At 62.8% G+C, this 183,170-nt stretch carries 148 protein-coding genes, 2 tRNA genes and 3 pseudogenes (1 of these 153 cut by a window edge); 66 read left to right on the top strand and 87 right to left on the bottom strand.

Going from position 1 to position 183,170, the window contains the following annotated elements; genetic code table 11:
* A protein-coding gene (locus EK23_RS06615) for an ATP-binding protein (protein ID WP_158002459.1) crosses the window boundary here: on the top strand, nucleotides 1-3,166 show its 3' portion. The gene continues 29 nt to the left of window position 1, outside the view; 3,166 of the gene's 3,195 nt are visible here — the last part of the coding sequence; the start codon falls outside the window, past its left edge; the stop codon is at nucleotides 3,164-3,166.
* 58 nt (nucleotides 3,167-3,224) lie between these two features.
* Nucleotides 3,225-3,587 (top strand): S8 family serine peptidase, encoded by a 363-nt coding sequence (locus EK23_RS06620; protein ID WP_268748169.1) that lies wholly within the window; start codon nucleotides 3,225-3,227, stop codon nucleotides 3,585-3,587.
* Nucleotides 3,588-3,669: 82 nt separating this feature from the next.
* On the opposite strand, the gene EK23_RS06625 is transcribed toward EK23_RS06620, so the two are convergent.
* Both EK23_RS06625 and EK23_RS06630 read right to left on the bottom strand, forming a co-directional pair.
* On the bottom strand, nucleotides 3,670-5,469 hold the full coding sequence (locus EK23_RS06625) for a hydrogenase maturation protein (protein ID WP_045224543.1): 1,800 nt from the start codon (nucleotides 5,467-5,469) through the stop codon (nucleotides 3,670-3,672).
* 592 nt (nucleotides 5,470-6,061) lie between these two features.
* The gene (locus tag EK23_RS06630) at nucleotides 6,062-6,448 is read right to left on the bottom strand and encodes a thioredoxin family protein (protein WP_045224544.1); all 387 of its coding nucleotides are present in this window, start codon (nucleotides 6,446-6,448) and stop codon (nucleotides 6,062-6,064) included.
* Between the two features lie 451 nt (nucleotides 6,449-6,899).
* Between EK23_RS06630 and EK23_RS06635 the strand changes: the two genes are divergently transcribed.
* The 3 genes from EK23_RS06635 (at nucleotide 6,900) to EK23_RS06645 (ending at nucleotide 9,955) form a co-directional block, all read left to right on the top strand.
* Nucleotides 6,900-7,295 carry a hypothetical protein gene (locus tag EK23_RS06635; protein WP_145998580.1) on the top strand — a complete coding sequence of 132 codons (396 nt, stop codon included), beginning with the start codon at nucleotides 6,900-6,902 and terminating at the stop codon, nucleotides 7,293-7,295.
* Between the two features lies 1 nt (nucleotide 7,296).
* Nucleotides 7,297-9,069: a hypothetical protein gene (locus tag EK23_RS06640; RefSeq protein ID WP_052807994.1), complete on the top strand. Its 1,773-nt coding sequence runs from the start codon at nucleotides 7,297-7,299 to the stop codon at nucleotides 9,067-9,069.
* 88 nt (nucleotides 9,070-9,157) lie between these two features.
* Nucleotides 9,158-9,955 carry a DUF2272 domain-containing protein gene (locus tag EK23_RS06645; protein WP_045224546.1) on the top strand — a complete coding sequence of 266 codons (798 nt, stop codon included), beginning with the start codon at nucleotides 9,158-9,160 and terminating at the stop codon, nucleotides 9,953-9,955.
* A gap of 5 nt (nucleotides 9,956-9,960) precedes the next feature.
* On the opposite strand, the gene EK23_RS23630 is transcribed toward EK23_RS06645, so the two are convergent.
* The 5 genes from EK23_RS23630 to EK23_RS06665 form a co-directional block, all read right to left on the bottom strand.
* The gene (locus tag EK23_RS23630; protein ID WP_158002460.1) at nucleotides 9,961-10,104 is read right to left on the bottom strand and encodes a hypothetical protein; all 144 of its coding nucleotides are present in this window, start codon (nucleotides 10,102-10,104) and stop codon (nucleotides 9,961-9,963) included.
* A 131-nt stretch (nucleotides 10,105-10,235) separates the two neighbouring features.
* Entirely contained in the window at nucleotides 10,236-11,063 is an 828-nt protein-coding gene (locus EK23_RS06650; protein WP_045224547.1) for a carbohydrate ABC transporter permease, read from the bottom strand.
* Nucleotides 11,060-11,947 carry a carbohydrate ABC transporter permease gene (locus tag EK23_RS06655; RefSeq protein ID WP_235281940.1) on the bottom strand — a complete coding sequence of 296 codons (888 nt, stop codon included), beginning with the start codon at nucleotides 11,945-11,947 and terminating at the stop codon, nucleotides 11,060-11,062. The genes EK23_RS06650 and EK23_RS06655 overlap by 4 nt, the downstream gene beginning before the upstream one ends.
* 29 nt (nucleotides 11,948-11,976) lie before the next feature.
* The gene (locus EK23_RS06660; protein ID WP_045224548.1) at nucleotides 11,977-13,236 is read right to left on the bottom strand and encodes a sugar ABC transporter substrate-binding protein; all 1,260 of its coding nucleotides are present in this window, start codon (nucleotides 13,234-13,236) and stop codon (nucleotides 11,977-11,979) included.
* A complete protein-coding gene (locus tag EK23_RS06665; RefSeq protein ID WP_200892105.1) occupies nucleotides 13,233-13,721 on the bottom strand; it encodes a GNAT family N-acetyltransferase in 489 nt (162 codons plus the stop codon). The genes EK23_RS06660 and EK23_RS06665 overlap by 4 nt, the downstream gene beginning before the upstream one ends.
* A gap of 213 nt (nucleotides 13,722-13,934) precedes the next feature.
* On the opposite strand from EK23_RS06665, the gene EK23_RS06670 reads away from it, so the two are divergent.
* Entirely contained in the window at nucleotides 13,935-14,603 is a 669-nt protein-coding gene (locus EK23_RS06670; RefSeq protein ID WP_045224549.1) for a response regulator, read from the top strand.
* Nucleotides 14,604-15,045: 442 nt separating this feature from the next.
* Here EK23_RS06670 and EK23_RS21585 read toward each other — a convergent pair whose 3' ends face one another.
* On the bottom strand, nucleotides 15,046-17,010 hold the full coding sequence (locus tag EK23_RS21585; protein ID WP_145998581.1) for a TolB family protein: 1,965 nt from the start codon (nucleotides 17,008-17,010) through the stop codon (nucleotides 15,046-15,048).
* Between the two features lie 467 nt (nucleotides 17,011-17,477).
* Here EK23_RS21585 and EK23_RS06680 point away from each other — a divergent pair, with 467 nt between their 5' ends.
* Complete coding sequence (locus EK23_RS06680; RefSeq protein WP_045224550.1) at nucleotides 17,478-18,575, top strand: ABC transporter ATP-binding protein; 1,098 nt, start codon at nucleotides 17,478-17,480, stop codon at nucleotides 18,573-18,575.
* Between the two features lie 25 nt (nucleotides 18,576-18,600).
* Here EK23_RS06680 and EK23_RS06685 read toward each other — a convergent pair whose 3' ends face one another.
* The 8 genes from EK23_RS06685 to EK23_RS06725 all read right to left on the bottom strand — a co-directional run bounded on the left by EK23_RS06685 (nucleotide 18,601) and on the right by EK23_RS06725 (nucleotide 27,644).
* Nucleotides 18,601-19,428 (bottom strand): HDOD domain-containing protein, encoded by an 828-nt coding sequence (locus EK23_RS06685; RefSeq protein ID WP_045224551.1) that lies wholly within the window; start codon nucleotides 19,426-19,428, stop codon nucleotides 18,601-18,603.
* A gap of 278 nt (nucleotides 19,429-19,706) precedes the next feature.
* The gene (locus EK23_RS23240; RefSeq protein ID WP_145998582.1) at nucleotides 19,707-20,897 is read right to left on the bottom strand and encodes a hypothetical protein; all 1,191 of its coding nucleotides are present in this window, start codon (nucleotides 20,895-20,897) and stop codon (nucleotides 19,707-19,709) included.
* Between the two features lie 305 nt (nucleotides 20,898-21,202).
* Nucleotides 21,203-21,829 carry a hypothetical protein gene (locus tag EK23_RS23885; RefSeq protein WP_045224554.1) on the bottom strand — a complete coding sequence of 209 codons (627 nt, stop codon included), beginning with the start codon at nucleotides 21,827-21,829 and terminating at the stop codon, nucleotides 21,203-21,205.
* Between the two features lie 52 nt (nucleotides 21,830-21,881).
* The gene (locus tag EK23_RS06705; RefSeq protein ID WP_045224555.1) at nucleotides 21,882-22,160 is read right to left on the bottom strand and encodes a hypothetical protein; all 279 of its coding nucleotides are present in this window, start codon (nucleotides 22,158-22,160) and stop codon (nucleotides 21,882-21,884) included.
* A gap of 343 nt (nucleotides 22,161-22,503) precedes the next feature.
* Nucleotides 22,504-24,738 (bottom strand): DNA topoisomerase IV subunit A, encoded by a 2,235-nt coding sequence (gene parC, locus EK23_RS06710; RefSeq protein ID WP_045224556.1) that lies wholly within the window; start codon nucleotides 24,736-24,738, stop codon nucleotides 22,504-22,506.
* Nucleotides 24,739-24,946: 208 nt separating this feature from the next.
* Entirely contained in the window at nucleotides 24,947-25,534 is a 588-nt protein-coding gene (locus EK23_RS06715; RefSeq protein WP_052807997.1) for a DUF3011 domain-containing protein, read from the bottom strand.
* Nucleotides 25,535-25,597: 63 nt separating this feature from the next.
* Nucleotides 25,598-26,854: an urease accessory protein UreH domain-containing protein gene (locus EK23_RS06720; protein ID WP_052807998.1), complete on the bottom strand. Its 1,257-nt coding sequence runs from the start codon at nucleotides 26,852-26,854 to the stop codon at nucleotides 25,598-25,600.
* Between the two features lie 73 nt (nucleotides 26,855-26,927).
* Nucleotides 26,928-27,644: a superoxide dismutase gene (locus EK23_RS06725; protein WP_045224557.1), complete on the bottom strand. Its 717-nt coding sequence runs from the start codon at nucleotides 27,642-27,644 to the stop codon at nucleotides 26,928-26,930.
* A 179-nt stretch (nucleotides 27,645-27,823) separates the two neighbouring features.
* Here EK23_RS06725 and EK23_RS06730 point away from each other — a divergent pair, with 179 nt between their 5' ends.
* The gene (locus tag EK23_RS06730; protein WP_045224558.1) at nucleotides 27,824-29,041 is read left to right on the top strand and encodes a toxic anion resistance protein; all 1,218 of its coding nucleotides are present in this window, start codon (nucleotides 27,824-27,826) and stop codon (nucleotides 29,039-29,041) included.
* A gap of 44 nt (nucleotides 29,042-29,085) precedes the next feature.
* Nucleotides 29,086-30,102 carry a PspC domain-containing protein gene (locus tag EK23_RS21590; RefSeq protein WP_052807999.1) on the top strand — a complete coding sequence of 339 codons (1,017 nt, stop codon included), beginning with the start codon at nucleotides 29,086-29,088 and terminating at the stop codon, nucleotides 30,100-30,102.
* A 21-nt stretch (nucleotides 30,103-30,123) separates the two neighbouring features.
* Here EK23_RS21590 and trmL read toward each other — a convergent pair whose 3' ends face one another.
* From trmL to EK23_RS06765, 6 genes are all read right to left on the bottom strand, one after another.
* Nucleotides 30,124-30,600, bottom strand: coding sequence for a tRNA (uridine(34)/cytosine(34)/5-carboxymethylaminomethyluridine(34)-2'-O)-methyltransferase TrmL (gene trmL / locus EK23_RS06740; RefSeq protein ID WP_045224559.1), 477 nt, complete (start codon nucleotides 30,598-30,600; stop codon nucleotides 30,124-30,126).
* A 29-nt stretch (nucleotides 30,601-30,629) separates the two neighbouring features.
* Nucleotides 30,630-33,137 carry a glycogen/starch/alpha-glucan phosphorylase gene (locus EK23_RS06745; protein ID WP_045224560.1) on the bottom strand — a complete coding sequence of 836 codons (2,508 nt, stop codon included), beginning with the start codon at nucleotides 33,135-33,137 and terminating at the stop codon, nucleotides 30,630-30,632.
* A 173-nt stretch (nucleotides 33,138-33,310) separates the two neighbouring features.
* Nucleotides 33,311-34,732, bottom strand: coding sequence for a nitrogen regulation protein NR(I) (ntrC, locus tag EK23_RS06750; protein WP_045224561.1), 1,422 nt, complete (start codon nucleotides 34,730-34,732; stop codon nucleotides 33,311-33,313).
* Nucleotides 34,725-35,807 (bottom strand): nitrogen regulation protein NR(II), encoded by a 1,083-nt coding sequence (gene glnL, locus EK23_RS06755; RefSeq protein WP_235281941.1) that lies wholly within the window; start codon nucleotides 35,805-35,807, stop codon nucleotides 34,725-34,727. The genes ntrC and glnL overlap by 8 nt, the downstream gene beginning before the upstream one ends.
* 328 nt (nucleotides 35,808-36,135) lie before the next feature.
* Nucleotides 36,136-37,545 (bottom strand): glutamate--ammonia ligase, encoded by a 1,410-nt coding sequence (gene glnA, locus EK23_RS06760; protein WP_045224562.1) that lies wholly within the window; start codon nucleotides 37,543-37,545, stop codon nucleotides 36,136-36,138.
* Between the two features lie 185 nt (nucleotides 37,546-37,730).
* Nucleotides 37,731-38,693, bottom strand: coding sequence for a Nudix family hydrolase (locus EK23_RS06765; protein ID WP_045224563.1), 963 nt, complete (start codon nucleotides 38,691-38,693; stop codon nucleotides 37,731-37,733).
* Nucleotides 38,694-38,988: 295 nt separating this feature from the next.
* On the opposite strand from EK23_RS06765, the gene EK23_RS06770 reads away from it, so the two are divergent.
* Nucleotides 38,989-41,658, top strand: coding sequence for a patatin-like phospholipase family protein (locus EK23_RS06770; RefSeq protein WP_045224564.1), 2,670 nt, complete (start codon nucleotides 38,989-38,991; stop codon nucleotides 41,656-41,658).
* Nucleotides 41,659-41,687: 29 nt separating this feature from the next.
* Here the strand turns inward: EK23_RS06770 and EK23_RS06775 are convergent, their stop codons facing one another.
* On the bottom strand, nucleotides 41,688-43,022 hold the full coding sequence (locus EK23_RS06775; RefSeq protein ID WP_045224687.1) for a TRAFs-binding domain-containing protein: 1,335 nt from the start codon (nucleotides 43,020-43,022) through the stop codon (nucleotides 41,688-41,690).
* A 305-nt stretch (nucleotides 43,023-43,327) separates the two neighbouring features.
* Between EK23_RS06775 and EK23_RS06780 the strand changes: the two genes are divergently transcribed.
* Nucleotides 43,328-44,911 carry a flavin monoamine oxidase family protein gene (locus tag EK23_RS06780; RefSeq protein ID WP_045224688.1) on the top strand — a complete coding sequence of 528 codons (1,584 nt, stop codon included), beginning with the start codon at nucleotides 43,328-43,330 and terminating at the stop codon, nucleotides 44,909-44,911.
* A gap of 110 nt (nucleotides 44,912-45,021) precedes the next feature.
* Entirely contained in the window at nucleotides 45,022-45,333 is a 312-nt protein-coding gene (locus EK23_RS06785) for a hypothetical protein (RefSeq protein ID WP_045224565.1), read from the top strand.
* 23 nt (nucleotides 45,334-45,356) lie between these two features.
* Here the strand turns inward: EK23_RS06785 and EK23_RS06790 are convergent, their stop codons facing one another.
* Nucleotides 45,357-45,959 (bottom strand): DUF938 domain-containing protein, encoded by a 603-nt coding sequence (locus EK23_RS06790; protein WP_200892106.1) that lies wholly within the window; start codon nucleotides 45,957-45,959, stop codon nucleotides 45,357-45,359.
* Between the two features lie 84 nt (nucleotides 45,960-46,043).
* Here EK23_RS06790 and iscX point away from each other — a divergent pair, with 84 nt between their 5' ends.
* Together iscX and EK23_RS06800 are read left to right on the top strand one after the other, a co-directional pair.
* Nucleotides 46,044-46,238 carry a Fe-S cluster assembly protein IscX gene (gene iscX / locus EK23_RS06795; RefSeq protein ID WP_045224566.1) on the top strand — a complete coding sequence of 65 codons (195 nt, stop codon included), beginning with the start codon at nucleotides 46,044-46,046 and terminating at the stop codon, nucleotides 46,236-46,238.
* A gap of 14 nt (nucleotides 46,239-46,252) precedes the next feature.
* On the top strand, nucleotides 46,253-47,596 hold the full coding sequence (locus EK23_RS06800; protein ID WP_045224567.1) for a (Fe-S)-binding protein: 1,344 nt from the start codon (nucleotides 46,253-46,255) through the stop codon (nucleotides 47,594-47,596).
* Between the two features lie 74 nt (nucleotides 47,597-47,670).
* Here the strand turns inward: EK23_RS06800 and galU are convergent, their stop codons facing one another.
* From galU to pgl, 12 genes are all read right to left on the bottom strand, one after another.
* Nucleotides 47,671-48,549, bottom strand: coding sequence for a UTP--glucose-1-phosphate uridylyltransferase GalU (gene galU, locus EK23_RS06805; protein ID WP_045224568.1), 879 nt, complete (start codon nucleotides 48,547-48,549; stop codon nucleotides 47,671-47,673).
* A gap of 5 nt (nucleotides 48,550-48,554) precedes the next feature.
* On the bottom strand, nucleotides 48,555-49,172 hold the full coding sequence (gene cysC, locus EK23_RS06810) for an adenylyl-sulfate kinase (protein WP_045224569.1): 618 nt from the start codon (nucleotides 49,170-49,172) through the stop codon (nucleotides 48,555-48,557).
* A gap of 257 nt (nucleotides 49,173-49,429) precedes the next feature.
* Nucleotides 49,430-49,780, bottom strand: coding sequence for a ComEA family DNA-binding protein (locus tag EK23_RS06815; RefSeq protein WP_045224570.1), 351 nt, complete (start codon nucleotides 49,778-49,780; stop codon nucleotides 49,430-49,432).
* A 152-nt stretch (nucleotides 49,781-49,932) separates the two neighbouring features.
* The gene (locus tag EK23_RS06820; protein ID WP_045224571.1) at nucleotides 49,933-50,805 is read right to left on the bottom strand and encodes a carbon-nitrogen hydrolase family protein; all 873 of its coding nucleotides are present in this window, start codon (nucleotides 50,803-50,805) and stop codon (nucleotides 49,933-49,935) included.
* On the bottom strand, nucleotides 50,802-51,413 hold the full coding sequence (locus tag EK23_RS06825) for a GNAT family acetyltransferase (RefSeq protein WP_045224572.1): 612 nt from the start codon (nucleotides 51,411-51,413) through the stop codon (nucleotides 50,802-50,804). Before EK23_RS06825 ends, EK23_RS06820 begins: the two co-directional genes overlap by 4 nt.
* 5 nt (nucleotides 51,414-51,418) lie before the next feature.
* A complete protein-coding gene (locus tag EK23_RS06830) occupies nucleotides 51,419-51,829 on the bottom strand; it encodes a ketosteroid isomerase-related protein (protein ID WP_045224573.1) in 411 nt (136 codons plus the stop codon).
* Between the two features lie 126 nt (nucleotides 51,830-51,955).
* A complete protein-coding gene (gene xseA, locus EK23_RS06835; RefSeq protein WP_045224574.1) occupies nucleotides 51,956-53,314 on the bottom strand; it encodes an exodeoxyribonuclease VII large subunit in 1,359 nt (452 codons plus the stop codon).
* A 15-nt stretch (nucleotides 53,315-53,329) separates the two neighbouring features.
* Entirely contained in the window at nucleotides 53,330-53,710 is a 381-nt protein-coding gene (locus tag EK23_RS06840; protein WP_200892107.1) for an RNA-binding S4 domain-containing protein, read from the bottom strand.
* Between the two features lie 47 nt (nucleotides 53,711-53,757).
* Nucleotides 53,758-54,126 (bottom strand): rhodanese-like domain-containing protein, encoded by a 369-nt coding sequence (locus EK23_RS06845; RefSeq protein WP_045224576.1) that lies wholly within the window; start codon nucleotides 54,124-54,126, stop codon nucleotides 53,758-53,760.
* Between the two features lie 76 nt (nucleotides 54,127-54,202).
* Nucleotides 54,203-55,141 (bottom strand): 4-hydroxy-3-methylbut-2-enyl diphosphate reductase, encoded by a 939-nt coding sequence (gene ispH / locus EK23_RS06850; protein WP_045224577.1) that lies wholly within the window; start codon nucleotides 55,139-55,141, stop codon nucleotides 54,203-54,205.
* A 99-nt stretch (nucleotides 55,142-55,240) separates the two neighbouring features.
* Nucleotides 55,241-55,726: a ribonuclease E activity regulator RraA gene (rraA, locus tag EK23_RS06855; RefSeq protein ID WP_045224578.1), complete on the bottom strand. Its 486-nt coding sequence runs from the start codon at nucleotides 55,724-55,726 to the stop codon at nucleotides 55,241-55,243.
* A gap of 160 nt (nucleotides 55,727-55,886) precedes the next feature.
* Entirely contained in the window at nucleotides 55,887-56,594 is a 708-nt protein-coding gene (gene pgl / locus EK23_RS06860) for a 6-phosphogluconolactonase (protein ID WP_045224579.1), read from the bottom strand.
* A gap of 1,075 nt (nucleotides 56,595-57,669) precedes the next feature.
* Here pgl and EK23_RS06865 point away from each other — a divergent pair.
* The gene (locus tag EK23_RS06865) at nucleotides 57,670-59,622 is read left to right on the top strand and encodes a YncE family protein (RefSeq protein WP_052808000.1); all 1,953 of its coding nucleotides are present in this window, start codon (nucleotides 57,670-57,672) and stop codon (nucleotides 59,620-59,622) included.
* Nucleotides 59,623-59,635: 13 nt separating this feature from the next.
* Here EK23_RS06865 and EK23_RS23245 read toward each other — a convergent pair whose 3' ends face one another.
* Nucleotides 59,636-60,604 carry a peptidylprolyl isomerase gene (locus EK23_RS23245; protein WP_158002461.1) on the bottom strand — a complete coding sequence of 323 codons (969 nt, stop codon included), beginning with the start codon at nucleotides 60,602-60,604 and terminating at the stop codon, nucleotides 59,636-59,638.
* Here EK23_RS23245 and EK23_RS06875 point away from each other — a divergent pair.
* Entirely contained in the window at nucleotides 60,582-61,319 is a 738-nt protein-coding gene (locus EK23_RS06875) for an SCO family protein (RefSeq protein ID WP_052808001.1), read from the top strand. The genes EK23_RS23245 and EK23_RS06875 overlap by 23 nt on opposite strands.
* Nucleotides 61,312-62,871 (top strand): cytochrome c/ABC transporter substrate-binding protein, encoded by a 1,560-nt coding sequence (locus EK23_RS06880; RefSeq protein ID WP_045224581.1) that lies wholly within the window; start codon nucleotides 61,312-61,314, stop codon nucleotides 62,869-62,871. The genes EK23_RS06875 and EK23_RS06880 overlap by 8 nt, the downstream gene beginning before the upstream one ends.
* A 42-nt stretch (nucleotides 62,872-62,913) precedes the next feature.
* On the opposite strand, the gene EK23_RS21595 is transcribed toward EK23_RS06880, so the two are convergent.
* The 5 genes from EK23_RS21595 to cmoB all read right to left on the bottom strand — a co-directional run bounded on the left by EK23_RS21595 (nucleotide 62,914) and on the right by cmoB (nucleotide 70,169).
* Nucleotides 62,914-64,890, bottom strand: a complete 1,977-nt coding sequence (locus tag EK23_RS21595) for a DUF11 domain-containing protein (RefSeq protein ID WP_158002462.1) — start codon at nucleotides 64,888-64,890, stop codon at nucleotides 62,914-62,916.
* 163 nt (nucleotides 64,891-65,053) lie between these two features.
* The gene (locus EK23_RS06890; RefSeq protein ID WP_052808003.1) at nucleotides 65,054-67,084 is read right to left on the bottom strand and encodes a cytochrome-c peroxidase; all 2,031 of its coding nucleotides are present in this window, start codon (nucleotides 67,082-67,084) and stop codon (nucleotides 65,054-65,056) included.
* A 671-nt stretch (nucleotides 67,085-67,755) separates the two neighbouring features.
* Nucleotides 67,756-68,295: a hypothetical protein gene (locus tag EK23_RS06900; protein WP_145998585.1), complete on the bottom strand. Its 540-nt coding sequence runs from the start codon at nucleotides 68,293-68,295 to the stop codon at nucleotides 67,756-67,758.
* 293 nt (nucleotides 68,296-68,588) lie between these two features.
* Complete coding sequence (locus EK23_RS06905) at nucleotides 68,589-68,909, bottom strand: hypothetical protein (protein WP_045224584.1); 321 nt, start codon at nucleotides 68,907-68,909, stop codon at nucleotides 68,589-68,591.
* Between the two features lie 285 nt (nucleotides 68,910-69,194).
* Nucleotides 69,195-70,169 carry a tRNA 5-methoxyuridine(34)/uridine 5-oxyacetic acid(34) synthase CmoB gene (cmoB, locus tag EK23_RS06910; RefSeq protein ID WP_082054000.1) on the bottom strand — a complete coding sequence of 325 codons (975 nt, stop codon included), beginning with the start codon at nucleotides 70,167-70,169 and terminating at the stop codon, nucleotides 69,195-69,197.
* Between the two features lie 126 nt (nucleotides 70,170-70,295).
* Here cmoB and EK23_RS06915 point away from each other — a divergent pair, with 126 nt between their 5' ends.
* From EK23_RS06915 to EK23_RS06945, 7 genes are all read left to right on the top strand, one after another.
* The gene (locus EK23_RS06915) at nucleotides 70,296-70,712 is read left to right on the top strand and encodes a hypothetical protein (RefSeq protein WP_052808004.1); all 417 of its coding nucleotides are present in this window, start codon (nucleotides 70,296-70,298) and stop codon (nucleotides 70,710-70,712) included.
* A 194-nt stretch (nucleotides 70,713-70,906) separates the two neighbouring features.
* Complete coding sequence (locus tag EK23_RS21600) at nucleotides 70,907-73,219, top strand: PAS domain S-box protein (protein WP_082054001.1); 2,313 nt, start codon at nucleotides 70,907-70,909, stop codon at nucleotides 73,217-73,219.
* Nucleotides 73,220-73,472: 253 nt separating this feature from the next.
* A complete protein-coding gene (locus tag EK23_RS21605) occupies nucleotides 73,473-75,257 on the top strand; it encodes a sensor histidine kinase (RefSeq protein ID WP_052808006.1) in 1,785 nt (594 codons plus the stop codon).
* Between the two features lie 2 nt (nucleotides 75,258-75,259).
* On the top strand, nucleotides 75,260-75,706 hold the full coding sequence (locus EK23_RS06930) for a response regulator (RefSeq protein WP_045224586.1): 447 nt from the start codon (nucleotides 75,260-75,262) through the stop codon (nucleotides 75,704-75,706).
* A gap of 17 nt (nucleotides 75,707-75,723) precedes the next feature.
* Nucleotides 75,724-78,999, top strand: coding sequence for an EAL domain-containing protein (locus EK23_RS21610; RefSeq protein ID WP_052808007.1), 3,276 nt, complete (start codon nucleotides 75,724-75,726; stop codon nucleotides 78,997-78,999).
* An 89-nt stretch (nucleotides 79,000-79,088) separates the two neighbouring features.
* The gene (locus EK23_RS06940; RefSeq protein WP_045224587.1) at nucleotides 79,089-80,021 is read left to right on the top strand and encodes a PfkB family carbohydrate kinase; all 933 of its coding nucleotides are present in this window, start codon (nucleotides 79,089-79,091) and stop codon (nucleotides 80,019-80,021) included.
* 39 nt (nucleotides 80,022-80,060) lie between these two features.
* Nucleotides 80,061-82,451 carry a sucrose synthase gene (locus EK23_RS06945; RefSeq protein ID WP_200892108.1) on the top strand — a complete coding sequence of 797 codons (2,391 nt, stop codon included), beginning with the start codon at nucleotides 80,061-80,063 and terminating at the stop codon, nucleotides 82,449-82,451.
* A gap of 3 nt (nucleotides 82,452-82,454) precedes the next feature.
* Here EK23_RS06945 and selD read toward each other — a convergent pair whose 3' ends face one another.
* The 5 genes from selD to EK23_RS06970 all read right to left on the bottom strand — a co-directional run bounded on the left by selD (nucleotide 82,455) and on the right by EK23_RS06970 (nucleotide 87,244).
* Complete coding sequence (gene selD / locus EK23_RS06950) at nucleotides 82,455-83,498, bottom strand: selenide, water dikinase SelD (protein WP_045224699.1); 1,044 nt, start codon at nucleotides 83,496-83,498, stop codon at nucleotides 82,455-82,457.
* A 52-nt stretch (nucleotides 83,499-83,550) separates the two neighbouring features.
* Complete coding sequence (locus EK23_RS06955) at nucleotides 83,551-84,408, bottom strand: phosphate/phosphite/phosphonate ABC transporter substrate-binding protein (protein WP_045224588.1); 858 nt, start codon at nucleotides 84,406-84,408, stop codon at nucleotides 83,551-83,553.
* Nucleotides 84,409-84,417: 9 nt separating this feature from the next.
* Nucleotides 84,418-85,533, bottom strand: a complete 1,116-nt coding sequence (locus EK23_RS06960) for an acyl-CoA dehydrogenase family protein (RefSeq protein WP_045224589.1) — start codon at nucleotides 85,531-85,533, stop codon at nucleotides 84,418-84,420.
* Nucleotides 85,534-85,772: 239 nt separating this feature from the next.
* A complete protein-coding gene (locus EK23_RS06965; protein ID WP_045224590.1) occupies nucleotides 85,773-85,979 on the bottom strand; it encodes a hypothetical protein in 207 nt (68 codons plus the stop codon).
* A 140-nt stretch (nucleotides 85,980-86,119) separates the two neighbouring features.
* Nucleotides 86,120-87,244, bottom strand: a complete 1,125-nt coding sequence (locus EK23_RS06970; RefSeq protein ID WP_145998586.1) for a hypothetical protein — start codon at nucleotides 87,242-87,244, stop codon at nucleotides 86,120-86,122.
* A 369-nt stretch (nucleotides 87,245-87,613) separates the two neighbouring features.
* Here EK23_RS06970 and EK23_RS06975 point away from each other — a divergent pair, with 369 nt between their 5' ends.
* Nucleotides 87,614-88,624, top strand: coding sequence for a hypothetical protein (locus tag EK23_RS06975; RefSeq protein WP_045224592.1), 1,011 nt, complete (start codon nucleotides 87,614-87,616; stop codon nucleotides 88,622-88,624).
* Between the two features lie 135 nt (nucleotides 88,625-88,759).
* Here the strand turns inward: EK23_RS06975 and EK23_RS06980 are convergent.
* The 11 genes from EK23_RS06980 to ppa all read right to left on the bottom strand — a co-directional run bounded on the left by EK23_RS06980 (nucleotide 88,760) and on the right by ppa (nucleotide 100,122).
* Nucleotides 88,760-88,855 (bottom strand) — tRNA-Sec (locus tag EK23_RS06980).
* A gap of 35 nt (nucleotides 88,856-88,890) precedes the next feature.
* Complete coding sequence (gene selB, locus EK23_RS06985) at nucleotides 88,891-90,795, bottom strand: selenocysteine-specific translation elongation factor (protein ID WP_045224593.1); 1,905 nt, start codon at nucleotides 90,793-90,795, stop codon at nucleotides 88,891-88,893.
* Nucleotide 90,796: 1 nt separating this feature from the next.
* Nucleotides 90,797-92,197 carry an L-seryl-tRNA(Sec) selenium transferase gene (selA, locus tag EK23_RS06990; protein WP_045224594.1) on the bottom strand — a complete coding sequence of 467 codons (1,401 nt, stop codon included), beginning with the start codon at nucleotides 92,195-92,197 and terminating at the stop codon, nucleotides 90,797-90,799.
* Between the two features lie 212 nt (nucleotides 92,198-92,409).
* Nucleotides 92,410-93,252 carry a formate dehydrogenase accessory protein FdhE gene (gene fdhE / locus EK23_RS06995; RefSeq protein ID WP_045224595.1) on the bottom strand — a complete coding sequence of 281 codons (843 nt, stop codon included), beginning with the start codon at nucleotides 93,250-93,252 and terminating at the stop codon, nucleotides 92,410-92,412.
* Between the two features lie 80 nt (nucleotides 93,253-93,332).
* Entirely contained in the window at nucleotides 93,333-94,148 is an 816-nt protein-coding gene (locus tag EK23_RS07000) for a methyltransferase domain-containing protein (protein ID WP_045224596.1), read from the bottom strand.
* A gap of 25 nt (nucleotides 94,149-94,173) precedes the next feature.
* On the bottom strand, nucleotides 94,174-94,815 hold the full coding sequence (locus tag EK23_RS07005; RefSeq protein WP_045224597.1) for a formate dehydrogenase subunit gamma: 642 nt from the start codon (nucleotides 94,813-94,815) through the stop codon (nucleotides 94,174-94,176).
* A complete protein-coding gene (gene fdxH, locus EK23_RS07010; protein ID WP_045224598.1) occupies nucleotides 94,812-95,684 on the bottom strand; it encodes a formate dehydrogenase subunit beta in 873 nt (290 codons plus the stop codon). The genes EK23_RS07005 and fdxH overlap by 4 nt, the downstream gene beginning before the upstream one ends.
* 1 nt (nucleotide 95,685) lies before the next feature.
* Nucleotides 95,686-98,274 carry a formate dehydrogenase-N subunit alpha gene (gene fdnG, locus EK23_RS07015; RefSeq protein ID WP_200892109.1) on the bottom strand — a complete coding sequence of 863 codons (2,589 nt, stop codon included), beginning with the start codon at nucleotides 98,272-98,274 and terminating at the stop codon, nucleotides 95,686-95,688.
* A 12-nt stretch (nucleotides 98,275-98,286) separates the two neighbouring features.
* Entirely contained in the window at nucleotides 98,287-98,874 is a 588-nt protein-coding gene (locus tag EK23_RS24920; RefSeq protein ID WP_045224599.1) for a molybdopterin-binding domain-containing protein, read from the bottom strand.
* A gap of 109 nt (nucleotides 98,875-98,983) precedes the next feature.
* Nucleotides 98,984-99,574, bottom strand: a complete 591-nt coding sequence (locus EK23_RS07025) for an NADPH-dependent FMN reductase (protein WP_045224600.1) — start codon at nucleotides 99,572-99,574, stop codon at nucleotides 98,984-98,986.
* The gene (ppa, locus tag EK23_RS07030; protein WP_045224601.1) at nucleotides 99,574-100,122 is read right to left on the bottom strand and encodes an inorganic diphosphatase; all 549 of its coding nucleotides are present in this window, start codon (nucleotides 100,120-100,122) and stop codon (nucleotides 99,574-99,576) included. The genes EK23_RS07025 and ppa overlap by 1 nt, the downstream gene beginning before the upstream one ends.
* 660 nt (nucleotides 100,123-100,782) lie before the next feature.
* Here ppa and EK23_RS07035 point away from each other — a divergent pair.
* The 18 genes from EK23_RS07035 to EK23_RS07120 all read left to right on the top strand — a co-directional run bounded on the left by EK23_RS07035 (nucleotide 100,783) and on the right by EK23_RS07120 (nucleotide 125,213).
* Nucleotides 100,783-102,891 (top strand): putative bifunctional diguanylate cyclase/phosphodiesterase, encoded by a 2,109-nt coding sequence (locus EK23_RS07035; protein WP_045224602.1) that lies wholly within the window; start codon nucleotides 100,783-100,785, stop codon nucleotides 102,889-102,891.
* Nucleotides 102,892-102,937: 46 nt separating this feature from the next.
* The gene (locus EK23_RS07040) at nucleotides 102,938-105,100 is read left to right on the top strand and encodes a two-component system response regulator (protein WP_045224603.1); all 2,163 of its coding nucleotides are present in this window, start codon (nucleotides 102,938-102,940) and stop codon (nucleotides 105,098-105,100) included.
* Nucleotides 105,093-107,171 (top strand): TOL_0244 family TonB-dependent receptor, encoded by a 2,079-nt coding sequence (locus tag EK23_RS07045; protein ID WP_052808008.1) that lies wholly within the window; start codon nucleotides 105,093-105,095, stop codon nucleotides 107,169-107,171. The genes EK23_RS07040 and EK23_RS07045 overlap by 8 nt, the downstream gene beginning before the upstream one ends.
* Before the next feature lies 1 nt (nucleotide 107,172).
* Nucleotides 107,173-109,290, top strand: a complete 2,118-nt coding sequence (locus tag EK23_RS07050) for a TOL_0244 family TonB-dependent receptor (RefSeq protein WP_052808009.1) — start codon at nucleotides 107,173-107,175, stop codon at nucleotides 109,288-109,290.
* Complete coding sequence (locus EK23_RS07055; RefSeq protein ID WP_052808010.1) at nucleotides 109,290-109,859, top strand: YfiR family protein; 570 nt, start codon at nucleotides 109,290-109,292, stop codon at nucleotides 109,857-109,859. Before EK23_RS07050 ends, EK23_RS07055 begins: the two co-directional genes overlap by 1 nt.
* A 2-nt stretch (nucleotides 109,860-109,861) precedes the next feature.
* Nucleotides 109,862-112,687 carry a hybrid sensor histidine kinase/response regulator gene (locus EK23_RS07060; protein ID WP_045224604.1) on the top strand — a complete coding sequence of 942 codons (2,826 nt, stop codon included), beginning with the start codon at nucleotides 109,862-109,864 and terminating at the stop codon, nucleotides 112,685-112,687.
* Between the two features lie 208 nt (nucleotides 112,688-112,895).
* A complete protein-coding gene (locus tag EK23_RS07065) occupies nucleotides 112,896-114,008 on the top strand; it encodes a glycosyltransferase (protein WP_045224605.1) in 1,113 nt (370 codons plus the stop codon).
* Nucleotides 114,009-115,100: a glycosyltransferase gene (locus EK23_RS07070; protein WP_045224606.1), complete on the top strand. Its 1,092-nt coding sequence runs from the start codon at nucleotides 114,009-114,011 to the stop codon at nucleotides 115,098-115,100. It begins immediately after the preceding gene.
* On the top strand, nucleotides 115,097-116,182 hold the full coding sequence (locus EK23_RS07075; protein WP_045224607.1) for a glycosyltransferase: 1,086 nt from the start codon (nucleotides 115,097-115,099) through the stop codon (nucleotides 116,180-116,182). The genes EK23_RS07070 and EK23_RS07075 overlap by 4 nt, the downstream gene beginning before the upstream one ends.
* A gap of 33 nt (nucleotides 116,183-116,215) precedes the next feature.
* Nucleotides 116,216-116,878, top strand: a complete 663-nt coding sequence (locus EK23_RS07080) for a sulfotransferase family 2 domain-containing protein (RefSeq protein WP_045224608.1) — start codon at nucleotides 116,216-116,218, stop codon at nucleotides 116,876-116,878.
* 13 nt (nucleotides 116,879-116,891) lie between these two features.
* A complete protein-coding gene (locus tag EK23_RS07085) occupies nucleotides 116,892-117,644 on the top strand; it encodes a polysaccharide deacetylase family protein (RefSeq protein ID WP_200892110.1) in 753 nt (250 codons plus the stop codon).
* On the top strand, nucleotides 117,637-118,716 hold the full coding sequence (locus EK23_RS07090; RefSeq protein WP_045224609.1) for a glycosyltransferase family 9 protein: 1,080 nt from the start codon (nucleotides 117,637-117,639) through the stop codon (nucleotides 118,714-118,716). Before EK23_RS07085 ends, EK23_RS07090 begins: the two co-directional genes overlap by 8 nt.
* Nucleotides 118,706-119,854: a glycosyltransferase gene (locus tag EK23_RS07095; protein WP_045224610.1), complete on the top strand. Its 1,149-nt coding sequence runs from the start codon at nucleotides 118,706-118,708 to the stop codon at nucleotides 119,852-119,854. The genes EK23_RS07090 and EK23_RS07095 overlap by 11 nt, the downstream gene beginning before the upstream one ends.
* Nucleotides 119,855-119,858: 4 nt before the next feature.
* Nucleotides 119,859-121,196 carry an O-antigen ligase family protein gene (locus EK23_RS07100; protein ID WP_045224611.1) on the top strand — a complete coding sequence of 446 codons (1,338 nt, stop codon included), beginning with the start codon at nucleotides 119,859-119,861 and terminating at the stop codon, nucleotides 121,194-121,196.
* A 28-nt stretch (nucleotides 121,197-121,224) separates the two neighbouring features.
* Entirely contained in the window at nucleotides 121,225-123,015 is a 1,791-nt protein-coding gene (msbA, locus tag EK23_RS07105) for a lipid A export permease/ATP-binding protein MsbA (protein ID WP_045224612.1), read from the top strand.
* A 159-nt stretch (nucleotides 123,016-123,174) separates the two neighbouring features.
* Nucleotides 123,175-123,609, top strand: a complete 435-nt coding sequence (locus EK23_RS07110) for a hypothetical protein (RefSeq protein WP_045224613.1) — start codon at nucleotides 123,175-123,177, stop codon at nucleotides 123,607-123,609.
* 155 nt (nucleotides 123,610-123,764) lie between these two features.
* Nucleotides 123,765-124,535, top strand: a complete 771-nt coding sequence (gene xth, locus EK23_RS07115; protein WP_045224614.1) for an exodeoxyribonuclease III — start codon at nucleotides 123,765-123,767, stop codon at nucleotides 124,533-124,535.
* Between the two features lie 9 nt (nucleotides 124,536-124,544).
* Entirely contained in the window at nucleotides 124,545-125,213 is a 669-nt protein-coding gene (locus EK23_RS07120; RefSeq protein ID WP_045224615.1) for a class I SAM-dependent methyltransferase, read from the top strand.
* Nucleotides 125,214-125,284: 71 nt separating this feature from the next.
* On the opposite strand, the gene EK23_RS07125 is transcribed toward EK23_RS07120, so the two are convergent.
* Nucleotides 125,285-125,530: a GlsB/YeaQ/YmgE family stress response membrane protein gene (locus tag EK23_RS07125; RefSeq protein ID WP_045224616.1), complete on the bottom strand. Its 246-nt coding sequence runs from the start codon at nucleotides 125,528-125,530 to the stop codon at nucleotides 125,285-125,287.
* A 57-nt stretch (nucleotides 125,531-125,587) separates the two neighbouring features.
* Nucleotides 125,588-126,028 (bottom strand): bis(5'-nucleosyl)-tetraphosphatase, encoded by a 441-nt coding sequence (locus tag EK23_RS07130; RefSeq protein ID WP_045224617.1) that lies wholly within the window; start codon nucleotides 126,026-126,028, stop codon nucleotides 125,588-125,590.
* A 120-nt stretch (nucleotides 126,029-126,148) separates the two neighbouring features.
* Here EK23_RS07130 and EK23_RS07135 point away from each other — a divergent pair, with 120 nt between their 5' ends.
* From EK23_RS07135 to EK23_RS07190, 13 genes and pseudogenes are all read left to right on the top strand, one after another.
* Nucleotides 126,149-128,275 carry a putative bifunctional diguanylate cyclase/phosphodiesterase gene (locus EK23_RS07135; RefSeq protein ID WP_145998587.1) on the top strand — a complete coding sequence of 709 codons (2,127 nt, stop codon included), beginning with the start codon at nucleotides 126,149-126,151 and terminating at the stop codon, nucleotides 128,273-128,275.
* Nucleotides 128,276-128,362: 87 nt separating this feature from the next.
* Nucleotides 128,363-129,079, top strand: a complete 717-nt coding sequence (locus EK23_RS07140) for a BPSS1780 family membrane protein (protein WP_045224618.1) — start codon at nucleotides 128,363-128,365, stop codon at nucleotides 129,077-129,079.
* 671 nt (nucleotides 129,080-129,750) lie between these two features.
* Nucleotides 129,751-129,951 (top strand): hemin uptake protein HemP, encoded by a 201-nt coding sequence (hemP, locus tag EK23_RS22395; RefSeq protein WP_082054006.1) that lies wholly within the window; start codon nucleotides 129,751-129,753, stop codon nucleotides 129,949-129,951.
* A gap of 699 nt (nucleotides 129,952-130,650) precedes the next feature.
* Nucleotides 130,651-130,905 (top strand): hypothetical protein, encoded by a 255-nt coding sequence (locus tag EK23_RS07145; RefSeq protein ID WP_045224619.1) that lies wholly within the window; start codon nucleotides 130,651-130,653, stop codon nucleotides 130,903-130,905.
* A 356-nt stretch (nucleotides 130,906-131,261) separates the two neighbouring features.
* A complete protein-coding gene (locus tag EK23_RS07150) occupies nucleotides 131,262-133,574 on the top strand; it encodes a TonB-dependent hemoglobin/transferrin/lactoferrin family receptor (RefSeq protein ID WP_082054007.1) in 2,313 nt (770 codons plus the stop codon).
* Between the two features lie 153 nt (nucleotides 133,575-133,727).
* Nucleotides 133,728-133,982, top strand: a complete 255-nt coding sequence (locus tag EK23_RS07155; RefSeq protein ID WP_045224621.1) for a hypothetical protein — start codon at nucleotides 133,728-133,730, stop codon at nucleotides 133,980-133,982.
* 174 nt (nucleotides 133,983-134,156) lie between these two features.
* Nucleotides 134,157-134,897 carry a VPLPA-CTERM sorting domain-containing protein gene (locus EK23_RS07160; protein ID WP_045224622.1) on the top strand — a complete coding sequence of 247 codons (741 nt, stop codon included), beginning with the start codon at nucleotides 134,157-134,159 and terminating at the stop codon, nucleotides 134,895-134,897.
* Between the two features lie 69 nt (nucleotides 134,898-134,966).
* Nucleotides 134,967-136,220 carry a hypothetical protein gene (locus EK23_RS21615; protein WP_145998588.1) on the top strand — a complete coding sequence of 418 codons (1,254 nt, stop codon included), beginning with the start codon at nucleotides 134,967-134,969 and terminating at the stop codon, nucleotides 136,218-136,220.
* A gap of 20 nt (nucleotides 136,221-136,240) precedes the next feature.
* Nucleotides 136,241-136,804, top strand: coding sequence for a HugZ family pyridoxamine 5'-phosphate oxidase (locus EK23_RS07170; protein WP_045224623.1), 564 nt, complete (start codon nucleotides 136,241-136,243; stop codon nucleotides 136,802-136,804).
* A gap of 154 nt (nucleotides 136,805-136,958) precedes the next feature.
* Nucleotides 136,959-137,975 carry a ChuX/HutX family heme-like substrate-binding protein gene (locus EK23_RS07175; protein ID WP_045224624.1) on the top strand — a complete coding sequence of 339 codons (1,017 nt, stop codon included), beginning with the start codon at nucleotides 136,959-136,961 and terminating at the stop codon, nucleotides 137,973-137,975.
* Nucleotides 137,972-138,832: a heme/hemin ABC transporter substrate-binding protein gene (locus EK23_RS07180; RefSeq protein WP_045224625.1), complete on the top strand. Its 861-nt coding sequence runs from the start codon at nucleotides 137,972-137,974 to the stop codon at nucleotides 138,830-138,832. Before EK23_RS07175 ends, EK23_RS07180 begins: the two co-directional genes overlap by 4 nt.
* Nucleotides 138,829-139,920 carry a FecCD family ABC transporter permease gene (locus EK23_RS07185; RefSeq protein ID WP_082054009.1) on the top strand — a complete coding sequence of 364 codons (1,092 nt, stop codon included), beginning with the start codon at nucleotides 138,829-138,831 and terminating at the stop codon, nucleotides 139,918-139,920. The genes EK23_RS07180 and EK23_RS07185 overlap by 4 nt, the downstream gene beginning before the upstream one ends.
* A 56-nt stretch (nucleotides 139,921-139,976) precedes the next feature.
* A pseudogene (locus EK23_RS07190) lies at nucleotides 139,977-140,741 on the top strand (heme ABC transporter ATP-binding protein); the annotation flags it as partial.
* A 152-nt stretch (nucleotides 140,742-140,893) separates the two neighbouring features.
* Here the strand turns inward: EK23_RS07190 and EK23_RS07195 are convergent.
* The gene (locus EK23_RS07195; protein WP_045224627.1) at nucleotides 140,894-141,910 is read right to left on the bottom strand and encodes an isocitrate/isopropylmalate dehydrogenase family protein; all 1,017 of its coding nucleotides are present in this window, start codon (nucleotides 141,908-141,910) and stop codon (nucleotides 140,894-140,896) included.
* Nucleotides 141,911-142,278: 368 nt separating this feature from the next.
* Between EK23_RS07195 and EK23_RS07200 the strand changes: the two genes are divergently transcribed.
* Together EK23_RS07200 and EK23_RS07205 are read left to right on the top strand one after the other, a co-directional pair.
* Entirely contained in the window at nucleotides 142,279-143,427 is a 1,149-nt protein-coding gene (locus tag EK23_RS07200; protein ID WP_045224628.1) for a type III PLP-dependent enzyme domain-containing protein, read from the top strand.
* A gap of 48 nt (nucleotides 143,428-143,475) precedes the next feature.
* Nucleotides 143,476-144,471: a zinc-dependent alcohol dehydrogenase family protein gene (locus EK23_RS07205; protein ID WP_045224629.1), complete on the top strand. Its 996-nt coding sequence runs from the start codon at nucleotides 143,476-143,478 to the stop codon at nucleotides 144,469-144,471.
* A gap of 37 nt (nucleotides 144,472-144,508) precedes the next feature.
* Here the strand turns inward: EK23_RS07205 and EK23_RS07210 are convergent, their stop codons facing one another.
* Genes EK23_RS07210 through rluD form a run of 3 tightly spaced genes read right to left on the bottom strand, consistent with a single transcriptional unit; the run spans nucleotide 144,509 to nucleotide 147,015 of the window.
* Nucleotides 144,509-145,294: a ZIP family metal transporter gene (locus EK23_RS07210; RefSeq protein WP_045224630.1), complete on the bottom strand. Its 786-nt coding sequence runs from the start codon at nucleotides 145,292-145,294 to the stop codon at nucleotides 144,509-144,511.
* Between the two features lie 18 nt (nucleotides 145,295-145,312).
* Nucleotides 145,313-146,041, bottom strand: coding sequence for a peptidoglycan editing factor PgeF (pgeF, locus tag EK23_RS07215; RefSeq protein ID WP_045224631.1), 729 nt, complete (start codon nucleotides 146,039-146,041; stop codon nucleotides 145,313-145,315).
* Nucleotides 146,038-147,015: a 23S rRNA pseudouridine(1911/1915/1917) synthase RluD gene (gene rluD / locus EK23_RS07220; RefSeq protein ID WP_045224632.1), complete on the bottom strand. Its 978-nt coding sequence runs from the start codon at nucleotides 147,013-147,015 to the stop codon at nucleotides 146,038-146,040. Before rluD ends, pgeF begins: the two co-directional genes overlap by 4 nt.
* A gap of 110 nt (nucleotides 147,016-147,125) precedes the next feature.
* Between rluD and EK23_RS07225 the strand changes: the two genes are divergently transcribed.
* The 3 genes from EK23_RS07225 to rbp all read left to right on the top strand — a co-directional run bounded on the left by EK23_RS07225 (nucleotide 147,126) and on the right by rbp (nucleotide 149,704).
* A complete protein-coding gene (locus EK23_RS07225; RefSeq protein WP_097990907.1) occupies nucleotides 147,126-147,974 on the top strand; it encodes an outer membrane protein assembly factor BamD in 849 nt (282 codons plus the stop codon).
* A gap of 28 nt (nucleotides 147,975-148,002) precedes the next feature.
* A complete protein-coding gene (locus tag EK23_RS07230; protein WP_045224633.1) occupies nucleotides 148,003-148,953 on the top strand; it encodes a carbohydrate kinase family protein in 951 nt (316 codons plus the stop codon).
* A gap of 376 nt (nucleotides 148,954-149,329) precedes the next feature.
* Nucleotides 149,330-149,704 (top strand): RNA-binding regulator, encoded by a 375-nt coding sequence (rbp, locus tag EK23_RS07235; RefSeq protein ID WP_235281945.1) that lies wholly within the window; start codon nucleotides 149,330-149,332, stop codon nucleotides 149,702-149,704.
* A gap of 108 nt (nucleotides 149,705-149,812) precedes the next feature.
* Here the strand turns inward: rbp and kdoO are convergent, their stop codons facing one another.
* The gene (gene kdoO / locus EK23_RS07240) at nucleotides 149,813-150,697 is read right to left on the bottom strand and encodes a Kdo hydroxylase KdoO (RefSeq protein ID WP_045224635.1); all 885 of its coding nucleotides are present in this window, start codon (nucleotides 150,695-150,697) and stop codon (nucleotides 149,813-149,815) included.
* A gap of 156 nt (nucleotides 150,698-150,853) precedes the next feature.
* Here kdoO and EK23_RS07245 point away from each other — a divergent pair, with 156 nt between their 5' ends.
* Nucleotides 150,854-153,232 (top strand): sensor domain-containing diguanylate cyclase, encoded by a 2,379-nt coding sequence (locus EK23_RS07245; protein WP_082054011.1) that lies wholly within the window; start codon nucleotides 150,854-150,856, stop codon nucleotides 153,230-153,232.
* Nucleotides 153,233-153,260: 28 nt separating this feature from the next.
* On the opposite strand, the gene EK23_RS07250 is transcribed toward EK23_RS07245, so the two are convergent.
* The 19 genes from EK23_RS07250 to EK23_RS07340 all read right to left on the bottom strand — a co-directional run bounded on the left by EK23_RS07250 (nucleotide 153,261) and on the right by EK23_RS07340 (nucleotide 175,410).
* Nucleotides 153,261-154,880, bottom strand: a complete 1,620-nt coding sequence (locus EK23_RS07250) for an NAD+ synthase (protein WP_052808013.1) — start codon at nucleotides 154,878-154,880, stop codon at nucleotides 153,261-153,263.
* A 111-nt stretch (nucleotides 154,881-154,991) separates the two neighbouring features.
* Nucleotides 154,992-155,861, bottom strand: coding sequence for a succinate--CoA ligase subunit alpha (gene sucD, locus EK23_RS07255; protein WP_045224637.1), 870 nt, complete (start codon nucleotides 155,859-155,861; stop codon nucleotides 154,992-154,994).
* A 17-nt stretch (nucleotides 155,862-155,878) separates the two neighbouring features.
* Nucleotides 155,879-157,042: an ADP-forming succinate--CoA ligase subunit beta gene (gene sucC / locus EK23_RS07260; RefSeq protein WP_045224638.1), complete on the bottom strand. Its 1,164-nt coding sequence runs from the start codon at nucleotides 157,040-157,042 to the stop codon at nucleotides 155,879-155,881.
* Between the two features lie 84 nt (nucleotides 157,043-157,126).
* On the bottom strand, nucleotides 157,127-158,272 hold the full coding sequence (locus EK23_RS07265) for an ABC transporter permease (RefSeq protein WP_045224639.1): 1,146 nt from the start codon (nucleotides 158,270-158,272) through the stop codon (nucleotides 157,127-157,129).
* Nucleotides 158,272-159,225 carry an ABC transporter ATP-binding protein gene (locus EK23_RS07270; protein ID WP_045224640.1) on the bottom strand — a complete coding sequence of 318 codons (954 nt, stop codon included), beginning with the start codon at nucleotides 159,223-159,225 and terminating at the stop codon, nucleotides 158,272-158,274. Before EK23_RS07270 ends, EK23_RS07265 begins: the two co-directional genes overlap by 1 nt.
* The gene (locus EK23_RS07275; RefSeq protein WP_045224641.1) at nucleotides 159,225-160,310 is read right to left on the bottom strand and encodes an HlyD family secretion protein; all 1,086 of its coding nucleotides are present in this window, start codon (nucleotides 160,308-160,310) and stop codon (nucleotides 159,225-159,227) included. The genes EK23_RS07270 and EK23_RS07275 overlap by 1 nt, the downstream gene beginning before the upstream one ends.
* Before the next feature lie 285 nt (nucleotides 160,311-160,595).
* A complete protein-coding gene (tsaC, locus tag EK23_RS07280) occupies nucleotides 160,596-161,156 on the bottom strand; it encodes an L-threonylcarbamoyladenylate synthase type 1 TsaC (RefSeq protein ID WP_045224642.1) in 561 nt (186 codons plus the stop codon).
* 67 nt (nucleotides 161,157-161,223) lie between these two features.
* Entirely contained in the window at nucleotides 161,224-163,527 is a 2,304-nt protein-coding gene (gene topA / locus EK23_RS07285; RefSeq protein ID WP_045224643.1) for a type I DNA topoisomerase, read from the bottom strand.
* A gap of 56 nt (nucleotides 163,528-163,583) precedes the next feature.
* Nucleotides 163,584-164,051, bottom strand: a complete 468-nt coding sequence (locus tag EK23_RS07290) for a Smg family protein (protein WP_045224644.1) — start codon at nucleotides 164,049-164,051, stop codon at nucleotides 163,584-163,586.
* 32 nt (nucleotides 164,052-164,083) lie between these two features.
* Entirely contained in the window at nucleotides 164,084-165,187 is a 1,104-nt protein-coding gene (gene dprA, locus EK23_RS07295; RefSeq protein ID WP_082054013.1) for a DNA-processing protein DprA, read from the bottom strand.
* Nucleotides 165,187-166,212 carry a LysM peptidoglycan-binding domain-containing protein gene (locus tag EK23_RS07300; RefSeq protein WP_045224645.1) on the bottom strand — a complete coding sequence of 342 codons (1,026 nt, stop codon included), beginning with the start codon at nucleotides 166,210-166,212 and terminating at the stop codon, nucleotides 165,187-165,189. The genes dprA and EK23_RS07300 overlap by 1 nt, the downstream gene beginning before the upstream one ends.
* A 161-nt stretch (nucleotides 166,213-166,373) precedes the next feature.
* Entirely contained in the window at nucleotides 166,374-166,841 is a 468-nt protein-coding gene (locus EK23_RS07305; RefSeq protein ID WP_052808014.1) for a DUF1499 domain-containing protein, read from the bottom strand.
* A 10-nt stretch (nucleotides 166,842-166,851) separates the two neighbouring features.
* The gene (locus tag EK23_RS07310; RefSeq protein WP_045224646.1) at nucleotides 166,852-167,931 is read right to left on the bottom strand and encodes a substrate-binding domain-containing protein; all 1,080 of its coding nucleotides are present in this window, start codon (nucleotides 167,929-167,931) and stop codon (nucleotides 166,852-166,854) included.
* 128 nt (nucleotides 167,932-168,059) lie between these two features.
* Nucleotides 168,060-169,109 (bottom strand): OmpA family protein, encoded by a 1,050-nt coding sequence (locus EK23_RS07315; protein WP_045224647.1) that lies wholly within the window; start codon nucleotides 169,107-169,109, stop codon nucleotides 168,060-168,062.
* A 120-nt stretch (nucleotides 169,110-169,229) separates the two neighbouring features.
* Nucleotides 169,230-170,189: a PstS family phosphate ABC transporter substrate-binding protein gene (locus EK23_RS07320; protein WP_235281948.1), complete on the bottom strand. Its 960-nt coding sequence runs from the start codon at nucleotides 170,187-170,189 to the stop codon at nucleotides 169,230-169,232.
* An 8-nt stretch (nucleotides 170,190-170,197) separates the two neighbouring features.
* Nucleotides 170,198-171,499 (bottom strand): phosphate regulon sensor histidine kinase PhoR, encoded by a 1,302-nt coding sequence (gene phoR / locus EK23_RS07325; RefSeq protein ID WP_052808015.1) that lies wholly within the window; start codon nucleotides 171,497-171,499, stop codon nucleotides 170,198-170,200.
* Nucleotides 171,500-171,505: 6 nt separating this feature from the next.
* A complete protein-coding gene (phoB, locus tag EK23_RS07330) occupies nucleotides 171,506-172,201 on the bottom strand; it encodes a phosphate regulon transcriptional regulator PhoB (RefSeq protein WP_045224649.1) in 696 nt (231 codons plus the stop codon).
* 91 nt (nucleotides 172,202-172,292) lie between these two features.
* Nucleotides 172,293-174,878 carry an ATP-dependent chaperone ClpB gene (clpB, locus tag EK23_RS07335; RefSeq protein ID WP_045224650.1) on the bottom strand — a complete coding sequence of 862 codons (2,586 nt, stop codon included), beginning with the start codon at nucleotides 174,876-174,878 and terminating at the stop codon, nucleotides 172,293-172,295.
* A gap of 61 nt (nucleotides 174,879-174,939) precedes the next feature.
* Complete coding sequence (locus EK23_RS07340; protein ID WP_045224651.1) at nucleotides 174,940-175,410, bottom strand: rhodanese-like domain-containing protein; 471 nt, start codon at nucleotides 175,408-175,410, stop codon at nucleotides 174,940-174,942.
* A 218-nt stretch (nucleotides 175,411-175,628) separates the two neighbouring features.
* Between EK23_RS07340 and EK23_RS07345 the strand changes: the two genes are divergently transcribed.
* Nucleotides 175,629-176,300: a M15 family metallopeptidase gene (locus tag EK23_RS07345; RefSeq protein WP_082054015.1), complete on the top strand. Its 672-nt coding sequence runs from the start codon at nucleotides 175,629-175,631 to the stop codon at nucleotides 176,298-176,300.
* A gap of 108 nt (nucleotides 176,301-176,408) precedes the next feature.
* Nucleotides 176,409-176,484, top strand: a tRNA-Phe gene (locus EK23_RS07350).
* Between the two features lie 792 nt (nucleotides 176,485-177,276).
* Here EK23_RS07350 and EK23_RS07355 read toward each other — a convergent pair.
* The 3 genes and pseudogenes from EK23_RS07355 to EK23_RS07365 all read right to left on the bottom strand — a co-directional run.
* Nucleotides 177,277-177,587: pseudogene (locus EK23_RS07355) on the bottom strand (transposase); the annotation flags it as partial.
* 109 nt (nucleotides 177,588-177,696) lie between these two features.
* Nucleotides 177,697-180,339, bottom strand: a complete 2,643-nt coding sequence (locus EK23_RS07360; protein WP_082054017.1) for a methyl-accepting chemotaxis protein — start codon at nucleotides 180,337-180,339, stop codon at nucleotides 177,697-177,699.
* A 911-nt stretch (nucleotides 180,340-181,250) separates the two neighbouring features.
* Nucleotides 181,251-181,436 (bottom strand): hypothetical protein, encoded by a 186-nt coding sequence (locus EK23_RS07365; protein WP_045224652.1) that lies wholly within the window; start codon nucleotides 181,434-181,436, stop codon nucleotides 181,251-181,253.
* 498 nt (nucleotides 181,437-181,934) lie between these two features.
* Between EK23_RS07365 and EK23_RS07370 the strand changes: the two genes are divergently transcribed.
* A complete protein-coding gene (locus tag EK23_RS07370; RefSeq protein ID WP_145998589.1) occupies nucleotides 181,935-182,558 on the top strand; it encodes an Ea47 family protein in 624 nt (207 codons plus the stop codon).
* 171 nt (nucleotides 182,559-182,729) lie between these two features.
* A pseudogene (locus tag EK23_RS07375) lies at nucleotides 182,730-182,990 on the top strand (IS3 family transposase); the annotation flags it as partial.
* Between the last annotated feature and the right edge of the window lie 180 nt (nucleotides 182,991-183,170).

A 183,170-nucleotide genomic window follows, 5' to 3' on the forward strand; every position in this document is an offset into this window, starting at 1 on the left:
GGACAACAAAAACAAACCACCGCGCATCGCCAAGCTCACCAGGCCGGTGAATCGGAGCACCGTTGCGCGCCCCCGCCTTTTCGACGTCATGGACGCCGCCGAGCACGCGCGCGTGATCTGGATCCAGGGCCCGCCCGGCGCGGGTAAGACCCTTCTCGCCAGCAGCTATTCCGAATCCCGCTTGGTGGACACCCTGTGGCTGCAGATCGATGCCGGCGACACCGATATCGCCACCTTCTTCCATTACCTCGGGCTCGCAGGCCATCGCCAAGGGAAGCCCCTTCCAGCCCTGACGCCCGAGTATCTGCTTGGACTGGCGATCTTTTCCCGCCGCTTCATGGAAGTGTTGTGCGAGAGCCTGGAAACCCCGGCCATGCTGGTGTTGGACAACTATGAGCACCTGCCGCCAGAGGCGCCGCTGCACCACCTGATGCCCGTGCTGGCGGAATCGCTACCCCCCGGCGTTCGCCTTGCCGTGACCAGCCGGGACGAGCCTCCGCCGAGTCTGGCTCGGCTGCGAGTGCATGGCACCATGCTATGTCTGGACGGCTCCGATCTTGCCCTGACCTTGACTGAAATCGAGAACCTGGCCAGCCGTACCTGCCAGCCCGTTCCCGACCACCACACCCTGGCCATGCTGCACGCGCAAACCCAAGGCTGGATGGCAGGGGTGGTGCTGATGCTGGCCCAGGGCGCCAAACTGCCTGCTGCGTCGCCCTCGCAGATCCTGTTCGACTACTTCGCGGGAGAGTTTTTCGCGGACCTTCCGGAAGCCATAGGCGATGCCTTCATGCGCACCGCCCTCATGCCGACCCTGACCGGGGAGCAGGCGGCCACACTCAGCGGCGAAACGGCCATCGTGGAGGCACTGGCGGATCTGCAGCGGCGCAATTATTTCATCACCGAACGCAACGAAACGCCGCCGGTGTTCGAATATCACCCCCTCTTCCGGAGTTTCCTGCAGGCGCGGGCCATCAAGCGCTTCGATCCCGAGGAATGGCAGACCGTGCAACGCCAAACCGCGGCACTGTTGGGTGAATCCGGACTGATCGACGATGCCGTGCGACTCTACGCGGACGCAGGCGCCTTTAACGAAATGGCCCATCTGTTGGTGCGGATCGCACCCCAGTGGCTCGCGCAGGGCCGCCACCAAACCCTCGTGCAATACCTGCGTCAGCTGCCGGAAGACATACGCGAAACATCGCCCTGGCTGGCGTTCTGGATGGGCCTCGGCCTGCTGCCACTGGATTCCCACAGCGCCCGCCTGCAATTTGAAGCAGCCTACGAGCGATTCAAACCGCTGGCTGATAGCACGGGGCTCTACTCCAGTTGGGCTGGCATCATGCAGGCCCTGTTCCTGGCCATGGGCGACCGCGCCCCGGCCAAGCGCTGGATCGCGGAAATGGAATGGTTGCGCGATGCCTATCCCGAGTTCCCATCGCCCGAGATCGAACTGCGCGTCTACAGCGGCTATGCCATCATGCAATGGATAGATCCGCTCCACCCACTGATCCTCAAGGCCTCGGAACGCATCAAGGATCTGGTCGAAAACGAAAGCGCCCTGCTGTCGCAAACCTGGGCGGCCAGTCATGTCGCCGGCATGTTGTGTTGGCTGGGCCATTCCGCCCGCGCGGTGCGCCTTCTGGAACGGCTTGCGCCCTTTGTGCCCGGGGACGCTCCGCCCACCATGCGCATCAATTACCTCTACGTCTGCGCCTCGGTGCTGCCCATACACGGCGCCGCGCAGAAGGCGCTGGCAACCACGCGGGAGGCTTTGGACCTGGCGCAGGAAACCGGCATCCTCGCCTTCAATGGACCGCTCCTGGTTCAACGCGCCGTGTCCGCCCTGGTTGCTGGTGAGGTGGATGTCGCAGAGGAAACCCTGGCGCGCTTCATTGGTAGTATCCCGCCCCCCACGCCGCCGGTCATTCGCGCCCTTCACGATTATCTGATGGCCCTGAGCTTCGCGCAGAGGGGCAGCCTGGAACATGCGGGCGAACTCATCGCACAAGCCTCCGAGGCGTTCCGCAGCCTCAACGCCATGCTATGCCACCAGATCTGCACCGTCTTTCTCGCCTGGTTCCAGGCGCTGCGGGGCCTGCATGAAGACGCGCGGCGCAGCTTGTCGAACGCCAAGTCGATATTTGGCGGTGTGGTCAACCCAGTCATCTACGCGTGCATCGCCATGGCCGAGGCCTACATCGCCTACGAAACGAAGGACGAAGGCCTGGGCGATCAAATGCTGGCGCGGGCACTGGCCATTGCCCGAAGCACCGACTCCATTCCCTGGGGCCTGCTCGGCCCGGCGCGCACCGCGCCGCTCTACTTGCGGGCTTTGACCCACGGTCTCGAGGCTGACTGCGCGCGAAGCCTGGTACGTCGGGTGCCCGTAAGTCCACCGGAGAATTGCGGCAACGACTGGCCATGGCCGGTAAAGATTTACGCCCTCGACGGTTTCCGCATCCAACTGGACGAGCGATTGCTGGAAGAATCCGGAAAGTCGCAGCGCAAGCCCATGGAACTCCTCATGTGGCTGCTCAGCCAGAACAGTCGCGACGCAGCTGCCGAACACGCCTCGGACGCCCTCTGGCCGGATGCAGATGGCGACCTGGCGGTGCGATCTCTCAACACCACCCTGCACCGCCTGCGCAAACTGCTGGACTGCCCAGACGCCATCAGCATGCGCGACAACCGCATTCGCCTTGAGCGACGGCAGATCTGGGCCGATCTGTGGCAGTTCGAGAGCTTGTTGGAACAGGCGTCTTCCGCGGCCCGCGGCAGCGATGCGGAAGGCGCGGCGGACCTTCGCGCCCGCGCCCTTCCACTGTACCAAGCCGATTTTCTGCAGCATGTGAACACGCCCTGGGCAGCCGTGCGCCGGGAACGCCTGCGCAACGAATTCCAGCAACACCTATGTGCCCTGGCGCAGCATCTGGATGAGCAAGGACGCTGCGAGGACGCCTGTGGATGGTACCTGCGAGGCCTGGCCGTGGACGACACCGCGGAAGTTTTCTACCACGGCTGCATCAGCCTGTACCTCCGCCACCAGCGCCATCCCGAGGCCCGGGCGGTTTATGAGCGGTGTCTGACAGTGTTTCAAGCCCTGCGCGACTCCGCCCCTCCGGCCAGTCTTCAAATCCTTTCAAGACAATTAGCTGTGGGCTGACGGCTCGGACGCACACCCAAAAAAGCCGCTTTCACTCCCCCACCTACCAAGCCAACCAATCCCGCCAGGATTTGCACCCAATCAAAATTACAGCAATACCATGGGAACGTCGGAAGCGACGCCCCATGTGGCGGCAGTCCTTGCCTTGATTGCCAGCAAACACCCAGAGCTTCGGCGGCAGCCGGATGAACTGTACGAAGAATTGAAAGAGAGTGCCCGCAAGCTGACCGGCAACACCACACCCCCGCTAAGCGCGACCGACCTGACGGAAGGTGACAGGACTGGCGTTCCCTGTATTGGCATACTAAATAATCCGAAAAGACCGCCCGCCCCAGGCTATTGCCATCTTGGCAGCGACCCGATTCCCGACAGCGAGGCTTACGGACATGGTTTGATCGACGCGGGCAAAGCTCTTAACTAAACAGCAACTCATCGGGGTACGGGCCTTCTGCCGTACCCCGTGACCCGGTCAAATCCGCGCAAGACCATCGGCGCTTTTCGAATTACCCCGCCCAGCCTCCCGCCGCGACGGCGCAGCGGTTGGCGGCTGTCTGCAAGGCGTCCGCGCAGTTCTCATTGCCACAGCCGGCTTCCTGGGCGGCGCTGCATTTCAGATGCCCGGGCCTTGGCAGCTTGCGCACGAAGGCGGTGCGGGCCTGGTGATAGCTCGGGTCATCGCCCCAAAAGTTGCGGTTCATTTCCGCCAGTTCTTCCATTCGGTACTTGGCCAGGGGCTTGGTGCGTTCGGCCATCTCCAGATCCTCGCGCTTCCGTTGCACCTGCCCGGCAAAGTCCTCGCCCTGGGCCACATGCTCGGCAATGCGCGTGATCTGATCCCGGAACCGCTCAAAACCGCCGTTGCCCAGGTCATCGAGGATGATCACGTCGTCGATCAGGCCCATGGCCTTGGCTTCATGCACGCCCACGGGCAAACACTGCTCGGTGAGCCGTTCCGCCATGACCGCGCCCACCCGTTTCGGCAATGAATACGTCCAGTACTCCGAACCATACAGTCCGCCCATGCCCTTGTAGTGCGGGTTGAGCACGATGCCTTCGCGGGCGAACACCCGGTCGGCCGCCAGCGACATCATCACGCCCCCGGCGCCGGCGCTGCCGTACATGGCGGCGATAGTGAGGTGATTGGTCGCCTGCAGCAGGCTCAATACGAAATCGTTCATGGCGTTGATGTTGTCCCAGGACTCCGCAGCCGGATCCGCCGCCGCCTCGATCAGGTTGAGATGAATGCCGTTGGACCAGAAATCGCGCCCGCCCAGCAGCACGATCACCTTGGTCGGGCGGCTGCGCGCGTAATGCATGGCCTGTTCCAGGCGCCGGCAATGCTCGGTGCCCATGGCACCGTTGTAGAAGCGGAAATTCACATAGCCGATTTCATTGTGTTCCTCGTACCAGATGTCGCGAAAGGTGGCCGCGCGCAGATCGGCATGCAAGGGAACCGGCACCTCCGGCACCTCGTCGAGCATCTCCGGAATCACCATGGCCGCCGGCAGCTTGAAGGTATCGCGGGGCGTCTCGCCCTTGACCTTCATGTGCGAGATCCACACGGCCCCGTCGACCGCCGCGCGGCAGATGGCGCCGTGCCGCTGGGCGATGATGTCGCCCGGCTTGCCGACCAGGGAGCCCTCGCGGTGGGCGCCGTACAAATAGACTTCGCGCCCGCAGATTTCGTCCAGCACGCCGGGCGCGCCATCGCCCGAGCGGATCCTGCGCACGATGGCGTCCATGCTGTCACATTCCCAGTTCACCCGGCGTTGCGTCGCCTTGACCACCGGGCGGAAGCGCCCTTTGACACCGGGCCGGGAGTAATCAAGTGGCGCGGGCACGAACAGGCCGCTCTCAAATCGCCGCACCGCCACCAGCATGGCGCGCACCGCCGCACGGGTCACCTCGTCACGATACAGGCTGCTCTTGCTGGTATCGCGCATCCTGAACTCATACGTGGCCCAGATGGGGCCGGAGTCCACATGCTCGGCCGCCTGGACCACGGTAACACCCCAATGGCTCTCGTCATTGAGGATGGCCCAATCCAGCGAATTGGCCCCGCGGTCGCCGACAATGCCGGGATGCAGGATCAGGCAGACGTGATTTTCCCAAATTTCCCGCGGGATGACCTGGGCGAGCATGGGACACAGGATGAGATCGGGCTGGAACTGGCTGACTGCCTGGCGCATGGCCTGGGCGTCGGTCGCCACGGCAACGCCAACCCAGTGGCGCATGGCTTTCAGTTCAATGTGGGCATGTTGGGTGAGGCTGTTGTACGCGCTGGAAAGAAGCAGGATACGCATGACGGGACTCCCTAATCGTTGTTGTGTCGCCGTGGAACCGGCGTTATCTCGCCTCCACATCCCTCGGGTCAGCCAGGGCGGCGAGCACGCAATCGGCTCGCGCACTGCGGGCCGGCGGCCATCATGACAGGGTCGTTGTTACGGATGATGAACAGAGGAGTTGCCGGTGGTCGCAGCCCCTATCAATCCTTAACAGAAACCACGACCGCGCACGGCAGCCAAAACTGAGGTCAAGTGCCATTCTTCGCCCGTTGCGGGCGGACACCTATCGTTGGAGGCTACGGCCCAGGTTGTAACTCATCTGTAACAATGAATCCAGTAATTTAGCGTCAGGGTTGGTCCTGGAGGAATCGGGCATGGGCGGGACAGGGATGGCTTCCGGGGAACCTCACCAGGCCCCCCGGCCGGCCAGCGTCCGAGACTCCGGCGACCAACCCTCGACGCTTTGCCAGAATTGGAGCGGGTCTCTAGATGTTGATTCGCAGGACGAAAATGTCCCGCCTAAATGAGCTACGCCGAGCCAAGCCCCGTAATGCTGGGGGACTGGCGGCTACCAGCTTCGGAGTCGATGCGGCTGCGCCATCCGTTTGCTCTAGCTGACGGTGTCCTGGGCCTGGTTCCGGTCCCTGGCTTCGATCTCGGCTCGAATCGCATCCATGTCCAGATTCAGCACATGCTCGATGACCTTTTCCAGCGAACTGGCAGGCAGGGCACCGGATTCACGCACCACCATGATCTTGTCCCGCAGCACCATCAGCGTGGGCACGGAGCGGATGTCAAAACCCTGCGAGAGTTCGCGTTGCCTGTCCGTATCGACCTTACCGAAACACAGTTCCGGGTACTTTTCCGCCGCCGCCTCGAAGATGGGCGCAAAGGAGCGACACGGGCCGCACCAGGTAGCCCAGAAGTCCAGGATTACGATGGGGTTGGCGTCTATTACCTGGGAAAAACTTTCGTCGGTGACTTCAATGATGGCCATGCTCTACCTGTCTGTAGGGGTGGTTGATGTGCCCCGAAACCGTCTTGGAATTGGCGCGGGTTCGATCGCCAGGCACTCCAGTCCCTGTATCTCGCGAGAAATGTGCCAAAGCGGATCTGACCGGCGGCGACAGTTCCTCGCCGCCTCCTCCAACAGCCCTAAACACTGAGATTACGCGCCTCAGACCCAGCTTCGAGTCTCCCCGCTTACCCAATCCAGGGCGGTCCTAAACCGGTAAGCCCTGTCCACTTTGGAGCACTATCGGCCTAGCATTGTCCCGAAAGCGACAACCGGCGGCGATCGCCGGCACCGCGGGCAACTCACGCGCCCAGCGGCGGCAATCGGGGCTGCTTGGCAGACCCTCGCTGACTTGCGTAAGCTGACGGGCAGACGGCACCCATGTCGCCGCTTACCACATCCAATTCATTGCAACCATAACAAGGTAGTTCCATTGCCCGCCAGACCCGACTGGACTGTCTTGGCACTGACCGGAGGCGTCGCCGCCCTGCTGCTGACGCCGCTTTGCGGATTGTGGTTTTCCTGCGGCTGCGATTGGCCCTGGGCCGGGCTTTACGTCCACTGCAACGCGCTGCGGGCGGGCGCACCCGAACCCCACTGCCCCTGGTGCGTTTACCCCCTGGTGGCCGTTGCCGCAATCGGTTTCGCCGCCTTCATCGCTTTGCTTGCCGTCATGGCTGCTTGTGCGTTGCAGGCCGACCGGAGCGCCGCTATGCTCTTGGCCTGGGGCAGCGGCATCGCCGCCTTCACCCTGGCGCTGGCTTTCACCGGCTGGATCACCGCCATCTTGACCGACCATCCGAGCTTCCTGGGCATGCACTTGAGCTGACATGAGCCGCCTCGTATTCGCCGCCTTGCTGTCCACGCTTCTATTAAGCAGCGGGCACGCCCTTGCGCAGGAGTCTGACGACAGCGCCTGCGTTTCACCCGAGGGTAGTGGCATCTGGGTTTCCCCTCGTTTCCCGCGGTCGGGCGATGACCTATGGATCATGGCCGTCTCCACGCAGGGTCCGCTGCGCCAACTGACCCTGGAGGATGCGTCCGGAATGGCGTCCGATCTGGAAGGCACCCGGCGCGGCGGTCCGCCGTGGAGCCTCTCGGCCCGGACTGGCCCCTTACGCTTGGGCAACTACCGACTGCGCGCCGACGGCGGCACCGGACCCTGCCTGTCCCTGCGCGTGGGCGACGGCCTGCCCGCCGACAGCGGAGGTAACGTCTGGGACCTGGCCACCGAGGGCTTTTACTCCGCCTGGATCGAACAGCTTTTCGATGCGCCCGCGGATGAGAACCTGAGCTTCCCTTCCCTTGAGCCAGTGCTTCGGAACCCGGAGCGTAACTTTCTGTATGGTTACCTCGGTCTGGGCGAGGATAAGGGGCTTCCCGCCACCCCGGATTGCGCCGACCTGCCCTATTTCCTGAGAAGCTATTTCGCCTGGAAACTAGGCCTGCCCGTGGCGTACCGTGCCTGCAGCCGCGGCAGTTCCGCCGCGCCGCCGCGTTGCGGCCCGGCCAGGATCGTGCGCGAATTTGCCCGCGGAACACTCGGTCAGGCTGGTTTCCGCGCCGTGTCCCGGCAGTTGGCGGACGGAGTGCATTCGGGCAGCGCCCGCACCGCCCTGAACGATGAAGCCAGCGACTTCTATCCGGTGGAACTAAGCCGCGAGACCCTGTGGCCCGGCACCGTCTACGCCGACCCTTATGGCCATGTGCTGGTGCTGACCCAATGGATTCCCCAGACCGCGACGCAGCCCGGCTTGCTGTTGGCGGTGGACGCACAGCCGGACAACTCGGTCAGCCGCAAGCGCTTCTGGCAGGGAACCTTCCTCTACGCCAACCCCATCGCCAGCGCGGGCCCGGGATTCAAGGCATTCCGCCCCCTGTCGAGCACTCCGGGCGGCTTACGGCCAGCCTCCAATAGCGAGTTGATGGACGCGGCACAGGCGCTGCCGATCTCACTGGAACAGAAGGCCCTGGACGCGGAGGACTTCTATGCCCGCATGCAAAACCTCATCAACCCCAAGGGACTGCCGCCACGCAGGTCATACGAGGCGATGCTGGACGCCCTGATGGAACAACTGGATACGCGCATCACCTCGGTGGAAAACGGCGAGGGCTATTTCCGCAAGAACCCCGGCGCCACCATTCCCATGCCCGACGGCGCAGCCATCTTCGAAACCGTAGGCCCCTGGGAGGACTATTCCACCCCTTCCCGCGACATGCGCCTGCTCATCGCCATGAAGGTGCTGCAGGGCATGCCGCAGCACTTGCGCGAGCATCCTGAGCTCTATGCATTGGATGGCGAATCGCCGGATGCCGCCGCAGAGGAGTTGGAGGCCTATCACGCCGCGCGCGCGGAAGAACGTAGCATCACTTACACCCGCAGCGACGGCAGCCTCCAGCGACTAAGCCTCGGTGAATTGCTGGAGCGCAAATCCGCGCTGGAGATGGCCTATAATCCCAACGACTGCGTCGAGGTCCGCTGGGGAGCGCGTCCAGGCAGCCCTGAATATGCAAGCTGCAGGCGCCACGCCCCCGCGGCCCAGGCGGCGCGCATGGAAAAGTTCCGGTCCTGGTTTCGCGATGCGAGACGCCCGCCCCGTTGAACTCACCACGCGCCGGTAGCCGCAGCCTGGCCCCCGCACCCCCTGCAGCCGAGGAAACGGCTGCCCATTCGCTACAGGAAAGAAAGCCGTGAAACGCCTGCCGCTGTTACCACCCTTGATCGTCGCCGTGACGCTCGCCGCCTGCGCCGGAAAACCCGCGAAGGCCCCGACGACCCCGGCTAAGCCTGCCCCCGCCGCAACACCCGCGCCAGCCACGCGCCTGCAACCGCCTTTGCCGAGCTACCGTTACGCGCAACGCTCCTACAAGGACCGCATCCTGAGCATGGCGCGCCACGAATGGGAGTTTTTCGGCAATCAGCGGGTCATCTACGACGATCAGGGCGAGAGCATCCCGCGCGTCGGCCAATGGGAGGACGACGACTACCGCCACGCCGAGCGCGTCAACATGTACTGGCGCTCCGCCCATTCACCCGGTTTGAACGGCTTCGACTGCCAGCAACCCTGGTCCGCCGCCTTCATCAGCTGGGTCATGGAGGCCGCGGGCGTGTCCGAGGAATGGTTCCCGCCAGCCAGGGCCCATTGGGTCTATCTTGCGCATTTTTTGAACGGAGCGCGCTACGGCGACAGCGTATTCGTGCCCCGGACCATCCGCGAATACTCGCCACGGGCAGGCGACCTGATCTGCGCGACGCGCGAACCGGTGGTGTCCCCCTACATCAGCGAGCCGCCCCCGGCCTACCTGCTTGAGAACACCAAGCTGCACTGCGACATCGTGGTGGAAAAGCGCGGCCAGACCCTGCATGCCATCGGCGGCAATGTGCGCAACTCGGTGTCACGCAGCGAGCTGACCCTGACACCCGACGGCTATCTGCAGCCGACACCCACCCGTCAATGGTTTCTGGTGGTGGAGAACCGGCTGGACTGAATTCTTCAGTCCTGTGACTCGGCCGTCTTACCCACCAGTTTGTTGGCCTCGTTGCGTGCATAGTTGTTGACGCAAAAGCCGATCGAGAACGCCAGAGTCCCAGCAAACAAGCCAAACAGGAAGATTTCCACCCACGTAATGCCGATCATGTGCATACCTCGCGAACTGTTGGCAAACCAGTATTAAAAACCTACCGTTTCACTATAACCAGGCATCACGGGTTTACAATAGTGACCTTGTTTTACGTACTGTTCACGATTAAGAAACACGACCCTGGCATTCATTCCTTGACGCCCCCCAGGGTCAGGCCTTCCATGTAATAGCGCTGCAGCGCGAGGAACAGCAGCAGCACCGGCATCAGGGTCAGGACGGCGGCCGCCATCATCAACTCCGTGTCCTGCACGTGCTCCCCCATCAAATTGGCCAGGGCCACCGGCAAGGTATAGCGCTCGCTGTCGGTGAGCACGATGAGCGGCCACAGGAAATCGCTCCAGCTTCCCAGAAAGGTGAACACCGCCAGGGTCACCAGGATCGGGCGGCACAGGGGCAGCACCAGGCTCCAGTAGATTCGCAGTTCGCTGGCCCCATCGATGCGGGCAGCGTCGAGCAGGCTGTCGGGTATGGACCGGACGAACTGACGGATCAGAAAGATACCGAAAATGCTCGCCATGCCGGGAACGATCACCCCGGCAAAGGTATTGACCAGGCCCAGGTGCTTGAGCAGGAGATACAGCGGCAGCATCGCCACCTGCCCGGGAATCACCATGGCGGCCAGCATCCAACGAAACAATCGATCCCGGCCGGCAAATTGGAATTTGGCGAAGGCATAGCCCGCCAGGGAATTCAGCAGCACGGACAGAATCGTGGACAGGCTGGCTACCAGCAGGCTGTTGCGCAAGCAAAGCCCCAGATCCAAGTGGCCGAATAGCGTGCGGTAATGCTCCAGTGTTACCGCTTCAGGCCAGAGCGGAGGCGGGAACCGCACCGCCTCGTTGGCCGGCATCAGCGACACGGAAAACATCCAAACCAGGGGGAACAGGGTCAGCACCACCCCAGCCAGCAGGATCAGGTTGACCAGCACCGCCTGCACCCTCCGTGTCCCGTTCATGGCCGGCGAATCCGCAATTGCACCAGGCTGCCCAGCAGGATCAGGACGAACAGGGCGAAAGCAATGGCAGACGCGTAACCCATGTTCCACCAGCGGAATCCCTCCTGGAACATCAGCAGGCCGAGGCTGAGGGTGCGATTGGCCGGGCCGCCCTGAGTCATCACATAGGGCTCGGCGAACAACTGCAGGTAACCAATCATGGTGATGACGGTCACGAAGATAAAGGTGGGCGCCAGCAGGGGCAGCGTGATATGTCGGAACTGCTGCCATGCTCCTGCGCCGTCGATCTGGGCCGCTTCGTAAAGACGCCGGGGTATGGCTTGCAGCCCGGCGATGAAAACGATCATGTTGAAGCCGAAGTTCTTCCACACCGCCATCAGGATCAGGGCCGGCATGGCCCAATCGGGATCGCCGAGCCAGTCCACCGGATCCAGGCCCAGATGGCTCAGCGCGACATTGAGCAAGCCATGGCGCGGCTGATACAAATAGCGCCACACCACCGCGACAGCCACCAGAGTGGCCACCACCGGCAGGAAGAACAGCACCCGGAACAGACCCTGGAACCTCACCAAGCGGTTGTTCACCAGCAAGGCCGCCCCCAGGGAAACAGCCACGGACAGCGGTCCACCCACCGCCATGAAGTAAAGGGTGTTCTTCAGCGCGGTCCAGAACAGAGGATCGCCCACCAGGCGCAGATAATTGCCTACCCCGACCCAGCGCAACCGGGACAGATCGCCCAGGGCGTAGATGTCGAAATCGGTAAAGCTCAGCATCAGCGCGGCGGCGACTGGCAGCACAAAGAAAACGGCGATCAAGACGAGCGCCGGGGCAGCGAACCAGACACCGGGGCTGATGGATGCCAGATCAGGTTTGGCCATGGACATGCGGCGCGGATGCTCCAGACAAGGCGGTTCTACCAACGCCCATGGTCCATGAGCCAGCGGCGCTTTTCCAGTATCGCGTCCACATCCTGGTCGAGGGCGGTGAGCGCCGCATCCTCCGTCATCTCGCCACGCACCGTGCTTTCCGCGTAGTGCGCCAGCTTGCTGGCGATGCGCTCCCATTCGGGAACCTTGGGCACGGCGGCGACGTGTTCCAGTTGCACGCGAAACGCCCGGGCCTTGGAATCCTGACCCAAGTCCGGGTCATCCCAGGCCGAAACGCGCGCCGGCAGGTCCCCGGTGCTGCGGTAGAAACCGGCTTGAACGCGAGTCTCCGCCAGGAACTGAATCAACTGCCAAGCGTGCTCCCGCTGCCTGGAGCGCGGCGACATGGCGAGACTGGCACCGCCCGCCAAGGACACACCCGGATACGAAACATCGGGCGCCGGCAGCGGCGCCGTGTCCCACTGATCCTGCAGTCTGTCAGGCAGACGGCGGCGGAACTCTCCCAGGTTCCAGGGTCCGGTCAGGTAAAGGCCGAAGTAGCCCTCGGCGAACTCCTGGTACAGATTGGAAACCTGGGTGTCGGAAACGGCGGGCGCCAGGCCTTGCCGGAACAGGTCCACATAGAAGGCAAAGGCCTGGCGAAACGGCGCGGCGCGAAAATCCCCAAAGCGCCCTTCTTCCCTCAGCATCCCCGCGCCCAACTGCTGCGCGAGGATCACCGGCACCTGCCATTCGTTCACCGGCAACAGGATGGCAAAGCGCCCCTGCTCGCGCAGCCGCTGCATGGCAGCCAGCCAGGCCTCCCAGGTTTGCGGCGGTTGCGTCACGCCGGCCCGGGCCAGCAGATCCTTGCGGTAGAACAGCACGCGCGTGTCCACGTACCAGGGAATGGCATACAAGCGGCCCGACACCCGGCTGGCATCGAGAATGCCTGGAAAGAAGTCACCCAATGGCATGCCGGTGCGGTTAGCCCACGTCGCCAGATCCTCGGCGGCGCCAAGCGCGGCGAATTCCGCGACCCAGGTGGTTCCCAACTGGAACACATCGGGCATGGCGTCCCCGGCATAGGCGGTGAGCAACTTTTCATGGGCCGCGCTCCAGGGAATCTGCTGCACCTTGACCTGCACGCCCGGGTGGCGGCGCTCGAATTCCGGCATCAAGCCGCGCACCGCCTCGCCCTCGCGCCCCAGGGCCCAGAACTCGACCACGTCCGGTTGCTCGCTGCCGCAGGCCGCCAGCAACAGGGCAACGAGCAGGCCCGGCCAGCGGCGCCGCCTCACCGTCATAGGGACACTTTCATTTTGCGCCCGCCGGCCACCTCGAATCCTTCCCGCTCGTAAAAGCTCAGGGTACGTTCGAACTGCGGCAGTGGTGGAGTGGTCACCTCCAGGCGCGTCCAGCTCCGTTGCCGTCCTTGAGCCTTGACGTGCTCGAGCAAGGCGCGGCCGATACCCTCGCCGCGAAAGCTCGGACGCACGTAAAGCTCGGGAATCATGCCGAAGCAGCCTCCGGCATAGAGAGCGCGCATTTCCACCGCCGAAATGAAACCCAGCGGGCTGCCGCCATCCGCCGATCGCGCGAGAAAAATCCGATAGCTGCCTTCCTCCAGCCATTCCGCGCAATGCTTCGCGATCCTTGAGCGATCGGCCTGGAACTGGCGGGCGCCGGTCAAGGCCATGATTTCTTCCAGCAATTCCACGGTCATGACGGCAACCGCTTCCGAGTCCGTCATCACCGCCGTGCTGATCAACAGGTTTTCGATTGTTTTCACTTAGTATTCACCCTTTCACTCACCGGGTCCGGCGCGCCATGTTCCCCGGCACCTAACATTCGGCATGAAGTAGCCCGGCTACCGTTCCCGCTCGCGTCCCGTGTAACACGTTGGCACCGGCATGCCGCCGAAATCGTTGAATTGTATTTTCTCGCTCTTTAGCATCAAAGCGAGAATCTGGTAACTTGTACGCACATTCGAAACGGTGCGGCCATGTCCGAACAAACGAGTAAGTACGCGTTTCTCACCACTCGTGAAGCAGCGAACCGGTTGGGGATTTCCCTGCGGACCGCTCAACTCTGGAGCGAGCAGGGCATCCTGGAAGCCTGGAAAACTGAAGGCGGGCACCGCCGAATCACCCAGCGCTCCGTGGACCATCTCCTGATGGGCGGCCGCAAGGAGGACGCGCCCAGGGTGGGCGATAAAGCACCGGCTGAAGTGGCGCAATTTCGGATCACACTGGAACCTGAAATCGAAAAATTGCGGGTCCTGGTCGTAGAAGATGACAACGTACTGCTCAAGCTCTACCGTCTGTGCTTCGAGCACTGGGATCTTCCCGTCGAGTTGTCCACCGCTAGCAATGGTTATGATGGACTCATTCTGGTGGGCCGCACATCCCCCGACATGCTGATTGCCGACCTGATGTTACCTGGCATGGATGGGTTCAGCATGATCCGCACCCTCCACGGCTCTGCACTTCGCGAAGGTCTCGAAATCGTGGTGGTGACCGGACTGGATGACACCAGCATAGAAGCCCAGGGCGGGCTGCCTCCAGGAATCAGGGTATTTAAAAAACCGGTACCCTTCGACACCCTGCGAAATCATGTCAAACGCCTGATTGACCGGCGCAGAACCTTATCCGGCCTGATGGCAACCCTCTGAACAGCGCCTTGATTACGATTATTGACGATTACTGCAGGAAGCGTTCGAGCCCCATCACGCCTATTTAAGGCGAATCCGAGCCATGGATACCCCATGTGGTTGCTACCGGCCCGAGCCGATGAAAGCACAAACCCAATTATCCCCGAATAGCAACATTCTCCTGCGGAACATCTTAGGATGTCAGATCACTGGAATTCAGTTTTTTCACTTTTTAGATAGAACGCGAAATCGCATTACCGTGAGCCGTAACAGATCTTTCTGAACTCACCGCGGCGGCTGTACAAGAATAATGGTCGCCTCGCTCTTGCCAGAAAGTGGCCGCAATAAATTATCGACGCCAGCGGTCCGTTCTCTCTCTCGTATTGGAGGAAATGCCCCACTCCAGTGAACTCAGCCCCACGGAACCTCATGGCACGCGGGGCTGAATCCCTACTTCAGCGCATCAGAAGCTGTTTTTGGGCAGAATGGGAAAGAAGTTGCCGGCGTCGCAGACCACGCTCGGATCCTTCTTCGAAGGCAGACTGCAGACAACCACCGAGGCCGTTGCGGTCAACCAGGATTTCTTTACCTTCACCTTCAGCTTTCCGTTCGGCTTTAGGCCCAGCCTGATCAGTTTCAGATCGCTACCTTCCAGATCCAGCACAATGAACAAGCCCAGGCGCTTCTTCTTCGGCAACTTGTCGGAGTTCCACTGGATCTGATACTTCTTGCCCACCATCCAGGGAGTCCCGTCGTCCGGTGTTAGCAGGGTCACGCTGGCACCGGTGTTAGGGTCCACCTGTGGTCCCGGGGTATCCGGCGTCGGTGCTTGTACGGTGATCGTGACACGACTGGGATCGCTATCCTCCACGCTGTCATTTACCACCAACTGGAAGGTATAACTGCCGGCCGTCGCGGGCACGAAAGTCGGCTTAACCGCCGTAGCGCTGGAGAAGCTGACCGCCTCGGGCCCCTCCACTTGAGACCAGTGGTAGGTAAGTCCCGGACTGGGAACTGGGAAGTAGTTGTCGGGCTCGTAGCTGCCGCTGCCATCCAGGGTAACCGTTTCGCCCACTTTGACGGTCTGCGCCGAACCGGCATTGGCCACTGGCTGGTTATGGCGGTCATGGACGAATACGCCCGAACTGTCGTAGCGAGAATCCAGGGAAGCCCCCCAGAATCCGGCCAGGAACCGCCCGTACGCATCGCCCGAAATCACGGGGTAGTTGTCGCCGCTGGAGGTGTCGGCGAATCCCAAGGTCTGGCCGCTGACACGGTTATGGACGAAGACTCTGCCGCTACCGGACGCCAGATTGGTGGAATCGCTGTAAAAGGCTACCCAGGTGCCGTCCTCTGACAGGGAGGGACGGTATAGTGAATCGCCGTTGCCGGAGACACCACTGCTGCTGACGCTGGCCTTCGCCAACGTTCCGGTCTGGGTGTCCTTGAGGAATATGTCGCCGGTAACGGAGTCACCGGCGATCAGTTGGGTGCCCCGGGAGGGAAATGCCACAAAGCGTCCATCCCCGGATATTGCAGGACAGGATACGGAACTGATTCCCTCACCGCCCTGAGCCTGCTGACCGCCGAGGCTGCTGGACGAGACCAGGGCAACCTCGTCACTGTTGGCATCATAGAGGAAAATGTCCCACATGCTGTTGGCATCCACCGCTACCAGATCGCTGGCATAGGACCAAAATGCGATCCGGCTTCCATCGTCGGAGATGGCCGGGCAATCAGACCCAAAGATTCCACCCTCACCGAGGGTCGTGGCGCTCTTGGAAACCAGTGAGGTTTCGCCGCTGGTCAGATTGTGCGCGTAGATTTGACCGGCGCGCGTGACGCCCGGCACCAGATCGGTGGCATAGGACCAAAAGGCAACAACTTCGCCGTCACCGGACACATCGCCGCGCTTGCTCTGGCCACCGGCCTGAGTACCACTGGAATCCACGCTGACCAGACGGGTAGAGGCCGGCGAAGTGCATCGGTCGCGCAGAAAGACGTCGGTTGTACCATTCGCATCGCCGCTCACCAGATTGGTCGAATCCGACTCGAACACCACGCGGCAGCCATCATTGGAGATTGAAGGCCAGTCGCTTGAACCGTTGCCATATTGCCCCCCATTGCTGCGGGAGATCAGTTCGGTGGTCCCCAAGCGTCGGTCGCGCAGGAAAATCTGATAACCGGAGGTATTGGGACTGACCAGTTTCGACTCACCGGATCGAAACACCACATAACGGCCGTCGGGCGTCACCGCCGCATGATCCGCATTGTAAAAGCTATCCGGCAAGATGCCATCATTGCCCAGAGAGGCTAGGTCATAGGCCTCCCGCGCGTAGGCCTGGGAGACCATTGAAAGCACGAGAATGCACAGCGTTGTAAGCCTGGCTGGAAGAAGCGGTTGGGAAACGCCCAAGAATGAATTCATGAAAGCTCCATGAGACGGTAAAATTCGGAACAGCCCGCGAGGATGATGGGAGACCAAAAAATTAAGCCAAAGTCTTATCCAAGACGATTCCCGCAGCACACATCAACGACCTTAATTAACTGGTATTTACAAGATCCTCCGCAGCGTCAAGATAAGCCAAGAACTTATTATAAAATAAGACAAAAAACCTGCCACCTCGAACAAGTGAGTTTCAAGTCAGCGGGATATCGATGCCTTGGCCCACGACTCCAGCAGCCGCTACACGGCTTGTAAATTCCCTCGACAGCGGCCCCTCTCACTGCATTCCGGCAGAGGCCTCCAGGCCATCGATTCACGCCCCGCTGCACTACCGCTACAATCAGGGCCCTGCGTTCTGAACCCGTAAAACGAACTGGAGGTCGTGAGCGCCCCGATCCGGTGGCGCTGTCCGGCCACGACTCGGACGCCTCCTTGAGAACACCCATGCCATGGCCAGCGTCAGCTTTGAAAATGTCGGCAAGATTTACCCCAACGGCCACACAGCGATCCGGCACTTCAACCTGGACATCGCCGACGGCGAGCGGATGGTCTTCGTGGGGCCATCGGGCTGCGGCAAATCCACGCTGTTGCGCCTGCTGGCCGGCCTGGAGACCATGAGTGAAGGCCGCATCCTGATCGGCGGGCAGGACGCCAGCCGTCTCTCGCCCCAGGCGCGCAACGTTGCCATGGTGTTCCAGGATTACGCCCTCTACCCGAACATGACGGTGCGCGGCAACCTGGAATTTCCGCTGCGCATGCGCAAGCTCCCCGCAGGGGAGATCCGGACTCGCCTGGAGCGCACCGCGGAGATGCTGGCGCTCAGGGATCTGTTGGAAAGGCTGCCCCGCGAGTTATCCGGTGGTCAGAGACAAAGGGTTGCCATGGGACGCGCCTTGGTTCGAGAACCCGCCGTGTTCCTGCTGGACGAACCCCTGTCCAACCTGGACGCCAAGCTGCGCGTGCAGGTCCGGGCGGAAATCGGAGAACTGCAGAAGCGGACCGGAACGACCATGGTGTATGTCACCCACGACCAAGTGGAGGCCATGACCCTGGGCGAGCGCATCGCGGTGCTGGAGGGCGGCCGGCTGATGCAGGCGGCCGCGCCCGAGGCGATCTACGAGCAGCCAGCCAATCCCTTCGTGGCGGGATTTATGGGCAGCCCCCCCATGAACCTGTTTCAGGCGCTCGCAAAATTCGACACGGCCGGAAGGCTGCTGGTGGATCTATGGGGACATTGGGTTCCGGCCAGGCAGCCCCAGGCCACAAAGGAAACGCCGATTCCGGAATCAGGCCAGTTGACCTGCGGGCTGAGACCAGAGGCGTTTCACGTCGCCGACGACGGTTGGCTGCAAGCGCGGGCCCTGTGGGCGGATTACCTGGGTCATGAAACCTTGCTGTACTTCAGGCCCGAAGCCGCCCCGGCGGAATCGGCGCCCCTGGTGGCGAGAATGGCCGGGCAGAGGCTGTTCGCGCAGGGGCAGGCGGTGCGTCTTAAGGTCGACGAAGCAGGCATCTACGCGTTTGCGCCGCAAGCCAGCCTGACCTGAATCAGGCCAGCCACGCGCCAACTGCTTAATGCATCAACTCGTCCAGCCCGCGGGAAGCCTCCTCATAGGGCGGCAGCGATGCCATCAGGGCGTCCGCGTCCAGGCCAAGCTTGCTGACAACCGCCTCCGGCAATCCTGCCCGCAGAGCCTCGAGATCGGCCCCCTGGTCCTGCCGCGTAGCCAGATAATCCGCCAGATGAAACACGCCAGCCAGGGGGATGAAAGGTTCCGCCGCCAGGGGCGAGGGGTAAGCGTTGAATGCTTGGACCAGTTGGTCCGGGAAGTTCCAGCGCTTGGCCAATTCCGCGCTGACATTGGCATGATTGAATCCGAGCAACCCCGCCTCCACGCCGGCCCGGCTGCCTCCGGTATCCACCGCGCGCGCGACCACTTGGGCCTGTTCCGGCATCTCCAGGAGAATCAGCAGCATGCCGATATGCAGCATCAAGCCGCCCGAATAGGCCAGGTCCGTCCGTTGTCCGGCCGGCTTGGCCAGCAGTTGGGCGTATTCCGCCGTAGCGGCGCTCAGGCGCCAGAAGCCCTTGAGGTCAAAGCCCGGAGGTCCCTTGAAGGCGCTCGCCAGCCCGCTCGCGACCACCAGGGTGCGGACCGCGTTGAAACCCAGCACCATCATGCTGTCATCGATGGAAGCCACCTGACGGGGCAGTCCGAAGCGCGCGGAATTGGCCATGCGCAGAACGCGCGCCACCAGCACCTGGTCCATCGCGATCTTCTTGGCAATCTGTTTGCCGTCCGCTTGCGGGTCGTCAAAGCTCTTGATAAGTTCCAGCACCACTTCTGGAACCGTCGGCAAATTCTGGGTATGGGCAAACATTTCTTCGAGGGTTTTCATGGAGTCTCCTTTTGGACTTTCCGCTCTTGGCAGCGCAGCGAATTCCTTGGTTTCCCGGCGGAAAGACCGGGCCGACGACAGGAAGTGGACGATTGCAGCGCACGTGCTGCGCTGCTGGATCAGTATAGGCGACCTGGAGCCCTTCGGACTCACAGAACAGCTGCAGACCATCTCTGGCGCTGCGCGCCCCCCAGCGACTTCCCGAAAAAAAAAAGCGTCCGTGCAATAAGCCCGGACGCTTTTGGCATGGGGCAACCGCCCCCGGAGAAAACTTCGATCTAGACTTGGCCGCGTCGGCGTCCGATGATTCCCATGGCAGCAATCGCACTGCCGAACAGCCATAGAGCCGGCGGCACGGGAACCGGTGCCACAACAGTGCCGAGCAAGTTCAGGGTCAAGGTCTGCCCGCTCCGCTGGCTGGAACTGGCGCCGGTGCCCAGGGTGTCGCGGAAATGCAGAATATAGGTCGCAGCAAAGCTTCCGACTGAGGAAGTATCGAGGAACGCCGCATAGGACAGGAAATCACCAGCGCCAAGATTAGAGAATCCTGTCGGCAGATTTGTCGTTAGTGTCGAGGTTCCGCCTGTGCCGGAAATGCCCATGAAATCGAGCCCGGTGCGATCACCACTCAGATTGAAAAGGCTGAAATCGAATGGAGACACGGAACTGCCTTTCGTCACATTACCGAAATCCAAAGTCAGTTCATTGCTCGCGCTTGATCCAGAATTGAATGACGCGAGCGAGTGGAGAAGATAGGTATACGTGAATCCGGCGGTGCCCGACCAAGACAGCGTCGAGGTAGCATTGGAACTTATCAGATTGCTCCCCGTCAGTTGAGCTGACAAGGCGGACGGTGACCAGGTCAGCCGCACCGCGTTGGAGCTACCACTTCCGACGCTGAGGCTTCCGCTTCCAACAAAGTTATTCAGCTTTGAGCTAGCAATTGTTTGATTCGAATTGCTTGCGAAGGTATCCGACGCGGACAGCGATTTCGCAGTGCTCGATGCGCTCGTGCTGGCACTCGCGGACAAGGCGTCTAAGCCATTTGCATTGAATGTCGTACTGGTGATTCCAGTATCGATTGAGCTGTTACTGCCGGTTCTTACCTGAGCCGCACTGGAACTAGTACCTGAAATGCTGGCGTTTCCGGTGCTGCTGCTTCTCTTCACGGAGCCGTCAACGCTTAAAGTCTGGTCCGAGGTCAGGTCGAAACTGACACCCGTGAGCACACCCATGGAGGAATCGAACCGGGCAAGGGCGTTACCTACCGTCAAACTGCCCGCCGAGATAGACGATGCAGAAACCGCTCCGCCGGTTGAAGTCGTATCTTTCACCGGATTTGGGTTGGTTGTCGTACTGTACGAAAAGTTGGTGCTTGTCGAAATCGTGGCGGCCTGGACGGAAAAACCCGCTATAAACATGGCCGGAAAACCCATTAAAGCGATGGATTGAGCGATTTTCTTATTCATGACGGCAAGTCCTGTGGTAATGGCTTGTAGATTAAGTTCACCAATACTTAAGCAATCATGATGCCAATATTTATTACCATTAAATATCAAATACTTATTACGCCAAGCGGCCCCTTCTGTATAGTTTTCTAAAAATCTTTCACGTACCGGAGAACACACTCTATCTCGACAGCCTTATACTCAACCTCCGGTTTCCGGGCGAACGTCTATCTCTGTGCACTTTATACAAACAGAAAGGCGCCCGAGTATTTAACTCAGACGCCTGTAAAACCTGGGCCATCCATTGCCCCATTACGAATAAGATATCAGGCTCCGTTGCGTCGCCACCCAACGATGCCCATCCCCGCCAAAGCACTGCCGAACAGCCATAGAGCCGGCGGCACGGGGACCGGCGCCACAACCGTGCCGAGCAAGTTCAGGGTCAGGGTCTGCCCGCTCTGCTGGCTGGAACTGGCGCCGGTGCCCAGGGTGTCGCGGAAGATCAGGGTGTAACTGGCGGCAAAGCTCCCGGCATTCGATGTGTCGAACAGCGCCAGGAAGCTCAGGAAATCCCCGGCGAGCAGGTCGCTGAACGCGCTCAGATCGGTCGTCAGCACCTCAGTGTCGCCACTGCTGGCGCTAATCCCGATGAAATCAAGCCCTGTGGCCTCATTTTCCAGGTTGTAAATGTCAAACCCCAGTGGGGCGGCGGCACCGCCCTGCTGGACCGTGCCGAAATCCAGCGTCAGCTCGTCATTGAGATAGCCGCTGTCATTGAAGGAGGCATAGGCATGATCCACGAAGGTATAGGTGGCAGTCAGGTTACCTTCCCAGGCCAGAGTAGTGGAGGCGCTGGCAGTCGCCCCGGAACCTGCCGAATCGACGTTGGCGCGGACGGCAGTGGGGTTCCACTGAAATCCGAGATCGGCGGCAGCCACATGGCCCAGGCCCACTTAGGCCTCAAGCACGCCCGGGTTCGTGATCGACTGAATGGAGATTTCGTCATCATTGGTGCTGCGAGATCGCGCAATCCGCGGTGCACGTGATGTTGCTGTTGGCCACATTGCCAAAATCGCCCAGGGTGATCGTTCCGCCCCAGGCCGCAGAGGTTCCTCCGATTGGATTGAACACGGCGGTATCGGTGCCGATATTGCCGCGGCCGGCAAAGTTCACCTGGGTTGAAGTGACACTCGTCGCCTGACCTTCCAGGGTCAGAGTCAGATTGGACTCCATATAGAGGGTGGCACCCACCAGAACGCCGTAATAGGGGTCGAACTGCTCCAAGGCGGGGTGCGTGTAGGTAACCGACGGCGCGTTGAGGACTTTCGCCGTGGTACTCAGGTTCGTATCGACCGCCGAGGCCGTAACGAAGCTGAAATCGGCAACGTTGGATTCAATATTGTTAGCCTAAGCGGTACTCAGGACTAGGCCACATACTGGCAGTGCCAGTTTGGCCAGTGACTTCGCGAATCGTGTGTGCATGGATGGCTGCCTTGATTGGGTTCGATTGAATCGTCGACCCTGTAAGGTAATCAGGCCGCCATCCTAATTTTCATATCGATTTCAATTATTTATATAGCTTTTCCTGGGGCATGAAAAAAATCATGACAAGCGCCAGCGGTGATCTTCAGGCGCACTCCAGCCGATCCACGCGCTGGAAACCCCGCGGCAGATGATTGCCCCGGCGCCCGCGGGTACCCCGGTAATGCTCCAGGTCACTGCCCTGGAGGGTGACGCTGCGTTTGCCCGCATGAACACGCAACGCGGTTCCCGGCGGTAGCGCCGTCATGGCGACGATGTAATCCTCGCGCTTGGCCAGTTCTCCCGGCTTGATGTCGATGAGCTTGTTGCCCTTGCCCTTGTTCAACACCGGCACTTCATTGGCGGGTAGCACCAGCAAGCGCCCCTGCAGAGTGACCACCGCCAGCCCGTCGCTCTCCGGCTGCCCGATGCGTAGCGGCACCAGGACCTGCGAGTGATCAGGCAGGCTCAGCAAGGCCTTGCCCGCCCGGTTCTTGCTGGCCAGTTCGCCCAACTGAATGACGAATCCGTAGCCCGCATCGGAAGCGAGCAGATACCAATCCTCCTCCGCGCCGGCCAGCACCGAGCGGAACACGGCGCCCGCGGGCGGGTTCAGCCGTCCGGTCAAGGGTTCGCCCTGGCTGCGCGCCGATGGCAGTTCATGGGCAGGCAGCGAATAGCTGCGCCCGGTGGAATCGAGGAAATAGGCAAGCTGGTTGCTGCGTCCCTGAGCCGAGGCCAGGAAGGCATCACCGGTGCGAAAGCCCAGGCCCGAAGCGTCGATGTCATGACCCTTGGCGGCGCGCACCCAGCCCTTCTCGGACAGGATCACCGTGACCGGCTCGTTGGGAATTAGGGCTGTCTCGTCGATGGCCTGGGCGCCCTGCCGCACCACGATGGGCGAGCGTCGCGCGTCGCCGTGTTTCTCTGCGTCCTGGGTCAGTTCCTGCTTGATCAGCTCGTTGAGCTTTTCCCGCGAGCCCAGGATGGTCTGCAGGCGTTCCCGCTCCTGCTCCAACTCGTCCTGCTCGCCGCGTATCTTGAATTCCTCCAGCTTGGCCAGGTGCCGCAGCTTCAACTCCAGCACCGCCTCCGCTTGCAGGTCGCTGAGGCCGAAGCGCGCCATCAGCACCGGCTTGGGCTCGTCCTCGCTACGGATGATCGCGATCACCTCGTCGATGTTGAGGAAGGCGATCAGCAGGCCTTCCAGGATGTGCAGGCGCGCCAGCACCTTCTCCAGCCGGTGGCGCAGCCTGCGGGTGACGGTATCGGCGCGGTAACTCAGCCACTCCGCCAGTATTTCTTTCAGGCTCTTGACCTGGGGCTTGCCGTTGAGCCCAATCATGTTGAGATTGACCCGGTAGCTGCGCTCCAGGTCGGTGGTGGCGAACAGATGCGACATCAACTGGTTGACGTCGAAGCGCCGCCCGCGGGGCATGATCACCAGCCGCGTGGGACTCTCGTGATCCGATTCATCGCGCAGGTCTTCCACCATGGGCAGTTTCTTGGCCTGCATCTGCGCCGCGATCTGCTCCATGATCTTGGCCCCGGACACCTGATACGGCAGCGCGGTGATGACGATATTGCCCTCTTCCTGCTCATAGCGCGCCCGCGCCCGGATGGAGCCGTTGCCAGTCTGGTACATGCGCAGGATCTCGGCGCGCGGCGTGATGATCTCCGCCTCGGTAGGAAAGTCCGGCCCGCGCACCAGCTCACACAACTCGTCCAGGCTGGAATCCGGGGCATCCAGCAGACGGATGCAGGCACTCACTACCTCGCGCAGGTTGTGGGGCGGGATGTCCGTGGCCATACCCACCGCGATGCCGGTGGTGCCGTTCAGCAACAGATTGGGCAGGCGCGCTGGCAACAGGGCCGGCTCGTCCAAAGTACCGTCGAAATTGGGCACCCATTCCACGGTGCCCTGCTCCAGTTCCGACAGCAGGGTCTGGGCGTAGGGCGTCAGGCGCGCCTCGGTGTAGCGCATGGCGGCAAAGGATTTGGGATCGTCCGGCGAACCCCAGTTGCCCTGCCCATCGATGAGCGGGTAGCGGTAGGAGAAGGGCTGGGCCATCAGCACCATGGCCTCGTAGCAGGCCGAATCGCCATGGGGGTGGTATTTGCCCAGAACGTCGCCCACGGTGCGGGCGGACTTCTTGTGCTTGGACTGGGCGGATAGGCCCAGCTCCGACATGGCGTAAACGATGCGCCGCTGTACCGGCTTGAGGCCGTCGGCGATATTGGGCAGCGCCCGGTCGAGAATGACGTACATGGAGTAATCCAGGTAGGCCTTCTCGGTGAAATCCTTGAGGGGAATGCGTTCGTGGGTGATGGAGTTGCTCATGCCTTGAGACTGTGAAGCGCGAAGGAAATGCCGGGCTCAGGCCCGTTCAGCGGGGAATCTTGGCTGATCACGCGTGTTCTGGCAACACGCGGCGTCTCTTGAGATCAGTGCGATGTCGCCGTCCGCGTCACGTCGAGCGCGGGAGGGCGGCTGGCGCGCCACACCGAAGGTTTTCGGGCGGCGCGCCGCAGAGCATGAGGCAGGCAGTTCAGCGCTGATAGACCCGAAAGTCCGCGCGGCAGCCGCGGTCCACCCACACGCCCCGGTTGTCGGTACCCCAGGAACTGCCTTTGTCACAGCGCACATCGGACAACTGCCGCTCCACCACAGCCCGGCCGACTGCCATCCCGGCATCGCAGCGGCGGCGGCGATTCTTCTCGCTTTCGCAGCGAATCACCTTGTTCCCACCGCCGCCGTAGTTGCCGCCGCCGCCAAAGCCGTTGCCCGGATAGACGCGGAATCGCGCCCGGCAACCCTGGTTAACCCAGATGGCATTGCGGTCGTAGCCCCAAGTACGGCCCTGAACGCAGCGCGTATCCGAGAACTGCTTATCCAGTTCGGCGCGGCCGATAGCCATGCCGGCGCCGCACGAGTTGTTACGGCCTTTGTCACTTTCGCAGGTGACAGTACGCACCTGCCCACCGTAATTCGGCTGATTGTAGTTGTAGCCGCCTCCATTGCCCCAGCCACCGCCATAACCGCCGCCCCCATAGCCTCCACCGCCGTAGCCGCCGCACGCGCTAAATCCAAGAGCCAGGAGAACAATGAGTCCCATCGCAAACAGGCGGATAATCATCGGTTTTCTTCCTCTGTTAATCGAAGCAATCTATAAAGAGGCGGTCGAACAGCACGGTTCCGCTCAGTGCACGTGCATCATGCTGGCGTGTGGATCTTCCACCAGAAAGCGGGCCAGCGACTCACCGTCAGCTCCCTGCCAGGTGACAATTCCCACCTGCGTCGGGGTAAACTCGATCACCTGTTCGCCTGGCTGTAGCACCTGGTCCAGGCCCCATTCGGGAATGGCCAGCCGCTTGACCACCGGCTCGGGACTCGTGACCTCGATCACCCAGCGCACCGGCACGCCGGCCTGCAGGTGGAACTCGTCCGGTTCCACGGCGCGGCCGCCGACCTGCGCGCTGATTTCAAGAGGGGGCATGGTGTGGTTGCGGTGCGGAGCTTCAGGAATGGGCAGTTCCGGCAGTTGGATGTCGGCCAGCAACGCCTTTTTTTGCCAATAATTCCACTCCAGGCTCACCGCCCGCATGGCGCCAAAGCGCAGCGAGTCGAAATCCAGTCCGGTGTCACTCATCTTGAGGCCCCGATTGAGCATCACCGCCCCCAGCACGACGACAATGACCGCCGAGGCCCTGATCAGCTTGGGGGCCAGCTGACGGGAGGCCAGGCTCGCGAAAATGCCGAAGCCCATCATCATCGGCAGGGTGCCCAGCCCGAAGAAGAACAGCATGGCCGCGCCCTGCGCCATGCTGCCGCTGCCGGCGGCCATGATGTACATGGCCTGCAGCGGCCCGCACAGCACCATTAGTCCATTGAGCAGCCCGATAACAAAGGGATGACCGTGTTTGCGGGATTGGGTACCGATGAAGCGCAGCAAGAACTTGGGCGTCTTGATGCGGAAGTTCTGCAAAGCCGGCCAAATGTTGAGCATGCCGATGCCAAACAGCACCAGGAACAGCCCGGCGATGATGCCAATGGCGCCGCGCACAGCCGGCGTGAAGGCCATTATGGAGCCCAGCCCACCGAACAGGGCGCCAATCAGGGTGTAGGAGAGGGTCTTGCCCGCGCCGTACCACAGGTGCACTCCGTAACCCGGACGGCCGCCACTGGCCGATTTCATGGTGTAGCTCAGCACCATGGCGCCGCACATGCCCACGCAGTGAAAGCCGGTGAACAGACCGACGATGAACAACAGGCCGAAACTCATGTCGCGGCTGAGGGTGGGCAGGCCCTTGACGTGTTGCAGCAAGCCGTCCAGATAGATGACCAGCAACACACCGGCCAAGCCTAGTATCAACCGGAGCGTGCGGCCGCTGGCGATGGATTGCAGGATAGGAAGCCGGGGCCTTTCGGCGGCGGTGAGGTCTTCGGCGGAATTCATTACGGTCGAGTGTCAGCGAATGTCAGCGGTTAAGAAATGGGGTGGCATACCTGACCCGGAAGCACGCGCTGTCTCATGCCTGCTTTAAGTTCTCCAGGGCGAACTCCCAGTTGAGCAGTTTGTCGAGGAGGGCGCTCACATAATCGGCGCGCCGGTTCTGGTAGTCCAGATAGTAGGCATGCTCCCAGACGTCGATGGTCAGCAGCGGCGTGACGCCGACGGGGCGTTCCGCATTGGACGTCTTGACCACCTTGAGGGTAGCCCCCTCCTGCACCAGCCAGGCCCAGCCGCTGCCGAACTGGGTCGCTGCGGCTTCGGCCAGCGCCTTTCTGCAGGCTTCGACACTGCCGAACGACGCCTCGATCCTCTGTTTGAGGCTTGCCGGCGGTTCGCCGCCGCCTTTTGGCTTGAGACTCTTCCAATAGAAGCTGTGATTCCAGACCTGTGCGGCATTATTGAAGATGACGGATTTATCCGCTTTGCCGCTGACCGCGTCGATGATCTTTTCCAGCGGCAGGTCGGCCAGGTCGGTTCCGGCAATGAGCTTGTTCAGATTATCCACATAGCCTTTATGGTGCTTGCCATAGTGAAAGCTGAGTGTCTGAGCGGAAATCACCGGTTCCAACGCATTTTCCGCATAGGGCAAGGACGGTAGCTGCACAGGGGCGGCGGCTGCGCCCGCCGTTCGCGGCAGCCCGGCAAGCAGGCCCGAAGCGGCGACGCCGCCGGCCATCACCAGGAAATGCCGGCGGCTGATGCCGTGACTGTCGGCCTTGTCTTCTAAGCTCATGGATCCTCCTCAGCACTCTTCAATGCTCGCGTCAGAAACGCCGCGCCCGTTACGCGGATTTACCGAGAGCTATATTACCTTCCGCACCCCGCCGGCGAAACCGCTTTCGCTCCTCGCCTGCTGACGGCCCGCCGGGAGTCGGGTAAGCTTTGAACCGCGAGCACAATTCGGGAAAAACCATGAACGAGACCAGTATCGACCAGACCCTGACTCTGGAGCCCCCCAAGCCCGTCCCTCCGGTGGACAGCGCGCAGGCTTCCACCCTGGTCAAGCTGGATGAGTCGATCCTTGCCAAGCTGGACGGCAAGGTCGCGGATTTCCTGCGCGAGGTCATGACCGCGGATGTCAACGAACCGCAGTTTCGGGCGCGTCTCAACGGCGTGCACGCCATGGGCAATCGGGAGATACAGGCAGCAGCGGCAGTTTCCAACGGCCTTCTGGAACGGCCGGTGCGCGCCATGCACAGCGGTGTGTTCGACGAAGGCTCGGCCATTTCCAAATCCTTGTTGCAGTTGCGCGAGACGGTGGAGCGGCTGGATCCCTCGCGCCAGGGCGATCTGCTGGCGCCGAAGAAGTGGCTGGGCTTCATCCCCGGCGGCAACAAGGCAAAACAGTACTTCGAAAGCTATCAGTCCGCGCAGGCGCATCTCAACGCCATCCTGCAGTCCCTCTACAACGGCCAGGACGAACTGCGCAAGGACAATGCCGCCCTGGAGCAGGAGAAGGTGCAGGCCTGGGAGATCATGGGCAAGCTGCAGCAATACATCTATCTGGGCCAGAAGCTGGACGAGGCCATCGAGCGCCACCTGCCGGAACTGGAAGCGCAGGACGCCGAAAAAGCGCGAGTGGTGCGCGAAGAAATGCAGTTCTACACCCGCCAGAAAGTGCAGGATCTGCTGACCCAACTGGCCGTCACCATCCAGGGCTACCTGGCCATGGACGTGATCCGCAAGAACAACCTGGAACTGATCAAGGGTGTCGACCGGGCCACCTCCACCACGGTTTCGGCCCTGCGTACGGCCGTGATCGTCGCCCAGGCGCTCACCAATCAGAAGCTGGTACTGGAGCAAATCGCCGCCCTCAACACCACAACATCCAACCTGATCGGCGCCACCTCCCAGCTCCTGCTGAAGCAGGCCGCTCAAACCCACGAGCAGGCCGTCAGCGCCACGGTGTCCGTGGACCAGCTGAAGCTGGCCTTCCAGAATATCTTCCAGACCATGGACGCCATCGCCGGGTACAAGACCCAAGCCCTGACCAGCATGCAACAGACCATCCAGGTCTTGAGCGCGGAGGTGGAAAAAGGTCGGTCCCTGCTAGACCGGGTCCGTTCCGCGCAGCAGGATGAGGTCATCGCCTCCCTGCCAATCGAGACCGCGGACGACATCCACCTCTAGATCGCGAGCCCAGCGGCCAGACTTAACGGCGCACGCCGAAAAACATGCAACGCCTGACCACGCGCGCCAAGTCCAAGGGCCCCGCCAGCCTGCAGCGGAATCTGCAGCGTCGCCGGCTGGGCGGCGTATGCGCGGGCATTGCCGACTATCTCGGCATCAGGCCCCTGCCCGTGCGGTTCCTGTTTCTCCTGTCCGTGTTCATCTCATTCAGCCTGACTCTCTGGGTCTACCTGGCCCTCTGGCTACTGCTCCCCTCCCGCCCGCATGTGCCGATTCCGGAAGTGCCACGGACCCTGCGGCGACGCTTGAAAGCCATGGAAAAGCAGGTGCGGAAGTGCCATCGCCGCCTCGAACCGCGCCTGGCCGACCTGGCCCAGGAAACCTTTGACGCCATCAAGCTCTTGGCCCCGGCACTGGCCGTGGGTTCCAGCAACGCGGCGGAAAACCTGCGCAACACTTGCCTCGAGGAATTTCCAGCGCTCCTTGACAGCCTGTTGCGTCTACCCGTCGGCGCCGCCGCGTTAGACCCGGTTCTCGATCGCCTGGCGGACTTGCATCAGACCCTGCAGGAGGCTGCCACCGCCATGCTGCAGCAAGACATCGGCGCCGCCTGGCAACAGGCTGACGGCATCTCGCCCCTGTGGGCCCGTTGGAAAGCGCGCCTGGACGAACTCAAGAGCCGGCTTAACCACCGGGTCAGCGGGGAGATATTGGATCTGCTGCAGAACATCGAGGAGAAGTTGGCGTTTCTCGCCAACCGCAGCGAGGGTCAGACCAAGGCCTTCGACCTCGACCCGTTTCACGTGAGCAAGATCGCCGAGGAATACCTGCCGGATGCCGTCGAGCAATATCTGAAACTGCCCCCCGGCATGGCCCGCACCCAGGCCCTGCCCGGCGGCAAGACCGCCGAACAGGCCCTGCAAGAACAGTTGAACCTGCTCGACAAAGCCCTGTTGGATCTCAGCCGCAGCCTTTACGAACGCAATGCCGGCGCCCTGATGATCCACGGGCATTTCCTGCGCGAGAAGTTTGCCGACCAGTCCTTCCGGATTCCCGAATAGCCTCGGCCCGTCAGGCCTGGACTAGGACTGAGCGCGCCCGCTCCCCCTGAAATCCTGCTGCCGCCAGGCCTCATAGAGCACTACCGCGACGGTGTTGGACAAGTTGAGGCTGCGGCTTTGCTCAACCATGGGCAGGTAAAGCCGCTGTCCGGGAGGCAGGCTATCCAACACGTTCGCAGGCAGACCGCGGGTCTCCGGACCGAACAGGAAAGCATCACCGGCAACGAAGGCCGCGTCCCCGTAACACCGGACACCGCGCGTACTCAAGGCGTAGAGCGCGTTGGGCCGGGCCGTCTCCAGGCATTCCGCAAGACTTTCATGCACCTGCATGCTAGCCCATTCACGGTAGTCCAGCCCGGCGCGCCGCAGGCGCTTGTCATCCAGTTCAAAGCCCAGGGGCTTCACCAGGTGCAGCCGAGCCCCCATGTTGGCGCACAACCGGATGACATTGCCGGTGTTGGGTGGAATCTCCGGCTGGTACAAAATGACGTGGAACACCGCGTCGTCGCGCCGGAACCCGCTTCCCCTTACTTGACCGACAGCGACGGGACCGGCTGCAGCTTCCAGATGTCGCGGTTGTACTCGCCGATGGTACGGTCGGTGGAGAATTTGCCGCTGGTGGCGCAGTTGAGAATACTCATGCGCGACCAGGCCTCCTGGTCCTTGTAGGCCGCGGCCGCCGCCCGCTGCGCCTGCACGTAGCCGTCGAAATCGGCGGCGGTCATCCAGGGATCGTGCGGGCTGCGGATGGACTGCGCGATGGAATCGAAGATGCCCGGCTCAAACTGGTTGAAGTGGCCGCTCTCGAGCAGGTGCATCACGCGCCGGAAGTCCTCGCTGCGATTGATGAAGGATTCCGGATCGTAGTGCGGGCGCATGGATTCCACCTCTTCCGCCGTCAGACCGAACAGGAAGAAGTTGTCCGCGCCCACTTCCTGGCGGATCTCGATATTGGCGCCGTCCAGGGTGCCAATGGTGAGGGCGCCATTCATCATGAACTTCATGTTGCCGGTGCCCGAAGCCTCTTTGCCGGCGGTGGAAATCTGCTCGGAGAGATCCGCCCCGGCACAGATGACCTCCATGGCGGACACCCGGTAGTTGGGCATGAAGGTCACTTTCAGCAGACCGTCGGTGGCCGGATCATGGTTCACCACGTTGGCAACGTTGTTGATCAGCTTGATGATGCGCTTGGCCATGACGTAACCGGGCGCCGCCTTGCCGCCGAACAGCACGCAGCGTGGCGTCCAGTCGGCCTTGTCGCCGCGCTTTATGCGGTCGTACAGGTGGATGACATGCAGCACGTTCAGCAACTGTCGCTTGTACTCATGCATGCGTTTGACCTGCACGTCGAACATGGCGTCCGGGTCCACCTCCACGCCCAGTTCGGCCTTCTTGTGCTCAAGCAAACGCTCTTTGTTGGCACGCTTGATCTCGCGCCAGCGCTTGCGGAATGCCGGATCGTCGGCATAGGGCGCGAGCTTGTTCAACTGAGACAGATCGGTGACCCAGCCTTCCCCGATGGTCTCGGTGATCAGGGCCGCCAGCTTGGGATTGCACCAGGCCAGCCAGCGCCTGGGGGTAATGCCGTTGGTCTTGTTGTTGAACTTGTGCGGCCACATTTCGTAGAAGTCGCGGAACAAGCCCTGCATGAGCAGGTTCGAGTGCAGTTCCGCCACGCCATTGACGGAAAAGCTGCCGACGATGGCCAGGTAGGCCATGCGTACCTGCTGTTCCCAGCCCTCCTCGATCAGGGACATGCGCGCAAGCCGGTCGATGTCGCCGGGCCAGCGGGCCGACACCTCGCTGAGGAAGCGGGCATTGATCTCGAAGATGATCTCCAGGAGCCTGGGCAAGAGCTGGCGGAACAGGCGAACCGGCCAGCGTTCCAGAGCCTCGGGCAACAGGGTGTGGTTGGTGTAGGCCATGGTGCGGCTGGTGATGCTCCAGGCCTGATCCCAGTTCAACTCGTGCTCGTCGATGAGCAAACGCATCAACTCGGCCACGGCGATACTGGGATGGGTGTCATTGAGCTGGAAGCAGTTCTTCTCGGCAAACTGGGAGAAGTCCTCGCCGTGATTGGCCACCCACTTGCGGATCACGTCCTGCAGGCTGGCGGAGGCCAGGAAATACTGCTGGCGCAGCCTGAGTTCCTTGCCGTTCTCGCTGGCGTCATTGGGATACAGCACCATGGAGATGTGCTCGGCCACATTCTTGGCGGCCACCGACTCCGCGTAATCGCCGGCATTGAACTCGTCCAGATCGAACTCGTCGGTGGCGGCCGCCTTCCACAGACGCAGGGTGTTGACGGTGCCATTCTGGTAGCCCGGGACCGGTATGTCGTAAGGAACCGCCAGCACGTCATGGGTCTCCACCCAGCGCAGGTTCTTGCGCCGATCGTGCTCCTCGTAGGTTTCCACCCGCCCGCCGAACCGCACGCGCACCGTGAGCTCCGGGCGCTCCAGCTCCCACACATGACCGTTGCGCAGCCAGTGATCGGGCTCCTCCACCTGATAGCCGTCCTCGATGTTCTGCCGGAACATGCCGTACTCGTAGCGCAGGCCATAGCCCATCACAGGCAGTTGCAAGGTGGCGCAACTGTCGATGAAACAGGCGGCGAGACGGCCCAGGCCACCATTGCCCAGTCCCGCGTCGGGCTCGCTCTCCACCAACTCCTCAAGCTCCAGGCCTATGCTGTGCAGCGCCTTGTGCAAGGGATTGTCGAGGCCCAGATTGAGCATGGCATTGCCCAGGGCGCGCCCCATGAGGAACTCCATGGACAGGTAATAGGCGTGCTTGCAGTCCGCCTCCTCATAGGCATAGTGGGTGTTCTTCCAGCGCTCCATGAGGCGGTCGCGCACCGCGAGGGCCAGGGCCGTATAGCTGTAATGAGCGGACTTGCAGTGTTTGTCGCGGCCCAGAGTGCAGTTGAAGTGGTGACGTATGTCGCGGGCCAGGTCCTCGGCCTCCATTCCCAGGGGCGGGAGATCCGTCAACCAGGGACTGGGTTTTCCTTTCAGCAGGGGTCTCATTGGCATGGCAAGTCTTCTTGAGTCAGTGAGTGAGTTCGGCGCGCGACGCGGCGGCGCTCTAGTGCAGCCGTCTGGCCCGTGTCCGGGAAAAAGCCGCAAGTCGCGTCAATCTTTGAATTATCTCACCAATTCCGCCCGACTTCGACCCAAAGCCAGGCTGCCGGGCCGTCAATGCCGAATCAGACGTCCAGGCTCAATTCACTGATCTTGCGCGTCAGGGTGTTGCGGCCATAGCCCAGAAGCTTGGCCGCCTCCTGACGCCGGCCCCGCGTGAACTGCAGGGCCGTGGTAATGAGTATGCTCTCGGCGGTGTCAATGGCGTCCTTCGCCACATTCTTTTCGCCCCGCTTCAGACGCCCGTCCACCCACTGTTTGAAGAAGTCCTCCCAGCCGCCGGCCGCGATCACCGGGAGGTTCTCCTGCCGGGCCTGCAGCAGCTCGGGTGGCAGATCGTCCAGATGCACCATTTGTCCGGAGGCCATGACCGTGATCCAGCGGCAGGTGTTCTCCATCTGCCGCACGTTGCCCGGCCAGTCGAGCTGGCACAGGAAAGACTCCACCTCCGGCAGCAGGGTCTTGGTTTCCACATTCAGCTCGGTGCTGGCTTCCTTCAGGAAATGGCGCAGCAGCAGCGGAATGTCCTGGCGGCGCTCCCGTAGTGGCGGGATGTGCACGCGGATGACGTTCAGGCGGTGGAACAAATCCTCGCGGAAGCGGCCTTCCGCCACCAGGTTTTCCAGATTCTGATGGGTAGCGGCGATGATTCTGACGTCGACCTTGCTGGGCATGTGCGCACCCACCGGAAAGAACTCGCCATCGGCCAGCACACGCAGCAATCGCGTCTGCAGTTCGGCGGGCATGTCACCGATCTCGTCCAGGAAAAGGGTGCCGCCGTCGGCCTGCTCGAAGCGTCCGGCGCGGCGTGCCTGGGCGCCGGTGAAGGCGCCGCGCTCGTGGCCGAACAGTTCCGACTCCAGCAGGTCCCTGGGGATCGCCGCCATGTTGAGGGCGATGAATGGCTTGTTTGCCCTGGGGCTATGCCGATGCAGGGCCCTTGCCACCAGTTCCTTGCCGGTCCCCGATTCACCGTTGATGAGCACCGTGATGTGGGAGCGGGCCAGGCGCGCGATGGCCCGGAAAACTTCCTGCATGGCGGGCGCTTCGCCGATGATCTCGGGCGTCTTGGTTGGCGTCAGGCTGGCCACTTCGGCCTGCTCCTGACGCTGCCGCCGGCCCTGGTTGCAGGCGCGCTGCACCAGGTCCACCGCCTCATCCACATCGAACGGCTTGGGCAGGTACTCGAAGGCGCCGCCGTGAAAGGCTGACACCGCGCTCTCCAGATCCGAGTGTGCGGTCATGATGATGACCGGCAGGTTGGGGTGGGTCCCGCGGATCTGATCGAGCAGTTCCAGGCCGTCGATGCCCGGCATGCGGATGTCGGTGAGGATCGCGTCCGGCTTCGCCTGCTCCAGGGCATCCAGCATGACGTTGGCATTGGGGAAGCAGCGAGCCTGGATATCAGCCTTCTGCAGAGCCTTTTCCAGAACCCAGCGGATCGAGCGGTCGTCGTCCACTACCCATACTTGGGCGGCATCACTCATGTTCCTTCTCCAGAGGCAAAAAAATGGAAAAAACCGTATTTCCAGGCACGCTTGCACACTCCACCAAGCCGCCATGCTGGCTGATCAGCGACTGGGCGATGGAAAGCCCGAGCCCGGTACCCTCCGCCCGTCCGGTGACCATTGGATAAAAGATCTGATTCATCAGTTCCGGCTTGATGCCGGGGCCATCGTCAATCACGTCGATTTTCGCCACCAAGGGGTGCCGGCGGTTGCCCAAGGTCACCTGGCGGTGGATACGGGTGCGAATGGTGATGTCGCCCCGTGACCCGACGGCCTGGGCGGCATTGCGGACAATGTTGAGGATCGCCTGGATCAATTGGTCGCTGTCCCCGTAAACCGCCGGCATGCTCGGATCGTAGTCGCGGATCAGGCTCACCCCCGCGGGCGCTTCTACCTGCACCAGTTGCCGCACGCGCTCCAGCACCCGGTGGATGTTCAGGCGGCTCTTCTGGGGCGGCTTGTTCGGCGCCAGCATGCGGTCCACCAGGGATTGCAGACGGTCCGACTCCTCGATGATGATCTTGGTGTATTCGCGCTGTTCCTGGTCGGCCAGTTCCCGGTCCAGCAACTGCGCCGCCCCGCGCAACCCCCCGAGCGGGTTCTTGATTTCGTGCGCCAGCCCGCGCAGCAGCATTTTCGCGGCGTTCTGCTGGGCCAGCAGTTGCTCCTCCATGGAGATGCGTAAATGCCGGTCGACCTGCTGCACCTGCACCAGCAAAGCGGGCGAGACGTCGTCCAGGACGGGCGTCATGGTCACATTCACCGTGGCCGGATGCAGCGGCAGGGCCAGCAGAATGTTGCGCCGCGTCAGCGACACGCCCGACTCCAGCGCTCGTGTCATATCCGCTTCCAGCCCCTGATCGCTGAACAGGAACACCTGGTCCGCCTTCGCGCCCAGAACCTGGCGCGCACTGACCGCTAGCAGCACCTCGCCTGGCATGTTGATGTAAACCAAAGACAGGGCCGGATCGAACAACAGCACCGCATCGGAGAGGTTGTCGAGAATACGGCGGTAAAAGGCGACGGGCGCAAAATTGGGCATGGCATAGGTCATTCAATAGTCATGCCAAGGACTTGGATCATGGCATGATGGCAAATCCGAGGCTGGACAGGGGCGCAACCCGGCGTGGCTAGGCTTTTATTGCACTTGCTCTTGTTGGACGACTGCGCGTCCCTGACTCAGGATGGTGCTAAGGCCTTCAAGCCACACCCTCTGAGCACAATTCATAGCACCATAATAGTGCAGTGCGATGCCAACTAACGGGACACAGGGAGAAAAAAAGCGGAGGAAAGCGACTGGCAGAAACAGAAAGCGCCCCACTCGGGGGCGCTCTCATAGATTGCAGGCAGGATCGAGGGCTACAGCGGCCCGCGAAAACTCCTTACAAGCTGTAGTACATGTCGAACTCGACCGGATGGGTGCTCATGCGCAACCGGGTCACTTCCTGGCTCTTCAGTTCGATGTAGGCATCGATCACGTCGTCGGTGAACACGCCGCCCGCAGTCAGGAAGGCGCGATCCGCGTCCAAGGCTTCCAGAGCCTGGTCGAAGGAGTAGCACACCTGCGGGATGGCTTTCTCTTCTTCCGGCGGCAGGTCGTATAGATCCTTGTCCATGGCGTCGCCCGGATGGATCTTGTTGATGATGCCGTCCAGACCCGCCATCAGCATGGCGGAGAACGCCAGGTAGGGGTTGGCGGTGGAATCGGGGAAACGTACTTCGATGCGGCGCGCCTTCGGGTTCATCACGTAGGGGATACGGATGGACGCGGAGCGGTTGCGAGCCGAGTAGGCCAGCATAACCGGCGCCTCGAAGCCCGGTACCAGACGCTTGTAGCTGTTGGTGGAGGCATTGCAGAAGGCATTCAAGGCCTTGGCGTGCTTGATGATGCCGCCGATGTAGTACAGGGCCGTTTCCGACAGGCCGCCGTACAGATCGCCGGTGAACAGGTTCACGCCGCCCTTGGCGATGGACTGATGCACGTGCATGCCGTTGCCGTTGTCACCCACCAGCGGCTTGGGCATGAAGGTCAGGGTCTTGCCGTAGGCGTGAGCCACGTTCTGCAGCACGTACTTGAGAACCAGCACTTCGTCGGCCTTCTTCACCAGGGTGCCGAACTTGACGCCGATTTCGCACTGACCCGCCGTCGCCACTTCGTGGTGATGAACTTCGACGGCCTGCCCCATTTCCTCCAGGGTGTTGCACATGGCGGAACGCAGGTCCTGCAGGGAATCCACCGGCGGAACCGGGAAATAACCGCCTTTCACGCCCGGACGATGGCCGATGTTGCCATCCTCGTAAACCTTCTCGGAGTTCCAGCCGGCTTCTTCGGAATCGATCTTGAAGAAAGACCCCTGCATGCTGGTACCCCAGCGCACGTCGTCGAACACGAAGAATTCATTCTCCGGCCCGAAGAAAGCGGTATCGCCGATACCGGTGGACTTCAGATAGGCTTCGGCGCGCTTGGCGATGGAGCGCGGGTCGCGCTCGTAACCCTGCATGGTGGCCGGCTCGACGATGTCGCAGCGCAGGATGAGGGTGGCGTCGTCGAAAAAGGGATCCATAACGGCGGTGGACGCATCCGGCATCAGGATCATGTCGGATTCGTTGATGCCCTTCCACCCGGCGATGGACGAGCCATCGAACATCTTGCCGTCTTCGAACAGATCCTCTTCGATGGTGCTAGCAGGAACGCTGACGTGCTGCTCTTTGCCTTTCGTATCGCAGAAACGAAAGTCCACATATTTGACTTCCTTTTCCTTGATCATCTGAAGTACGTCTTTGGGCGTCATGCGCTTCTCCTCTGGTGAGTGTTATGTATGAATGCCAGTCTGATGGACAATTGCTTTTCCATTCAGGATTTATACCAATGGGCTCGTTATCGGGAATTCCCGACCTTGAGCGATATTTGTATTGTGGAGCACCGCATGAGACGAGACCGGATGCACCACCAATGCGCGCAACGCACCAAATTGGTTCACCTCAGCGACCCCAGGACCATCCCTCGGATACCGGCGATCCCACGGGCGCCATTTTGCCTTGCCTTGGGCAGACAGTCCAAATTCATTCCGCCGAGTGCGTAAACAGGGATGTTGACCGTCGCCACCAACTCCCGAAAACGCTCCCAGCCCATCGGGACGGCTTGCGAATGGGAAGGCGTCCGGCACACTGGAGAGAGCACCGCGAAGTCCAGGCCCAGCGCCTCGGCCTTCTGCAATTCGCTATGGTTATGGCACGAGGCGGCCACCCAGAAGTGGCTGCCCTCCGGCCTTTCGTCCAGTCTGCGCAGGCGGGCCGAGTCCAGGTGTACGCCTTGGGCACCCAATTCCAGCGCGAGTTGTGGGTCGTGATTGAGCAGCAGGCTCACACCCAGGTCCGCGGCGATCTTCAACGCAGCGGTCGCTAATGACCGGTAGGCTCCGTCCGACAAGGCCTTGGCCCGCAGTTGGACCACGCGCACACCGGATGCACCAAGGTTGTGCAAACAGTCCGAGAGATCCTGCTCTGCCGGGTTGTCCAGAATTGCATAGCGATCGGGCAGCCGGGCCGCGGTCAAAATGGGGCGATTGGCGGCAGGAAATTCAAAGGAAGACAGATCGTCCGCCGCGACCCAGATAATGGGCTGTCCTTCCCTGCCCTGCGGCGTGCCGGAGAACTCCAGAACCTCAAAGGTATCCAGAAGAACGGACCGGTCGGCATAGGCGTGGCGCACCTGCAGCAAAGGCTCGCCGCGAAGGACCCGAATGCCCAATTCTTCGTGCAGTTCCCGGTCCAGGGCCTCCAGCGTGGATTCCCCCGCCTCCACCTTGCCCCCGGGAAATTCCCACAAGCCCCCCTGATGCAAATGATCGTGGCGGCGGGCGATCAGGACCTCGCCCGCGGCACCGCGAACGACGCCGACGGCGACGTGGAGTTCATGGGACTGGACGACTGGATTCACGCTTTCAAGATTTGCGCGGCATTTGGGCGGGGACGCGAGGCAGCAAAGTCAAACTTCGCGGTAAATGATCCAGCATTGTACACAAGGGCAACCCGAGAGCGGCAGCTTCGTGCGCGGCGTCTTGGCCTACCAGCGTGTTCCACTGAAAAAAGCCCGCCCCGTTTTCCAGCTTACAAGGGCAGCGAACGGAGGTAACATCGGATGCGCCGACTGCCCCGAGGCAGACCAGAGCAGCAGGCAGGAGCCGGCGACGAGCGGAACAAACATGATGAAAAGGATCGAGGGAGGAGAGAACATGACAGATTTGAACGAAAAGGTAGAGGCGATGCTATCCGGCACGATTGCCTTGCCAGGACGCGACGACATCAGGGACATAATCGGGCAACTGAAGGGATCGCTGGATTTCGGGCGCGCGCGCCGACTCCTTACGACGGTTCTGGCAGCCCTTCCAGATGGCCAGCGCAGCACCTCGTCGGAGGCTGTGTGGCTGACCCAGCAACTGGCGCTGTGCACCTACAAGGACGAAGAACTGCCGCCGGCCAGCCGCCTCGACGACGCCATGAGGCTGTTGGAAGACATCGGCTTGCGCGAGCCCGGCAACCTGGATGCCGAAACCCTGGCCCTGGGAGGAGCCGTGTGCAAACGGCGCTGGGAGCACGGCGGCCAGATCGAATTCCTGCACGAGTCCCTCGCCTTCTATACCGCGGCCCATGAACGCAACCCGAACCAGGACATGGGCTACGGCGGCATCAATGCCGCCTTCATCTGTGACCTGCTGGCCGCGCGCCTGATCCAGATCGAAAAGCGTAACGGCATTCCGTCCGCCGAAGCGAAGCAGTACCACAAGAAGGCCGAGAATCTGCGCAAATCCGTGCTCAGGATCCTGGGCCCCATGCTCCGCAGGGACACATCCCTGGGCCGGCAGCACTGGTTCCTGGCAACCCTGGCGGAAGCCCGATTCGGCCTGGGCGAGTACGAGGAAGCGGGCCGCCTGCTGGAACAGGCCGCGGCGCTCCCCGATGTCAAGGAATGGGAACTGCAATCCACCTTCCGCCAACTCGCTGCCCTGGCTGACCACCAGAATCTCGCGCCTCCCGCGCCGGGTAGCGACCCCAAGGATTGGGATGCCCCCTGGCAAGCGCTTGCGCGCCTATTGGGCGAGGACACGGCCGCTGCCGCCGGCAGCCACCGCGGACGCGTCGGCCTCGCACTGTCCGGTGGCGGCTTCCGCGCCTCGTTGTTCCACCTCGGCGTGCTGGCGCGCCTGGCGGAAGTCGATGCCCTGCGCAGCGTCGAGGTCCTCTCTACCGTCTCCGGCGGCAGCATCGTTGGCGCCCAATACTATCTCGAACTGCAAAAGCTGCTGGAATCCCGCCCCGATCGTGCGCTCGATATCGAGGACTACATCGATCTGGTCAAGCGGGTCCAGACCCAGTTCCTGCAAGGTGTGCAGCGCAATGTGCGCATGACTACCTTCGCCAATTTCTTCGACACGCTGCGCATGCTGTTCTGCGCAAGCTATTCGCGCAGTCACAAGCTGGGCGAGGTTTACGAGGACCTGCTGTACCGCCGGGTGAAGGATGGAAAGGGCGACAATCCGCGCCACATGGAGCAATTGCTGGTACAGCCGGCCAGTGGCCCGGCATCCACTGCCAAGCGGTTCAAGCCGAAATTCGAGAACTGGCGGCGGCGCGCCAAGGTGCCCATACTCCTGCTCAACACCACCTCCCTGAATTCGGGGCATAACTGGTTTTTCACCGCCAGTTGGATGGGCGAACCGCCCGGTCTGGTGGGCGATGAGATCGACAACAACCGCCGCTATCGCCGCCTGTACTACCGGGAAGCGCCGAACCAGGGCCTGCGCGAGTTTCGCCTCGGCCATGCGGTGGCCGCCTCGTCCTGCGTACCGGGTCTGTTCGAGCCTCTGGTGATCCAGAATCTCTACCCGGGCACGACCGTGCGGCTGGTCGATGGCGGCGTTCATGACAATCAGGGCGTGCAGGGCCTGCTGGACGAAGGTTGCACCCTGATCCTGTGCAGCGATGCCTCGGGCCAGATGGCCGACGTATCCGACCCAGCCGACGACCCGGCGGGCGTGCTGCTGCGCACCGTGTCGGTCCTGCAGGACCGTATCCGCGAAGCAGAGTACCAGGACCTGCAGGGCCGCCTCGACAGCCGCGCGCTGCAGGGCTTGCTGTTCGTGCACAGCAAGAAGGAACTGGGCGTCGCGCCGGCAACCTGGAACGGTGGAAAGGCAAAGGAAGCCTTCAGTGGCGCGCTCCCCGACGAACCCACCTCCTATGGCGTCAACAAACGGCTACAGGACAGCATCGCCGCGTTGCGTACCGACCTGGATGCCTTCACCGACGTGGAAGCCTATTGCCTCATGGCCAGCGGTTACCTGATGACCTCGGCCGAATTGAAAGTGCTCCAGGCGCAGCACCTGAAGGACGGCGGCAAAGGCAACTGGGGGAATTTCTCCATCGACGCCCCGGCGCGCAGCGACTGGCCGTTCCTGCCGCTGCTCGACCTTCTGGGCGAAGCCGAGTCCGGCGCCTCGCCGCGGCGCCAGGACCTGGCCTTCCAGCTGAAGGCGGGCAGCGCCCTGTTTCTCAAGGCCTGGAAGCTGGTGCCGGAACTGAAGCGGCTCGCCACCATCGTGGGCGCTGGCGCGGCTTTGGCGCTTGTGGTCCTCATCGTGCTGCTGTGGAACGCCCCCCTGTTTTCGCAGCAAATCACCTGGGGTGTCGTCCTCTCGGCCCTCCTGCTGACTTTCGCCGGCCTGGTGCTACCGGCCTTGAAGTGGCTGAACCCTGCCGGCGAGTCAAAGCAGATAGTGATCAAGGTCGCCATTGGCCTGACGGGCTATGTCCTGGGCAAGCTGCACCTTTGGTGGATAGACCGCTTGTTCCTAGAGCGCGGCGCGTTGAGCCGTCTGCTTAAGCTCGACGGCAAAAGCAAATGATGCATGGCGACGCTGGCGCGGATCGAGGTTCAGGCTGAGATCTGCGCTGCGCGCCGCAGGAGTTCCTGCTCAACCTGCTCGGCCCACTCCACGTGCTCATCCCGCCCGGCGCGGGCCTCGCGGATCAAGCGCAGATTACGGGCAGTGGTTTCCGGCTCCCAGACTTCGCGCACATGGGCGAGGGCCGCGCTCAGCGCCGCGACCGCCCTCGTCCTGTCCTTGTCCAGTACCGCCAGTTCAAGCAGCGTGGCATGATCCCAATAATCGGGCTGCCCCGTCGCAATGCGCCTCTCCACCGCGTAGAAGACGACCGGTATGAGCTTCTCGCGGCGGGGGTCGGGCGGATTCCTGAGTTCCATCAGGGTCACCGCGTTGATGCCAGGATAGGCGTCGCGCCAATCCGCCTCGAAGCCCTTGAGGTACGCGTCAATCGCCTTCCCTAGCAATCCGTCCGCCAACAACCCGGGACCGGCGGCCTCCCAATGATCCTTATAGACCCGGCCCAGCAAACCGTAGGTTTCGCTGCTCGGTCCGCGTGCGGCAATCACGTCCAGCAGCACGCGCTCGGCCTCGTCGCGTCGCCCCGCGCGGTTCAGGGCCATGCCAAGCTGTTCCTGCACCATGACCGTGGCGGCCAAGGGCCGGGACATCTTCGCCACCAGCGCGATCATGGCGTCCCAGGCCTTGACCGCGCGGTAAGAAAGGAAAAGATCCAGCACCACCCCGGAGTCGGCATCGGCCAGGTTGCCCAAGTCGGCCTCAATGGCACGCACGGCATCGGCGCCCTGTTTGCGCGCCACGGCGAGCTCCGCCTTGCGCTCCTCGGAGTAGCGCACCCGTTCGCGGAAGACATCGGTCTTCAGCCGCTGAATGTCCGGAAAATTCTCCACCATCTGGAATACCGGGCTGTCGGTGGGAAAATCGCGGGCCGCCTTGAGTTTCTCCGTCAATGCGCGCCGGGCCGCCTCCGCCGCGTCCGGTCTGCCGTCGTGCCCCAGGCGGTAAGGCAGGGCGCGCAGAGGCATCACGTCGAAGGGCAGTTGTCCCATGCCCTCGGCGAAAGTGAGTACCGTAGTGGCCGGCTTCACCGCGTGGCGCAGTCCCAGTTCATAGAACACGTTGGCGTTGGCATTGGTCAGGTCGGCGACCGCAAACTCGCACAATATGAGCCGCTCGAACATGGGCTTGTGGATCACTCCCCCGGTCATCTCCTCATCGGCCCGTATCGGCTCGAGGCCGGCGTCCTCGATTGCAGGCCGGATATAGTCCTGATAGACCGCATCGAAATCGATCATGGCGCCGCCGGCGCTGGCGGCAGGCTTCTTGCCGAAGGGCATGAGGACAAAGCAGAGGGGTCGATTCATGGCGGACTCCAGGTCCTGTTTCACAAGGATTCAAAGGATCGCACGGCGCTGCCGTTCAGGCCGTCGGCTCGCGCCCGCCCCGAACGGCGTGCACGAGCCGCCCCATTCTAGGCGGAACCTGACAAAGTGCGGGCGGCTTGTCGCAAAGGCTTCATCGGAGGCCAGCCGGCAGGCCGCGCTAGCACCACAATAAACCATTGAATTCATTGAATTGCAAGCCAGTGATACAGATCATACGGTCCTCAATTCGAGTCTGGAATGAAGCTTGCTGCATGCGTGTTGATTCCCTACTGGAGAAACCAGCCATGCTCGAAACGGCTATCATCGGCGCCGGCATCTGCGGACTGGCCCTGGCCCAAGGCCTGCACCGTCAAGGACGCAGCTTCGCCCTGTTCGAGGCCCGCGGGCGCGCCGGCGGGCGCGTGCTCACCGCCATCAGCCGGCAGGGAACACCCCTGGACCTTGGCCCCACCTGGTTCTGGCCGGAAACCCAGCCGCGCATCACGCGGCTGGTGCGTGATCTGGGCTTGCGCAGCTTTCCTCAGCACGACACCGGCGAGGTGCTGCGCCTGGCCGATCACGACAAACAGCCGGACAGCGTCCAGCGCCCCAACCTGCACGGCGGGGCGCAGCGGATGGAAGGTGGCATGAGCGCCGTGACCCAGGCCCTCCTGCAGGAGTTGCCGGAAGCATCCCTGCGTCTCGGGCATGTGCTGGAGAGTGTGACCGACTGCGGCGACCATGTCTTGTTGCGGCTTCGGCGCGGCCTGGAGCGCATCGAGGTGCAGGCGCGTCATGTGGTTCTCGCCCTGCCGCCGCGCCTGGTGGAAGAAAAGATTGCCTTCGATCCCCCCCTGGACGGCCAGGTGCGCGAAGCAATGCGGGAAACCTACACCTGGATGGCGGATCAGGCCAAGGCCCTGGTGGCCTTTGAACGCCCTTTCTGGCGCGAGCAGGGACACTCCGGCAATGCCTTCGTGCATCACGAGCATGTGGTGCTGGGCGAGATTTTCGATGCCTGCGATGCCGATGGCGGCAAGGCCGCCGTGGGTGGCTTCTTCAGCCTGCCGCCCGAATTCCGGGCCTCGCTGCGTGGGGGCATGTCCATGCTGGTATCCAGCCAACTGGTGCAGGTCTTTGGAACCGACGCCGAGCACGGTGAACAGCATGTGCACGACTGGGCGGCCGATGACTACACCTGCAGCAGCCGTGACCGCACACCGCCGGACCATCACCCGGAATATGGCCACCCTGCCCTGCGTTGGCCCCAATGGGACGAAAAGCTGTTTTTCGGCGGCTCGGAAACGGCCACCTACGCTGGCGGCTACCTGGAAGGCGCCCTGGAAGCGGCCGCCCGCATCCAGCGCAATCTAAGCTTGAGCCTGAAGCCGCAAGCCGCGGCACCGCATTCAAGCGGCAATCAAGCCAGCCTGGATCAGTTCAATGCCTGGGTGCAACTCCAGCGCGACGGCGCATTGGAGCGCTACAAGCGGCACTTGCAGCAGAACCTGGCCAAGCAGGTCAAGGAACAGATCACCCAGCGCGCCGTTCTCGGCACCATGGAACAGGTCTACAGCGAGGCCTTGACCTTGCTTGACGAACTGCCGTTCAACGCCGCCGAGGAAGGGATCGAGCAAGGTCGCTGCGGGCTTACCCCCAAGGCGCTGAACCCGTTCCTGGGCTTCAACAAGGCCCTGCTGGACGCGGTGATCGAGCACAATCGCACCTCCTGCGCCATGTCCAACTTCCCCGACGAGCACCATGTGTCGCCCGAATACCTGGAAACCATCGCCCGTGACCTGGCCGCCGCCTGGCGCGAGTTCGCCCTGGCGGTCAACGACCTGATGATCGCCAAGGCCAGTTCCGAGCGCATCGCCGCGGCGGCATGAGCCAGACGGGCAGTTCACCCAGCTTGAAACTCCTGCACTCGCACCGGCTTCAGCGCCTCGCGCAACGCCGGGGCTGGCGCGCGCCCCACCTACAATGAGCGGAAAAACCCATGAGTACCTATATCAAGACCACACAGGATGGCCGCAAGGTGGAAGTCATCGAACTTTCCGTCTGCCTGGCCGGTAAACCCGAAGCCGAATACCTGGTGCCCGTGGCCGAGCACCCCAACCGCGATGCGATTCTGCAAGCGGTGCCGGATGCCACCCACATGGCCGGGCGCCTGCCGCTCAATGCGGAGGAAGCCGCCACGGCGCAGGCTGCTTTGGAAGCCAACAAGCTGGCCTTTGAGAACAGCCCCAAAGGCCTGGCAGAGCGCATACGCCGCGCCCAGAACCAGGCCATCGCCAACCGGGACGGCTGAGCCAGGCGGAAAGGGCGGACGCCCTAGCCACCCAGCCGCCAAACCAGCAGGCGGTTGTTCGCGGGCATTTCAAGATCCGCGACCGGCTGGAGGCCTGCGGCAGCGGCCAAGCCGTTCACGGCCTCGAAATCGCGGATGGCCATGTGGGCGCCCCGGGCTTGAAGCCATGCATTGAATTGGGCATTGCTATCGCTGGTGAAGCGGCCACCGTAATTGAAAGGGCCATACACCGCGAGGACGGCCTCAGGTTCCAGCACATCCGGCAGGCGCGCAAACAGGCACTCCACCTCGGCCCAAGCCATGATGTGCAGCGAGTTGGCGCTAAACACCGCGTCGAAGCGTTCTTGGGGCCATTCCTTGCGCACATCCAGGGGAAGCGGCGGCGGCAGGTTAGGCAATGCGGCCTCATCGACCCAGAGCCCGATGCCGGCAATCTGCTCCTCCAGATCGGAGGCTTGCCAGCTGAGGTGGGGCAAATGCGTGGCGAAGTACACGGCATGCTGACCGGTGCCGCTGGCAATCTCCAGCACCTTGCGCCGGCCGGCGAAATGCTCGCGCAGAACGGCGAGGATAGGGTCGCGGTTACGCTCACAGGATGGCGCATGGGGCTTGGCGATGGCGTTCATTGTTTAGGCAAAGTTCATGCGGAAAACCAGTGGCCAGTTTAACGGCCCTGCCGGTTCAGATACATCAAACACAGAGACCAGCCTATGAAATTCAGCGACACCTACGATATCGCCATCGCCCTGAGCGAGGCGCATGCGGACGTCGACCCCCGCTACGTCCGCTTCACCGACCTGCTGAACTGGATTACCGGGCTGGAAGGTTTCGACGACAGCCTCGAGAAATGCAATGAAAAGGTCCTCGAGGCGATCCAGATGGCTTGGATCGACGAAATCAGCTGAGCGGAACTGAAAACATGGATACGCAACTGGACTGGTCGGCCTACGACAGCTACGGCGCGGGCGATGCCTACGCGGCGATCCCGGCGGAAGGCGGTTCCTATGGCAAGGCCGCCGCGGTCTGCATCGGCAACCGCCAGTGCCAGCGCAGCGATAAGGGGGTGATGTGCCCCAGCTTCCGTGTCACCGGCAATGCCGCCCATTCCACCCAACACCGGGCCGCCACCCTCAAGGCGGCGCTCAACGGTGAGTACGGCGACAAGCCCTTCCTCGGCCCGGAACTGGAAGCGGCCATGGACCTGTGCCTAGGCTGCAAGGGCTGCAAGCGCGAATGCCCCAACGGCGTGGACATGGCCCTGCTGCGCGTCGAGGCCCTGGCTCAGCGCTGGAAGCAATCCGGCGGTGCGCCCCTGCGGGAGCGACTGATCGCCTACTTGCCGAGGCTGGGCGCGTGGCTGCCGGCCCTGAATGGGCTGCTGTCGCTGCGCGCCCGCCTGCCCTTCCTTGCGCGCCTGGGCGAACGTTGGCTGGGCATCGCCGCCGGACGCAGCCTGCCCGAGGCCGCAGGGCGAAGTTTCCTGGCGCAGGCGCCGTCGGACTTTGCCGGGAACAAGACCTCGGTTGTGCTGCTGGTGGACACGTTCTCCAACCATTACGAGCCGGAGAATGCCCAGGCGGCGGTGGATGTGCTGCGCGCGGCGGGCTATGGCGTCATCCTGGCGCGGGCACCGGCCGGCGAAAGGCCGCTCTGTTGCGGCCGTACCTTCCTGTCAAACGGTCTGGTGGAACAGGCGCGGGAAGAGGCACAACGTACGCTTCGAGCCCTGGCGCCCCTCGTTGAGCAAGGCTTCCCCGTCATCGGGCTGGAGCCCTCGTGCCTGCTGATGCTGCGGGATGAATACTATGCGCTGGGGCTCGGCGAGGATGCTGCCACTATCGCCCGCTCAGCGATGCTGCTGGAGGAGTTCCTGGCCAAGGAACACGATGGCAAGCGCCTGGAATTGCCCCTCAAGCCCTTACCGCAGGAACAGGCGTTGGTGCACGGCCATTGCCACCAGAAGGCCTTCGGCGCCATGAAACCCATGCGCAAGGTGTTGGGCCTGATTCCCGGGCTCAAAACCGAGTTCATCGAGTCCAGCTGCTGTGGCATGGCCGGCGCCTTCGGACTGGAGGCGGAACACTACGAGGTCTCCATGGCCATGGGAGAACTTGCCCTGTTGCCCAAAGTGCGTGAGGCCGACATGGACACCCTGGTGATCGCCAACGGCACCAGTTGCCGTCATCAGATCAATGATGGCGCCGAGCGCCAAAGCCTGCATCTGGCGCGGGTGCTGCGCGCGGCTCTGAACAGCGAGGCCTGAGCCGGCCTCAAGCGGGGACGCCTGCCCTTCGCTGCATGGCTGCGAAGGGCAGGCCGATCAGGGAGTGGAACCGGTTAATCCAGTACCAGGTTGCTGAGATAATCCTTGAATCCGTCGCGCAGTTCGGGGTGTTTCAGGCCCTGTTCCACTGTGGCGATGAGATAGCCCAGCTTGGAGCCGCAATCGTAGCGCCGCCCGTGGAACTCATGGGACAGCACCGGCTCGTCCTTGAGCAGCATGGCAATGGCGTCGGTGAGCTGGATCTCGCCGCCCGCGCCGCGGGTCACCTGCTCCAGCTTGTCGAAGATGCCCGGGGTCAGGATGTAACGGCCGACCACCGCCAGATTGGACGGCGCCTTGTCCGGCCTTGGCTTCTCCACGATCTCCTCCACCCGCCCCAGGCTGTTGCCGATGGAATTGGAGCGCACGATGCCGTAGCTTTGGGTTTCCGAGGGGTCGATGCGCTCCACGCCGAGGATGGAGCACTGCCACTCCTCGAATACCTTGGTCATCTGGTGCAGGCAACCGTCGGCATCATCGTCGATGAGGTCATCGGCGAGCAGCACGGCGAAGGGCTCATCACCGATCACCGCCTTGGCGCGGCCCACGGCGTGCCCCAGCCCCAGCGCCTCGGCCTGGCGGATGTGGACGCAGGTGACATTGGGCGGCACGATGTTCTGCACGATCTTGAGTGTCTCTTCCTTGCCGCGCAGGGTCAGCTCGTTCTCCAGTTCGTAAGCCTTGTCGAAATGATCCGAAATGGCCCGCTTGCTGCGTCCGGTGATGAAGACCATCACCTCGATGCCCGCCGCCACGGCCTCTTCCACTGCGTACTGGATCAGCGGCTTGTCCACCACGGGAAGCATCTCCTTGGGATTCGCCTTGGTGGCGGGGAGGAATCGGGTGCCCATTCCCGCCACGGGGAATACGGCTTTTCTCACCACTTTTTTCATTGTTTTCATTGACTCCGTTGGTTTGTCAGGCTGATCTTGCCTTGACGATTGAGGTATTCGAGGACCTGCATGGCGCAGCTATCCAGGTCCTGGGCTCCGGTCATAACCGTCAGCTCGGGATTAAGCGGCTCCTCGTATGGCGATGAAATGCCTGTGAACTCGGGTATTTCACCGCGCCGCGCGCGCTGGTACAGGCCCTTCACATCACGCTGTTCGCATACATCGAGGGGGGTGTTGCAGTAGATTTCAATGAAATCCCCTTCCGCCGCCAGGGAACGGACCAGGTCGCGGTCGTGCCTGAACGGCGAGATGAAGGCGGTCAGGGCAATGACGCCGGCATCCACGAACAGCTTGCTCATTTCGCCGATGCGGCGGATGTTCTCGGAGCGGTGCTCGATACTAAACCCCAGGTCCGAGCAGAGCCCATGCCGTACATTGTCGCCATCGAACACATAGGTCCGGCAGCCCAGATCGTAGAGCATGTCCTCCACGCGGTGAGCCAGGGTGGACTTGCCAGCCCCGGACAACCCGGTGAACCAAAGGATGAAGCTCTTGTGCCCGTTCATTGCCTCGCGGCGCTGCCGCGTTACGGTCGCCTGGTGCCAGACGATGTTTGAATTCATGCCGTGGGTATCTCCCTGTTGAATTGGCGAAGAAGGCAACGGACCGGCTGGCCCGGTGGCTTATATCCCCAAAAGGCGGCACCCGCGGGTGCCCAGACAGCCTGAGCCATTGGGCAAGGCGCCGCGAGATCGGTCGCAGGGCCTATATATTAGCCGCATTCGCTGCCAGGGCGAAAATCTGAAGGCAAAAAAACAGGCTCCCGTGGGAGCCTGTTTTTGCATTCCGGCAGTTTACGCCGGTACCCAACCGATCCGGCCTACTTTGGCACTGCCTTGGCGGGCACGGCCACGGCGGCGCCAGTCGCGCCACCCGGCTGCGCCGGCGGTATGGCCGCTTCAGGCGGCGCAGCGGCCCCGGCACTGAGGCTGCCGAGGTTCTTCTTGATGGTCGCCGCCTTGATGCCCTTGACCCGGGCCAGGTCATCGACGCTCTTGAAGGGGCCGTTCTTCTCCCTGTCCTTGACGATGGCCTCGGCCTTGACCTTGCCGATGTCCTTCAAGGTTGCGAACTGCTCCGCCGTGGCCGTATTGATGTCGATCATTTCGGCCCATGCGCCTGCCGCGAATGCCAGCAGCAGGCAAAAAAATCCCAAGCGAATCGTCTTCATCACGAGGTCCTCCAGATGAAAAACGCCCTAACCGGGCGCGGCTCCACTGTAGAGGGCTCACTTCCATCAATCAATCCGTCTGAAGACGATTCTTTCCCTAGCAATTGTAGGGACTTGCCTACTTGAGCCTTGGAACGCGGCTTGGCTGAAGATCACAGGCAACGGAACTGCCCGGGCCAATCACGGTAATTGAATACCTGGCCGGTTTCGCGCACCTTGGCGATGGACGCGAGGTCGATATCGGCGTAAACCCATTGCGCCACATTCAGCTCGCCCACAGCCAGCACCCCGTCGTCGGGATAGCCGTAGTCCACCGGCGTATACACCGCGGCCGCGCCGACATTGACATCCACCGCCTCGGACCAGGGCGCATGACCCACCGTGGGTGATTGCACAACATAGCACTGGTTTTCCAGGGCACGCGCCTGGCAGCCGATGCGGACGCGGTTATAACCTGCCAGGGTGTCGGTGCAACTGGGGGCCAGGATCAAATCCGCGCCGGCGGTCACCTGGCGGCGGGCAATCATGGGGAACTCGCTGTCATAGCAGACGTTCACGCCGATCTTGCCGAAGGCGCTGTCCAGCACCTTGATCTCGCCGCCGCCGGTGATCAGCCACTGCTCGTTCTCGAAGCGGGTCATCTGCAGCTTGTCCTGGAAATCCGAACTGCCGTCGGGACGCAGGAAATAGGCGCGGTTGTGATATCCGCCGTCGGCCTGGCGCACGGGGAAGGTTCCCGCCAGGATGTGCAGGCCATAACGCCGTGCCAGCTCGCCATAGAGGCCCAGGAAGTCGTCATGCACATCCTGCAGGGCATCCAACTGCCGGGACAGCGAGCGGTAGACCTCTTCGGGAAAGATCGAAGCCAGCTCCATGCTGAAATACTCGGGGAACAGCAGCAACAGCGCGCCCGCCTCCGCCGCCTCGGCCACCCAGCGCTGGACCTTGGCCTGGTAGGTCGCCCAGTTCTCCAACTGGCCGATGTCGTACTGGGCCGCCGCGATGCGCAATGAGCGCTGGCTCATTGGCCACCCTCCGCCGCCAAGGGCTTCATCCAGAACACCATGGGCTTCTCGGTCTCTTCCGCCTGGTCCACGTCTTTCCAACTGTAGGAGGTCTTGAGTTCGGGGTGTTTGACATAGCCGAACTTGGTCCACACCGCGTCCAGCGGGACATAATCGGCGGGCCGCAGGGGATGGTCGTCGGGACGCTGCACGCAGCAGAAGCTGCAGTAATCGAAGCGCCCCAGCTTGCGCGCCTGCCCTTCGCGGCCGAGGAAGAATTCCTTGTAGATGCCCTTGCCGCGGTAGTCACGCAACAAAACCGACTCGCCGCAATAGAAGATGCGCGCGGGATCGTAACCCTGATCCATGAAAGGCTTCTGGAACTCCTCCGTCTCGTCCTGCATCGGCAATCCGGTGGAGGCGCCAATCACCTTGTCGCCATCCAGGGCCAGCACCACGATGCTGTCGGCCGAGCGCAAATAGGTCTGCAGGTATTTCTCCTCGTACTCCGCCGTACCGTCGTAGAGGTAAGGAAAATCGCGGAACACCGTGATGCGCAGCCGCGCCAGATCGGCGAGCCAGGGCCCCAGTTCCGGGCCGGGCAAGTGCTTGATGCTGATGCCGCTCATGGAGCTCAGCCCTGGCTGACCTGGGCGATCCAGTCTTCCAGGTTGTAGTAGTTGGTGATGCGGGCCACCTTGCCATCGCGCACGTCAAAGAAGGCGCCGGCCGGCAGCCGGTATTTCTGGCCCTTGGCGGCGGGCAGGCCCTCGTCGGTCACCAGGTATTCGCCGAGCACCACGAACTCGGCCGCCGCCCGCGTGCCATCCTCCGTCGCCATGATGACCATGTCCACCAACTGCTCCTTGTAGTTGCGGTTCATGCGGCCCATGAACGCACGGAACGCCTCTTTGCCGGTTTCGCGTGCGCCCTGGTTGATGTCGTGCACCACATCGTCGGTGAGCAAGCCGAGGAAGGTCTCCATGTCGCCCGCGTTGAAGGCGGCATAGTAGTTCTGAATGAGGCTGATCGTTTCTTTATTCATGGCTTCATCTACCGGTTGATTGACAACGGCTCGGCCATCGCGGGATGGCGGAAACAGAAAAGTCGGGTACTTTAATGGAAACGGCCAGCCCTGTCGATACGGCTTACGGGCTTGACGCTCCGGGGTTTACGAAGGCGGGCGCCGGGCGATGACCTTGCCCACCACGGTCCCGCGGGCGAGCTTGGCCTCGATCAATTCGCCCTCGGCGATCTCGGCGCTATCACGCAGGATGCTTCCGTCCGCCTGGCGCGTGACGATGGCGTAACCCCGCTGAAGCGTGGCCAGCGGGCTGACGGCGTGCAGGGTTTCGCACAGTTTGGCGCTTGCAAGGCGTGCGGCTTCGAGGCGGCGCTCCATGCCAGACGCGAGACTGCGCCGCAAGCCGCGGATGCGATCCTCCAGAACGGGCAGGCGCTGTCCGGGATGGCTGCGGTGAAGCCGCGCCACCAGGGCCTCCAACCGTAACGCGCGCAAGCGCTCCGCCGTCCGCTGCACCCGCCGCAAACGCAGTTCCAGTTCGTCCAGGCGCTGGGCGTTACGCTGGATCTGACGGACCGGATGGGCCTGCCGCAAGCGCTTGTGGATGAAGCCCAGGGTATCGCTCTGCCGCTGCAGACCCCGTCGCAACTGGCGCAGCAGCCGGTTTTCCAGGCTGGCCACCCGCTCCAGCCACTCGGTCCGCTCGGGGCTGACCGCCTCGGCGGCGGCGGAAGGCGTCGCCGCGCGAAGATCCGCCACCAGATCGGCGATGGTCACGTCCACTTCGTGGCCGACGCCGGACACCAGGGGCGTGCGGCAGGCAAAGATGGCCCGCGCCACGATTTCCTCGTTGAAGGGCCACAGGTCTTCAAGGCTACCGCCGCCCCGCGCGAGGATGAGGACATCGCACAATCCACTGCGGTCGGCCAGGGCAATGGCGCGTGCGATATCCTGGGCGGCCTCGTTTCCCTGCACCCGGGCCGGAAACAGGATCACCGGAAGAGCCGGGAAGCGCCGGCGCAGCACCGTCAGAATGTCGTGCACCGCCGCGCCGCTAGGGGAGGTGATGACGCCGATGCGGCGCGGCAGAGAAGGCAGCGGCCGCTTTTTGTCGTGGGCGAACAGGCCTTCGGCGTCCAGCCGCCGCTTCAAGGCCTCGAAGGCGCGGCGCAGCGCGCCGTCACCCAACTCTTCCAGCCGATCCACCACCAATTGGTAATCGCCGCGCGGCTCGTACAGGCTCACCTGGGCACGCACCAGCACGCTGGCTCCGTTGGCCAGGCGCGTCCCCAATCCGCGCGCACTGCCGCGGAACATGGCGCAGCGCACCTGGGCGTCGCGATCCTTCAGGGTGAAATAGAGATGGCCGGACGAAGGGGTGGCCAGGTTGGAGATTTCGCCCTCGACCCAAACCGTGCCGAAATGGCTGCTCAGCGCCAGTCTGGCGCTGCCGTTGAGTTCCGAAACGGTCCAGACTCGCCGTTCCTGCGCATCATCCTGCTGCATGCCGCGAACGCGCGCTCAGTCGTCCAGGGCCGCGCGCTTAAAGCGGTGAATGGCGCGGCGGCCCTTCTTGTCGGGCCGCTCATCCGGCGCGATATGGTGCTCCTTGTCCAAACGCCTGCGCTCCAGTTCCGCCTGGCGCTTTTGCAAGCTTTCGGGAGCTTCTTCGTATAGGAGACAGGCTTCCTTGGCAGGGCGACGTTGCGCGGACAAGGCCAGCACGGTGATATCCCAGCTTAACTGATCCTTGCTGATCTCCAGGCGCGCACCCACCGCAACATCCTTGCCCGGCTTGACGCGCTGACCATTCAGATGGACTTTGCCGCCGTTGATGGCATCCGTCGCCAGTTGCCGGGTCTTGAAGAAGCGGGCGGCCCAGAGCCACTTGTCCAGGCGCATGTGCGGGGCGGACTCATGCCCGCCCCCTGCCCGGCCGGGTCCTGCCATCAGGCGGGATGGGATACCGTCGCCCCGGACTCCTGCCAGGCCTTGAAGCCGCCTGCGAGGCTGACGAGGCCAGTGTAGCCAAGCTTCTGCAGGCTTTCCGCCGCCAGGGCCGAACGCCCGCCGGACAGGCAGTAGACCAGGATCTCGGCGGTCTGCTTGCCCTGGAAGGCGGGATGGTTGCCAATCTGGAATTCCACGACGCCGCGCGGAATGTTGATGGCGCCGGGCAGACAGCCGCCCGCGTACTCACCGGGCTCGCGCACGTCCAGCACGAGGGCCTTGCCCACCATGTCCTGGGCCTGAGCAACGCTCACCTCGCGGATATTCTGCTTCGCCGCCGCCACCAGATCCATTGCCGTCATCGCCATGTTGATTCTCCTGCTGTCGCTTAAATATTAGGGCCTGATTATATAGCGACGACTGGCTGCGAAAAAAGCCCCTGCGTCAGGCGCGCTTGCGCAGTTCCTTGGGCAGGGAGAAGACGACCTTTTCCTCGATCCCGGCGTTTTCAAGCTCCACATTGCCGCCCCATTCGCGCAGCTGCTCCACCACGCGCTTGACCAGGATCTCAGGCGCCGACGCCCCGGCAGTAACGCCGATCTTGCCGGCGCCCGTCACCCAATCCCGGCGCAACTGGTTGGCGTTGTCGATCAGATAAGCTTGCTTGCCCAGCTTCTCGGCGATCTCGCGCAGGCGGTTGGAATTGGAACTGTTGGGCGAACCCACCACCAGGATCACGTCGCAGGCAACGGCCAGCTTCTTGACGGCGTCCTGGCGGTTCTGGGTGGCGTAGCAAATGTCGTCCTTCTTCGGCCCGATGATGTTGGGGAAGCGCTGCTTGAGCGCCACCACCACGGCCTCGGTGTCGTCGATGGACAGTGTGGTCTGCGTGACATAGGCCAGATTGTCGGGATTCTTGACCCGCAGGGTCTGAACATCCTCGGGGGATTCCACCAGGTAGATGCCGCCCTCCGGGTTGTCGTACTGGCCCATGGTGCCTTCCACCTCGGGATGTCCGGCATGACCGATGAAAATGATCTCGCGCCCGCCGTGGGCATGGTGATGAACCTCGATGTGCACCTTGGTCACCAGGGGACAGGTCGCGTCGAACACCTGCAGCTGGCGCTCGCGCGCCTCTTCCTGGATCTGCTTGGAAACACCGTGGGCGCTAAAGATCACCGTGGATTTTTCCGGTACTTCCGACAATTCCTCGACGAATACGGCGCCGCGCTCCCTGAGGCCATCCACCACATAACGGTTGTGGACCACCTCGTGCCGCACGTAGATGGGGGCACCGAACACTTCGATGGCGCGCTCCACGATTTCGATGGCCCGGTCGACGCCGGCGCAAAATCCGCGGGGGTTGGCGAGTATGATTTCCATAGATTTTCTATCTCTGAATGACTGAGCTGGACGGTAGGGCATTGTCACATGTTGAAACCGCCGAAGCAACGCGGGCCGGCGCCACCAAGTGACAAGGGATCAGGTCAGGCGGTCCTCGGCGACGACAATGCCGTCCTCGTCCGCGTACAAATAATAGCCGGTGCGGAAGTTGACGCCGGCGAAGGTGATGAGGCTGTCCCGATCCCCGCCGCCACGCTTGTGACTCTTCAAGGGATGAGTATGCAGGGCGCGCACGCCGATGGGCAGTTGCGCGATCTCCATGGAATCACGGATGCAGCCGTAGACGATGATGCCGCGCCAGCCGTTGTCGCAGGCCATGCGCGCCAGGTTGCCCCCCAAGAGCGCGCAGCGGTGGGAACCACCGCCGTCCACCACCAGTACGCGGTCCTCTGCCTTCTCCTCCAAAGTTGCCCTCAGCAGGACGTTGTCCTCGAACACCTTGAGGGTGGTGATGCGGCCCCAGAACGAACTGGCGCCACCAAAGGAACGGAAGATGGGCTCTGCGATCTGCAGGTGGCGCGTCTCGGCATGTTGGTCGCAGAGGTCGGGCGTGCTGAATTTCATGGGAATCCGGGCGAGAGGTGAGTGTGATGGCCAGGGTAACAAAGTTCCGACTGCCGGCCTACCGCAGGCGTCATCGGAGAAAGCGGAATGGCCAGCGTGCAACGGCCCATCATCGGCTAAAGCCTGGAGGCACCGTGGAGCATGTTGCTGCAGGCGGAAATCAGGCTTTCGCCGCGAAAACCACCACGGGCGCCTGCGTCTGCGCCAGCACATAGCTCACCGGCCACTGCCGGTCGGGAGCCGACGATGCCTTCTCGAACACCGCCACCTTGCTGGCGCCGCCAAACTGGAGATAGATCCGGCGCGAGTGAAGAATCCAGGGCAGCGTAAGGCTCATCCGCTCGGTCGGCGCCACCGCGCCCACTTGAGCCAGGCAGGGCGGCGTATTGGCTACGGTCCCCCCGAGAGCCAGACCGGCCTCCAGTTGCGGGCTGGCCGGAAACAGCGAGGCAGTGTGGCCGTCGTCCCCCATGCCGAGTATCAGCGCCGCGAAAGGGGTGGCCAACCTGGAGAAGACCCCGGCCAATTCGGCTTCACCATCCGCCGCGGTGGCCGCACCGGTATACATCGGAACGAAGCGGGCCGCTGCGGCGCGTCCCTGAAGCAAATGGGTACGGACCAGGGCACCGTTGCTGGCTGGGTCGCTCTCGGGCACCCACCGCTCGTCGACCAGGGTGACCGCCACGCGCTGCCAGTCCAGCTCCATCTCGCGCAGGGCCTCGAACACCGGTACCGGCGAACGCCCACCGGATACCGCCAGGGTCGCGGTTTCCTGCTCCCGCAGGGCGGCCCGCAGATCGTCAGCGACGGACGCGGCCAAGGCAGGGGCCAGCGCGGCGTTGTCGGGGAACCAATGTATGGGTGTCATCAGCCAAGTCTCCTCATTTCAATCAAGCTATTCGAGGTCCAGCGCGCGGGACCGGGTGTCATGAAAATCATGCCAGCGACGAACGGTGCCGATTCACGATTCAGTTCGATACCGGGGCGATCCATCAATGTGCCGGGCACTTGAAACCGGAGCCCGGTCTGTCGCCAGCACAACGATTTGAGAACTCAGCCACTGTCTGGGATCAATCGGGGTGTCCTCATTATCGCAGACCAGTCCGGTCGCGAACGGAAGCTCCAGGCTGCCGGGCACGTGAAGGGCGTGATGGTAGCCGTCACGTGTCCGGAATGTCCAGCCACAACCAGCTCAGCCGAGGGGGCAGCGCGACCTTGGCGCGCTGTAACGGCCATTTGCTGGCGCAGCCGTGTTTCACCTATCATGATATTTATTGATCAGGCCCAAAAACACCCTCCTGGTATTTCGGGCCGACGCCAAGGTCGGTACGCGCCCGACCTTGGCCGGCGCGGCCTCTGGCCGCGCCGGGGCATCCGTGCCCCGCATTAACCCGGCCACTAAGGACCGGGTTAATATTACATTTCTAAAAGACCTCGCATTCCATCAGCCAATACGGTCGGTCGCGACATGATCATTTGCATAGCCGAAGACTGAGAGTGGTGCGAGGCCCCGGTCAAGCTGCTGCTCAGCCTGCGCGAACATTGCCCGGCCCTGTCCGTCGAGCTTTTCTAGGCTGGGGCGGACACCGCTTCCACTCAGTGGCTAAAACAGGTCCCGCAGGTTCAACGGAATGCGCTGTCTCTGGAAGGCGCCGGCAGTCCATCGATCCTTGGGCAACTCAACCCCTGAAGGACGCCGGGCCGCAACGCTCGCCACCACGGCAAGCCTACGACACGGACTGCCCGGAAGGAATCCCATACGCTATCTTTGCCCTGGAGTAATGGCCTCAGTCGCAAGGAGCCAGGCCATCACGCTGTTTAGCGCCCTGTAAGGTTCGGTTGAGCTTGCGGCTTAAGCATGCCAACCCTAAAGGCCTTGCGCCAGCGGACCTCACAGCGGAAACGAACGACGCTTACCATCCAGCACAACGGAGAAATCTACGATGAAGGACTGCCCGTCAGCGCGCCACCTGCTGTTCCTGTTTGCCTTGGCAGCCGCCCCGGCTCTGGCCAAAGACGCGCAGCACCATCACCACGGAGCTACCCCCGCAGCGGCAGAGCCCGCGCCGCAGAAGTTCACGAGCAAAGGCGTGGTCGTGGAATTTCAGGCCAAGCCGGCCGAATCGGCCGGTGCCATCATGGAAGGTGAATACACCGACCTTAAATTCCGCGTCACCGATGCGCAGACCAAGAAACCCATAAAAGGGCGCATTCCCGGCGCCTGGATGGACGTCGCCAAGCAATTCGCCGGCAAGAATCCGGAAAACGCCAGTTGCAAGGACAAGATCGAGACCTACCTGAAGGGCATGGTGGGCGTGCGCCCCATGCTCGACCTGAACAGCTATTACCTGCTGGTCTTCAACCAGGACGCCAGTATCTCCGTGATCGACCCCCTCGTGGGCGTCAGTGGACGGACCAACCTGTACGCCAACATCATCCTCAAGCGCCCGCCCGCCGACTGGATCCTGTCGAGGGACGGCAAACGGCTGTTCGTCAGCATGCCCGATGCCGGTCAGGTATCGGTCATCGACACGGACACATTCCACGTGGTGACCGACATACCCGCAGGCACCAAACCGACCCGCCTCGGCCTGCAGCCGGACGGGCATTACCTCTGGGTCGGCAACGACGCGCCAGACGACAACCAGGGGGGCGTCACCGTTATCAATACCGATACCCTGAAACCCGCATCCCACATCGCGACCGGCAAGGGCCATCACGAACTGGCCTTCTCCGCGGACGACCGCTACGCCTACATCAGCAATCGCGAGAATGGCGGAATCTCCGTCATCGACATCCGCGATCTCAAGAAGGTGAAGGACATCAAGACCGGCAGCCTGCCCATCGCCCTGCTCACCGCGCCCGCCAGCCGCGCCATCTATGCCGCAGACGGCTTGGACGGCACGGTGACCGTGATCAGTGACGCCAGCCAGGAAGCTGTTTCCACCATCCAGGCCAAGGCGGGACTGGGTCCCATGCGCATGACGCCGGACGGCCGCTGGCTGCTGGTGCTGAACAGCAAGGAAAGCCTGGTACACGTGATCGAAGTCGCCACCAACCGCCTGGTCCAGGATATACCAGTAGGCGCGCGGCCCTTCGAAATTGCCATGAGCGACGCCTTCGCCTATGTGCGCTCACTGGATAGCGAACACGTGGCCATGATCTCCCTGGCCCAACTGGGCAAGCCTTCCGCGGTCCAGCTCAGTACCTTTACCGCAGGGTCCTCGCCGCCGAAACAGGTGGCCGATCTCGCCATCGGCAGCAGCATGGCCCCCGCCGTGGGCGAAGCCGCCATGCTCGTCGCCAGCCCCGCGGACAACCTCATCTACTACTACATGGAAGGCATGCTGGCCCCCTCGGGCAACTTCCGCAATCCGGCCCATAGCGCGCGTGGTCTGCTGGTGGTGGACCGCAGCCTGAAGGAAACCAAGCCCGGCGAATACACGGCGCGGGTGCGGATACCCGCCTCCGGCGACTACGATGTGGCCTTCCTGCTGGAATCGCCGCGGGTCATCCATTGCTTCCAGGCGCATGCGGCCGAGAACCCTTTGCTCAAGGTGGAGCTCAAACCACTGGATATCAACTACGTCGATCCCCAGCGCGCCGTGCTGGTGGGACAAACGGCAAAGATCAAATTCCGCCTGTTCGACCCCAAGGACAATGCGCCCAAGCCGGGCATGAACGATGTGCGCGTGCTCTATTACGCCGCGCCTGGACTGCAGCGTACCGAGACCGCCGCCCGCGACCTGGGGGAAGGCCTGTACGAGGCGGAGCTTGCCATCAAACGTTCCGGCGCCTACTACGTCTACGTGAGCGTGCCTACACTGAAAATGGGCTACGGCGACCTGCAGCAGATCAGCCTGATCGCCACCGAGCCGGCGAAGCCCGCGCCGTGACGGGAGTTGCAACCTAGAGCGGCATCAGGATCTCGATTCGGGCGTGGCGGCGCAGGGACTGGATACGCTGGCGGACCGCCGCCTGGGTCTTTTCCGCCTTGAGATAGGACCTTGCCGACTCCCGCGCCTCGGCCTCCGGGAGCGTGCCGCTACGGCGCTGTTCGAGTTTCAGCACATGGCAGCCCGCGTCGCTCGGCACGGGACCTGTGACCTGCCCTGGCTTCAGACTGGCGACCGCCTGCTGCAGAAACGGCGTCAGTTGATCCTCGGCCAGGAAGCCGAGATCGCCGCCCGCCGGCGCACTTTGATCCTGCGAATGCTGGCGCGCCAGTGCAGCGAAATCCGAGCGCGGGCGGCGCGCCTGGGCCAGGATTTCCTGGCAGCGGCTCAGCGCGCCGGCGGGATCGCTGCCGCTGGCAATGAAAATTTGGCGAATACGCACCTGGGCGGGAATGGCGAAGCGTGATGGGTTGGCCACATAGAAACGGTGCACGTCCCGGTCCGACACGCTAACCTTGGGCTGGATGTCCGATTCGACCAGCCGCTTCACCGCCAGTTGTTGCCCTACGTAGGCGCGGTAGCCGGCCTCGTCGAACCCGGCCCGTTCCAATCGGCGAGCGAAGGCGTCCTGTGACTTGAAGTTGGCGCGCATGGCCGCCACAGCCGCATCGACCTCGGCGGTACTGGCGGCGATGTCCTTTCTGGCGGCCTCCTGGGTTAGCAACTCTTCGTCCACCAGGGCATCCAGGGCTTCGCCGCGCAGCTTCTTGAGAACCGCGGGGTTGCGGATGCTGGCGATGTTGCGGCCGCGGTCGGACAGAAAGTCCTCGAAATAGTGCTCGAAGCGCTTGGCGGTGATTTCCTGCCCGTTCACCCGCGCGGCGAGGCCTAAGGGTTCACTCCACCCCGCCACTGGAACCCAAGGCAGCAGGAACAGCAAACAAAAGCAGACTTTGACGATGAAAGGTTTCACTGTGGGCATCTTGGATACGTTCTTCGACGGCGATGAATTCGCCACGCGGGATTCTGCTCGGCCCGCCACACCGGCGGTAACTGTCGGCCAAGCAGCAAGTTTAGGTGGGCGGGCGCTTGCTTTCCACAAGCCGCGGCGGGAACGCCGGGCGGGGCCCAAAATCCATGCCCTGCTCCTTGCCGCGTGCTTCGCCCTGACACCCACGGTCGGGGAAGCAGGGCAAACCGATACCCCATCCACTAACGTGCAGTTGCTCGACCTGCCCCTCGCCGACCAGGACGGCCGCAGTGTACGCTTCGCCAGCGAAGCGGTCGGCAAGTCCGTGGTGGCCATCAACTTCATCTACACCTCCTGCACCACCCTGTGCCCGCTGACTTCCGCCACCTTCAAGAACGTGCAGTCCCGCCTGAAAAACCGACTGGGCAAGGACGTGCGACTGATTTCCATGAGCCTGGATCCCGCCACCGACACCCCGGCCCGCCTCAAGGCCTATGCCGCCCGCTACAAGGCCGGAACTGGCTGGCTGTGGCTGACCGGGGAGCCGGGCAACATGAAGCAGGTGCTGACCGGCCTCGGCGCGTACACCGCATCGATTCAGGAACACCCCCCGCAAGTGCTGGTGGGCGACGGCGCCAGCGGCCAGTGGACCAGCTTCAACACCTTGCCGGGGCCGGACCGCATCCGCGCCACCGTCGAACAGTTTCTGAAAGCACGCCATGACTGAGGCACCCTTGTTCCGGCGGGTGGCCGTAGGCGCCGCCCTGGCCTGCGCCACCGGTCTTGTCTGGGCGGCTCCACTGACGCCCCAGGAAGCCAAGGGGAAGGCGCTCTATGTGCAGGGCATCGGCGCCAAGGGCAAGCCGATCAAGGCCTACATCGGCGATGAATCCAGCGCGGTGGACGGCGACACGGTGCCCTGTGCCGGCTGTCACGGGGAAGACGGCCGCGGCCGTCCCGAAGGCGGCATCGTACCCACCGACGTCACCTGGTCGAATCTAACGAAGCCCTACGGCCATCACCATGGCAACTACCGCCAGCACCCGGCTTTCACCGAGCGCAGCCTGGCCACCGCCCTTGCCCGCGGAACGGACCCGGCCGGCAATCCCCTGGACAGCGCGATGCCGCGCTTCGCCCTGAGCAAAGCCGATCTGAACGCCCTCGGCGCCTATCTCAAGCGCCTGGACACGGCCCCCATACCCGGCGTGGATGATACGCGCATACGCCTGGCGACCGTCCTACCTCTCAGCGGAGCGCAGGAAGCGGCGGGACGCGACATGCAAGCCGTACTGCAGGCCTATCTCGACGCCGTGAATGCGGGTAGTGGCCTTTACAACCGACGGCTGGAGTTGGAGGTGGTGGCCATGGAGACGAACGCGGAAGCCACCGCCGCGAAGCTGCGCAAGCTGCTGGACGCGGAACAGGTGTTCGCCGTTCTCGCGCCCTATGCCCCCGAGCAGGAAGAAACCTTGAGCGCACTGCTGGAACAGGCCCAGGTCCCCTATCTCGCCCCCCTGAGCGACTTCCCCGCCTTGAACAGCCGCAGCGGTTTCTTCCTGGCTCCTGGCATCGAGACCCGCGCCAAAGCCCTGCTGGACTATGCAGGAAAGCGCCTGGATAAGCAGGCCCCGCAATTGACCCTGATTTACCCAGACGCACCCGGCTATCGCCAGGCCGCCGTCGCCATGGCGGCTGATGCCGCCGCCCGTGGCTGGCCCGCGCCGCGACAGGCGAACCATACCCCGGACGCGGAGAGCCCGGTGCTGAAGGAATCCGTTTTGCTGCAGCCCACCGACGCGGTGCTGTTCCTGGGCGGTGAGAATACCCTGAGAGCTTGGTCCGCGCAGCGCCGGGAAGGGCTGACTCAACCGCTGCTGCTGTTAGCCGGGATCCCACAAGGCCGCCTGACCCAGGATTTACCTGAGGCGGATCTGGAACGGCTCGCCCTCGCCCTGCCCTTTGCGCCTGACGCTCTAAAACCCGAGGCCATGGAGCCGCTACGTGGCCTGCAACATAAGGCGGGCGTGGGTGACCGCAGCCTTTATCCGGAAAGCTTCGCCATCGCCGGCACGTCCCTGCTGGTCCAGGCCCTCAAACAGGCCGGACGCGAGCTCAGCCGCCGCAAGCTGGTCGAAGCGCTGGAAAACTTGCGCCAGGTGCCGGTCCCTCCCTGGCCGGACCTGACCTTCAGCCCCTCCCATCGCATCGGCCTCCGCAGCCTGCCCGTCTACACCGTCGATCGGAAGACCGGTCGGCTGCTGCCAGCCAACCCGCCTTGAGGCAAGCCCTCGCCCCAAGGCGCCGCGAGCCTCGCGCTCCCGCTACTTCACCGTGACGTCGATGCGGGTGCTGTTGTTAGACGTATTGGGATCGTTCACCAGCGTACTGAATATGGTGGCCGTGGTGTCCACTGCCGGCGCGCCCAGGCGGGTCGCTTTCGCCTTCAGCTTGAAGGTCTTTGAGGCCTTTTTCTTCAGGGTTCCCAACTGGCAGGTGACCAGTTGATCGTCCCCCAGGCTGCAGAAACGCGGCAACCGGCTGAAGCGCACATTGTCGGGGAAACGCCCGCTCACCACAGTCTGGGGGGAAGATACCTTGGACCGGTTCTTGATGGTCAGGGAGAAGGTCCGCGTGCTGTTCAGCTTCACCTTGCGCGGCCCGTTGAACTTGATGGAAAGATCGACCGTAGGCAAGTTGCCGGGGGCACCGGCCGTGCCAGCAATCGTGGTGGCAGGGGCCGCTGAATTATTGGAGGGATTCGGATCGGCCTCGCTGGCGCTCACCTGCGCTGAAGCATTGATGCCGCCGAAAGTCGGCGGCGCCACGGTGACGATGCTCGCGCCGACGTTCTGGCCGCTGGCCAGGTTGCCGATAGTACAATCCACGCGGCCCACTGACGGCGTGCAGCCCGCCGAAGCGGATACGAAGGTGACGCCCGCCGGCAGCGTCAGCGAGAACTGCACATTGGATGCGCTGCCGGGCCCATAATTGCTCACCAGTGCGGTGTAGGTCAGGCTGCCGCCGGGGCTGACGGGATCCGGGGCATCGCTGACGCTGACCGCCAGATCAGCCCCCACGGCAACGGCCCGCGTGTGGTCATAGACGAACAAGCCGTTGGCATTGGCCAGCAGCAGATTGGCGCCGCTGACCGCCATGGAGTTCATGCCGGCCAGGTCCTTGTCGATGCTGGTCTTGTCCAGCACAAGACTGGCCGGGTTGCTGGCATCGATCACCAGTAGCTGCGGCTTATCGCCGATGCCGCCCAGCGAGGAGAAGGCATAGCGCCCCCCGCCCAGGCTCAGCATATTGCTCCAGAAGGTTCGGGAGGGGTACGGCAAGACCTGGCTCGCGAGGATCGAAGGATTGCGCGGGTCGCTGAGATCCAGCACCGTTGCGACCAGCCCACCCTGTAACAACCGCTCGCCCTCCGCGAAGGGATTGAACCAGCCACCCTGGCTACCAATCACCAGCGCCCGGTTGCCGTCCACGGCCACCCCGATGGCGTGGCGCGTGCCCGGAATCGCGAGGCTGCGAACCTCCTGCAATTGGGCCGGATTGGAAATATCCACCACCCGCACCAAACCGCTGCCGATTTCCGTTTGGGTACCGGTCACCGAGGTGGAAGCCAGCAGCAGGGTATCGGCGGAAGCCAGCGCCATGCGCCAGACATGGGAATTGCCGCCATTCAGCCGGCAGTCTCCCCTCAGCGTGCCGGACAGCAGGTCACCCTGCTGATTGAACAGCACGTCACCCAACGCCGGACTGGCCCGCGTTGGATTGGCAGGATTGTTGAGGTTGAGGGGAATGGACAACAAATCGCCGCCCTGCTGGAAGATCGTCCGCACCGGCAGATCGAAGCAAAGTTGGAACTGGCTGGCGAAAGCATGGGTCGGCGTCGCAATCAACTGCGCCTGCAGGCTGTATTGCACCAACGGGCTGATGCCCAGGCTGAGGGGGTTGCGGCCATCACCGGACAGCGAAAATACGTGAAGCTGGAAAGGCGAATTGCCGTTGGCTTGGCTGGTGGTGGCCAGCAGCAGGCTCCCGTTGATGGCGCAATCGGCATAGGCCGTGCCCGCGCCAACGGTGCTGACTAAAGTCGGGGCCGCGGGATTGGCGATATCCAGAACACTGATTCCGCCACCGCCGCACACGTAGGCCAGGCTGCCCTTGACCGCCACGCTGCGGGCGTCGGGCGCCGGGTATTGACCCAGGAAGGCACGGGCGGCCTGGGCTTCGGAAACCATCAGATACGCCGCCGCCAGCAGCACCCAGATCCCATACGAGAAGCTTCTCATAACAACCCCCATCAGAGCCGCCAATCGGAAACGCCGAGGCCGCCGTGACACGAATGTCGCAGCGACCTGGACGCGGACAAAGCACAGGACATCGGAATCCTGCTTATATCATGAACATGGGCGCACAGCAGCCTGCGCCCACCTAAAGCCGCAAACTATCCGATCAAGGCGCCAGACCCTGATCGAAGGGCTGCAGTGGTAAATCCCTTCCCCTCTTGCCCACCGCCGGGATCTCCAGCCACTCATCCTGCGCCAGCGTGGTCGCGCCGCGGGCCGTCACCGATGTTTCGTCGCCCACATGGCCGGTCGGAGTCCTCAGCTGCGGATGATCGAAGGGCGCCCGCTCATAGCTCACGCGCGGATCGGTGAGGGTCTTGAGGAAAGCGACCAGCCCCGCCTTTTCCCGATCGGTGAGCCCCAGGGGCTCGATATCCGGGTCCTTCTCAGCGTTGCTGAAATTCCCTCCGCGGTTGTAGAACTCGACCACCTGCTCCAGGGTCGCCATGCTGCCGTTGTGCATGTAGGGCCCCGTCAGGGTCACGTTGCGCAAGGAAGGCGTCTTGAAAGCACCCTTGACCGCGATACGGTCGGACGGCGCGGGCTTCGCGGTGCAGTCCAGCGGATCCACCGGCAATTCGAAGGTGCAGGGATCAATTTCAAAAGGATCCTTGCTGTCCAGGCCAGCCAAGCGCTTCAGGTATTGCTCGCTGAAGGACAGCGGGTTGCCGAAGGGGTCCGTTCCACCTACCGCGATATCCTGACCGGTCGGCGTCACGCCGATGTTGTAAAAGCCATTGTCATACAGGGCGATGTCTCCATCCCCCATGGTCATGCGCTCCACCAGACCGTTCTCCTCGGTCTCGGCCCGCAGCGTGGAACCGGCGCCGGTGAAATCGGGCCCTTTGTGACAGTTGATGCAGTGCCCGCCATTGACCTCCCCGGACCCGGCTGCGCGGCCTTGTCCGATGAACACTTTGAGGCCGAGTTTCTGAAGGGCCGTCAGATTGACGGGAAAGCCATCGGCATCCCGCTCGCCCCGGTCGTACGGCGCGTTGTCGGAAATCAGGGTGGACTCATAGGCCTGAATGGCCAGGCCCCAGAACATGGAGAAATTGGCCTCCATCTGGGTGAAGAGCCGGCTGCTGTTTCTGACCGGGTACCGGCCGCGCGCCGCCCAATAAGACCGGTTAAACGCCTGCTGGATCAAATCGGCGTAGCTGCCAGTCAGCCCTTTGGCGGTCGCGCCGCGGTACGGAGCCAGCACGCTGTCTTGCGCGTGCACTTTCTGCAGGGCCAAGGGTTGCCGGGTCAGCAGCTTGCGCCCCAGGTCGGCGAAGCTGCGGTCGCTGCAGGACATTTCGAAATCGCTGAGGGGCGGGCCGACTGATTGCGAGGCCAGGGCGGAGTTGATCAGGGCCAGCTTGGCGCCGGTATCGACCCTGCCATCGGGCAGCAGTCGGATCACGTTGGCTGACACATCGCGCAAGCCGAAGGGATTGTTGCCATTGAAAACGTTGTTGGCGCGACCGTCCCAGAAACTGCGGTATTGGAAGACCGCATTGATCATGGTCGGCGTATTGCGTGGTTCCACCTTGCGGGTGCCGAGTCCGCCCACATTGAAAATGGGATGATCGCCGCGACGATCACACACGTCCAGGCCGCGCCGCTTACGCGAACTGGTCACAAAGTCACCGGCGAAGGTTCCCGGGGATGACACGACGTCATCCGTGGTGAACTTGACGCCCGAGTCGCGGTCCGCCGGGTCGTTGAACTGGTGAAACGGAAAATCGCCCAGACGAAGGGTGTAATTGGGCCCGCTCGTAGTGCCTCCGGAGGCGACCGGCTCGAAGGTGCTGCCGGTGGCTGCAGCCGCATTGAGAATTCCGGGAGAAATTACGTTCTTGACCCGGTTGTCGGCGCCGGCCTGGAAATGGCAACTGGCGCATGCCAGCCCGTCGCTGCCGGTCTGCATGTCCCAGAACAGGGCCTTACCCAGGGCCACCGCCGCTTCGCGATTGACGATGATGGGATCATTCCCGTCGTAAAGCCCTGGGACTGGTGGGATGGCCAGGGTACCCAGCGGCGGCGGTGGCGAGGCATCGAGCACCGGTGGTGCAGCCATCGGCTCCGTGGAAATAAGGCCCAGCGCTACCGCTAGGGCCACGAAAAAGGCTGGCTTGGTCAGATGTTGCATACGGACTCCGAAGTTCGCGTTGACGTAGAAGAACGCCACGCTCAGCGGGAATCGGTTGCAGTTCGAACCTTCCCCAGGCTTCTTCCCGTTCCCGCCTCCCCGACAGCAGGAGACCAAGATTGCAAGTAGCGCGGCTTACACGGAGTCAACAGCGCAAGTTGGATGCCAGCGGAAGCAAATCATTAGATTACAATTAGTTGCATGCGATTCTGGATATCCACGAAAGAATTGTGTAAACCCCCGAAAATAAGCACACCCCTTATCAAAATCCTTCGCCATGCCTGCTCTTTACCCAGAAGGGCCTGGAACCGTGGGACTTCCAGGAGACTGCCGGCCAGAATGGGATGCCTTGTCGCGTCAAAAGCCCAGATCCAACCCGTATCATCCGCGTGACAGCCACAGAGGAGCATATCCGCAGGATTCTGGGGGATGGGCCAATTTTCAGCGGAAACTGAAAGCCTCCGAACCTGATTTCGCACTATTAACCCGGCCCTTAGTGGCTGGGTTAATGCGGGGCACGGATGCCCCGGCGCGGGCAGAGGCCGCGTCAGCCAAGGTCGGGCTCGTACCGACCTTGGCGTCGGCCCAAAATACCAGGAGGGTATTTTGGGCCTGATCAATAAGACCCTCCGCGTAGCCGGGTTTACGGTTCACAGGCTCACGTGGCGGACTCAGCCGGGCGGCGCGCTTCGCGCTTGCTCCGCTTCCTTTTGCAAGTCGTCAAAAGTCTGTCCTGGCTGGGTGAAATAAACCTTGACCTGCCCGTCCGAGTCCTCGAGCGTGAAACCCGAACCCGCAAATGAAAACCCACCGACCACCTCGGCCACGTTGACCGCCTTTCCATCCTCCGGCGCCAAGGTGGCCCGGCAGAAGCGCTCCGAGCATTGGACCTCGGTCAGATTGACATCCGGTATCCGTGACAGATTTTCTTGCGCCTTTTCCGTTACCGATCGGGTCGCGTCAGGGCTGTAAGAGCCAAGATTCAGGGATTCGTCCATCCATTGCCCGAATTCGGTCTCGGACAACGCCTTGCGCTCCTCCTTGGCGTTCTTGTCTGTCGCCTTCCGATGCTCGGACACGCGCTGTGGCGCATAAGCCCCTCTCTCGGCTTCCATTTTCTGCAAGCGCGCTTCAAGCAATGCGATTTTTTCAAGCAGTTGCTCGTTTTGGTGCCTCTCCGTTCCATCGGGAGGGGCCAGGCTTGGCGCCATGGCACCATTCACCACGCGCACAGAACCATTTGAGAAGGCCTCCTCGGGCGAACTCCAATTCCATGGGAATTCTGCCGTTGCGGCGGCAGCAAGAATCAAGCAAACCGTAACTAAGACCAAGAGAGAGGGGGTACGCATGGCAATGTCTCCAAGCGGTGCGACGGATCAATGCGTCCGCTCGCTAACGAGATGGCAAATGTCAGATCTGTTACCCGTGTGCATCGCGATTGAGCAGGCATGGAAGCTGACATGCCCGCTCAATTACCGAGAACTTCTAGGAAATTGACGTCAGCTCAGTTGTTGTAACAGATGGCGCTGCACTCAACGTCGGCATCGCTGCTCGCACCCAAAACGGCCTCCAGCGTCCACACAACGCCACCTTTCGTGACGCGACAGGTGGCCTTTTCCGAGGCGGTGTCGGTGTCTACCACTGCGGTTCTACTCAAATAGCAGAACGTGCTTGCACTCGGTGACATGTTCACAAACGTGGAGCCAACCGTGTTGTAACGGGTTGCAAACCAGTTCGAATGAGGCGAGACGGCGGCCGCGGGTAAGGCAATCAAGCTCAGGGCCAGCGCAAGCGCAGAAGAAGCAAAGGCGGTCTTTACTTTCATGGGATTCTCTCCATTGAGACTGTTCGACAGATTCACGTTGATCGCTAAAGACCGAATCCGGAATCCCTCCAAACGAAACTAACGGGATCTTGCGGGCTTCGGTGGACATTAAGTTATGATCTTCGTAAAACTATCCCTGTTAAGCATTACCCTTTTGGAAGTGAATTCTTTCTCCAGGTCTTGGGTAATGGACGACGTGGGACCACCGCGCCTTAGGTCAACTGCGCGCCGATTCGATTGTTCGACTGCGATGGGTGGGACACGCCAGTACGGATGAAAAGGCTCTCAGGGCTTTCGCGCCAAGAAGACCGCACGGCACGGGGCGGGCAGGCCCTCGCGGGTTCTGCCCGGGTCGTTGGGGTCAAGAAAGTCGGGAAGGGACTGAAACCGCATCCAGTCGGTTGAGCGCTGCTCCAGACCTGTCGTCTTGCTCACATCCACCAGCCGTGCCTGCACGAAGCCGCAGCGCTTGAGCCAGCCGGCCAAGGCTTGGCAGGTGGGAATGAACCAGACATTGCGCATCTGCGCATAGCGGCCCTCGGGTACCAAAACGCGCTCGCCTTCCCCTTCCAGCACCAGGGTCTCCAGCACCAACTCCCCTCCCGGCCGCAGCAAACCCTTGAGTTCCAGGAGGTGATCCATGGGGGAACGCCGGTGGTAGAGAACGCCCATGGAAAATACGCTGTCGAAAGCGGCCACATCTGTAGGCACATCCTCGATGCCCAAGGGCAGCACATGCACCGGCCAGTCACCGGCAAAATGCCTGATGGCGTGAAACTGCATGACGCTGAGCAGGGTCGGATCGATGCCGATGACACGCCTGGCGCCCGCCCCCAGCATGCGCCAGGCGTGATAACCGTTGCCGCAGCCCACATCGAGCACGACCCTACCCTGCAAGGGCTGCAGGTGCGGGGCGATCCGCCGCCACTTCAGGTCCGAGCGCCACTCGGTGTCGATATGTATGCCATGGATGCGATAGGGGCCCTTGCGCCATGGATGCAGTTCCCGCAGCAAGGCTTCTATTGCGATGCGCAGGTCAGGATCGCAGGATTCGGAACATCCAACCTCAACGGCATCCGCTGTAAAATCCACGCGATTAGCGGGCAGCGAGGGCAACCGCTCCAGGATACCCAGCCAGCGTGTCAGATCGCCATGGGCGGACGGGGACAGGGCCGTCTCACACTTTACGGACAGCGGTTGCAACCACTCCTTGAGACGAGTCGGAGGGCTTGCAGCGAATAAACTACAATATTCCAGCATTTTTCCATTATAAAGGGAGGGCACCTCTGAGAGTCGCCCTGCGTGGGCTCCTCAGGGAGAGCCCGGCCGTCGGCTGGCCGAGTGCCGCCACCACCCGCCCCACACGTAGCCTAGGAGAGAACCATCATGCGCACAAACCACCTGCCCCCAAGCCTTAGGATTGCTCTGGCCGCGGCCCTGGCGATTTCGGCTAACGCCTGCTCTACCATCGAAGTCTACCGGGCGGAGGACACCGAGGAACTTCTGGCTTCCGCCGGATTCAGCATGAAGCCGGCCGATACGCCGGAGAAGCTTGAACACGTCAAAGTGATGCCGCAGCATGTGCTGACGCCCCAGCAAAAGGATGGAAAGACCGTCTACATCTTTGCCGATGCCAGCGCCTGCCGCTGCGTCTACACCGGCACCGAAGAGCAATATAAGCGCTTCCAGGACATGGTTCGCCAAAAGCACATGGACATGGACCAGTTCAGTTCTGGCGCCATGAATGACCCCACATCGGGTGAGTGGGGCGCTCAAGGCACGGGTCCCTGGTGGCTCTATTGAGCCTTCCTGGCCATAGGCTGCCTCGGTCAGCCACCCGCCATGCCGGGCGATTTGTTTCGGATGACCGGGGATTGCCTTCGTGCCGAACGCCCGGACGCTAGCCTGATTGACATGCGCGCCACACCGGTTTCTGCAACACGAGCCGCCTTGAGCATTCCATTCGCGCCCAACCCGCGTAAAGTGGCACTTCCGCCATGAATCGCCAAGAATACCGGCCTCCACACGGCAAGTTGAAGAGTGCAGTCATCCGCATCACCGCGCTGGTAGCCGGCCTAGGCTCGACGCTGTTTTTTCTGCTGACCCTTTGGGAGCACCAGTACGGCGCGAACGCTCGAAGCGGGCCACTGCCAGCGACAGCGGAGGCCGTTCCCATCACCGACGAATCCCAGAGTTACTTCATTGACGCCCTGCACAACGGTGTGGCCGGGGGCCTTTATACCCTCGTGCTGGCCAGCCTGACCGCATTTGCCGTGCTCAAGGCGGTAAAGACATCCCTCGCGCAGCCGCTCGAGGCGCTGTCCCAGGCGCTGCGTTCCATTGCGGCGGACGAGGACGCAGGCCTGCCGCCCCTGCCGGACCATGCCGACGACTCCATCCGGCGATTGTCCGCAAGCATCGATGGCTTGTTGGAACGCTACCATCAGCACTTCGAGGCCAAGCAGGCCTTGCTGAGATTCTCGCTGGACCGTGTCAGCGAAGCCGCCTACCTCGTCGACCGCGATGCGCGCATCCGCGACGTCAATGCTGAGGCCGCCCGGGCCCTAGGGTACAGCCGCGAACAGTTGCTGCGCATGAGCATCCCCGACATCGATCCGGAATTTTCCATGGAGCTCTGGCGTAAAGAGGGCTTCAAGGTTAAGCCGGACCAGACCCTGACCTTCGAGACCGTGCACAAAGCGGCGGACGGCCGGACCTTTCCGGTGGAGATCAGTGCCGTCTACTCTGAATTCGATGGCCGGCCCTACAACCTGGCGCTAGCCCGGGATATCAGCGAGCGCAAGAAAGCGGAAAGGGAACTTCGGGCCAGCGAGGCGCGCTTCCGACACCTATTCGAGGAATCACCGGTCGCCTACCAGTCCCTGGACATCCAGGGTCGCTATCTGGATGTGAATCCCGGACTCTGCCGCCTGCTGGGATATGCGCGCGACGAGCTGATAGGGCGCTGCTTCGATGAATTCTGGGTCGACGAGATACAACCACAATTCCCCAAGGAATTCGAGGGGTTCAAGCTCCGTGGTAAGGTCAACAACGAACTGCAACTGCGCTGCAAAGATGGCAGGGTGTTGTTCGTTGCCCTCGACGGCACCATTCAGCGCGACGAAATCGGGAAGTTCGTGCGCACCCACTGTATTCTGCACGACATCACCACGTACCGCATGGCGGAGCAGGCGCTCATGCACTATGCCGCCATCGTGGCGTCGTCGGAGGATGCCATCATCAGCAAGGACCTGTCCGGCAAGATTACGAGTTGGAATGGGGGCGCGGAATCCCTGTTCGGTTATCGGGCGGAGGAGATGCTGGGAAAGCCCATCGCGGCGATAATTCCCGCTGACCGGTGGGAAGAAGAAGGCATGATCATGAAGGGAATCAGCGAAGGCCGGACTTTCAAACATTATGAAACCCAGCGACGTCGCAAGGATGGGCAACTGGTGGATGTCTCCGTCACGGTTTCGCCGGTCAAAGACAGACAAGGCGGTATCGTTGGTGCGTCGAAGATTGCCCGCGACATCACGGAACGAAAGCGGGTCGAGAAGGAACTGCAGCGGCATCGTGAGCATCTGGAGGAATTGGTGGCCGCTCGGACCAACGCCCTGGAGGCACTCAATGGCGAGTTGGAGGCCTTCTCCTTCTCGGTATCCCACGACCTGCGCACCCCTCTGCGCGCCATTGACGGCTTCTCCCGGTTGCTCGCCAAAAAATATGCGGGCCATTTAGATGAGGAAGGGCATCGCCTCATTAGTGTGGTGTGCCAAAACACCGAGCGCATGTCACAGCTCATCGACGACATACTGGCATTTTCGCGGGTGGGTCGGGGCGAATTGCACCCGGCGCCGGTGGACATGGAGGCCTTGCTACTGGATGTCTGGACGGAACTGGAGCCGCACCGCCAGGGACGCAAGATTCACCTGGAGTTCGCGCCGCTGCCGCCTGCGCTGGGGGACGCCGCCTCGCTGCGCCAGGTCTGGTCCAACCTGCTCTGCAATGCCATCAAGTTCACCCTACCGAGGGCCGAAGCCCACGTATGGGTAGACGCGCGCCAGGAAGGCCGGGATAACTGGTACCGGGTACGCGACAACGGGGTCGGATTCGATCCAGCCTATCGCCACAAGCTCTTCGGCGTATTTCAGCGACTGCACGCGGTGGACGAGTTTGAAGGTACCGGCATTGGCCTTGCCATCGTCAAGCGCGTGGTAGGGCGGCATGGTGGCCGCGTCGATGCGGATGCCACGCTTGATCAGGGAGCCAGTTTCAGCTTCACCTTGCCCGCTGCCGACACTAAGGCGTGAGTGCCAGCGCACGAGGAAGGCGCAATCCCGGCATGGCGGCATGGATCGGCGGGACGCTCCGGCCGCGGACCGTAACGCCCTTTACGGTGAAACGGATGGATGTCGGCCCTCTCCCGGCGGTCCCGCGGCTGGCGCCGGAGCGAAGGTGTGACGGAGCATTGGTAACATGCGCCGATGGCCGCCCGAAATTGAACACTGAATCCGAAGGACTCTGCGACTCAAGCCATCACAATCTCAAGGCGGAGCCAGACTCATGAACGGGCTTTCCCTGCCGACCGTCATGCTCGTCTCCGGGCTGATCTCCTGCCTGGTCGCCACTTTTTATGTCGCACTATCGCGCAATCACCTCTCGCCCGCGGCGACCCGCTGTTACCGCCTGCTTGCGATCGCTTATTTCACCTATGCGGGTCGTCTCGCCTGCCAATTGCTGACACTCGCCGGACAGGCTGATCTGCGCCTGCCCAGCGATCTGCTTTATGTCGTCTGGGTTACGGCCTTGTGGCTCGGCATACGCGCTTACGATCCGGCCAGGCGCAGCCACCCCGGCCTCTTTGCCACGCCGGTCCTGATGATGCTTTGGGTGCTGGCCGCGAGAGCCGCCGACCTCCCATTTTCCTTGAGTACCGCACCGCTCCATGCCGCGGGCGCCAGCTTGTTTGTGCTGGCCGGCGTTTACCTCTGGCGCTTGCGGCGCGAAGACCACAATTGGGTTCCGCCAGTGCTGGCCGTCCTCATGTGGCTGCATGCCGGCAGCACGGCCTCCTATCCGTTTACACGCCTGACCTGGTATGCGCCGTACGGCTTTACCCTGTTTGCCCTGTTTAGCGCCGCCATCGGCATGGGCCTGATGGTGATGGCCCTGCTGGAGGAGCAGCACGCCCTGCGCAATGAGATGGCAGCCCGCAACGATGCGGAAGCCGCCCTGGCCCGTTCCTATACCTTCCTTAACACCCTCCTGACCCATTCCCCGGCGGGAATCACGGCCTATGAGGGCGAGACCGGCAACTGCGTGCTCGCCAACGAGGCCATCGCCGAGATGATCGGAGGGCCAGCGGCGGAATTGCGGAGCCATAACTTCCGGGACATCAAGGCGTGGCACGAATCGGGCCTGCATGAACTCGCCGAGGCCAGCTTGCGCGATGGTCAGACACGTCATCGGGAAGTCGTCCTGCACACGCGCTATGGGAAAACGGCTGCCTTGGATTGCTTCCTGTCCCGCTTCCTGGTCGGCGATAGGCCTCACTTGCTGTTCACCGCCTCGGACATCAGCAAACGCAAGCGCGCGGAGGAGGAACTGCGCAGGCATCGGGAACACCTGGAGGACTTGGTTAGGGCTCGCACGGAGGCCCTGGCGGCGGCCAACCAGGAATTGGAGGCCTTTTCCTATTCCGTGTCCCATGATTTACGCGCACCCTTGCGTGCCATCGACGGATTTTCCGCTCTGTTGACGAAACGCTACGAAGAAATCTTAGACCCCGAGGCAATACGCCTGCTCCGAATCGTGCGCGGCAATGTCACGCGCATGGCGCAGCTGATCGACGACATTCTCGCATTTTCAAGAACCGGACGTCAGGAACTGCATCACTCACACGTGGACATGGAGTCCCTGGCGCGAAGCGCATGGCAGGAGCTGGAAGCCATGCGAGCCGGGCGGGAAATACGTCTGGAGCTCAAGCCCATGCCCCCGGCCCGGGGGGACGCCGCCATGCTGCGGCAGGTTTGGCTGAACCTGCTTGCGAACGCAGTCAAGTTCACCCAAACCAGGACCGTGTGCCATATCGAGGCGGGTGGTATGAAGACGATCGGTAAGAACCTATACTATGTGAAGGACGACGGGGTCGGCTTCGACCCTACCTACCGCCACAAACTTTTTGGCGTCTTTCAACGATTGCACGCCATTGATGAATTTGAAGGCACCGGCATCGGCCTTGCCATCGTCAAGCGGGTCGTGCCCCGCCACGGCGGCTCTGTCGACGCGGAGGCCCGGATCGGCCACGGCGCGACCTTCCGATTTACCCTTCCGATGGAAGGAGGCTGACCATGTCCGTACACGATGCAGTTGAAATTCTCCTGGTCGAGGATAACCCCACCGACGCCGAACTCACCATCGAGGCGCTACGCGAAGGCAACCTGGCAAACCACCTGGTCTGGTTGAAGGACGGAGCGCAGGCACTGGACTTTATCTTTGGACGCGGCAACTATGCGGACCGTTCGGAAGATGCCCCACCGAAGGTCATCATGCTGGACCTGCGATTGCCAAAGGTGGATGGCATGGAAGTCCTCAAGGCCATCAAGGCCGACGAGAAGACCCGCGGCATTCCGGTGGTGGTGCTGACCTCGTCCAAGGAAGAGCGCGATGTGACCGAGAGCTACGGTCTGGGTGTCAACAGCTTCGTCAGCAAACCGGTGGAATTTGAGGCCTTCGCGCGGGTTGTGGCGCAGTTGGGCCTCTACTGGCTTCTGCTCAACCGGCCGCCCAGACCCTAGACAGGGCGAGTGCGATAATGGCTGACGACAATCTGGCCGCCCCCCCGACAGCCGGGGATGGGGCAATCCGCATCCTGATGCTGGAGGACAGCGCGCTGGATGCGGAGCTCATGGAAGTGGCGCTGGGCGAAGCCGGGATCGCATTCACCGCGCGGCGCGTACAAACCCGCGACGGATTTCTCGCCGCCCTGGCGGAATTTCACCCGGACATCGTCCTCTCCGATTACAACCTTCCCACGTTCGACGGTCGCACCGCCCTCGATCTGGTCTTCCAGTTTTATCCGCACACGCCGGTGGTCATGGTTACGGGGGCCATGGGCGATGAATTGGCGGTTGAACTGCTCAAGGCAGGCGCGCGCGACTACGTGCTCAAGGACCGTCTCGCCCGGCTGCCGGCCGCGGTGAGCCGGGCGCTGGCCGAAGAGCGCGAGCGTCGCGATCTGCAAATGGCGCAGAAAGCCCTGCGGGACAGCGAGGAGAAATTTCGCGCCATGAGTGCCTCGGCCCAGGACGCCATCATTTTGATGGACGGCGGGGGGCGCATTTCGTTCTGGAACGCCGCAGCGGAAAAGATCTTCGGCTTCACGGAACGCGAAATCGTCGGGCGCGAGTTGCATACCCACCTGGCACCGGAGCAGTACCACGCGGCATTCCGCGCCTCCTTCGACAAATTCTGCCAAAGTGGCCAGGGTCCCGTCATCGGCCGAACCCTGGAACTGGTCGCGAAGCGCAAGAGTGGCAAGGAATTTCCGGTGGAGATTTCCCTGTCGGCCGTTCGTCTGGAGGACAGCTGGAACTCCATCGGCATCGTGCGCGACATCACAGCACGCAAGCAAACGGAACAGGAACTGCACGCGCGGGAGCAGGAGTTTCGGGCACTGGCGGAGAACTCTCCGGACGAGATCATCCGCTACGACCGCCAATGCCGTCTCATTTACCTCAATCCAGCCTTCGAGCGCACGGTCGGCCGTCCGGCTAGCGAACTGCTGGGCAAAACACCCACCGAAACGTCACCCGGGGCGCTCAGCATCGCGGCGTACGAGCTTGCGCTGAAATCCGTCTTCGAGCAGGGCGCACCCGACGAAATGGAGCTGCAATGGGATTTCGGTCCGGCGCAAAAGCGCATCTGCAACTATGTGCGCCTGGTTCCCGAATTCGACGACCAAGGTCGGGTCGCCACGGTCCTGGCCATCGCCCGCGACATTACCGCGCTGAAGGAGGGCGAACGGCAGCTGCGCACCCTGGTGGAAAACCTGCCGGACATGATCATGCGTTTCGACCGGCACGTCCGCCTCACCTATGCCAGCCCCAGCGTCGGCCGCAATTTTGGGCTGGCGCCGGAAAGCATCATCGGAAAGCTCGCCTCGCAGGTTTTTCCGCGAGAGCCTGGGCATGAAACCAATTTGTCAGCCTTGGTGAAGCAAGTCTTCGAACGAGGAACCGCCAACGGCTGCGAGGTGTCCTGGAGCATACCGGAACTGGGCACAAGGACATTCGACGTGCGTCACGTCCCCGAGATTGGCGAGGATAGCCGGGTTGTGAGCGTGCTCGGAATCGCGCGCGACGTCACCGAGAGCAAGCGTTACGAGGAAAAACTGCGGCAGGCGCAGCGGGCCTTCGACAACACCACGGAAGGCATCATGATTACGGACGCCCAGGGGCGCATCGTGGCAGTGAATCGCGCCTTCTCCACCATCACCGGCTACTCGGAAGCCGAAGTGCTGGGAAAAAACGCCAAAATCCTCGCCTCCGGCAAGCAGGACCCGTTGTTCTACAACAACCTCTGGGCGTCCCTGAACCAGACCGGCGTCTGGGTGGGCGAGATATGGAACCGGCGTAAGAATGGTGAAATCTACCCGGAGTGGCTCACCATCAGCGCGGTGGAGGACGGCGAAGGCAAAGTCACGCATTACGTGGGCGTCTTCAGCGATATCACCTCGGTGAAGCGTTCTCAGGAAGCTCTGGACTTTCTGGCGCACCACGATTCCCTCACCGAGCTGCCCAACCGCCTCTTGTGCAAGAGCCGTCTTGAGCACGCTCTGCACCATGCCAAACGCGACGGCTCCCAGTTGGCGGTGCTGTTCGTGGATCTGGACCGCTTCAAAGGCGTCAATGATTCCTTAGGCCACCCCGTCGGCGACGAGCTGCTGCGTACGATTGCGCGCCGCATGTACGAGCGACTGCGCAGCGAAGACACCCTGGCGCGCATGGGTGGCGACGAATTCGTCGTATTGCTGGAGCAGGAGGTATCCCCCCGCAGCGTGGCCCAGGTGGCCGGCAAACTAAGGGATCTGTTCGTTGAACCGCTGACCTTGGGCGGCCACGAACTCTACATTACCGCCAGCATCGGTATCAGCCTTTACCCTGCCGATGGCGAAGATGCGGACACCCTTTTGCGCAATGCTGACCTTGCCATGTACCAGGCCAAGAACCAGGGCCGCAACACCTTTCAGTTCTACTCACCGGCACTCACGGTCCAGGCCAACGAACGCCTTCACCTGGAGAACGCGCTGCGCCGCGCCATTAGCCAGGAGGAGCTTACACTCGCCTATCAGGCGCAGGTGGATCTCCACAGCGGCGCGCTGCTCGGCATGGAAGCCCTGCTCCGCTGGCACCACAAGGAGCTTGGATGGGTCTCTCCGTCCCGCTTCATCCCTGTGGCCGAGGAGACCGGCCTGATCGAGCGTCTGGGCAGTTGGGTGCTGCACCAGGCCTGCCGGCAGATGCTCACTTGGCGCGACGAGGGTTTGGACGTGCCGCGCATCGCCGTGAACCTGTCGGTACAGCAGTTGGAGCGGGAGTCCCTGCCGACGCTGGTGGCGGAGGTCTTGCGCGAAACTGGATTGGAGGCGGAGCAGTTGGAACTGGAAGTCACCGAATCCATGATCATGCGCGAGCCAAAACGCGCCCGCGCCGCCATGGATGGCTTACGGGCCCTGGGTGTGAAGCTGGCCATCGACGATTTTGGCACCGGCTATTCCTCTCTTAGCCACCTGAAGCAATTGCCGCTGCATCGCCTGAAGATCGACCAGTCCTTTGTGCGCGACCTCGGCAAGGATCCCAACGATGAGGCCATCGCCCGCGCCATCATCAGCATGGCTGCGAGCCTCGGTCTGGACGTTCTGGCGGAAGGCGTTGAGACTGCGGAGCAGGCGCAGTGGCTGTTGCGGGAAGGCTGCCGCTTCGGCCAGGGCTATCTGTTCGCCAAACCGATGCCGGCCGGCGAAGTTTCGCGGGCCTGGTTGCAGCCGAGCCAGGGCAGCAGGGCCATCGCGGCGGATGAGACACCCTAGAATCGGCGTTTTCCGCCACTCCAGCCCCACACCGCTCACCACGCCGCCGGTTTGACAGTCGCCGCGCCGGCGGCATAGCATGCAGGTCAATGGAAATCTCAGACACGGCCAGCGTCGAGATCCTTGTCTTCGGCGAAGTGCTGGCCGACCAGTTTCCCGACGGCGACCGCATCGGTGGTGCGCCCCTCAACGTTGCCCGCCATCTACAGGCATTCGGAGCGCGTCCGAGGCTGCTCAGCCGCATCGGCAGGGATGAATTGGGCGAGCGCCTCCTGCGGCTGCTGCGCGGCTGGGGCATGGAGACTGCAGGCATCCAGACCGATGACCGGCACCCCACCGGCCGCGTCCAGGTGCATATGGCCGCTGGCGGCCACCGCTTCGAGATCCTGCCGGACCAGGCCTACGACCACATCGAAGCCGCCTTGACGTTGGACCACGCGCAGTCTCCCCACCTGATCTATTTCGGTACCCTGGCCCAGCGCAGCGCGGGCTCGCGGCAGGCGCTGCAGGCCTTGCTGGGCGGGACCGGTGGCAAGCGTTTCCTTGATCTAAACCTGCGCCCACCTTGGTTCGACCGGGACATCATCGAACGCTCCCTGGAAACGGCTGACCTGCTCAAGCTCAATGGCGAGGAACTGGCCGTTGTCGCGGACTTGCTGGAATTGCCCAAAGCGGCCGCACGCGAACAGGCCACTCGCCTGATCGCAGGCTATGACCTCGAAGCCATCCTGGTGACGGAAGGCGCGGAAGGCGCCTGGATGCTGGATGCTGCGGGGGCGTTGACTCGGACCGAGACCGCTTCGAACAACGCCGCCCCGGTCGCGGGCGACACCGTAGGCGCTGGCGATGCCTTCTCCGCCGTCTTTATCCTGGGGCTGATACGCGACTGGCCTCCTGAACGCACCCTGCGCCGAGCCCATGCCTTTGCCGGCGCCATCTGCAACATCCGCGGCGCGGTGCCGCTGGACGAATCCTTCTACCTGCCCTTTCTGAACGACTGGGAGTACACACCCGCCACCTAGCTAAGCCCTGGCCCCGGCAAACATGGGAGATGACCCGCCATGATCGAAGACCTCATTCAATTCAGCGCCGAGCACCGCGACACTGTCTACATGCTCCTCAGGCGCTATTTCTCCGAGAACCGTCAGTTCCTCCTGCAGAGCGATATCTGGCAGGTATTCTGTGCGTTCTGCGCCGAGCAGCACTGCGAGGAACTGAAAAGCTCCAGCTTCGGCCGCGCCGTCCGCCAAGTGGAAGAAGCTGTGCTGGACACGCCCTGGGCCTATTTCGCCAGCCGCGAGAGCGTGGGAATCTGGCGTTACGGGCGCATCCACTTCGAGAACCTGGTGACGGAGGAAATCCCCGTCGACACCTACCTGAGCTTCAAGGAGCGGCGCGCCAGGCCCGACCTGCCGGCCATGGACACCCTGGAGATCGACCTGGGTCCCTTTAACCGCGAATTTCCCAAGATCAAGGATGCGCGATCCATCGGCCAGGGAATGACCTTCCTCAATCGCCAGTTGGCCAGCCGCTTGTTCAACAACCCGCGGCAGGGCGAGACCGAACTGTTGCGCTTCCTCAGCATGCACGCCATCGATGGGCAGACGCTGCTGGTCTACAGCCATTTCGACAGCGCCAAGACCCTGCGCGGGGCATTGCGCCAGGCGCTGGCCTGGCTCGAGCGCCAGGACGAGTCTCTTCCATGGAATGACTGCGCCGAGACCCTGCGCGGCCTGGGTTTCGCCCCCGGCTGGGGCGACTGCGCGGCCCGAGTGGCGGAGACTATGGGCTTCCTTTTGGATATTCTCGAAGCGCCCTCCCCCGAAACCCTGGAGGCCTTCCTCGCGCGCATCCCGATGATTTCGCGCCTGCTGATCCTTTCGCCACACGGCTTCTTCGGCCAGGCCAACGTGCTGGGTCGCCCTGACACCGGCGGCCAGGTGGTCTATATCCTCGATCAGGTGCGGGCGCTGGAATACGAAATGAAGAGCCGCCTGGCCAGCCAGGGGTTGCATGTCGCGCCCAAGATCCTCATCGTCAGCCGCCTGATCCCGGAATCCCAGGGCACCACCTGCAACCAGCGCCTGGAGAAAGTCAGCGGCTGCGAAAATGCCTGGATCCTGCGGGTGCCCTTCCGCCGCGACAACGGTGAAGTGGTGCCCCACTGGATTTCCCGATTTGCGGTCTGGCCTTATCTGGAACGCTTCGCCCTGGATGTCGAGCACGAGGCGATGGCGGAACTGTCCGGGCGGCCGGACATGATCATCGGCAACTACTCCGACGGCAATCTGGTGGCCTCCCTGCTCAGCCGCCGCCTGGGCGTCACCCAGTGCAACATCGCTCACGCCCTGGAGAAGACCAAGTACCTCTATTCGGACCTGTACTGGACCGACAACGAGGCCAACTACCACTTCTCCTGCCAGTACACCGCCGATTTGATCGCCATGAACGCGGCAGACTTCATCATCACCAGCACGTACCAGGAGATCGCCGGCACCGAATCCTCCGTGGGTCAGTACGAAAGCTATTGCCGCTTCACCATGCCGGGCCTGTACCGGGTGCTGGGCGGCATCGAGCTCTATGACCCCAAATTCAACATCGTCTCGCCGGGGGCCAGCGCCGGCACCTATTTTCCCTATACCGACACCGAGCGCCGCCTCACCGGACTGGCCCCGGAAATCGAGCGCCTGCTCCACGGCGATCTGGAGCCCGGCACGGTGCGCGGCGTCCTCACGGACAGGGACAGGCCGCTGATCTTCACCCTGGCGCGGCTGGACCACATCAAGAACCTCACTGGCCTGGTGGACTGGTACGGCCGCTCGCCGCGGCTGCGCGGCCTGGCCAATTTGCTGGTGGTCGGGGGCTACATCGACGCGGAGCAATCGGGCGACAACGAGGAACGGCACCAGATCGGCCTCATGCACGAACTCATGGACCGCCATGGGCTGGATGGGCAGATGCGCTGGGTGGGGTTGCGCCTGGATAAGCAGATGGCCGGGGAACTCTACCGCTGCGTGGCGGACGGACGCGGGGTCTTCGTCCAGCCGGCCTTGTTCGAGGCGTTCGGCCTGACCCTGATCGAGGCCATGGCATCAGGATTGCCGGTGTTCGCCACGTGCCACGGCGGGCCGTCGGAAATCATCCAGCACAACCGCTCGGGATTTCACATCGACCCCAACAACGGCGACGCCGCCGCGGAATTGATCGCCGACTTCCTGGAACGCTGCCAGGCTCAGCCGAAGGAATGGGAGCGCATCTCGCGGGGTTCCCTGGCCCGGGTGGAGAAGCGCTACACCTGGAAGCTCTACGCCGAACGCCTGATGACCCTGTCGCGCATCTATGGCTTCTGGAAATTCGTCAGCGATCTGGAACGGCAGGAAACCCGGCGTTACCTGGACATGTTCTACCACCTGCAGTTTCGTCCGCTGGCTAAGACAGTTCCGACGGACTGAGGCTCAGGCTTGCACCCGCACACCGCCGTTTCCTGCCTGCAGCCGGCCGATGATCTGCGCATGCTTAAAGCCCTGTCGATGAAACAGGTCCAGCACATCGCCGGCGCCGTCCGGATCGCAGGCCACCAGCAGGCCGCCGCTGGTCTGGGGATCGCACAGGAACTTGCGCTGCCACTCGGCCACGTTCGCGTCCAGGCGGACCGAGGCGCCGTAGCTGTCCCAGTTGCGCCCTGCCGCGCCGGTGGCCACGCCTTGTTCGGCCAGGGCGAGCGCCGTATCGATGACAGGCACCTGGCTAAAGGACAATTCCGCGTCCAACCCAGAGCCGCGGCAGATCTCAAGCAGATGGCCGAGCAGGCCGAAGCCCGTCACATCGGTCATGGCGTGCACGCTGTCCATCTCGCCTAAAGCCGTGCCCACGCGGTTCAATTGAGTGGTGTGTTCGATCATCCGGGCATAGCCGGTTTCATCCAGTTGCCCCTTTTTCAGAGCCGCGCTGAGTATGCCAATTCCCAATGGCTTGCCCAGGATCAGCACATCGCCCGCCCGCCCCCGGTCGTTACGCTTCACCTGATCCGGGTGCACCAGGCCCAGCGCCACCAGGCCGTAGATGGGCTCGGGCGCGTCGATGGAATGCCCGCCCGCCAGCGGAATGCCGGCCGCCGCGCACACCGACACGCCGCCGGCCAGGATCTGGCGCACGACGGTGAGCGGCAGCTTGTCCACCGGCATGCCCACCACAGCCAGGGCCAGGATCGGCTGGCCGCCCATGGCGTAGACATCGGACAGGGCGTTGGTAGCGGCAATGCGGCCAAAGTCGTGGGGGTCGTCGACGATGGGCATGAAGAAGTCGGTGGTGGCGACGATGGCCTGCCGCTCATTGAGCCGGTAAACCGCCGCGTCGTCACTGCTTTCGGTGCCCACCAGCAGGTCCGGGAATCCGCCCGGCAACGGCAGTTCCGCCATGATCTGCGACAACACGGCAGGCGCGATCTTGCAGCCGCAGCCGCCGCCATGGGAGAGGGAGGTCAGTCGGATTTCGGTCATGAGCGTGTCAACTTTGAGAGAGGGAAGCTTGCACGGGGTGCGGCCGCCGGCCTCAGTAGCGGTATCCGGCAGCCAGGATCGCGCCATCGGGACCGTAAAACCCCTGCTGCTCCACGGCGCGTTCCAGCGCGGCATAGCCGGTGGTCCGTCCGGGCAGCCAGCGCTGCAGGCCCTCCAGCTTCAGCAGCGGACATACGGCGGGATCGTCCCAGGACATGGCCAGCAGGATTTCCAAGAATCGCTCCACCAGGGGTTCCGGCGCACCGGGACTGGTGGTGAAGTTGCAGTGGTCGTAATAGTCCGTGTCAGCCAGCGGCTGCGCGGTACCCGGCGGCAACGTGCCCTCGGCGGCAAAAACCTCGAGGTTGCCCTCGATCATGCAGCAGGCATCTACGTCCCCCCGCATCAGCGCCAGGGCCGCGTCGCGCTCGCCGCCGACGTGATCGCCATGCTTGCCGCCCAGCACATCGAAATGCTGCACGGTGAAATCCTGGCCAGCCGACAGGCCGTGCCGCGCCAGGAACTCCAGGGGCAGCAGCGTCGCCTGGGGCGAGTCGATGGCGCCCACGCCCAGTGCCCTGCCCTTCAGATCGTCCAAGGTCTTGATGCCGGAACCGGCGCGGGCCACGATCATCGAGCGCAGGTCGCGATCGGTGTCGCGCATGGCCACCGCCGATACCGACAGGCCCCGCGCCCGGGCCATGCGTTCGGCGCGCACCCAGGCCAGGGGCGAGTTCCAGGCCAGGTGGATGTCACCCTGGAACTGGGCCTCCACCTGCCGTTCGTAATTGGAAAACAGCACATAGTCGAAATCCAGGCCCTGGGCGAGGAAATGCGCCTTGAAGCCTTCCCAGATGGTCACGACCTGGGGCGAATAGGCCACCGCCCCCATCACCAGCGTTTCAGTCATGGCCCCTCCTCAAAACAGCGGCAGGCCGCATAGGGCCTTGCCGACGAAGTCGTAGAGCACATCGGAGGTGGGTGCCATCACCGACGCCGCGCGGGCATCCCGGAACAGGCGCTCGATGCCCAGGTCCTTGCGGAACGCCGCCCCGCCGCAGACCCGCATGGCGGTGTCGGTCACCTCCAGCGCCGCCTCCGCCGCCGCGGCCTTGATCTCCAGCACCCGCAGCAGTGCGTCGCTGCGCCCGCCGGCCAGGGCGTCCAAGGTGTCGTCCAGCAGGGTTCTGACCATGTCCGCGCGAATCCGGGCTCGGGCCAGATAGGCGCGCAGGGTCGGCAGTTCGGCCAGGCTGGAGCCTAGATGATCGAAGCGCGCTCCGGAAACGTGGCCGACGGCGCGCTCCAAGGCCGATTCCATCAGCCCCAGGGAGCAGGAGGCATTCAGCACGGAGAATAGGGGCAGCACGGTTTCCATCATGATGGCGAAGCCCTCGCCGTCGGCCCCTAAACGATCGGAAACGGAGACTTTGGCGGCTTTAGCCGTCACCGGCGCCGAGGCATTGCCGCGCAGGCCCAGTCCGTCGAAGGCCTTGGGCTGGCTCAAGCCAGGGTTAGCGGCATCCACCAGCCACAGGGTGCTTGCGCCCTCCGCCGTCACCGGCCGGGACGACCACACGTAGGAATCGGCCTTGAGGGCCGAGGTCACCATAGTCTTGGCGCCGGACAGCGCGATTGCATCGCCCTCGGGCACCGCCCCGCTGACGGGCGCCCAGAAATGGCTGCGCGAGCCGGATTCGGAAAAGGCCAGGGTGGAGACGTGGCGGCCGGCGGCGATTTCCCGCCGCACGGCGTCTCCGCCATGCTTCTCGATCACGGCGGTGGCGCAGTAATGCATGGTCACTACCATGGCGGTCGAGGCGCAACTGCGCGCCAGGCCGGTGACCACCCGGCTGGCGTCGGCGAACGAACCTCCGAGGCCACCGACCTCGGGCGCGCTCAACAGGCCGAGAAGGCCCGCGTCAGCCAGCGCATCCAGTGCAGTGGAGGGAAAAACGGCATCGCGGTCCACCTGGGTGGCGGCGGGTTCGACGATGGACGCAACGAGGGTATCAAGTGCTTCAAGCTGTTTCATGGGCAGACCTGTCACATGAAAAGCGGCGCAAGCCGGAAAGTCCCGAAACCAAGGGGCTGCGGGCGATGGACGAAGGCCCTCAGGCAGAATGCGCGTATTGGGCTTTCGTCCCCATTGTGCCATGGACCGGGCAGCCGCGCAGCCCGGACCGTCCGTGAGCACGGCTGGCAGAAGAAATGCTGGTAACCGCGCAGACCCCGACGCGGGCAGGCGAATCAGGACACGCGCAGGCCGCGCGCTTACTGATCCTTCTGGGTGATGATCTCGATGATGGCCGTCGTCAGGCTGATATCGCGTCCCTTCGCGCGCTGTTCGGCCTGATGCGCCAGGGCAACCGCCGTGAGGCGCTCACTCTGCTGCCGGACCACATCAGCGTTTTCCGCCGCATCCATGAATGGGTCTGCCCCCTGATCGGCACGGTCGTCGTCGGTACTGCATTCAGGCATATGTCATCTCGCAGCGTGTCTGGGTACGCTGAGGCTAATGGCTCAGGATTTTTCGCTATTCTCAGGCCAGGACAGCATGCCTGTCAAAAAAGCACCCACCAGGCCGTGAGCTATGGTGCAAGCTCGAGCCGGAAAAAAATTCAGAGTGGGTTAGCCACGAACAATTGGGAGTTACCCTGGGGATTGGTGCACCAAAGCTTCACCTCATCGTCCGCGCGCATGGGAATTTCATCCTGCGAAACTGAGCGATCTTCCTGCACCAGGCCGCTCAGCTCGGCCACGCCGTTGTGCCCGTAGATACTGTTCGGCGTGGTGACCTGAATATGCCATTCGGATTTGGGGAAGCATACGGCGTTGATCAGGCTCGACTCCGCGTCGACAGCCAGTTGCCCGTCTATGGTTTCGATAGCAGCACCGCGAAAAACATTCGAGCGCAGCACGTCGCCGATTTCGACCGGCACCGCGCTGCCGCCTCGGCTCATCGTGATCGAGAAAATGCCCTCATCGTTCGTGACCCGCTGGGTGCCCAGGGCCTTGAACGAACCATTTGGACCAAACAGCGCGACTCTTACGCGCTCGCCCGGATTTGCGTGGCCGCCGACCACCGGAGAGCCGTTCTGAGCCGTTATGTGCGGTGCCCCGTACAACACGTTGACCGAGTCGCCTTGGGGATTGGTCCAGCTCACGCCGACCGCGTCGCCCCCCTGAATATCGAACTGGCCGCGCACATCGATGGACCAGCGCCCATTACGCCGGATTTCCGGGTGCAGAAAGAGCGTGTCTCCGGAGCATTCCCGACCGATGACGCAATCGATTACCACGACTTCCAGCGAACCGGGCGGAACTCTGCCCGATGCGCGGTCGGCCCGCACGTCGATCTCGGGCCGAACGTCCGGAACCTCGAGGCGATGTGTCTCACCGCCGGATTCGGCCACGACGAGGTCTCCGATCCGAGCCCGACCCTCATCAGCGGAGCCACAGTCCCATTCCGCCGCGAAGAAGCCATTCTCGACGAATGTGGGCGTGGTCTGCTTGCGAATCTCCAGCCCGTTCCGAATCAGGGTAACCGTCGTGTCGGGCCCCCGCGCTCCCTCGCCGCTGATAAAGCAGAGCGGCGGCCCGACATTGCGGACGCCCAAAATAACCAAGAGGCGTAAACCTGATTTTTCACCGGGGACGGCGGCGAACGCCGGGGCGGCCACCAACGCCGAGAGCATGGCAGAGGCCATGAGGAGTGCGTGGACAGAAAAAGGGTGGCGCATCATGGATCTCCAGAACGATCGGAAAAACAAGGGGGGACGGAATGGCGCAAAACACAGCCTGAAGGATCACCCGCGGGGCAAGTGCCGTCAAGGGTATCGTGAAGGTGCCGGCCCCTCCGGCCTGCCGGGATTCCGCAGACCACTGACGCCGGTTTCCCTCTCTGGATGGGCAATGCGTCAAGGAAAGATTTCGCAGCCGGCCTGCTGACTACTTACCTGATGGCGCTCGGGTAAACCACCACACTACGGCCTCCGCGAGGCTTCCGGTGTATGAATGAATAGGCTGCGGTAAGCAAGGGGGAATTAAACGCCTTTTGGGTTAAGTTAAGGCCGCATGCCCCTCAGAGGGCGCTTTCAAGGGAGAAAGCCGTCATGTTGAAGACCATCGATATCCTGCTGGCCCTGACCGTCGTCATGCTGGTTGCCAGCATGGTGGTAACGGTGCTGACCCAGTTTGTCACCAGTATCGGCAACACCCGCGGGCGCCATCTGCTGCAAGGCCTTGCGGACCTGCTGCAGCAGATCGACCCGCAGATCGATCGCAAGATCGCCGAATCGGTGTGCGGGGCCGTGCTGAGCCATCCCATGATCCGCGACGTGGGGCAGCGCTATGGCGCGGCCATCCATCGGGAGGAATTCACCAAACTGCTGATGGACCTGGCATCCGGCCAGGCACCCGCCAACTGCCTGGAAAAACTGGGAGCGGAGACCCGGCAGACCTTGCTGAAGACACTGCAGGACAATGGTATCCAGGACCCCAAGGCAACGGTGGAGCGGGTCCGAGACATGGCCTTGCAGTTGGAACTCGACAAGCCCGAACTAGCCAACTGTACTCGCCAGGCCCGGGCGCTCATGCAGGAAGCCAATAGCAAGCTGGTGGCAAAGATCAACAGCTGGTTCGACCAGACCATCGACCGGGTCTCCGACCGGTTCACCTTCACCACGCGCGGCATCACCTTCATCTGCTCCGTGGCGGTCGCCCTGCTCTTCCAACTCGACACGGTGACGCTGATCAACCGGCTTTCCGTGGACGATCAATTACGCAATACGCTGGTGGAACAAGCCTATCGGAAGGCAGGGGAGCAGCCGCCGTCGGACCCGGTGTCCGCCGCGCTGACGGAAAAACAGAAGGCTGAGTTAAGGGAATTAATGAAACTCGACGTTCTCACAATTCCCGGATCGGTGGACGACTGGTACAAAAACTGGAAAAACGTAAATGCCATGGGGATTGTACTTTCCGTGTTTCTGATGAGCTTGGGCGCGCCTTTCTGGTATGGAGCCCTGAAGAACCTGCTCAAGCTGCGCGGTACCCTAGCCGGCAAGGACGACAGCCAGCGTATTGAAAGGCAGAGCACCCAAGCTGCGGCTGTTCTACCCCAATGACGAGACGGAATTCCAAGGTGGGCTGTTTACTGCCCACCCGCTCGTGATCGATCTGCCGAAAAGCGTGCGGCGCATTCCATGCGGACCTAAACGCCGTGAGGAGGTGCGGGACCAGACAAATTCTATGAACGCCAATGGCGGAAGAGAACGGGAGTCGAACCCGCCCGAGGCCGTCTCACGGCCTCAACCGGTTTTGAAGACCGGCCGCCCCACCGGGGACGATGCTCTTCCATTGTTCCGGCATTCTACCGGAAACCGGCAGGCTCTCAGAACTGCAGGCTGTCGCTGCGAATCCGATGAACGTCGCCCGTGCGCCGGGTCAGGCCGCAGCGGTCGAAGTATTCGAGGATATGAATGGCCAGCTTGCGGCCGGTACCGATGCGGTCACGGAAAGCCGCCGCGGTCACGGCGCCATCCGGCGCCTCCCGCGCCAGATTTCGCACGATGTCGGCCATCTGCGCCACAGCGGCCCGGTCGAAGTAGTGGTCGTGGGCGACGCGATGCAGCCGCCCCAAGCGCGCCGCCTGGCTGAGCAAGCGGCGTACCGCGCCTTCCTCCAGGCTTTCGGAACGGGCGATATCCCGCACCCGCGGCGGCTGGAAGGGCTGGGCGGCGAGCAACGGGAACAGGCGCTGCCAGAGGGCCTCGTCCTTCTCGGCCAGGACGATTTCGTGTCCCGGCAGATGCCACCACGAGCCATCGCGGGCACAGAAGCCGCCCGAAAAGAGTACCGTCAGGACTTCGACGAATCCGGCCCGATCCAGGCGCGGCGCGCAGCGCAGACGCAACTGCTCGGAATTCAGCCCCAGGGAGTCGGGCTCGGTGACATGATGCAGACTCAGGGTTTCGAGCACCGCCCTGCACAAGGCGCTCCAGTGTTCATGCTCAAAAGCCACCGGCCTGATCCCGCCGACGCGGCGCAGATCCATCGCGTCCAGCAGCCGGTTCAATTCCTCGCAGGTCAGATTGGCGTTCAGGGCGAAGGATTTCAGGCTGAGTCCCTGAGGCGAGGCGGCGAGCAAGGCGGTGAGCATCGCCTCGAGCCCGGGCTGTTCCCACGCCGCCAGCACCTCAAGCCGCTGCGGACTGCGCCGTCCCCGGGCCGGAGCTTGGGCATCCAGTACATGCCCGCCGGCGATGGTGCGCAGGGCCGAGGCATCGCGCAGCACCGCGCGATCGCCATGAACCGCGCCAGTGGGCCTGTCCAGCACCAGTTGCGCCAGGGCGTTGCTGCCAGGCTCCAGCGGCTCATCCCGCAACAGGGCGACCCGGGCCGTGGCGTGAAAGGCCCCCAGGTGCACATGCACCGGCGTCCAGTACCTCAGCGGCTTGCCCTCACTGGGCAACAGGCGCAGGCGCACATCCAGGCGCGCCGTCGGTTGGTGCAATTCCGGCGTCAAAACCCAGTCGCCGCGCTGGATCCGGGCTTTCTCCACGTCGGCCAGATTAAGGGCACAGCGTTGACCGGCGCGACCTACCTCCGCCGGACGATTCTGGGCATGAATGCCGCGCACCCGCACGGGAAGGCCCGAAGGCGAAAGCAGCAGACGCTCGCCCACCCGCACACGCCCGGAAAAAACCGTTCCCGTCACCACGGTGCCCGCACCGGCCACGCTGAAGCAACGGTCGATGGCGAGGCGAAACCCGCCCCGCACTGCCTGCGTATCCAGGCTCGCAGCGGCAGACTCCAGATGGGCTTTCAGGGCCTCCACGCCCTGCCCTGTGGCGGCGGATAGCGGGAATACAGGACTTGCGGCGAGCGTCGTGCCTTTCAGCAAGTCTTGGATTTCGACCGTAACCTGCCCGATGCGCCCGGCATCAACACGATCGCACTTGCTCAATGCCACCGCGCCGCGTGAGACACCCAGGAGATCGAGAATCTGCAGATGTTCTAGGGTCTGCGGCATGGGGCCGTCATCCGCCGCCACCACCAGCAAGGCGAAATCGATCCCGGTGGTGCCCGCCAGCATGTTGTGGATGAATTTCTCGTGCCCTGGCACGTCCACGAAACCCAGGATGTCGCCGCCAGCCAGGGGCGTGTAGGCATAGCCCAGGTCGATAGTGATGCCGCGCGCCTTCTCCTCGGCGAGCCGGTCCGCGTCGACGCCGGTGAGCGCCTTGACCAGCCCCGTCTTGCCGTGATCGATATGACCCGCGGTGCCGACGATCATGTCAGCCACCCAATTGCGGCAACTGCGCGAGGAAGCCGGCTTCGTCCTCCAGGCAGCGCAGGTCGAAGCGCAGCGCGCCATCTTCCAGCCGCCCAATCACCGGCACCGGCAAGGCGCGGAAGGTTTCCGCCAGCCGGTTCAGGGCGCGGCCACCGCCCCGCCCCAGCGGATAGAGGGCAAGGCATGCGCTGGGAAGCCGGTCAACCGGCAGGGAACCGCTGCCGATCTGGCTGCGGCACGCCTCCACGCGCACGTCCGCTTGCCCGGTCAATGCCGCCTGCATTGGGTCTTGCAAGCGAACGGCGGCGGCGCGGATGTCGTCCTCGCTCCGCGTCAGCAGGCGCAGGGTGGGCAGTCGCCGGCTCAGATATTCCGGACTCTGATACAGCTTGAGGGTCGCCTCCAGGGCGGCCAGGGTCATCTTGTCCACCCGCAGGGCGCGCTTGAGCGGATTGCGCTTGAGCTTGGCGATCAGGTCCTTGCGACCCACCAGGATGCCGGCCTGCGGCCCACCCAGCAGCTTGTCGCCGCTGAAACTGACCAGGTCCGTGCCCTTAGCGAGGGCCTGTTGCGGCGTCGGTTCTTTCGGCAGGCCATGTGCACCGAGGTCGATCAACGTGCCACTGCCCAGGTCCTCCACGAAGGGCAACCCCTGTCCATGGGCCAGTTCGGCCAGTTGTTCCTCGGGCACGCTGGCGGTGAAGCCCTCGATGGCGTAATTGCTGCGGTGCACCTTCATGATAAGCGCGGTGCGCTGACCGATCGCCTCGGCGTAGTCCTTGCGGTGGGTGCGGTTGGTGGTGCCCACTTCCCGAAGTTTGGCGCCGGCGCGGGCCATGATGTCGGGGATGCGGAACGCGCCGCCGATTTCGATCAATTCACCGCGCGAGACGATCACCTCCTTGCGTGATGCCAGGCTGTTCAGCAACAGGAACACCGCCGCCGCATTGTTGTTCACCACGGTGGCCGCCTCGGCCCCGGTGAGTTCGCGGATCAGTCCATCGATATGGTCGTCGCGATCCCCGCGCCGCCCGCTGTCCAGACCGAACTCCAGGTTACAGGGGCGTGCGAGCACCGCAAGCACCGCATTCACCGCCGCGTCGGCCAGCGGGGCGCGGCCCAAGTTGGTGTGCAGCACGGTGCCGGTCAGATTGAAAACCGGCTTCAGACTAGGCTCGAATTGCGCCAAGAGCCGCTGCCCGGTCGAAGCCACGATACCCTCGCGGCTCCATGGCAGATCGGGTTTGCTCGTGAGCGCCTCGCGCAGCACCGCCATTTCGTCGCGCAAGGCCGCGACCACTGCCGTGTGGCCGAAGCGGGATTTCAACTCGTCGGCATCTGCGTGATTGAGCAGGCTGTCCACCGAGGGTAGGCGGGCTTGCGGGCTATCAGGTCGCGGCATGATGAGACGGCTCGATGATGGAGACGCGCTATTCTACCGGCTTCCCACGCCCGCGTTGATTACGGCGCCTTCTGACGTTGGCACACCCTATGAAAGCTTACGTCTATCGCCGAACGCGGGCCGCGCAGACCGCATAGGATGCCGCCGAGGGACGAGACGCATGGGTCACGTACGCAGCGCCTCCTACGTCGGCACAGCCTAGCTCGGGGTGGTCAGCCTGGAATCAGGAGCGGGTTGAAACCCAGGCGCTGGTAGCCGTCCTCGGCCATGAGCAGGTCCAGGGAAAGGCTAGCCAGGTCGTCGGCGAAGGGATCGAGGCCGTTGTCCTTCTCGCGGTTCATGGACTTCACATAGGTTTTGCAACCGCCGCAGGCCTCCGCCTTCACCGCCTCGCCGCCGCCTTCGATGCCGAAATACGCCACGTGCTGGCTGGAACCGCACTGAATGCAATGGATGCGCGGCCGGTTCCATTGGCTGCCACACAGGCCGCAAACCAGGTAGCGCAAGCCTTGCACGTCCCCTCCGGTCTGCAGCACCGAAGCCACGGGCAGGAAGCCACACGCCGGGCAGTGATGGGTCGCGGCGCCAGCATTGAGATGCGTCGCATCCAACGCCGCGGCCGCCAAGGTCCAATGCAGTTGCAGGGCGGCGGCCACGAATGGCGCGAGCCCGGCATCGATCCGTTCGAGATCGGCGGCCAGCAGTCCATCGGCCCAGTCATCCCACTCGGCTTCATCGTTTCTGCCGATGCCGGCGAGCCCATCGGCAGCCGGGCTGCGCGCGACCATCCGCGCCGCGATCTGGCGGAATGACTCATGCCAGTTCGCTCCCGGCCGCCACGTCTCGATATCCAGCGCGGGCGCTCGGTTCAGAGCGGCCGGAAATCCTTCCGTTACTGTCGCCTCGTAAAGCTCATGTTGAATCCCGGTCAGGTCGGCCATCAGTCCGAGATAGCCGGAGAGCGCGGGGTTGGTTTGAGACAGTTGACGCAGCCGTTCCGAGCGTTCACGGAAAATCTGTCTCGGGTTTGGGGGGATGACGAAAGGCAATTCCATGGACCTGTTTCGGATGCGGAAAGATGGAACGGTGGGTCCGTTCGCCAGAACCGGGCCGCCTGGGCGAGCGCGACCTGAGCCTAGGGCTTGGTTCCCTTGACGATGAACGCGGTGAACGAGCTGAAAAACTGTCCTCGCCTATCCAGTTCGGCAAGTCCCTCCAGCCATTCCTCGATTTCCTCTGTGGAGGCGCGCCCGGCTGCGCCGGCGGCCGCGGCGGTCCGGGAGAGATCGAGTACCTGATCCGCCAGTTCCAGTTCGTTGAAAACGAGCGTTTGCGGGACGATTTGAATGTCCACCAGCCCGGCTTGTAGAAAATGCCGCGCCAGTTGGCGGCCTATCCAGCCTCCTGAGGGAAAGCTGTCGCACCAGACGTTCAGGAGGATGCGGGTCAGGACTTTATGGTTCGAATCGACCGTCAAGGTCTCCCAGTCGGGGTCCATGGCAACCACGTACGCGCCGCTGCGGACGACCCGGCTCATCTCCGCGACCACCTGCAGCGGCTCGGCGATATGCTGCAAGGTCCGGTCGATACGGGCGCCGTCAAGACTGGAATCGGCAAACGGCAGGCTGCGGGCGTCTGCCTGAATGAGCCGGACCGGCAACCCGGAGGGCATCACGGTTTCCCGGGCGACCCCCAGCAGTTCGGTGCTGAGGTCCACGGCGAAAACCTGGCCCGACGGGCCCACCTCGCGCGCCAGGGCCACGGCGTCTTCCCCCGTGCCGCAGCCGACCTCCAGGACGCAGTCGCCTTCCTTCAGCGCCAGCAGGTCGCGCGTCTTCTGCTTGTAGGATCGATAAAACTCCAGCGATTGCTGGAGACGCAGGCACTGAACGAACCGCTGCGCGGCGCCGGCACCATCGACATTCTGGAAATCCGTGGCGAAATAGGTCATGCCGTGCTTGGGCCAGGCTCGGGACTCAGTGTTCCTCCCCCTTCATCACCCGCTTGTACCAGCCCGGATGATGCTTGTGAGCCCAGGCTCGGGTGACGGTGCCGCGCACCATGGCGCCGATGGTGCCATTGATCCACAGCGCCGCGTAGATATGCACGATGATGCCGGAGATCATGACGAAGGCGCAGAGCGCGTGCAGCAGGGCGCTGATGCGGATGATGTCAATCGAGAAATACGGCGCGAACCAGGGCCGCCAGATGACGATGCCGGTGAGCAGCAACGTGGGGATGGTGGCGATCATGGTCCAGAACAGCATTTTCTGCCCGGCGTTGTAGCGGTCCACCTCGGGCAGGCGGTCCTCGCGGTTCTGCACCACATCCATGATGCGGGTCAGCCAGATGATGTCGTTCCGGCTCAACAGGTTATGGTGCCAGTAGCGCAGGGCCAGCCCCGAGAACGACAGGAACATCAGCAGGCCGATGTAGGGATGCAGGATGCGCGTCCATGTGCCGCCGCCAAAGAACTGGGTAAACCAGAACATGGAAGGATGGAACAGGGCCAGCCCCGAAAAGCTCAGCATCAGGAAGGTGATGGCGGTGAGCCAGTGGTTGAACCGCTCCGCCGGCCCGTAGCGCTTGATGAGATCGGAAGATTCGTGGCCGCTCATGGCTTTTTCTCCTCTTCTTCCTCTTCGGTCTCGTTGGGGCCGATAGTGACGTAGTGGAAAAACCCGGCCAGGCCCGTGAAGAACAGCGCCGCGGTGGCCAGGGGCTTGAAGATGCCTTTCCACAGGCCCACCGTGGGGCTGATCTCCGGGTCCTTGGGCAGTTCGTTGTAGATCTCCGGCTTGTCCGCGTGGTGCAGCACGTACATCACATGGGTGCCGCCCACGCCGGTTGGGTCGTACAGCCCGGCGTTCTCGAAGCCGCGCTCCTTGAGGTCGACGATGCGCTCGTTGGCGTGCTCGATCATGTCCTCCTTGCTGCCGAAGACCAGGGCCTGGGTCGGACAGGCCTTGATGCAGGCCGGCTCCAGCCCCACCGCCACCCGGTCGGAACAGAGGGTGCACTTGTATACCTTGCTGTCCTTCTCCGACAGGCGGGGGATGTTGAAGGGGCAGCCAGCGATGCAATAGCCGCAGCCGATGCAGTTTTCCTCGTGGAAGTCGACGATGCCGTTGGAGTATTGGATGATCGCCCCCGGCGACGGGCAGGCCTTGAGGCAGCCCGGATCGGCGCAATGCATGCAGCCGTCCTTGCGGATCAACCATTCCAGCGGGCCGTTGACCTCGGTCTCGGCGAAGCGCATCAAGGTCCAGCTATTGGCGGTGAGATCGTGGGGGTTGGTGTAGGACCCCTCATTGATGCCCACCTCCTCGCGCAGGTCGTTCCATTCCTGGCAGGCGGACTGGCAGGCCTTGCAGCCGATGCACTTGGTGACGTCGATGAGCTTGGCCACCTCCGTCATCTCCCGCTGCTGCGGACTGGGGGTGGTGGTGGCGGAACGGCGCACGATATCCAAAGATTGCAATGCCATTTCAGACCTCCGTCCGCCCCTTGAGAATGCGCGCCAGCAGCGAGGTTTTCTCGGTCGCCCCCGCCGCGCCGTTGGGCCGCTTGCGCTCCTCATGCCCTTCACCCGGCTTGTGGGTATGGGGCATAGACTCGCTGAGATCCCTTTCCACGTTCACCAAAAACGCCTTGAACTCCGGGGTCTGGGTATTAGCATCGCCCAGGAATGGGGTCAGGGTGTTGGCGATGTAGCCCTTGCGGGTGGCGCCGGTGAAGCCCCAGTGGATGGGAATGCCGATCTGGTGCACGGTCTGCCCGGCCACTTTAAGCGCCTTGATGCGCTTGGTGACCATGGCCACGGCCTTGATCACGCCGCGCTTGGAGCGCACCACGACTTTTTCGCCATTGGCGATACCCAGTTCCTTCGCCAGTTCCTCGCCGATCTCCACGAACTGTTCCGGCTGCAACGAGGCATTGATCTTCGAATGCTTGGTCCAGAAGTGGAAGTGCTCGGTGAGCCGGTAGGTGGTCGCCACATAGGGGAATTCCTCGTGGCTGCCGAGCATGGCCCGGTCGCTGGCGAACACCCGCGCCGCCGGATTGTTGATCACCTTCTCGTGCAAGGGATTGCGGCCCAGGGGCGTCTCGAAGGGCTCGTAATGCTCGGGGAACGGACCTTCCGCCATCAGGTGCCGGGCGAACAGCCGGCCCACGCCTTCGTCGGTCATGATGAACGGCGAGACACCGCTGTCGGGCGCAGCATCGGCCTTGAAGTCGGGCACATCCAGCCCGGCCCACTTGGCGCCATCCCATTCGATGAGCTTGCGCTTCTCGTCCCATGGCTTTCCCGCCGGATCGCAGGAGGCGCGGTTATAGAGGATGCGCCGGTTCAGAGGCCAGGCCCAGGCCCAGTTGGGCGCAATGCCGAGACCTGCCGGATCGGATGTGTCGCGCCGCGCCATCTGGTTGCCGGCCTCGGTCCAGGAACCGCAGAAGATCCAAGTGCCGCTGGCGGTGGAGCCGTCGTCACGCAAGTGCGCGAAGCTGGACAACTGCTGTCCCGCCTTGGCCAGGGTCTTGGCAGCGTCCTTGGGATCGGTCAGATCCGCCAGCGCGTAGCCGTTCATCTCCTTGGCCAACTCGTCCGGAGCGGGCTCGGCCGGCTCGCGATAAGGCCAATGCAAGCCGTGGATGGGATCGGCGAAGGCGCCGCCTTCCGCGTGGTAGAACTCCCGCAGCTTCAGGAACAGCTCGGACATGATGGCGATATCGGTGCGGCACTCGCCCGGCGGTTCGGCCCCCTTCCAGTGCCATTGGAGCCAGCGCGAGCTGTTGACCAGCGCGCCTTCCTCCTCGGCGAAGCAGGTGGTGGGCAGGCGGAACACCTCGGTCTGGATGTCCTTCGGGCTGGCGACATTGTATTCGCCGTGGTCCTGCCAGAACTCGGAGGTTTCCGTGGACAGCGGGTCCATCACCACCAGGAACTTGAGCTTGGACAGCGCCGAGGCGATCTTGCCCTTGTCGGGGAAGGAGGCCAGCGGGTTGAAACCCTGGCAGAAATAGCCGCTCATCTTGCCCTGTTCCATCAGGTCGAAGGCGCGCAGGCCGTCGTAGACCTTGTCCACCTTGGGCATCCAGTCGTAGCAGAAGTCATTTTCCGTCGTGGCCGACTTGCCGTACCAGGCCTTCATGAGGCTGGTGTGGAACTTGGGATAGTTGGACCAGTAGTTCACCTGGCCCGGCCGGATGGCCTTGGGTGTGCGCTTCTCCAGATAAGCAGCGCGGGTGGTCTCCTCGTCATGGGCCAGGCTCATGTAGCCTGGAAGCTGATCGGACAACAGCCCTAAGTCCGTCAGGCCCTGGATGTTGGAATGCCCGCGCAAGGCATTCACGCCGCCCCCGGCCATGCCGATATTGCCCAGCAGAAGCTGGATGATGGCCAGGGTCCGGATGTTCTGCGCGCCGATGGAGTGCTGGGTCCAGCCCAGGGCATAGAGGCTGGTGAGTGTGCGGTCCTTGGCCGAAGTGGAGGCGATCATCTCGCACACCTTCAGATACAGGTCCTGCGGTGTGCCGGTGATATCGCTGACGACCTCGGGCGTATAGCGCGCCACATGGGCCTTCAGCAGATTCAGCACGCAGCGGGGATGCTGCAAGCTCTCGTCCACCTTGGCGTAGCCCTGCCCGTCCAGCTCGTAGGCCCAGGTGCCCTTGTCGTACTTGCGCTCCTGCGCGTCGTAGCCGGTGAACAGGCCGTCCTCGAAGCCAAAGTCCTCGCGCACGATAAAGCTGGCATTGGTATACGCCTTCACATACTCGTGCTGAACCGCCCCCTTTTCCAGCAAATAGCGGATCACCCCGCTGAGGAAGGCGATATCGGTCCCAACGCGGATGGGCGCGTAGAAGTCAGCCACCGAAGCCGTGCGGTTGAAGCGCGGGTCGACGACGATCAGCTTGGCCTTGTTATGGGCCTTCGCCTCGATCACCCATTTGAAGCCTACCGGATGCGCCTCGGCGGCATTGCCGCCCATCACCAGAATGACATTCGCATTCTTGATGTCCATCCAGGTATTGGTCATGGCGCCGCGACCGAATGTCGGAGCAAGACTTGCCACCGTCGGTGCGTGTCAGACCCTGGCCTGGTTGTCGAGTACGACGAATCCTAAACTGCGTAAAACCTTGTGGGTGAGATAGCCGGCTTCGTTGGAGGCCGCCGAGGCCGCCAGGAAGCCCACCGTGGGCCAACGGTTGACCGTCTGGCCTGCTTCATTCTTGGCGATGAAGTGGCGGTCGCGGTCTTCCTTCATCAGCTTGGCGATGCGCTCCAGCGCCCAGTCCCAGGTGACCCGCAGCCAGGCATTGGAACCCGGCGCCCGGTACTCGGGAAAAGTGATGCGGCTCTCGCTGTGGACGAAGCCCAACAGTCCCGCGCCCTTGGGGCAGAGGCTGCCGCGGCTGACCGGATGGTCCGGGTCGCCCTCGATGTGGATGATCTCGGATTTGGCGTTCTTCGCCTTGTCGCCGAGGCTGTACAGGATGATGCCGCAGGCCACCGAGCAATACGGACAGGTATTGCGGGTTTCCGTGGTGCGCGTGAGCTTGAAAGTGCGCACCTCCGCCAGGGCCTCACCGGGCGAAAAGCCCAGGGCCGCCAGCGAGGAACCTCCGAGGGATGCGGCACTCAGCTTGAAAAACTGGCGCCGATTGACTTGCATGTTGACGCACCTCCCACCTGGCGAGGACGAAGATTCGGGAAAAGCCGTTACAGAACGAAATCCTGGCACGGATCGTACTGCCCGGCAACCATGGAAGCGTAGAGGAAATTCAAGCGGCGGCCAGGGCCTTGGCCAGGCGAGCCACGCTCGCCCCCACCGCATTGACGGCGGACAGCAAACGCTGATCGGTCAATTCGCCGGCCGCGTCGAACAGTTGCTGGGCATTGCCCAATGCCGCCATCTCGGGCACCACGATCATGCCCAGATTGCTCAGATACTGGCGGGTCAGCGGCAAGCCGCGGATGCCGCCCAAAGGCCCAGGGGATGCGGCCACGAGACCTGCGGGCTTGCCGCGCAGATAATCCACGCCCGAACGGCCAGCCTCGCCGGGCACGGGGCGCGACACCCAGTCCAGGGTGTTTTTCAGAAGCGGCGTGGGAAAGCCATTGTATTCCGGCGTCGCGATCAGCAGTCCCTGATGCTCGGCAAGCATTCTCTGCAGGCGCGCCGCGGGTTCCGGCAGGCCCTGCTCGGCTTCCAGATCACCGTCATAGAGGGGCAGCGGGAATTCCCTCAGATCCAACTCGGTCACCTCCACCCCGGCCTCACGAGCGGCACGGATGAGGGTACCCAAGGCCTTCCGGTTCAAGGATTCGCGCCGGGCGCTGCCGGCGAATGCCAGGAGGCGTGCGGCGGCCATCAGAAGTTCGGTTTCTTTTTCAGGCTGTTGTAGCGCTCGATGCTGTCGCTGATCTCCTTCTTGGCTTCCTCGGCATCGAACCAGCCCTCGATCTTCACCCACTTGCCCGGTTCCAGGTCCTTGTAGTGCTCAAAGAAATGGGCGATCTGCGCCAGCTGCAGTTCCGGGATATCGCGGAAGGAACTGACCTTGGAATACAAAGGTGTCAGCTTGTCGGCCGGCACCGCCAGCACCTTGGCATCGCCACCGGCCTCGTCCGACATCTTGAGCAGACCGATAGGGCGGCAACGCACGACAGAGCCACTGAGCAAGCGCGCCGGCGAGATCACCAGCACGTCCACCGGGTCGCCGTCGTCCGACAGGCTGTGGGGCACATAGCCGTAGTTGCAGGGATACTGCATGGCGGTGCCCATGAAGCGGTCGACGAACAGGGCCCCGGTTTCCTTATCGACCTCGTACTTGACCGGGTCGCTGTAGGCGGGAATCTCGATGATGACGTAGATATCGTTGGGGACATTCTTGCCGGAACTTACCTTCATCAATGACATGGACGTAGGAACTCCTATTTTGTTTGGAAATTGACGCCAAGTATAACCGCAGCAACCGGCCGACGTCCTAACGACGCGCCAAGGGAACGTCACCCCGCTTTGGCAGATTACGCATGTTTGCTATAAGCTTATTTCCCTATCCGACGGACACATAATCCGGCCTGGTCAATCCGAGGCAAGGGCGCCCCGACGCGGCGACTAGCCACGTGCGCCCGCGGCCGGACGAGCGCCCTTCTTGGACTGAGGCCGCGGTGCTACGGGGGAATTTGCGGGCGCGATCATGAACTCCCGCGGAAGCTGTCCGCGAGTACAGTGACCCACCCCGCTGCATCGGGCGTATTCCGCTTTGACATAACCACTGTTTCTGGAGTGCTTTGCTGGACCAGGGCGCTGGGCTAATGCTTTAGCTCAAGCAATGAGCGCGATGCGGCGCGCCCGGTTCCAGAACGAGGCGGAATAAAGGGGGCTCCGCCCTCCACAGGGACCGCAGACAGCACGGCGAATCTGAATTGCATGACTATACTTTTCCGCACTTCAGCCTGGACTAGGGCTCGCGACCTACCTGCGCGCTTAGCCACCGGGCTGCAGGCTAGATTAGCAAAAGACCCTAAAGATTTAACGCACCCGGCCCGCAAGTCGCCGATCCCGACAGAAGCATCGATGACAGACATTCCAAGCGTTTCGCAGGCCCTGGTTGCTGACGACGACCCGACCCTCAGGCTGCTCTTGAGCCAGGCTCTGGGCAATTGGGGCTATAGCGTCCTGGAAGCCAGCGATGGACAGCAGGCGGTGGACATGGCCATCGCCCATCAACCAGCGATCGTGTTCATGGACCTGCTCATGCCCGTGCTGGACGGTTACGCCGCCTGCCAGGCCATCCGACGGTCCCCTGAGGCCGCCCACATTCCCATCATCGTCGTGACCGGCCGGGAAGACATCGAGGCCATCGAGGCAGCCTTTCAAGCGGGCGCCACCGATTTCACCACCAAGCCCATCAACTGGCCCTTGCTGCGCCACCGGCTGCAGTTCGTGTTGCGCGCCAGTCACGCCTTCCGCGAGGTCAAGGCCAGCGAACAGCGCTACGCGCTGGCCGCGCGCGGCGCCAATGACGGCCTCTGGGACTGGGACCTGCTGCACAACCGTATTTACTTCGCGCCGCGCTGGAAGCAGATGCTGGGCCATGCTGAAGATGCCGTGGGCGAAGATCCCTCCGAGTGGTTCAAGCGAGTGCATCCGGACGATCTCCCCCGCCTCAGCAACACGCTGGACGAGCACCTGTCGGGACGCTCCGACCATTTCGAAAACGAGCACCGCATGCTCGCCGCGGACGGCAGCTACCGCTGGATGCTGTGCCGCGGGCTTGCCATCCGCGATGACCTGAATACCGCCATGCGCATCGCAGGCTCGCAGAGCGACATCACCCTGCGCAAACAGGCCGAGTCGCAACTGGCGCACGACGCCTACCATGACACCTTGACCCAGTTGCCCAACCGGCTGCTGTTCCATGACAGGCTGCAGCATGCGATCCGCGCGGCACAACGGCGGCCCAACTTCCGCTTTGCGGTCCTGTTCATGGACATCGACCGTTTCAAGGTAATCAACGACAGCCTCGGCCACCCCATAGGCGATCGCGTGATCCTGGAAGTGGCCGCACGGGTGGGCTCCTGCATCCGCGACAACGACACCCTGTCGCGACTGGGTGGCGACGAATTCACCGTGCTGATCGAGGATATCGCCGACAAGGAATTCGTCACAGACCTGGTCGAGCGGATCCAGACTGTCGTGGGCCGGCCGTTCCAGGTGGATGGCCACGAATTGCGGCCCAGTCTCAGCATCGGCGTCACCTTAAGTCACGAGCGCTATGAGAATGCCGACGAAATGCTGCGGGACGCCGACACCGCCATGTACTGCGCCAAGAAGACCGGGAAGGGTCAGTTCGCCCTGTTCGACGCCGAGATGCACATGCAGGCGCTGCAGTCCCTCATGCTGGAGTCGGAGATCCGCTCGGCCCTGTCGTCCGGGCAGTTCATCCTGCGCTTTCAGCCCATCGTTGCCATGTCCAGCGGCCGCACCGTGGGACTGGAAGCCTTGTTGCGATGGCAACATCCGCGCCGCGGCGAATTGCTGCCGGAAGCCTTCCTCAGTTCGGCGGAGGAAACCGGCCTCATCGTTCCTCTGGGGCGCTGGGTGTTGCGGGAAACCTGCAGGCACTTGATCGATTGGGAGCGCAGCGCGCCGCTGCCGGCAGACTGGTTCGTCAGCGTCAACTGCTCCGTGCGCGAGTTTCACCACCCCAATTTTGCCGCGGATGTGGAGAAAATCCTCGAAGAACATGGACTCGCGCCCTCGCGGCTGCGCATCGAGATCACCGAGCAGGTCATCAACCACAACCGTCAGAGTGCGGAGGCCGTGCTCAAGGACTTGCACCGTCTGGGCATCCGCGTCGGCATCGACGACTTCGGCTCCACCGCGTCCACCCTGAGCAGCCTGGAGAACCTGCCCATCGACTTCCTGAAGATCGACCGCTCCTTCATGCACAATGTCGATGGCGAAAACCGGATGGAGCTGATCAAGGCGGTCGTAACGCTGGTACACAAGCTCAACATGTTCGTCGTCGGCGAGGGCAGCGAGACGGTGGCCGAAGTGGAACGCCTGAGCCAGCTGGCCTGCGAGTTCGGACAGGGCAATTACTTCCAGAAGCCGGTGCTGGCGCACGAGGTCGTGCCGATGTTGCTCAAGGGCTCCCTGCCCGGAGGGTATCAGCCGTAATGGCCTGGCCGCGAAGCGAGCCGGCCGGTCAACGCGGGGACCGGTCATGAACCGCAACCACGAGCCCTGGGACTCGGGCCGCTCCGGACTTGGCCTCACCGCCCTGGTGGTGGACGATGATGAGGGCACGCGCTTGCTCTTGCGGTCCGTGGTCGAGCAGTTGGGCTACCATGTGGTCGAAGCGGTGGACGGCAAGGAGGCGCTGGCGGCCTTCGTCAAAAACGCCCCGCAGTTGATCGTCATGGACGTCCTGATGCCACGCATGGACGGCTTCCAGTGCTGCCAGGCGATCCGCGCAGAGCCTGCCGGTTCCGATGTCCCCGTCGTGCTGGTGACCGGCGTGGATGACAATCCCTCCATCGAGCGGGCCTACCAGGTGGGCGCCACCGACTTCGTGCGCAAGCCGATCAACTGGATCATCCTGCGTCACCGCATCGCCTTCATCACCCGCGCCAACACCGCCTTCCAAGACCTCAAGCGCAGCGAGGCGCGTCTGGTTCAAGCGCAGCGACTGGCCAAGCTTGCCGCCTGGGAATGGCACTTGCACCGGCGCGAATTCGAAGTCTCGCAGGAACTGGCCGATCTGCTTTCCCTGCAGCTGCGGCAGGCGCGGCTGGGCGAGGATGAGTTCTGGAGTACCGTCCCCGAAACCATGCGCGAGCGTCTGGCGCCGACCCTGATCGACGCATTGCGGGACCAGCGCGGCTTCAGCGTGGATTTCCGCCTCATCAGGGACAAGCGCGAACGCATCATCCACGCGGAAGGCGAGTTTGTGAGTTTTGCGGGCGGCGTGCCGGAAGCCATGCACTGCATCATGCAGGACGTCACCGATCAGTACCTGGCGCAAGAGGAAATCTTTCGTCTGTCCCATTACGACTGGCTCACCGGACTGCCCAACCAGAGCCTATTCACTGAGCAGTTGCGGGTCGCCCTGCTGCGAGGCAAGCGTCAGGGAACGGATATCGGCATCATCTACCTGGGTCTGGGGCGCATCAAGGCGGTCCGGGAAGCCATGGGGCCCGCATTCGCGGACCGGGTCGTGCGGGAAGCGGCCCTGGTCATCCAGGACTCCCTCAAATCGATGAAGATCGGCGACAGCGCGCGGGTGGAGATAGCCCGTTACGGCGCCATCGAATTCACCATTTTTGTTGATCAGATCGAATGTCCCGATCCAGCCGGCAGCGCACTGCCGTTCATAGCCCAGCGCCTGCTCGACGATTTGTCGGAACCCCTGAAAGTGGACCTTCACACGGTTCCCGTGGCCTGCAGCATTGGCATCGTCTGCGCCAAGGGAGGCCAGGGGGAGGCCGAAACCCTGCTCAAATACGCCCATGTGGCCATGAACGCGGCGCGTGCCAAGGGCGAGCGCGCCTACGAGTTCCATTCCACCGAGATCCAGCGCCAGGTCATGGAACGTTTCAGCCTGGAAAGCCAGTTGCTCGCCGCCGTCCGCCAGAATGCCCTGAGTGTCCATTTTCAGCCCCAGATCGACATCGCCAGCGGCACAATCCGCGGCTTTGAAGCCCTGGCACGCTGGCAGCATGTAGATCTCGGCATGATACCGCCGGACCGCTTCATTCCCATCGCCGAAGAATCGGGACTGATCCTGGAGTTGGGCGAGCAGATTCTGGTGAAGGCGCTGACGGAAGCGAAAACCTGGCCGGCGTCCGAGGACTGCCCCATCCTGCTTTCGGTGAATGTATCCGCGCACCAGCTCTGGAGCCGCCAATTCGTCCAGTTGGTGCAGCGGGCGCTGGAGACCAGCGGCGTGACGCCGACGTCTTTGGTGCTCGAGCTGACGGAAAGCGTGCTCATCAAGAACCTGGAAAGTACGCTGCGCATCCTCCACAGCCTCAAGGACCTGGGCGTCCGGTTGTCCCTGGATGATTTCGGCACCGGATTCTCCTCCATGAGCTACTTTCGGGATCTGCCCATGGATGAATTGAAGATCGACCGAAGCTTCGTGAAGGCGCTGGAACCAGGCACCCGTGAATTGGCCATCGTCCGCTCGGTGATCTCTTTGGGGCACAACCTGGACCTCAACATCGTCGCCGAGGGCGTGGAAACCGAGTACCAATTGAAGGTACTCGCCAGCCAGGGCTGCGACAGTGCGCAGGGTTATCTGATCAGCCAGCCGATGCCCGCCGCGGCGGTCGGCCCCTATGTCAGGGAGTTCGAGGGCAGTGCAGGAAGCTCGCTGTTTGGATGAGATAAAGGCACCTGGCCTGCCGATCGTGCCCACGCGCCTACGCGGCGTCGCGGCCTTGCTGCTGTGCGTCCTGGCCAGCCCGCCGCCCTCGGCGGCTGAGGCCCAGGAGGACGCGAAAATCAGCGACATGAATCTGGAACAGCTGATGCAAATGGAAGTCACCAGCGTGAGCAAGAAGGCCCAGAAACTCTCCGACACGGCCGCCGCCATCTATGTCATCACCCAGGAGGACATCCGCCGCAGCGGCGTCACCAACATACCCGAGGCGCTGCGCCTGGCCCCTGGCATCCACGTGGCGCGTGTGGACGCCAACAAATGGGCTATCACCGCACGCGGCTTCAACGGGCGCTTCGCCAACAAGCTGCTGGTGCTGATGGATGGGCGCAGCGTCTATACCCCCACCTTTGCCGGCGTCTACTGGGACGTGCAGGACACGGTGCTGGAAGACATCGACCGCATCGAAGTGATCCGTGGCCCGGGTGCTACCGTCTGGGGCGCCAATGCGGTCAATGGCGTCATCAACATCATCACCAAGGAGGCCGCCAAAACCCAGGGCGGTCAGGTCAATGTCGGCGTGGGCAGCCAGGAGCGCGCCTTCGGCAGCGCCCGCTACGGCTTCAACCTCGACGAACACACCCATGGCCGCGTCTATTTCAAGGGCTTCGACCGCGAGCGCTTCCACATCGACGATCCCGTCGACCGCGGCGGCTCCGACGCCTGGAACTCCCTGCGCGGCGGCTTCCGCCTGGACCGCGACGACAAGTCCGGCGACCTGCTCACCTTGCAGGGCGACGTTTACACCGGCCAATACAATCAGGTGCTGGGTTTCGGCGCGCCACCCCCGACGCCCGACCATGTTCACGACCTCGCCAATATGGCCGGCGGCAACCTGCTGGGCCGCTGGAAGAAGGCCTTGAGCCTGGACTCGGACCTCAGCCTGCAATTCTTCTACGACCACACCGAGCGCCATGAAGCCATCGTGGATCAGGTGGACGACACCCTGGACCTGGATTTCCAGCACCATTTCGCCTGGGGCGAGCGCCAGGACATCGTCTGGGGCCTGGGCTACCGCTACATCCACGACGATCTGAGCAATAATTCCATCTTCACCTGGACCAGCCGCAGCCGGAACCTGCAGCTGTTCAGCGGTTTCATCCAGAATGAAATCAGCCTGCTGCCGGAGCAGCTCAAGCTCACCCTGGGCAGCAAGCTGGAGCACAACGACTTCACCGGCTTCGTGGTGCAGCCATCGGCACGGCTGTCCTGGACGCCAAATTCGCAGCACGCGCTGTGGGGCGCCATTTCCCGCGCCGTGCGCACGCCCAGCCGCGTCGAACAGGACAGCCGTTTCTACTCGCTGACGCCCCTGCCGCCCCTGAGCGGCGACAACCCGACCCCCTTCCCGGTGTATTTCTCGGCCGTGGGCCGCCCGGACTACCAGGCCGAGGACATGATCGCCTTCGAACTCGGCCACCGCTTCATGCCCTCGCCCGAGTTTTCCCTGGACACGGCACTGTTCTACAACATCTACAACCGCCTGCGCAGCTTCCGCGGCGGCACCCCGACCCTCACCGGCCTGTCCTATGTGGATCAGCCCGTGGACTTCTACAACGACATGCGCGGCAACACCTACGGCGCGGAATTGGACGCCAAGTGGACGCCCACGCCCTGGTGGACCCTGGAAGCTCAATACACCTATCTGGGCATGGACCTGACCTCCCGCCCCGACCCCTTCGAGAATGCCGGCGCGGTTGAAGCCACCGACCCCTCGCAGCAGTGGTCGCTGCGCAGCAGTTTCGACCTGCCCGAGAACGTCGAGGTCGACCTGCGCCTGCGCTATGTGGACCACATCGTGGCGGGGCTGCCAATCCCCGGATTCGAGACCCCGATTCCCGACTACCTGGCCCTGGATGCACGGCTGGGCTGGCGACCGCACCCGAACCTCGACCTGTCCCTGGTAGGCCAGAACCTCCTGGACAGTCATCACCCGGAGTTCTACCAGGAGTCCTTCCAGGGCGCCATGTCGGAGGTCCCGCGTGGATTCTATCTAAAAGCCGATTGGAGATTCTGACGTGAAGGAAAACTCGATCTTCAAGCCCTCCCCTCGGCGATCCGCCGCCAGTACCTCCTTGCCTCCCGAACAGCGGCGCCTGGCGCGGATTGCGGCCCGCGCAGGCTTGCTCGCCCTGCTGTTGCAAGGGGCCCCGTTTGTCTGCGCCCAGGAGTCCGACATCACGGACCTGAACCTGGAGCAACTGATGAACATGGAGGTCACCAGCGTCAACAAGAAGGCGCAGAAACTGTCGGGAGTCGCCGCCGCCGTCTACGTCATCACCCAGGAGGACATCCGTCGCAGCGGCGTCACCAGCATTCCCGAAGCCCTGCGCCTGGCGCCCGGCGTGCAGGTGGCGCGCATCGACGCCAACAAGTGGGCCATCACTGCGCGCGGCTTCAACGGCCGCTTCGCCAACAAGCTGCTGGTGCTGATGGACGGCCGCAACGTGTACACGCCCACCTACGCCGGCGTCTACTGGGAAGCCCAAGACACGGTTCTTGAGGACATCGACCGCATCGAGGTGATCCGGGGTCCCGGCGCCACCGCCTGGGGCAGCAATGCCGTCAATGGTGTGGTCAACATCATCACCAAGCAGGCGGCGAAAACCCAGGGCGGCGAAGTCACGATTGCCGCGGGCAGCCCGGAACGCGTTTTTGGCAGCGCGCGCTACGGTTTTCAGTGGGGCGAAAACACCCATGGCCGCGTCTATGTCAAAGGCTTCGACTTTGACCGCTTCCATGTGCTGGACGCCGAAGACAAGGGCGGCAGTGACGCCTGGAACTCCCAGCGTGGAGGTTTCCGCCTGGACCACGACAGCCGCGACGGCGAACTCTGGACCCTGCAGGGCGACATGTACACCGGCAGCCTCAATCAGGACCTGGAACTGCCGCAGCTCACCGCTCCCTACTCACTGCACCTGCACGACACACCCAACATGGCGGGCGCCAACCTGCTGGGCCGCTGGCAGAAGGCGCTGGGCATCGGCGAGGATATCAGCCTGCAGGTGTTCTACGACCACACCGTTCGCAACGAGTCCTTCATCGACGAAAGGCGCGACACCGTCGATGTGGATTTCCAGCATCATCTCCCTTTCGGTGAGTGGCACGACGTGATCTGGGGGCTGGGCTACCGCTACACCTATGACCGCATTCCAGGCTCGCCCTATGTCAGCTTCGGCCAGCCCGGACGCGGAATCAACCTCTACAGCGGCTTCCTGCAGGACGAAATCAGCCTGATTCCTGACCAGCTCAAGCTGACCTTGGGCAGTAAGCTGGAGCATAACGACTTCACCGGATTCGAGGTCCAGCCCTCTTTGCGGCTGGCCTGGACCCCCAACAACCAGCATGCCGTGTGGGGCGCGGTATCCCGGGCAGTCAGGACCCCCAGCCGCGCGGAGGATTCCGCCAACACGCGCATCATGGTGCTGCCGCCGTTCGACGGCCCCAACGTCTCGCCGTTTCCAGTCGCGTTGCAGATTCGTCACAACAAGGCCTTCCTGGCGGAAACCCTGCTCGGCTTTGAACTGGGTTACCGATTCATGCCGTCCACCACGCTCACCATGGAGACGGCGCTTTTCTATAACGTCTACAACCGCCTGCGCGGGCTGGCGCGCGGGGATGTATCCCTGCAGCAGTCAGGAAGCACGCTCTACGCCCAGCAGGAACTGCCCTTCAGCAACAACCAGTCTGCGCACACCTACGGGGGCGAGCTGGCCATCAACTGGAACCCCGAGCCCTGGTGGACGCTGCAAGCCCATTACAGCTACATTGGCGTGGACTTGGTGGACAACGGCATCGCTTTCAGCTCCGGCGAGGGCCTCGACGCCAGTACGACGCCCCAGCAGCAGTGGTCGCTGCGCTCAGGCTTCGACCTGCCCTACGATGTGGAACTGGACCTGTGGCTGCGCTATGTGGACCGCATCCGCGCGGGTACCCCGCAAGTGTCCATTCCCGATTACCTGACACTGGATGCCCGCCTGGGCTGGCGGCCCCATCCTTCCTTGGACCTGTCCCTGGTGGGACAGAACCTGCTGGATAGCGCCCACCCCGAGTTCATCATGGAAAGCGGGTTCCAAGGCAATACAGTGGTGGAAATCCCGCGCGGTTTCTATCTCAAGGCGAACTGGCGGTTCTGATGAGCGGACGGACACGCGCCATTCCGTTTCACCTAAGGCTGCGGCGGTGCGCCCTGAACGCGCTGCTCAGCAGCCTGCTGCTTGGCCTCTCCGCCACTACTGTCCAGGGCGCGGATCAGGGCGCGGTTCAATTGGCCTTCCTCTACAATTTCACGAAATTCGTGACCTGGCCCGAAGCGGCCATGAAGGCGGCGTCGGAATTCGAGCTGTGTATCCTGGGCGATGACCCCTTCGGCCCCACCCTGGACGAACTGAGCAGCAAGACCGTACGCGACAAGCCGGTGCGCATCACCCGCCCGCGCAGCGCGGCGGCGCTGCTCAAGTGCCAACTGGTCTACATCGCCCCGTCCGAGAGCTGGCGCCTCAAACAGATCCTGCAGGAGATCGGCAGGGCCCCGATACTCAGCATCAGCAGCCTGGACGATTTTGCTGATCAGGGCGGCGTCATCCGCCAGTTCTGGGAAAACGGCAAGCCTCGCTTCGAGATCAACCTCAAGGCCGCGCAGCAATCCGGGCTGAGCCTGAGTTCCAAGCTACTGGAACTGGCGGCCCGCATCATTAAGGAATAGACATGCTGCGCAACCTGTCCCTGCGATACAAGCTGACGCTCTTGATGGTGCTGGTGGCCAGCATCGTATCGTTAGCGTCCAGCACGGCCTACTTCGTCGCCGAGGCCATTACCCTGCAGACCACCCTGCACCAGCAGCTGACCACACTGGCCCAGATCATCGGCGCGCGCGGCACCGCCGCCCTGTCCTTCGGCGACGAGGCCGCGGCCCGGGAATCCCTGAGCGCCCTGAAGTTCCAGAGCGATGTGTCCGGCGCCTGGATCCTGGACGCGGAAAACCGGGTTTTCGCCGAGTACCGCAAACCGGCGGACCCGCCGAATACGATTCCGGACTTTGCCCTCCTCCTGGCGCACATCGAAGCGGATCAGGATCCGGTCAGCAGCGCCATAACCCATTGGCGGGAGCGCAAGGTGGAGATGGGCCTGCCCATCCTGCTGGAGCAGGAGCGCATTGGCACCATCGTGATCCAAGGCGACTTGACGCCGATCCTGGCCGCGCTCCTGCGCTACGCCGGCGTCGTGCTAGCGGTGCTGCTGATCTCCGGCGCCTTTTCCTGGGTGCTTTCCTCACGCCTGCAAAGTATCGTCACCCGGCCCATTTTCCATCTGCTGGGTCGGATGAAGACCGTCACCCAATCCCACGATTACAGCATCCGCGCCGAGAAGACCGCCGAGAACGAGTTGGGCTGGCTGATGGACGGCTTCAACGAGATGCTGGCCCTGATCCAGTCGCGCGATCAGGAACTGGCGGAGGCCAATGACCTCCTGGAAGCCAAGGTGGCCGAGAGGACAGAATCCCTGAATCAGCTGGTGGCCGATCTGCGCGCCGCCAAGGAAGCCGCGGAGGCGGCCAGCCGGGCAAAAAGCGAATTCCTCGCTACCATGAGCCACGAAATCCGGACGCCCATGAACGGGGTGCTGGGCATGGCCGAAGTGCTGCAGGGAACGACACTCAACGACCAGCAGCGCAAGGGCCTGCAAACCATCCAGAGTTCGGGGCTGGCCCTGCTCAGCCTCATCAACGATATCCTGGACTTCTCCAAGATCGAGGCAGGCAAGCTGTCCCTGGACTACCAGGACTTCGATCTGCGCGAACTGATCGAGGATTGCGCCGGCATGCTGGCGGAGCGCGCCCATGCCAAGGGGCTGGAACTGCTCCCGGTGATTCCCCTGGATCTCCCGACCCAACTGGTGGGAGATGGAATGCGCGTGCGCCAGATCCTGGTGAATCTGCTGTCCAACGCCATCAAATTCACCGAGCACGGCGAGGTGCTGATCACCGTGCATCGCCTGCCGCCCTTGGAGGGCTCAGACGCTGACCTCAGATTGCGCTTCGAAGTGAGGGATACCGGCATCGGCGTCCCCACCGAGGCCCAGAGTCAGATTTTCGAAGCCTTCTCCCAGGCCGACAGTTCCACCACCCGCCGCTATGGCGGCACCGGTCTGGGACTCGCCATCTGCCGGCAACTGGTCAACCTCATGCACGGCGAAATCGGCCTGGAGAGCTCGCGCGGAACCGGCTCCACCTTCTGGTTCAGCCTGCCCTTCAAGCAGTCCGCCATGGACACGCCACGCCTTCAAGCGGCCGACCTGGTCGGCCTGAAAGTGCTGGTGGTGGACGATCACCCCGTCAACCGGGAAATTTTCTCCCACCAGCTCAGCGCCTGGGGCATCAAATGCCATCTGGCCAGCAGCGGGACGCAGGCCCTGGAGATGCTGCTGGGCGCCTCCCTGGGCGAAGCGCCCTATCAACTGGCGATTCTGGACTGGCACATGCCCGAAATGGATGGCTTGGAACTGGCCCACCGCATCACCACCGATGAGCGGCTGACGGGCATGCCCCTGGTCATGCTGGGCTCCGTCATGCCCTCGGACGAGGACGAGCAAACCCGGGCTGCTGGCTTGAGTAGTTGCCTCACCAAGCCGGTCAGGCAATCCCAGTTGCTGCAGTGCCTGCTGCGTGTCATGGGCAAGGCCATGGACGATACCCGGATGCCGGCCCGCGCCGCCGCCTTGCTGGCAGACGCCGACGTGTTGCTGGTGGAGGACAGCATGGTGAACCAGGAGGTGGGACGGCGCATGCTGGAGCTCTGCGGCTGCCGCGTGACTCTGGCCAACAATGGGCTCGAGGCGCTGCATTGCCTGGACGAAAACGGCTATGACCTGGTTTTCATGGACTGCCATATGCCCGAAATGGATGGCTTTACCGCCACCCGCGCCATCCGCGAGCGCCACTTGACGAGCCGCCGGGGTGCACGGCTGCCGGTGATCGCCCTGACGGCCAACGTCATCAAGGGCACCCGCGAGGAATGCCTGGACGCGGGCATGGATGACTACCTGGCCAAGCCCTTCAGCCGCGAGCAGATCGAAGCGATGCTGCGGAAATGGCTGGGCCTGGCGCAGGCGGAGGAAGCCGAGGCAGCCGTGGACGAAGGGTCACCCGAGCCGTCAAACGAGGTCTCGGCTCCGGCAGAGACAGGTCCGGCGCTGGACCAGGCGACCCTGGATTCCATCCGCGACCTGTGCCCGCCTGGCACCCCGGATCTGCTGGGGCGTATCGTGACCATCTATCTGGAGCAGGCTCCCGGACTGATCGCACGGATCGTGGAGGCGGTTGGCGGCGGCGATGCGAACGAATTGCGCGAAGCGGCCCACAAGCTCAAGTCCAGCAGCGCGAATGTCGGCGCCCTGGGACTGTCGGAGCTGAGCCGGAGTCTGGAGGAACTGGGGCGCACCGGGCGGTCACAGGAAGCGGCGGACCTGCTCGAGCGGATGCAGGCCGAATACACGCGCGTCACCGAGGCGCTCAATAGGCTGCGGTCGGGCTAGAATTGACGCGCGCGTCACGGCGGAGCCTGCCCGCCGGGCGCGGAAGTGGTAAAATGCGCGCACAAGAAGGCCGCGCTCGGGCGAAAACCACCCGCGACGGGCCGCGCAAACGCAAGCAACGACCCGCGATGACCCGGCCTATTTCCGATTTCCCATCCAAACCACGGGCCTTTATGAATACCCGTGCTCCGACGGCCTGCCCGGCGGCATGACCTCAGTCCCTGCAGGTCGGCGACTTGCCGTACTCGCCGCCTTTTCCGGCCAGGGCGGGGTGGAGAAGATGGTGAGCAACCTGCTGGCGGGGTTCGCCGACCAGGGGATTGCGGTGGACCTGCTGCCGGTGGTGCGCGCCCAGCGGCACATGCCGGACTGCCCGCCCTCCACCCGCGTCATTGAACTGGGCACCCGACACACCGCGCTGGCGGTGCCGGCCATCGCCCGATACTTGCGGCAGGAACGTCCCGCCGTGCTGCTGGCCGTGCGCGACCGGGGCATCCGCAGCGCCCTGCTGGCGCGCCGCCTGTCAGGCATTGCCATGCCCATCGTCGGTAACCTGCATACCAACCTTTCCGCCGCCCTGCAGCAGCGTGGCCCTTTGACGCGCTGGTGGCGGCTGCGTTCGGCGCGCGCCAGCTACCGGGCACTACAGCGTATCATCGCGGTTTCCGAGGGCGTGGCGGCGGACACCCGACGCCTGGCGGAGCTCCCCGGCGAGCGCGTGGTTGCGATCCCCAATCCGGTCCTGACCCAGGACTTTCAGCAACGCGCTGCGGAACCGCCTCCACCCGGAATCCTGCCGGCCGGCGACGCGCCGCTCATCGTGGGCTCCGGCCGTCTGACCCGGCAAAAGGACTTTCCGACCCTGATCCGCGCCTTCGCCCAGGTGCGGGCGCAACGCCCCTGCCACCTGCTGATTCTGGGCGAAGGAGGTCTTCGCCCCGAGTTGGAGGCCCTCGTGCACGCGCTGAGGCTGAAGGACGCGGTTTCCCTGCCCGGATTCCTGGACAACCCATTTCCCTGCATGGCCGCCGCGCGCCTGTTCGTCCTGTCCTCGCGCTGGGAAGGTTCGGGCAATGTCATCACCGAGGCGCTGGCCCTGGGCGTGCCGGCGGTGTCTACCGACTGCCCCAGCGGCCCGGCGGAGATTCTCGGTTACGGCCGCTTCGGGCGGCTGACACCGGTGGGCGATGTCAGCGCCTTGGCCGAGGCCATGCTGGCGACCCTCGACGATCCGCTGCCGGCGCAGGTGCTGCGCGACGCGGTGGCCGATTACAGCGTGACGCGCAGCGCGGCGCGCTATCTGGAAGTGCTCGGATTCTGAATGAGCGGACTATATCCATCCATACATGTCATCGGCAGCCGCCAGTTCGGGGGGGCCGACCAGTTCTACGTGCGACTGGTGCGCGCCCTGGCGGCGGCGGGTCAGCCGGTGACCGCCGTCGACCGCGCCGGCACACCCATCGCACAGGCCCTGTCCGATGGACCGGTGGAGCAGATCCACCTGCCCCTGGCCAACGGCTGGGACGCCTGGTCGATATGGAAACTGCGCCGGCTGGTGGCCGCGCGCCGGCCCGCCATCGTGCAGACCTACATGGGCCGGGCGACACGGTTGACCCGGCTCTCCAGGGGAGGGGGCAGCGTTCACGTGGCCCGGTTGGGCGGTTACTACAAGATCGACGGCTATTACCGCCACGCCCATGCCTGGATCGGCAACACCACCGGACTCTGCGATTATCTGGTGCAGGAAGGGCTGCCGGCGGAGCGGGTGTTTCATATCGGCAATTTCGTGCCCGACCCTGTTCCCCACGCCCCAAAGGAACTGGCAGCGCTGCGTCAGGCCTGGCATCTGCCGGAGGACGCCAGCCTGCTGTTCACCCTGGGCCGGCTCATCGACATCAAGGGTTTCGACGATCTCCTGCGCGCCCTGGCGCGGCTGCCGGAGCAGATCGGCGGGCGACCCTGGCGCATGCTGATCGCGGGGGACGGCCCCCTGGCCGCCGACCTGAAGGCGCAGACGGCGCAACTGGGACTGCAGGATCGCGTGATCTGGCTGGGCTGGCAGGACCCGCCCGACCCGTTCTACGCCCTGGCGGATGCCTTTATCTGCCCGTCCCGGCGCGAGACCCTGGGCAATGTGATCCTCGAGGCCTGGAACTACGGCCGGCCCGTCATCGCCACGCGCACCCCCGGCGCCCTGGAACTGGTGACGGACGGCGAGCGCGGACTGCTGTGCGATATCGGCGACGAAGCCGCACTGGCGGCGCACATCATCTCCCTCCTGTCCGCCAGCCCGCAGGAGCGGGCGGAACTGGGCGCGGCGGGACAGCGTTACCTGCGGGAACGCTTCGGCCGCGAGGCCATCCTCGCCCAGTATCTGGACCTGTACGAGCGGCTCACCGGCGGCGGCGCATGAAGATCCTGCATGTGGAACTGGGCCGCTTCCTCTACGGCGGGGCCCGCCAGGTCACCTACCTGTTGGAGGGCGTGGGCGCACACCCGGAAGAGCACATCCTGGCCTGCGCGGAGGGTGCCAGCATCGCCTCGGCCATCGCCAATCCGCGGGTGCGCGTGTTTCCCCTGCCCTGCCGGGGCGATGCCGACCTGGGTTTTCTGGGGCGACTGCGCCGGCTGATCCGGGAGCAACAACCCGACCTGATGCACATCCACAGCCGGCGCGGCGAAACCCTGAGCGCCCTGGCCGCCGTGCTGGAACACCTGCCCGCGGTCTACAGCCGGCGGGTGGACAACCCGCCCCTGTGGCTGGACCTGAAATTCAAATACCCGCGCATCAAGCGCATCATCACCATTTCCCAAGGCATCCGCGAGGTGCTGATCCGTCACGGCGTCCCGGACAGCCAAATTGCCTGCGTGCCCAGCGCCGTGGACACGGAGCGCTACCGGCCCGGCAACGACCGTGAATGGCTGAGCAAGACCTTCGGCCTGCCCGGAACGGCGCCGGTGTGGGCCATCGTCGCTCAGTTGATCCCGCGCAAGGGACACGCCGTGCTGTTCCGCGCCCTGCCCGAAGTCTTACGGAAACACCCCGGCTTGAGGGTGTTGGTGCTGGGCAAAGGGCCCCTGGAGGGCGAACTGCGGCGCTTGTCGGCGGACCTGGGCTTGAGCGAGAATGTGCGTTTCGAGGGCTTCCGCACCGACCTGGAACGCGTGCTGCCATGCCTGGACGGCTTGGTGCATCCGGCCTGGATGGAAGGACTGGGGGTTTCATTACTGGAAGCGGCGGCCTGCGGCATCCCCATCATCGCCTGCCGCAGCGGCGGCATGCCGGAGATCGTGCGCGACGGCGTCAACGGACGCCTGATCGAGCCCGGCGACGTGGCGGGCCTCGGCGCCGCCCTGAGCGAACTGCTGGACCACCCGCATCGGGCGCAGGCATTCGGCCACGCCGGGCGCGAACTGGCGACCAGCGAGTTTTCCATCAGGCGCATGGTGCAAGGCAACCTCGAAGTCTATCGACAGGCCCTCGCCCTGCCCTGAACCGCCGCCCAGCGATACCTTGCACGAGAAGCCATGCTCCTGTCCCTGAAATACAAGTTTTTGTTCGTCCACATCGCCAAGACCGGCGGCACCAGCGTCCGCGATTCCCTGTGGTTCTACAAATGGACCGATCCCTACCGGATCCCGCAGTTCCTCTGCAGCAAGCTCAGCGGAGTCACCGGGCACCGCATCGGCGCCAAATTCCCTCGCCATGCCAAGGCCATCGCGGCTCAGGAGATGCTGCCCCGCGAGGTGTACGAGAGCCTGTTCAAGTTCGCCTTCGTGCGCAATCCCTGGGATCTGCAGGTCAGCTCCTGGCACCATCTGCGCCGCGAACGCCCGGACCTGGTGGCCGGCGTCCCCGATTTCGAGGTCTTTCTCGACTGGAAGCTCGACCCGGCGCGCCCGCCCCAGTATCACGCGGACATGTCCACGGTGACCCAGGCGGATTACCTGGTGGACCTGCACGGACACCTGATCGTGGACTTCGTCGGCCGCTACGAGAACCTGCACGATGACTTCGCCGAAGCCTGCCAGCGCATCGGCATCAAGCAGCCCAAGCTCCCGCACAGCCGCCAGGCCAAGGACCGCAAGCGCGATTACCGCGACTATTATTCAGACCGCGCCGCGCAGAGGGTCGCCGACTTCTACCGGGCCGACGTGGAGCGCTTCGGCTACCGATTCGACTCGCCCTGAGGGAGGAACGCCCTTGGCAACCCCGGAATTACAGCCCAATCCGCCCATTTCCGTGCTCATGTACCACCAGGTGGGCCGCTTCGCCGAGCCCAAGGCGCACCGCGCCTGCTTCTGCGAGGTGGACAGCTTCCGCCGGCAGATGAGGCTGCTCAAGCTGCTGGGCTACGACGTCATCAGCCTGCGCAGTGCCGTCGAGGCCCTGTGGGGCGGGCAGCCCCTCAGCCGCCGCTCGGTGGTGCTGAGCTTCGACGACGGCTACTGCAACTTCCACGAACACGCCTTCCCCATCCTGCAGGAATTCGGCTATCCCGCCATCGTGTTCGCCGTTTCGGGACTGCTCGGGCAACCGGCGCGCTGGCTGAGCGACGGGGGCGAAGGCTCGGCGCTGATGCCCCCCGCCATGCTGCGGGAGCTGCGCCAGGGTGGGGTGGAAATCGGTTCCCATACCGAAAGCCACCCACGCTTGAGCAAGCTCTCCCCGGAACAGGCGCGACAAGAGATCGCCGGCAGCAAGGCCGCGCTGGAAGATGCGCTGGGCGAGTCCGTGGATTTTTTTGCCTACCCCTATGGCGACTTTGACGCGGGTGTTCGCGACGCGGTTGCGCAGGCCGGTTACCAGGCCGCCGTCACCTGCAGCCGCGGCGCGGCCAACACCGCCCCCGGCCCGTTCGAGATCCCGCGCAAGGCTGTCTCCTGGGGCGACAACCTGGCGGGGGTGTTCTGGAAGCTGGCCTTCAAGAACAAGCGCAAGGACCGTTATGCCTGATGCGTCCGCGCCGGCCAGCATCCTCATCGTGCGCCTCAGCGCCATCGGTGATGTGGTGATGGCCTCCGCCCTGATTCCGGCTCTACGCGAGGCCTACCCGGATGCGCGCCTGGCCTGGCTCACCGACGAGGCCAACGCGGGCCTGTTGCGCCACAATCCGCGGCTGGACCGCTTGTTTCTCTGGCCGCGCGCCCGCTGGCGCCAACTGCGCCGCGAGGGCCAGCTGCGGCGCTACCTGCAGGAGATGACCGGCCTGGTCCGCAGCCTGCGGCGGGAACGCTTCGACTGGGTGTTGGACACCCAGGGCCTCTTGAAAAGCGGCCTGTGGGCCCGGCTGGCGGGCGGAAAGCGGCGCGTCGGCCTGGGCTCGCGGGAAGGCAGCCAATGGCTGATGACCGAAACCCTGGACCGCCACGGCGGCGAGCGGCGCATCGGCAGCGAATACCTGAAGCTGGCGCGATTCCTGGGCGCAGAGCCCACGCACTTTCCCATGGACATCGTGCCCTCGGCGGACGAGGCGGCGCGGGCGGCCGAAGTGCTCGCGCAGGCCGGCGTCGCGGGAGCCTATGCCGTGCTCTGCCCTTTCACCACCCGGCCGCAGAAACACTGGTTCAAGGAACACTGGGCGGAACTGGCTCCGCGCCTGCAGCGGGAACTGGGCTTGGCCGCGATGATGCTCGGCGGCCCCGGCGATGACGAGGAGGCCCGCCAGATCCAGGCCTTGTGCCCGGGCATCGTCAGCCTCGCAGGCCAGACCGGACTCGGCGAAGCCGCCGCTGTCATCGCCGGGGCGAGCTTGCTGATCGGGGTGGATACGGGGCTGACCCATCTGGGCATCGCCATGGATACCCCTACCCTCACCCTGTTCGGCTCCACCCGCCCCTATCTGGACACCGGCAGCGCAACGGCACGTGTGTTGTACCATGCCATGGAGTGCTCGCCCTGCCGTCGCAGGCCCACCTGCGGAGGCGAATTCACCTGCATGCGCCGCCATACGGCGGACACTGTCATGGCCGCGGCCAGGGAACTCATGCAGACAATCGGCAAGGAGATGACGGCGCATGCCAGCTAGCAAGATTGCATTCTTCATGGCCACCTCGGGCCACAGCGGCGTGGACCGCGTCGTCAAGCATCTGGTGCCGGCCATGGCCGAACTGGGGCATTCGGTGGACGTGCTGAAAGTTCGCAACCACGGGCCGGAGCTGGAACATGTCCCGCCCGGCGTGCGCATCATCGACCTGGGTGGCTCCCACGTCTACACCAGCCTCTGGCGCCTGTGCCGTTACCTGCGCCGCGAGCGCCCCGATGTGCTGCTCTCGGACAAGGACCGGGTGAACCGGGCCGCCTACCTGGCGCGCACGCTCAGCGGCGCGCCCACCCGCCTGGTGTTTCGTCTCGGCACCACCCTGTCCCTCGATCTGGCCGAACGGGGCTGGCTGGAGCGCTGGGTGCAGCGGCAGTCGGTCCGCCACCTGTACCCGCGCGCCTACAACTTCATCGTCAACAGCCAGGGCGTGCTGGACGACATGCTGGAATTCACCGGCATCGGTCGCGAGCATGTGCAGGTGGTGCCTAATCCGGTGGTGCCGGAGGCCCTTTTCAGCATGCCCCAGCCGCGGCCCGAGCATCCCTGGTTCGGCACGAACCAGCCTCCAGTGATCCTGGGCCTGGGCGAGCTGTGCGAGCGCAAGGACTTCGAGACCCTCGTGCGCGCCTTCGCCCGCATCCGCCGCGAGCGGCCCTGCCGCCTGCTGATCCTGGGCCGTGGCAAGCGGCGCGAGCGCCTGCTGAGCCTGGCGCAGGAACTGGGCGTCGCGGAACACGTGCAACTGCCCGGCTTCATCGCCAATCCCTACCCCTATCTCGCCCACGCGGCGCTGTTCGGATTCACCTCGCGCATGGAAGGCTCGCCCTTCGCCCTGATCGAAGCCCTGGCGGTGGGCACTCCGGTGGTGGCCACGGACTGTCCCAGCGGACCGGCGGAAATTCTCGGCAACGGGAAATACGGCGCCCTGGTGCCTGTAGGCGACTACGAGGCCTTTGCCCGGGAATGCCTGGCCATCCTGCAGCGACCGCCTTCCCGAGATTTCCTGCAAGAGGCGGCACGGCCTTACGAGGTCCGCCGCAGCGCGCTGGCTTATCTGTCCGCCATGGGCGTGGACGGTCGCCACACGGCACAGCCTCCCCAGCCATCCGATGTCCGCGCCTGAGCCCATGACGCCGCGGAGCTGGCCGGAGCGGCTCGGCGGGTTCGGACTGGGAGTACTGCTGCTGTTCTTCCAGATGAACGCCACCGTGGCCTGGGTTGGCCTGGGCTTCATCATCCTCGCCTTCCTGCTGGAAGCCCCGGCCAGTATGCGCAGGCTGGCGGGCAATCCGCTGATCCCGTTATGGTTGGCCTTGCTCGCCTACATCGCCGCCAGCACCGCTCTGGCCGCCAAGGCCTTTCCTGATACGGCCGATGAGCAATGGAAAAGCCTCAGGCTCTGGTATGGCATCCTGTTCTTCATGCCTGTGGTGGCGTGCTATATCGAACGCGGAACCATGAGCCTGCCGAAGGTGCTGCTGTTCGCGGGCGGCAGTGTGGTGCTGCGCATCGTGACCCATTTCGACGACACCAATCCCTTCGTCGGCGAGCGCGTGGGCTTCGGACTCAACCCCATCGCCACCGCGCTCTACATGGAGGTGTGCGCCCTGGGGCTGCTGGTTCTCGCGCCGCGCCTGCTCGAGGCGACCGTGGCCCCTCCGTGGCTCAGGAGCCTGACTCGAATTCTCGGCCCCATTCTGCTGCTGCTGTTCCTGGAGGCGCTGGTGCTTTCCCAGTCCCGCAGCGGCTGGGTGGCCGCCGGCCTCGTGTTTCCTCCGATCCTGCTGTTGCGCTACCGCCGCGCCCTGGCGGCTCTGAACTGGCGTTCGCCGCGGACGCTGGCGACCGTGGCGCTGTTGCTGGCGGGCCTGGGCCTGTTCGTGCGCGAAAACGCCGAGATCATCGGCCGCCGTCTGCCTGCCAATGTTGCCGGGGTGGAGCATGCCATCAAGGGCGAAAAGGCGGAGGAAGCCGACACCAGCATCGGTTTTCGTCTGCTGATGTGGCAGGTGGGCCTGGAGCGCTGGCTGGAACGGCCGCTCACCGGCTGGGGGCCCGGCTCCACGGAAATGCTGCTGACTCAGTCGAAGGTGGCCATGCTGCACCGCAAGTCCGGCAAGTCGCTGTTTAGCCACCTGCACAACACCTACCTGGAAGTGCTGCTGAAATTCGGACTCGTGGGCGCAGGCCTGTTCGGAGCCCTGGGCGCCGGTTTCCTGCTGGCGCTGTGGCGTGGTTGGCAGGCAGGCCTTCTCGCCGCAGACCTGGCCTGGCTGCTGCTCGGAATATGGGGCTTGAGCCTGGTGTGGAGCTTCTTCGAATTCCGCTTTTTTCACTACGAATGGCGAAACTACTGCATGCTGCTGGGCGCCGTGAGCTTTTCGCTCAGCTCGCGCCTGCGCCATCGGCAGCCGACTTTTTGGCGGCCGCACCCGGCGGGCCAGGATTGCGCCCGGCCGTTATAATGACGGTCCCAACACCAGACACCTGCCCATGAGCCAAGAAATCCGCGAAGCCACCAGCGGCTTCGTCATCTACCGGCGCCTGCTGCGCTACGGCCTGCCCCACTGGAAGATGTTCAGCGTGTCCGCCGTGGCGATGATCATTTATGCCGCCCTGGGGCCCATCTTCGCCAAGCTGCTGCAACCCCTGATCGATGGCAGCTTCATCCAGAACGATCCGGAAATCCTGCGCCAGGCGCCGCTGGTGTTGCTGGGCCTGTCCCTGGTGCGCGGCATCACCGGGTTTCTGGGCGACTACTGCTCCGGCTGGGTGGGACGGCGCATCGTCGCCGACCTGCGCGCCGATCTATTCGACCAGATGCTCAACCTGCCCTGCGGCTACTACGACACCGCCTCCTCCGGAGAAATGATCTCCAAGCTCATCTACAACACCGAGCAGGTGGCCAACGCCATGACCGTGGGCATCGTCAACATGCTCAAGGACGGCATCGCCATCATCGGACTCACCGGGCTGATGATCTACGAGAACGTGCAACTCTCCATGATCTTCATGCTCGTCGGCCCCATCCTGGCAGTCAGCATCCGCAAGATCAGCAAGAGCTTCCGCCGCGTCAGCGCGCGCATCCAGGACTCCATGGGCAGCGTCGGCCATGTGGCCCAGGAGGTTACCGACGCCCAGCGCATCGTCAAGGTGTTCAACGGCAAGGACTACGAGGCGGAAAAGTTCGCCACGGAAAACGAGCGCAACCGGAGGCGCCAGGTGCGCATGATTGCCACCGACGCCATGGGCGCTTCGGTGGTGCAGTTCATCTACATCTCGGGCTTCGCCGCCATTCTGTACGTGGTGTCCCAGGAGACAGTGCGCCAGACCATCACTCCCGGCAGCCTGATCGCCTTCATCGCGGCCATGGCCATGATGCAGAGCCCCATCAAGCGCTTCACCCAGGTGATGAACACCATCCAGCGCGGCGTCGCCGCCGGCGACAGCATCTTCCAGATGATCGACCTGGAGCGCGAGCGCGACACCGGCACGGTGGAGTTGCCCCGCGTGCGCGGCGACATCGAATACCGTGGTGTCAGCCTGGTTTATCACGAACGCCACGGCAAGGCCCTGGATCGCATCGACCTGACAGTGCCTGCCGGAAAAACAGTCGCCCTGGTGGGCCAATCCGGCAGCGGCAAGACCTCGCTGATCCGCCTGCTGCCCAGGCTGTACGAACCGACGGCGGGCGAGATCCGCATCGACGGGCACCCCATTCAGGACCTGAGCCTGGCCAACCTGCGCAGCCATATTGCCTACGTAGGTCAGGAAGTCACCCTGTTCAACGATACGGTGGCGCGCAACATCGCCTATGGAGCGAATGCCTCGGTGACGCCGGAGGCTATCCGCGAGGCGGCGCGCGCCGCGCATGCGCTGGGATTCATCGAGGAATTGCCGAACGGCTTCGAGACCATGGTCGGCCAGCAGGGCATCGTCCTTTCCGGCGGCCAGCGCCAGCGCATCGCCATCGCTCGGGCACTGCTGAAGAACGCCCCCATCCTGATCCTGGACGAGGCCACTTCGGCGCTGGACGCGGAATCCGAACGGCATGTGCAAGAAGCGCTGGAAGTCTTGATGCAAAACCGCACCACCCTGGTGGTTGCCCACCGCCTGTCCACCATCCAGAACGCCGACCGCATCTACGTCATGCGCGACGGCCGCATCATCGAGCAAGGCTCGCACGAGGAATTGCTGCGGGCCGGATCGGCCTATGCGGACCTGTATGCCATGCAGTTCCATCTCGGCACGCTGGAACCTTTGCCTGGCAAGGCAGACGCCTGAATTACCGGGCGCAGGAATTACGCGGGAATGTATTGCGGTTTTGCCAGTTTCGGCCTATGTTGTTGACGATTTTTGCATAGAATCGTCGGCGGCATTACGCCATCTCCCGAATGATCGGGCCGACTCCAGTCACCTAGAACGATAACAAGGAGAAGCGCTATGACAGAAATTCTCGCCGCCCTGACCGTCGCATTCGCGGGTTATGTGTTGTACGAAGTGTTCAAGACCGTTTCCCAGCCCGGCAGCGACAGCCAGTCCCATTTCCAAGCGGCGCCGCCCAAGGACACTCCAGAAGTTGCCAGCGTGCCCACGCCCGCGGAGCCGGCGATCAGCGCAAGTGCTCCGGCCTCAGCAACCAGCCCGGAACCGGCGGCAGCCGAGGAAAAGACCATCACCCTGCGCAATCCTTCCACCGGTGAAACCTGCCCCATCCCCACCAACTACCGCTTTGCCAAGAAATGGGTCAAGGAAGCCCTGGTAGCCGAGGGATTGCTGAAGAAGGTCTACAAGAACTCCGAACTGACCGAGGCCGTCAGCCCCAAGGTCAAGGAAGCCTTGGAAAAATTGAGAAACCTCGAAAAATACCACGCCTAAGGGCCAATCGCGGGGCGCGGCCGCATCGCGGCTTCCGCCCCGACTGGAGCGACAATCAAGGGAGCGACAGCGACGGTTGAGCGCTCCCCGGCAACAGTGTCTGCATCCCCTTCCGCACCCCCGGCCGCGCCAATCCTTTCGCCGACCCTGCCTGAATGACCAAGATCGCCACCTGGAACGTAAATTCCCTGCGCGTGCGCATGCCCCATGTCCAGGAGTGGCTGACGCGCGTTCAGCCAGATGTTTTGGCTCTGCAGGAAACCAAGACCGCAGACCCGGAGTTTCCCGCCGCCGCTTTCAGCGAACTGGGCTACCAAGTCAATTACAGCGGCCAGAAGACCTACAATGGCGTGGCCATCATCAGCCGCGAGCCCGCCGTGGACGTGATCACCGATCCACCCGGCCTGGACGACCCGCAGCGCCGTATCCTCGCCGCCAGCTTCGGCGATTTGCGCGTGATCGATCTCTACGTGCCCAATGGCAGCGAGGTCGGCTCCGAAAAATACGCGTACAAACTGGACTGGCTGGTCAAAATGACCGAATTCCTGCGCGGCGAATTGGCGCGCCATCCGCGCCTGATCGTGCTGGGCGATTTCAATATCGCGCCCGAGGACCGTGACGTGCACGACCCGGAAGCCTGGCGCGAGAAGATACTGTGCAGCACAGCGGAGCGACAAGCCTTTCAGGGATTTCTCGACCTGGGCCTGAGCGACGCCTTTCGCCTCTTCGAACAGGCCGAGGCCAGCTTCAGTTGGTGGGACTACCGGGCCGCGGGATTTCGCCGCAACCTGGGCCTGCGCATCGACCATATCCTGGTCAGTGCGGCCTTGCGCCCGTGTTGCAGGGCCTGCAGCATCGACAAGGAGCCGCGCAAACTGGAGCGGCCTTCGGACCACGCGCCGGTGCTGCTGGAACTGGAGCCTTGACGTCCGCTCATGCTGCGCGTACCCGAACCCGAATTGATGGACAGCGAGGAACAAGCCCTCGCCTACGCCCAGGCGGATTTCGCCGAGCCGCACGAGCGTTTCGTCACCCTGTTCCGGGAGACCTTTCCCGGTATTGACATGGCAGGGACGGTGCTGGACCTGGGCTGCGGTCCCGCCGACGTGACCGTGCGCTTCGCCAAGGGCTTTCCCCTGGCCCGCATCGACGGCGTCGATGCCGGTCCCAATATGCTGAAACTGGCCCACGACCGGGTGCGCCGCGAGGGTTTGGCAGAGCGCGTGCGGCTCACGCTGGTACGGCTGCCGATGGACAGTCCGCCTCTCGCGCAATACGGCGCCGTTATCAGCAACTCATTGTTGCACCACCTGGCCGATCCGGCAGTCCTGTGGAATGCCGTGCGCAGTCATGCCGCTCCCGGCGCACCGGTCTTCATCATGGATCTGGCCAGGCCCGCCGATGAAGCCACCCTCGACGCCCTGGTAGCGCGCTACGCCGAAGGCGAGCCGGACATCCTGCGCAACGATTTCCGCAATTCCCTGAAGGCGGCCTACCGGCCCGACGAGGTCCGTGAGCAACTGGCGCGGGCAGGACTGTCAGGGCTTTGCGTGAACGCCCTGGGCGACCGCCACCTGACGGTAAGCGGCTTCGCGCCCGGCTGACTGGAAGACCCTGCTCGGCCAACACGAAGTACGCAGCCACGGTTCAACTCCGTGCATCCACCAGCGGGCAGTCAGATTCGCTTGACCAGCCGAATGACGACGATGAGCACAATTGCCCCCGCGGTAGCGGTCACGATGCTGCCGAGCAATCCGCCACCGGCTGAAATACCGAAGTTCCGGAAAAGATAACCGCCCACCATGGCCCCGAGGACGCCAAGGATCATGTTGCCGAGTGCGCCGAAGCCCCCGGTTTTCATCATCAGGCCGGCGAGCCAGCCGGCAATCATTCCAACCAGCGCGAACCAAAGAAATTCCATCGTGACCTCCGATCGTCGTGACGCGCGAGCCACTGATGCGGCCCGCCAAGTTCCCCTTCAGGGTCGCCCGTCCTTACCCCATTGAATCAGCCAGTCGGCCCAGTTGAGTATGCTTTTCAGGCGAGGTGCGAGGATGGCGCGCGCTTCGTCATAGGGCAGCCAGCGGAACTCCTCATGCTCCGGGCGGCCCAGCTCCGGATTGACCGGCAGATAAACCTCGCCGGTCTGTGACTGCGCCAGATAATACCGGGCGATCTTGCCCATGCCATAGGGCGGCGTTTCCTGGTAGCCCTTGCCCCACAGAAACTCCAGATCGATGAGGCCGGTTTCCTCCCGCACCTCGCGAATCGCTGCCTGAAAAGGATCCTCACCTTCCTCCAGCATGCCCTTGGGGAAGTCCCAGTAGTTGAAGGCGCGAAGCAGCAGAAAGCGGGTCTGATCCGGAAATACGCGTGCTATGACGACGCCGCACGAGAGCTTATAAGCATTCGTCTTCAAGACATAAGCCTCCTTTCACGCCCATAATACACGGAGAGACCTGACAAGGGACTACACCCCTCGCGCGCTTGACGAGCGCTATACTCTTGCAACCCCAAACATCGCCTTCCCAGACGGAACGTGCCAGCGAGCAGACAAGGACAAACGGCTCTTACCTTCATCGCCGACAACACCCTGAGGCCGCCATTGCTGGCGAGCCTGGGCCGTGTCTGCGAGAAAGTCCATGAACTATCAGACCTTGCTGCCCTGGAACGGTTGCCGGCGGAATTTGCATTCGACCTGGTTTTGGTGGACGGTCAATTTCCCGAAACAGCCTTCGCCGCAATCTGCTCGGCCATCCGCCAGCAGCTCAGCTGGCACCCAGGCAAGCCCATCATCGTGTTGGCGGATGACGTAGCCGCCGCCGCCCGTGCACGGCGAGCCGGCGCGACAGACTTCGTGCTGCGCCCGGTGGATTGGCCCGCGTTTGAAGAGCGCATGCGCTTCCACGTAGCCGCCGCCGCCCAAAGTGACTTTGACGTCCGCCAGCGGGAGTGGCTGCGCCATACGCAGCGGCAGGCGGGTGTGGCCAGTTTCGACCTGGATACCGGCACAGGACACTTGCTCTGTTCAGAGGAGATCACTCACCTGCTGGGCCGCGCGGACAGCACGCCGCCCCGTCATCTGGACGAGTTGTTCGCCGCCATCGCCGAGGATGACCGGCAGCGGGTCTGGGAGATTTTCGAGGCGGCCATTCTCAACGGCACCGAGCTCAAGGTCGAGTTCCGTGTGAACCTGGCGGGCAGCGAGAACCGCATCCTGCTGGCCCAGTCCACCGGTAAAATCAAAGGGCAGCGCCTGTGCGGCACGCTTCAGGACGTCACCGAGGGACGCAGAATTGCCGAGCGCCTGAGCTTCCTGGCCTCCTACGACGAACTGACGCTGCTGGCTAACCGCAACCACTTCAAGGACATTCTGGCCAAGGCCATGTCCCAGGCCCAGCGCAGCGGGGTAAAACTGGTGGGGCTGTTCATGGATCTGGACAAATTTCAGCGCATCAACGACTCGTTGGGCCCGAACATCGGCGACCAGTTGTTGCGCATGGTGGCAAACCGCGTCCGGGGCGTGTTGCGCGGAACCGACTGCCTCGCACGGAGCATTGCGGGTGATGACGACCGCCTGGACCAGGTCGCCCGGCTCGGCGGCGACGAGTTCACCATTTTGCTGGTGGACGTCGCCAGGGTCGAGAACAGCGCACGGGTCGCACAGCGCATACTCGATGCCCTCAAGGATGCCTTCGTCGTCGACGAGCACGAGATCGTCGTCTCAGCCAGCATAGGTATCACCATCTTCCCGGACGACAGCACCGATCTGGACTCGTTCATGAAGAACGGCGACGCCGCCATGTTCCATGCCAAGGCCCAGGGCCGCAACAACTACCAGTTTTTCAACGAATCACTCCACCTCAGCGCATCCAGCAAGCTGGCCCTGGAAGGCCGTTTGCGCCGTGCCATGGAAAACCGCGAACTGGTACTGCACTATCAGCCCAAGATAGACGCCGGCAGCGGCCGGGTGCTCGGCGTCGAGGCACTGGTGCGCTGGAGCCATCCGGATATGGGGCTGGTGCCACCCAGCCAGTTCATACCCGTCGCCGAGGAAACGGGATTGATCGTTCCCATTGGCGAGTGGGTGCTCAACGAGGCCTGCCGACAGGCCATCGAGTGGCGGGCTCAGGGCCTCAAAGATCTGTCCATAGGCGTCAACCTCAGCGCCCTGCAGTTTCGGGGCGCCGACCTGAGTCAGCGCCTGGCCGACATCATTGCGGCGCACGGCATCCAGCCCGAATGCATCGATGTGGAGTTGACCGAAAGCATGCTCATGTACGATGTGGAGGACGCCATCCACAAGATGAATGAACTGCGGGGGATCGGCTTGACCCTTTCCATCGATGACTTCGGCACCGGGTACTCGTCACTTAGCTACCTGATGCGCTTCCCGCTGAACACGCTCAAGATCGACCGCTCCTTTGTCCGCGACCTGGCCGCGGATACCCACTGTGCATCCATCACCCGCGCAATCCTGATGATGGCCAAAAGCCTGAACCTCAAGGTGGTGGCGGAAGGCGTGGAAACCTCCCAGCAGGCAGCCTGGCTAAGGGAGAACGAGTGCGACGTCCTGCAAGGCTACTATTTCTCACGTCCCCTGCCAGCGGACGAACTGGCGCGCTTCTGCGCAGAGAAACAGGTTTCCGCCCACGACGGCGGCTAAATGGCCCACCTGGTCTGATGACTGCCCCTCGCCGGCCCCCTGCGCTATGCTAACGGCGATTGCGAATTTTCCGACAAGGAGACGCCCATGCACATCGAAACCGTTCGAGCCGGACGCGGCCTGGACTGGATCACCGAAGGATTCGGCCTGTTCCGCAAGAATGCTCTGATCTGGATCGTGAATTTCATCATCGCCTTGGCCATCGTCACGCTGCTGTCCCTGATTCCCATCGTTGGCTCCATCGCCACCATGCTCCTGCAGCCGGTACTGCTGGGCGGACTGCTGTTGGGCTGCGAATCCCTGCGAAAGGGGGAGGAATTGCGGATCGAGCACTTGTTCGACGGCTTTCGCCAGAACACCAAGCCGCTGCTCATGGTGGGGCTTTATAGCGGCCTTGCCTACATGGCGGTGGCACTGGTGGCTGCTTTGATCGTCGGCGGAGGGGCCATCAGCGTGGGCATTCTGGGCGAAGTGTCGGACAGCCCGGATCTGGCCTCCGGCGCAGCGGTGGTGGGCACGCTACTGGTGGTTCTGGTATCGGCTCTCATGGCCCTACCCATCGCCATGGCCACCTGGTTCGCCCCGTCCTTAGTGCTGTTCAGCGGCCTGGCCCCACTGGAGGCACTGAAGGCAAGCTTCTTTGCCTGCCTCAGGAACTGGCTGCCTTTCCTGGTCTACGGCCTCATCATGATGGTACTCGCGGTCATCGCCATCATTCCGGCTGGTCTGGGACTGCTGGTGCTGGGGCCAACGGGCATCGGCTCGGTTTATGTGGGCTATCGGGATATTTTTGGAGAGACCTAACTTCGCCCCTTGGCACAATACGCGTCTCGCTAACCTGGATCCCGCGTAAGCTGTGCTGACCACAGCGGGCGTGTCGTTAGAATGGGCGCCCGAAAGCCGCTTTATCCTGCACGACTCGCCTTAAGGCGGAGTCTATCGGAAGGGCTCCTGCCGTTAAACCCGGTTCATGGGCAGGGCTAATGGTATTCATGATTTCTCCGGACATGCCAGGCCAGCCCGTCTATATAATTCCGAGGCGGGACGCGCCTATTGCAGTCAGTCAGAAAGAATAGGGACCTTCAAGACTTGCATTGCTCCTGAACAAAAAAATGTCCGACATCCCTGCCGGACAAAGTCACGCTAGGAGCTAACCAGAAATGCCGAATCCCTTCCGAGCATTCGCTCGGCATCCTTATGCTGGAATCGGCGCTGAAAATTCATTCCATGTGCCGACCTCGGGCACTGTTTAAGTCATACATTCTTGCGAACGGTTCTCATTTTTGTGGCCATCAACATGTTTGTCAAGTCTTGTTCCTTACGTTGATTGACGGACCATTCTAAGTGTGTGAAGACAGAGCCCAGCAAGGCAAACGCAGGCTCAATCGCTGCCCAGTCAGTGTTTCCCTGCAATAAATCGTCGTGGAGTTGCGTTAGATTGTTGACGGACGAATGGGAATGCTTATCATTTGCCCATGAGAAAACCTACTATCTCGCTTTCTGACAAGCTGACCCAAGACAATTCCGAACCGACGAGCCATGATCGAGACCTTGAGCGCCCTAGGTGGCGAAGCGAGCAGTTGTTTGGAGCAAGCAAGGAAATCGTGATCGTCCACGACATGCAGGAGTATCGCCTGCGGATCACCAAGAGCAACAAACTCATCCTGAACAAATAGTCATGCTGCCCCTGCATCCAAGGGGGCTATCGATCAGGCCGCGAAGTCCTAATTGGCAGTCACGAAGTGGAAACCCGCGAGGTAGCGAACCCCAAATGAACGACCGATTGGGGAGCGACGTAGCGCATGATCCCACCAGCGACTTGGCCAATCCTGTCATTCCCGATTCCCGGCCAGGCGCAAGCAAGCGCGGGGTAAAAGCCACGCTTCCGGTCAGGCTTTCCGGCCTGCCGAACGTGCAGGGTTGTCCGCTTTACCCGTCTATCCCTAACCTGCCTCCACCTTCGGGCGGGCGGCCCCAAGGCCCAGCCAAAAAGAAATTCGTTGCTCTCACCCGCCCAAAGCCAGCGCCTGGTGCATACACGTAGGACGGAGATTTCCAAGCCAAACCCGGATGATCCGACGGAAGGGCAAGCCACCCATTGGTTTCCTCCCGTTTTGACCAAGCAAGCCGAGTCCAAGCGTGATCAGGATATGTTCCGGTAACGGGCGGTAACCATAGCAAATTCGAAACGCACACTTGCAATTTTGTTGAGAAGCATTATCATTTAGGCGTGTCGAAAACTTGAACTGAGAAAAGCAGGATCCAAGGGCACCGCTTCCGCGAAGTGAATCGCCCCGCATGAGGGCAATGATCCGCAATGGCCAGGTTCCCAAGGATTTCTCAGGCAACCACTCCAGCGATGACAGGGGATTTTTATGAGCGATCATACGGGATGCAAACTTATCACTCTGGCCAAGTCCGGCGGCAACACCGTGGAATACTGCGAGGGTTGCCAGGCCTTTCACGTGAATTTGGGGGGTATCAGTCTGCACCTGAATCCCGAGGGCCTTCATTGCATAGGTGGGTTGATCAACCGGGCTCAGCGGCAACTCAAGGAACTTCAAGCACCGAAGCCCCATAAGTCCACTGGCAAGCGCGCCGCCGAAGCGGAAGAATTAATCGTGCATTGAGCAGTACGCCATCTGCCGAGGCTTCCGCCCCTGCCAGCTCGTGTCCGGGAGGGCACGGAACGCTCTGGCGGAACTGGACACCTTGAACGGACAGCAAGGCGGCCCGGATGAGCAAGCCACTGGGGAATCTCTGTCGTAATCGGTCTCTCCCGAAAGGGAGCACCGAAGAGATCAGCAACTCCCGAACTGAATCGACAGGAAAGGGACGGACGGACACGCCGTCCAGTCGACATGCTCTGCGCGAGGGTCGGACCTGGCCCTGACGCAGACTCCAATTTGACCGAGCCAGCGACCGAGTGCCCAGGCACGAGGCAGCCAGCCCTTATTGCAAAACCTTTAAGGGTTCGTGTGTGAGGATGGCTGATCGTTTGTTCTGTTGTGCACTGTCGATGCTCGGGAGCCAGGGCGCCGTTGGCAATGATGCTCCGGCCACGGAGCCGGCGCACGAGTTGGATACCGTGGTGGTCACCGCCACCCGCACCGAACGCGGTGTGCTGGATATCCCGGGTACTGCCTCTGTCATCGACGAGGCAACGGTGGAGCGCAGGCTGTACCGCAATATCAAGGATCTGGTTCGCTACGAGCCAGGGGTCGATGTCCAGAACGACCCGCTGCGTTTCGGCCTGGCCGGCTTCACCATCCGCGGTATCGGCGGCAACCGGGTGCAGATGTCGGTCGATGGCGTCCGCATCCCGGACACCTTTTCCATCGGCACGTTCCAGAGCGGCCGCCGCAACATGGTGGACGTGGACGCGCTGAAAACCGTGGAAATCATTCGCGGCCCGGCCTCCGCCATGTATGGAAGCGATGGTATCGGCGGCGTGGTCAGTTTCGTAACCAAGGACCCGCGCGACTACCTGGACCTCTTCGGCAGGAATCATTACGAAAGCCTGAAGCTGCTCTATTCAAGCGCGAACAAGGGATTCCTGCAGACCGCCGCGTTCGCCGGGGGATGGAACGACCTGGAAGGCCTGCTGCTCATGACCCACGGCGAGGGCGACGAGATGAGCAACGAGGGAACGGACAACAGCCGATCCAGTTCGCGGACAGCCGCCAATCCGCAAGACACCCGCAACCTCAACCTGCTGGCCAAGGGGCTCTATCACTTCAATGTCGACAATCGCCTGCGCCTGACCGGGGAGGCGTTTGAAGACCAGGTGCACACGGAGGTATTTCATCTTTATGGCCCCCAATACACGGGCCGCGACACGTATCAGCTGGTCACCCATGACCGACAGTCACGCTGGCGCGTCAGCCTCGAGCAGTCGATCAAGAACATAGACTGGCGATGGCTGGACACGCTCAGCTGGCAACTCTATGGCCAGGTCACCCGCGCGCGCCAGCAGACCGACGACCGCAGCACCGTGCAGATCGACACCGGACTGGGCACCAACCAGTACCGTGACCGCGGCTTCAGCTACGACCAGGACATGATCGGCGGCCAAGCGGACGCCTCCAAGGCCTCCGAATGGGGACCGAGCACCCACCGCATCGCTTACGGGGCGGAAGCCTTCCGCACCCATGTGGAAGAACTGCGGGATGGCCTCTACACCAATCTGGATACCGGGGCGACGTCCAATTTCATCACCCCGGACAACTTTCCCCTGCGCGACTTCCCGAACACCGACACCCTTCGCGCCGGCGCCTACCTGCAGGACGAGATCGGCCTCTGGAACAAGCAACTGGAACTGCTGCCTGCGATACGCTTCGACTACTTCGGTTTGCGCACCGACCTCGACTATCTGTACGCCAAGGAGAACGTAGGCAATCCCGTCGTCGAACAGGACGTGACGGAATGGTCACCCAAGTTCGGCGTGCTCTATCACTTCACGGATTGGTTCGCCTTTCATGGTCAGTACACCGAAGGCTTCCGCGCCCCCAACTTCTCCGATGCCAACAGCGGCTTCGTGAACGCCGCGTTTGGCTATGCCTCGGTGCCCACCGCCAACTTGAAGCCCGAAACCGCCATCGGTGGTGAAGTCGGCCTGCGCGGGTCGGGTCCCGCCGGCAACTTCGATGCCACCTTCTTTCGTAACGATTACGACGGCTTCATACAGAACACCACGGTCTGCGACCCCGCGAACTCCGCTACCACCTGCAGCGCAGGCAACGTCGAGAACATCATCGTTTACCAGACCATCAACAATCCGGACCCGGTCCGCATTCAGGGGTTCGAATTCAAGAGCCAGCTCTATCTGGGACCCTGGCCGTCGAACGCACTGGATGGTTTCAGCCTGCTCGGCAGTTACGCCTATGCCGAAGGACAGAATCTGAAAAACGGGCAACCCATCAGTTCGGTCACCCCGATGAAAGGCGTGATGGGTGTGCGCTATGACGCCCTCTCAGGCAACTGGGGACTGGAAGCGATCCTCACCCTGGCCGCGCCCAAGAAGGAAGAGGACATCGACTTCGAACTCTCGGGCAGCGTGTTCCCCACCCCTGGCTATGGCGTCGTCGACCTCACCGGCTATTACCGTTTTGGAGAACACGTGAACCTGAATCTGGGCCTGTTCAACCTGCTGGACAAGAGATACACGGAATGGCAGGACCTCAGAACGCGAGGCGGCGACCCGCACGCGAGCCTGGACGGCAACAGCGCGACGGACATACGCGACCGCTACACCCGCCCCGGGCTGAATGTGGGCGCCAGCCTGCGCGTCGAGTTCTAGGCGAATCCGCAAGCTAACCCGGAGAGAACATGCGAGCCCGTGAGTTCACCGACTACAGTCCCGCAAGCTTCCGTTGCCGAGGCTGTCGAGAGCCCAAAAACAGCCCGGACGCCGGATCGAAAGCGTTGGGCGGCCCAGCGCCGGGAGCCCGCCATGACTGATACCGTCCGCCACGGCGATGTGAAAAGACGCCTCGGCGCGCTGTACGACGAGCTATTCGCCCACGATGGCTATGCGGAGTTGCGGGTGGAGATCCGCATCCTCAAGCGCGGGCAGAAGGAAGTCATCCTGCACTGCGGCAAGCAGTACCGCTACGTGGTCGATTACCGGCCGGCCGCCCCTGCTCAGGCGGCCTCGCCCACCGATTCCCATGCCGAAAAGGCCCAACCGGGAGGCATCCATGAATGAACCAGACGAATCCAATGTTTATACCACCCCGCCGGTATTGCTCTGGAGCAATGGCGAACGAACGGCATGGGGCCGCATGGTGGTGCCCGGCAACCCGCCTTCGACGCACCGTCCTCGCGCTGAGGAGCTGTGTCAGAACCCAACGAGCCCATCCATTTCAAGAGGAAAAACAACATGTCACACAAGCACAGCCTGACCTTCGCCAGTTTATTGCTCACGTCAACCGGCCTGGTTTACGCCGACAGAGTCAACGGCCCGAATCCGTACGCGGCGGGTTACGGCTTCGATACCCCCAGCGAGGCCAATTGGGGTGGCTGGAACCGCGGCGACGCGGGAACCCTCTATGCGGAATGGGATAGCTTCAGCGACGCCTCCCATGGAACGGCCACCGACCGCACCTCAGCTCCGGGAGTCGGCAGTTCCGGTACCACCGGCGCTTACCTGAGCTGGAATGCCGGAACCTTTGCGGCGGGTAGCGGCAATTTGTACAGCTTCAGCGTGCCGGAGGTCTTTCAGGTGAATCTCACAGGAACCACGGGCAGCGCGCCACTTCGGGTCGCCCTGCAGGTCGAGGACTGGGGCACGCCGCTGGATACCGCCAACGTGCGGCTGAACGGCACCGCGCCCACATCCAGCGGCGTGACCTATTTCGAGTCACCGTACGCATCCAGCTTCGGGCCGGTGGATCTCAATCAGCGCCTTTTCCTGTGGGATCTGCCATCGGCTACCACGTCCTTCCAGTTCGACTTCAGCTCCGTCGAGCACTCGCTGAGCCTGGCACAGGTGGCGGTTGACATCGGTTCCGTGCCGGTTTCCGCGGTTCCGGTGCCAGCGGCGGTCTGGCTGTTTGGTTCCGCCCTGGCCGGTATGGGCATCATCGGCCGGCGGCGGCAGCCTGGCAGGCTGGCGGCTTAATCGTTGACGGCGCGCCCGACCTGCCAGGGATGGTGGTGACGGGCGCGCCCCCTTTCGGAAAACCGACTGATGAAACTATCACACACGACATTCGGTCAGCATTCATTGTTCTGCATGCTGGCATGCCTGTCGCTGCCGGCCGTCTCGGACAGCAGCAGCGGACCGGACCCTTATACCGCGGGCTTCGGCTTTGATCTGCCGCAGGAAGCGGCCTGGGGCGGATGGACCCGGGGCGAATCCGGCACCTTGTACGCCGAATGGGACGTCTTCAATGACAAATCCCATGGCGGCGCCAACGACCGCACCTCGGCGCCCGACCTGGGCAGTTACGGCACGCGTTCGGCCTGGCTGGGCTGGAACGCCGGCACATTCATCTCGGGCACGGGCAATCTATACAGCTTCACCGTGCCGGAGGTCTTCAGCGTCAATATCGTGGGCAGCGCTCTGCCGGCGCAACCCCTACGCGTCGCGCTACAACTGGAATCCTGGGGACAGGAACTCGACTCCGACAGCCTCGCGCTCAATGGCCAGAAACCCGCGCAGCGCTCCGTGACCTACCTTAATCCGAACTTCCCTTCCCCGTTCGGCATTGGCAACTTGAAGCAAGAGCTGTTCGTCTGGGAACTGGACAGCCCGCCGGAGGACACTGTTTTCGCCTTCTCGTCCAAGGAGCCCCATGTCAGCCTGACCCAGGTGTCGGTGGATATCGGGCCTATGGCGACCCCGGCACCATCTGGAACACCGGCGCCCACCGGCTCGCCGGAGCCTACCTCGAGTCCGGCGCCGGAAGATCCATTCACTGAAACTGATCGCACCGTAATGGCCAAACTGGCCGCCGAAAACCTTGATGGAGCCTTGGCCAGCGAGTTGCACGCACAAAAGGCAAGCTGGTTCCCGAACACGTGGAGCGATCAGACCCTCACCTTTGCGCGCAAAACGGACAAGAAGGGCCGGGTGACACAGTCCCTGAAAGGCACGATCAAGGCGCTCTTCTACCATCCTTCGGCCGGAGCCAACGCGAATGGTCTGGTGGCCGATATCTACCGCCCGGACACGACGGGCGAAGTGCTGATCGCGCAATGTTCGCTGAAGGCGGCCAAGAAGCGACGCTGGGCCACGTTGACCCTGAACGGTGCACCGCAGCGGCTGGGCACGGCGGTCTACCGCCTGGACGTGCAGTCCGCGGGCAAGGGCACTGCGACGGATCGGATCAAGGCCCGGTTCGGCGCTTGCGACGTCGATATGACTGCGGCTGGCGTGCAGCGCGGCATTCCTTCCCTTCGCGATGGCGACTACGCCGCCCTCCGCCGCCAGACTGATTAACCCGACCATGAGGCAGACCCATGAACAACGAGCCTAAACCGTCCCTGGACGAGATCCTGCAGGAAGCGCACGATTTCCGCGCTGCTTTCGGCTCCCTGCTCCTGGCGACCGCGGATGCCCAAGGTGTCCCCAATGCCAGCTACGCGCCTTACGTGACCGACGATGCAGGCTGCTATTTCGTCTATGTCAGCGAACTGGCGACCCACACGGCGAACCTGAGGGCCATCCCCAGGGCCAGCGTGCTGTTCATCGAAGACGAAGACAAGGCTCAGCAACTCTTTGCGCGGCGGCGACTGACCTGCGACTGCAGCGTCGAGGCCGTCGGCCGGGGGACGCCCCTTTGGGAGCACGCGCTCGACCGGCTCGAGGAAAGGCATGGCAAATTGATGGCCATGCTGCGCGGTCTGCAGGATTTCCACCTGTTCCGACTGGTGCCGTTGAAGGCGGGGTATGTCCGGGGATTTGCCCAGGCCTATGAACTCGGCGGCGCGCAGTTGAGCGAGATTCGTCATGTCAACGACAAGGGCCACCGTCCCAAGGACACCGCCAGCGCGAACGCCATGAATCAGGCAGCGGAGGCGTGAGGCGGGGCAGCGCGGGAATACCGCGTAGTCCCGCGCGCCTGGTGACGATGAACAGTCTCTTCCGCGGCGACCCGCCTGGCGGCGACAAGCCATCGGCGCAGGCGTCCCTAAATCGGCACGCGGTCCAGGCCGTCCCACAACCGTGAGTAACACCATGCAAACGACAGCACCACAACCCCGAGCACTCAAGACTGAACGCAATCCCCGCAGCGCAGCGGAACTGCAATTCGCCTGGAAGACCCTGCTGGACGCGGAGCCGCGTCTGCGCATTCGCGATGCGGCAGCCCGTCTCAGGGTTTCAGAAATGGACCTGGTCGCGCTGAACTGCGACGGGACCACCACCCGGCTCCGAAACGACTGGATCGGACTTCTGTCCAGCCTGGCGCCACTGGGCGAGATGATGGCGCTCACCCGCAACGATCACGCCGTCCACGAGTTGCATGGACACTACCGCAATCCGGAAATGACCGATAGCCCGCGGGAAGTCGTGTTCAATGAACTCGGGCTGCGGCTGTTCGTGGACTCCTGGCGCCACGGCTTCGCCGTCACTGAAGAGGCCGGCGGCTCCGCACGGCATAGCCTTCAGTTTTTCGACTCGGCAGGAACCGCGGTGCACAAAATCTATGTGACCGAACGCAGCCACCTCGGCGCCTACGAAGATCTGGTCGAACGCCATGCGGCGGCCAAACCGCTCCAGGCAACAGGCACAACCCGCGGCGAGAGCCTGGGTGGCGTGTCGCCAAAACCCCCAACCCAGGCAGAGCCACTGCCAGCCGGCGACAGACTCACAGCCCGGCCGGTCGACCGGAGCAGCGTCGAACGCATCATGCAGCTGACAGCGGAAATCGGGCTGCCCTTGCAGATCGTCGTGCCCAGTCCCGCAGCGGTTCAAACCTACTCGGGCCCCATCCACAACATCAAACGCACCGGTCCTTGGATCAACGTCCTGGATGCCGGCTTCAATCTGCACCTGCGGGACGCCGATACGGCGTCTTTCTGGGTGGTCTTCGAAACGTCGGCCTCCGGCGTTTCCCTGTCACTGGCACTGCATGACAGGGACGGGGCCCTCATCTCGCGCTTTCTGTCCGCGGCGGACAGCGAGCCGGACGAAACCTGGCAGGACCTCCTCGACGCCTTGCCCACGCTCAACCCAGCGGAGGGCAAGCCGTGACGAGAGGGCTTTTGCATGGGCCGGTCCTGAGCGCCTGTCTGTTGTGCCTGGCAGCCATTCCCAGTCTAGCGGCCAGCGCGCCGCAACGGGTCGTGGTGGCGGGAAGCGCCTTGACCGAGATCGTTTATGCCCTCGGCTTGGAACAGCGCTTGGTCGGGGTCGACACCACCAGCACCTTTCCCGAATCTGCCAGCGCCCTGCCCAATGTCGGCTATCTGCGCAGCCTGGTCGCCGAGGGTGTCCTGAGCCTGCATCCTGATTTGCTGCTGGCCGCCGGTGAAGCGGGTCCGCCCACGGCACTGAAGCAGATCCGCGCGGCCCAGGTTCCCGTGGAACGGGTGGAGACCCCGTATTCCAGGGAAGGCGTCGCCGCCAAGATCCAGGCGGTTGCACGCGCCTTGGTAGCCGTCGAGCAAGGGGAAGCCCTGATCCGGCGCTATGCCGCCGACTGGCAGCATACCGATGCCGCGCTGACCGCCCGAGGCCAGGCACCACGGGTCCTTTTTGTGCTGGCGCATGGCAGCACGCTGCAAGTGGCGGGCCGGGCAACGGCAGCCGACGCCGTGATCCGGCTCGCCGGTGCGCTTAACGCGATCACGGAATTCGAGGGCTACCGCCCCTTGACCGCCGAGAGTGCCGTGATGATCGATCCCGACGTGGTGCTCATCACGACGCAAGGACTCGCCACACTGGGCGGAAACGAAGCGCTGTGGAAAGTGCCGGGACTCGCCCTGACCACGGCCGGCAAGTCTCGCCGCCTGGTCGCCATGGAGGCCAACTATTTGCTGGGATTCGGTCCCCGGCTGCCGCAGGTGGTTCTCGATCTGTCACGGCAGATGGGGGAGGCCGCGCCGTGAGCAGTTGGACCCAGGCGGAAGAGCCTGCCCGCCCCACGTCCGTGTTCCGTTCGGGTCACGCTTCGCGCGCCGGGCTGGGATTGCTGCTGTCGATCGCCGCTCTGGCGGCGGTGGCCGTCGGGCCTTACTCGCTTAAATTTGACGATCTTGCGGCCATAGCGGCACAGGGGCTGGGCCTGGCAACGGACGCCCCGGTCTCCAGGCAACAACTCGCAGTTCTTGTGGATCTCCGCCTGCCCCGCGTGCTGTTGGCGGTCCTGACCGGCGGCGGCCTGGGCCTGGCCGGGGCCATGATGCAGGGCCTGTTCCGCAATCCCTTGGCGGAGCCCGGACTCCTGGGTGTAGCCAGCGGGGCCGCGGTCGGCGTGGCGGCCGCGATCGTCGTGCTGCCGCGGCACATCGCCCCCTCGCTTCCTTTCGTGGAGTTGCTGCAGCCCCTTTGCGCATTCGGCGGGGCGCTGCTGGCCACCGCGGCGGTTTACCGGTTGGCCCGCCAGGACGGCCGCACCTCCCTGGCCATCATGCTGCTGGCCGGGATTGCCATCAATGCCCTGGCCGGCGCGCTGATCGGCTTTCTCAGCTACCTCTCCAGCGACGATCAACTGCGCAATCTGACCTTCTGGAACCTGGGCAGTCTCGGGCGGGCCGACTGGAAGACGCTCGCGGTGCTTGGTCTGCTGGTCGTGCCGGCGGGCGCTGCCCTGCTATCCCAGGCGGCAGCGCTGAATGTACTGCTATTGGGCGAAGCCGAGGCTTTCCACCTGGGCGTCGACCTGAAGCGGGTGAAGGCCCTGGGTATCACCCTGTCGGCACTCATCGTGGGCAGCCTGGTGTCGGCCTGCGGCATCATCGGCTTCATCAGCCTGGTGGCGCCCCACCTGGTCCGGCTCGCCTGCGGGCCGGATCACCGCCACGTCCTACCCGGCTCAGCCCTTTGCGGCGCCCTGCTGCTGGTGCTGGCCGACATGGGGGCGCGCACCCTGGTCGCTCCCGCCGAGTTACCCATCGGCATTTTGACCGCGCTGCTGGGTACCCCGTTTTTCCTATGGCTGCTGAAGCAACGCAGTGCCGGGGGTAGTCTGGCATGATAAAAGCCCATGAGGTCGCGGTCTGCCGCAAGGGCCAAACCTTGCTTGACGGCGTCAGCCTCCACCTGAATCCAGGCCAATTGACGGTTCTGCTCGGGCCAAATGGGGCCGGCAAATCGACGCTGCTGCGGGTCCTTGCCGGCGAGTGGCCCGCCGACTCCGGCGAGGTCCGGCTGCATGGCCATCTCCTCGCCCACTGGCGCGTCGAGGCATTGGCTAAACTCCGGGCGGTGCTCCCGCAGGAAACGCCCCTGAGCTTCCCCCTGACCGCCCTGCAAGTCGTCATGCTGGGCCGTCATCCTCACAACGACGGCTGGCCGGACCGGCACGACGGCGCAATCGCCCGCAACGCACTGGGCCTGACCGATACCGCCCACCTGGCGGAACGCACCTATCCCACCCTGTCGGGGGGCGAGCGGGCACGCGTTCAATTGGCCCGCTGCCTGTGCCAGATCTGGGAACCACAGACAGAAGAGCGCTATCTGCTGCTCGATGAGCCGACCGCAAGTCTGGACCCGGCCCATCAGCACTTGGCTTTGCAAGCCGTACGGGAGTTCGTTCGAGAATCCGGCGCGGCCGCCTGCGTGGTGCTGCACGACCTGAATCTGGCGGCACAGTACGGCGATCGCATCGCCATTCTTCGAGACGGGCGGCTGGCGCTCTGCGGCACGCCATGGGAGGTTCTGACGGCGGACTGGCTGGCCGGGATCTTCCGGGTCGATGCGGAAGTGCTGCGGCTATCCCGTTGCGACAGGCCCCTGATCGCGACGACGGGTGCCTCGCTTCGAAACCAGCCTGCTGTCGAAATCCGAATAGGATGAGCTCAACGACGTGAAGCGCATCGGGCGGAAAATCCTATCGCCAGCGATGCGCCTCCCTGGGGCGGCAGTCCTATCCGACTTGCGGCCAGGACACCCCAACGCCCTCATTCCTGCGCACAGCGTAGGTAATGAGGGTTTACTGTGGAATGGGATCAGCCCAGCTTCGCGACGATGGCTTGCGCGAGGTCGGCGGTACCGCAGGTGGAGCCCGGCTTGAGGTCCGGGGTCAGATGGGTGCCTTCGCGGATCACGTCGCGCACGGCCTGCTCGACGGCGCGGGCGGCCTTCAACTCGCCGATGTGCTCCAGCATCATGGACGCGGCGATGATCATGGCGATGGGATTGGCGATGCCCTTGTCGGCGATGTCCGGCGCGCTGCCGTGCACCGCCTCGAACAGGGCGGCGTCCACGCCGATATTGGCCCCGGCGGTCAGGCCCAGGCCACCCACCAGGCCCGAGGCCAGGTCCGAGAGGATGTCGCCGAACAAATTGGTGGTCACGATGACGTCAAAGATGCCGGGCTTCATCACCATCTGCATGGAGGCGGCATCGACGATGCGGTCCTCGAATTCGATCTCCGGATACTTCTTGGCCACCTCGCGGCCGATCTCCAGGAACAGGCCCGAGGTGCACTTGAGGATATTGGCCTTGTGCACCAGGGTCACTTTCTTGCGCTGGGCGCGGCGGGCGTAGTCAAACGCGAACTCGATGACGCGCTCGCTGCCCTTGCGGGTGACCACGGCGATGCTCTCGGCGGCGATCTTCTCCTCATCCACCTTGATGAAGTGCTCGATGCCGGCATAAAGGCCTTCCGTGTTCTCACGGACGGTCACCAGATTGACGTTCTTGAATGGCGTGTCCGTGCCCTCGAAGGAAATCGCCGGGCGCACGTTGGCATACAGGTTGAACGCCTGGCGCAGGGTCACGTTGACGCTGCGGTAGCCGCCGCCCACCGGGGTCGTTAACGGACCCTTGAAGCAGATGCGGTTCTGGCGAATGGATTCGATGGTCGCATCGGGCAGCGGATTGCCGTGCTTCTCCACGGCGGCCATGCCGGCCACCTGGCGGTCCCATTCGATCTGGACACCGGCCGCCTCTATGACCTTGATCGCGGCGTCCACGATGGAAGGGCCGATGCCGTCGCCGGGGATAAGGGTGATCTTGTGCATACGAGAAATTCCTTGGAAATATTATTTTTGAGGAAGACTTAGGCCGAGGCGAAGCTTCCAAAGCGCAAAAAGGCACTACCGGCGTCGGAAGTCGCCGAGCAATGCACCACCGGATACCCGGTAACGAACGCCGCTGAAACAAGTCGCGGCGTCTCCCAGATGGCCGATTATCATACAGGCCGCAGCAAAATTTAAGCCGGACTTCCACCTAGCCGCCGCCGAGGCCAGGGCATGCACGGCCAGGCGCGACGCAGATCGGTTAAAATGCCTGCGCTAGAAGCTGATGCAGCCAGGCCGCCTCGCCCCGACGACCAGCCTTCGCCTCGATCTGGTGCATATCCGCACCCAAACCTGTCCGCCGGACTCGCATGTCTTCTCTGCTGGAACTTCCACTTGAGACCCCCGCCTTCGTCTACGACGAGCAGGCGATCCTGAATCGCGCAACTTTGCTGCGGCGGGCCGGGGAGCGCAGCGGCTGCCGGATGCTCTACTCGGTAAAAGCCCTGCCCTTCCTGCCCCTGCTCCAGGCCCTGACGCCGGTTCTGGACGGCTTTTCCGTCAGTTCCTTGTTCGAGGCGCGCCTGGCCGCGCTGGCCGGCGACGGTGCGCTGCACCTTACCACGCCCGGCCTGAAAGCGGTGGACATGGATGAAATCAGCCAAGTCTGCGACACCGTGGCGTTCAACTCCCTGGAACAATTCCAGCGCCTCGCAGGTGCGCTTTCGCACGGTGCCAGCCCGGGCCTGCGGGTGAATCCCGGGCTCTCCTTCCTCGCCGATCAGCGCTACGACCCCTGCCGCCCGCATTCCAAACTGGGCGTGCCCCTGCCCGATCTGGAACGGCGCCTCGCCGAGCATCCCACCTTCGCCCAGGCTCTTCGCGGTTTGCATGTCCATAACGCCTTCGCCTTGCGCTCCTTCGAACCCATGACGAGGACGGTCGAACGGCTCGAAACCACCCTGCTCCACCGGCTGCCCAATCTGGAATGGATCAATCTGGGCGGCGGCTATTTGTTCCAGCGCGATGAAGATCTGGACGAACTCTGTCACATCAGCCGCCGGCTGACCCGGGAATATGGGCTGCGTGTGTTCTTCGAACCGGGCAAGGGGCTGGTGGGCGAGGCGGGCTATCTGGTGGCCAGCATCATCGACGTGTTCGCCAGCGAGGGCAAAACCATCGCCGTGCTAGATAGCTCGGTCAACCACAACCCAGAGGTCTTCGAATACCAGCGGCGGCCCGTGCCAGCTTGGGGAGAACCGGAATCAGGCGAAGCCGTCATCCTGGCAGGGTGCACCTGCCTGGCCGGGGACCTGTTCGGCGAATTCCGCTTCCCCCGCCGCCCGGCGCTGGGCGATCGCATCGTGTTCCGCGATGTGGGCGCCTACAGCCTGATCAAGGCCAACCGCTTCAACGGCCACAACCTGCCGACGATCTATGCCTGGGATGGCGGGCTGGAACTGCGGCTTCTGAAACAGTACTCTTTCGGCGACTATTTGGGTCAGTGGAGCGCGGATTGAGCCTGAGCGCCGCCCGAATCACCCGTTCATGCAATTGCGGAGAAACCCATGAAAGCGATCCTGATGACCCGTCCGGGCTCTCCGGACGTCCTGGAACTGGCCGATATCCCGGAACCGGCGCTCAGCGATCCGGGCCAGATCAAGGTGCGGTTGCGGGCCGCGGGCGTCAATCCCATCGACACCAAGCTGCGCAAGCGCGGCGTCTTCTTTCCCGATGCCCTGCCCGCGGTGCTGGGTTGCGACGGCGCCGGCGAGGTGGTGGAGACCGGCGCGGACGTGACCCGTTTCAAGGTGGGCGATCGGGTCTGGTTCTGCCATGGCGGCCTGGGCGCGGAGCAAGGCAACTACGCCGAATTCACGGTGCTGGATCAGCGCTGGGCGGCGCCGCTGCCGGACTCCCTCAGCTTCGAACTGGGCGCGGCAGCGCCCCTGGTGCTCATCACAGCCTGGGGCGGCCTGTACGACCGTGCCCGCCTGACCGCAGGCCAGACTGTGTTGATCCACGCCGGAACCGGTGGCGTCGGCCATGTGGCGATCCAGTTGGCCAAGCTGCGCGGCGCTCGGGTGATCGCCACCGTCAGCAGTCCCGAGAAAGCGGCCATGGCGCGCCAGTGGGGCGCCGACGAGACCGTGGATTACCGCAGCTGCGATTTCGCCGAGGCGGTCAACGAACTCACCTCGGGCCAGGGCGCGGACGTGGTGCTGGATACCGTGGGCCCGGATGTCTTTATGCAGAGCCTCGCCTGCACCGCGCACTTCGGCGACATCGTGACTCTGCTGGACCTGCCCGAACAGCCGCTGAAGGAAGCGCGCCTGCGCAACCTGCGCATCGGCTTCGAGCTGATGCTGACGCCCCAGTTACGTGGCCTGGAGAAGGCCAGGCTGCATCAGGTACACATGCTGGAAACCTGCGGCGCCTGGATGGCGGAAGGCAAGCTGCAGATCAACGTGAGCCATACCCTGCCGCTGGAACAGGCCGCCCACGCGCACGATCTGCTCGAGACCGGGCACATGAGCGGCAAGACCGTGCTCACCCTCGGCTGACCGCCCAATTCGAAGGAAGGCAGGTAACCGCCCCGGCCTAAAATGACTCCGCGTAATGGTGCACGGTGCTGATGATGAGAACCCCGGCTATGATCAGGGCCATCTGGCCCATCACGGCCTCGGCGTGGGTGCGCTTGTGCAGGGTGGGGATCAGGTCGCCCACCGCCACATAGATGAAGCTGGATGCGGCGAGGGCCAGGATGTAAGGCAGGAACTGGTGGAGGTTTTCCAGGCTGAAATAAGCCAGCACCCCCCCGGCCACCGTGCCGAGGCTGGACAGCAGGTTAAAGAACAACGCCCTGGCCTTGGAACAGCCGCTCTGCAACAGGATGGCGAAATCGCCCACCTCCTGCGGGATTTCGTGGGCCGCCACCGCCAGGCTGGTGACGATGCCCAGGTGCAGGTCGGCGAGAAAGGCGGCGGCGATGAGAATGCCGTCCACAAAATTGTGAATGCCATCGCCCACCACGATCAGGGTACCCGCCGGCTGATGGAAGTGCGCATCCATGTGGATGTGCGCCTCGCAATCGGTGGTATGGCAGTGGCGCCAGAGCAGAAGCTTCTCCAGCAGAAAGAACACCAGAATGCCAGTCAGCACCGTAGTGAAGATGCTCTCGGCCTGCCCGCTCCCGACTGCTTCCACCGCGTGGGGCAGCAGATCCAGAAAGGCCACGCTAAGCAGCGCGCCCAGGGCGAAACTGACCCCGTGAGGCAGGAGACGATCATAGTGCCGGTCCGGCACCAGCAAGAACAGGGAAGCCGCCAGGACGCTCAGGACACCGCCAAGCAGGGTAAACAGGATGATCCAGATGAGTAGGTGCATGTACAGGGAAACGTCGGGTTATGCTTCGCGCCAGATGAGGGTCGCCATGCGTCCTGTCTGACCATCGCGGCGGTAGGAGAAGAAGCGTTCGGCTTCGGAAAACGTGCACCAGCCACCGCCGTAGATCCGATCCACGCCGGCGCGACGCAAAGTGAGACGGGCCAAGTGGTAGAGGTCGGCCCCCCAGCGGCCCTCGCCGCTCGCCACGAAAGCCTGACCGCAATCCCCCAGGCGCCCGACAAAGGCCTCACGCACCTCATCGCCCACCTCGAAAGCCTCGGGACCGATGGCAGGACCGAGCCAGGCCATGAGCTTATCCCCTTGCATTGCGGCAACCGCCGCCTCCAGGACGCCCCCGGCCAGACCGCGCCAGCCGGCATGGGCCGCCGCTACCTGGCTGCCATCCTCGGCGCAGAGCAGCACCGGCAGGCAATCGGCCGTCATGACGGCGCATACCACGCCGGCACGGTCCGTGGTTGCCGCATCGCCCACCGCATCGCCGGGATCATGGGCGGCGACCACCTCCGTCCCGTGCACCTGCTGCAGCCACACCGGCTCAGCGGGCAGGTCCAGGGCTTTAACCAAAGACGCGCGATTAGCGGCCACCGCCACCGGCTCGTCACCCACATGGGCGCCCAGGTTCAGGCTGGCGAAGACGCCCGTGCTCCCGCCGCCGACGCGCAGGCTGCTGGCCGCGCGAATTCCGCGCGGGGCCGGCCAGTCCGGCTCGATCCAGGCCGGGCTCACGCCGGCACCCGCAAGGCATCCACCAGCGCGCGCATGTCCTGCGGCAGATCCACCTGCCACTGGCACCATTCCCCGCTGCGTGGGTGCTCCAGGCCGAGCACCTGGGCATGCAGGGCCTGACGCCGGAAGCCGCGAATCACCTCGGCCGCGGCTTCGCCGCAGCCGGCCGGCAGCTTGAGGCGGCCGCCGTACACCGGATCGCCCAGCAAGGGATGATGGATATGGCTCATGTGCACGCGGATCTGGTGGGTGCGCCCGGTCTCCAGCTTCACTCGCGCCAAGGTATGCCCCAGCAGCCGATCCTCGATGCGGTAATGGGTAATAGCCTCACGCCCGCCCTCGCGCACGGCAAAGCGCTTGCGGTCGCTGGGATGACGGCCGATCGGCGCGTCGACGGTGCCGCCCGCCGTGATGAAGCCCTGCAACAGCGCCAGATATTCGCGGTGGATGCTGCGCGCCTGTAACTGTTCCACCAAGGCGTGATGGGCCTGGAGGGTCTTGGCCACCATCAGGATGCCGCTGGTGTCCTTGTCGATGCGATGCACGATGCCCGCCCTTGGCACACCCGCCAGGCTGGGCGCATGGTGCAGCAGGGCGTTCTGCAGGGTGCCGTCACGATGCCCCGCCGCCGGGTGCACCACCAGGCCGGCGGGCTTGTTGACGATCAACACGCTGTCATCCTCGTAGACGATGTCCAGCGGGATGTCCTGGGGCTGGCAGTCGGAATCCAGTTCCACCTCGGCGCGCAGTTCGACCTGCTCGCCGCCGAACACCTTGTCCTTGGGCGCCAGGCTGCGGCCGTCCACCGCCACATGGCCGCTTCGTATCCAGCTCTGCAGCTTGCTGCGCGAGAAATCGGGAAAAATCTCCGCCAAGGCCTGATCCAGCCTCAATCCCGCGAGCTCCGCGGGCACATCGGCGACCATGAGCTCTCCCTGCTCCTCATCATCGTCCACGGCTGTCGGTTCTCTCATCGTTGCCAAAGGCTTTTGTGCGCCACGGGGGCTTTCAGTGTTGCGCCGCTCCGGTCGGCCATCCGCCGGAATCTATTGGCTGGGCGTATTTCCGGGTATACTCGGGCGCCATGATGCAAGCCCTTCTTACGATCCCGCAAACCTTGCGCCTCCTCCTGATCCTACCGCTGCTGGCCGCGCTGCTGGCCGCCTGTTCCAGCGAACCCGGCAAGGAGGACGAGCAGGCCGACTGGACGGCAGAGCAGTTATACAATGAAGCCAAGAAGGCATTGACCGGGAAAAGTTACGAGAAGGCCATCAAGCTGTACGAGAAGCTCGAGGCCCGCTACCCATTCGGCAATTATGCCACGCAGGCGCAAGTCGATGTCGCCTATGCCTACTACAAGAACAGCGAGCCGGACTCGGCTATCGCAGCGGTGGACCGGTTCATCAAGCTGAACCCCACCCACCCGCACGTGGACTATGCCTACTATCTGCGAGGATTGGTGAATTATAACCGAGGCATCGGCTTTATCGACCGTTTCCTGCCCACGGATTCATCCCAACGCGACCCCGGTTCCGCACGCGATGCCCTGAAGGACTTCGACGAACTCATCGCCAAGTTCCCCAACAGCAAGTATGCCGATGACAGCCGACTACGGGTCACCGCCCTGCGCAATAATCTGGCCATGTATGAAATCCATGTGGCGGACTTTTACATGCGCCGGGGCGCCTATGTTGCGGCGGCGCGTCGCTGCTCGGAAGTGCTACAGAAATACGGCGGCACCCAGGCCATGCCGCAGGCGCTGCAAATCATGGAGCAGGCCTACCGCAAGCTCGATCTGAATGACATGGCCGATGACGCGGCAAGGGTTTACGCCCTCAACTACGGTCCCAGTTCGCAGGGCCGTGCGGCGGTCAAGGCCCACGATCTGACACCGGCGGAAAAGGTCTGGGACTTCATCGGCCTAGACCGCTAAATCGAAAACCCAGGAATCAGGCTTCAGGATGACGCAGAACACCCAAACCGCAGAACCGGTCGACGTCCTTTGCGTCGGCCATGCCTCCTACGATCTGATCTTCAGCATCCCCCACCATCCCGCCTCGGACGAGAAACTGTTCGCCCAGGACTTCTGCGCCTTCGGCGGCGGACCGGCAGCGAATGCCGCGGTGCTGGTGGCACGGCTTGGCCTGAAGGCCGCTTTCGCCGGCTACCTGGGCGACGACCTGTACGGCGACCGCCACCTGGCCGAACTGCAAGCCGAGGGGGTGCAGACCCGCTGGGTCGTGCGCGGTCCCGCGCCCACCCCGCTATCAGCCATTCTGGTCAAGCCCGACGGCAGCCGCTCGCTGATCAATTACAAGGGTCAGACCGAACCCCTGCCGTCCGAAGCCCTTGTTTTTGATGACCTCAATGCCCGGACGATTCTCTTCGACGGGCACGAACCGGCCATCTCCGTTGCTTTGGCCCTGCGCGCACGCGCACTGGGAATTCCCACCGTGCTTGACGCGGGCTCGCTCCATGCAGGCACCCAGGCCCTCATGGGCAGGGTGGACTATCTGGTGGCATCGGAGAAATTCGCCGCTCAGTTCTCTGGCGCGGCCGATCCGCAAGCCGCCTTGTGGCGTTTGTCAGAAATCGCGCCTGCGGTGGTGATCACCCTGGGCGAGCGCGGGCTGATCTGGCACCAGAACGGCAGAAGCGGGGCTCTGGCGGCCTATCCCATTCATGCCACCGACACCACGGGCGCAGGTGACGCTTTCCACGGCGCGTTTGCCGCGGCGCTCTGCGAAGGCATGGGCTGGCGGGAAATCCTACTGACTGCCAGCGCCGCCGGCGCACTGTGCTGCACGCATACGGGGGCCCGCCCGGGGATGCCCACGGCCATCGAGGTGGCCAACTTCCTGGAACGCTTCGCGGCGCCGCCGGAAAACGCCGTGCAGGGGCGGAGTTCGTAGCCTCGTGGGAGTCTTTCGCGCCCACGTTCCAGGCAGCAAGCAGGGAGCGTCACGTCTGCGGGGCAGCGTCCCCTGCATTTGTCAAGTACAGGGGGTTGACAGGGGCACGTTCCCATATTAGTAATGGGGAAAAGGAGTGAACTTGCTCCACACATGCGCGTCAGCCCATTACCGTTTTGGAGCGAAAGGAAATTGGCGCAGGCAATACGTCAGCACGGGAAAATCCGGGCGGGAGGCCCCCTGAGTTCGGCCCACGTGGAATTTATGTCTCTCGGCCGGGGCTAATGGCTGGAGTTACGGCTGATAAGGTTTTGGTTACGTAAAGGTCTGAAAAAAGCCTAAGTCGAATCGGGTCTCCCCAGGAGACCGATCATCAGTGCTCGGTTTATGTGCCATTGATCGAGTAACAGGTGCAGTCTACCGCAATGGCGCGAATGCAGAGGCAGGGTTTTTTTCGATGAACATTTACGTAGGAAACTTATCCTATCAGGTTACCAGCGACGAGCTGCGCAAGGCGTTTGAACAGTTTGGTGAAGTATCTTCCGCGAATGTGGTGACGGACAAGTTCACCGGCCAATCCAAGGGGTTCGGATTTGTGGAAATGCCCAATCAGGCCAATGGCGAAGCCGCCATCAAGCAGATGGACGGCGCCGATCTCAAGGGCCGCAATATCCGGGTCAACGAGGCTCGGCCGCGGGCCGAAGGCGGCTCATCGGGTCCCCGCCGGGCAGGAGGGCCCAAGCGTTTTTGATCGACCACACTCCGAAGCTTCAGCCGCCGCCCTGATCGACCGATGGCGCGACGGCTGAAGCCTCTTTCTCGTCACCGCCCGTTCGGCAGCCTCACAACAGCCCGGCCGTCACACCAAGGCCCGACCGGTGAGCCGCTCCAGCAGACGCACCGGCGCGCTTGAAGGATCTTCCAGACCCTCCGCCTCCAGATAAAATGTCTGCTCCAACAGAAACTGCCCGGAACTTACCGCGTGCTGGACCTGGTCGCTGTAGACCACCCAGCTAGAGCCTGGCGGGAAGTCGCAGGTTCTTTGCGGCGAGCGCAGCTGATAATCAACGTCGCATTTCCCCAGATCGTGCAGTTGCAGCATGATGTGGTCGTACTCGGTGCGAAGCGCTTTGGTCAGCCCGAGGGCTCTCATCAACCTGGCCGACGCGGCTGAATAGCGTCCCACTTTCGGCAGGAAGCGCCGAGCGAGATTTTCGAAGGGTTCGCCCACACGCCATACTCTTGGCTCATACCCCGGGTTCACATTGGTGAACACGCGCAGGAGCCTGCGCCCGCCTGTCGGATTGGACGGGAAGGCGTCCACATGCAGGCGCGTGTCGTCCTTGCGCCAGCTGGTCTGGCGCTCAGCCACCGCATAAGGGCGATAGGAGGTAAAGCCGCGGATCAATCGCCCGCGATATACGGGAAACAACTGCCGGGCCAGGTTTTCCGCGCACTGCGCGAAGCGCTCCAGCATTCCGCCGAGCAGCGCCAGGTCTTCCGCGGCCCCCTGGCAACCGCGCAGCTCGGCAGTCGCTCCACGTCCGCGCAGGCTGATGTTCTTGGCCTTGCCGTCGGACCAGCGCTCGGACAGGAACTTCTCCTCATGGGCACCCACCTCAAACCGCAACCTGGGGAAAAACAGCAAACGCCCGGCTTCCAATTGCGCCTCCAGACCATCGCCGGCCGGCACGTCTCGATTCCATTCCTCGGTCGCGTACTCCTGTATGACCTGACTCAACATGAGTGCCTCCTATTGGGTTATCCTGATGGCAGCGGAATATAGCAGGCGGGGAAACACCATGCCATCTGCATTCTTGCCAAGCTGTCCGCCCGGTGCCTGCAACGGATACAGGTGCTTGTTTCGAGTCCGATCCAAGGCGACAATCAGCCCACACCGATGGCCTCTTCACAGTTCTCCAAGGACTTCGCCTCGCACGCACCGCCGGGTCCGCCGCCGGTTTCCGGGTTCGTGCGCCGCTTGCTTGCGATCCTCCCGGGGCTGATTTTGCTTGTTGGCAGCACGGCGGCCTGGCAACAGTCTTCGCTCCTGCGGGAGCGCGAGATGCGGGCTTACTCGGACCGTCTCACTCTCAACCTGAATGAGATCACCATCAGCCTTACCTACCGCCTCAAGGCCAATGTGCAGATTTTGCGCGGGGTAGCCGGCCTGTTCGCCGCCAGCCGTTCGGTCAGCCGCGAGGAATTCGCCGCCTATGTGCACAGTCTCGGCGTGGCGGAAAACTATCCGGGCATCCAGGGTATCGGATTCTCCGAGTGGATCGCACCCGCAGAGAAGGCCCGCCACATCGAGCGCCTGCGCGGCGAGGGCTATGCCGACTACGTCATCCGGCCTAGCGGCGAACGGGACGGCTATTCCGCCATCATCTACCTGGAGCCCTTCGACTGGCGCAACCGGCGCGCATTCGGCTACGACATGTGGTCAGAGCCGGTGCGCAGGGCCGCCATGGCCCGCGCCCGAGACGAAGGGCGCGCGGCCATGACCCGGAAAGTGACTTTGGTGCAGGAAACCGAGCAGGACGTGCAGGCCGGTTTTCTCATCTATGTGCCCGTTTACCGTGGCGGAATTCCCAACGACGCGGTGGAGACCCGGCGTGCCGCGCTACGGGGGTGGGCCTATTCGCCCCTGCGCGTGGATGACCTGATCAACAATTTCATGACCGCGGAGCATCCCGGCCACGTCCAGGGACTGACCCTGAAGATCTACGATGGCGCGGAGCAGGACGAGGCTCATCTCATGTATTCCTCGCCGGCCAATGCCTTGCCCGACGGACCGATCATCACGACCGGGCTGCAGTTTGAGGGCAGCGTCTGGACCATCGTCGCGCGCCCCGGGCCAAGCGCCGAACCCCTGGAAACCGGGCGCAGCGACATGGTGCTGGCCGGCGGTCTGCTGCTCACCCTCGCCCTCACCCTACTGACCCTCATCCTTACTCGCAGCCACGCCCGCGTCGCGGCAGCCCTGCGTGAAACGGCGAAAGCCAATCGCAGTCTGGCCGAAAAGGAAACCCTGCTGCGCACCATCTACGACAGTTCCAACGTGGCCATCTTCCTGCTTGACCTGGGAGGACGCATCACCCACGCCAATCAGCGCATGGGCGAAATGTTCACCTGTCCCTTGACCCGGCTGGTCGGCAGCCCGTACTCCGATCTGGAACAGCCCGACGAGCGAGGCGACGGCCTTCCTCCCTTACTTGAGCTGTTCAAGCAAGGCAAGGCGTCCATCCAGTTTGAGCGCCGCTACCGCAGACTCAGGGATGACTCGGAATTCTGGGGGATGCTCACCGGCCGGCCCATCGCCAACCCAGAGGGCAATACCATCAGCCTGGTGGGCGTGATAGCCGATATCAGCCAATTGAAGAAGACCGAGGCCGCCATGCATCTGGCGCGCACCGTGTTCGATCATTGCTCGGAAGGCATCATCGTCACCGATGCCAAGAACCGCATCGTTTCCGTCAACCCGGCTTTCACCCGTATCACCGGGTTTCCGGCGGAGGATGTGATGGGCCAGGATCCGCGCAAATTGGCCTCAGGGGCCCACAGCAAGGAGTTCTTCCGCGACATGTGGCGCTCGCTTCGGCAAACGGGGCGCTGGGAGGGCGAGTTGTGGAACCGCAAGCGCGACGGGACCGTGTTCCCCGAACTGCTTTCGGTCAGTCGCGTCCTCGACACGCAAGGACGCACCGCCAATTACGTCGGCATCTTCCAGGACATCACCGCTCGGCGGCAAGCCGAGGATCGCATCCGCGAACTGGCCCACCACGATTACCTGACGGGATTGCCCAACCGGGCCTTCTTCGTCGACCATCTGGATCAAGCGCTGGCGCTGGCACGCCGCTATGACCGCCGCCTGGCCGTGCTGTTCCTGGACCTGGATCGCTTCAAGCCGGTGAACGATACCTACGGCCACAATGCCGGCGATGCGGTCCTGTGCGCGGTGGCGCGCCGCCTGAAAGCCTCGGTGCGCGCCTCCGACGTGCTCTGCCGGCAAGGGGGCGACGAGTTCCTGATCCTGGTGCCAGAATTCAGGGATTGCGCGCAACTGGAAGAACTCGCCAACAAGCTGGTCAATACCCTGCGCCAGCCCATCACCTGGAACGAGCACCAGTTCAGCATCGGCTGCAGCATCGGCATTGCCACCTACCCGGAATGCGGCGATGACGAAGACAAGCTGATCCAGTGCGCCGACGCCGCCATGTACCGCGCCAAGGACGATAAGGAGAGGCACGTAGCCCTCGCAACCGGGCCGCTGCCTTGACGGCCCCGCGCGCCGCGACGGGAAGCGCCTAGGGCAGGCCGCCGCAGGTGATGGGATAGCGCCGGTCGCGGCCGAATGCGCGGCGGCTGATCTTGACCCCGGGAGGCGCCTGCCGGCGCTTGTATTCGTTGCGGTCCACCAAACGCTTCACCCGCAGCACGTCGGCCTCGGCAAAACCGGCGGCAATGATGTCGGCCACCGAGCGGTCCTCCTCGATGTAAAGGGACAGGATGGGATCGAGCACCGCATAGGGCGGCAGAGAATCCTCGTCCTTCTGGTCCGGCGCCAGTTCCGCCGAGGGCGGACGCTCCAGCACTCGCTGCGGGATCACGGGCGACAGGCTGTTGCGGTATTCCGCCAGGCGATAGACCAGCAGCTTGGGCACGTCCTTGAGCGGCGCGAAACCGCCGGCCATGTCGCCGTAAAGGGTGGCGTAGCCTACGCTCATCTCGCTCTTGTTACCGGTGGTGAGCAAGATCCTTCCGCGCTTGTTGGAAAAGGCCATGAGCAGCACCCCACGGCAGCGGGCCTGGATGTTCTCCTCGGTGGTGTCCGGGGGCAGGCCGCGGAAGCTCTCTTCCAGCAGCGTGGTGAAAGCCTGGAACGCCGGCTCGATGGGGATCAGATGATGGGCCACGCCCAGGGCCTCGGCCTCCAGGCGGGCGTCCTCGACGCTCATGTCGGCGGTATAGCGCGAGGGCATGAGCAGGGCCTCCACGCTCTCGGCGCCCAGTGCGTCCACCGCCAGTGCCAGGGTGAGAGCGGAATCGATGCCGCCGGACAAGCCCAGCACCGCGCCCTTGAACCCGTTCTTGCGCACGTAATCGCGGATACCCAAAACCAGCGCTTCATAAACGCCGGCCACTTCATCCAGGGGCGGGGTAATGGGTTGCTGCACCGGCACCAGCCGGCCAGCCTCGGAGGCGAATTCCACGCAGTGCAGCGACTCGGCGAACTCGTCTCCCCGCCAGATCACCTGCCCCTGCCCGTCCATGACGAAGGATGCGCCGTCGAACACCAGTTCGTCCTGCCCGCCCACCAGGTTGGCATAGATGATAGGCACGCCGGTCACGGTGATGCGTTCCCGCACCGCCGCTTCCCGTTCGGCGGTCTTGCCGATATGGTAGGGGGAGGCGTTCAGATTGAGCACCAGCCGGGCGCCGGCCCGCACCGCTTGGTCGACGATGCCCGGCACCCAGACATCCTCGCAGATGCTCAGGCCGACGGCGTGGCCGCCCAATTCGAAAACGCAGGGCTCGTGCCCGGCGGTGAAATATCGCTTCTCGTCGAATACCCCGTAGTTAGGCAGCGCCTGCTTGCGGTACAGCGCCTGGACCTGCCCTCCCTGCAGCAGCGCGGCGCTGTTGTAGAGTTGGCCGCCCAGGCGCTCGGGGAAGCCCAGCACGACGCTGATGCCCTCTATGCTGGCTGCCAGATCCAGCAGCGCCGCCTCCACGCGCTCCAGGAAATCGCGTCGGAACAGCAGGTCTTCCGGAGGATAGCCGGTCAGGGTCAGCTCCGGAAACACCACGGCCTGGGCCCGGAGCCGGTCCCTGGCTTCGGCGGCCAGTTGCGCGACGCGCGCCGCATTGGATTCGACGGCGCCGACGAGGAGGTTGCATTGAGCGATGGCGATGCGAAGGTTCACTGGAATGATCGTGAAGGGTTTGTACTTGGAACCCGGCCGGAGCTATGGGTTCCCGGTCGGTGAAGTGGAAGGCGGCGACGGCCGCCCGGATTATCCTGCGCAGTGCCGGCCTCAAGCCAGGCACTGGGCCATGCGGGCTCCCATCCGGGCCGGGGAATCGACGATCTCAACCCCAGCGGCCTTGAGCGCGGCGAACTTGCCCTTGGCCGTGCCCTTGCCGCCGGTGACGATGGCGCCGGCATGCCCCATGCGCTTGCCTGGCGGCGCCGTGGTACCGGCGATGTAGCCCACCACCGGCTTGCTGACATGGGCCTTGATGTACTCCGCTGCCTCTTCCTCGGCGCTGCCGCCAATCTCCCCCACCATGATGATGCCGCGGGTCTGCGGGTCCGCTTCGAACAGCGCCAGTACGTCGATGAACTCCAGGCCGTGGATGGGATCGCCGCCGATGCCAACGCAGGTGCTCTGTCCCAGACCCGCGCGGGTGGTCTGGTGCACCGCCTCGTAGGTCAAGGTGCCGGAGCGCGACACCACCCCGATGCAGCCGGGCTGATGGATGAAGCCGGGCATGATGCCGATCTTGCACTGGCCCGGCGTGATCAGCCCGGGGCAGTTGGGTCCGATGAGGCGCGCGCCGGTGGAACGCAAGGCCGCCTTGACCCGCAACATATGCAGTACCGGGATGCCTTCGGTGATGCAGACGATCAGTTCGATACCGGCGTCCGCTGCTTCCAGGATGGCGTCCGCGGCGAAGGGCGGCGGAACATAGATCATGCTGGCGGTGGCGCCGGTCGCGTCGACCGCCTGCCGCACCGTGTCAAATACCGGCAGGTCCAGATGAGTCTGGCCGCCGCGGCCGGGCGTGACGCCGCCCACCAGTTGCGTGCCGTATTCCAGGCACTGCTGGGAATGGAAGGTCGCCTGCTTGCCGGTGAAGCCCTGGCAGATGACCCGGGTGTTGCTATCGATCAAGATGCTCATGGAGATCCCAGTGAAATTCAGGCGCCCGCGGCGTCGACGGCTTTCTGCGCCGCTTCGTCCAGGTCCTCGGCGGCGATGATGGCCAGCCCGGATTCCGCCAGGAGCTGGCGGCCCTCGGGCGCGTTGGTGCCTTCCAGGCGCACCACCACCGGCACGCCCACCTGCACTTCGCGGACCGCGGCGATGATGCCCTCAGCGATGAGGTTGCAGCGCACGATGCCGCCGAAGATATTGACCAGAATGGCCTTTACCGACGCATCCGACAGGATGAGCTTGAACGCCTCCGCCACCTTCTCCTGGGTGGCGCCGCCGCCCACGTCGAGGAAATTGGCGGGCTGCCCGCCGTGCAGCTTGACCAGGTCCATGGTGGCCATGGCCAGCCCTGCGCCGTTCACCATGCAGCCGATGTTCCCGCCCAGGGTGATGTAGTTAAGGCCGTGCTGGTTCGCGGCATGCTCCTTGGCGTCCTCCTGGGATGCATCGCGCAGGCCCACCAGGTCGGGATGGGCGAACAGGGCGTTGTCGTCCAGGTTGACCTTGGCGTCCAGGGCCAGGAGCGCGCCGTCCTCGGTGACGATGAGCGGGTTGATCTCCACCTGGCTGGCGTCCTTGTCCATGAACAAACGGTACATGGCCTGCATAATGGACACCAGGGCATTGATCTGCGGACCTTCCAGACCCATGGCGAAGGCGATCTCGCGGCACTGATAGGCCTGTAGGCCCGCCGCCGGATCCACCTTGCAGGTCAGGATGCGGTCCGGCGTCTTGGCCGCCACCTCTTCGATGTCCATGCCACCGTCCGCCGAGGCCATGAACAGGACGCGCTCGCTGGCGCGGTCGACCAGGCAGCTCAAATAGAGTTCGCGCTGGATTGGCCGAACCTCCTCCACCAGCACGGCGCCCACAGGCAAACCTTGAGGTCCCGTCTGATGGGTGACCAGACGCGAGCCCAGCATGTGCTTCGCGGCCTCGCCCGCCGCTTCGGCGCTGTCCACCAGCTTCACGCCACCGGCCTTGCCGCGTCCGCCCGCATGCACCTGCGCCTTCACCACCCAGCGCTCACCGCCCAGGGCAACTGCGGCGTCGCGCGCCTCGGCCGCGCTGAATGCGGGCAGTCCGCGCGGCACGCTCAGTCCATACTCGGCAAACAGGCGTTTGGCCTGAAATTCGTGAAGGTTCATGTAATCGTCTCGATGCCATTCCGTTTGCGCCGCGAACGCGGCTGGAGGGCATTTTACCATACACCCAGGGACTAGCTTTGATGGCTAGACGATCATGCGCCGGAAGCGCCGCGCGGCCAAAAACAGCACGAAAATTCCCATGACGGTCAGGATCAGGGCGTTATCCCACAGCTCAGCCAGTCCGGCCCCGCGCAGGATGACGCCACGGGAGATATCCACCATGTAGGTGGCGGGAACGCAGTAGCTGAGCAGATAGAACACCGTGGGCATGGTGTCGCGGGGAAAAATATAGCCGGACAGAAAGATGCTGGGCAACAGGGTCATCAGGGCCAGTTGCAGGGCCTCCGCCTGGGAATTCGCCTTGGTGGAGATGAGCAATCCGATGGCCAGGTTCACGAATAGATAGCTCATGGAAAGGAGCAAGAAAACCGACCAGTGGCCATGGATCGGCACCTGAAAGACGAAGCGCATGAAAGCCAGGATCACGCACAACTCGAAAGCGGCGAGCCCGAAATAGGGCAGGATCTTCCCCAGCATCAGCCCCAGCGGCCTGATCGGGGTGACCAGCAGTTGTTCCAGGGTGCCACGCTCCTTCTCCCGCACGATGGAAAAGGCCGTCAGCATGGTAGTGACGAACAGGGTGAGCACCGCCAGCAGGCCCGGGAGAAAGAAATTGGGCGAGCGCGAATCCGGATTGAACAGCAGCTTGGGCCGCACCTCGAGGGGAATGGCGGCGCCCGCTGGCATCAGCCGGCGCAAGGACTCGTCCAGCCCAATCTGGCTGGCTACGTTCACCGCCTGCCCCGCCACGGAGGAATCGGACCCGTCCACCGCCACCAGCACCTGGGCCGTGTTGCCGTCCAGCAGGTTGCGGGCGAAATCCACCGGAATCTTGATGCCGACCCGTGCCCGCCCGGCGATCATCTCCTCGTTCAACTCGCGGTCCGAATTCACGTATTTGTAGATGCGGTAGGTATCGGAGTTACGGAGTCGGTCCAGGAAGGCGCGGCTGTCGGCGCTGCCGATCCCTGGAAAGCCGGTGACGGCGCTGCTGCCGCTGAGGTCGTACACCACCGTGGGAATCTGGCGGATGTTGGTGTCGATGGCTGTGCCCAGGATCACCATCTGCAGGATGGGCATGATCAGGGCGAACATGATGGACATGCGGTCGCGACTGGCGTGAATGGCCTCCTTGTAAAAGATCGCCGCAAGCCCCCGGAAAGCGCCCATCAGCCGCTCTCTTCCAGTTCCTTCTGGCGGCGCCGAGTCAGCTCCACGAAGACGTCCTCCAGGCTGGTGGACAGCGCCTGGACCGACTCCACATCGACCCCCTGGGTGGCGAGGCCGGAGGTTAAATTTTCCGGGGGCAAGCCCGCATCCACCAAGGCGTGGATGGAGCGACCGAAGATGGTGGCGCTGCGCACCCCGGCGAGCCCCATCGCCACGCGCAGGCCCCGGGTAACTTCGGACGTGGTGATTTCGTAGCGGCGTGTGCCGGGCGGCGTGATATCGTCACGGGCACACAGGGATTCCGGGGTACCCTCGGCAATCAAACGGCCGTAGTAGATATATGCCAGATGGCTGCAACGCTCGGCCTCGTCCATGTAGTGGGTGGTGACGAAAAACGTGATACCGCGGGCGGAAAGTTCGAATAGCAGGTCCCACAGTTCGCGTCGCGCCACCGGGTCGATGCCGGCCGTGGGTTCGTCAAGATACAGGATGCGCGGGGCGTGCAGCATGGCGCAGGCCAGCGCCAGGCGTTGTTTCCACCCCCCCGAAAGGCGTCCCGCCTGCCGCTCCAGATAGGGGCCGAGCGCATTGCGCTCCACCGCTTCGGCCAGGCTGCGCTCCAGGTGTTCGCCCTTCAAGCCATAGGCCTTGCCGTAGAAGCGCAAGTTCTCGCCGGTGGTGAGGTCGTCGTAGAGACTGAATTTCTGGCTCATATAGCCAATGCGCGTGCGCACTCCATCGGGGTCGCGCCGCACATCGACGCCATCCACCCAAGCCTCGCCGGCCGTGATGGGCAAGAGCCCGGTCAGCATCTTGATGGTGACGGTCTTGCCGCTGCCGTTGGGCCCCAGGAAGCCGAAGATCTCCCCTTGCCGCACGGTCAGGTCCAGGCCATCCACGGCGGTGAAGTCGCCGAAGCGGCGGGTCAGGCCCTCGGCGCGGATGGCATCCATCAGCCGGGCAGAAAGCTCACGTCGGTATGCATGCCCGCGCGCAGCCGGCCGTCCGCGTTATCGACGCGCAGCTTGACGCCGATGACCTGATGCACGCGTTCCTCGAAGGTCTGCACGTTGCGCGGCAGGAACTCGGCCTGTTGCCGAATCTGCTCGACCCGGCCGTGAAACACCCGCTCCGGATCGAAGTCCACCGACAGTTCCACCGCTTGCCCGAGATGCACGGCGCCGATGCGGGTTTCCGGCACGTAGACCATCACGAACAGCTGGTCGGCCTCCAGCAGCTTGGCGACGATGGCATTGGGCGGCAGCAGGTAGCCCGGCCGCAGATCCAGCACTTCCACCACCGCGGCGGCGGGCGACGTGACCTCGTGTTCGGCCCACAACACTTCGGCTTCACGCAATTGGCCCTCGGCGATGAGCAGATCACCCCGCGCCGCCTCGATCTCTTCCTTGCGGAACCCGCGCTCAGTCCGCTGCATGGCCGCGGTGGCGGCCTTGAGACGCCCTTCCGCCGCTTCCACCGCATGCTGCTGCCTCCTCACCTCGGCTTGCGCCATGTCCAGGCGCGTGGCCGCGGCATCGTAGGCTTGACGCGATACCAGGCTTCTCGACACCAGGCCCTCGAGACGGCGCAGCTCGATGCGGGCGTTGTCGGCGTCCGCGCGCGCCCGTTGCAGATCGGCCCTGGCGCCCGCCAGTTCCTCGACCCGGTAGCCCTGCGTTTTGCCTTCGCGCCGAGCCGCCGCTTCGGATTCGGCGATGTCCTCGGGCCTCGAGCCCGCCTCGAGCTTATCCAGATTGGCCCGGGCCAGTTCCACCCGCCCCTTGGCCTGGGTGATCCGCGCCTGCTGCTCGGCGCCATCGAATTCCACCAGCACCTGCCCGACCTGCACCAGATCGCCTTCACGGACCCGCACTTGCGTCACGCGACCGCCAATCTTGGAGCCCACGTTAATGTTGCGTGCTTCCAGCACCCCCGAGGCCCGCAGTGGCGCGGGTAAATGGCTGCGCCAGCCGTACCAGGCGAGCCCAGCTGCCCCGGTCAGCACAAGGATGAGAAGGATGCCGCGCCTTGCAGCCAAGTCAGGTTCCGGACGTCGATCCACGCACCGTTGCAGCGCGAGATGAGTTTGACTCGATGTTGTCCACAGCCCGCCGTCGGCAAACCCTTACAGAAAAAACCGTAGTATGGAGATTCAAAAACTTAGACAACCCGTTGATCCAAAATAATAAATTATCTGATCACTTTTTATCCAGCGCCAAGGGGAAGCCCGCAGCACATGGATTTGCGCAAGCTATGGTCAGCTTGTACACCGACTTATCCACAGGAAATGTGTAAATCTCATGTCAGACGGGATCAAGCGAACTCAACGCAGTTTGCGCAGCGTCCTCGCATCGAAAATGTCGGTCGGTTTGGCCTGGCCACCCAGGGCGGCCTGGAAAACAGCCAGTTCGGCGCCGCGAAAATATCGGGCCACCTTCACGGCACTCCGTGCCGGCGGCACCTTGCCAGGGTTCGCGCTGGTGGAAACGACAGGCCCACCGAAGGCACGGCACAGGGCTGCGGCCGGGCCGTGGGCCGTTACCCGCACGGCCAGGGTTCCATCCGGCCGGCACAACCAGCGGGGGACCCAGTCCTGCGCCGGCACCACCCAGGTTACCGGTCCGGGCCAGCGCTCCAGCAAGGTCTCACGCAGTTCGGCAGAATCCAGCAGGAGGAAGGGTTCGATCTGGCTAAATTCAGCAGCCAGTAATATCAGGCCCTTGCTGACGGACCGCCGCTTTAGGCGGAGCAGACGGAGCACGGCGCCGCCATCCAGCGGATTGCAGCCTAGCCCATACACCGCTTCCGTCGGATAAGCCAAAAGCCCACCCCGACGCAGGTGCTGGGCGGCTCGCCGCAAGCGAAATGCAGAAACCCAGGCCATGACGCTGCCCGATGGCTCAGGCCAGAAGGTGCCCGGAGTATGCCGCCATTCCGACGCTCACCGCGCCTCAGGCAGCGGACTCGTTGGCCAGATCACCTTCGTAGGGTGTGGCATAACCGCATTCCTTTTGCGGACAGACCTTCTCGGTGCCGCGCCGCTTGGTGGTTTTCAGGGTCAGGATGGGCCAGCCGCAGGCGGGACAAGGCTCGTTCAGCGGCGGATTCCACACCGCATAGGTGCAGGAGGGGTAGGTGGAGCAGGAATAGAACAGCTTGCCGAAACGCGACTTGCGCTTGATGAGTGACCCCTTCTGACACTGCGGACACTGCGCTCCGGTGTCCTCCGGCTTCTCCAGCGACTCGATGTGCTTGCAGTTAGGGTAGCCGCTGCAACCGATGAACTTGCCATAGCGGCCGGTCTTGATCACCAGGGGCGAATTGCATTTCGGGCAGGTCTTGCCCTCGACGATTTCCGGCTCCGCCTGCTTGGCCTCGCCGTTCAGGTTACGGGTGTACTTGCAGGTGGGATAGTTGTTGCATCCGATGAAGCGGCCGTTACGCCCCAGACGGATGGAAAGCGGACCGCCGCACTCCGGGCAGGCTTCCTCGATGGCCTCATGGGTCACGTCCGCCCGCTTGAGGGTGCCGTCCTTGTCCTCGATCAGGTGCTTGAACGGCCCCCAGAATTCCCGCATCAAGGGTACCCAGGTCTTCTCGCCGCGGGAGACCGCATCCAGGTCGTCCTCCAGATTGGCGGTGAAGTGGTAATCCACGTACTGGGTAAAATGCTCGGTGAGGAACTTGTTGACGATGCGCCCCACATCCGTGGGATAGAAGCGCTTGCTCTCCAGGGTGACGTAATGCCTTTGCTGCAAGGTCGAAATGATGGAGGCATAGGTTGAGGGACGGCCGATGCCGTATTCCTCCAGGGTCTTCACCAGGCTGGCTTCGGTGTAGCGCGGCGGCGGCTCGGTGAAGTGCTGGCCCGCAATGATTTCGTCCAGGCTGACCGTCTGGCCTTCCTTTACCGGCGGCAGATAGGTTTCTTCATCGTCGGCGGCCGCGGCGTCATCGCGTCCTTCCAGATACACGGCCATGAAGCCAGGATTGATCACGGTCGAACCGTTGGCGCGGAATACATTGCCCTCGCCACAACCCAGATCCACCGCTACCGTGCCGATGGTGGCGTGGATCATCTGGCAGGCCACCGTGCGCTTCCAGATCAGGGTGTAGAGCTTGAGCTGATCGGCTGAGAGGAAAGGCTTCACCGCCTCCGGGGTACGTTGCGCCGAAGTGGGCCGGATGGCCTCGTGGGCCTCCTGGGCATTCTTGCTCTTGGTTTTGTAGATGCGCGGCTGGTCCGGCAGGTTGTCCTTACCGAAGCGGGCGGCAATCAGTTCGCGCAGGTCGGCGATGGCCTCGTTGGCCAGATTCACGGAGTCCGTGCGCATGTAGCTGATAAGGCCGACGGTCTCACCCTGAAGTTCGATGCCTTCATAGAGCTGCTGCGCCACGGTCATGGTTCTGCGGGTGGTGAACCCGAGCTTACGCGCCGCTTCCTGTTGCAGGGTCGAGGTGGTAAAAGGCGCGGCGGGGTTGCGCTTGCGTTCCTTCTCCTCCACCTTGAGCACACGCAGGCGCCCACCAGCCTGTTCAAGCAGGGCGTCGCGGATAGCGTGGGCCTGCTCCTCGTTGGTGACGCTGAACTGCTCCAGCTTTGTCCCCTGGTAATGGGTCAAGCGCGCGCGGAATCCCTGCTCCCCTTCCCTGACGCCGGCCTCTATCGTCCAGTACTCCTGGGTCTTGAAGGCTTCGATCTCAAGCTCGCGCTCCACGATCATGCGCAGGGCCGGACTCTGCACGCGCCCGGCGGAGAGTCCGCGGCGTATCTTCTTCCACAGCAGCGGCGACAGCTTGAAGCCCACCAGGTAGTCCAGGGCGCGGCGCGCCTGCTGGGCATTGATGAGGTCCTCGGACAGCTGCTTCGGGCTCTCGATGGCCTCGGAGATGGCGCGCTTGGTGATTTCATGAAACACCACCCGGTGCACCGGCTTGTCCTTCAGAAGTTTCTTTTCCTTGAGGATCTCATATAGATGCCAGGAAATGGCTTCGCCTTCGCGATCGGGGTCAGTCGCGAGATACAAGGCATCCGCACTCTTGGCCGCGTTGGCGATGGCCTGAACGTGCTTCTGATTCTTGTCGATGATCTCGTACTTCATGGCGAAATCATGCTCGGTGTCCACGGCCCCTTCCTTGGGCACGAGGTCGCGAACATGTCCGTATGAGGCGAAGACCTGGAAATCCTTCCCGAGGTATTTTTCTATGGTCTTGGCTTTGGCTGGAGACTCGACAATAACTAGGTTGCGGCTCATCGGCTGGTTGTGTTGCGGGAGATCGGGTTCTTGAGCTTAGGGGCGGTTCGCTGCTATCAATGCAGATAGCTAGGCAGCGCCTCGTACACCAGGTTTTCCATGCGGGCGAAGGCGATCTCTTCGTTGGGCTGGCTGAACAGCACCATCAGAACGATCCATTTCAGGTTCTCCAGGGAAATGGTTTCTTCGTTCAGCGCCATCACACGGTCAACCACCAGTTCGCGGCTGGCCGGACTCAGGATGCCGGTCTGCTCCAGGAACAGCAACAGCCCGCGGCACTCGGTATCCAGTTTGGCGAGTTCCTGGGAAGCGTAGATCCTAAACGCCGGCTGCGAAACAGCCTTGATGGGCTGCTGGTCGGCCAGTGACTCGAGCCAGTCGAACGCCTTGTTCACCTCCAGCTGGGGAAAGCCCGCTTCGAGAAGCTCGGTACGAATGGCGTCCGGGTCGGCTGTCGGCTCCACCTCTTCATCCATGTAGTTCTCGAAGAGATAAATCAGGACATCAAATACGTTCTCTTTCATGCTCGGTCTCGATTGGGAATGTGGGCGAGTGCTCACTTGACCCGGCAATAACAGCCGCCGCTCGTGGAGAAGATGTGTCCCTGCAGTTCCAGACGCAGCAGCGTAGCCAATATGGCATCAGGTGTGCGCCCCGTCGCTGCCACTAGAGTATCCACTGAGGTAGGGTCATACGCAATATATTTCAATAGCCAAACGTTTTCGTCGGCGTCAAGAGGCCGGTTCTCCGCGGCTGCCCGATCGTCGGGAATGACCCCGCGCCAGCCGAACTCTTCGAGGATATCATCTACCCCCTCAACCAGTTTGGCCCCCTGCTTGATGAGTTGATTGCAGCCTCGGGCCATGGGATTGTTCACGGACCCAGGCACGGCAAATACCTCCCTGCCTTGCTCCAGCGCCAGCCGGGCAGTAATCAGCGAACCGCTGCGCAGCGCCGCCTCCACCACCAGCGTGCCCCGCGCCAGACCGCTGATGACGCGGTTGCGGCGCGGAAAATTGGTGGCCTGGGGAGGGGTTCCCACCGGGAACTCGGAAACCAGGGCACCGCCCGCGGCCTGGATTTCCTCTGCCAGCGCGCGGTGGCGTGCGGGGTAGACCTGATCCAGTCCCGTGCCGGCCACGGCCAGAGTCAATCCTCTGCCTTCCAGGGCACCGCGATGCGCCGCGGCATCGATGCCGATGGCCAATCCGCTGGTCACCCCGCATCCGGCGAAAGCCAAAGCCCTCGCAAGCTCCCGCGCCATGCGCTCACCCGAGGGAGAAGGATTGCGGCTGCCCACCACGGCGATCTGCCTGCATTCCAGCGCGTCCGGCTTGCCGGAGACGAACAGCATCAGGGGAGGATCGGGTATTTCCCGTAACAAACCGGGATAAGAGGGATCGGAAAGGGTCAGGCAATGATGCCCTTCAGTCTCCAACCAGCGCAAGTCCCGCTCCACCGCATCCCAAGGGGGATTCTGCAGCCAGTGAATGGTCTCCGCCTTGAGTCCGACTTCGGCCAGGGTGGCGGCCGATTCCGCAAAAACAGCCTGAGGATCGCCAAAGAATTCCAGAAGCAGGCGCCCTGCGCGCCCTCCAACCCGCGGCGCCCGGTGCAGCGCCAGCCAATAGCGCAGGTGCTCCGGACAGCCACCGGCCACTAAGGCGTTTGCACGATGTCGCGCAGGTGAATGGCGCGGGTGGCGTTCATGACCAGCGCGAAGCTGACGCGCTCGAAGGGTTGGAACACCATGATCACGCCTTCCTTCTCCTCCGGCAACAACACCGATTCGCCAGATTGCCGGCTGACGATATCGCGCTCGATCCGGATGCCACGCCGCACGTCCAGCACATGGCCGATTTCGATGCCATCCGCGGTGCCGCGGTCTATCACGACGATCTGGTACTGACCGATCTGGGTCACGCCGTCCACCACACTGATGATCGTGCCGCGGATCATCTTGTTGGGCGCATGCGGTTGATAGCTCATCTGCAGTCGTTCGGACTCGATGGGCATCGCCCGATCGCCAATCAGCACCTCACGGTCGGTCTGGGTGAGTTGCAGGGTGGCCGGATCACCGGCCGCCTCGAGGCCCGCTTCCGCTACGTAGAGCGCTTCGTAACCGAGAATCTCGCCAGTCGTACCGTCCTTATAGGCGGCGCCCGGCCGGAAAATCATGTAGCCGGTTTGTGCGCCTTCCTCGATCGCACGCACATACACGCCGTCTCCCGCGCCGCCTGCGATGTGCTCGCCCACGAAACCCACCACGTAAGGCGCATTTTCCAACTCCGAGGCGTTGGCCACCTTGGGATGCGTCAGGAACTGGCGTATGGAATTCAGGGGAATGACCGGAATCGCACGCGCCAAAGGCGTTGCCCGGACTTCGGGGCTGAGGCGAAGTTCCGAAGGTCGACTCACCTGCAGCCTGGGACGCCCCCCAACATAGCTGAGGGTCAGTTCATCGCCAGGATAAATCCAGTGCGGATTGCGGACCTGAGGGTTCTCGTGCCAGATTTGCGGCCACTGCCAGGGCTTGGTCAGAAACCGGCCGGCGATGTCCCACAGGGTATCGCCCTGAACCACGACATAGGTCTGGGGGTGGGAGGGGTTGAGTTCAATTTCCTCGGCCAGGGTGAAACTGGAGCACAACAACAAGCCTGCGGCAACCAGTGAACGAAATTTCATGCTGTCCTCCGCCCCATCCCTGCCTCGGGATCGTCACGATAAACCATTAGAAACATAAGCGGGCGATGCCCAGGTCGCCGATGCGTTCCGTGCCGAAGACTCGTATCCCCGGAACAGCGCCCAAAGTCTAGATGAACTGGAATGGAATTCTAGCGGCCACCTCATTTGATGCTGCCCGCCTCGCGCATGCGGCCTGCAATGCGCTCCAGACGCCGCCGGTTCACGCCCAGGTCCCAGTAGCCCACACGGGAAGCCGAACGCAAGTGGATCAGATGGTCCTCCGGCAGGATCTGCAGTTCAATATCGTCCACGAAGCCGAAGACCAGGCTGGTGGCCTCGGCGCGCAAGTAGCCATCTCCACGCACCTCTTCCACCACGCGGATGCGCTCCTCTTCCGCCAGAGAAGCCTTCAGACTCTCCCAGGCTTTGTCGGACGTCACCCGGACCTGCAGTGGCCCGATATAGCGATCCCGGTCCGCTGATCGACTGGAAACACAGTTGGGGGACGGCGGGCAGGCCCCGATGCGGTTTCGGTCTATTTCCCCTTCGCCAAGACACGCACTGCTGAAAATCGCGAACAGCGCTCCCAACAAGGCAGTCAGCCACTTCCCTTCAATCCGGGCCTCCATCAATCGCGCCCTAGCGCGCCTGCGCTTGCAGCGACTCCAGCGTGAGCGGCTTCATGGCCTTGGCATCCTCGGCCACCAGCTTGCGCTCGGCTGCAGGCAGGGCAATCAGCCCCTTTTCCACCAGATAGCCCTTGTCGCCCCAGGCCTTCTCGCCGGTAAACTCCTTCACATACTGCGCCAGTCCCGGCACCTTGCCGATGCGATCGCCGCGAAAGTAGAAGTACAGAGTCCTGGAAACCGGATAGGCCAGCGAAGCGATGGAACTGTAGTCCGGCGTCACGCCGTCCACGGGTTCCGCGGACAGGTGCTTGGAGTGCGCTGCCAGCAGTTTGTAATCATGCACGGCCAGAGCATGAGGTTTGTCGACCAGGCGTTCGGCGATGCGCTCGTCGTTTTCTCGGGTCTCCACGTAGGCGCCGTCATCGCGCACGCTGTAACAGGCCTTCTTGTATTCTCCCGGGGTCTTCTCCTTCTTCGCCGCCAACCAGGGATAGCTGCGGCACCCTTCCTCCATGATCAACTCATTCAGGGAATCGCGGGTGCCGGAGGCCGCTCCGGGACCGTAAACCTCGATCTTGACATCGGGCAGGGCCGGATTGACCTGCCGCCAGGTCTGATAGGGATTCGGCACCAGCTTGCAGTCCGATTTGCAGGCCGGATCCGGGACGGACTTCGCCAACGCCAGGTAAATGTCTTTGCGCGAAAGCCCAATGGGCTTCTCCTTCTTCGCGTGGATGAAGACGATGCCGTCGTAACCGATCTTCACCTCCACTACTTCCTTGACGCCGTTGCGCTCGCAGGTTTCCAACTCCTTCTTGCGCATGCGCCGGGACGCATTGATGATGTCCGGGGTCTCGGACCCCGCGCTGTCGCAGAACAGGGTGAAACCGCCTCCCGTCCCCGTGGACTCCAGCCACGGCTTCTTGAGCTTGGCGGATTTGGCGAGATGTTCCGATACGGCCGCTGAAAACGGCGACACGGTGCTCGACCCGACGATGTGCACGTAATCGCGGTCCGCGGCCTGAAGGCCGCCGGACACCGCGACTGAAACAGCCAGTACCGCTGCGCTAGCAATGACTTTCGTGTTCAAGTTTTGAGACTCCTCATGGACTTATGATGCGGGGTGCCCCAGAAAAAGCAAACCCGCCATGACAGCGGGTTTGCTCATCGTGCGCACTTGACCCGCGCCGCGAATGCACGCGGCGCGTCAAGCCTGCATCAATCGCCCATCCAGATCAACTCGACGCGGCGGTTCTTCGAGCGCTCCGCCTCGGTCTTGTCGGGCGACACCAGCGGGTACTCCTCGCCGTAGCCCTTCGGATGCAGCGAGTTGGTCACGCCGCGGCGCTTCAGGTAGTCCGCCACCGACTGTGAGCGGTGCTGTGACAGCTTCATGTTGTAGGCTGCGGTGCCCTCGGTACTGGTGTGGCCCGCCACTTCGATGTCCTTCTTTTCAGGGAAGCTCATCAGCTCTTCGGCCACGCCATCCAGGATCGCCATGGCGGTCGGGGTGAGCTCAGCGGAGTTGTACTTGAAGTTGACGCCCTTCAGCTCGATGCGGATCGGGCAGCCCTGATCATCGACCTTGGTGCCGCTTGCGGTGCCCGGGCACTTGTCGTCGCAATCGTTCACGCCGTCGTGATCGGTGTCACGGGTGGAGCACTCATCAACCGGCGCGGCAGCCACCGGCTCCAACTGCGGCTTCGGCTTGTCGCCAAAGGGAATCACGAAGCCCAGGTTGACCACCATGTCATTGAGCACGTCATTGTTCGGCGCGTAGTTGCCAACCGGGGCGGTCAGGCGGTAACGCACGTCGCCGCGCAGCAGGAAGTTATCTGCCAACTCGACCGTGGTACCCAGACCGGTTTCGAAGATGAAGTCAGCATAGGAATTGCTGGCGCCCGGCGAACGAGCGCTGGTGTTTACGCCACCGGCGGCCGCCACCACGTAGGGCGAGAAGGTGTCACGCATCAGGAAGTACTGCAGGTCTACGGTACCGCCAGTCAGGTCGGTGTGACCGACGCCGCTGTTGGCGCTGTAGTTCTGCCAGAACCCGCGCAGTTCCACATTGAAGTATTCGTTGATGATCTTACCGATCGCACCGCCGGCACCCCAGCCGTCCTTACCGTCACGATCGCCACCGGTATGGAGGTAGCTTGCAAACGGAGCGATATAGAATCGGTCATCCATAAACTCTTCGGCTTGCGCCGACGAGGCCATTGCAGCCAGGCCAGTCAGACCCAAGGCCAAAATTTGTTTCTTAAACATGTCGCGCTCCTTGTAGCTAGTAGACAACATCAATTCGCCATTTCAACAACAGCGTAAATCATATACCCGCATTTGCAACAAGGCAAACATTAAGGAGGCAAAAATATAGCCCAATTCGCCTCAATTTGGTGCCGAGCCAATTTTCGCCATTTCTTGTGAGGCAACAGTGGCAGGAAGCGCCACAAAACCTGCCTCGGCGGCTCGCTTCTGCCCGTGTTGCGAGAGCGCCAATGCCACGAACGATCGGGGCAAGTCGAGGCGTTCCCGGGAAAGCGTCATATATAGGTAAAGGAAACGGCTCAAGGGATAGGCACCGCTGACAATGTTGGCCGCCTCGGGCCCAACCGGCTGCCCCCCTGCACCGACCGCCAATGGTACGGGCCGAACCCCCTCCGCCAAAAACGGTGACGGCAGAAAACCGATCGCGTTGGCATGATCACGTACCGCCTCCAACAGTGCACGCGGTTCGGGCAGTTGACTGAGGGACGGACTGAAATCGCCACCGCACAGGAGGTTCTCGCGGACCGCCTGGCTTGCCGAGACCATTCCGCCGCCGAGACCAAAAAGGCGGATCGGCCGCGTGTGCCAGATCGCCACAGGGAGGACCTGCCCCCAGACCTTAATCTCCCCGGAGCCCTTGCAAAGCCTCTGAGCAGAGAATATTCCATCCACCTGCGCCTGCGTCAATCCCTGCAGCGGATTGACTGTGTTGACAATCACCACCACAGCGTCCAGGGCGACCCGCGTCGGCATGGGCATCGTTCCGCGTCGGGTGCGAAATGCCGCGAGTTCGGCGGGGCTCATGGCCCGGCTCATGGCCGCAATCTGCACGGCTCCGTCCGCCAGGGCGGCGGCCGCCTCCGCGTCACTGGTGGACTGAACGCGGACCCGAACGTCCCGTTGCTGGCGGCGAAAATCCTCTGTCCAGGCTGTCAGCAGAGACAGCAGGCTCGGAGAACCTGAAATGACCAAGGCGCGTGAGTCCGACTCCTGGGCGCTTGTAGCCGGAACCGCAGATACGATGAAGAGGAAAATCGGGATGCACCAGCGGCAAGACAGGATGCGGTACAGGCGGCACACCGGGCAGATCAAGCCCTAGCCTGCGCCGCGAGAGGCCTTAGTACGCGCTTTTCCGGAAAGACACAACTGAAGCGGCTACCCTTGCCCAACTCGCTGTAGATCTGCAGTTCGCCTTCGTGCCGCGACAGTACATGTTTAACGATGGCTAGCCCCAGGCCGACCCCGACGCGCTTGCTGCCATCTTCCACCTCGACCCGATAAAAACGCTCGGTCAACCGTGGCAGATGCTCACGCGCGATACCCGGGCCGTTATCAGCGACTTCAAAGCGAACCCCTGCCGGATCGTCACGCCAGCAGACCTGAACGCGCCCGGAGGACGGCGTGTACTTCAGGGCATTGACGATGAGATTGGAGAAAGCCCCGCGCAATTCGGACTCCACTCCCGAAAGGTCAGCCTCGCTCTCCAGGCTGAGTTCGAGACTCGCTTGGCAGTCCGCCAGCAGGCGTGCCTCATCGCACAGACCCCGCAACAAGGGCGCCATGGAAACCGGCTGATTCTGGACATGGGGACCGGCTTCGAGCCGGGTCAGCGAAAGCAGACCGTCGATCAGGTTCTGCATGCGGTTTGTCTGTTCCTGCATGCGCCGCAACATGCGGTGGTAGCGCTCTGGCACTTCGCCTTCGGCATCGGCCAAGGCCTCCAGATAGCCTTTCATGACCGTCAGGGGCGTGCGCAATTCATGCGAGACGTTTGCAACGAAATCGGCCCTGACCCGCTCCATGAAGCGCAGGTGGCTGACATCTTGCGCCACCAGCAGACGCAGGTCGTCCCCGTAAGGAACGACGCGGATCTCCAGTTCCGCTTCCTCCCGCACCGGCGAAGGAACGCTAACGGTACCTTCGAAGGCCGACTCACGGAGAAACTGGGAAAAACGAGGGTAACGCAGGAGATTGATGATCTGCTGACCCACGTCGCTCTTGCGTAGCCCCAGCAGCTTTCCCGCCGCCTCGTTGAACCATTCGATCTCATCGCGCGGTCCAAGCACCACCGTCGCATCCGGCAAGGCGGCGGTGGCGGTGCGGAAGCGCTCGAGCATGACGATGAGGCGCTTCTTGCGGCGTTTGTTGCGGCGCCGGAGACGGTAGATGAGATAGTAGATCTCGTCCCAGATGCCGCCGCCGCCCGGCGCCTTGCCGCCGCCACGCAGCCACAGCAGGAGCCGATTCAGGTGATAGAGGTGACGCCCGAGATAGACCAGGCAGCACAGCCACAGGACCGGAAAATAGAAGCCGCTGAGTTTTCCGGCAAACAGCCCCACGGCGGCGAGCCAGACGATCCAGTGAACCTCCGAGCGCCAGGGGCTTATCATCCGGGATCAGGGTTGCTCTGAAAAACGGTAGCCAAATCCGCGTACGGTCTGCACCAGATCCTCGCGGCCATGCTCGGCCAGAATCTTGCGCAACCTCCTGATGTGCACGTCCACAGTCCGCTCCTCGATGTAGGCGCTGCGTCCCCAGACCTGATCCAGCAGTTGGGTTCTGCTGTAAACCTTGCCGGGGTGCGTCAAAAAGAACTCAAGCAGCCGGTATTCCGTTGGACTGACCGCTAGATCGCGATCACCGACCGTGACCCGGTGACCGTCGGCATCCAGCGTAACACCGCCCAGTTGTATCTTGCCAGTGGTCTTGACGAGACGGCCGCTGCGGCGCAGCACGGCTCGGATACGGGCAACCAGTTCGCGCGGTGAAAATGGCTTGGCGACATAATCGTCGGCGCCGACGTCCAGCCCCCGAATCTTATCCTCCTCTTCGCCGCGGGCAGTCACCAGGATAATTGGAATTTCGCCGTAGTTGGAGTCCCGCTTCAGTCGCCGCGCCCAATCCACCCCGTTCATCCCGGGCAGCATCCAGTCCAATAGGATCAGGTCCGGCAACTGCGCCGTCAGGCTGGCCAGGGCCTGCTGCGTGTCCGCCACTGCCTGCACGGCGAAGTCGGCCTGTTCCAGCACCAGGACCAGCATCTCCCGAATGGCATCCTCATCTTCAACAACCAATACATTGATATCAGGCATTCATGGAATACCAAGGGTTTGAAAATGACGGATAGTAGGTCAGCTATATGACAACCCCATTACATTCCGGTCGACCGAGGCGCCAGGCGGCTCACGCCGCCTTGCTGACCACCAGGGAGCCCTGCTCCGCCTCCACGCGAATGGTATCGCCAGGCTCGAAGCGGCCGGCGAGGATGTCCTGCGCCAAAGGATTCTCGAGCCGTTGCTGGATTGCCCGCTTGAGCGGTCTAGCCCCGTAAACCGGGTCGAAGCCGGCCTCGCCCAGGCAATCGAGCGCGGCATCGGAGACCTCCAGCGCCAGGTCGCGCCCCAGCAGGCGAGTCCGCAGCATCGCCACCTGGATCTTGGAGATGGCGCGGATCTGCTCCTTCTGCAAGGGATGGAACACGACCACCTCGTCGATGCGGTTGATGAACTCGGGCCTGAAATGCAGGCCGACGATTTCCATCACCGCCGCCTTCATGCGGGCATAATTTTCCTCTCCGGCCAGTTCCTGGATGCGGTCCGAGCCCAAATTGGAAGTCATCACCACCACTGTGTTGCGGAAATCCACCGTGCGCCCGTGGCCGTCGGTCAGCCGTCCGTCATCGAGCACCTGCAGCAGGATGTTGAACACGTCCGGGTGCGCTTTTTCCACCTCGTCCAGCAGGATCACCGAGTAGGGCCGGCGCCGTACCGTCTCGGTCAGGTGACCGCCCTCCTCATAGCCGATGTAGCCGGGCGGCGCGCCGATCAGCCGGGCCACGGAATGTTTCTCCATGAACTCCGACATGTCGATGCGCACCATGGCCTCCTCGGTGTCGAACAGGAATTCCGCCAGGGCCTTGCACAATTCGGTCTTGCCCACGCCGGTGGGCCCCAGGAACAGGAAGGAGCCGTTGGGACGATTGGGGTCGGCCAGTCCGGCCCGGGAACGGCGAATGGCGTCGCTCACCGCCTTGATCGCCTCGTCCTGGCCGACCACGCGCTTGTGCAGGTTCTCCTCCATGCGCAGCAACTTCTCGCGCTCGCCCTCCAGCATCTTGGAGACCGGGATGCCGGTCCACTTGGACACCACTTCCGCGATTTCCTCGTCGGTCACCCGGTTGCGCAGCAATTGCTTCTCACGCGACTCGGCCTGCTCGGCCTCGTGCAACTCCTTTTCGAGTTGGGGAATGACGCCGTATTGTAACTCGCCCATCTTGTCGTAATCGCGGTTCTCGGCGCGATTGAGCATATCCAGTTGCAGCCGGGCCTGCTCCAGTTGTTCCTTGATGGCGGCGGTGCCCTGAAGCGAAGCCTTCTCCGCCTTCCAGATCTCCTCGAGGTCCGCGTAATCGCGCTCGGCGTCGTCGATGTTCTCCTGCAAGGCCTCCAGGCGCTTGCGCGAAGCCTCGTCGGTCTCCTTTTTGAGGGCCTCGCGTTCGATCTTGAGCTGGATCAGGCGCCGCTCCAGACGATCCATCTCCTCCGGCTTGGAATCTATCTCCATGCGGATGCGGCTGGCGGACTCGTCGATCAGGTCGATGGCCTTGTCCGGGAGGTTGCGGTCGGTGATGTAGCGGTGCGACAAGGTGGCCGCGGCGACGATGGCCGGGTCTGTGATGGTCACGCCGTGGTGAACCTCATATTTCTCCTTGAGCCCGCGCAGGATGGCGATGGTGTCCTCGACGTTGGGCTCGTCGACCAGCACCTTCTGGAAGCGGCGCTCCAGGGCCGCGTCCTTCTCGATGTATTGGCGGTACTCGTCCAGCGTCGTCGCGCCCACACAATGGAGTTCGCCGCGCGCCAGCGCAGGCTTGAGCATGTTGCCGGCGTCCATGGCGCCTTCCGCCTTGCCGGCGCCGACCATGGTGTGCAATTCGTCGATGAACAGAATGATCTTGCCTTCCTGCTTGGCGATGTCATTGAGCACAGCCTTGAGCCGCTCCTCGAATTCACCGCGGAACTTAGCGCCGGCGATCAGGCCCGCCATGTCCAGTGCCAGTAGGCGCTTACCCTTGATGCCTTCGGGCACCTCGCCGTTGACGATGCGCTGCGCCAGCCCTTCGACGATGGCGGTCTTGCCGACGCCGGGCTCGCCAATCAGAACAGGGTTGTTCTTGGTGCGCCGCTGCAGAACCTGGATGGTGCGGCGGATCTCATCGTCACGGCCGATCACGGGATCCAGCTTGCCCTGCTCCGCGCGCGCCGTCAGATCGATGGTGTACTTCTGCAAGGCCTGGCGCTGCTCTTCCACATTGGCGTCGTCGGCGCTCTGACCTCCGCGCACCGCATCGATTGCCTTCTCCAGGGCATCACGGGTAAAGCCCGACTGCCGAAGCAGATCGCTCAGGTTGCTCTTCTCGTCCAAGGCCGCCAGGACGAAGATCTCGCTGGTAATGAATTTGTCGCCGCGCTTTTGCGCCAGTTTGTCCGTCATGTTCAAGAGGCGCGACAGCTCGTTGGAAATCTGCACATCGCCGCCGACCCCCTCCACTTTGGGGAGCCGATCCAGGCGCTCCATCAGCGCCGCCCGGAACTGTTTGACATTCCCTCCCGCCTGAGCGAGCAGCGGACGCACGGTGCCGCCCTCCTGATCGAGCAGCGCCGCCATCACGTGTAGCGGCTCGATGAACTGGTTGTCGCGTCCCAGCGCGAGGCTCTGCGCATCCGCCAGGGCTGCCTGAAATTTGCTGGTGAGTTTGTCCATTCGCATGGAAATTACCTTCGTAGAATAGGTGGGTTGCTTACGAAGGTGGGGGTCCCCGACCCGGATTTCAAGGCGCGGCGGACGCCGGCCGGGCGGGTGACGCCGCGCAGGTCGCGGTGGTTGCGCAACCAGGCGTCAAAGGCAGGCTTTGCGCCGACCATTCCCTGATCCCTTTCTCCAGATGATAGACGCGATCAAAGCCCGCCTCGCTGGTCATCATCTTCCCAACCAGGGCGCTGCGGTTTCCGGAACGGCACACCAGCACCACGGGTTGGTCTTTCTTGCCGAGCATCAGCTTCAGTGATTTGAGCCAAGCCTCCTTGTCATACTGTCCGCTGGTATCGAAAAAGGTGAGTTCGTGGCTACCCTGGATCACGCCGGTGGCGGCCCATTCCTGGGGCGTGCGTATGTCCACGACGGCAGCCCCCTTCTTCTGCAAGGCTTGCAGTTCATCGCTGGTTATTCCGACCAGACTGCCGGCCAAGCTGGGCGCCGACAAGACGAAAAGGCTGAGAAAAAGGAGGACGGCTTGCGTCATGTCTTAATCCTGTCTACACAATTGGGCGCGGGTTATCCCGTTAACCCGAAAAAGCATACCACCTGGCCTGCGTTTTTCCCGAGAAGGGTCACCCCCACCTCCCCGATACGCACAGATTCTGTGGATAAGAATGTGCATCGACTGGTGGAGCCCGGCGCAAGCCCTTTAGAATGGACTATAGAAAGGCTCTTGATCACAACTTGTACAGCTTACCACCGATGTTCTACCGCAAAACCTGGAACCCGTTGATTTGCGCGGGCTTGCTCGGCCTGGCGCCCCCAACATGTGCCACCGCGGAGGAGCCGCCCATCGAAGACGGTCCCTTCCGTACCCCAGAACTGGTGGAAGTCGCAAAGCTCCATCCTGGCTTCAAGCTGGACGTGCGCTATGCCACCGCGAACAACTTTCTGGGGCGGGCGGTTTATCCGGAAGCCAGGGTTTTCCTGCAGAAGCCGGCGGCGAAGGCCCTGGTTCGGGCTCAAGCGAAACTGAAAAATAAGGGATACGGCCTGGTTCTGTTCGACGGCTACCGGCCCTGGTCTGTCACCAAGATATTCTGGGATGCGGTGCGGGAAGACCAGAAGCCGTTTGTCGCCGACCCGAGCAAAGGCTCCCGTCACAACCGCGGCTGCGCCATCGACTTGAGCCTTTACGATCTCAAGACCGGCCGTGAAGTTGTCATGCCCAGCGCCTATGACGATTTCGCCGAGCGCGCCTACCCCGATTACACCGGCGGAACCCCGCAAGCCCGCCGGCTGCGAGACTTGCTTAGACACACAATGGAAAGCGAAGGGTTCAACGTCTACCCCACGGAATGGTGGCATTACGATTACAAGGACTGGGGCGATTACGCCATCCTGGACCTGCCCTTCTCCGCCCTGCCCCATTGAACCCCTTGCGGAGTTTCAAGGCCTTATCTGCTACCCCTAGCTCCGTTTAAAATTTGGGTTGACGCATAGGCGAATTCACGACAAAATGCGCAGCTCAAACGACGAGATGGCCAGGTAGCTCAGTTGGTAGAGCAGGGGACTGAAAATCCCCGTGTCGGCGGTTCGATTCCGTCCCTGGCCACCATTAAATTCAAAGGGTTGCTTCGATTAATCGAACAAGCCTTTTTCCGCGGTAGACGCACAGTAGACGCTAGGGCGAATACTGGAACTCGCATCCTCAATACATCTGGTAAGACATGCCATAGGAAAAGGGATGTGGCATCCAGACTAACAGTTGCACGGAATGGCTGCGCTGAAGCCCAATCGGCGTTCCTTGCTAATTCCGATCACCAAGATCTCCCTGTCGCTCACCCCGTCCAGCATTAATCCTGTAGGGATTCGGCACTTATTCATCTCGGCTCCCCGCACCGTTCCAGATGAAGTTAAACCCGCGACCTCGGTCCTAGATTCAGAATTCCGCCCGGACACTTTAGGCCCGCGCCGCGCTCTGTGCCCGCCTTTCCGGGGCACCTTTCAGCCACGCCCTTCAGGTAGCCCAGGTCAATTGGACGCGTTCGCTTCTCGCATCTGCTTTCTTCTATTTGCGCGAAGAGACGGGGGCCCTGCCAAATCACGGTCAGTCCGCACCAGAACCGCCGCTGCTGTCTGCATTGCTGACGTTCCCGATCAGCAGCACGGCGACGAACCATCGGCCTTAACCGACACTCGGCTCCTCCTCTAAATCGCCCTTAATGGCTGCCTTTCGGGTGATGTTGGCGACCAACTGGGACCCCTAGGATGCTGCTCCGAGTGGCAGAGGTTTAATTGTGGATTCAAGCGGGATGCAACCGTCACATCCACAAATTGATACCTGTCATTCAAGTTCCACTTCGATGCTCGATGGGAAGATTTGTCCAAGCCCCCACGCGAACAACCAGCGGCCAATCATCGCTTTGCACCCGGATTTTCCGCCTACCCGGGCGCGCTGACTAAAAAATCGATCTCCAGGGCCTGCTGGCCGATCTTGGCGTGCAGCGCGTTCATATCGATGGCTGGCTCGGTCTGCTTATCGCCGCCGAATACCCCGGCGACACCGTCCAGCAACTGGCTTCTCCAATCGCTGATTTGATTAAGGTGGACATCGAACTGCTGGTCTAACTCGGCCTGCGTCTTATCGCCCCGGAGGGCGGCCAAAACCACTTTAGCCTTGAAGGTCGGTGAGTGGTTCCGGCGTGGTCGTCTACTCATGGCATGCTTCAAGTCATCGGCGTTACCCACGCCGCTAGGGAGCAGTTTATCCACTTAGCCGAATGTTCAATTTTCCGAAGCCACCTCCCAACCAGGTTCGTGGCAGTGTTCACACAAGCTCTTTATCTTTGCTTGTCACGGAGCGTGGATGAGGCAGGAGCGCTAGCGTATTTTGCACCGTAAAGTACTCCACCAAACCAGCCAAGTGACGCGATTCATCCGCCATGGTCGCGCTGGCGGCGGCCGATTGCTCGACGAGAGCCGAATTTTGCTGCGTCACTTCGTCAATTTGCCCAATTGCCTGATTGACCTGTTCCACGCCTACGCTTTGCTCTGCTGACGCAGCGGCAATTTCCGAGATCAGTTCGGTTACCTGATTTACGGAGGTTACGACCTGCTGCATGGTTTTGCCGGCCTCTTCCACGAGTAGGGCGCCTTTTTCGACGTCCTCCACGGACGAGTGGATCAGACCCTTGATTTCTTTTGCTGCGGATGCCGACCTCTGAGCCAGATTGCGCACTTCACTAGCGACTACGGCAAATCCTCGCCCTTGCTCGCCGGCCCGCGCTGCTTCCACCGCCGCATTCAATGCCAATATATTGGTCTGGAATGCGATGCTGTCGATGACTCCAATAATGTCCACAATCTTGCGGGAACTGTTATTGATGTCATGCATGGTCCCGACCACCTGCTGAACGACTGTGCCTCCTTTCGATGCAACTTCCGATGCGGAAATGGCCATCTCGTTTGCCTGTTTGGCGTTGTCGGCATTCTGCTTAAGGGTCGATGACAATTCCTCCATGGTGGAAGCTGTCGTTTGGAGCGTTAGGGCCTGCTTCTCGGTGCGCTGGGATAGGTCCATATTCCCCAATGCGATTTCCTTCGAGGCCGTATTCAGGGTGTCCGTGGCGTTCTTGATCTGCGAGATGATTTCGGTGAGCCGCGTGACAGTGCATTCGAAGTCTTCCTTGATCTTCCCGAAAGTCCCTTGATAATTTTTCTCCATGGCGACCGTAAGGTCTCCTTTCGCGAGGGAATCCAATACTCTCTGGATATCATTCATGGAATCCCCGACCGTTTGTAAGAATTGGTTCAGGCCCTGGCTCAAACCCAGATAAAAGCCTTCCTTGCAACTCGTATCAACCCGCAGGTTAAAGTCACCCCGCCCCACGGCATCGACGATACGCGCAATCTCAACTTGAGTTTGTATTTCCGATGTCAGGTCGGTCCATTCCGCCACCGATCCCATGCGTTCTCCCTTGTCGTCGATGACGGGATTGGCGATGACGCGCATGGTGTGCGAGCCCAGAGACAAATTAGCCGAGTACGTGCTTGTGAATTGGGCGAGCAAGGAAGCCTGGTTCGCCGGATTCTTGTGGAATGAGTCCACGTTGGCTCCAACCAGATGGTCTGCATTAAAGTCAGGCAATTGCTTGCGAATTTCGGATTCGGCCTGCTTGAGAATTCTCCGGACTGAGGGATTGGCGTAGACGATCTCACGCGTGTTGTCAGCGATCATGACGCCGGTACTGACATTGTCCAGGGCAATTTTAATTCGAGTATTTTCCGCAAGAATCTTCTGCTCAAGTTCTCGCTTGTTTAATTCCTCGGTTATGTCTCTCCACTCCGTTACGAATCCCACCACGTAGCCTTTTCCGTTGAGCACAGGGCTTCCGACAACGGCGAATCTCTGGCTGCCCAAGCTCGTCTGAATCGAATAGGTAGTGTTCAACGAAGCGCCCAATGGGCCTCCCTCGTCAGAAAGTTCGTATAAGGATTCGAGCTTGGTGCCGAGCAACTGGCTGAATGCCACCCGGGAGGCGTTGAAACCTTCTTCCCTTTCCAGTTTGCCGAGCATGTTTTTCATGGCGTTGTTGATATAGACGATCGTCTGATCGTGGTCTGCAATTAGGACCCCGGTTGAGACTTTCTCCAGCGCATTGCTTAAAAGTAGGCCCTGCTCTGCTAGCCGGTTGGATTCCGCAAGATCGAAAGCCAGGCGTGTCTGGGCGGATTTGACCGAGTCTCTGAGTCGTCTGATTGGGTCGCCTGTGTCGAGCAGGCTGACGCTCCCCTTGTAATCGCCTTGTGCCATCGCTTCCACACGCTGGGTGATGGAGGCGATGCCGATATGCAGAGTGCGCGACAAGTAGACGCCCAGAAATGCGGCGACCAGCACGCTGACGATCGACCAGGCCAAGGCCAACCCAGGCTGGCCCATGTAGGCGCTCAGTGTCGCAAGTCCGCCAAGGACGGAACCGATGGCAAGCGCGAGCCCCAGCCGGATTGAAAACGGGACGCTGCGAGGCAGGATTCTGGACCACAAAGGTGACGCAGGTTGCTCTCCTGCATTCATGGAACGGTACAAACGATCGGCAGCCTCGATTTGTTCCTGGCTCGGTGCGTACCGGACGGACATATACCCTACGATACGTGAACTCTCGCGGATTGGCGTGACGTTGGCTTCGACCCAATAGTGGTCGCCGTTCTTGCACCGGTTTTTGACGATACCAACCCAAGGCCGTCCGGACTTTAAGGTTTGCCAAAGATCTGAAAAAGCGGCCGCCGGCATATCTGGATGACGGACGATATTGTGGTTGAAGCCGAGTAGCTCCTGCTCCGAAAATCCGCTGATTTCGATAAAGTCGTGATTCGCGTAGGTGATTCTGCCCTTAAGATCGGTCTTGGAGACGATCATGGAATCGACCGCGAGACGGACCTCCTTGTTTGTGATTGGCATGTTCAATTTCATAAATGGCCTCCTTGTAATACTCACCTCCTGGCGAGAATCGCAGGTTCAGTGAGTACAGCAGCTGCGCCGCTTGCGATGCGTTTATGCAACAGCCAGCTGCCTTTTCGGAATTAGCGACCCTTGGACAAAGGGACGGAATTGTATAGACGCCGTTCTCGAGTCAGATAATGACTGGATCAGCTTTTATGACACGGGAGACTGGGTGCCCTGACTTTTGGCGGAACGCCGACGGGGATTGGGTCGGTAATCCCGAAAGAACTATCGAGACGGCTTGGATGCGAATGTACTCCGAGCCGTTTCGAATCATTACAGTAGCAGAGTCGGTTGACTGAACCAGAGATTAGCACAAAGGGGTAACGATACAACGCAAGCAGCCGCACTTTCGCGGGCATAGAACTCTGAAAACTGTCGGCCACAAAAATCAAAGGTAAGGGTCGCGTGTCCGCTTTGGCCGACCTGACGCCGAGAAATCCAAGCCAGCGACTGACTCCCGCTGAGTGCGGAACGGGCATTCCACCCGGGAATGGCCGCTGATGTCTGTATTGTGTTGAAAAACATCGATCCCGGAGATGACGGCGCCCGGGACGCGTTCCTACTTGAAATCTGGCAAACTTTCGGAAGGCATCTGAACCAATTTTTGCGTACGAGTCGATGAAAGCGCCGTTTCTTGCTCCGGCATGCTGAACAAACTGCGGGCAGGCGAGTTTTTCAACACAATACAGACATCAGCGGCCATCCGGGCACGGAATGCCTTTGTACGCTCAGTGTCGGCCAGTCGCCCGATTAGATTTTTCGGCGTCAGGTCGGCCTAACCGGTCATTCGGCGTTGCCAGCAAATTCGTTCGAATGGCTACTTTCGGAACCGGCCTGGAATTTGGCAGGCCGCCCACCCATAACCGGACGGTCGATTATCAGAAATCCAACGGACTCTTCGCCTCCTTGAGGGTGACGCTCTGCACCGTATGGGCATATTTGTGACAGAAATCCCAGTAATAGCGCAGCCATTTCAGATAGTACGGGCGCTGTGGCGCAAGGACGTCATGTTGTGCCAGCAGGGCCTCGTAGAGACGGGTCAGTTCGGTGGGAAGGGTAAGCATGTCATGCAATCCAGATCAGTCTATCCTGAGTCAGCGGGATGATAGACAGAGGGATAGACCAAGCGCTTCAAGGCACGTTGTCAAGCGCCAGGCAGCGTGATAAAAATCTTGGGAAGCTATACGGAAACGATTCAATCAATTGTTAGGGGTCGCCAGTGAGCGTCTTTACCTTCCAAGCACGGTGGAAAGAAGAGTTGCTTTGTACCGGTCCAGGAGGAACGTTCGTTCTTGAGCTACCGATGGGGATCTTGTCCGCTTATCTGCCGACTGAGGATGTGTGGAAACAGAATGCGCCGGTTTGGGCTCGTGACCTTTGGCCTACTCTCCGCGTTGAATTGGCGGAATGGTGCACAGCTAACAAAGCCGAACTGGTGGTTGATTCGACAGCAGGTGTTTTCTAAGTAAAGGTAACCCCTAACCCTGCATTCGAGAGAGACCTCGCGCGAAATGCCGCGCGAGGCCACTCAACTCCACGTTGGGCCGCACAACGGAGGTCAAGTGGCAAGATCGCCGAAAACAACAGCCGAGGTTCTGCAGCGGGCCCACGATATGCTGCACACGGCGCAACTGGGCTTGGTTGGTCTGCAAAGCAAGGACCCGAGGACACGAATTGCCGGTGTACGCAATGTCATAGTGTTCGGCCGCGCGGTCACGAACGTACTTCAAAACTTGCGCTCTACGGAGAGGGCGTTCGACGACTGGTACAAGCCACAGGTTGAAGCCATGGAGGCTGACCCGCTGATGAAGTACTTGTACAAGGTTCGCACGGAGATCCTCAAGGAAGGTTCAATCCCTGTAGCCTCCTCGATCACACTCAACGGCAACCCCATTGAGTTGATTCGACGCTGCAAGCCACCGCCCGGAGCGAAGGGCTTCTTCATTGGGGACCGTATTGGCGGCAGCGGTTGGGAAGTCGGGACGGAAGTTGGCGTTGTGGAGAAGTTCTATGTTGAACTGCCGTCCGACTTGCCAGGATTCAGAGCCGACGTCACGGTTTTCTTCGCTGAGGCACCGCCGGAGATCGCTGGCGCTCCTATCGAAGCCGTATTAAATCAGTACCTTGAGCGACTCGCAGAGATTGTTGAAGGCGCCCAGGCCAAGTTTGCAACAGGTGCGGCCTAACCCCTCGGTCAACGCGAGGCCCAGCGTTACCTCGAACGTTGAAGTCGTAAAGCGAGCATATGCCGGGCGTCAGCTCTTAACAGATCTACCGCTTTAGAATTCGAAGAAAGCTGCCATTGGTGAACGGCGGGTTTCGAGCCAAGCGAATGACCTGTAGAAGTTCAGACTTGATCTGACAGGGGAGGCCATTACCGTTGGCCTGGGTGGGTCAAGCGGATGAGCAATGCCAAATTCACCCGATCAATGTCGCGCAAAGGCTGCTCCCCGGATAATGCAGCCTGTGAAGGATTCTTTGGCAGGCTAAAAACGGAGCTCTTTTATCGTAGGAACTGGCAGGACACCTCGATCGACCAGTTCATCGCAATGGTTGACGATTACATCCGCTGGTATAACGAAAAACGGATCAAGTGTAGAAGTTCAGACTTGATCTGACAGAGTTCCTTGCCGCGAGGTGGGGTTACCCGTTTTGATAGAGGTGCGAAGCTTCATCGAAACGTCGCGTGAGCGCAGGAGTAACCCCATGAGTAGTCTCAATCAGAATGTCATCCGTCACAAGATCGGTCTGCTGAACCTGGCAACCGAACTCGGCAACGTGTCCAAGGCCTGCAAGGT

Source organism: Methyloterricola oryzae (assembly GCF_000934725.1).
Lineage (GTDB): Bacteria > Pseudomonadota > Gammaproteobacteria > Methylococcales > Methylococcaceae > Methyloterricola > Methyloterricola oryzae.

Coding starts and splice junctions, on each gene's coding strand:
- EK23_RS06820 (WP_045224571.1), bottom strand. CDS start 50,805: ATGAGCCAGCGCTCATTGCGCATCGCGGCGGCCCAGTACGACATCGGC.
- EK23_RS07040 (WP_045224603.1), top strand. CDS start 102,938: ATGAACCGCAACCACGAGCCCTGGGACTCGGGCCGCTCCGGACTTGGC.
- EK23_RS06685 (WP_045224551.1), bottom strand. CDS start 19,428: ATGAAAACCCTCGAAGAAATGTTTGCCCATACCCAGAATTTGCCGACG.
- EK23_RS07175 (WP_045224624.1), top strand. CDS start 136,959: ATGCAAACGACAGCACCACAACCCCGAGCACTCAAGACTGAACGCAAT.
- EK23_RS06790 (WP_200892106.1), bottom strand. CDS start 45,959: ATGAACGCCATCGCCAAGCCCCATGCGCCATCCTGTGAGCGTAACCGC.
- EK23_RS07300 (WP_045224645.1), bottom strand. CDS start 166,212: ATGAAATTTCGTTCACTGGTTGCCGCAGGCTTGTTGTTGTGCTCCAGT.
- EK23_RS07210 (WP_045224630.1), bottom strand. CDS start 145,294: ATGCACCTACTCATCTGGATCATCCTGTTTACCCTGCTTGGCGGTGTC.
- sucC (WP_045224638.1), bottom strand. CDS start 157,042: ATGAACCTTCACGAATTTCAGGCCAAACGCCTGTTTGCCGAGTATGGA.
- EK23_RS21590 (WP_052807999.1), top strand. CDS start 29,086: ATGCAACGCCTGACCACGCGCGCCAAGTCCAAGGGCCCCGCCAGCCTG.
- EK23_RS07225 (WP_097990907.1), top strand. CDS start 147,126: ATGATGCAAGCCCTTCTTACGATCCCGCAAACCTTGCGCCTCCTCCTG.
- pgl (WP_045224579.1), bottom strand. CDS start 56,594: ATGACACCCATACATTGGTTCCCCGACAACGCCGCGCTGGCCCCTGCC.
- EK23_RS07150 (WP_082054007.1), top strand. CDS start 131,262: ATGGCTGATCGTTTGTTCTGTTGTGCACTGTCGATGCTCGGGAGCCAG.
- cysC (WP_045224569.1), bottom strand. CDS start 49,172: ATGAATTCAAACATCGTCTGGCACCAGGCGACCGTAACGCGGCAGCGC.
- EK23_RS07125 (WP_045224616.1), bottom strand. CDS start 125,530: ATGGAATTTCTTTGGTTCGCGCTGGTTGGAATGATTGCCGGCTGGCTC.
- EK23_RS07245 (WP_082054011.1), top strand. CDS start 150,854: ATGGCCTCTTCACAGTTCTCCAAGGACTTCGCCTCGCACGCACCGCCG.
- tsaC (WP_045224642.1), bottom strand. CDS start 161,156: ATGGCCTGGGTTTCTGCATTTCGCTTGCGGCGAGCCGCCCAGCACCTG.
- EK23_RS07075 (WP_045224607.1), top strand. CDS start 115,097: ATGAAGATCCTGCATGTGGAACTGGGCCGCTTCCTCTACGGCGGGGCC.
- EK23_RS07315 (WP_045224647.1), bottom strand. CDS start 169,109: ATGTTTAAGAAACAAATTTTGGCCTTGGGTCTGACTGGCCTGGCTGCA.
- EK23_RS07230 (WP_045224633.1), top strand. CDS start 148,003: ATGACGCAGAACACCCAAACCGCAGAACCGGTCGACGTCCTTTGCGTC.
- EK23_RS06770 (WP_045224564.1), top strand. CDS start 38,989: ATGACAGATTTGAACGAAAAGGTAGAGGCGATGCTATCCGGCACGATT.
- EK23_RS06640 (WP_052807994.1), top strand. CDS start 7,297: ATGAGCCGCCTCGTATTCGCCGCCTTGCTGTCCACGCTTCTATTAAGC.
- EK23_RS24920 (WP_045224599.1), bottom strand. CDS start 98,874: ATGCAAGTCAATCGGCGCCAGTTTTTCAAGCTGAGTGCCGCATCCCTC.
- hemP (WP_082054006.1), top strand. CDS start 129,751: ATGAGAAAACCTACTATCTCGCTTTCTGACAAGCTGACCCAAGACAAT.
- selB (WP_045224593.1), bottom strand. CDS start 90,795: ATGATCGTCGGCACCGCGGGTCATATCGATCACGGCAAGACGGGGCTG.
- EK23_RS06730 (WP_045224558.1), top strand. CDS start 27,824: ATGAACGAGACCAGTATCGACCAGACCCTGACTCTGGAGCCCCCCAAG.
- EK23_RS06915 (WP_052808004.1), top strand. CDS start 70,296: ATGCGCACAAACCACCTGCCCCCAAGCCTTAGGATTGCTCTGGCCGCG.
- EK23_RS06630 (WP_045224544.1), bottom strand. CDS start 6,448: ATGGCCATCATTGAAGTCACCGACGAAAGTTTTTCCCAGGTAATAGAC.
- msbA (WP_045224612.1), top strand. CDS start 121,225: ATGAGCCAAGAAATCCGCGAAGCCACCAGCGGCTTCGTCATCTACCGG.
- EK23_RS21600 (WP_082054001.1), top strand. CDS start 70,907: ATGAATCGCCAAGAATACCGGCCTCCACACGGCAAGTTGAAGAGTGCA.
- EK23_RS06775 (WP_045224687.1), bottom strand. CDS start 43,022: ATGAATCGACCCCTCTGCTTTGTCCTCATGCCCTTCGGCAAGAAGCCT.
- EK23_RS06845 (WP_045224576.1), bottom strand. CDS start 54,126: ATGGCGATGACGGCAATGGATCTGGTGGCGGCGGCGAAGCAGAATATC.
- EK23_RS21610 (WP_052808007.1), top strand. CDS start 75,724: ATGGCTGACGACAATCTGGCCGCCCCCCCGACAGCCGGGGATGGGGCA.
- EK23_RS06660 (WP_045224548.1), bottom strand. CDS start 13,236: ATGACGGTGAGGCGGCGCCGCTGGCCGGGCCTGCTCGTTGCCCTGTTG.
- EK23_RS21615 (WP_145998588.1), top strand. CDS start 134,967: ATGAAACTATCACACACGACATTCGGTCAGCATTCATTGTTCTGCATG.
- EK23_RS06655 (WP_235281940.1), bottom strand. CDS start 11,947: ATGTCCATGGCCAAACCTGATCTGGCATCCATCAGCCCCGGTGTCTGG.
- EK23_RS07025 (WP_045224600.1), bottom strand. CDS start 99,574: ATGGCCGCCGCACGCCTCCTGGCATTCGCCGGCAGCGCCCGGCGCGAA.
- EK23_RS21595 (WP_158002462.1), bottom strand. CDS start 64,890: ATGAGAAGCTTCTCGTATGGGATCTGGGTGCTGCTGGCGGCGGCGTAT.
- EK23_RS06745 (WP_045224560.1), bottom strand. CDS start 33,137: ATGCCAATGAGACCCCTGCTGAAAGGAAAACCCAGTCCCTGGTTGACG.
- EK23_RS07065 (WP_045224605.1), top strand. CDS start 112,896: ATGACCTCAGTCCCTGCAGGTCGGCGACTTGCCGTACTCGCCGCCTTT.
- EK23_RS06840 (WP_200892107.1), bottom strand. CDS start 53,710: ATGCGCCTGGACAAGTGGCTCTGGGCCGCCCGCTTCTTCAAGACCCGG.
- cmoB (WP_082054000.1), bottom strand. CDS start 70,169: ATGCTGGAATATTGTAGTTTATTCGCTGCAAGCCCTCCGACTCGTCTC.
- EK23_RS06930 (WP_045224586.1), top strand. CDS start 75,260: ATGTCCGTACACGATGCAGTTGAAATTCTCCTGGTCGAGGATAACCCC.
- topA (WP_045224643.1), bottom strand. CDS start 163,527: ATGAGCCGCAACCTAGTTATTGTCGAGTCTCCAGCCAAAGCCAAGACC.
- rraA (WP_045224578.1), bottom strand. CDS start 55,726: ATGAAATTCAGCACGCCCGACCTCTGCGACCAACATGCCGAGACGCGC.
- EK23_RS06940 (WP_045224587.1), top strand. CDS start 79,089: ATGGAAATCTCAGACACGGCCAGCGTCGAGATCCTTGTCTTCGGCGAA.
- EK23_RS06650 (WP_045224547.1), bottom strand. CDS start 11,063: ATGAACGGGACACGGAGGGTGCAGGCGGTGCTGGTCAACCTGATCCTG.
- xseA (WP_045224574.1), bottom strand. CDS start 53,314: ATGCAGCAGGATGATGCGCAGGAACGGCGAGTCTGGACCGTTTCGGAA.
- phoB (WP_045224649.1), bottom strand. CDS start 172,201: ATGCCTGATATCAATGTATTGGTTGTTGAAGATGAGGATGCCATTCGG.
- EK23_RS07155 (WP_045224621.1), top strand. CDS start 133,728: ATGACTGATACCGTCCGCCACGGCGATGTGAAAAGACGCCTCGGCGCG.
- EK23_RS06785 (WP_045224565.1), top strand. CDS start 45,022: ATGAGTACCTATATCAAGACCACACAGGATGGCCGCAAGGTGGAAGTC.
- EK23_RS07305 (WP_052808014.1), bottom strand. CDS start 166,841: ATGGAGGCCCGGATTGAAGGGAAGTGGCTGACTGCCTTGTTGGGAGCG.
- EK23_RS07145 (WP_045224619.1), top strand. CDS start 130,651: ATGAGCGATCATACGGGATGCAAACTTATCACTCTGGCCAAGTCCGGC.
- selD (WP_045224699.1), bottom strand. CDS start 83,498: ATGACCGAAATCCGACTGACCTCCCTCTCCCATGGCGGCGGCTGCGGC.
- EK23_RS07035 (WP_045224602.1), top strand. CDS start 100,783: ATGACAGACATTCCAAGCGTTTCGCAGGCCCTGGTTGCTGACGACGAC.
- EK23_RS06945 (WP_200892108.1), top strand. CDS start 80,061: ATGATCGAAGACCTCATTCAATTCAGCGCCGAGCACCGCGACACTGTC.
- sucD (WP_045224637.1), bottom strand. CDS start 155,861: ATGAGCATCTTGATCGATAGCAACACCCGGGTCATCTGCCAGGGCTTC.
- EK23_RS07265 (WP_045224639.1), bottom strand. CDS start 158,272: ATGGGCGCTTTCCGGGGGCTTGCGGCGATCTTTTACAAGGAGGCCATT.
- xth (WP_045224614.1), top strand. CDS start 123,765: ATGACCAAGATCGCCACCTGGAACGTAAATTCCCTGCGCGTGCGCATG.
- EK23_RS06715 (WP_052807997.1), bottom strand. CDS start 25,534: ATGATTATCCGCCTGTTTGCGATGGGACTCATTGTTCTCCTGGCTCTT.
- phoR (WP_052808015.1), bottom strand. CDS start 171,499: ATGATAAGCCCCTGGCGCTCGGAGGTTCACTGGATCGTCTGGCTCGCC.
- EK23_RS07120 (WP_045224615.1), top strand. CDS start 124,545: ATGCTGCGCGTACCCGAACCCGAATTGATGGACAGCGAGGAACAAGCC.
- ppa (WP_045224601.1), bottom strand. CDS start 100,122: ATGTCATTGATGAAGGTAAGTTCCGGCAAGAATGTCCCCAACGATATC.
- glnA (WP_045224562.1), bottom strand. CDS start 37,545: ATGACGCCCAAAGACGTACTTCAGATGATCAAGGAAAAGGAAGTCAAA.
- EK23_RS06780 (WP_045224688.1), top strand. CDS start 43,328: ATGCTCGAAACGGCTATCATCGGCGCCGGCATCTGCGGACTGGCCCTG.
- selA (WP_045224594.1), bottom strand. CDS start 92,197: ATGCCGCGACCTGATAGCCCGCAAGCCCGCCTACCCTCGGTGGACAGC.
- EK23_RS06830 (WP_045224573.1), bottom strand. CDS start 51,829: ATGAATAAAGAAACGATCAGCCTCATTCAGAACTACTATGCCGCCTTC.
- iscX (WP_045224566.1), top strand. CDS start 46,044: ATGAAATTCAGCGACACCTACGATATCGCCATCGCCCTGAGCGAGGCG.
- EK23_RS06890 (WP_052808003.1), bottom strand. CDS start 67,084: ATGCAACATCTGACCAAGCCAGCCTTTTTCGTGGCCCTAGCGGTAGCG.
- EK23_RS07080 (WP_045224608.1), top strand. CDS start 116,216: ATGCTCCTGTCCCTGAAATACAAGTTTTTGTTCGTCCACATCGCCAAG.
- EK23_RS06825 (WP_045224572.1), bottom strand. CDS start 51,413: ATGAGCGGCATCAGCATCAAGCACTTGCCCGGCCCGGAACTGGGGCCC.
- kdoO (WP_045224635.1), bottom strand. CDS start 150,697: ATGTTGAGTCAGGTCATACAGGAGTACGCGACCGAGGAATGGAATCGA.
- EK23_RS06680 (WP_045224550.1), top strand. CDS start 17,478: ATGGCCAGCGTCAGCTTTGAAAATGTCGGCAAGATTTACCCCAACGGC.
- EK23_RS07365 (WP_045224652.1), bottom strand. CDS start 181,436: ATGCTTACCCTTCCCACCGAACTGACCCGTCTCTACGAGGCCCTGCTG.
- EK23_RS07100 (WP_045224611.1), top strand. CDS start 119,859: ATGACGCCGCGGAGCTGGCCGGAGCGGCTCGGCGGGTTCGGACTGGGA.
- galU (WP_045224568.1), bottom strand. CDS start 48,549: ATGAAAAAAGTGGTGAGAAAAGCCGTATTCCCCGTGGCGGGAATGGGC.
- EK23_RS07140 (WP_045224618.1), top strand. CDS start 128,363: ATGCACATCGAAACCGTTCGAGCCGGACGCGGCCTGGACTGGATCACC.
- EK23_RS07270 (WP_045224640.1), bottom strand. CDS start 159,225: ATGGATGCCATCCGCGCCGAGGGCCTGACCCGCCGCTTCGGCGACTTC.
- EK23_RS06865 (WP_052808000.1), top strand. CDS start 57,670: ATGAAGGACTGCCCGTCAGCGCGCCACCTGCTGTTCCTGTTTGCCTTG.
- EK23_RS23245 (WP_158002461.1), bottom strand. CDS start 60,604: ATGCCCACAGTGAAACCTTTCATCGTCAAAGTCTGCTTTTGTTTGCTG.
- EK23_RS06970 (WP_145998586.1), bottom strand. CDS start 87,244: ATGATGCGCCACCCTTTTTCTGTCCACGCACTCCTCATGGCCTCTGCC.
- glnL (WP_235281941.1), bottom strand. CDS start 35,807: ATGACCTATGCCATGCCCAATTTTGCGCCCGTCGCCTTTTACCGCCGT.
- EK23_RS06965 (WP_045224590.1), bottom strand. CDS start 85,979: ATGCCTGAATGCAGTACCGACGACGACCGTGCCGATCAGGGGGCAGAC.
- ispH (WP_045224577.1), bottom strand. CDS start 55,141: ATGGAAATCATACTCGCCAACCCCCGCGGATTTTGCGCCGGCGTCGAC.
- EK23_RS23630 (WP_158002460.1), bottom strand. CDS start 10,104: ATGATCGGCATTACGTGGGTGGAAATCTTCCTGTTTGGCTTGTTTGCT.
- EK23_RS21585 (WP_145998581.1), bottom strand. CDS start 17,010: ATGAATTCATTCTTGGGCGTTTCCCAACCGCTTCTTCCAGCCAGGCTT.
- EK23_RS06670 (WP_045224549.1), top strand. CDS start 13,935: ATGTCCGAACAAACGAGTAAGTACGCGTTTCTCACCACTCGTGAAGCA.
- EK23_RS07290 (WP_045224644.1), bottom strand. CDS start 164,051: ATGAAAGAGAACGTATTTGATGTCCTGATTTATCTCTTCGAGAACTAC.
- EK23_RS06975 (WP_045224592.1), top strand. CDS start 87,614: ATGTTGAAGACCATCGATATCCTGCTGGCCCTGACCGTCGTCATGCTG.
- EK23_RS21605 (WP_052808006.1), top strand. CDS start 73,473: ATGAACGGGCTTTCCCTGCCGACCGTCATGCTCGTCTCCGGGCTGATC.
- EK23_RS06815 (WP_045224570.1), bottom strand. CDS start 49,780: ATGAAGACGATTCGCTTGGGATTTTTTTGCCTGCTGCTGGCATTCGCG.
- EK23_RS06720 (WP_052807998.1), bottom strand. CDS start 26,854: ATGAATTCCGCCGAAGACCTCACCGCCGCCGAAAGGCCCCGGCTTCCT.
- EK23_RS07110 (WP_045224613.1), top strand. CDS start 123,175: ATGACAGAAATTCTCGCCGCCCTGACCGTCGCATTCGCGGGTTATGTG.
- EK23_RS07195 (WP_045224627.1), bottom strand. CDS start 141,910: ATGCACAAGATCACCCTTATCCCCGGCGACGGCATCGGCCCTTCCATC.
- EK23_RS06880 (WP_045224581.1), top strand. CDS start 61,312: ATGACTGAGGCACCCTTGTTCCGGCGGGTGGCCGTAGGCGCCGCCCTG.
- EK23_RS06900 (WP_145998585.1), bottom strand. CDS start 68,295: ATGGCGCCAAGCCTGGCCCCTCCCGATGGAACGGAGAGGCACCAAAAC.
- fdxH (WP_045224598.1), bottom strand. CDS start 95,684: ATGGCATTGCAATCTTTGGATATCGTGCGCCGTTCCGCCACCACCACC.
- EK23_RS07160 (WP_045224622.1), top strand. CDS start 134,157: ATGTCACACAAGCACAGCCTGACCTTCGCCAGTTTATTGCTCACGTCA.
- rluD (WP_045224632.1), bottom strand. CDS start 147,015: ATGAGAGAACCGACAGCCGTGGACGATGATGAGGAGCAGGGAGAGCTC.
- EK23_RS07095 (WP_045224610.1), top strand. CDS start 118,706: ATGCCAGCTAGCAAGATTGCATTCTTCATGGCCACCTCGGGCCACAGC.
- EK23_RS06625 (WP_045224543.1), bottom strand. CDS start 5,469: ATGCGTATCCTGCTTCTTTCCAGCGCGTACAACAGCCTCACCCAACAT.
- EK23_RS07200 (WP_045224628.1), top strand. CDS start 142,279: ATGTCTTCTCTGCTGGAACTTCCACTTGAGACCCCCGCCTTCGTCTAC.
- EK23_RS06800 (WP_045224567.1), top strand. CDS start 46,253: ATGGATACGCAACTGGACTGGTCGGCCTACGACAGCTACGGCGCGGGC.
- EK23_RS07060 (WP_045224604.1), top strand. CDS start 109,862: ATGCTGCGCAACCTGTCCCTGCGATACAAGCTGACGCTCTTGATGGTG.
- EK23_RS07345 (WP_082054015.1), top strand. CDS start 175,629: ATGTTCTACCGCAAAACCTGGAACCCGTTGATTTGCGCGGGCTTGCTC.
- EK23_RS06955 (WP_045224588.1), bottom strand. CDS start 84,408: ATGACTGAAACGCTGGTGATGGGGGCGGTGGCCTATTCGCCCCAGGTC.
- EK23_RS07340 (WP_045224651.1), bottom strand. CDS start 175,410: ATGACGCAAGCCGTCCTCCTTTTTCTCAGCCTTTTCGTCTTGTCGGCG.
- EK23_RS07170 (WP_045224623.1), top strand. CDS start 136,241: ATGAACAACGAGCCTAAACCGTCCCTGGACGAGATCCTGCAGGAAGCG.
- parC (WP_045224556.1), bottom strand. CDS start 24,738: ATGAGCAACTCCATCACCCACGAACGCATTCCCCTCAAGGATTTCACC.
- ntrC (WP_045224561.1), bottom strand. CDS start 34,732: ATGAGTGATGCCGCCCAAGTATGGGTAGTGGACGACGACCGCTCGATC.
- EK23_RS07070 (WP_045224606.1), top strand. CDS start 114,009: ATGAGCGGACTATATCCATCCATACATGTCATCGGCAGCCGCCAGTTC.
- EK23_RS07205 (WP_045224629.1), top strand. CDS start 143,476: ATGAAAGCGATCCTGATGACCCGTCCGGGCTCTCCGGACGTCCTGGAA.
- EK23_RS23240 (WP_145998582.1), bottom strand. CDS start 20,897: ATGAATAAGAAAATCGCTCAATCCATCGCTTTAATGGGTTTTCCGGCC.
- EK23_RS06960 (WP_045224589.1), bottom strand. CDS start 85,533: ATGAAACAGCTTGAAGCACTTGATACCCTCGTTGCGTCCATCGTCGAA.
- EK23_RS06905 (WP_045224584.1), bottom strand. CDS start 68,909: ATGAAAGTAAAGACCGCCTTTGCTTCTTCTGCGCTTGCGCTGGCCCTG.
- fdhE (WP_045224595.1), bottom strand. CDS start 93,252: ATGGAATTGCCTTTCGTCATCCCCCCAAACCCGAGACAGATTTTCCGT.
- clpB (WP_045224650.1), bottom strand. CDS start 174,878: ATGCGAATGGACAAACTCACCAGCAAATTTCAGGCAGCCCTGGCGGAT.
- EK23_RS07090 (WP_045224609.1), top strand. CDS start 117,637: ATGCCTGATGCGTCCGCGCCGGCCAGCATCCTCATCGTGCGCCTCAGC.
- EK23_RS06725 (WP_045224557.1), bottom strand. CDS start 27,644: ATGAGCTTAGAAGACAAGGCCGACAGTCACGGCATCAGCCGCCGGCAT.
- EK23_RS07360 (WP_082054017.1), bottom strand. CDS start 180,339: ATGAAATTGAACATGCCAATCACAAACAAGGAGGTCCGTCTCGCGGTC.
- EK23_RS07005 (WP_045224597.1), bottom strand. CDS start 94,815: ATGAGCGGCCACGAATCTTCCGATCTCATCAAGCGCTACGGGCCGGCG.
- EK23_RS07000 (WP_045224596.1), bottom strand. CDS start 94,148: ATGACCTATTTCGCCACGGATTTCCAGAATGTCGATGGTGCCGGCGCC.
- EK23_RS06875 (WP_052808001.1), top strand. CDS start 60,582: ATGAAAGGTTTCACTGTGGGCATCTTGGATACGTTCTTCGACGGCGAT.
- EK23_RS07055 (WP_052808010.1), top strand. CDS start 109,290: ATGAGCGGACGGACACGCGCCATTCCGTTTCACCTAAGGCTGCGGCGG.